Source organism: Enterobacter quasihormaechei (assembly GCF_004331385.1).
GTDB classification, from domain to species: domain Bacteria; phylum Pseudomonadota; class Gammaproteobacteria; order Enterobacterales; family Enterobacteriaceae; genus Enterobacter; species Enterobacter quasihormaechei.
Genome location: NZ_SJON01000004.1, coordinates 172,421 through 362,979 on the forward strand (window position 1 = coordinate 172,421; position 190,559 = coordinate 362,979).

Sequence of the window (190,559 nt, forward strand, 5' to 3'; positions counted from 1 at the left end):
TCTGGAAGCGGCAGTAACCCTGTACGCCGAACCGGAGCTGGCGGCGAAGCTGACGGCGCTGGGCGATGAATTGCGATTTGTCCTGTTGACCTCCGGTGCGAAAGTTGCGGATTATGCTGACGCGTCTGCTGATGCTCAGCAGAGCGAACTGCTCAAAGGACTGAAGGTCGCACTGAGCAAAGCCGACGGTGAGAAATGCCCGCGTTGCTGGCATTACACTACCGATGTCGGTCAGGTGGCGGAACACGCAGACATCTGCGGACGCTGTGTAAGCAACGTCGCCGGTGACGGCGAAAAACGTAAGTTTGCCTGATGAGTAAAACTCTCTGTTCAACAGGACTGCGCTGGCTGTGGCTGGTGGTGGTGGTGCTGATTATCGATCTGGGCAGCAAGTTCCTGATCCTCCAGAACTTTGCTCTGGGGGATACGGTCCCGCTGTTCCCGTCGCTTAACCTGCACTACGCCCGCAACTACGGCGCGGCGTTTAGTTTCCTGGCCGACAGCGGTGGCTGGCAGCGCTGGTTCTTCGCAGGTATCGCAATGGGTATCTGCGTTGTGCTGGCGGTGCTGATGTACCGCTCGAAAGCAACGCAAAAGCTGAATAACATCGCCTACGCGCTGATCATTGGCGGCGCGCTGGGCAACCTGTTTGACCGCCTGTGGCACGGCTTTGTGGTCGATATGATCGACTTCTACGTCGGCAACTGGCACTTCGCGACCTTTAACCTCGCCGATAGTGCAATTTGCATCGGTGCGGCGTTAATCGTGCTGGAAGGCTTCTTGCCTAAACCGGCGGCGAAAGAGCAGGCGTAACCAAACCAGCCGGGTGACGCGTAGCGATCCCGGTCTACGGTTAATATAGGCCCGGTAAGCGCAGCGCCACCGGGCAAAACAAGCGAGCAATTTGCATGTCTAAATCCGTACAGAGCAACAGCGCGGTACTCGTTCACTTCACGCTGAAGCTGGATGACGGCTCCACGGCTGAATCCACCCGCAATAACGGCAAACCGGCGCTGTTTCGTCTGGGCGATACCTCCTTGTCTGAAGGCCTTGAGCAGCAGCTTCTGGGTCTGAAAGAGGGCGAGACAAAGGCGTTTTCGCTGGAGCCGGACGCGGCATTTGGCGTGCCAAGCCCGGATCTGATCCAGTACTTCTCGCGCCGTGAGTTTATGGATGCGGGCGAGCCGGAAATCGGAGCGATTATGCTCTTTACCGCTATGGACGGCAGCGAAATGCCTGGCGTGATCCGCGAAATCAACGGGGACTCCATCACCGTTGACTTCAACCATCCGCTAGCCGGGCGTACCGTTCATTTTGATGTAGAAGTGCTGGAGATCGATCCGGCACTGGAGGCCTGAAATGCAGATCCTGTTGGCTAACCCGCGCGGTTTTTGCGCCGGTGTAGACCGCGCTATCAGCATTGTTGAAAACGCGCTGGAAATTTACGGCGCGCCGATTTACGTGCGTCATGAAGTGGTACATAACCGCTACGTGGTCGACAGCCTGCGCGAGCGCGGGGCGATTTTCATCGAGCAAATCAGCGAAGTGCCGGACGGCGCGATCCTGATCTTCTCCGCGCACGGCGTTTCGCAGGCCGTGCGTAACGAAGCCAAAAGCCGCGATCTGACTGTCTTCGACGCCACCTGTCCGCTGGTCACTAAGGTCCATATGGAAGTGGCGCGCGCCAGCCGTCGCGGTGAAGAGTCGATCCTGATTGGTCACGCCGGTCACCCGGAAGTCGAGGGTACCATGGGCCAGTACAGCAACCCGGAAGGGGGGATGTATCTGGTTGAGTCGCCGGAAGATGTCCTGACGCTGAACGTGAAAAACGAAGCGCGTCTGTCGTTTATGACCCAGACCACGCTCTCCGTAGACGACACCTCAGACGTGATTGACGCCCTACGCCAGCGCTTTCCGAAAATCGTCGGGCCGCGTAAGGATGATATCTGCTACGCCACCACTAACCGTCAGGAAGCGGTGCGCGCGCTGGCGGAACAGGCGGACGTGGTGCTGGTGGTCGGTTCAAAAAACTCCTCTAACTCTAACCGTCTGGCCGAACTGGCACAGCGAATGGGCAAGGCGGCGTTTTTAATCGACGACGCAACGGACATACAGGAAGCGTGGGTTAAAAACGCGGCCTGCGTCGGCGTCACCGCAGGGGCTTCTGCGCCGGATATCCTCGTGCAAAACGTCATTGCCCGCCTGCAAGAGCTGGGCGGTGGTGAAGCCGTTCCGCTCGAAGGCCGCGAAGAGAATATCGTCTTTGAAGTGCCGAAAGAGCTGCGTATCGACGCCCGCGAAGTGGAATAATTTCTTTTCTGATGAAAGGCCAGCACCTCCTGTGCTGGCCTTTTTTTTGCCCCGGACTTTATCGTGACGACAAAATCATGTCTTTTACTGATATCTGAGTCGGTTTCACGTTAAATTCTAATTATTGGTGTTTTCAGTTGGCAGCCTTTACGAAGGCTGGTTAATCTGAAAACGGTTTACATCATTTTAACGTAAGAGAATAACTATGCATGATGCACAGATCCGTGTCGCCATTGCGGGCGCGGGTGGACGTATGGGTCGCCAGCTGATTCAGGCGGCAATACAAATGGAAGGCGTGGCACTCGGCGCGGCGCTGGAGCGTGAAGGTTCATCCCTGCTGGGATCCGATGCGGGTGAACTGGCCGGCGCGGGCAAGACAGGCGTTACCGTTCAGAGCAGCCTTGATGCGGTGAAAGATGACTTTGACGTGTTCATCGACTTTACCCGTCCGGAAGGTACCCTGACTCACCTGGCGTTTTGCCGCCAGCACGGTAAGGGGATGGTGATTGGCACCACTGGCTTCGATGATGCGGGTAAACAGGCCATTCAGGATGCCGCCACCGACATTGCGATTGTCTTTGCCGCGAACTTTAGCGTAGGCGTTAACGTCATGCTGAAGCTGCTGGAAAAGGCGGCGAAGGTGATGGGCGACTACACCGACATTGAGATTATTGAAGCGCACCACCGTCATAAAGTTGATGCTCCATCAGGCACGGCGCTGGCGATGGGCGAAGCGATTGCTTATGCAATGGATAAAGATTTAAAAGACATCGCAGTCTATTCCCGTGAAGGGCATACCGGAGAACGCGTGCCGGGCACCATCGGTTTCGCAACCGTCCGGGCGGGCGATATCGTCGGCGAACACACGGCGATGTTCGCCGATATTGGCGAACGTGTTGAGATTACGCACAAAGCGTCAAGCCGCATGACGTTCGCCAATGGCGCAGTACGCTCCGCGTTGTGGTTGAAATCGAAAGAAAAGGGTCTTTTTGATATGCGAGATGTGCTTGATCTAACTAATTTGTAAGCGTTATTACCCATCGTGATGTGGTTATTGCAGTCGTAATGTATTGATTGCATAGGGCAATAATTTATTGCCCTCTTATTTTATCTGTTTTAGATGAAATTTTGTTGTTAATGGTCATAAACCTGATTTTTATGCCATTTTTCTGTGAATTGAATGTAAATTTTGACCACTTGGTCCACTTTTTATCACTCTAGCCTCTCAAATTCCAAAAAACCTGCCGCGCAAGCGTTTCCCAGGATGATTTACCTGATCTTTTTGCCCTTTAAATCCCATTCAAGCCGCCAGTCCTGCAAAAGAATAAACAAAATACCCGTTTTAAGTTGACTTTTACATGCCAAATCCCCAGAATGCCGCCGTTTGCCAAAAATCCGCTGGCAACACATTTGCATTGATTCATGACGTGGTTATGAATTAATATGCAAATAAAGTGAGTGAATATTCTCTGGAGGGTGTTTTGATTAAGTCAGCGCTATTGGTTCTGGAAGACGGAACCCAGTTTATCGGTCGGGCCATAGGGGCAACGGGTTCGGCGGTTGGGGAAGTCGTTTTCAATACTTCAATGACCGGTTATCAAGAAATCCTCACTGATCCTTCCTATTCTCGCCAAATCGTTACTCTTACTTATCCTCATATCGGCAATGTCGGCACCAATGCGGCTGACGAAGAATCCTCTCAGGTACATGCGCAAGGCCTGGTCATTCGTGACCTGCCGCTGATTGCCAGCAACTTCCGCAACACCGAAGACCTCTCTTCTTACCTGAAGCGCCATAACATCGTGGCGATTGCCGATATCGATACCCGCAAGCTGACGCGTCTGCTGCGCGAGAAGGGTGCACAGAACGGCTGCATCATCGCAGGGGATAACCTCGACGCGACGCTGGCGCTGGAAAAAGCGAAAGCCTTCCCGGGCCTGAACGGTATGGACCTGGCGAAAGAAGTGACTACCGCCGAAGCCTACAGCTGGACGCAGGGGAGCTGGACGCTGGAAGGCGACCTGCCGGAAGCGAAAAAAGAGAACGAACTGCCGTTCCACGTGGTGGCCTACGATTTTGGTGCCAAGCGCAACATCCTGCGTATGCTGGTTGACCGCGGCTGCCGCCTGACGGTGGTTCCGGCGCAAACGTCCGCTGAAGACGTGCTGAAGATGAACCCGGACGGCATCTTCCTTTCTAATGGCCCAGGCGACCCGGCGCCGTGCGATTACGCTATCGACGCCATCAAGTCCTTCCTCGAAACCGACATCCCGGTATTCGGCATCTGCCTCGGCCATCAGCTGCTGGCGCTGGCGAGCGGCGCGAACACCGTCAAGATGAAGTTTGGCCACCACGGTGGGAACCACCCGGTGAAAGACATCGACAACAACACGGTGATGATTACCGCGCAGAACCACGGCTTTGCCGTCGATGAAGCCTCGATGCCCGCTAACCTGCGCGTGACGCACAAATCCCTGTTCGATGGCACCTTGCAGGGCATCCATCGCACCGATAAGCCTGCGTTCAGCTTCCAGGGCCACCCTGAAGCCAGCCCGGGCCCGCACGATGCCGCGCCGCTGTTCGATCACTTCATCGAACTTATCGAGCAATACCGTAAGACCGCTAAATAATCAGGAGCTGAGAAGACCATGCCAAAACGTACAGACATAAAAAGCATCCTGATCCTTGGCGCTGGCCCGATCGTGATCGGCCAGGCCTGTGAATTTGACTACTCCGGCGCGCAGGCGTGTAAAGCCCTGCGCGAAGAGGGTTACCGCGTCATCCTGGTCAACTCTAACCCGGCCACCATCATGACCGACCCGGAAATGGCAGATGCGACCTACATCGAGCCAATTCACTGGGAAGTGGTACGCAAAATCATCGAGAAAGAGCGTCCTGACGCTGTGCTGCCAACCATGGGCGGCCAGACGGCGCTGAACTGCGCGCTGGAGCTGGAGCGTCAGGGCGTGCTGGAAGAGTTCGGCGTGACCATGATCGGTGCAACCGCCGACGCGATTGATAAAGCTGAAGACCGTCGCCGCTTCGACGTGGCGATGAAAAAAATCGGCCTCGACACCGCGCGTTCCGGTATCGCACACAATATGGAAGAAGCGCTGGCCGTTGCGGCTGAAGTGGGTTATCCGTGCATCATCCGTCCTTCCTTCACCATGGGCGGCACCGGCGGCGGTATCGCCTACAACCGCGAAGAGTTTGAAGAGATTTGCGAGCGCGGCCTGGATCTCTCCCCAACCAAAGAGCTGCTGATTGATGAATCGCTGATTGGCTGGAAAGAGTACGAGATGGAAGTGGTGCGTGATAAAAACGACAACTGCATCATCGTCTGCTCCATCGAAAACTTCGATGCGATGGGGATCCACACCGGCGACTCCATCACCGTTGCGCCAGCCCAGACGCTGACCGACAAAGAGTATCAAATCATGCGTAACGCCTCGATGGCGGTACTGCGTGAAATCGGCGTAGAAACCGGCGGCTCTAACGTGCAGTTCTCGGTGAACCCGAAAACCGGTCGTCTGATCGTTATCGAAATGAACCCGCGCGTGTCCCGTTCCTCCGCGCTGGCCTCTAAAGCCACCGGCTTCCCAATTGCGAAAGTGGCGGCGAAGCTGGCGGTGGGTTATACCCTCGACGAGCTGATGAACGACATCACCGGTGGCCGCACGCCAGCCTCCTTCGAGCCGTCTATCGACTACGTTGTGACCAAAATCCCACGCTTCAACTTCGAGAAATTCGCCGGCGCTAACGACCGTCTGACGACCCAGATGAAATCTGTGGGTGAAGTGATGGCGATTGGCCGCACGCAGCAGGAATCCCTGCAAAAAGCGCTGCGCGGCCTGGAAGTGGGCGCGACCGGCTTTGACCCGAAAGTGAGCCTGGACGACCCTGAAGCATTGACCAAAATTCGCCGCGAGCTGAAAGACGCGGGTGCAGAGCGTATCTGGTACATCGCCGATGCCTTCCGCGCGGGCCTGTCCGTCGATGGCGTATTTAACCTGACTAACATCGACCGCTGGTTCCTGGTGCAGATTGAAGAGCTGGTGCGTCTGGAAGAGAAAGTGGCGGAGCTGGGCATCAACGGCCTGGACGCTGACTTTCTGCGCATGCTGAAGCGTAAAGGCTTCGCCGATGCGCGTCTGGCTAAACTGGCGGGCGTGCGTGAAGCGGAAATCCGCAAGCTGCGCGACCAGTATGACCTGCACCCGGTTTACAAGCGCGTGGACACCTGTGCGGCAGAGTTCTCGACCGATACCGCGTACATGTACTCCACTTATGAAGACGAGTGCGAGGCGAACCCGTCCGTCGACCGCGACAAGATCATGGTGCTGGGCGGCGGTCCAAACCGTATCGGCCAGGGCATCGAGTTCGATTACTGCTGCGTACACGCCTCGCTGGCGCTGCGCGAAGACGGTTACGAGACCATCATGGTCAACTGTAACCCGGAAACCGTGTCGACCGACTACGACACCTCCGACCGCCTCTACTTCGAGCCGGTAACCCTGGAAGACGTGCTGGAAATCGTGCGCATCGAGAAGCCAAAAGGCGTGATCGTGCAGTACGGCGGCCAGACTCCGCTGAAGCTGGCGCGCGCGCTGGAAGCCGCAGGCGTGCCGGTTATCGGTACCAGCCCGGACGCGATTGACCGCGCGGAAGACCGTGAGCGTTTCCAGCAGGCGGTTGACCGTCTGAAGCTGAAACAGCCGGCGAACGCCACCGTAACCGCCATTGAAATGGCCGTTGAGAAGGCGAAAGAGATTGGCTACCCGCTGGTGGTGCGCCCGTCCTACGTGCTGGGCGGCCGCGCGATGGAAATCGTCTACGACGAAGCCGACCTGCGCCGCTACTTCCAGACGGCGGTGAGCGTTTCCAACGATGCGCCAGTGCTGCTTGACCGCTTCCTCGACGACGCGGTTGAGGTGGACGTGGATGCCATCTGCGACGGCGAAATGGTGCTGATTGGCGGCATCATGGAGCATATCGAGCAGGCAGGCGTGCACTCCGGTGACTCCGCCTGTTCTCTGCCGGCCTACACGCTGAGCCAGGAAATTCAGGACGTGATGCGCCAGCAGGTGCAGAAGCTGGCCTTTGAGTTGCAGGTTCGTGGCCTGATGAACGTTCAGTTCGCGGTGAAAGACAACGAAGTTTATCTGATTGAAGTCAACCCGCGTGCGGCGCGTACCGTACCGTTCGTCTCTAAAGCAACCGGTATTCCGCTGGCGAAAGTGGCGGCGCGCGTGATGGCTGGCCAGACGCTGGCGCAGCAGGGCGTCACCAAAGAAATCATCCCGCCGTATTACTCGGTGAAAGAGGTGGTGCTGCCGTTCAACAAATTCCCGGGCGTTGACCCGCTGTTAGGGCCAGAGATGCGCTCTACCGGGGAAGTGATGGGCGTGGGCCGTACCTTCGCAGAAGCGTTTGCCAAGGCGCAGCTGGGCAGCAGCTCTACCATGAGAAAATCGGGCCGTGCGCTGCTCTCCGTTCGCGAAGGCGATAAAGAGCGCGTGGTTGACCTGGCCGCCAAGCTGCTGAAACAGGGCTTCGAGCTGGACGCAACCCACGGTACGGCGATTGTGCTGGGTGAAGCGGGTATCAACCCGCGTCTGGTGAACAAAGTGCATGAAGGTCGTCCGCACATTCAAGACCGCATCAAGAATGGCGAGTACACCTACATCATTAACACCACCGCAGGTCGCCAGGCGATTGAAGACTCCAAGTTGATTCGCCGCAGCGCGCTCCAGTACAAAGTGCACTACGACACCACCCTGAACGGCGGTTTCGCGACGGCCATGGCGCTGAATGCGGACGCCACCGAGAAGGTGATTTCGGTGCAGGAAATGCACGCTCAGATTAGCAAATAATCTGCGTAGGCGCGGCAAGCGGTAGCGCCGCCGGGCAAATGGCGGGTGGCGCTTCGCTTACCCGCCCTACGGTTTTCTTTACCCATCTTAAGAACCTTCTGGTTTTTCATCCGCTTTCAGTCAGTTAGCCTAAAATGGTTAGGTCGATAACGAAAATTCAACTGAGAGCAGGGGAAAACACCATGCAAAATAAACTACTGATCGCTTCCGTTCTGGCTGCCACCGCAATGTTCACCGTAGCGGGCTGTTCGTCCAATCAGGCCGTAAAAACCACCGATGGCAAAACGATTGTCACCGACGGGAAACCGCAGGTGGATGACGATACCGGGCTGGTGTCGTACAAAAACGCCGAAACCGGTCAGACTGAACAGATTAACCGCGACCAGGTGAAATCCATGGGCGAACTGGATAACTAATTCAGTTTTCTGACGTTAGCCCGTCAATAATATTCACTATTAGCCTGTTGAATTACTGTCTACACTCTTCTGGTAAAAGAAGGCAGTAAAACAACAGGCTACTCAATGATTCTGATAATTTATGCGCACCCTTATCCGCAGCACTCTCACGCGAATAAGCGGATGCTTGAGCAGGCAAGGACGCTCGAAAACGTAGAGATACGTTCCCTCTATCAACTCTATCCCGATTTTAATATCGATATCGCCGCCGAACAGGAGGCGCTCTCTCGTGCCGATCTGATCGTCTGGCAGCATCCGATGCAGTGGTACAGCACGCCACCGCTGCTGAAACTGTGGATCGACAAAGTCTTCTCGCACGGTTGGGCATACGGACACAACGGCAAAGCGCTTCAGGGCAAAAGCCTGATGTGGGCCGTAACCACCGGCGGTGGTGAAAGCCACTTTGAGATTGGCGCTTTCCCGGGATTTGAGGTGCTGGCGCAGCCGCTTCAGGCTACCGCCCTATACTGTGGCCTGACCTGGCTTCCGCCTTTTGCAATGCACTGTACCTTTGTCTGCGATGATGAAACCTTGCAGGCGCAGGCTCGTCACTACAAACAACGTTTACTCGAGTGGCAGGAGGCGCACAATGGATAGCCATACGCTGATACAGGCGCTGATTTACCTCGGCGCGGCGGCATTAATTGTGCCGGTAGCGGTGCGTCTGGGGCTGGGATCGGTCCTCGGCTATCTGATTGCCGGGTGTGTCATTGGCCCCTGGGGCTTCCGCCTGGTGACGGATGCCGAGTCGATCCTGCATTTTGCAGAGATCGGCGTGGTGCTGATGCTGTTTGTGATTGGTCTGGAACTGGATCCGCAGCGGCTGTGGAAGCTGCGCGCCTCGGTGTTTGGCGGAGGTGCTCTGCAAATGCTGGCCTGCGGCCTGCTGTTAGGCGGATTCTGCATTTTGTTAGGCATGGAGTGGAAAGTCGCGGAGCTGATCGGCATGACGCTGGCGCTCTCCTCGACGGCGATTGCCATGCAGGCAATGAACGAGCGTAACCTGACGGTCTCGCAAATGGGGCGCAGCGCCTTTTCCGTTCTGCTGTTCCAGGATATTGCCGCGATCCCGCTGGTGGCGATGATCCCGCTGCTGGCAACCAGCGGCGCGTCAACGACGCTGGGAGCATTTGCCCTCTCGGCGCTGAAGGTTGTCGGCGCGCTGGCGCTGGTGATCCTGCTGGGCCGCTACGTAACGCGTCCGCTGCTGCGCTTTGTTGCGCGCTCTGGCCTGCGCGAAGTGTTCAGCGCCGTTGCGTTATTCCTGGTGTTTGGTTTTGGTTTGCTGCTGGAAGAGGCCGGACTGTCGATGGCGATGGGTGCCTTCCTTGCGGGCGTTTTACTGGCAAGCTCCGAATACCGGCACGCGCTGGAAAGCGATATCGAGCCGTTTAAAGGGCTGCTGCTGGGGCTGTTTTTCATCGGCGTCGGGATGTCTATCGACTTCGGAACGCTGGTCACCCATCCGCTGCGCATCATTATTCTGCTGGTGGGCTTCCTGGTTATAAAAATGACCATGCTCTGGCTGATTGCCCGTCCGTTAAACGTACCAAAACCGCAGCGCCGCTGGTTTGCCGTGCTGCTGGGGCAGGGGAGTGAGTTTGCGTTCGTGGTCTTTGGCGCGGCGCAAATGGCTAACGTACTCGATCCGGAATGGGCAAAAGCCCTGACGCTGGCGGTCGCGCTGTCGATGGCCGCAACGCCGATCCTGCTGGTGCTGCTGACGCGTCTGGAAAAAGCGGGAAGCGAACAGGAGCGAGAAGCCGACGAGATCGACGAAGAGCAGCCGCGCGTAATCATCGCTGGGTTTGGCCGCTTCGGGCAAATCACGGGCCGTTTACTGCTCTCCAGCGGTGTGAAAATGGTTATCCTCGATCACGATCCCGACCATGTCGATACGCTGCGTAAGTTCGATATGAAGGTGTTTTACGGCGATGCGACCCGGGTTGACCTGCTGGAATCCGCCGGCGCGGCGAAGGCCGAGGTGTTGATTAACGCCATCGACGATCCTGAGACCAGCATGCAGATGGTTGAGTTGGTCAAAGAGCACTTCCCGAACCTGACGATTATCTCGCGTGCGCGCGACGTGGATCACTACATCCAGCTGCGTCAGGCGGGAGTGGCGGCACCGGAGCGTGAAACCTTTGAAGGGGCGCTCAAATCGGGCCGCATGGCGCTGGAAAGCCTGGGGCTTGGCGCGTATGAAGCGCGTGAGCGTGCCGATCTGTTCCGTCGTTTTAATCATGAGATGGTGGAAGAGATGGTGGCGATGGCGAGCAGTACGGCAACCGAACGCGCAGCGGTGTTTAAACGCACCAGCACCATGCTGACGGAGATCATTAACGAGGATCGTAATCACCTGTCGCTGGTTCAGCGCCACGGCTGGCAAGGAACGGAAGAGGGCAAGCATACCGGTAATCCGGAAGATGAACCGGAGAGTAAACCCTCTGCGTGAAGTGGAGTTGCCAGCAATATTAAAAAATTTCTAATTCTTTACCCTGCCGCCAGTCGACGAAAGATTAAGCTTTCCGTATAGTGGCGGCAATTTTTTGCATCCGGGAAATTTTCAATGATCAGTCTGATTGCAGCGCTGGCGGTAGACCGCGTTATCGGCATGGAAAACGCCATGCCGTGGAACCTGCCTGCCGATCTCGCATGGTTTAAACGTACGACGTTAAACAAGCCGGTAGTGATGGGCCGCCTGACCTGGGAGTCGATTGGTCGTCCATTGCCAGGGCGTAAGAATATTGTGATCAGTAGCCAGCCGGGCACAGACGATCGCGTTCAGTGGGTTAAGTCCGTTGATGAAGCGATTGCCGCCTGCGGTGATGCCGAAGAGATCATGGTCATCGGCGGCGGTCGTGTTTATGAGCAGTTCCTGCCAAAAGCGCAGAAGCTGTATCTGACCCACATTGATGCGGAAGTGGAAGGGGATACGCATTTCCCGGATTACGATCCGGATGAGTGGGAGTCCGTGTTCAGCGAGTTTCACGATGCGGATGCGCAAAACTCACACAGCTACTGCTTCGAAATTCTGGAACGTCGTTAACGGTTTTATCCTCTCCCGATGGGAGAGGATAAACATCCTCAGGAAGCGACCGCTTCACCCTCACCTAAGTCCAGCTGTCGGTTGGATGGCTGCACAAAGTAAGCTTTATCTTCCCAGCGTAAGCAGGTTAAATCCCCACCCCAGCAGCATCCGGTATCCAGCGCATAGATATTTTCCGGCGTACCTTTCCCTTCCAGCGAGGCCCAGTGGCCAAATACCACGCTGTATTCATTCGTCACGGGGCCCGGAATGGCAAACCACGGCTTAAGCGGCGCAGGGGCATTTTCCGGCGTATCTTTGCAATACATATCCAGCTGCCCGTTCGGGAAGCAGTAGCGCATCCGCGTAAACGCATTGGTGATAAAACGCAGTCGCGCCAGGCCGCTGAGGTCATCACTCCAGTTGTTCGGCATGTCGCCGTACATCGCATCGAGGAAGAACGGATAGGAGTCGCTCGCCAGCACCGCTTCCGCGTCGCGCGCGCAGGTTTTTGCCGTCTCAAGATCCCACTGAGGCGTGATGCCGGCATGGGCCATCACCAGTTTTTTCTCTTCGTCAATCTGGAGCAGCGGCTGGCGACGCAGCCAGTTGAGCAACTCGTCGGCGTCCGGTGCTTCCAGCAGAGGGGTAATACGATCTTTCGGCTTATTACGGCTGATCCCGGCGTATACGGCCAGCAAATGCAGATCGTGGTTGCCCAGCACCAGCCGCACGCTGTCGCCCAGAGATTTGACATAGCGGAGGACGTCCAGCGAGCCTGGACCGCGCGCCACTAAGTCGCCTGTGAGCCAGAGCGTGTCCTGCCCGGGAATAAAGTCGACCTGTTTTAATAATGCGATCAGTTCATCGTAGCAACCGTGAACGTCGCCAATCAGATATGTAGACATTAGATTAATGAATAAGTGTAGGTACGGCGAGACGGAATACGGGAATGGCAATGCGGAAGGCATTACCGTCGGCATCGACCATTTCGTAATGGCCCTGCATGGTGCCCAGCGGCGTTTCAATTACCGCGCCGCTGGTGTACTGATACTCTTCGCCAGGGGCGATATGAGGTTGTTCACCGACCACACCTTCACCCTGGACTTCAATTTCGCGGCCATTGCCGTTGGTGATAAGCCAGTAGCGCCCGAGCAGCTGCACGGGCATCCGCCCCAGATTGCGAATGGTTACGGTATAAGCAAAGACAAAACGTTCTTCATCCGGTGTGGATTGGGACTCAATGTAGACGCTTTGAACCTGAACACAGACGCGGGGCGAATCAATCATGGCTTAGCTCTCCTTCGGCGGCGCATTGTCGCTGATGTAATTAGCCAGCTTGCAGTACTGCTCAACGGAAATATTTTCCGCACGCATTGCCGGGTCGATACCCAACTCAGCTAACACGTCAACGGTAAACAGATTGCCAAGGCTGTTACGAATCGTTTTACGACGCTGGTTAAAGGCTTCAGTGGTAATACGGCTCAGCACACGCAGGTCTTTGACCGGGTACGGCATCGTTTTGTGCGGCACCAGGCGTACCACCGCAGAATCCACTTTTGGCGGCGGCGTGAACGCGGTAGGCGGTACTTCTAATACCGGGATCACGTTGCAATAATATTGCGCCATCACGCTTAAACGACCATACGCCTTACTGTTCGGCCCTGCAACCAGACGGTTAACGACCTCTTTTTGCAGCATGAAGTGCATGTCGGCAATGGCATCAGTATAGCTAAACAGATGGAACATCAGCGGGGTGGAGATGTTGTACGGCAGGTTACCGAACACGCGCAGCGGCTGGCCCATTTTTTCTGACAGTTCGCCGAAGTTCATGGTCATCGCATCTTGCTGATAAATCGTCAGCTTCGGCCCGAGGAACGGATGCGTTTGCAGACGCGCGGCCAGATCGCGGTCAAGTTCGATAACGGTCAGTTCGTCAAGGCGTTCGCCTACCGGCTCGGTCAGCGCGGCAAGACCCGGGCCGATTTCGACCATGGCCTGGCCTTTCTGCGGATTAATGGCAGAGACGATGCTGTCGATCACGAACTGATCGTTGAGAAAGTTTTGCCCGAAGCGTTTACGGGCTAAGTGGCCCTGATGGACTCGATTAGTCATTGAGTATTAACAATCATTTTGATGGCGAGATTAAGCGCCGTAATAAAACTGCCGACATCCGCTTTTCCCTGGCCTGCCAGATCAAGCGCAGTACCGTGGTCAACGGACGTTCGAATAAAGGGTAAACCGAGGGTGATATTCACCCCGCGGCCAAAGCCCTGGTATTTTAGCACGGGCAGACCCTGATCGTGGTACATCGCGAGCACGGCGTCAGCATTATCCAGGTATTTGGGCTGGAAAAGGGTGTCGGCAGGCAATGGCCCGCTGAGGTTCATCCCCTTCGCCCGCATCTCCTCAAGTACCGGAATGATGGTGTCGATCTCTTCGGTGCCCATATGTCCGCCCTCACCCGCGTGCGGATTCAGGCCACAAACCAGCACATGCGGCTGCGGAATGCCGAATTTGGTTTGCAGATCGTGATGCAAAATGCCGATGATCTCACGCAGGAGTTCAGGCGTAATGGCATCCGGAATGGCTTTGATGGGCAGGTGAGTCGTAACCAGCGCAACGCGCATTTCTTCGGTTGCCAGCATCATGACCACTTTCGGGCTGTGCGAACGCTCTTCGAAAAATTCGGTATGCCCGGTAAATGGAATGCCCGCGTCGTTGATTACGCCTTTATGCACCGGACCGGTGATCAGGGCGGCAAATTCGCCCTTCAGACACCCGTCACAGGCGCGCGCCAGCGTCTCGACAACGTAGTGGCCGTTTTCGGTGTGTAACTCACCGGGGACAACAGGTGCACGAAGCGGAACAGAGAGCAGGGTGAGGGTGCCAGCCTGCTGCGGTGCGGGCTGTTGGCCTTCAACGTATGGGATGAGCGTTAAAGGCAGACCGAGCAAGGCTGCCCGGTCTTGTAACAGTGTTGCATCAGCGCAGACAACCAGCTCGACTGGCCAGCTACGCTGGGCGAGCTGAACCACAAGGTCAGGCCCAATCCCGGCGGGTTCGCCGGGAGTGATCGCAACACGATGCGGCTTCATCAGTTGCTCAGGACCTTCACGTAAGCGCTGGCGCGTTGTTCCTGCATCCAGGTTGCGGCTTCTTCAGAGAACTTACGGTTGAACAGCATACGATACGCTCGGTCTTTCTGTGCCGCGTCGGTTTTATCCACGTTGCGGGTGTCCATCAGCTGGATCAGATGCCAGCCGAAGGAGGAGTGCACTGGTGCGCTCATCTGGCCTTTGTTCAGCTTCATTAACGCATCGCGGAAAGCCGGATCGTAAATATCGGCTGCCGCCCAACCCAGGTCGCCGCCCTGGTTAGCAGAGCCAGGATCCTGAGAGAACTCTTTTGCCGCTTTATCAAAGGTGGTTTTACCGCTCTTGATGTCTGCCGCGATCTGTTCCAGCTTCGCACGGGCCTGATCGTCAGTCATGATCGGAGACGGTTTAAGCAGGATATGACGCGCGTGAACTTCGGTGACGGAAATGTTCTGGCTCTGGCCGCGCAGATCGTTCACTTTCAGAATGTGGAAGCCCACACCGGAACGGATAGGACCGACGATGTCGCCTTTCTTCGCCGTGCTCAGCGCCTGTGCAAACAGGGATGGCAGCTCCTGAATACGTCCCCAGCCCATCTGGCCGCCTTTCAGCGCCTGCTGATCAGCAGAGTACGTGATGGCCAGCTTGCCGAAGTCATCGCCATTCCGCGCCTGCTCAACGATAGCGCGCGCCTGGCTTTCTGCCTCAGCCGCCTGATCGGAGGTTGGGTTTTCCGGCAGTGGGATCAGGATGTGGCTCAGGTTAAGCTCGGTGCTGGCATCATTCTGATTACCCACCTGTTTTGCCAGAGCTTCCACTTCCTGAGGCAGGATGGTGACGCGGCGACGGACTTCATTATTACGCACTTCTGAAATCAGCATCTCTTTACGGATCTGATTACGGTAGGTGGCATAGCTGATGCCGTCATAGGCCAGGCGGCTACGCATCTGATCCGGGGTAATGTTGTTCTGCTTTGCGATGTTGGCGATCGCCTGATCGAGCTGCTCGTCAGAGATCGTCACGCCCATTTTCTGGCCCATTTGCAGGACAATCTGATCCATGATCAGACGTTCCAGGATCTGGTGGCGCAGCGTGGCGTCATCCGGAAGTTGTTGACCTGCTTCGCCCGAGTTGAGCTTTACAGATTTCATCAAACCGTCAACGTCACTTTCAAGCACGACGCCGTTGTTAACCACAGCCGCGACTTTATCGACAACCTGTGGGGCCGCGAAGCTGGTATTCGCAACCATAGCGACACCGAGTAGCAGCGTTTTCCAGTTCTTCATACTTTTTCCATTTCAATTAACCGCAAAGCGGATTACGTTGTAAATCAAGCACATTACAATGAACTACGATACGGCAGAATGTTCGAGCGCAGCATCTGCTGCGTGCCCAGACCGTAGTTAGAACTCAGGCCGCGCAACTCGATATTAAAGCCAATCACGTTATCGTATTTGCCCTGACTGTTTTGCGTATCCCAGCCGTTAAGTTTGCGTTCGTAACCGACACGTATTGCGTAACAGCAGGAGTTATATTGCAGACCTAACATCTGGTCGGCAGGTTTTTGGGCATTCGTGTCATAGTAGTAGGCCCCGACGACTGACCAGCGATCGGCGATCGGCCAGCTCGCGGCAGTACCTACCTGTGAAATACCGTCTTTGTATTGGTCCGTATTCGCATAGTTAGGCAGCGTCGCCTGGATATACTCCGGGCTGGCGTAACGATACGTCAACTGCAACATACGGTCTTCATCACGACGATACTCAATGGCAGCGCTGCCCGTCGCGATATTGTCCAGTCGTGTATCGTACTGAACACCACCGCGCAGACCCCAACGATCCGTCATGCGCCAGTAGGTGTCGCCTGCCCATACCAGTGAGCCCGTTTTGTTGTCTTTCTCCCAGTTAATGTCGTCATCACCGGTACGAGACTCGGTGAAATAGTAGATTTGACCAACAGAAACGTTAAAACGTTCAACGGCAGCATCATCATAAACGCGCGTTGTGACGCCGGTCGTTAACTGGTTAGCAGACGCAATACGGTCAAGGCCGCCGTAGGTACGGTCACGGAACAGGCCGCTGTAGTCTGATTGCAGGAAAGACGAGTCGTAGTTTTGAATTTTGCTCTGATCGCGATAAGGCACGTAGAGATACTGCATACGCGGCTCAAGCGTCTGGGTGTATCCATCGGCGAGAAGACCCATATCACGTTCGAAGATCAGCTTTCCGTCCATTTTGAACTGCGGAAGCGTACGGTTTACCGACTCTTCAAGATCGGTGCCATAGCGTTTGTTATACCAGTCCAGATTCTTCTGCTGGTAGTGGGTGGCCATCAACTTGGCTTCGGTGTTCAGGCTCGCCCAGTCGTTTGACCATGGCAGATTGATCGTCGGCTCGATATGCAGACGCGTTGATTCCGGCATATCCGAGTTGGTGTTGACGAAATGAACCGCCTGAGCATAAACGCGCGTGTCGAACGGACCCACATCGTTCTGATACCAGTTTACGTCCAGCTGCGGCTCTGCACCGTAGGTACTTTTCGATTGCGTATCAAATACCTGGAACTGCTTGGTCGACACGGTGGCGTCGAAGTTCTCAATGGCGTAGCCCACGCTGAATTTCTGCGTGGCGTAACCGTCGGTACTGGACCCGTATTTAGAGTCAAAGTCGTTGAAGTAATACGGATCGCTGACCTTGGTATAGTCGACGTTGAAGCGCCATACCTGATCCAATACCCCGGCGTGCTTCCAGTAGTACATCCAACGGTGCTTATCGCCTTCGGAAGGATGCTCGTCCTGGAACACTTTATCTGATGGCAGATAATCAAATTCCATCAGACCCGCGCCCGCCTTGGTCAGATAGCGGAACTCGTTCTCCCACATGATATTACCGCGCTTGTGGATATAGTGCGGCGTGATCGTGGCGTCCATGTTGGGCGCAATGTTCCAGTAGTACGGCAGGTAGAACTCAAAGTAGTTCGACGTGCTGTACTTGGCGTTCGGGATCAGGAAGCCCGAACGACGTTTGTCGCCCACCGGCAGTTGCAGGTAAGGACTATAGAAAATTGGCACCGGGCCAAGCTTGAAGCGGGCGTTCCAGATCTCGGCGACCTGTTCTTCACGGTCGTGGATCACTTCACTGCCCACGACGCTCCAGGTATTTGACCCTGGCAAACAGGACGTAAACGTGCCGTTTTCGAGAATGGTGTAGCGGTTTTCGCCGCGCTGCTTCATCAGGTCTGCGGTTCCGCGACCCTGACGACCCACCATCTGGTAATCACCTTCCCAGACGTTGGTATCTTTCGTATTCAGATTGGACCAGGCTTTCGGACCTTTCAGGATGACCTGATTGTCGTCATAGTGCACATTACCCAGCGCATCCACCGTACGGACAGGCGCCTGGGCACCTTCCGGTTGCTTCTGGTGCAATTGCACTTCGTCAGCCAGCAGACGGCTGTTTCCCTGGTTAATATCGACATTGCCCGTAAAGGTCGCGTTGTCAGGATAATTACCTTTTGCGCTGTCGGCATTAATGGTGACGGGTAAGTCATTCGTATCGCCTTTCACCAGTGGGCGATTGTAACTTGGGACGCCAAGCATACACTGCGAGGCGAGATCGGCTGCGAGCCCCTGTTGGCTATACAGGGCGGTGCCAATCATTGTGGCCAGAAGGGTGGGGATACGTTTTTTCATACGTTGTATTTTATTGTTCCGTCATCAGTGGCTACGGCTTACAAACGCTCAGAGACTATCTTACTCATCAGCGCAGTACCAGCGTTAATCCTGCCCGTTTGCGCGCCAGAGTGTTAGGCTCGCTATCGAATGACGAGTATGATAATGCAAATTATAGGCGATGTCCCTCAATTGACCGTGGCGCGACCACTGTAATGATGGCGTTGCGTCGGCCAGGAACATGACCATTCGGGGAGTATATGCAGTATTGGGGTAAAATAATCGGCGTTGCGTTCGCAATTATTATGGGTGCCGGATTCTGGGGCGTCGTTCTTGGCCTCATTATCGGCCATATGTTTGATAAGGCACGCAGCCGCAAAATGGCCTGGTTTGCCAATCAGCGCGAGCGCCAGTCACTCTTTTTCTCCACCACCTTTGAGGTGATGGGGCATTTAACCAAATCAAAAGGGCGCGTAACGGAAGCCGACATTCAGGTCGCCAGCGTCTTTATGGACCGCATGAATCTGCACGGTGAATCACGCATCGCGGCGCAGAATGCGTTCCGGATTGGTAAATCAGATAACTACCCGCTGCGAGAAAAAATGCGGCAGTTCCGTAGCATCTGTTTCGGGCGCTTTGATTTAATTCGGATGTTTCTGGAAATTCAAATCCAGGCCGCTTTCGCGGATGGCTCTCTGCATCCGAATGAACGGGACGTCTTATACGTGATTGCCGAAGAGCTGGGCATCTCCCGCATGCAGTTCGACCAGTTCCTGCGCATGATGCAGGGTGGTGCGCACTTTGGCGGCGGTTATCAGCAGCAATCGTCCGGCGGCGGCTGGCAGCAGGCGCAGCGTGGCCCTACGCTTGAAGATGCCTGTAACGTCCTCGGCGTGAAGCCGTCTGACGATGTCACGACCATCAAACGCGCGTATCGTAAGCTGATGAGCGAGCACCATCCGGATAAGCTGGTGGCGAAAGGCCTGCCGCCAGAGATGATGGAGATGGCGAAACAGAAAGCGCAGGAAATCCAGAAAGCCTACGAGCTGATTAAAGAGCAGAAAGGTTTTAAATAAAAAAAGGCCCGACACAGCGTCGGGCCTTTTTTTCAGAAGTCCACCGGGGCTTTGAATGTCATGGTGTTGCCGAAAGCAGGGTGGGTGATGGTGAGCGTCTGCGCATGCAGTTGCAGGCGCGGCGCTAACGCCAGCGCTTCCGGCGGCGCATAAAATCTGTCTCCCAGAATGGGGTGACCCATCGCCAGCATATGCACGCGCAGCTGGTGGGAGCGCCCGGTAATCGGCTTCAGCAGGACGCGGGCGGTGTTATCCGGCGCGTACTCCAGCACTTCATACTCGGTTTGCGCGGCCTTGCCGGTTTCATAACACACCTTCTGCTTTGGCCGGTTCGGCCAGTCGCAAATCAGCGGTAAATCCACCAGCCCTTCCGCCTGCGCCGGATGGCCCCACACGCGGGCGACATACTGCTTCTTCGGCTCGCGCTCGCGGAACTGACGCTTAAGCTCGCGCTCCGCGGGTTTATTCAGCGCCACCACAATCACACCGCTGGTGGCCATATCCAGACGATGGACAGACTCGGCCTGCGGATAATCGCGCTGAATGCGCGTCATCACGCTGTCCTTGTGCTCATCCAGACGGCCCGGCACGGACAACAAGCCGCTTGGCTTGTTGACCACCATAATGTGCTCATCCTGATACAGAATGACCAGCCACGGATCCATCGGGGGATTGTAGGGCTCCATTACCATCTTGCGCTCCGCTTACTGATGCGTCACAACGATAAGGCGCAGGGCGTCGAGACGCCATCCCGCCTGATTCAGGCTTTCCAGCACCTGCTGACGGTTGCTCTCAATCGCGGCCAATTCATCGTCACGAATGTTCGGGTTCACCGCTTTCAACGCTTCCAGACGCGACAGTTCAGCTGACAGCTTCTCGTCGGCTTCGCTGCGCGCCGCATCGATCAGCTCTCTGGCCGCTTTTTCGGCCTGAGCTTCACCCAGTTGCAGGATGGCATGCACGTCCTGCTGCACCGCGTTCACCAGCTTGCTGCCGGTATGGCGGTTGACCGCGCTCAGCTGGCGGTTGAAGCTTTCAAACTCCACCTGGCCGGCCAGGTTCGTACCGTTTTTATCCAGCAGCAGACGCACCGGCGTTGGCGGCAGGAAGCGGTTAAGCTGAAGCTGTTTCGGCGCCTGCGCTTCCACAACGTAGATCAGCTCCACCAGCAGCGTGCCCACGGGCAACGCTTTGTTCTTCAACAGGGAGATGGTGCTGCTGCCGGTATCGCCGGAGAGGATCAGATCCAGACCGTTGCGGATCAGCGGGTGCTCCCAGGTGATGAACTGTGCGTCTTCGCGGGACAGCGCCACATCACGCTCAAAGGTGATGGTGCAGCCATCTTCCGGCAGGCCCGGGAAATCCGGCACCAGCATGTGATCGGACGGGGTCAGCACGATCATGTTCTCGCCGCGATCGTCCTGGTTAATGCCGACGATGTCGAACAGGTTCATGGAGAAGCTGATCAGGCTGGTGTCGTCGTCCTGTTCTTCAATACTTTCGGCAAGCTGTTGCGCTTTTTCACCGCCGTTGGAGTGGATCTCCAGCAGGCGGTCGCGCCCCTGCTCCAGCTGGGCTTTCAGCGCGTCGTGCTTCTCGCGACAGGATTTGATCAGCTCATCAAAGCCGTCGGTATTTTCCGGCGCCGCGAGATAACCGATCAGATCGCTATGCACCTGGTCATAAATGGTGCGGCCCGTCGGGCAGGTATGTTCAAACGCATCCAGACCTTCGTGATACCAGCGAACCAGAACGGACTGGGCGGTTTTCTCCAGATACGGAACGTGGATCTGAATGTCGTGCGCCTGACCGATACGATCCAGACGGCCGATACGCTGCTCCAGCAGATCCGGGTTAAACGGCAGATCAAACATCACCAGATTGCTGGCAAACTGGAAGTTACGGCCTTCAGAACCGATTTCGGAGCACAGCAGAACCTGTGCGCCGCTGTCCTCTTCACCAAACCAGGCCGCAGCGCGGTCGCGCTCGACGATGGACATGCCTTCGTGGAACACGGCGGCGCGAATACCTTCACGCTCGCGCAGAACCTGTTCCAGCTGAAGCGCGGTGGCGGCTTTGGCGCAGATCACCAGCACCTTCTGGGAACGGTGCGCGGTCAGGTAGCCCATCAGCCACTCCACGCGCGGATCGAAGTTCCACCAGGTACCGGTGTCGCCTTCAAATTCCTGATAAATCTGCTCCGGGTAGAGCATGTCGCGCGCGCGATCTTCCGCCGATTTACGGGTGCCCATGATGCCGGAGACTTTAATCGCGGTCTGATACTGGGTAGGCAGCGGCAGCTTGATGGTGTGCAGCTCGCGTTTCGGGAACCCCTTCACGCCGTTACGGGTGTTGCGGAACAGCACGCGGCTGGTGCCGTGACGATCCATCAGCATGTCGATCAGCTCTTTACGCGCGGATCCGGCGTTATCGCTGTCGCTGTTCGCGGCCTGAAGCAGCGGCTCGATATCCTGCTCGCCAATCAGATCGCTCAGGGTGTTGAGTTCATCATTAGAGAGACGATTACCTGCCAGCAGCAGCGCGACGGCATCCGCTACCGGACGGTAGTTTTTCTGCTCTTCAACAAACTGCTCAAAATCGTGGAAACGGTTTGGGTCGAGCAGGCGCAGACGGGCGAAGTGGCTCTCAAGACCCAGCTGCTCCGGCGTTGCGGTCAGGAGCAGAACCCCCGGTACGCGCTCCGCAAGCTGCTCGATCGCCATGTATTCGCGGCTTGGCGCATCTTCGCTCCAGACGAGGTGGTGGGCTTCGTCGACGACCATCAGATCCCATTCAGCGTCGCACAGATGCTCCAGGCGCTGCTTGCTGCGGCGCACGAAGTCCAGGGAGCAAATCACCAGCTGTTCGGTTTCAAACGGGTTGTCCGCGTCGTGCTGGGCTTCGGCATAACGCTCGTCGTCGAACAGGGAGAAGCGCAGGTTAAAGCGGCGCAGCATCTCGACCAGCCACTGGTGTTGCAGCGTTTCCGGCACCACAATCAGCACGCGCTCGGCAGCGCCAGAGAGCAGCTGCTGGTGCAGGATCATGCCGGCTTCGATGGTTTTACCCAGGCCCACTTCGTCAGCCAGCAGCACGCGAGGCGCATGGCGACGGCCCACGTCATGGGCGATGTTCAGCTGATGGGGGATCAGGCTGGTACGCTGACCGCGCAGGCCGCTCCACGGCATGCGGTACTGTTCACTCTGGAACTTACGCGCGCGGTAGCGCAGGGAGAAGCGATCCATTCGGTCGATTTGCCCGGCAAACAGACGGTCCTGCGGCTTGCTGAACACCAGTTTGCTGTCGAGCAGCACTTCACGCAGGATGACGTTCGTCTCGTCGGTATCAAGGCGCGTTCCGATGTAGGCGAGCAGTCCATTCTCTTCTTTTACGTCTTCAACCTTTAGCTGCCAGCCGTCATGGCTGGTCACGGTATCACCCGGATTGAACATTACGCGGGTAACAGGGGAGTCATTGCGAGCGTACAGGCGGTTTTCACCGGTAGCAGGGAAAAGGAGGGTAACCATGCGCGCATCGACGGCAACGACGGTTCCTAATCCAAGTTCGCTTTCTGTATCGCTGATCCAGCGTTGACCAAGTGTAAAAGGCATAGTTGTTCGGCTCTAATCTTTAATTGCAGGCAATAGTTCGACCCCCGTCAAAAAATACGGTCATCGAAAAATGGGTCCGGGAATGGAAAGGGCGCTATGGTACTGGATGGCAACGGTTTCGTCACGCGTCAAAATAGCCCAAGTTGTCCTGTCACTAGTGTAGCAAAGTCGTCGTCGATGAACGGTAAAATTCCCTCCGCAACCGGCTGAAGCTGGCGGGTCAGGTAGTGATCGTAATCGAGAGGCGACTGTTGATAATCAACGGGTTCCGGTCCGTTCGTCGTCCAGACGTATTTTATCGTCCCCCGGTTCTGATACTGCGGTGCGCGTCCCCGACGAACGTTCTCTTCGTCCGCCAGCCGCGCGGCGCGCACGTGAGGGGGAACGTTACGCTGGTACTCCACCAGCGGGCGGCGCAGGCGTTTGCGATACACCAGCTGGTCATCCAGTTCACCCGCCATCAGGCTGGCAATGGTGTCGCGCACGTAATCCTGATAAGGCTCATTGCGGAATATTCGCAGGTAGAGCGACTGCTGGAACTGCTGTGCCAGCGGCGTCCAGTCAGTGCGCACCGTCTCCAGCCCCTTAAACACCATCCGCTGCGCTTCACCTTCCTGAATCAGCCCGGCGTAGCGCTTCTTGCTGCCCTGGTCAGTTCCGCGAATGGTTGGCATTAAAAAGCGGGTGAAATGGGTTTCAAACTCCAGCTCTAACGCGCTGGTTAACCGCTCTTTTTGCAAACTTTCGCGCCACCAGTCGTTCACAAAGGCGACCAGATCTTTGCCGATTTGCGCGGCGTCGTCTTCCGAATGGGCAGCTTTCAGCCAGACAAAGGTGGAGTCGGTATCGCCATAAATGACGTCATAGCCCCGGGATTCAATCAGCGCTTTGGTCTGGCGCATAATCTCGTGCCCGCGCATGGTGATGGACGACGCCAGACGCGGATCAAAGAAGCGGCAGGCGCTGGTACCCAGCACGCCGTAAAAGGCGTTCATAATGATTTTCAGCGCCTGCGAGAGCGGTTTGTTGCCGTGGCGTTTCGCCTCGTCGCGGCCGTGCCAGATGTTTCCCACGATTTCCGGCAGGCAGTGTTTTTCGCGCGAGAAGCGTGCCCCGAGAAAACCTTCGGTGCTGTGTTCATCATCTGGCTGCGCCATCCCTTCCACCAGCCCTACCGGGTCAATCAGGAAGGTGCGGATAATCGACGGGTACAGGCTTTTATAGTCCAGCACCAGAACCGAGTCATACAGCCCGGGCCGAGAATCCATCACGTAGCCGCCGGGGCTGGCTTGCGGCGGCACGTCGCCAAGGTTGGGTGCGACGTAGCCCGCGCGATGCATTCGTGGGAAATAGAGGTGGCTGAAGGCGGCTACCGAGCCGCCGTGCCTGTCGACCGCCAGGCCGTTCACCGTCGCGCGCTCCAGCAGGAACGGCATGATCTCGGTTTTGTGGAAAATCTGCGTCACCAGCTCGCAGTCCTTCAGGTTATAGGTGGCGAGCGCCGGCTTATCCTGGTTAAAGCGCCGGTCAATCTCGTCCATTCTGTCCCAGGGATTGTCGATGGATTTCCCTTCGCCGAGCAGCTCCCGGGCGACCGCTTCGAGGGAGAATGACGAGAAGTTCCAGAAGGCGGATTTCAGCGCCTCGATGCCGTCGAGAATCAGGCGACCATTGGCCTGGGCAAAGAAAACGCCGTTCTTGAAACCGTGCTCACGCCACTCCAGCTCGCTGTTGCCGCGTCCCAGTATTAAGGGAATGCGGTAACGTTCGGCATGTTTTTGCAGCACGCGCAGGTCAAACTGGACGACGTTCCAGCCTATTAGCACGTCTGGATCGTGCTCGGCAAACCACTGGTTAAGCTTCTCCAGGAGCTGCGGGCGGCTGCTGACGTACTCAAGCTGAAAATCCAGCGTGGACGCATCGCCGTTCGGCGGCCCGAGCATATAGACAACCCGCTGCCCACAGCCTTCCAGGCCAATGCAGTACAGTTCGCCGTGACGGGTGGTTTCGATGTCCAGGGAAACCCACTTTAGCGGCGGGCGATAATTCGGGTTAGGCTTGAGGCGCGCGTTCACGAGACTGCCATTCTGTTCCGCGCCATCCACCCAGACGGGCGCGGTGATAAACCGCTCCATCAGAAAACGTTCCGGCGGGCGAATGTCCGCTTCGTAGAGCGTTACGCCCGCTTCGCGCAGTAGCTTTTCGTAGCGCATCAGCTGGCGATGGGCGCGGCAGTAAAGGCCATACACCGGCTGACGGTGGAAATCTTTTAGCTCAAGAGGGGTGAGGCGCCAGCCGTTTTCACCGCGCAGCAGCTGCTTTACCTTCTCGACGTGGCCTTCAGGGATAAACGCCACGGACTCCTGAGGCGGCAGGGTAACGTGCAGCGGGCCGTTATCCGTCGCCAGCCAGAACGCAACCTCGGTGCCCTGAGGAGTATCCCGCCAGTGTCGGGTCAGTAAAAAGCCTTCTTGCGCCTGTGCCACGCTGCGATCCCACAAAACAAAACCAGGCCTGATTATAGCCTGGTTGAGGGGTGTTTGCTGGGGTTTTATACAGTGCCTGTTTTGCCGGATGGCGCTGCGCTTATCCGGCCTACAGGATCCGTAGGCCCGGCAAGCGCAGCGCCACCGGGCAATGATTTACTGCCCGTAGTACGCCTTCGCGCCGTGCTTGCGCAGATAATGCTTATCCAGCAGGGTTTGCTGCATATCCGGCAACTGCGGCGCCAGCTGGCGGCAGAAGATCCCCATGTAGGCGACTTCCTCCAGCACTATCGCGTTATGCACCGCGTCTTCCGCGTTTTTCCCCCAGGCAAACGGACCGTGGGAGTGCACCAGTACGCCGGGCATTTGCGCCGCGTCGATCCCCTGTTTTTCGAAGGTTTCGACAATCACATTACCCGTTTCCCATTCGTACTCACCGTTAATCTCCGCATCGGTCATCAGACGCGTGCAGGGAATGGTGCCGTAAAAATAGTCCGCGTGGGTGGTGCCGGTGGCCGGAATGGACTGGCCCGCCTGCGCCCAGATGGTCGCGTGACGCGAATGGGTATGCACGATGCCGCCGATGGTCGGGAAGGACTGATACAGCAGGCGATGAGTCGGCGTATCGGATGAGGGCTTTTTGTTGCCTTCGACCACTTCACCCGTTTCGATGCTGACCACGACCATATCTTCTGCGGTCATCACCGTGTAATCCACGCCCGAAGGCTTGATCACGAATACCCCTTTTTCCCGGTCAACGGCGCTGACGTTGCCCCAGGTCAGGGTCACCAGGTTATGTTTTGGCAGCGCCAGGTTAGCTTCAAGTACCTGACGTTTGAGATCTTCTAACATGGTTGTCTCCAGTGCCGGATGGCGCTTCGCTTATCCGGCCTACAGGATCGTAGGCCCGGTAAACGCAGTGCCACCGGGCATTGCGTACTTAGCGTTTTGAACCGTAATAGACTTCGTTCCAGCGCAGCGCGTCTTTAAAGGCTGGCAGACGGGTGTCGTTATCAATCACGGTCAGCTCGATGTCGTGCAGCTCGGCAAACTGACGCATATCGTTCAGGTCAAGCGCATGGCTGAAGACGGTGTGGTGCGCGCCACCCGCCAGGATCCACGCCTCTGACGCGGTTGGCAGGTCCGGCTGCGCTTTCCACAAGGCATTGGCGACCGGCAGCTTCGGCAGAGAGTGCGGGGTTTCAACCGCATCGACGCAGTTCACCAGCAGGCGGAAGCGGTCGCCGAGGTCGATCAGGCTGGCGTTGATGGCCGGGCCGGTACGGGTGTTGAAGATAAGACGGGCCGGATCCGCTTTGCCGCCAATGCCGAGGTACTGCACGTCAAGGATCGGTTTCTCTTCAACCGCGATGGAGGGACACACTTCCAGCATGTGCGAGCCGAGCACCAGATCGTTGCCGTTCTCGAAGTGGTAGGTGTAGTCCTCCATAAAGGAGGTGCCGCCCTGTAGACCGGTCGACATCACCTTCATGATGCGAAGCAGAGCGGCAGTTTTCCAGTCGCCTTCGCCCGCAAAGCCGTAGCCCTGCTGCATCAGACGTTGTACTGCCAGACCCGGCAGCTGTTTCAGGCCGTGCAGGTCTTCAAATGTAGTGGTAAAGGCGTGGAAGCCGCCCTGTTCCAGAAAACGCTTCATGCCCAGCTCAATGCGTGCGGCATCCAGCACGTTCTGGCGCTTGTCGCCGTTAACTTGCGCCGCAGGCGTCAGGCGGTAGCTGCTTTCATATTCATCTACCAGCGCGTTAACATCACCCTCGCTGATGTCATTCACTACCTGCACCAGGTCGCCCACCGCCCAGGTGTTGACGGAGAAACCAAACTTGATCTGCGCGGCCACTTTGTCACCGTCGGTGACCGCCACTTCGCGCATGTTGTCGCCAAAACGCACCACCTTCAGGTGACGGGTGTCCTGCTTAGAGACCGCCTGACGCATCCAGGAGCCAATGCGTTGTTGTGCCTGGCCGTCCTGCCAGTGGCCGGTTACCACGGCATGCTGCTGGCGCATGCGCGCGCCGATGAAGCCGAACTCGCGGCCGCCGTGCGCGGTCTGGTTCAGGTTCATGAAGTCCATGTCGATGCTGTCCCACGGCAGGGAGGCATTGAACTGAGTGTGGAATTGCAGCAGCGGTTTGTTGAGAATTGCCAGGCCGTTGATCCACATTTTGGCCGGTGAGAAGGTGTGCAGCCACACCACCAGGCCGGCGCATTTGTCGTCGTAGTTGGCATCACGGCAGATGTTGGTGATTTCGTCCGGCGTCGTACCCAGGGGCTTCAGCACCAGTTTGCACGGCAGTTTGGCTTCCGCGTTCAGGGCATTCACAACGTGCTCCGCATGTTTCGTCACCTGCTGCAACGCTTCCGGCCCGTACAAATGCTGGCTGCCAATCACAAACCACACTTCATAATTATTAAAAATGGTCATTATCGTGTCCTTAATGTGTCAGGGTTGCCGTAGTGTCCGCGGTACTTTTGGCCGGGGCGGCGACAGGGAGATAGTGAAGTTCGGCGCTTTTTGCCCATTGCTGGTAGCGCTGATAAAGCTGTTCAAAGCGTTGTGCCTGCTGAGGCTGCGGCTGGAGCGTACTTTCGACGGCGCTCGCCATATGCTGTTGCGCGGTCGGGATATCCGCATGCACGCCTGCGGCCACGGCGGCGAAAATCGCGGCGCCCAGCGCACAGCACTGATCGGAGGCCACTATTTGCAGCGGACGGTTCAGCACGTCGCAGCAGGCCTGCATAATCACCGGGTTTTTACGGGCGATACCGCCCAGCGCCATCACGTTGTTCACGTCGATGCCCTGTTCGGTGAAGCACTCCATAATGGCGCGCGCGCCGAACGCGGTGGCAGCAATCAGGCCGCCGAACAGCGCGGGCGCGTCGGTCGCCAGGTTGAGATCGGTAATCACCCCTTTCAGGCGCTGGTTCGCGAACGGCGTGCGGCGTCCGTTGAACCAGTCCAGCACCACCGGAAGGTGGTCGAGAGACGGATTTTTTGCCCAAGCTTCGGTGAGCTGCGGCAGGAGCTGTTTTTTGCTCGCCATAATCTGTGTTTTCAGCTCAGGATGCGCGGCAGCCAGCAGATCCAGCGGCCAGCCGAGCACGCGGCCAAACCAGGCGTAGATATCACCAAACGCGGACTGACCGGCTTCAAGGCCGATAAAGTCCGGCACCACGCTGCCGTCAACCTGGCCGCAGATGCCTTTTACCGCGCGGTCTCCGACGCTGGCCTTATCTGCCGTCAGAATGTCGCAGGTGGAGGTGCCAATCACTTTCACCAGCGTGTTAGGCTGCGCACCCGCGCCCACGGCGCCCATGTGGCAGTCGAACGCGCCGCCGGAAATGGTCACGTTTTGCGGCAGGCCGAGACGCGTCGCCCACTCTTCGCAGAGCGTGCCGACCGGAATATCGGCGGTGAAGGTGTCGGTAAAGAGCGGGTATGTCAGGTTTTTGTTGATGATCGGGTCAAGCTCATCGAAGAACGCTGCCGGAGGAAGACCGCCCCAGCCTTCATGCCACAGGGATTTATGTCCGGCGCTACAGCGGCCACGGCGGATATCCTGCGGGCGAGTGGTGCCGGAGAGCAGGGCGGGCACCCAGTCGCACAGTTCAATCCATGATGCCGCGGCCTGGGCGACCGAAGCGTCCGCGCGGGTAACGTGCAGGATTTTGGCCCAGAACCACTCGCTGGAGTAAATCCCGCCGATATAGCGTGAGTAGTCGGTCTTGCCCGGCTGATGGCATAAACGCGTGATGGCTTCCGCCTCTTCCACGGCGGTATGGTCTTTCCACAGCACAAACATGGCGTTCGGGTTATCGGCAAACTCCGGGCGCAGCGCCAGTACGCGGCCTTCGGCATCGACAGGGGCAGGCGTTGAGCCAGTGCTGTCGACGCCAATCCCCACGACGTCGGCCCGCTGGGCGTCCGTCAGTTCAGCCAGCACGGTTTTGATCGCCGCTTCCATCGATTCAATGTAATCGCGCGGGTGGTGACGGAACTGGTTGTTTGGCGCATCGCAGTAGCGCCCCTCTTGCCAGCGCGGATACCACTCAACGCTGGTTGCTATCTCCTGGCCAGTCGTACAGTCCACTGCCAGCGCGCGAACCGAGTCGCTGCCAAAATCGAGGCCAATTGCAATTGCCATGGTGTTGCTCCATCCGAAACAGGTATGGAAGAACATTAGAGACTGGGGACAAAAATCGTCAGGCAGGATCCGCTAATCTTATGGACTAAATTGCTGTAGCAACGGAAAGTGTGACGCCGTGCAAATATTCAATGTGGACATTTCTGCCGCACTTATAGACACTTTTGTTACTGCTTCTCTGCCCGTGTCGGCAGAAAAATCAGGGGAAAAGGCTGAAACATGGCGGACGTAAAAGAGGCGTGATGCTTTTTGGATCTTTTCGCAGGCCATTTTTATACTGCTTTTAACGATATGGACAAATGGTTTCCTTCAGGACCCTTTGGAGAACTGAATCTATGGCCGAACCGCAAAACGATCCCCTGCTGCCGGGATACTCATTTAACGCCCATCTGGTGGCGGGGCTGACGCCAATTGAGGCCGAGGGGTATCTCGATTTTTACGTCGACCGACCGCTCGGCATGAAAGGGTATATTCTGAACCTGACCGTACGCGGGGAAGGGGTGATCAAAAACGGCGATCGGCAGTTTGTTTGCCGCCCGGGCGATATGCTGCTGTTCCCGCCGGGGGAGATCCACCACTACGGGCGCCACCCGGATGCCAAAGAGTGGTATCACCAGTGGGTCTATTTCCGCCCGCGCGCCTACTGGCAGGAGTGGCTCTCATGGCCGGCTATTTTCGCGCAAACCGGTTTTTATCGTCCGGATGAGGCGCATCTGGCGCAGTTTCGTGAACTGTTCGCACAAATTATTGAGGCGGGGCAGGCGGGCGGGCGCTATGCCGAGCTGCTGGCGATCAACCTGCTTGAGCAGGTGCTGCTGCGCCGCATGGAGGCGATCAACGAATCGCTTAACCCGCCGCTGGATAACCGCGTCCGTGATGCCTGCCAGTACATCAGCGACCATCTGGCCGACAGCCAGTTTGATATCGCCAGCGTTGCCCAGCACGTCTGTCTTTCGCCGTCTCGCCTGTCACACCTGTTCCGCCAGCAGCTTGGCGTGAGCGTGCTCAGCTGGCGTGAGGATCAGCGCATCAGCCAGGCGAAACTGCTGCTCAGCACCACCCGAATGCCTATCGCCACCGTCGGACGTAACGTGGGCTTTGAAGATCAGCTCTATTTCTCTCGCGTGTTTAAGAAGTGCACCGGCGCCAGCCCCAGTGAATTTCGCGCGGGATGTGAATAATCGGTAAAAAAAGCTAAACATACAGGTGAACTCAGAAAGCACCCTGTAAACTATTCAGACAATTGTTGCCTTGACGCGGTGCAGGGCGCTAAGCAGAATCGCTGATTCGTTTTCTGACCGGAATAGTTATGCAGGCATTGCTGGAACATTTTATTACCCAGTCCGTTATGTATTCGCTCATCGCCGTGGCGCTGGTGGCGTTTCTGGAATCGCTGGCGCTGGTCGGGCTGATCCTGCCCGGCACCGTGATGATGGCGGGGCTTGGGGCGCTTATCGGCAGCGGTGAGGTCAATTTCTGGCAGGCGTGGATGGCCGGGATTATCGGCTGTTTGCTGGGGGACTGGATCTCCTTCTGGCTGGGCTGGCGCTTTAAGAAGCCGCTGCACCGCTGGTCGTTCATGAAAAAGAACAAAGCGCTGCTGGATAAAACCGAGCATGCGCTGCATCAGCACAGCATGTTCACCATCCTCGTGGGGCGCTTCGTTGGCCCAACGCGTCCCCTGGTGCCGATGGTTGCCGGGATGCTGGACCTGCCCGTCGCGAAATTCGTGGTGCCGAACATCATTGGCTGCGTCTTCTGGCCGCCGTTCTACTTCCTGCCGGGTATTCTGGCAGGCGCGGCCATTGATATCCCTGACGGTATGCAAAGCGGTGAGTTCAAATGGCTGCTGCTGGGAACGGCGGTGCTGCTGTGGCTGGCGGTCTGGCTCTGCTGGCGGCTATGGCGCAGCGCGAAAGCCAGCGTCGATCGCCTGACGCGCTATCTCCCGCGCACGCGCCTGCTCTGGCTGGCCCCGCTGACGCTGGGCGTGGCGGTGGTGGCGCTGGTCGCGCTGATTCGTCACCCGCTGATGCCGGTGTACGGCGAGATCCTGTTGAAGGTAGTGAGCCGTTAAGGTGTTTTCCCTCTCCCCGTGGGAGAGGGCCAGGGTGAGGGCATCAGACCGCACGAATGCCCAACAATGAAGATGCCCCCGCGTTACCACTCAGAAGTTCTTCTGTTTCTCCATCCCACAAAATCCGCCCCTCCGCGATCACTACCGATCGCGGCGCGATGCGTGCGGCATCTTCAATGCTGTGCGAAACCATCAGCATCGTGATCTGCTGGCGCTGGCAAACCTCCTCAACCAGCGATAGCATCTCCTGTCGCAGGGCCGGATCAAGGGCCGAGAAGGGTTCGTCAAGCAGCAGCAGCGGCTGTTCGCGCACCAGACAACGCGCCAGCGCCACGCGCTGACGCTGGCCGCCGGAAAGCTCGCCGGGCAGTCTGGTAATCAACGCGGACAGGCCCATTTGTTCGGCAATCGCCGCCAGCTTCTGACGCTGCGCAGCGTTGAGCTTTAACCCCGGATCGATTCCCAGCGCGATGTTCTGCCACACCGTAAGGTGATTAAACAGATTGTTTTCCTGAAACAGCATCGACACCGGGCGCTTAGCCGGCGGAGCGTAGGTATACTCGCCATTATCAATGACTATCGACCCGCTGGCAGGCTGTAAAAAACCGGCAATCAAATTGAGCAGGGTACTTTTTCCGGCCCCGCTTGGGCCAAGCACCGCAATTCGCTCTCCCTGACGAACGGAGAGAGTAAAACGCATGGGCAGGTGCTCGTAAAGCCAGGTTACATCAGTCAGTTTTAACATCACGCCCCGGAAGTTTTTCGATAACGGTAAATAAGGCAAAGCACAGCAGCAGCAGGAGCAGCGCCGTGACGGCACCGTCCTGGCTGCGGTAGGAGCCAATTTGCTGATAAAGCCAGAACGGCAGCGTGCGAAAATCCTCGTTGCCAAAGAGGGCCACCACGCCAAAATCCCCAATCGACAGCACGCAGGCGAAGGCCATCGCCTGGGCGAGCGGCCGTTTCAGGGCGCGCAGCTCGACCACTTTCAGCCGCCGCCAGCCCATAATGCCAAGGGACTGGCACAGGGCGCTGTACCGGCTGTTAACATCCCGCATCGGGTTTTCCAGCACCTTCAGCGCATACGGGATGGCCATTAAGGCGTTGGTAAAAATGACGATGCCGTCGGCGCTTTCCGGCAGGCCGATGGTGCTGTTAAACAGTAAAAAGAAGCCGGTCGCCAGCACGATGCCCGGCATCGCCAGGATCAGCATACCCGTCAGCTCCAGCGCGTGTCCGGCTTTGCGGGCATGGCGCGCGTACAGCTCGCGGCTGCTCCAGAGCAGCATCATGGTCAGGATCACGCACAGGAGCCCGGCTGCCAGCGCGATGCGCAACGAGGTCCACGTGGCCTGCCACAGGACTGGCTGTTGCAGTACCGACACCACATTCCTGTTGAGGCCATCGGCGATCACGGCCAGCAGTGGCGGCAGCAGAAGCAGGAGCGCCAGCGCGATCAGCATCACGTCCGCGATGCGGCTGTGCAGGCTGTCCTGCGGATCGCGCCAGCCGGAAAGGGTATTGCTTCCTGCGGGGATCGCTTTGCTCAGCCGCTGGCTGAGTAACACCAGCGCCAGGCAGCACACCATCTGCACGATCGCCAGCAGCGCGGCGCGCCCCGGATCGTAGTCGTAGCTTAACGCCTGATAGATCGCCAGCTCAATGGTGGTGGCCTGCGGGCCGCCGCCGAGCGAAAGGACGGTGGCAAAGCTGGCGAAGCAGAGCATAAAGATCAGCGCGGCAACCGGGGCGATCTGGCGTCGCAGCCACGGCCATTCGACAAAACGGAAGAACGACCAGCCGCGCATGCCGAGCTGGGCGGCAATCTGGCGCTGCTCGCCGGGAATGTTCTCCAGCGCCTGTAAAAAGAGGCGCGTCGCCATCGGCATATTGAAAAAAATATGCGCCAGCAGAATGCCCTTCAGGCCGTAAGGGGAGAAGGTCCATTCCAGACCAAGCAGGTTGAAGAGAGATGCCAGCCAGCCCTGGCGACCGTATACGCTCAGAATCCCGAACACCGCCACCAGTACGGGCAGGATCAGCGTCATGGCGCACAGGCGCAGCAGGGCCAGCCTGCCGGGGAAACGTCTGCGATAGAGGGCACGCGCAAGGAAAATGGCCGGGATGACTGACAGCAGCGCGGAGAGAAATGCCTGCCAGAAGGAGAAACGGATGACGTGCCAGAGATAGCTATCGTGCCAGAGCGCGAGCAGATCGCTCTCTGGCGCGTTAAACCACAGCGCGAGAAACGCGCCCAGACTGACGACCACCATCAGTATGGCGGCAATCAGTCCGGGCACTAACCAGCCGGGGATCAGCGGCTGACGGCGCGTTGCCATTCACTTATCCATGCGGCGCGCTGAGCGGCAACCTGCTGCGGCGTAAATTCCAGCGCGGTCTGCGGTTTGTCCAGCTTCTCAAAGCCTGCCGGCAGCGCCGCGTCGGTGACCGGGTACATCCAGTTGCCCGTCGGAATGGCGTTCTGGAATGCCGGGGAGACCATAAATTTCAGGAATTTTTCGGCCAGTTCTGGCTGCTTGCTGGCAGCGGTCCGCGCCGCCACTTCCACCTGGAGATAATGCCCTTCGGCAAAGTTCGCGGCGGCATAGTTATCTTTCTTCTCGGCAATAATGTGGTAGGCCGGAGAGGTGGTGTAGCTCAGCACCAGATCGCTTTCGCCTTTCAGGAACAGGCCATAGGCTTCGCTCCAGCCTTTCGTGACCGTAACGGTTTTCGCAGCCAGCTTCTGCCACGCCTCCGGCGTTTTGTCGCCGTAGACTTTCTGCATCCACAGCAGCAGGCCCAGACCCGGCGTACTGGTGCGCGGATCTTCATAAATCACGCGCCATTTCTGGTCGCTTTCGACCAGCTCTTTCAGGCTCTTCGGCGGGTTCTTCAGCTTGTTTTTATCGTAGACGAACGCAAAGTAGCCGTAATCGAAGGGAACGAAGGTGTCGTTTTTCCAGCCGCCCGGCACGTTGACGGCATCTGCCGCTACGCCGCTTTTGGCAAACAGTCTGGTTTGCGTGGCGGCTTCCAGCAGGTTGTTATCCAGCCCGAGCACCACGTCGGCCTTGCTGTTTTTGCCTTCCATACGCAGACGGTTGAGCAGCGACACGCCATCTTCCAGCGCCACGAACTTCAGCTCGCAGTTGCAGTCGGCTTCAAAGGCTTTTTTCACCACCGGGCCGGGGCCCCAGTCGGCGGAGAAGGAGTCGTAGGTATAGACCGTCAAAACAGGCTTAGCAAAAACAGGTAGCGCAAACAGCGCCAGCAGAGGAAGAACGTTTTTTAACACTTTGCACCTCAGGGTTGAGTGGCAAAGGATTTTGAGAAACAGCCTCAAATCCCTTCGCCGGCGTTATCCGGATCAGGTTCGACGGGTATTATCTCAGCGCACATCAGTGATGCAGCACCCCGTTGAGAACGGCGCTATTGTAATGATTTGGTGAATATTACGAAAGCGTTATGGCTCCGGCGGCGCAAACCACGCGGATTTAAAATCAAACCAGCCCAGGGTGTTCATCCGCAGGCCGCGCATGCTGCGCTGCCCCTGGATCAGCAGCCAGTGGTGAATTAACGGTACGATCGCCTGCCCGGCCAGCAGCTCCTGGCACCAGGCGGCCAGATCCATCTCTCCTGCCCGCCACCTTGCGGCGTCCTGCTGCCAGTCCCGGCTGATGCAGTGCTGAATAAGAGGCACTTCATACAGGTGTGAAAAGAGCGAGAAATCCAGCGGCAGCGTGAAGTTCGCGCTGTTGAGCCAGATATCGCTGACCACATCCCCACGGTGCCATTCATCATAATCCACTTCCTGTATCGCCAGCGTCACCCCCTCGGCTGCCAGCAGCTTACTCATGATCCTCGCGATAAACCGGTGCTCAATGTGATCGCGATAGTAGCTGAGGGTGATGGTCTCCAGTCCGGCAGGTTTCTCGCTGCGGGCCGGCTGTGCATGGTGCCAGCGCGGAAGCAGGCCATAGGCCGGGAACCACCAGGTCTGGTATTGCTCTTCAGCGTGATAAATCAGGTTAGCGGGGGCCAGAATATGGCTGATCCACTTGCGGACGTCGTGATTCGCCCCGCGATGGCTGCGGCTGTCAAAAAGCAGATAGTAGCAGCCCTCTTCAAGGCGACTCTCGAACGCCTTTTCGCTGGTTGTTGGTCCTTCCAGGGTGAGGCCTGCGCTCAGCTCTTCGTTGAGGTCCGGTAACACCCAGACGTTCACTTCGTCGATCAGCGCCCGATAGCCAAAATAGTCATCAAAGGCGCGGATCTTCAGCTGATTGCTGTTATTGCGCGTAACGGAGTAGGGACCTGTACCAATCGGCTGGCTGGAAAAATTGTTCAGGGATCGCCACTCGGCAGGCAGGATCATTGAGGGCACGTAGCCCAGAAGCCACGGAAGCCAGTTGTCCGGCTGCGATAGCTCAATATCCAGCGTCCAGGCCGTTGGGGAGTGGATCCGCGTGATATGCGAATAGAGCGGCAGCGTGCGGGCGCGCTCTAAAGAAGCGATGACGTCACGCATCTCCAGCTCGCGTCCATGGTGGAAATGAATGCCCGGGCGTAAAAAGAAGCGCCAGTGCAGCGGGGAAAGTTGTTGCCAGTGGTGGGCGATATCCGCTTCCAGTTCCCCGTTTTCCTCATTTATTTTCGTCAGGCCGCTGAATATCTGCCGGGCCATGTGGGTTTCAGAGCGACGCAGCGCCGTACCAGGCAGCAGATTTTTCATTGGGCGGTAGTAAAGCACCCGCAGAATGTGGCGTCCCTGGCGAAAGCTGCGTCCCAGGTGCGAGACCAGCATCTGGCGCACGGCGGCTTTGTCGCCCACCAGCTGGACCAGCTGATCGATGCGGTCCTGCTCCAGCAAATCCTCCGCCCGCTGCTGCTGCAACGCCAGGCCGGTATAAAGGAACGTCAGGCGCGAGCGCTTGCCGCGTCCCGCCTCCGCTTCCCAGCTGAGCCAGCCGTGCTGCTGCATGGTGTTGAGGAGGGTGCGCATATGACGCCGGGAGCAGTTAAGCAGCTCGGCCAGTTCGTTCAGCGTAGTCTCCTGCGACTGCCCCTCGCAGCACTGCCACAGGCGGATGAATTGTTGTTGCAGACGACCGGAAGGCATAAAAGGGGAACTCCTGACAAAAAACCAGCAATTTATTTATCCCTATATTAGGCCAATAATTCTTCCCGATGAAGCGAGGAGGTAAATTATGAAGAGGTCTACCGCACGTCAGTTTTATCAGCACTATTTTTCAGCGACAAAGGGAGTGTCCTGGCTGGCCCGCCAGTGCGCAGAGCAGCGGCTGAGAATCCTGGAAGATCTGATGCAGTGGGACGTTACGAAACCGACCTCTTCTCGCTAACTCGCCTCGATCATGTGTGACTGAGTATTGGTGCTAATCACCCGCCAGCAAAATGTTTTTGCTGGCTTTTTTCGTTTACTATTTCACCCAAATTCGATTCGCTTTCACAAGGACTTGCGCATGCTCTGGTTGATGACGATGGGGCGACGCCTGAACGGCGTGTACGCCGCTTTTATGCTGGTGGCCTTCATGATGGGCGTGGCCGGTGCGCTACAGGCACCGACGCTGAGCCTGTTTCTCAGCCGTGAGGTGGGGGCGCAGCCGTTTTGGGTGGGGCTGTTCTATACCGTCAACGCCATTGCCGGGATCCTCGTCAGCCTGTGGCTGGCGAAACGATCCGACAGCCAGGGCGATCGCCGCAAACTGATCCTCTTTTGCTGCGCCATGGCCGTGGGCAACGCGCTGCTGTTTGCCTTCAACCGCCATTACCTGACTCTCATCACCTGCGGCGTGCTGCTGGCTTCTCTGGCAAACACCGCCATGCCGCAGCTGTTCGCTCTGGCCCGGGAGTACGCCGATAACTCGGCGCGGGAAGTGGTGATGTTCAGCTCGGTGATGCGTGCCCAGCTCTCTCTCGCGTGGGTCATCGGCCCTCCGCTGGCGTTCATGCTGGCGCTGAACTACGGTTTCACCGCCATGTTCTCCATCGCCGCGGGGATTTTTGCCATCAGCCTGGCGCTGATTGCCTTTGCGCTGCCGTCGGTGGCGCGCGTGGAGCAGGCGTCGGACAAGCCCATCACGCAGGTAAGCGGCTGGCAGGATAAAAACGTCCGCATGTTGTTTATCGCCTCCACGCTGATGTGGACCTGTAACACCATGTACATCATCGACATGCCGCTGTGGATCAGCAGCGATCTGGGGCTGCCGGACAAGCTTGCGGGGATCTTAATGGGTACCGCTGCCGGACTGGAAATTCCGGCAATGATTCTGGCGGGATATTACGTCAAGCGCTTCGGAAAACGCAAAATGATGGTAATGGCGGTTGCCGCCGGGGTGATGTTCTATATCGGGCTGATCTTCTTCCACTCGCACAACGCGCTGCTGGCGCTGCAACTGTTTAATGCCGTGTTTATCGGGATTGTCGCCGGGATAGGCATGCTCTGGTTCCAGGATCTCATGCCTGGACGCGCTGGCTCGGCGACCACGCTGTTTACCAACAGTATCTCAACGGGCGTAATTCTGGCAGGGGTGATTCAGGGGGCGCTGGCGCAAAGCTATGGCCATGCATCCGTGTATTGGGTGATTGCGGCGATTTCGATTGTCACGCTGGTGTTGACGTGCCGGGTTAAAGACGTTTGATTTTGGAAGGCGGCTTCACGAAATGAAACGATTTTCTGACAGATACAAAGAAGGCGCATAGAGTGCGTGACGGGTGCTTGAGGCTGTTTGCCTCAGGCTTTCGCAAGAGGCAAACAGTGGAGAGTCCCACATCAAAAAACTGATGGGGAGACCAACTTCACAACGATCATTGCGAGGTTAGTCTCTTCATTGCCGAAAAGCAATAAGGAGGCTGGAATGCCAAAACGTACTCTGCTGTTAGGTTTGTTTCTGATTTGTTCGACGCTGTTGATCTTCACCTGGATGGTGCGCGACTCGCTGTGCGAACTGCATTTCAGACAGGAGAAAACAGAGCTGGCGGCAGTGTTGGCTTACGAAGCAAAACGTTAGCGGTATGGGCGGGGAGAGGTTTCCCCGCCACTCAAAAGTGGTTACGCCTCAACGCACCCTTATCAATGGCCCGCGCCCTGCGGGCCATTGCTTCTACCCCATAAACGCAGGCTGTTTTTTCTCGTAGGCGGAGATAGCCTCTTCGTGTTGCAGCGTCAGGCCAATGCTGTCCAGACCGTTCAGCATGCAGTGGCGACGGAACGCGTCAATGCTGAAGCTGTAGGTTTTATCCCCGGCTTTCACCACTTCCGCTTCCAGATCCACCTCAAACGAAATCCCCGGATTCGCCTGCACCAGCGCAAACAGCTCATCGACCTGCTCGTCGCTCAGCGTCACCGGCAGCAGCTGGTTGTTGAAGCTGTTGCCGTAGAAGATATCCGCAAAGCTCGGGGCGATAACCACCTTAAAGCCGTAGTCGGTCAGCGCCCAGGGCGCGTGTTCACGCGACGATCCGCAGCCAAAGTTTTCCCGCGCCAGCAGAATCGACGCGCCTTTGTATTCCGGAAAGTTCAGGACGAACTCCGGGTTGGGCACTTCGCCTTTGTCATCGAGGAAACGCCAGTCGTTGAACAGGTGCGCGCCAAAGCCCGTGCGCGTCACTTTCTGCAAAAACTGCTTAGGAATGATCGCATCCGTATCAACGTTCGCGGCGTCCAGCGGGACAACACGGCCCGTATGTTGGGTAAATTTCTCTGCCATGATTGTCTCCTTATTTCAGGCTGCGAATATCGGCGAAATGACCAGTAACTGCCGCGGCGGCGGCCATTGCCGGACTGACCAGGTGGGTGCGTCCACCCCGGCCCTGACGGCCTTCAAAGTTACGGTTGCTGGTGGATGCGCAACGCTCGCCCGGATTCAGGCGGTCGTTGTTCATCGCCAGACACATGGAGCAGCCCGGCAGGCGCCACTCGAAGCCCGCGTCGATAAAGATCTTATCCAGACCTTCCGCTTCCGCCTGGGCTTTCACCGGACCGGAACCCGGCACAACCAGCGCCTGCACGCCGGGCGCCACTTTGCGGCCTTTAGCAATCTCTGCCGCCGCGCGTAAATCTTCGATACGGGAGTTGGTGCAGGAGCCGATGAACACCTTATCAATGCTCACGTCAGTCAGCGGTACGCCGGGTTTCAGCCCCATATAGGCCAGCGCTTTTTCCGCACTGGCGCGTTCGACCGGATCGGCGAAGGAAGCCGGGTCAGGGATGCTGTCGTTGACGGAGATGACCTGGCCCGGGTTGGTGCCCCAGGTGACCTGGGGGGCGATCTCTTCCGCCTGCAACGTCACCACGGTATCAAAAACTGCCCCCTCATCCGTTTGCAGGGTTTTCCAGTACGCGACCGCGTCGTCAAAATCCTGTGCTTTCGGGGCATGCAGACGGCCTTTCACATAGTTGAAGGTGGTTTCGTCTGGTGCAACCAGCCCTGCCTTGGCGCCCATCTCAATGGCCATATTGCACAAGGTCATACGACCTTCCATGCTCAGCGCCTGGATAGCGTCACCGCAAAATTCAACCACGTGACCGGTGCCGCCTGCGCTGCCGGTTTTGCCGATAATCGCCAGCACGATATCTTTCGCGGTGATACCCGGTGCGGCTTTGCCCTTCACCTCAATCTTCATGGTTTTGGCGCGTCCCTGTTTCAGGGTCTGTGTCGCCAGAACGTGTTCAACTTCAGAGGTGCCAATCCCGAACGCCAGCGCGCCAAACGCGCCGTGCGTCGCGGTATGGGAGTCGCCGCAGACGATGGTCATGCCCGGCAGCGTAATACCCTGCTCAGGTCCCATCACGTGGACGATCCCCTGATACGGGTGGTTCAGATCGTACAGCTCCACGCCAAATTCGTTGCAGTTCTTGATCAGCTCCTGCATCTGGATGCGCGCCATCTCGCCGGAAGCATTAATGTCTTTGGTCTGGGTGGAGACGTTGTGATCCATCGTGGCGAAGGTTTTACCCGGCTGACGCACCGGGCGCTTGTGCGCACGCAGTCCGTCGAAGGCCTGAGGGGAGGTCACTTCGTGCACCAGATGGCGGTCAATGTACAGCAGCGGGGTTTCGTCTGGCGCCTCGTGGACAACGTGCGCATCAAACAACTTCTCATATAACGTTTTAGCCATGATTACACCCCTTCAGCGACATAGCGGGCAATGATGTCGCCCATTTCATCGGTACTGACTGCCGCCGTGCCGCGTGCTAAATCACCGGTACGGACGCCTTCTTCTAACGCGCGGTTAATGGCGTTTTCAATTGCGGTTGCTGCATCGCCTGCATCCAGGCTGTAGCGCAGCAGCAGGGCCAGCGAAAGAATTTGCGCAATCGGGTTCGCAATGTTTTTGCCGGCGATATCCGGCGCGGAACCGCCCGCCGGCTCGTACAGGCCAAAGCCTTCTTCGTTCAGGCTGGCAGAGGGCAGCATGCCCATCGAGCCGGTAATCATTGCGCATTCGTCCGAGAGAATATCGCCGAACAGGTTGGAACACAGCAGGACGTCAAACTGTGACGGGTCCTTAATCAGCTGCATCGTCGCGTTGTCGATGTACATGTGCGACAGCTCAACGTCCGGGTACTGCTTAGCCACTTCGCTGACGATTTCGCGCCACAAAATAGACGACTGGAGTACGTTCGCTTTATCAATGGAGGTCACCTTGCGGCGGCGTTTGCGCGCCGACTCAAAGGCGATATGGGCGATACGTTCAATTTCAAAACGGTGATAGACCTCGGTGTCAAACGCTTTTTCATGCTGACCGCTGCCTTCGCGGCCTTTTGGCTGACCGAAGTAGATGCCGCCGGTCAGCTCACGCACGCACAGGATGTCGAAACCGTTGGCCGCGATATCCGCGCGCAGCGGGCAAAACTCTTCCAGCCCCGGGTACAGCTTCGCCGGACGCAGGTTGCTGAACAGCTTGAAATGTTTACGCAGCGGCAGCAGCGCGCCGCGCTCAGGCTGCCCGGCCGGCGGCAGGTGTTCCCACTTCGGGCCGCCTACGGAGCCAAACAGCACGGCATCGGCATTTTCACAGCCTTCCACCGTTGCATTTGGCAGCGGCGTACCGTGGTTATCAATCGCAATACCGCCCACATCGTAGTGGCTGGTGGTAATTTTCATCGCAAAACGCGAGCGAACGGCTTCCAGTACTTTCAGCGCCTGTGCCATCACTTCCGGGCCAATACCGTCACCCGGCAACACGGCAATATGGTAATTCTTCGACATCACACGGTTTCCTTGTTGTTCTCTTTATTCTGAGCTTTGCGTTGCAACTCTTTTTCGACTTCAGCGGCGCGCCAGATGTTGTTCAGGACATGCACCATCGCTTTTGCGGAGGATTCGACAATATCTGTCGCCAGACCCACACCGTGGAAGCGGCGACCGTTGTAGTTGACGACGATATCAACCTGACCCAGGGCGTCTTTGCCGTGCCCTTTCGCCGTCAGGTCGTATTTCACCAGCTCTACGTCGTACTCGGTAACGCGGTTAATCGCCTGGTAAATGGCATCCACAGGGCCGTTACCGTTGGCGGCTTCCGCTTTAATTTTCTCGCCGCAGGCCAGCTTGACGGAGGCGGTAGCGATATCGCTTGAGCCTGACTGCACGTTGAAGTAGTCCAGACGGAAATGCTCTGGCTCTTCCTGCTGTTTGTTGATGAATGCCAGCGCTTCCAGGTCGTAATCGAATACCTGGCCTTTCTTGTCGGCCAGCTTCAGGAAGGCGTCGTACAGCTGATCCATGTTGTAATCGCTGTCCTGATAGCCCATCTCTTCCATACGGTGTTTCACCGCCGCGCGGCCAGAGCGTGAGGTCAGGTTCAGCTGGACCTGGTTCAGACCGATGGATTCCGGGGTCATGATTTCGTAGTTTTCACGGTTCTTCAGCACGCCGTCCTGGTGAATACCGGAGGAGTGGGCGAACGCGCCGGTTCCAACAATCGCCTTGTTGGCCGGGATCGGCATGTTGCAAATCTGGCTCACGGTCTGGCTGGTGCGCCAGATTTCGTTGTGATTAATGCGGGTATGCACGTTCATAATGTCTTTGCGCACCTTGATCGCCATGATCACTTCTTCCAGCGAGCAGTTGCCGGCACGTTCCCCAATGCCGTTCATTGCGCCTTCAACCTGACGCGCACCGGCGTGGACGGCGGCGATGGCATTACCCACCGCCAGGCCCAAATCATCGTGGGTGTGCACGGAGATGATGGCTTTATCAATATTTGGCACGCGGTCGTACAGGCCGGTAATAATGTTGGCGAACTCAAACGGCATGGTGTAGCCGACGGTGTCCGGGATGTTGATGGTTCTGGCACCGGCATTGATGGCGGCTTCCACCACGCGGGCCAGATCGTCAATCGGCGTGCGGCCAGCATCTTCACAGGAAAATTCAACGTCATCAGTGTAGTTGCGCGCGCGTTTGACCATGTAAACCGCGCGTTCGATCACGTCATCCAGCGTACTGCGCAACTTGGTCGCAATGTGCATAGGTGAGGTGGCAATGAACGTATGGATACGGAAGGCTTCTGCAACTTTCAGGGATTCCGCGGCCACATCGATATCTTTCTCAACGCAGCGCGCCAGACCGCACACGCGGCTGTTTTTGATGGTGCGGGCGATGGTCTGCACTGACTCAAAATCACCCGGCGACGAGACAGGAAAACCGACCTCCATTACGTCTACACCCATGCGTTCCAGGGCCAGCGCAATTTGCAGTTTCTCTTTAACACTCAGGCTCGCCTGTAACGCCTGTTCACCGTCACGTAAAGTAGTATCGAAAATAACGACTTGCTGGCTCATGGGTTAGGTCCTTGTCAGTCTTAGGGCGCCTTGCTACGAGCATAAAAAAACCCGCGCAGTGGCGCGGGTTTTTAGTTTTACTGAAGACGATTCAACGCTGAATTTCGCCCGCCAGTCTACCGCGCACAGTGGATGCGTTTAGTAGTAGTAGACCGGTGAAACGAAGGGTGCGAATCATGAATCGTGCTCCAGGTGAATGCGTTATGCTTTTAGTGGTACTGGATACGCTGACGCATGTCAACCCCTCACAGGCAAAACGGCTATTCAGTACAGGGTAAGTACGTTAGCTAATTGTGCTGGTTTTGGCATGGCTAACCGACTTTATTGTCTATTATTGGACTGAAGATTCATCTCTGGAATAATTTGAATATAATTGGTAGCAATTGAACACAGTATTTTTACCGACATGCTGTGAAAAGAAATCTGTTTCATCTTCTTGATTTATAAGTGACGTGAATGAGTTGCGGGTGAGTAAATGATCAATGTTGATATCAGTTTGTTAATGAAAACGCGGCGTATGCCATTAATAGTTTAATAATACTTAAGTCGTTATTCACGAGGGCGGTGATTGTGTATTTGTCTGGTTTATGGTTTCATGCCTGCATTAAAGTTTAAGATATCATTTGAACGTTTTTAGCGCTTCGTTTTTGGGCGGCGTAATGCCACGCCAGAAACGAGGGCTCTTTATATATTCCGAATTTTAAATAATTCTCTTTCGCTTGTTGTATATGCATGGTAAATCATATTTTTCGAACTTATTACTGTACTTTGGCAAAGGGAATTTAGCGTGACGGTGGAGTCAGAAATGCCAGAAAATAATATTAACCAACCACAGTCTTATGATGGGGTTAAGCCTCAGTTACGCACAGTGGATCTTAACTTGTTAACGGTATTTGATGCAGTGATGCAGGAGCAGAATATTACACGAGCAGCGCAATCTCTGGGAATGTCTCAACCTGCCGTGAGTAATGCCGTAGCCAGACTTAAGGTGATGTTTAACGACGAGTTATTTGTACGTTATGGACGGGGGATACAGCCCACGGCGCGTGCATTCCAGCTATTCGGTTCGATTCGTCAGGCGCTACAGCTGGTTCAAAATGAGCTTCCCGGTTCGGGCTTTGAACCCTTAAGCAGTGAGCGAGTTTTCCATCTCTGTGTTTGCAGTCCGTTAGACAATTATTTGACGTCTGTTATATATAATAAAGTTGAACAGATCGCCCCAAATATTCACCTCGTTTTTAAATCATCATTAAATCAAAACACTGAACACCAGCTTCGTTATCAGGAAACAGAGTTTGTTCTGGGCTATGAAGAGTTCCGCCGTCCAGAATTTGCCTGCGTTCCATTGTTCAAAGATGAAATGGTATTAGTTGCCAGTAAAAAACATCCCCGTATGAATTCGCCGCTGCGTGAAAGCGATGTTTACAGCGAGCAGCACGCCGTTGTTGCGCTTGACCGATATGCCTCATTCAGTCAGCCGTGGTATGACACTGCCGATAAACAAGCCAGCGTGGCCTATCAGGGGATGGCCATGGTCAGCGTATTAAACGTCGTTTCTCAGACCCATTTGGTCGCCATCGCACCGCGCTGGCTTGCTGAAGAGTTCTCCGATTCGCTGGACCTGCAAATTTTACCTCTGCCGCTCAAGCTTAATAGCCGTACCTGTTACCTTTCATGGCATGAAGCCGCGGGTCGGGATAAAGGGCATCAGTGGATGGAAGAGCTGCTGATCGCTATTTGTCGTCGCTAAATTCGGGTGAATAAACCGCATGGCACCGTGCGGTTTATTCTGTGATTTTTCATGTGGGCAAAATTTTGTTCTGCTTTCATTTTTTTCATTCACTCAGACATGCTCAAAAATAGATGATTTCCTGATCCCTCCTCTTTTTAAGAGATGAATTATTATTGTCTCCATGCATTCCAGACGAATACACCATATTCGTATCTGACACCTGTTTATTCTGCTTTTCTTATCCGTTACCGCCACCGGTTTGCTAATTGCCTGCCTCATAACGAGCGGTTAAGGTAGCAATCACTCTGCAAATTATAAGATGGGTTAACCCTGTCAGAAGACGGCACGGAAATGAATTCTGTAGACCGTCTATAACAAAAGCCTGGAGGCAAAGCATGGAGATGTTGTCTGGCGCGGAAATGGTCGTCCGATCGCTTATCGATCAGGGCGTGAAGCAGGTGTTCGGCTATCCTGGAGGCGCAGTTCTCGATATCTATGACGCGCTGCACACGGTAGGCGGTATCGATCATGTTCTGGTTCGTCATGAGCAGGCCGCTGTGCATATGGCTGACGGTCTGGCCCGCGCCACGGGCGAAGTGGGTGTTGTGCTGGTCACTTCCGGGCCGGGGGCGACCAATGCCATTACCGGCATCGCGACGGCGTATATGGATTCCATTCCGCTGGTCATTCTTTCCGGACAGGTGGCGACGTCACTGATTGGCTATGATGCGTTTCAGGAGTGCGACATGGTGGGGATCTCACGCCCCGTGGTGAAGCACAGCTTTCTGGTTAAGCAAACTGAAGACATCCCGGGCGTACTGAAAAAAGCCTTCTGGCTGGCCGCCAGCGGTCGTCCCGGGCCCGTAGTTGTCGATCTGCCAAAAGATATTCTCAACCCGGCGAACAAACTGCCTTACCTGTGGCCTGAGTCGGTGAGCATGCGTTCGTATAATCCAACGACGCAAGGGCACAAAGGACAGATTAAGCGTGCGCTGCAAACGCTGCTGGCTGCGAAAAAGCCGGTAGTCTATGTGGGCGGCGGCGCCGTCAATGCGGCCTGTGAAACGCAGCTACGCGAACTGATCGAGAAGCTTAATCTTCCTGTCGCGTCATCGCTGATGGGGCTGGGGGCATTCCCGGCTACCCACCGTCAGGCGCTGGGCATGCTGGGTATGCATGGTACCTATGAAGCCAATATGACAATGCACAACGCTGACGTGATTTTTGCCGTCGGCGTGCGTTTTGACGATCGCACCACCAATAACCTGGCGAAATACTGTCCGAATGCGACGGTGCTGCATATTGATATCGATCCTACCTCTATCTCTAAAACGGTGCCGGCGGATGTACCGATCGTGGGTGACGCCCGTCAGGTGCTGGAGCAGATGTTAGATCTGCTGGCGCAGGAATCCGCGTCTCAACCGCTGGACGAGATCCGCGACTGGTGGCAGCAAATCGAGCTATGGCGGAGCCGTCAGTGCCTTAAATACGACACGCAAAGTGAGAGCATCAAGCCGCAGGCGGTGATCGAAACGATCTGGCGTCTGACGAACGGCGATGCGTATGTAACGTCTGACGTGGGCCAGCATCAGATGTTCGCTGCGCTGTATTACCCGTTTGATAAACCGCGTCGCTGGATCAACTCAGGCGGGCTGGGCACGATGGGCTTTGGCCTGCCCGCCGCGCTGGGGGTAAAGCTGGCGCTGCCGAACGAAACGGTCATCTGCGTGACGGGTGACGGCAGTATTCAGATGAATATTCAGGAGCTTTCTACCGCGCTGCAATATGAGCTGCCAGTGCTGGTGCTGAATCTGAATAACGGTTACCTCGGGATGGTGAAGCAGTGGCAGGATATGATTTATTCCGGCCGTCACTCTCAGTCTTATATGAGGTCACTTCCGGATTTTGTCCGTCTGGCTGAAGCCTATGGCCATATTGGCATGCGGGTAACCGATCCGTCAGAGCTGGAAGCGAAGCTCGGCGAAGCGCTTGAGCACGTTAAAAACAATCGCCTCGTCTTCATGGACGTGATCGTTGACGGCTCAGAACACGTTTATCCGATGCATATTCGCGGCGGTGGTATGGATGAAATGTGGTTAAGCAAAACGGAGAGAACCTGATATGCGCCGGATATTATCTGTATTACTGGAAAATGAGTCGGGCGCACTGTCGCGCGTCATTGGGCTTTTTGCGCAGCGTGGCTACAACATTGAAAGCCTGACCGTTGCACCGACCGACGATCCCACGCTCTCCCGCATGACGATCCAGACCGTCGGCGATGCGAAAGTGCTTGAGCAGATCGAAAAGCAGCTGCATAAGCTGGTGGACGTGTTGCGCGTCAGCGAGCTGGGGCAGGGGGCTTACGTTGAACGCGAAGTGATGCTGGTGAAAATCCAGGCCAGCGGTTACGGCCGTGAAGAGGTCAAACGCAACACGGATATCTTCCGTGGGCAGATCATCGACGTCACGCCTTCTATATATACTGTGCAGCTTGCCGGAACGAGCGATAAGCTGGACGCATTCCTGGCGTCTGTCAGGGATGTGGCAAAAATAGTTGAAGTTGCGCGCTCTGGCGTTGTTGGCCTCTCGCGCGGCGATAAAATCATGCGTGAGTAGCGCAAAAGGTTCGCCTCTTTCAGCCCGGTAGCCAAAGCCGGGCTTTTTTTTGCGTAATCCGCCGACAACGCAGACAAAAGCGGTTGCCGTGAAGGCTATTCTGCGTTTAGATGTTAAAATATTTAACCATAACCTTGACAGGGCCATGGACTTTTTTCTTTTTTGAGAGGCAATTGTGAAACTGGATGAAATCGCCCGGCTCGCCGGCGTGTCGAGAACCACGGCCAGCTATGTGATTAACGGTAAAGCAAAGCAGTATCGTGTCAGCGATAAGACCGTTGAGAAAGTGATGGCAGTCGTTCGTGAGCATAATTACCATCCGAATGCTGTCGCCGCAGGTTTACGTGCCGGGCGCACCCGCTCGATTGGCCTGGTGATCCCGGACCTGGAAAACACCAGCTACACCCGCATCGCCAACTATCTGGAACGTCAGGCTCGCCAGCGTGGCTATCAGCTGCTGATTGCCTGCTCCGAGGATCAGCCCGACAACGAAATGCGTTGCATTGAGCATCTGCTGCAACGTCAGGTTGACGCCATCATCGTGTCGACCTCTTTACCACCAGAGCATCCTTTCTATCAGCGCTGGGCGAACGATCCGTTCCCTATTGTGGCGCTGGATCGTGCGCTTGACCGTGAGCATTTCACCAGCGTTGTGGGTGCCGATCAGGACGATGCAGAAATGCTGGCTGCCGAGCTGCGTACCTTCCCGGCTGAAACGGTACTGTATCTTGGCGCGTTGCCTGAACTCTCCGTGAGCTTCCTGCGTGAACAAGGGTTCCGTACCGCATGGAAAGACGATCCGCGTGACGTTCACTATCTGTATGCCAACAGCTATGAGCGCGAAGCGGCTGCTCAGCTGTTCGAGAAATGGCTGGAAACGCACCCCATGCCGCAGGCCCTGTTTACCACCTCGTTTGCCCTGTTGCAGGGGGTCATGGACGTCACATTACGTCGCGATGGCAAGCTGCCATCCGATCTGGCGATTGCGACCTTCGGCGATAACGAACTGCTCGACTTCCTGCAATGTCCGGTGCTGGCCGTGGCCCAGCGCCACCGCGACGTCGCCGAGCGGGTGCTGGAGATCGTTCTGGCAAGCCTGGATGAACCCCGTAAGCCGAAACCCGGGCTGACGCGCATCAAACGTAATCTCTATCGGCGCGGAATTTTGAGCCGTCATTAATATCTCAGCGGGGGGAGAGAAAACTGCCCCCTAGCTGTACATTTATTACGTAAATTAAAATCCGGATAAAAATTAAGATTATTCCTTATGAAAGATAGCCTGCTATTTTTCTGAATCTTTTTTGGCTTATAAAAGACCTTTTATTGCTCTATAAAAGATTTTGTTTGTATTGTTTTGTTACAAACAGGTGCCAGCCGATGAATATTCAGCCATTTTTTAAAACGTCTCAAGTCCTTACGGCACCTGAAGGGCACCTTATCGCTTTATCGCTCATCTGAGGCTGTCATCACCCGCCAATATGCCTTAAAATGCTGCCCGCGTCGCAAACTGACACTTTATATTTCCCTGCGATGATATTGAGTGAGTCTTAACGCTCGTGTGCATATTCGGTTTTTTTCTTACAAATATTCATAACGTTAATTTTGCCTCGCCAGTTGTGTAGTTATTAGCCAGGTCACTCTTGCTCTGTAAATACGGTGCTTTCGCTCCGGTATAGAGAGAGTCCTGGCTTGACAAGCTTTTCCCTCGCTCCGTAAACTCCTTCAGGTGGGAATTTGTGGGTTAAAGTGGTGAGGAGGGGTGAGGCTGGCATGTTCCGTGGAGCAACGTTAGTCAATCTCGACAGCAAAGGGCGTTTATCGGTACCAACCCGATACCGCGACCAGCTGATTGAGAACGCTTCGGGTCAACTGGTTTGCACCATTGACATCAACTCCCCCTGCCTGCTGCTTTACCCTTTGCCTGAATGGGAAATCATTGAGCAAAAGCTGTCGCGACTGTCGAGCATGAACCCGCAGGAACGCCGCGTGCAGCGGCTGTTATTGGGTCATGCCAGTGAATGTCAGATGGATAGCGCCGGGCGATTATTGATTGCGCCGGTGTTGCGGCAACATGCTGGTCTGACAAAAGAAGTGATGCTGGTCGGGCAGTTCAACAAGTTTGAACTGTGGGACGAAACGACCTGGTATCAACAGGTCAAGGAAGATATCGACGCTGAGCAATCTGATTCCGCAACATTGTCGGAACGGTTGCAGGACTTGTCACTATAAATATGATGGAAAATTATAAACATACAACGGTGCTGCTGGACGAGGCCGTTAACGGCCTGAATATTCGTCCGGACGGCATCTATATCGATGGCACTTTTGGTCGCGGTGGTCACTCGCGTTTGATCCTCTCTCAGCTTGGAGCGGAAGGACGCCTGCTGGCAATTGACCGCGATCCGCAGGCGATTGCCGTTGCGCAAACCATCGATGACCCTCGCTTTTCCATCGTGCATGGACCTTTCTCTGCGCTTGCGGATTATGTTGCCGAGCGCGACCTGACCGGCAAAATCGACGGGATCCTCCTCGATCTTGGCGTCTCTTCACCACAGCTTGATGATGCAGAACGCGGCTTCTCCTTTATGCGCGACGGTCCGCTGGATATGCGCATGGATCCCACCCGCGGTCAGTCTGCCGCTGAGTGGTTACAAACCGCCGACGAAGCGGATATCGCCTGGGTGATTAAAACCTTCGGCGAAGAGCGTTTTGGCAAACGTATCGCGCGCGCCATCGTTGAGCGCAACCGCATTGAGCCAATGACTCGCACTAAAGAGCTGGCAGAAGTCATCGCGGCGGCAACGCCGGTGAAGGATAAGCACAAACATCCTGCGACCCGTACCTTCCAGGCGGTTCGCATCTGGGTAAACAGTGAACTGGAGGAAATAGAGCTGGCGCTAAAAAGCTCGCTCGACGTGCTGGCCCCGGGTGGGCGGTTATCCATCATCAGCTTCCATTCGCTGGAAGATCGCATCGTGAAGCGCTTTATGCGTGAACAGAGCCGCGGTCCACAGGTTCCAGCGGGGCTGCCGATGACGGAAGAACAACTCAGGAAACTGGGCGGCCGTCAGTTACGAGCATTAGGCAAGTTGATGCCGGGCGAAGAAGAGGTGGCAGAGAATCCACGTGCCCGTAGTTCAGTGCTGCGCATTGCAGAGAGGACGAACGCATGATCGGCAGAGTGACAGAGACCCTAAGCAAAGTTAAGGGATCGTTAGGAAGCAACGAGCGCCATGCCTTGCCTGGCGTGATCGGCGACGATCTTTTGCGGTTTGGGAAGCTGCCACTCTGCTTGTTCATTTGCATCATTGTGACGGCAATCATGGTGGTCACTACCGCGCACCATACCCGTTTATTGACTGCGCAGCGCGAGCAGATGGTGCTGGAACGCGATGCGCTGGATATTGAATGGCGAAACCTGATCCTTGAAGAAAATGCGCTCGGCGATCACAGCCGGGTTGAACGGATCGCAACGGAAAAGCTGCAATTGCAGCATGTTGATCCTTCGCAGGAAAATATCGTAGTACAAAAATAAGGGAAAACGCGACGCATGAAAGCAGCGGCAAAAACGCTAAAACCAAAACGTCAGGAAGAACAGGCCAACTTTGTCAGTTGGCGTTTTGCGTTGCTTTGCGGCTGCATTTTACTGGCGCTGGGTTTCCTGCTGGGCCGCGTGGCGTGGCTGCAAATCATCGCGCCCGACATGCTGGTACGTCAGGGTGATATGCGTTCTCTGCGCGTGCAGGAAGTCTCTACCTCTCGTGGGATGATCACCGACCGCTCCGGCCGTCCGCTGGCGGTAAGCGTGCCGGTGAAGGCGATCTGGGCCGATCCGAAGGAACTGCACGACGCCGGCGGGATCTCGCTGGATAACCGCTGGAAGGCGCTTGCAGACGCGTTAAAAATGCCGCTGGACCAGCTGGCTTCCCGCGTGAACGCCAACCCGAAAGGGCGCTTTATCTATCTGGCCCGTCAGGTAAACCCTGATATGGCTGACTATATTAAAAAGCTGAAGCTGCCGGGCATTCATCTTCGCGAAGAATCCCGCCGCTACTATCCTTCCGGCGAAGTAACCGCTCACCTCATTGGCTTCACTAACGTCGACAGCCAGGGGATCGAGGGCGTTGAAAAAAGCTTCGATAAATGGCTGACCGGCCAGCCCGGCGAGCGAATCGTACGTAAAGACCGCTATGGCCGCGTCATTGAAGACATTTCCTCGACAGACAGCCAGGCCGCGCACAACCTTGCTCTGAGTATTGATGAGCGCTTGCAGGCGCTGGTCTACCGCGAGCTGAACAACGCCGTGGCGTTTAACAAGGCGGAATCGGGCAGTGCCGTGCTGGTGGATGTGGCGACAGGTGAAGTGCTGGCGATGGCCAGTAGCCCCTCATACAACCCAAATAATTTTGCCGGTACAGCAAAAGATGCGATGCGTAACCGCTCAATCACCGATGTGTTTGAACCCGGCTCAACCGTAAAACCGATGGTGGTGATGACGGCTCTACAGCGAGGCATCGTCAACGAAAATACCGTTCTGAATACCATCCCTTACCGAATTAACGGTCACGAAATCAAAGACGTGGCGCGGTACAGCGAACTGACCCTGACCGGGGTCTTACAGAAGTCGAGTAACGTCGGTGTGTCAAAGCTGGCGTTAGCGATGCCGTCCTCAGCGTTAGTAGATACTTACTCACGTTTTGGGCTGGGAAAGGCGACCAATTTGGGGTTGGTCGGAGAACGCAGTGGCTTATATCCTCAAAAACAACGGTGGTCTGACATAGAGAGGGCCACCTTCTCTTTCGGCTACGGGCTAATGGTAACCCCGTTACAGTTAGCGCGAGTCTACGCAACGATTGGCAGCTATGGCATTTATCGCCCGCTGTCGATCACCAAAGTTGATCCACCGGTTCCGGGTGAGCGTGTTTTCCCTGAATCTATCGTGCGTACTGTTGTGCATATGATGGAAAGCGTTGCGCTGCCTGGCGGTGGCGGCGTGAAGGCCGCGATTAAGGGCTACCGTATCGCCATTAAAACCGGTACGGCTAAAAAAGTGGGGCCGGACGGCCGCTATATCAACAAATACATTGCCTATACCGCAGGCGTAGCGCCTGCAAGCAATCCGCGTTTTGCGCTGGTGGTTGTCATTAACGATCCGCAGGCGGGTAAGTACTACGGCGGCGCCGTCTCCGCGCCTGTATTCGGGGCTATTATGGGCGGCGTGTTGCGCACCATGAATATTGAACCGGATGCGCTGGCGACGGGCGAAAAAAGTGAATTTGTAATTAATCAAGGCGAGGGAACAGGTGGCAGATCGTAATTTGCGCGACCTTCTTGCTCCGTGGGTGCCAATGCTACCTGCGCGAGCACTGCGAGAGATGGTACTGGACAGCCGCGTAGCGGCTGCTGGCGATCTTTTTGTGGCAGTGGTAGGTCATCAGGCGGACGGGCGTCGTTATATCCCGCAGGCGATTGCGCAAGGTGTTGCTGCCGTTATTGCAGAGGCCAAAGATGAGGCAACAGACGGTGAGATCCGTGAAATGCACGGCGTGCCGGTCATCTATCTCAGCCAGCTGAATGAGCGTCTCTCCGCGCTGGCAGGACGTTTTTACCACGAACCTTCCGACCAGTTAAAGCTGGTTGGCGTGACAGGAACCAACGGAAAAACCACCACAACCCAGCTGATGGCGCAGTGGGCGCAGCTTCTGGGCGAAACCGGCGCCGTCATGGGCACGGTGGGGAACGGTCTTCTGGGCAAAGTCAGCCCGACGGAAAACACCACCGGCTCGGCGGTTGACGTGCAGCGTGTGCTGGCGGGCCTTGCAGAGCAGGGGGCGACCTTTGCCGCGATGGAAGTCTCTTCCCATGGCCTGGTACAACATCGCGTGGCGGCGCTGAAATTTGCCGCCTCCGTCTTCACCAACCTGAGCCGCGATCACCTTGATTATCACGGTGATATGGAACACTACGAAGCGGCGAAATGGCTGCTCTATTCCACTCACCACCACGGACAGGCGATCATTAACGCCGACGACGAAGTCGGTCGCCGCTGGCTGGAAAAACTGCCGGATGCGGTAGCGGTGTCGATGGAAGATCATATTAACCCGAACTGCCGTGGCCGCTGGCTGAAGGCGGTCGAGGTGAACTACCACGATAGCGGGGCGACGATCCGCTTTACTTCCACCTGGGGCGACGGTGAGATCGAAAGCCGCCTGATGGGGGCCTTCAACGTCAGCAACCTGCTGCTGGCGCTGGCGACGCTGCTGGCGCTGGGGTATCCGATGGCGGATCTACTGAAAACGGCTGAGCGTCTGCAACCGGTTTGTGGCCGAATGGAAGTGTTCAGCGCGCCGGGCAAGCCGACGGTGGTGGTGGATTACGCCCACACGCCGGATGCGCTGGAAAAAGCGCTGGAAGCGGCGCGTCTGCACTGCGCAGGCAAGCTCTGGTGCGTATTTGGCTGCGGCGGCGATCGCGACAAGGGCAAACGACCGCTGATGGGCGCGATTGCCGAGCAGTTCGCGGATATTCCGGTGGTGACCGATGACAACCCGCGTACCGAAGAGCCGCGTGCCATCATCAACGACATTCTAGCCGGCATGCTGGATGCGGGCCGCGCGCGCGTGGTCGAAGGCCGTGCGGAGGCCGTGACTAACGCCATTATGCAGGCGCAGGAGAATGATGTGGTGCTGCTGGCCGGTAAGGGTCATGAAGATTATCAGATAGTCGGCAATCGTCGTCTGGATTACTCGGACCGCGTGACGGCAGCGCGTCTGCTGGGAGTGGTGGCATGATTAGCATTACCTTAATCCAGGCCGCTGCGGTATTGCAGGGGGCACTGCATGGTCAGGATCTGACCATCGAGGGCGTGACCACCGACACCCGTAAAGTGACTGCGGGCTGCCTGTTTGTGGCGCTGAAGGGCGAACGTTTTGACGCCCACGATTTTGCTCAGCAGGCCAAAGATAGCGGCGCCGGCGCGCTGCTGGTCAGCCGCAAGCTCGATATCGATCTGCCGCAGATTGTGGTGAAAGATACGCGCCTGGCGTTTGGCGAGCTGGCGGCATGGGTTCGCCAGCAGGTGCCGACCCGCGTAGTGGCGCTAACGGGATCGTCGGGGAAAACCTCCGTTAAGGAGATGACGGCGGCCATCCTCAGCCAGTGCGGCAACACGCTTTACACGGCGGGCAACCTTAATAACGACATCGGCGTGCCGATGACGCTGCTGCGCCTGAGCAAAGAGCATGAATATGCGGTGATTGAGTTAGGGGCTAACCATCAGGGCGAAATCGCCTGGACCGTGAGCCTGACGCGTCCGGAAGCGGCGCTGGTGAATAACCTGGCGGCGGCACACCTTGAAGGTTTTGGTTCGCTGCAAGGCGTGGCGAAAGCGAAAGGTGAAATCTATACCGGCCTGCCGGATGACGGCATCGCCATCATGAACGCCGATAACAACGACTGGCTGAACTGGCAGAACATCATCGGATCACGCAAGACCTGGCGCTTCTCGCCAAACGCGGCAAACAGCGATTTTTCGGCGACCAACATTCATGTGACGTCACACGGTACTGAGTTCACCCTCTCTACCCCAACGGGCGACATTGACGTGCTGCTCCCGCTGCCGGGTCGTCATAACATCGCCAACGCGCTTGCCGCGGCAGCGCTGTCGATGGCGGTAGGTGCTTCACACGATGCGATCAAAGCAGGTCTGGCAAACTTAAAAGCCGTGCCGGGACGTCTGTTCCCGATTCAGTTGGCTGAAAACAAACTGCTGCTGGATGACTCCTACAACGCCAACGTCGGCTCCATGACGGCGGCCGTGCAGGTACTGTCTGAAATGCCGGGCTATCGGGTGATGGTTGTGGGCGATATGGCCGAGCTGGGTGATGAAAGCGAAGCCTGCCATATTCAGGTTGGTGAAGCGGCGAAAGCGGCAGGACTTGACCGCGTACTGAGCGCCGGCACGCTGAGCAAGGCTATTTCTGATGCCAGTGAAGTTGGCGAACATTTTGCCGATAAATCTGCACTGATTGAACGCCTGAAGGCGCTGATTGCAGAAAAACAAATTGTGACTGTTTTAGTTAAAGGTTCACGTAGTGCCGCCATGGAAGAGGTTGTGCACGCATTACAGGAGAACGGGACATGTTAGTTTGGCTGGCCGAACATTTGGTCAAATATTATTCAGGCTTTAACGTCTTTTCCTATCTGACGTTTCGCGCCATCGTCAGCCTGCTGACTGCGCTGTTCATCTCGCTGTGGATGGGCCCGCGCATGATTGCCCGTCTGCAAAAACTCTCTTTCGGCCAGGTTGTGCGTAACGACGGTCCGGAATCGCATTTCAGCAAGCGCGGTACGCCGACCATGGGCGGGATCATGATCCTGACCGCCATTGTGGTGTCCGTTCTGCTGTGGGCTTATCCGTCTAACCCGTACGTCTGGTGCGTGCTGACGGTTCTGGTTGGCTATGGGATCATCGGCTTTGTGGATGACTACCGCAAAGTCGTGCGCAAAGACACCAAAGGCCTGATCGCCCGCTGGAAGTATTTCTGGATGTCGGTGATTGCGCTGGGCGTGGCGTTCGCGCTGTACCTGGCGGGTAAAGACACCCCGGCCACCGAGCTGGTGGTGCCGTTCTTCAAAGACGTGATGCCGCAGCTGGGGCTGTTCTACATCCTGCTGGCCTATTTTGTCATCGTCGGCACCGGTAACGCCGTCAACCTGACCGATGGTCTGGATGGCCTGGCCATCATGCCAACCGTTTTTGTCGCCGGCGGTTTCGCGCTGGTAGCGTGGGCGACCGGTAACATGAACTTTGCTAACTACCTGCACATTCCGTACCTGCGTCACGCGGGTGAGCTGGTGATCGTCTGTACGGCGATTGTCGGGGCGGGTCTCGGCTTCCTGTGGTTCAACACCTATCCGGCGCAGGTCTTTATGGGCGACGTCGGTTCGCTGGCGCTGGGCGGCGCGCTGGGCATTATCGCCGTGCTGCTGCGTCAGGAGTTCCTGCTGGTGATCATGGGCGGTGTGTTTGTGGTTGAGACCCTGTCGGTGATTTTGCAGGTCGGTTCCTTCAAGCTGCGCGGTCAGCGCATCTTCCGTATGGCACCGATTCACCACCACTATGAACTGAAAGGCTGGCCGGAGCCGCGCGTCATTGTGCGCTTCTGGATTATTTCGCTGATGCTGGTGCTGATTGGCCTGGCAACGCTGAAGGTACGTTAATCATGGCAGATTACCAGGGCAAAAAAGTTGTTATCATCGGGTTGGGCCTGACCGGGCTCTCCTGCGTGGACTTTTTCCTTGCGCGTGGCGTGACGCCGCGCGTGATGGATACGCGTGTCTCTCCGCCGGGTCTGGACAAGCTGCCGGAGCAGGTTGAACGCCACCTGGGTGGTCTGAATGATGAGTGGCTGCTGGCTGCGGATCTGATTGTTGCCAGCCCGGGCATGGCGCTGGCGCACCCTTCGCTGAGCGCCGCGGCGGATGCCGGGGTTGAGATCGTTGGCGATATCGAACTGTTCTGCCGGGAGGCGCAGGCCCCGATCGTTGCCATTACCGGTTCAAACGGTAAAAGCACCGTCACCACGCTGGTGGGTGAGATGGCGAAAGCGGCGGGTAAAAATGTCGGCGTGGGCGGTAACATTGGTCTGCCCGCGTTGATGCTGCTCGACAAAGGCTGTGAGCTGTTTGTACTGGAGCTTTCCAGTTTCCAGCTGGAAACCACCACAAGCCTGCATGCGGCGGCGGCGACGATCCTTAACGTCACCGAAGATCATATGGACAGATACCCGTTCGGCTTGCAGCAGTACCGCGCGGCCAAGCTGCGCGTCTATGAAAATGCCAACGTTTGCGTGGTGAACGCCGATGATGCGCTCACCATGCCGGTGCGCGGCGCGGACGATCGCTGCATTAGCTTCGGTATTAACATGGGTGACTATCACCTCAACCGTCAGCAGGGCGAAACCTGGCTGCGGGTGAAAGGTGAGAAGGTGCTGAACGTGAAAGAGATGATACTTTCCGGCCAGCATAACTACACCAATGCCCTGGCGGCGCTGGCGCTTGCGGATGCCGTTGACCTGCCGCGATCGTCCAGCCTGAAAGCGCTGACCACCTTTACCGGCCTGGCGCACCGTTTCCAGCTGGCGCTGGAGCATAACGGCGTGCGCTGGATTAATGATTCCAAAGCCACCAACGTAGGCAGCACCGAGGCCGCGCTGAACGGCCTGCACGTTGACGGCACGCTGCACCTGCTGCTGGGCGGCGACGGTAAATCGGCCGACTTCTCCTCGCTGAAGCCGTATCTCGGCGGCGATAACGTGCGCCTGTACTGCTTTGGCCGCGACGGTCGCGAGCTGGCGGCGCTGCGTCCTGAGGTTGCCGAGCAAACCGAGACCATGGAGCAGGCGATGCGCCTTATTGCCCCGCGCGTGAAGCCCGGCGATATGGTGCTGCTGTCGCCTGCCTGCGCCAGCCTCGACCAATTTAAGAATTTCGAACAGCGGGGCGATCTCTTTACCCGCCTGGCGAAGGAGTTAGGCTGATGCGTTTTTCACTCCCTCGCCTGAGAATGCCGCGCCTGCCAGGATTTGGCATCCTGGTGTGGCTGTTTGAGGCGCTGAAAGGCTGGGTGATGGCTTCCCGGGATAAAGATTCCGACAGCCTGATCATGTATGACCGTATGCTGTTCTGGCTCACGCTGGGGCTGGCAGCAATCGGCTTTATCATGGTCACCTCGGCGTCAATGCCCGTTGGACAACGTCTGGCAAACGATCCGTTCCTGTTTGCCAAGCGTGACGGGCTGTACATCATTCTGGCGTTCTGCCTGGCGATGATCACCTTACGCCTGCCGATGACGTTCTGGCAGCGGCACAGTACGGCCATGCTGATTGCGTCGATTATTATGCTGCTGATTGTACTGGTAGTCGGGAGCTCCGTTAACGGGGCATCGCGCTGGATCGCCTTTGGTCCACTGCGTATTCAGCCTGCGGAGTTCACCAAGCTTTCGTTGTTCTGCTACCTGGCGAACTACCTGGTGCGTAAAGTTGACGAGGTTCGTAACAACCTGCGCGGCTTCTTAAAACCGATGGGCGTGATTCTGGTGCTCGCGATCCTGCTGCTGGCGCAGCCCGACCTCGGTACGGTAGTCGTACTGTTTGTCACAACGCTGGCGATGCTGTTCCTGGCGGGCGCAAAGCTGTGGCAGTTCATCGCCATTATCGGAATGGGGATCTCGGCGGTTGTGCTGCTGATCCTGGCCGAGCCATACCGTATCCGCCGCGTAACCTCGTTCTGGAACCCGTGGGAAGATCCGTTCGGCAGCGGCTATCAGCTGACGCAGTCGCTGATGGCGTTTGGCCGCGGCGAAGTCTGGGGGCAAGGCCTGGGCAACTCGGTGCAAAAACTGGAGTATTTACCGGAGGCGCACACCGACTTCATCTTCTCCATTATTGGGGAAGAACTGGGTTATATCGGTGTGGTATTGGCGCTATTAATGGTATTCTTCGTCGCTTTCCGCGCCATGTCGATTGGCCGTAAAGCGCTGGAGATCGATCACCGCTTCTCCGGTTTTCTGGCCTGCTCAATTGGTATCTGGTTTAGCTTCCAGGCGCTGGTAAACGTTGGGGCCGCAGCGGGTATGCTGCCAACCAAAGGCCTGACGCTGCCGCTGATCAGTTATGGTGGTTCGAGTCTGTTGATCATGTCGACGGCCATCATGTTTTTGTTACGCATAGATTATGAAACGCGTCTGGAGAAAGCCCAGGCGTTTACACGAGGTTCACGATGAATCAACCGAAGCGGTTAATGGTGATGGCAGGCGGTACCGGCGGACACGTGTTCCCGGGGCTGGCGGTTGCGCACCATTTAATGGATCAGGGCTGGCAGGTACGCTGGCTGGGAACCGCAGACCGCATGGAAGCCGACCTGGTACCGAAGCACGGTATCGAGATCGACTTTATTCGTATTTCCGGCCTTCGTGGCAAAGGAATTAAGGCGCTGCTGCTGGCCCCGGTGCGTATTTTCAACGCCTGGCGTCAGGCGCGCGCCATTATGAAGCGTTTTAAGCCTGACGTCGTACTGGGTATGGGCGGTTACGTTTCCGGCCCTGGCGGACTGGCGGCGTGGTCGCTGGGGATCCCCGTTGTTCTGCACGAGCAGAACGGTATTGCCGGTTTGACCAACAAATGGCTGGCGAAAATTGCCACCAAAGTGATGCAGGCTTTTCCGGGAGCATTCCCGAAGGCGGATGTCGTAGGGAACCCGGTGCGCGTGGACGTGCTGGCGCTGCCGCTGCCGGACGTGCGTCTGGCCGGGCGCGAAGGACCGGTGCGCGTGCTGGTGGTTGGCGGTTCACAGGGCGCACGTATCTTAAACCAGACGATGCCGCAGGTTGCTGCAAAACTGGGTGATGCCGTGACCCTCTGGCACCAGAGCGGGAAGGGCGCACAGCAGACCGTTGAGCAGGCCTACGCGACAGAAGGTCAGCCGCAGCATAAGGTTACTGAATTTATTGATGACATGGCCGCAGCCTATGCCTGGGCCGATGTCGTGGTCTGTCGTTCGGGCGCGCTGACGGTGAGCGAAATCGCTGCCGCCGGCCTGCCTGCGCTGTTCGTGCCGTTCCAGCACAAAGACAGACAGCAGTACTGGAATGCGCTGCCGCTGGAGAAAGCGGGCGCGGCGAAAATTTTTGAGCAGCCACAATTTACCGCTGAGGCGGTCGCCACTACCCTGGCGGGCTGGAACCGGGATGTATTACTGGAGATGGCGCAACGCGCGCGCGCGACCGCTATCCCGGATGCAACGGAACGGGTGGCAAAAGAAGTGAGCCTGGCAGCCCAGGCATAATTCTCGCAGCGCGTGTTGCGCTGCACGATTTTTTTGAAGTAGTCGATGGCGTTTAGAGAATGAATACACAACAACTGGCAAAACTGCGTTCTATCGTGCCCGAGATGCGTCGCGTCCGGCACATTCACTTTGTCGGCATCGGTGGTGCCGGCATGGGCGGTATTGCCGAAGTGTTAGCTAACGAAGGCTATCAGATCAGCGGGTCTGACCTGGCGCCAAACCCTGTTACGCAGCAGCTGGCGTCGCTTGGGGCGACTATCTATTTCAATCATCGCCCGGAAAACGTGAGCGATGCGAGCGTGGTGGTGGTATCCAGCGCCATCTCCGCAGATAACCCGGAAATCGTTGCGGCGCATGAGGCGCGCATTCCGGTGATCCGTCGCGCGGAAATGCTGGCGGAACTGATGCGTTTCCGTCACGGCATTGCGGTGGCCGGTACGCACGGCAAAACCACTACCACGGCGATGGTTTCCAGCATTTATGCGGAAGCGGGTCTCGATCCGACGTTCGTCAACGGTGGTCTGGTGAAAGCCGCTGGCGTACATGCGCGTCTGGGTCACAGCCGTTATCTGATTGCGGAAGCGGATGAGAGCGACGCGTCGTTCCTGCATCTGCAACCCATGGTGGCGATCGTCACCAATATCGAAGCTGACCATATGGATACCTACCAGGGCGACTTCGAGAACTTAAAGCAAACCTTTATTAATTTCCTGCACAACCTGCCGTTTTATGGCCGTGCGGTAATGTGCGTGGACGATCCGGTGATCCGCGAGCTGCTGCCGCGCGTCGGGCGTCAAATCACCACCTATGGTTTCAGCGAAGACGCTGACGTACGCGTAGAAGATTACAAGCAGATTGGTGCGCAGGGGCATTTCACCCTGGCACGTCAGGACAAAGACCTGCTGCGTGTCACCCTGAACGCGCCGGGACGCCACAACGCCCTGAATGCGGCTGCGGCCGTAGCGGTTGCGACAGAAGAAGGCATTGACGATGAGGCGATCCTGCGCGCGCTGGAAAGCTTCCAGGGAACGGGCCGTCGCTTCGACTTCCTCGGTGAATTCCCACTGGAGCCGGTAAACGGTAAGCCAGGTTCTGCGATGCTGGTAGACGACTACGGTCACCATCCGACCGAAGTGGACGCCACCATCAAAGCGGCACGCGCGGGTTGGCCAGAAAAGAATCTGGTTATGATCTTCCAGCCGCACCGTTACACGCGTACCCGCGATCTGTACGACGATTTTGCCAACGTGCTTTCGCAGGTCGATACCCTGCTGATGCTGGACGTTTATGCCGCAGGCGAAAATCCGATTCCGGGTGCGGACAGTCGTTCTTTATGTCGTACCATCCGTGGACGAGGTAAAGTGGATCCTATTCTGGTCCCCGACCCGGCACAGGTAGCAGAAATGCTTGCCCCGGTCCTGACAGGCAACGATCTGATCCTGATTCAGGGTGCGGGAAATATCGGCAAAATCGCCCGTACCTTAGCTGAAATCAAACTGAAGCCGCAAACTCAGGAGGACGAGCGTCATGGCTGATAAGATTGCTGTCCTGTTTGGCGGCACCTCCGCCGAACGCGAGGTTTCTCTGAATTCGGGCGCTGCCGTGCTGGCGGGCCTGCGTGAAGGGGGCGTCGACGCGCACCCGGTTGATCCGAAAGACGTAGACGTTACGCAGGTGAAAGCGATGGGCTTCGATAAAGCCTTCATCGCGTTGCACGGTCGCGGCGGTGAAGACGGCACGTTACAGGGGCTGCTGGAGCTTATCGGTATGCCGTATACCGGCAGCGGCGTGATGGCATCTGCCATCTCTATGGATAAACTGCGCAGCAAACTGCTGTGGCAGGGCGCGGGCCTGCCCGTTGCGCCATGGGTTGCACTGACGCGTCGCGAATATGAATTAGGCCTGTCGGACAGCATTAATACACGCATTGCCGCGCTGGGCTTACCGGTTATTGTTAAGCCGAGCCGCGAAGGGTCGAGCGTGGGAATGTCCAAAGTGGATAAAGCTGGCGATTTAGCGTCCGCTTTAGCATTGGCATTTCAACACGATGAAGAAGTATTGATTGAAAAATGGCTCAGCGGGCCGGAATTTACCGTCGCGATGCTTGGCGAAGAAATTTTACCGTCAATTCGCATCCAACCTGCGGGAGTCTTCTATGATTATGAGGCGAAGTATCTCTCTGATGAGACGCAATATTTCTGTCCTGGTGGCCTTGAAGCAGAACGCGAAGCCGAATTACAGTCTCTGGTGCTTAAAGCCTGGAATGTTCTGGGATGCCGTGGCTGGGGACGCATCGACGTGATGCTCGACGGTGACGGGCAATTTTATCTGCTGGAAGCAAACACGTCTCCGGGTATGACCAGCCATAGCCTTGTGCCAATGGCGGCGCGTCAGGCAGGAATGAGTTTCTCGCAGTTAGTCGTACGTATTCTGGACCAGGCGGGCTGATATGTCTCAGGCTGCATTGAACACGCGCAACCGCGAGGAAGAAGAATACACTTCTTCGCGCCGGAGTAATGGTACGCGTCTTGCAGGTATCATCTTCCTGCTCGGAGTGCTGTGCACCGTGTTTATCAGCGGCTGGATGGTGCTGGGCTGGATGGAAGACGCGCAGCGGTTGCCGCTGTCGAAGCTGGTGGTGACCGGGGAGCGTCACTACACGCGTAACGATGACATTCGCCAGTCTATTCTGGCACTGGGGTCGCCTGGCACCTTTATGACGCAGGACGTCAACATTATTCAGAGTCAGATTGAACGTCTGCCCTGGATTAAACAGGCGAGTGTCAGAAAGCAATGGCCTGATGAATTGAAGATTCATCTGGTTGAATATGTGCCGATTGCGCGTTGGAATGATCAGCATATGGTTGACGTCGACGGAAATTCGTTCAGCGTCCCGAGCGATCGTGTCAACAAGCAGAATTTACCGATGTTGTATGGCCCGGAAGGCAGCGAAAACGAAGTCTTGCAGGGTTTTCGTGAGATGGGGCAGGTGCTGGCTAAGGATCGTTTTGCGTTAAAAGAAGCTGCGATGACGGCGCGCCGCTCCTGGCAGTTGACGCTTACGAACGGCATTAAGCTTAACCTTGGCCGCGGCGACACAATGAAACGTCTGGCGCGTTTTGTAGAACTTTACCCGGTTTTACAGCAGCAGGCGCAGACGGATGGCAAACGGATAAGCTACGTTGATTTGCGCTATGACTCAGGCGCAGCAGTCGGTTGGGAGCCGGCTCCGGTCGAGGAACCTAATCAGCAACAGAATCAGGCACAGGTACAGGCAGAACAACAATGATCAAGTCGACGGACAGAAAATTGGTAGTAGGACTGGAGATTGGCACCGCGAAGGTTGCCGCTTTAGTAGGGGAAGTTCTGCCCGACGGTATGGTCAATATCATTGGCGTGGGCAGCTGCCCGTCCCGTGGTATGGATAAAGGTGGGGTAAACGACCTTGAGTCGGTGGTGAAATGCGTTCAGCGCGCCATCGACCAGGCTGAATTGATGGCAGATTGCCAGATTTCCTCTGTCTATCTGGCCCTTTCTGGTAAGCACATCAGCTGCCAGAATGAAATCGGTATGGTGCCGATTTCCGAAGAAGAAGTGACGCAGGAAGACGTTGAGAACGTTGTCCACACGGCGAAATCCGTGCGCGTTCGCGACGAGCACCGTGTGCTGCATGTGATCCCGCAGGAATACGCGATCGACTACCAGGAAGGCATCAAGAATCCGGTCGGTCTGTCGGGCGTACGTATGCAGGCAAAAGTGCACCTGATCACATGTCACAACGATATGGCGAAGAACATTGTAAAAGCCGTTGAACGTTGTGGCCTGAAAGTTGACCAACTTATTTTCGCCGGTCTTGCCGCGAGCTATTCCGTGCTGACCGAAGACGAACGTGAACTGGGCGTCTGTGTGGTGGATATTGGTGGTGGTACAATGGACATGGCTGTCTATACCGGCGGTGCGTTGCGCCACACCAAAGTGATCCCGTATGCCGGGAATGTGGTGACCAGCGATATCGCTTACGCCTTTGGTACGCCACCGAGCGACGCAGAGGCGATTAAAGTGCGCCATGGTTGCGCGCTGGGCTCTATCGTCGGCAAAGACGAAAGCGTTGAAGTGCCGAGCGTAGGTGGGCGACCGCCGCGCAGCCTGCAACGCCAGACCCTGGCAGAGGTGATTGAGCCGCGCTATACCGAGCTGCTCAACCTGGTCAACGAAGAGATTTTGCAGTTACAGGAACAGCTTCGCCAGCAGGGTGTGAAACATCATCTCGCGGCGGGGATTGTATTAACCGGCGGGGCAGCGCAAATTGAAGGTCTTGCGGCCTGCGCTCAGCGCGTGTTCCATACGCAGGTGCGTATCGGTGCGCCGCTGAATATTACCGGTTTAACGGATTATGCTCAGGAGCCGTACTATTCAACGGCGGTGGGCCTGCTGCACTACGGGAAAGAGTCCCATTTAAGTGGTGAAGCAGAGGTGGAAAAACGCGTCTCGGTGGGGTCGTGGGTCAAACGACTTAACACCTGGTTGCGAAAAGAATTTTAATTTTTTAAGAGACCGGAGAGAATTAGCGGTCTCGGGCGACAGGCACAACGGAGAGAAACTATGTTTGAACCAATGGAATTAACCAACGACGCGGTGATTAAAGTCATCGGCGTCGGTGGCGGCGGCGGTAACGCCGTAGAGCATATGGTGCGCGAGCGCATTGAAGGTGTTGAATTCTTCGCGGTGAACACCGATGCACAGGCACTGCGTAAAACGGCTGTTGGCCAGACCATTCAGATCGGTGGTGGCATCACCAAAGGTCTGGGAGCAGGGGCTAACCCGGAAGTGGGCCGTAACGCGGCTGAAGAAGATCGTGAAGCGCTGCGCGCTGCACTGGACGGTGCTGACATGGTCTTCATCGCAGCGGGTATGGGCGGCGGTACAGGTACCGGTGCAGCACCCGTTGTGGCGGAAGTCGCAAAAGATTTAGGTATTCTGACCGTTGCTGTCGTGACCAAGCCTTTCAACTTTGAAGGCAAGAAGCGTATGGCTTTCGCGGAGCAGGGTATCACCGAGCTGTCCAAGCACGTGGACTCTCTGATTACCATCCCGAACGACAAGCTGCTGAAAGTGCTGGGTCGCGGTATTTCTCTGCTGGACGCCTTTGGCGCAGCAAACGACGTGCTGAAAGGCGCGGTTCAGGGTATCGCTGAACTGATTACCCGTCCTGGTCTGATGAACGTTGACTTTGCAGACGTTCGCACCGTGATGTCCGAAATGGGCTACGCGATGATGGGTTCTGGCGTGGCAAGCGGCGAAGACCGTGCGGAAGAAGCGGCTGAAATGGCGATCTCTTCTCCACTGCTGGAAGATATCGACCTGTCCGGTGCGCGCGGCGTGCTGGTCAACATCACCGCTGGCTTTGACCTGCGTCTGGATGAGTTCGAAACCGTGGGTAACACCATCCGTGCGTTCGCCTCTGACAACGCGACCGTGGTAATCGGTACGTCACTTGATCCGGAAATGAACGACGAACTGCGTGTGACTGTTGTCGCCACCGGTATCGGTATGGACAAGCGTCCTGAGATCACCCTGGTAACCAACAAACAGACTCAGCAGCCGGTGATGGATCGTTACCAGCAGCACGGTATGGCGCCTCTGACTCAGGAGCAAAAACCGGCGGCGAAAGTGGTGAACGACCCGACACCACAAACGGCAAAAGAGCCAGATTATCTGGATATCCCGGCGTTCCTGCGTAAGCAAGCTGACTAAGAATTGGCTGGAATTTGGGGATTTGCGCTCTTTGTGCTAAACTGGCCCACCGTTAGTGATATACACTCTCGGTTGGATAGTTAATTTGGCGAGATTATACGATGATCAAACAAAGGACACTTAAACGTATCGTTCAGGCGACGGGTGTCGGTTTACATACCGGCAAGAAAGTCACACTGACGTTACGCCCTGCGCCGGCCAATACCGGGGTCATCTATCGTCGCACCGACTTGAATCCACCGGTAGATTTTCCGGCCGATGCCAAATCTGTGCGTGATACTATGCTCTGTACTTGTCTGGTGAACGAGCATGACGTGCGGATTTCTACCGTAGAGCACCTGAACGCCGCCCTGGCGGGTCTGGGTATCGACAACATTATTGTTGAAGTAGATGCGCCAGAAATCCCGATCATGGACGGGAGTGCTGCTCCGTTCGTTTATTTGCTGCTGGATGCCGGCATCGAAGAACTGAACTGCGCGAAGAAATTTGTTCGCATTAAAGAGACCGTTCGCGTCGAAGATGGCGACAAATGGGCTGAATTCAAACCGTACAATGGTTTCTCGTTGGACTTCACCATCGATTTTAACCACCCGGCGATTGATTCCAGCACCCAGCGCTACGCGATGAACTTCTCTGCGGATGCGTTTATGCGTCAGATCAGCCGAGCGCGTACTTTCGGCTTCATGCGTGATATCGAATATTTGCAGTCCCGCGGCCTGTGCCTGGGCGGCAGCTTCGATTGTGCCATCGTTGTTGACGATTATCGCGTACTGAACGAAGACGGCCTGCGTTTTGAAGATGAATTTGTTCGTCACAAAATGCTGGATGCGATCGGCGACCTCTTCATGTGTGGTCACAATATCATTGGTGCCTTTACCGCGTTTAAATCCGGTCATGCACTGAACAACAAACTGTTGCAGGCAGTCCTGGCAAAACAGGAAGCCTGGGAATATGTGACCTTCGAAGACGAAGCTGAACTGCCGCTGGCGTTCAAAGCACCGACTATGGTCCTGGCGTAACGGTTAAACCCGTTTCGTAAGAAAAGCGACTGGTTCACCTGGTACTCTCTCCGACCAGGGAAGCCAGTCGTTTCTATTTCTGCCTTTCTTTGATTTGCCCCTCTCACCCCTGGCGCGTGTCAGGTGCCGAATAACGGTGTGTTCGCTGCATTATTGACCGTTTTTACCTGCTGCAAGGTGTCATTCCTGCTGCCGTGTATTGGCTTTAGTGGTAATATCTGGGCGCTAAAAAAAGAATAACTGAATTCAGCCTGCACCGGCGGGCGAACGTGGTGGAGCAAGTGAGCGGAATACTGACGCGCTGGCGACAATTTGGCAGACGTTACTTCTGGCCGCATCTCTTATTAGGGATGGTCGCGGCGAGTCTCGGCTTGCCTGTGCTCAGCAACAGTGCAGACGCGGCAACGCCAGCACGTTCCACGACGACCAAACACGATCTCACCACGCGGGTTAATTTTACTAATCTCGCCTGGCTTGAAGCTAGCCGTCGTCCCAATTTCTCCGTTGATTACTGGCAGCAACACGCCATTCGCACGGTTATCCGCCATCTGTCGTTCGCGATGGCGCCGCAGACGATGCCCGTTGCTGAAGAAACGCTGCCGGTTCAGGCCCAGCATCTTGCCCTGCTCGATACGCTTAATGCGCTGCTGACGCAGGACAATCAGCCGCCTGTGGCCGTAAGCCAGACGGCACAAACCGATTTTGTTCCCCCTTCCTCCTTCTCTGTTTCGACATGGATTAGCCAGGTTCACGGCATCCGTGCCGGGCCTCTGCGCCTCAGCTAAATTAATCTTTTTCAATACCTTAATTTATCTGCCCGTCTGGGGCGTTTGAGAATTTATTATGCTAATCAAATTATTAACCAAAGTTTTTGGTAGTCGTAACGATCGTACCCTGCGCCGTATGCGCAAAGCTGTAAACGTCATCAACGGTATGGAACCGGCGATGGAGAAGCTCTCTGATGATGAGCTGAAGGCGAAAACTGCGGAGTTCCGCGCGCGCCTGGAAAAAGGCGAAACCTTAGAAAGCCTGATCCCGGAAGCCTTTGCCGTCGTTCGTGAGGCGAGTAAGCGTGTGTTTGGCATGCGTCACTTCGACGTACAGCTGCTGGGCGGCATGGTGCTCAATGAGCGCTGCATCGCGGAAATGCGTACCGGTGAAGGTAAAACCCTGACCGCTACGCTGCCGGCCTACCTGAACGCGCTGACCGGGAAAGGCGTTCACGTTGTTACCGTCAACGACTACCTGGCGCAGCGTGACGCCGAAAACAACCGTCCACTGTTCGAATTCCTCGGCATGACCGTCGGCATTAATATGTCCGGCCTGCCGGCACCTGCCAAGCGTGAAGCCTATAACGCGGATATTACTTACGGAACGAACAACGAATACGGCTTCGACTACCTGCGCGACAACATGGCGTTCAGCCCGGAAGAGCGCGTCCAGCGTAAGCTGCACTATGCGCTGGTGGATGAGGTTGACTCCATTCTGATTGATGAAGCGCGTACCCCGCTGATCATCTCCGGCCCGGCCGAAGACAGCTCCGAGATGTACCGTAAAGTCGACAAAATCATTCCACACCTGCTGCGCCAGGAGAAAGAAGACTCCGATACCTTCCAGGGTGAAGGTCACTTCTCCGTGGATGAAAAAGCGCGCCAGGTGAACCTGACCGAACGCGGTCTGGTGAAAATCGAAGAGCTGCTGGTGGCTGAAGGCATTATGGAAGAGGGCGAGTCCCTGTATTCCCCGAGCAACATCATGCTGATGCACCACGTGACCGCCGCACTGCGCGCGCACGCGCTGTTCACCCGCGACGTTGACTATATCGTGAAAGACGGTGAAGTCATCATCGTCGATGAACATACCGGTCGTACCATGCAGGGCCGTCGCTGGTCCGATGGCCTGCACCAGGCCGTGGAAGCGAAAGAAGGCGTGGACATTCAAAACGAAAACCAGACGCTGGCATCCATCACCTTCCAGAACTACTTCCGTCTGTACGAGAAGCTGGCGGGGATGACCGGTACCGCAGATACCGAAGCGTTTGAATTCAGCTCTATCTACAAGCTGGATACCGTGGTGGTGCCAACCAACCGTCCAATGATCCGTAAGGACATGCCGGACCTGGTATACATGACCGAAGCGGAAAAAATTCAGGCGATCATCGAAGATATTCGCGATCGCACTGCGAAGGGACAGCCAGTACTGGTGGGGACCATCTCCATCGAGAAATCCGAAGTGGTGTCTAACGAGCTGACCAAAGCGGGCATTAAACACAACGTACTGAACGCTAAGTTCCACGCAAAAGAAGCGGATATCGTAGCTCAGGCGGGTTATCCGGCTGCCGTGACCATCGCCACCAACATGGCGGGTCGTGGTACCGATATTATGCTCGGCGGTAGCTGGCAGGCTGAAGTCGCAGAGCTGGAAAACCCAACGCCAGAGCAGATCGCGCAGATCAAAGCCGACTGGCAGGTGCGTCACGACGCGGTGCTGGCATCCGGTGGTCTGCACATCATTGGTACCGAGCGTCACGAATCTCGTCGTATCGATAACCAGCTGCGTGGCCGTGCGGGCCGTCAGGGTGATGCCGGTTCTTCCCGTTTCTACCTGTCTATGGAAGATGCGCTGATGCGTATTTTCGCCTCTGACCGCGTGTCCGGCATGATGCGTAAACTGGGCATGAAGCCCGGCGAAGCGATTGAGCACCCGTGGGTGACTAAAGCGATTGCCAACGCCCAGCGTAAAGTGGAAAGCCGCAACTTCGATATTCGTAAGCAGCTGCTGGAATATGATGACGTGGCCAACGACCAGCGTCGTGCAATCTACACCCAGCGTAACGAACTGCTGGACGTGTCTGACGTGAGCGAAACCATCAACAGCATTCGTGAAGATGTGTTCAAAGCCACTATCGACGCGCACATTCCGCCGCAGTCTCTGGAAGAGATGTGGGATATCGAAGGCTTGCAGGAACGTCTGAAAAATGACTTCGACCTCGAGCTGCCAATCAAAGAGTGGCTGGACAAAGAGCCTGAGCTGCACGAAGAGACGCTGCGCGAGCGTATCTACGAAACCGCGCTGGACGTCTACAAGCGTAAAGAAGAAGTGGTTGGCGCTGAGATGATGCGTCACTTCGAGAAAGGCGTTATGTTGCAGACGCTGGATTCCCTGTGGAAAGAGCACCTGGCGGCAATGGATTACCTGCGTCAGGGTATCCACCTGCGTGGTTATGCGCAGAAAGATCCGAAGCAGGAGTACAAGCGTGAATCCTTCGCCATGTTTGCTGCCATGCTGGAATCGCTGAAGTATGAAGTCATCAGCACCCTGAGCAAAGTTCAGGTGCGTATGCCGGAAGAGGTGGAAGCGATGGAGCAGCAGCGTCGTGAAGAAGCTGAGCGTCTGGCGCAGATGCAGCAGCTGAGCCACCAGACCGATGAAAGCGAAGCCGCAGCGGCAATCGCCGCGCAGACGGGCGATCGTAAGGTCGGTCGTAACGATCCTTGCCCATGCGGTTCCGGCAAAAAATACAAGGCGTGCCACGGTCGCCTGAGCTAAGACTTAACTACTCGAAAAGGCGCAGACTTCTGCGCCTTTTTTATGGACGTGACACGATGAAAACACTGCAAATTGCTGTCGGGATCATTCGCAACCCGCAAAATCAGATCTTCATAACCCAACGCGCCGCCGATGCGCACATGGCGAACAAATGGGAATTTCCGGGCGGGAAAATTGAATCCGGTGAAACGCCGGAGCAGGCGCTGGTGCGCGAGCTTCAGGAAGAGGTCGGCATTACTCCGCTTGGCGCAACGCTGTTTGATAAGCTGGAATACCAGTTTCCGGACAGGCACATCACGCTGTGGTTCTGGCTGGTGGAAAGCTGGGAAGGTGAACCGTGGGGTAAAGAGGGGCAACCGGGTGGCTGGGTTACGCTTCACGCGAGTGATGCCGAAAAATTTCCTCCGGCAAATGCGCCCGTCATATCCCGGCTAACGGGCAACCTGTAGGCCTGCTAAGCGAAGCGCCAGCAGGCTTCAGAGCTTACTGCTGGTTCTCGCTCCAGTCATCGCTATCGGAGAGATCGCCTTCGCTGGGAATGCGTTTCTCTTCCGCCGCCCATTCGCCCAGGTCTATAAGCTGACAGCGCTTGCAGCAGAACGGGCGAAACGGACTCACTTCTCCCCAGACGACAGTTTTCCCACAGGTTGGGCAGTTTACGGTGGTTACGTCAGACATCGGCACTCCTTAACAACAGGCCAGTTCAAAATCGAGGCGTTCCGGCACGGTGCCATGTTCACTGTCCAGCGGCATGAAGCGGATCGCGAAACGGCTTTTATGCCCGGAAATTTGCGGGTAAAGCTGCTCGCCAAGAGCCAGATTCAGACGCAGAAGATCGGCGTCGTCGCCGTTGTCCTGATAGAAACCGTTGAGACTGGTTTGCTTGCGGAACGGGGCAGAGTTACGCACAAGATCGAGGATCAGTGATAACGTCTGATTCATCGGCTCCAGGCTGCCCAGCCAGCTGTTTACCTGACGATCGCGCTGCTCCTGCGGCATGTGCAACCACATATGCAGCGTTGGCAGGTCAAAGCTACAGCACCCACCCGGTATGCTCAGGCGCTGGCGCACCAGCGCAATGAGACGGTCCTCTCGTAAAAACTGCCCAACGCGCGGCGCGGCCATCAGCGTTGTGCTGCTGTTTTTCAATTGCTGACGTAAGGCGTCAATTCGGCTTTGATCCACGCCCGGGACTTCGGCCCAGGCCTGCAATTTACGCTGCTGGCGCTCCAGCTCTTTCAACAGCTCCGTGCGGACATCGCCGCGTTCAATCACATCCAGCAGATCGCCCACGTTGCGGAAAAAATGCAGCGCGGTGGCGTGATCGTTGACGGGCAGATGTTGTGAAAGCTGTTGAATAAGGAATTCTATGCGTAGCCAGGTACGCATTTTTTCGTTAAGCGGGTGCTCAAAAAGGATATGAGTCGACATTATGGTTTTTCCTGTGCAACGGCCTGCGCGGCGAAGGTCAGATACTGCGCGTGCAGACGAGCAACATCCGATGCAATGGCATCTGGTGCGCCGTTATTATCAATAACATCATCCGCAACGGCGAGGCGCGCTTCGCGCGTGGCCTGTGCGGCAAGAATTTGTTCAGCATGCTCGCGTGAAACGTGGTCACGCGCCATGGTTCTCTGGATTTGCGTTTCGCGGGAAACGTCAATCACCAGCGTTCTGTCTGCTTTATTCTGAAGCTGATTTTCAACCAGTAACGGGACCACCCACAACACATAGGGCGAACGGGCTGCGGCAATTTGACGCTGGGTTTCCTGGTGGATAATGGGGTGGAGCAGGGCATTAAGCCAGGCTTTTTCCGCTGGATCGGAAAATATGCGCTCACGCAGCTGCCGACGATTCAGGGTGCCGTCAGCCTGTATAACACTGCGACCAAAATGCGCTTCGATGGCGTTTAAGGCGGGTGTATTGGGTTCTACCACCTGACGGGCAATGATGTCGGCGTCGATAATCGTGATGCCGAGACGAGCAAACGCCTGCGCAACGGTGCTTTTACCACTACCGATGCCGCCGGTTAATGCGACGATATACCCCATTAAATCGGATCCTGGGAATTATTCATTTTTAAAATCAGTTGCTTAAAATTCAAACTTACAACAGCCAATGTTTAGCTCTCTTTACCCGCTTTTTACCAGGTAAATTTATAGGATTGTAGCGTAAAAAAAGAGAATTTCGCAGTCTTGCGGAGCAGGTATTAGTGCGTATGATAGCGTCACTGGAGTTGTGCTTTTAATAAATTTGCCTCTAACCCCAGGAATCCGCACATGCGTATCGAAGAAGATCTGAAGTTAGGTTTCAAAGACGTTCTTATCCGCCCTAAACGCTCTACACTGAAAAGTCGCTCAGACGTTGAACTTGAACGTCAATTCACCTTTAAGCATTCCGGTCAGACGTGGTCTGGCGTGCCGATTATCGCGGCCAACATGGACACGGTCGGGACCTTCGAGATGGCGACCGCACTGGCGCAATTCGACATCCTTACTGCGGTACACAAACACTACAGCCCTGAGGAGTGGAATGCGTTTGTCGCCTCTGCTACTGCTGACGTGGTGAAGCATGTGATGGTCTCGACCGGTACGTCTGATGCCGACTTCGAGAAAACCAAACAGATCCTGAACGCGAATCCTGCGCTGAATTTTGTCTGCATTGACGTGGCAAACGGGTATTCCGAGCATTTCGTCCAGTTCGTCAGCAAGGCGCGTGAAGCCTGGCCAACCAAGACCATCATCGCGGGCAACGTGGTGACCGGTGAAATGTGTGAAGAGCTGATCCTGTCCGGTGCCGACATTGTGAAAGTGGGCATTGGCCCGGGGTCCGTATGCACCACGCGCGTGAAAACCGGTGTGGGTTATCCGCAGCTGTCTGCGGTCATTGAATGCGCTGACGCCGCGCACGGTCTGGGCGGCCAAATCATCAGCGACGGTGGCTGCACCATGCCGGGCGATGTCGCGAAAGCCTTTGGCGGCGGCGCAGACTTCGTGATGCTCGGCGGCATGCTGGCAGGCCACGAAGAGAGCGGCGGTACCGTGGTGGAAGAAAACGGCGAGAAATTCATGCTGTTCTACGGCATGAGCTCTGAATCTGCGATGACCCGTCACGTGGGTGGTGTAGCCAAATACCGTGCGGCGGAAGGCAAAACCGTTAAGCTACCGCTGCGTGGCCCGGTTGAGAACACGGCGCGCGATATTCTCGGCGGTCTGCGCTCCGCCTGTACCTACGTTGGGGCTTCCCGCCTGAAAGAGCTGACTAAACGCACGACGTTTATCCGCGTTCAGGAGCAGGAAAACCGCGTATTTAATAGCCTCTGACGGCTACGGCTGGCGCGCGTCCGTGCGCCAGCGCTACCCCACGCTCATTGCATCCCCCAGATGAAAAATCGGCAGATACATCGCCACCACCAGCGTGCCGATAATCAGTCCCGTCACGACAAGTAACAGAGGCTCAAGCAGCGCCGCCAGATTGTCTGCCTGCTGAAATGTCTGCTCCGTATGGTGACGGGCCAGATTCATCAGCATTACATCAAGCGAACCCGATATTTCGCCGGTGCGAATGAGCTGAATACACAGTGGCGTAAAAACAGAGGCCTTCTGGAAGGAGGACCACACGGGCATGCCCTGTTCGATATTGCTGCGTATCGCGCGGAGTTTCTCCTGCCAGTAGCCACGCTCAACGATCTCCTCCACGCTTTCCAGCCCTTGTAAAAAGGTAATGCCGGCCTGCTGGGTTAATGACAGCACGGTAAAAATTTGTCCCAGCTTTTGTCCGCGCGTCAGCGTGCCCATTACCGGTACGTGTAACAAGACATACTGCCAGTGCGGGTGCCGCCGCAGTTTACAGGCGATGATAGCCAATATGATGAGCAGGGCGACAAGGGTAAGAACATGCGTCTGAACAAAGGCCGCCAGCCCCATGACTGCCTGCGTGAGCAAAGGGAGCGGGGTGTTAAACGTTTTGTAGATTGCAGCAAACTCAGGCAACACCAGCGTGACCATGGCCAGCACCACGAAAACGGCCAGCGTCAGAATGATCGTTGGATAGCGCAGCGCTTTCTTCACCTTTGCACTGAGCTGCTGCTGGGATTTCTGCTGCTGCGCAAGCTGACGGCAGCATGCTTCGAGCTTTCCCGTTAGCTCACCCGTTTTCACCATGGAGACATACAGAGGGCTGAACACCTCTGGCCATTTCTTCATGGCCTCTGACAGGGCGCAACCTTCACTGAGGTCATCAGCAAGACTGTGCAGCAGCGCCTGCCACTGTTTCAGAGGATGCTGTTCCGCCAGCATTTGCAGGCTTTGGGACAGCGTGAGTCCGGCCTGTAACAGCGTGGCGAGCTGGCGAAAAATCTCGTAGCAGTGCTGCACCTGCCATCGGTGGCGTCTCTGGCAGCGCTTGAGCGCCAGCGGGTGCAGCTGTTTAAGCGCCAGTGCGGTGAAAGCTGCGTCACGGTCGATGGCCCAGAGGGTGCCCGTTTGCACGTCCCCCTCGGTGGTAAGAGCACGCCAGCGCCAGAGCGAATTAGCAGCCATCGGGCATTCCCAGTACGCGCAACAGCTCTTCGAGCGTGGTCAGCCCTTGCTCCACGGCCATGCAGCCATGCTCAAACAAAGAGGCCATTCCTGCCTGTCGTGCGCTGGAGCCAATCACCTCCGTACTTGCTCCGCTGGCAATGGCCTGACGGAGCGCATCGTCGATGACCAGCACTTCAAAAATGGCTACGCGACCGTAAAAACCGTGATAGCAGCGATCGCAGCCGGTGGGTTGCCAGCGAGGAAGCGGACGGGGCCACAGCGTGCGCGGCAGTTCGGCGTGGCGGCTGGTTTCCTGCCGGCAGTACGGACATAAACGGCGTACCAGCCGCTGGGCAATTACCATCGAGAGCGCCGAGGAGATCATCCAGCGTGCGACGCCCATCTGTTGCAGCCTGACCAGCGTTTCAGTCGTCGAGTTAGTATGAAGGGTTGACAGCACCAGATGCCCGGTTTGCGCGGCCTTAATCGCAATTTCTGCCGTTTCGCCGTCGCGAATTTCACCCACCATAATGATGTCAGGATCCTGCCTGAGCAGAGCACGCAGCACGCTCTGAAAGGTCAGCCCCGCGCGCGGATTAATCTGCGTCTGGTTTAAGCCTGCAAGGGGAATTTCCACCGGATCTTCCACGCTGCAAATATTGACGTCAGGGGTATTCCGGGCCTGCAACGCGCTGTACAGCGTCACCGTTTTCCCGCTACCGGTCGGGCCGGTGACCAGAATTAAACCCTGAGGGCTGTTAAGCACTCCGGCAAAACGGGCCTGCTGGTCTGCGCTCATTCCCAGCTGTTCAAGCTCCAGAGCTTGCTGTACCTGATGAAGCAGGCGGAGCACGATTTTTTCTCCACCGCTACAGGGAAGGGTTGCGATACGAAAAGAGACGGGCACGCTTGCCAGCTCCACCGTAAACTGACCGTCCTGCGGCAGCCGACGCTCTGCAATATCCAGCTGGCCCAGCACCTTCAGGCGTGCGGCAAGCGTCGTCCCGAGGGCGGCAGGGATCGGCGGCTGCGGGTAGAGTACGCCGTCAATTCGCAACCGAATCTGGTAGCCGTTGTCCGTCGGTTCAATATGGATGTCGGAGGCCCGCTGGTTTACTGCCTGCTGCAACGTTGTGTTGAGCACATCTGCGGCTGAGTTCGGCGCTATGCCCGGCAGATGTGATAATGAGACGGGCTGTAGCCGTTTTTCCATCCGCTCGGCCGTCCAGCACTCAATATCAATACGCTTCTGTGTGGCGAAGCGTAACGCCTCCATCAGCTCAGAGGCAGGGTTACCCACCACCGCAATGCTGATCGTGTCGGTGTCGCTTGCGAGCAGCAGTGCGTGATGGCGCTGACAGAGTGTCATAAGCTGTTCGGTATTCATTGCCCACTCCTGTCAGTTGGTGTCGAAGCGGAAAACATCTTCACAGGCTTGTCTGAGCGCACTGTCGGACGCAATTTTGCAGTCGCGCGTCCAGCCCGTCATACCGTTACCGTCGCTCCAGATCGGCGTCATCAGCACTTCGAGTCCGTTAAGACTTTCCTGCCCTGTTAACGATACGACCCCCTTCGCCACGCTCATCGCCGAAACGTAACGCGTGGTTGTCGGAGAGGGAATGCCATTGGTGCCTGCGTCGCAGCGATCCACGCCCCCCCGATCCAGGGCGCAAAGCTCAATGGCGGTACGGTAGGGAATGAACGTTTGCAGCATATCGGTGAGCGCCGCTTTTCGCAGGTAGTTCTGGTAGGCCGGGACGCCAATCGCGCTCAGGATGGCAATAATGCCAATGACGACCATTAGCTCAATCAGCGTAAATCCTTGTTGTCTGTTCATGTCTGCTCCTTACGTTAGGTGGCGCTACTCTGGCAGTGCCGGGACGCAGAAACGAGGGGCAAAAGCGTGAACGTGAAGGGGCTTTCAGGGAAATGATTCAGCGTTGCAGAGATGGACAGCGTAATTGCGAGCGGTTTCGTATTTCCCCCCTCCGGGCGGAGAGGGGGAGGGCAAATTATTTGAAGCGCATCGAGAGGTCGAGGGCGCGTACGTGCTTGGTCAGCGCGCCAACGGAGATGTAGTCGACGCCGGTTTCAGCAAATTCACGGAGGGTGTCGAACGTCACGTTGCCGGACACCTCCAGCTGCGCCTGGCCGTTTGTGCGTTTGACCGCTTCACGCATCTGCTCCGTGTCGAAGTTATCGAGCATGATGATGTCAGCCCCCGCCTTGATGGCCTCGTCCAGCTCGTCCAGATTTTCCACTTCTACTTCGACCGGCACATCCGGATGCAGCCAGAAGGCTTTTTCTACTGCCTTGCGCACCGAGCCGGAGGCAATAATGTGGTTCTCTTTGATCAGGAAGGCGTCGGATAAGCCCAGACGATGGTTTGCGCCGCCGCCGCAGAGCACGGCGTATTTCAACGCGGTGCGCAGGCCCGGCAGGGTTTTACGGGTGTCCAGCAGCTGCGTGCGGGTACCTGCCAGCAGGTCAACGTAGCGGCGCACTTCACTGGCGACGCCAGAGAGCGTTTGCACAAAGTTGAGCGCGGTGCGTTCGCCGGTCAGCAAGACGCGGGCCGGACCGTCCAGCTCGAAAAGGGGCTGATTCGCACTGACCGCATCACCGTCGTCAACGTGCCATGTTACCTGCACCTCGTCGCCCGCCAGCTGGGTAAAGACTTCCTCAACCCAGCGTTTGCCGCAAAATACGCCGTCTTCGCGGGTGATGATGACCGCGTGCGAGCGTGTCTCTTTTGGCAACAATTGGGCGGTAATATCGTTATCGGCGCTGACGTCGCCGCCCAAGTCTTCTTTCAGAGCATGGGCAACGCTTGTCGGAATATCACTATTAATACGTTCCAGAAGCGCGTCACGTCGGTGGTCGGGGTTATAGCGGCGAGGCGGCATGATAAAACTCCAAATTGGTAACGAATCATAATATTGAAACATGCTACTCTGAACCGAGTAACAGCACCATAGATAAGGAGTTCCAGCATGTTGTTAGAAAACGGATGGCTGGTGGACGCGCGACATGTACCGTCGCCGCACCACGATTGCCGCCCGGAGGATGAAAAACCCACACTGCTGGTGGTTCATAATATTAGTCTCCCGCCGGGTGAATTTGGCGGTCCGTGGATCGACGCGTTATTCACTGGAACGATAGATCCCGATGCCCACCCTTTCTTTGCTGAGATTGCACACCTGCGCGTATCGGCGCACTGCCTGATCCGTCGTGACGGCGAAGTGGTTCAGTATGTTCCCTTTGATAAGCGAGCCTGGCATGCGGGCGTGTCGATGTACAAAGGACGCGAGCGCTGCAACGATTTTTCCATTGGAATAGAGCTGGAAGGCACCGACACCACGCCTTACACCGATGCGCAATATCAGAAACTGGTTGCTGTGACGAAAACGTTAGTCGGGCTTTATCCCGCCATTGCAGACAATATTACGGGGCACAGCGACATCGCCCCCGAAAGAAAAACTGACCCCGGCCCGGCGTTTGACTGGTCCCGGTTTCACGCCATGCTTACCACGTCGTCAGATAAGGAGATAACATGACGTTGTTTACCATGCTGCTGGTTATGATCGCCGAACGCCTGTTTAAGCTCGGCGAGCACTGGCATCTGGATCACCGGCTGGAAGTGTTATTCCGCCGCATCAGGCATTTTTCCATGCTACGCACGCTGCTGATGACGGCCGGTGTGATGGTCATTACCTTCCTGCTGCTGCGCGCGCTTTACGGCCTCTTTTTCAACGTGCCGCTGCTGGTGGTGTGGATCCTGCTGGGCGTGCTGTGCATCGGCGCGGGCAAGGTGCGTATGCACTATCATGCCTACCTGAAAGCCGCCTCACGGGACGATGCCCACGCGCGCGGCGCGATGGCAAGCGAGCTGACGATGATCCACGGCGTGCCGCCGGACTGCGATGAACGCGAGTTCCTGCGCGAGCTGCAAAACGCGCTGCTGTGGATCAACTTCCGTTATTACCTGGCGCCGCTGTTCTGGTTTGTGGTGGGCGGCCCGTGGGGGCCGGTTCTGCTGATGGGCTATGCGTTCCTGCGCGCCTGGCAGACCTGGCTTGCCCGTTATCTGACCCCGCATGAGCGTTTGCTTTCCGGCATCGATGCCATTCTGCACGTGCTCGACTGGATCCCGGTGCGTCTGGTGGGCGTGGTCTATGCCCTTATCGGTCACGGCGAAAAAGCGCTGCCCGCGTGGTTTGCCTCCCTTGCGGACCGCCATACGTCGCAGTATCAGGTGTTAACCCGCCTGGCGCAGTTCTCACTGGCGCGTGAGCCGCACGCGGACAAAGTCGAAACGCCAAAAGCTGCCGTCTCGATGGCGAAGAAAACGTCGTTTGTGGTGGTGGTGGTTGTGGCGCTGCTGACGATTTACGGCACGCTGGTTTAAGCCAGCGCGCCGAAGCCGTTACAGCGTATCCGCAGGCGGGATGCCGAAATCAGGCATCCCGTTTTCGTCCCAGCGGACGCGCTTCAGGCGAGTGTGGCGATTGGGATCGTACAGCGGATCGCCTTCAATTTCAGTGTAGTTTCGCGCGTGGTAGACTAGCACATCGTCGCCCTCAGGGGTCTGCGTAAAGCTGTTATGGCCTGGCCCATACTGCCGGTTTTCATAGCTGGTGACGAACACCGGGCGCGGGGATTTCTGCCAGTTAGCCGGGTTTTGCGGATCGGCATTCACGTCTATCCACAGTAATCCCATGCAGTAGTTTTCGTCGGTGGCGCTGGCGGAGTAGCTGATAAACAGCTTATCGCCGTGGAACAGCACTGCCGGGCCTTCGTTAACCCAGAACCCGCGGCACTCCCAGTCATATTGCGGCTTGCTGAGCATCACCGGTTCGCCCTTCAGCGTCCACGGATTTTCCATTTCACACAGGTAAAGATTGGAGTTACCGGAAATATCCAGGTCTTTTTGCGCCCACAGGTACCAGCGTTTGCCCTGATGAACAAAGGTGGTGGCGTCCAGCGCGAAGGTGTCGAAAGGCGTTTTGATTTGCCCTTTTTCCACCCACGACCCGGTAAGCGGATCGCCGTCGGCGCACGCCAGCGCAAACATGCGGTGCTGGAACATCCCCAGTTTGTCGAGCGCCTGCGTATGCGTGGCGGCAAAATAGATGTACCACTTGTTGTCAATGTGGTGCAGTTCGGGTGCCCAGATCAGCTGGCTCATCGGGCCGGCGTCAGGCTTGCGCCAGACCACCACCTCTTCGGCATCGCGTAAACCTTCCAGCGAGTCCGCGCGGCGGATCGCCAGCCGATCGTACTCCGGCACGGAGGCGATAAAGTAATATTGCCCGTCGTGGCGCAGGATGTACGGGTCGGCGCGTTGTTCAATAAACGGGTTTGGCCAGGTTTGCATTCGGCTTTCCTTATTTAGTCTCAGCGGCGCTGATTTCCTGATACTCGTTCAGCTCGCGATAGTTAATGCGGCGCTTCTCCAGGTCTTCCTGGATCCGCTTCATCGTCTCCCGGTCAACCTTCAGCAGACGCACCACGCCAGCGGTAATGAGATACCCGACGCCCGGAATGACGGTAAAGAGCAGCACGATGCCGTTGATGGCATCCGCGCTCTGCGCTTTCGCCCCCGCGTCGTAACCGTACCAGGAGAGCAGGAAGCCCACCATCGCACCGGCAATCGCCAGGCCCAGCTTGAGGAAGAAGATGTTGCCGGAGAAGCTGATCCCGGTGATGCGCTTCCCGGTTTTCCATTCGCCGTAGTCGTCCACGTCGGCCATCAGGGACCAGTGCAGCGGGGAGGGGATCTGGTGCAGGATGTTCAGCAGGACGTAGAGCACCACGATGGTGACGGTGGCTTTCGGGTCAAAGAAGTAGAAGGCGCAAGAGAAAATCGCCAGCGCGATGTTGGTCCAGAAGAAGACCTTCAGCTTACACCAGCGGTCGGTCAGCACTTTCGCCAGCATGCTGCCGAACATCATGCCGACAACGCCCAGGCTGATAAACAGCGTGGCAAAATGGGTGCTTTGACCCATTACCCAGGTAACGTAATACATGGTTGCCGCCATGCGGATAAAGCCCGGGCAGACGTTGCACAGCGTCAGCAGCAGAATGCGCACCCACTGGTCGTTCTTCCACACGTCTTTCAGGTCATTTTTCAGCTCGTCATGGGTTTGCACCGCCGGACGTACGCGCTCGCGCACGGTGGCGAAGCAGAACAGGAACATGCAGGTACCCACCAGCGCCAGCACGGTCATCGCCATCTGGTAGCCTTTGGCTTTGTTATCCCCGCCGAACCAGTCGGCCATCGGCAGCAGCGTTAAGGAGAGCAGCAGCGTGGCGATACCGACCATCACAAAACGATAGGACTGGCAGGCAACGCGCTCTTTCGGGTCGTTGGTGATCACGCCCCCGAGCGAGCAGTACGGAATGTTGATGGCGGTATAGGTCAGCGACAGCAGGAAATAGGTGACGAACGCATAGATAACCTTGCTGTTATAGCTCCAGTCGGGCGTGGTAAACATCAGGATGCTGAACAGCGCATAGGGGAAGGCAATCCACAGCAGCCATGGACGAAACCGGCCATATTTGCTGCGGGTACGGTCGGCAATCGCGCCCATGATCGGGTCCGTTACGGCATCGATGACGCGTACAGAAAGCAGCAAAACGCCAACCAGCGCAGGCGCAAGACCAAAAATATCCGTATAAAAATAGTTAACAAATAACATGATGGCGCCAAAGATAATGTTGCATCCGGCGTCACCCATGCCATAGCCGATCTTTTCTTTTACTGACAGTTTGTTGTTATCCATCGACAGCTCTCCGGGTTTCGGTATGGAGAGAATTATTCGCTGGCAAACGAATATATGCGTTGCAGTATAAGGGCGGTGATATGGATGATTTTGCTGTTGGCGTGAATTTGTGAGGAAGGTAACAAGACGCTGCGCCCGGCAGGACGGGCGCAGCGAGAAAACAGTTAGTGCGCTTTCACCGTTTTAGCATTTTTCTGCTTCACCAGATAGCCCACGCCGAGGATCGCAATCCAGACCGGGATCAGGTAAACGGAGATTGCCATGCCGGGGGTGATGAGCATGATAACCAGCACGGCCGCCATGAACACCAGGCAAACCCAGTTCCCCAGCGGATAGAGCAGGGCAGGGAAGCGAGTGGTGACGCCCTGCTGCTGCTTGGCACGGCGGAACTTGATGTGCGCGAGGCTAATCATCGCCCAGTTGATCACCAGCGCGGAAACCACCAGCGCCATCAGCAGGCCGAAGGCCGATTCCGGGGCCAGGTAGTTAATCAGCACGCACAGCGCCGTCACGACCGCCGACACGATAATGGTGTTAACCGGTACGCCACGTTTATCAACGGTAAGCAGCGCTTTCGGCGCGTTGCCCTGCTGCGCAAGGCCGAACAGCATACGGCTGTTGCAGTAAACGCAGCTGTTATAAACAGAGAGCGCGGCGGTCAGCACCACGACGTTGAGCGCGTTCGCTACGAAGGTGTCGCCCAGCTCGTGGAAGATCAGCACGAACGGGCTGGTATCCGCCGTGACGCGCGTCCACGGCAGCAGAGAGAGCAGTACCGCCAGGGAGCCCACATAGAAGATCAGAATACGGTAGATAACCTGGTTAGTGGCTTTCGGGATACTCTGCTCCGGGTTGTCGGCTTCGGCGGCGGTGATGCCCACCAGCTCCAGACCGCCGAAGGAGAACATAATGATCGCCATCATCATCACCAGGCCGGTCATGCCGTGCGGCAGGAAGCCACCCTGTTCCCAGAGGTTGCGTACGGTGGCCTGCGGGCCGCCGTTGCCGCTGAAGAGCAGCCAGCCGCCGAAGATGATCATCGCCACCACGGCAATGACTTTGATAATCGCAAACCAGAACTCCATCTCGCCGAACACTTTTACGTTGGTCAGGTTAATGGCGTTGATGATAACGAAGAAGGCCGCGGCTGACGCCCAGGTGGGGATCTCCGGATACCAGAACTGAATGTACTTCCCAACCGCGGTCAGCTCGGCCATGGCAACCAGAACGTACAGAACCCAGTAGTTCCAGCCGGAGGCGAAGCCCGCAAAGCTACCCCAGTATTTGTAGGCAAAGTGGCTGAACGAGCCTGCGACCGGCTCCTCGACGACCATTTCACCCAGCTGGCGCATAATCAGAAAAGCAATGAAACCCGCAATCGCGTAACCCAAAATAATGCCTGGACCGGCAGACTGGATTACGGATGCGCTGCCCAGAAACAGGCCAGTACCAATAGCACCGCCCAGGGCGATGAGCTGAATATGGCGGTTTTTAAGGCCGCGCTTTAGCTGATCGCCATGCTGTTGAGCTTCCATTTGAAACCTCGTGTGTGGTTGTTATGTTCACGCTGTGCGTGTGTAATTATGAAAATCCATATTCTGTATTTATTTCTTTACGGTTAACGATACCGAAAAAAGCGGAGATGGCTTCCGTTAGCGCCAGAATAGTGGTAAGCGCAGCCGAATGCACCTGCTTTATGAAGGGATGAAGACGACTTGAATAAAAAGAAACCAATTGTAAATCGGTACGTTAACCCTTCATACCCAACCTATAGAATAGAAATGCGTCAAAAGCGGGCGAATTTTCATATTTTGCCCTGTTGAATCGCTTCAGATTGCAATAACCCTCGTTTAATTATGGTTAAAACTGCCTCTTTGGGAGTAACCATTTCATTTGTGCAAAGTTACATTCCTGAAACGTTAGTTCTGTAAGGTTGTTAAAATCTGCCGGGTTTACTGATTTCAATCAAAACCAATATGGACAGAAGGTGAATACTTTGTTACTTTAGCGATACGAACATGAAATTGGTAAGACCAATTGACTCCGGGCAAAAAGGCGTAAGACAGGGAATATGGCCTACAGCAAAATTCGCCAACCAAAACTTTCCGATGTGATTGAGCAGCAGCTGGAGTTTTTAATTCTCGAAGGGACACTGCGCCCGGGCGAGAAGCTCCCGCCAGAACGCGAGCTGGCCAAACAGTTCGACGTTTCACGTCCCTCTCTGCGTGAGGCGATTCAACGTCTCGAAGCAAAGGGCCTGTTGCTCCGTCGCCAGGGTGGCGGAACCTTTGTGCAAAACAGCCTGTGGCAGAGCTTCAGCGATCCGCTGGTCGAACTTCTCTCTGACCACCCAGAATCCCAGTTTGATCTGCTTGAGACCCGTCACGCGCTGGAAGGTATTGCGGCCTATTACGCCGCCCTTCGCAGCACTGATGAAGATCGCGTGCGTATTCGCGAGCTGCATCAGGCCATTGAACGGGCACAGCAGTCCGGCGATTTAGACGCCGAGTCCAGCGCCGTCGTCCAGTATCAAATTGCCGTCACCGAAGCGGCGCACAACGTGGTGCTCCTCCATCTGCTACGCTGCATGGAGCCGATGCTGGCCCAGAACGTTCGTCAGAATTTTGAATTGTTGTATTCCCGTCGGGAGATGCTCCCGCTGGTAAGCAACCATCGCACCCGAGTATTCGAGGCGATAATGGCCGGGGAACCGGAGCAGGCGCGTGAAGCGTCGCACCGCCATCTGGCTTTCATTGAGGAAATCTTGCTGGACCGCAGCCGTGAACAATCGCGTCGCGAACGTTCATTACGCCGCATACAGCAACGAAAGGATTAAGCGCCAGGTACTTTTAGAGCGCGGCAACTAAACGCAGAACCTGTCTTATTGTGTTTTCTGGGGAAAATACAATGGGACAGGTTCCAGACAAATCAACGTATTAGATAGATAAGGAATACCCCCATGTCAGAACGTCTCCAAAATGACGTGGATCCGATCGAAACTCGCGACTGGCTACAGGCGATCGAATCGGTCATCCGTGAAGAAGGTGTTGAGCGCGCTCAGTATCTGATTGATCAGCTGCTTTCAGAAGCGCGCAAAGGCGGCGTGAAAGTGGCTTCAGGTGCAGGGGCTAACAACTACGTAAACACGATTGCCGTCGAAGACGAACCGGAATACCCGGGCAATCTGGATCTGGAACGCCGTATCCGTTCTGCTATCCGCTGGAACGCCATCATGACCGTTCTGCGCGCATCCAAAAAAGACCTGGAGCTGGGTGGCCACATGGCGTCCTTCCAGTCTTCAGCGACCGTTTACGAAGTGTGCTTCAACCACTTCTTCCGTGCAGCTAACGAGAAAGATGGCGGCGATCTGGTGTACTTCCAGGGCCACATCTCTCCGGGCATCTATGCGCGTGCCTTCCTGGAAGGTCGTCTGACTGAAGAGCAGATGAACAACTTCCGTCAGGAAGTCCACGGTAAAGGTCTGTCTTCTTACCCGCACCCTAAACTGATGCCTGAGTTCTGGCAGTTCCCGACCGTTTCTATGGGTCTGGGCCCAATCGGTGCGATCTACCAGGCTAAATTCCTGAAGTATCTGGAACACCGTGGTCTGAAAGACACCTCTGAGCAGACCGTTTACGCCTTCCTGGGCGACGGTGAAATGGATGAGCCAGAATCTAAAGGTGCGATCACCATCGCAACCCGTGAGAAGCTGGACAACCTGTGCTTCATCATCAACTGTAACCTGCAACGTCTGGATGGTCCGGTAACCGGTAACGGCAAGATCATCAACGAGCTGGAAGGCATCTTCGCGGGTGCTGGCTGGAACGTGATCAAAGTCATGTGGGGCGGTCGTTGGGATGAGCTGCTGCGTAAAGACACCAGCGGTAAGCTGATCCAACTGATGAACGAAACCGTTGACGGCGACTACCAGACCTTCAAATCCAAAGACGGTGCGTACGTACGTGAGCACTTCTTCGGTAAATACCCTGAAACCGCAGCACTGGTTGCAGACTGGACTGATGAGCAGATCTGGGCCCTGAACCGTGGCGGTCACGATCCGAAGAAAGTCTACGCTGCACTGAAAAAAGCGCAGGAAACCAAAGGTAAAGCGACCGTAATCCTGGCCCACACCATCAAAGGTTACGGCATGGGTGATACCGCAGAAGGTAAAAACATCGCTCACCAGGTTAAGAAAATGAACATGGACGGCGTGCGTTACATTCGCGACCGTTTCAACGTTCCAGTGACCGATGAGCAGGTAGAAAACCTGTCTTACATCACCTTCCCGGAAGGTTCTGAAGAGCACAAGTACCTGCACGAACGTCGTCAGGCGCTGAAAGGCTACCTGCCTGCTCGTCAGCCTAACTTCACCGAGAAGCTGGAACTGCCGGCGCTGGAAGATTTCTCTCAGCTGCTGGAAGAGCAGAACAAAGAGATCTCTACCACCATCGCTTTCGTTCGTGCCCTGAACGTGATGCTGAAGAACAAGTCGATCAAAGATCGTCTGGTTCCAATCATCGCCGACGAAGCGCGTACTTTCGGTATGGAAGGTCTGTTCCGTCAGATCGGTATCTACAGCCCGAACGGCCAGCAGTACACCCCGCAGGACCGTGAGCAGGTTGCTTACTACAAAGAAGACGAGAAAGGTCAGATCCTTCAGGAAGGTATCAACGAGCTGGGTGCTGGCGCATCCTGGCTGGCTGCTGCGACCTCTTACAGCACCAACAACCTGCCGATGATCCCGTTCTATATCTACTACTCCATGTTCGGGTTCCAGCGTATCGGTGACCTGTGCTGGCAGGCAGGCGACCAGCAGGCTCGCGGCTTCCTGATCGGTGGTACTTCTGGTCGTACGACCCTGAACGGTGAAGGTCTCCAGCACGAAGATGGCCACAGCCATATTCAGTCTCTGACTATCCCGAACTGTATCTCTTACGATCCGTCCTACGCGTACGAAGTGGCAGTCATCATGCATGACGGCTTGCAGCGCATGTACGGCGAAGCGCAAGAGAACATTTACTACTACATCACCACCCTGAACGAAAACTACCACATGCCGGCAATGCCAGCAGGTGCCGAGGAAGGTATCCGTAAAGGTATCTACAAACTCGAAACCATTGAAGGTAGCAAAGGTAAAGTTCAGCTGCTGGGCTCCGGCTCTATCCTGCGTCACGTTCGTGAAGCAGCGCAGATCCTGGCGAAAGACTACGGCGTCGGTTCCGACGTGTACAGCGTCACCTCCTTCACTGAACTGGCGCGTGATGGCCAGGATTGTGAGCGCTGGAACATGCTGCACCCACTGGAAACCCCACGCGTTCCGTACATCGCTCAGGTGATGAACGACGCGCCAGCGGTGGCGTCTACTGACTATATGAAACTGTTCGCTGAGCAGGTTCGTACTTACGTTCCAGCTGATGATTATCGCGTACTGGGTACTGACGGCTTCGGTCGTTCTGACAGCCGCGAAAACCTGCGTCACCACTTCGAAGTTGATGCTTCCTACGTGGTGGTAGCAGCACTGGGCGAACTGGCTAAACGTGGCGAAATCGATAAGAAAGTGGTTGCGGACGCAATTACCAAATTCAACATCGATGCAGATAAAGTTAACCCGCGTCTGGCGTAAGAGGTAAAAGAATAATGGCTATCGAAATCAATGTACCGGACATCGGGGCTGATGAAGTTGAAATCACCGAGATCCTGGTCAAAGTGGGCGACAAAGTTGAAGCTGAACAGTCGCTGATCACCGTAGAAGGCGACAAAGCCTCTATGGAAGTCCCGTCTCCTCAGGCTGGCATCGTTAAGGAGATCAAAGTCTCCGTTGGCGATAAAACCGAGACCGGCAAACTGATCATGATTTTCGATTCCGCCGACGGTGCAGCAGCTGCTGCACCTGCGCAGGAAGAGAAGAATGAAGCCGCTCCGGCCGCCGCTGCTCCAGCAGCTGCCGCGAGCGCGAAAGACGTTAACGTGCCTGACATCGGCGGTGACGAAGTTGAAGTTACCGAAATCCTGGTGAAAGTGGGCGACAAAGTTGAAGCTGAGCAGTCACTGATCACCGTAGAAGGCGACAAAGCCTCTATGGAAGTACCGGCGCCGTTCGCGGGTACCGTGAAAGAGATCAAGATCAACACCGGTGACAAAGTGTCTACTGGCTCCCTGATTATGATCTTCGAAGTGGCGGGCGCTGAAGGCGCTGCGGCTCCAGCGAAAGCGGAAGCTGCTCCGGCTCAGGCGGCTGCACCAGCGGCTGCTGGCGGCGCGAAAGACGTTAACGTACCGGACATCGGCGGTGACGAAGTTGAAGTCACCGAAGTGATGGTGAAAGTGGGCGATAAAGTTGCCGCTGAACAGTCACTGATCACCGTTGAAGGCGACAAGGCTTCCATGGAAGTGCCTGCGCCGTTCGCCGGTACCGTTAAAGAGATCAAAATCAGCACCGGCGACAAAGTGTCTACCGGCTCCCTGATTATGGTCTTCGAAGTGGAAGGCGCTGCGCCTGCCGCAGCTCCGGCTGCCGCGGCTGCTCCAGCACCGGCTGCTGCACCGGCTCAGGCTGCTAAACCAGCGGCTGCCCCTGCTGCGAAAGCGGAAGGCAAATCTGAGTTCGCTGAAAACGACGCATACGTCCACGCGACTCCGCTGATCCGTCGCCTGGCGCGCGAGTTCGGCGTGAACCTGGCGAAAGTGAAAGGCACCGGCCGTAAGGGTCGTATCCTGCGCGAAGACGTTCAGGCTTACGTGAAAGACGCGGTGAAACGCGCCGAAGCTGCACCTGCGGCAGCCACTGGCGGCGGTATCCCGGGCATGCTGCCATGGCCGAAAGTGGACTTCAGCAAGTTCGGCGAAATCGAAGAAGTGGAGCTGGGCCGTATCCAGAAAATCTCTGGTGCTAACCTGAGCCGTAACTGGGTGATGATCCCGCACGTTACCCACTTCGATAAGACCGATATCACCGATCTGGAAGCGTTCCGTAAACAGCAGAACGCCGAAGCCGAGAAGCGTAAGCTGGACGTGAAATTCACCCCAGTGGTCTTCATCATGAAAGCCGTTGCCGCTGCTCTGGAGCAGATGCCACGCTTCAACAGCTCCCTGTCCGAAGACGGCCAGAAGCTGACGCTGAAGAAATACATCAACATCGGTGTTGCGGTAGATACGCCAAATGGTCTGGTTGTTCCGGTCTTCAAGGACGTGAATAAGAAGAGCATTACCGAGCTGTCCCGTGAACTGACCACCATCTCCAAGAAAGCGCGTGATGGTAAGCTGACTGCCGGCGAAATGCAGGGCGGCTGCTTCACTATCTCCAGCATCGGCGGCCTGGGTACCACCCACTTCGCGCCGATTGTTAACGCGCCGGAAGTGGCTATCCTCGGTGTGTCCAAGTCCGCGATGGAGCCGGTGTGGAATGGCAAAGAGTTCGTGCCGCGTCTGATGATGCCAATCTCTCTGTCCTTCGACCACCGCGTGATCGACGGGGCTGATGGTGCGCGTTTCATCACCATCATCAACAACACCCTGAGCGACATTCGCCGCCTGGTGATGTAATCGAAAAGCCGGCCAATCGGCCGGCTTTTTTCTGATAATCTCATGGGGCTTTTGAGGTTATTGGTGAAAGCGATAATTCGTGAGCCGTTTGTTGTTTCAAAATTGTTAACAATTTTGTAAAATACGGGCGGATAGAACGACCCGGTGGACGACGGGTATACATTAAGAGGTCATGATGAGCACAGAAATCAAAACTCAGGTCGTAGTACTTGGGGCAGGCCCGGCAGGTTACTCCGCAGCATTTCGCGCAGCGGATTTAGGTCTGGAAACCGTCATCGTAGAACGTTACAGCACCCTCGGCGGTGTTTGTCTGAACGTCGGCTGTATCCCTTCTAAAGCGCTGCTGCACGTAGCGAAAGTTATCGAAGAAGCCAAAGCGCTGGCTGAACACGGTATCGTCTTCGGCGAGCCAAAAACCGACATCGACAAAATCCGTACCTGGAAAGAGAAAGTTATCACTCAGCTGACCGGTGGTCTGGCTGGCATGGCGAAAGGCCGTAAGGTAAAAGTGGTTAACGGTCTGGGTAAATTCACCGGTGCGAACACCCTGGAAGTGGAAGGCGAAAACGGCAAAACCGTGATCAACTTCGACAACGCGATCATCGCGGCAGGCTCTCGCCCAATCGAACTGCCATTCATTCCACATGAAGATCCGCGCGTGTGGGATTCCACCGATGCCCTGGAGCTGAAAACCGTTCCTAAGCGCCTGCTGGTGATGGGCGGCGGTATCATCGGTCTGGAAATGGGTACCGTGTACCATGCGCTGGGTTCAGAGATCGACGTGGTTGAAATGTTCGACCAGGTGATCCCGGCTGCTGACAAAGACATCGTTAAAGTCTTCACCAAGCGCATCAGCAAGAAATTCAACCTGATGCTGGAAACCAAAGTGACTGCCGTTGAAGCGAAAGAAGACGGTATTTACGTTTCCATGGAAGGCAAAAAAGCCCCTGCTGAACCACAGCGTTACGACGCCGTGCTGGTGGCTATCGGCCGCGTGCCGAACGGTAAAAACCTTGACGCCGGTAAAGCGGGCGTGGAAGTGGACGACCGTGGCTTCATCCGCGTTGACAAACAGCTGCGCACCAACGTGCCGCACATCTTTGCTATCGGCGACATCGTCGGTCAGCCAATGCTGGCGCACAAAGGCGTTCACGAAGGTCACGTTGCCGCTGAAGTTATCGCCGGCATGAAGCACTACTTCGATCCGAAAGTGATCCCATCTATCGCGTACACCGAGCCAGAAGTGGCATGGGTCGGTCTGACCGAGAAAGAAGCGAAAGAGAAAGGCATCAGCTATGAAACCGCCACCTTCCCGTGGGCTGCTTCTGGCCGTGCTATCGCGTCCGACTGTGCAGACGGTATGACCAAGCTGATCTTCGACAAAGAGACTCACCGCGTGATCGGTGGTGCGATTGTCGGCACCAACGGCGGCGAGCTGCTGGGTGAAATCGGTCTGGCTATCGAAATGGGCTGTGACGCGGAAGACATCGCGCTGACCATCCACGCGCACCCGACGCTGCACGAGTCCGTGGGCCTGGCGGCAGAAGTGTTTGAAGGTAGCATCACTGACCTGCCAAACGCGAAAGCGAAGAAGAAATAAGTTTCTTCAGATGAAAAAGCGGCCTCAGGCCGCTTTTTTTATGCGCTGCGTTTAAGGGGCGACAGGCTGCCAGGCTTTATCCGGGTGATATTCAGACAGAGCCTGCGCTTTCTGCGCTGAGCCATTACCGAGATCAGCCTGATAGACCTGATCATCCTGGTTTACAACAAAGCTCATTATCCCCGTCTGACCGTAGCTCACGGGCCAGGCAACCATGGCAAAGCCATTCTTATCCGACAGGATGCGGAAGCGATAGCCATGGTAACCCGCCCCCGGCTGTGGTGGACTAAACGCCGGACCAAGCGGACTTGGCGCATCGCCTGGCGAGACGGGCCAGTACAGCCCATCCTTTTTCCCTTCAGAACTGACAATTTTCTGCGCGTACTTCTGGTTCAGTGCAAAGTAACGCTGCTGCGCATCGACGTAGGCGTGAAGCGCTTCGATGGCTGCGAGCTCGTTGCGACCGATTTCGCGGGTCTGGATCTCTTCAGCGGCTTTCTGCATGTCGAACTGCCAGCCTGAGGCGGTTTTGATTACCGGTATCGGCAGCTGCCAGCCGTTCTCGCCCACCGCCAGGTGCGCCACGTCGCCATTGACGACGGTTTCATGGCGAACTTTCCAGTCTCTCAGAAAACGATCCACGGCATCGGGATCGACCCCTTCGGGCGGCAGAACGTCGCGCCATTTTTCGCCGAGCAGCGCGCTCATCGCGCTTTCGTTGTGCTCGCTGATGGCGGTTGCCAGCGCGCGGGTCGCCCGATCCGGCGAGCTGAAGGATTGCTGCGCCATAACCGTTGCCGACACCATGAACAACACCATTCCACTGAGTAGTTTACTTTTCATGTCGGCTCCCTTAACGATGACGGAATTCGCGGTGTTCGGTACGGTCGGCGGTGCGCTGTCGGGGATGCTGCTGCGCCGACAGGTGGCGGCTTTGCGCCCCGCGCTGCTGCTGGGCCTGCCAGGAGGCCGAGCGGCTGTCGTTGCCGCTCAGGGCATTGGCGCGGTGTGCGCTGGCAGGGTGCCGCGCCGTCTGCGTAATACGCTTCTCAGGAGCCTGATGATTTTCATGCTGCGGCGCGCTGGTCCGTTGTACGGCTTGCGGCCTGGCGTCATACCCGCGGAAATTATTGCGCTGTGATATCTGCTTAAGCTGCTGCGTTGAGGCCAGACGCTGAGCGTCTCGCGCATCCGTATGTGTCGATTGTGGGAACGTTTTTCCCGTCGCTTTTTCCATCTGGCTGAGAGCGGCCTGGCGCTGGCTGTCGCGATTGACCGGCCTTTGCTGGGTCGCACTTAATCCCGTCGCCGCGTTCGTGGAGTGAAAACGGTTAGCCAGTTGGTTATTCGGATAAGCCACGCCTTCACGATAAGCAGGGTTGTGCTGCCAGGTGCGGTCATTGCCGTTCAGGTGCTGCCCGCTGATTCTGTTGAAGTTATCCACGTTGATATTGATATTGTTATCACCGTTACGGTTATAGCCGCCGTGATTGTCCCAGTCATCATCGTGATGATGGTGATCCCAGTCGTCGTCGTCCCAGTCGATATTACTGAAGATGGCGTAGGTTGTCGCGACCCCGAGGCTGAAGCCTAACCCTTTAACGAGGCTATCGGTAAACTGTTCGCCGGGTGAGGGCGGGAGATAGACCGGCGGGTACGCGGGTTCAGGCCAGGTGCCGTAAACCGTATTCGGGTTATAGGTAGGGACATACACCACCTGCGGATCGGCGGATTCAATCTTAATCACCGTTGGGCTGGAGGGGGTTGCGGTTGTCGCGGTTTTTGTCGGTGCAGCCTTTGTGACGGTGGTGACCGTCTGCTGCGGCGTGGATTGTAGCGCACCCGTTTGTTGAGCCAGCAGGCGTAACCGCTGTACTGAACCCATCACATCTTTCGGCTGTGCGAGAAACGCATCCCCCAGGTTTTGTACCCACGGCGGATTTTCACCCATCAGCGACATCAGCTGAGGAAACGCGACCAGCGATTTTACGCTGGGATCCCATGGCTGGTTGGCGACCGCCTGAATGGCGGCATCCCCCTGCATTTTGGGGTTATCTTTTGACCACTGCGCGGCCTGAATAACGTTAGACGGGTAGGTCGACGCCATCAGGATTTGCGACAGCAGGGCATCCGGGTAAAGCGCAACAGGGGCTACCCACTGGTCGATTTGCGCAGCAGTGTAGGCCGGGGCGGCAATGGCAGCAGGTTGGGCTGCCGGTGGGGCAGAGGGCTGTGCAACCGGAGCAGGCTCCGTTACGCGGCTTTTAACAAACATGACGCCCGAGGCGGCAAACAGTCCCGCACTGCAAAGCAGAACAAGAAGATGGGGTTTAAAAGGCAACTTCATAAAATGGCTCCAACGAGACGAGTGCAGTGCCGGGAGGCGTTGCTGTTGCCGCGAGTATCATTCACCCGTGTTTTACCGTTTTGACTTTTCTTGGGAAACCACCCGGCGCGTCCGGATAAAGAGTGTGTGCATTTATTACACAATTATATCTCGTGGCTAAAAAGGCGACGGGAATTCAGAAGGCCGCTCTTGCGAGCGGCCAGCAGCTAATTGCCGAGGTTGACGACAAACAGCACCGTGATGTCGGATATGTTCCAGCCACCGTGCAGTGCGGTAAGCAGTAAACCAATCACAACGATCAGCGCAGTGATTCGCATCTCCATTGCGTACGTTCCTGTACAGGCTACGCGGGTTCATTCTCCACCGGGAAAGGCAGAACCAGGCAAATGAGTACATTGCCGCGTAGGTTACGGAACTGCTCCCGGACCCGGTGACTGGTTGCTACACCAGCGAAGCAGGCCGAGCGCAACGGTATTACAGCCGATATGGACTTAAAAGAGGCGAAATGAAGTTTCATTCTTTTTCATGCGGAACTGGATGGAGGCTCGTAAACACAGAACATGTGCTTGCAGATCTGCATACTCAGGAGCATTATTTATGGCGAGTGCATTGCCGCAAAACTGCCAGCCCGGTGTGCTACCACCGCAAGGCAACAAATTAACCGCTATCAGGCGGTTTTTTTGTGTCTAAAATTCGACGCGTCTCCCCGCTACACCATGCTTAACGATTCAGCAAATAATTTAATGTTGCTTTTTTGTAAACAGATTAACACTGTGCAGAAATCCTGCTATGCTGCCCGACGCGGTATCGGGCATTTACCCTACAAACTGCTGTCTCACAGGAGCGTGAAGAGAACGCCCGCCGCATATGACAATGAGAGCGAGGAGAACCGTCGTGCTAGAAGAATACCGTAAGCACGTAGCAGAACGTGCCGCCGAGGGAATTGTACCCAAACCTTTAGATGCAACCCAAATGGCCGCGCTCGTCGAGCTGCTGAAGAACCCGCCTAAGGGCGAAGAAGAATTCCTGTTAGATCTGTTGATCAACCGTGTACCGCCTGGCGTAGATGAAGCTGCCTACGTAAAAGCCGGATTCCTTGCCGCCGTTGCCAAAGGCGAAGCCACCTCCCCACTGGTTACTCCTGAAAAAGCGATTGAACTGCTCGGCACCATGCAGGGCGGCTACAACATTCATCCGCTGATTGATGCGCTGGATAACGACACGCTGGCACCGATTGCCGCCAAAGCGCTCTCTTCAACGCTGCTGATGTTCGATAACTTCTACGATGTGGAAGAAAAAGCCAAAGCGGGCAACGTTTACGCGAAGCAGGTCATGCAGTCCTGGGCCGATGCCGAATGGTTCCTGAACCGCCCTGCGCTGGCTGAAAAAATTACCGTGACCGTCTTTAAGGTGACCGGTGAAACCAACACCGATGACCTGTCTCCGGCACCGGACGCGTGGTCTCGTCCTGATATCCCGCTGCACGCTCTGGCGATGCTGAAAAACGCCCGTGAAGGGATCGAGCCGGATCAGCCGGGCGTAGTGGGCCCGATCAAACAGATCGAAGCGCTGCAACAAAAAGGTTTCCCGCTGGCCTACGTCGGTGACGTTGTGGGTACCGGTTCTTCCCGTAAATCTGCGACCAACTCCGTGCTGTGGTTCATGGGCGACGATATTCCGCACGTGCCGAACAAGCGCGGCGGCGGCCTGTGCCTCGGCGGCAAAATTGCACCGATCTTCTTCAACACTATGGAAGATGCGGGCGCGCTGCCGATCGAAGTGGATGTTTCTAACCTGAACATGGGCGACGTGATTGACGTTTATCCGTTCAAGGGCGAAGTGCGCAACCACGAAACCAACGAACTGCTGGCAAGCTTCGAGCTGAAAACCGACGTGCTGATCGACGAAGTGCGTGCGGGTGGCCGTATCCCGCTGATCATCGGTCGTGGCCTGACCACTAAAGCGCGTGAAGCGCTGGGTCTGCCGCACAGTGACGTATTCCGTCAGGCGAAAGACGTGGCGGAAAGCAACCGCGGCTTCTCGCTGGCACAGAAAATGGTGGGTCGCGCCTGCGGCGTTGCCGGTATCCGTCCTGGCGCCTACTGCGAGCCGAAGATGACCTCCGTGGGGTCTCAGGACACCACTGGCCCAATGACCCGTGATGAACTGAAAGACCTGGCGTGCCTGGGCTTCTCTTCTGACCTGGTGATGCAGTCCTTCTGCCACACGGCGGCGTATCCTAAGCCGGTTGACGTGACCACGCACCACACGCTGCCGGACTTCATCATGAACCGCGGCGGTGTCTCCCTGCGTCCGGGCGACGGCGTCATCCACTCCTGGCTGAACCGCATGCTGCTGCCGGATACCGTGGGCACCGGCGGTGACTCCCATACCCGTTTCCCAATCGGGATCTCCTTCCCGGCGGGCTCCGGCCTGGTGGCGTTTGCCGCCGCGACCGGCGTAATGCCACTCGACATGCCTGAATCCGTCCTGGTGCGCTTCAAGGGCAAAATGCAGCCGGGCATCACGCTGCGCGACCTGGTTCACGCGATCCCGCTGTATGCCATCAAACAGGGGCTGCTGACCGTTGAGAAGAAAGGGAAGAAAAACATCTTCTCTGGCCGCATTCTGGAAATTGAAGGGCTGCCGGATCTGAAAGTGGAGCAGGCGTTCGAGCTGACCGACGCCTCCGCCGAGCGTTCTGCGGCAGGCTGTACCATCAAGCTGAACAAAGAGCCGATTATCGAGTATCTGACCTCCAACATCGTGCTGCTGAAGTGGATGATTGCAGAAGGCTACGGCGACCGTCGTACGCTGGAGCGTCGTATTCAGGGCATGGAGAAATGGCTGGCGGATCCGCAACTGCTGGAAGCCGACGCTGACGCAGAGTACGCGGCGGTGATCGACATCGATCTGGCGGATATCAAAGAGCCGATCCTGTGCGCGCCAAACGATCCTGATGATGCGCGTCTGCTCTCTGACGTGCAGGGCGATAAGATCGACGAAGTGTTCATCGGCTCCTGCATGACCAACATCGGCCACTTCCGCGCCGCCGGTAAGCTGCTGGATACCCACAAGGGCCAACTGCCGACCCGCCTGTGGGTGGCGCCGCCAACCCGTATGGACGCGGCACAGCTGACGGAAGAAGGTTACTACAGCGTGTTCGGTAAGAGCGGGGCGCGTATCGAAATCCCTGGCTGTTCACTGTGCATGGGCAACCAGGCGCGCGTGGCCGACGGTGCGACGGTAGTTTCCACCTCTACCCGTAACTTCCCGAACCGTTTAGGTACCGGTGCGAACGTATACCTGGCCTCTGCGGAGCTGGCGGCGGTTGCGGCGCTGATTGGCAAACTGCCAACGCCGGAAGAGTACCAGACCTTTGTGGCGCAGGTGGATAAGACGGCGGTGGATACCTATCGCTATCTGAACTTCGACCAGCTCTCTCAGTACACCGAGAAGGCTGACGGGGTGATTTTCCAGACGGCGGTATAAAGCGTTTTAACGTTCATTAAAGCCTGGCGGTGCGAATTCGCCAGGCTTATTAATCTACCAAGATGATAAATAAATAATTCTCAGGTCCTGTTCTGGTTTAAAGTTTTTCTGTTTAAATTCCAGTGACAGTGGCTCGATCAACTTTAATGAATGATTGAAGCAAACAACGGCTACTTCATCCGCTGCGCGCTTATGAATACGCAGTGTAAAATCGCCAATGACGCCTTCCTTCCAGTTAGCTCCTGTGGTCAGAATATAGTCCAACTGAGCCCAGTTAAATCCAGGAAAGACCTCCTCCTGATGGTTACGCTTAACGTTACTGCGCAACTGGGAGAGTTGTTGTTTATTCTCATCAGTCAGGCAATTTTTATCCGTAATATCTGCTACCTCGCGCGGCACACCGCTGGTCAGACTGGGGGTGTAGGTATGATTGATCATTACCTCTTTACCAGCAGGGAAAGTCTGTTGCCAGATAAAAAATTGCTGAACGGCGAGCAAATCTCCACCATTTTTCACCCATGCCTCGGGTAGGGCTGGTAGATTGTCGGGCTGCTGAAAAATGGCATTGTTTTTTATCACATTTCGTAATTGTTCGACCGTCCAACCTGTTTTCAGAAGCTTATCGGTAATATCATCCCAGCTTTTCTCTTTCTCGTTGATAAGCAGGGCTACCCACTTCTCTTGAGGGGTGACTGGCTTACCATTAACGCTTAGTTTGAAATTCATTAATCCGGGGTTACGGTCTGATTCATAGTATTGCTCCGGCGGCATAGGAAAAGCAACTGGAAGCGTCACATCCTGAGGTGCGTGGTTAACAAACAGATAATCAACGTTGATGCGTTCCGGGCTAATCAGCAGTCGTTCTTTCTCCATGCTGATATCATTTTGTTTAAGAAATTCAATGGTGCTATTAATGTCACCTATAGAAGTGTCATTGGCATAAACGCTCATGCTGGTGATGAGTAATAATGCTCCGGTTAATTCTCTCATATAAAATAATTCCAAATCTAGGAAAATACTCTTATCATAACGAGAAAGATGCCACATTTCTAGGGACGAGATAATGCGCTACCTTTCATTATTATTGATTATTATCTGCTGTCATTCATTTGCTGAGGATATGGTTTCCCTTAAAAAGAGGGATTTTGTTCGTCAGAATATTGCTGAGGATTTGCGACGTGAAGAAAATCTAAAAAATGCGGTTTTTCATATTAAGCGTGTAAACGCTGGCGGAAATATCGCCTATTTTTGTGCGCTCATTAAAGATAAGAAAGATAATTATATACAGACAGGGAATAATAAATATCATCTCTACGATCGAATTATGTTAAGTACCGATAATGGTTGGATTAGCGCTACCAGACTTGACAGCGAAGTAGACACACCGGAAAGAGCGCATTGTTTTTATGCACCTGAAGTGATTTTACAATCTGAGTCACTTATGAAGAGAGTTGAGCAAGAGGGCCGAAAAGACCTTTGCCAGCCAGTGCATAAAGGTGATCCGTTGCGCATGAATATACTTAATGCTCTGCGCGCCAGTTACAGAGGTGACAGCAATAGGGTTGAACTAAACGGTACACGAACTGAAGTGACATGGGTCGTTAAGGAATTATGTGCCAGCGAAAAATATGCATGGTTTTTTGGGCATGCCATCGGAGATCGGCAAAGTGTTTATAGTGAAAATAAGGAAAATATAGAGGTTATTTTACGGGCGGAAAAGAATGGTGAATGGCATACAATGCCAAGAAAGAATGTCCTGACACAGCAGTCCGCTGTTTCATGGCCTCAAAATAATGGCTATCTTTCTGCCGCAATGCTGGAAAAAATGGCGCAACGCGTACAGCAGCGTTGCGCACTGGAGGGGGATACCGTCAGGGTTTCCGGGAGATTGCAGGAAGCCGGCAATGCTGCTGATGCATACTGGGTGATAATACCTGATGAGCCGTTTGTTTGTGTACGGGATGCGGATACGCATCTGTCAGGGTGGAATTCACGAATGCAGCTTCTGCTTACAAAAGATGAGAGAAAGTTAATGAATGATCTACTCGGTCAAAACGTTCATGTTGGCGGCGATATCTTGTTGGCATTGAGTACGCATCATCACACTGCACTACTGTTAAATAATATCTTTTTATTAAAGGCTGAAAAATAAATCCACACCATCGTTTTTCGTACTCGTTGTGAGAAACTTGGTCCAAGAGAGATGACGGTACTTTTTTCCACTCTTGCTGCTCTCAGTACTTTTTTTCTTGTGCCTAGCTGCGATAATTACAGCATGGCGCAATGCGTTGTTGGCGCGTTGCCGGGGCAGAGGAAAACGCTATGGATTACGAATTTTTGCGCGACATCACCGGCGTGGTGAAAGTGCGAATGTCGATGGGGCACGAAGCCGTTGGGCACTGGTTTAACGAAGAGGTGAAAGAGAACCTCGCGCTGCTGGATGAAGTCGAACAGGCGGCGGAAACGGTGAAAGGCAGTGAACGCTCCTGGCAACGTGCCGGGCATGAGTACACCCTGTGGATGGATGGCGAAGAGGTGATGGTGCGCGCCAACCAGCTGGAGTTTTCGGGGGATGAGATGGAAGAGGGGATGAGCTACTACGACGAAGAGAGCCTGTCGCTGTGCGGTGTGGAAGACTTCCTGAAAGTGGTGAATGCCTACCGCGACTTTATGAAACAGAAGTAACTCCCCGAAGCATCCCTGCTTCGGGTCACGTTTACACGGTCGGAATATTGCGGCCGTAGTAGATCTCGCGCATCTCTTTCCAGAGCAGGTCGGTAATGACCTTACGCTCTTCTTCACTCAAATCTTCCGGCCTGGTGTGGAACATATAGTGCTTAAGGTCGAACTCCTTAAGCATCATCTTGGTATGGAAGATATTTTCCTGATAGACGTTCACATCCATCATGTCGTACAGCGACTTCATATCGTCGGACATGAAGTTCTGAATGGAGTTGATCTCATGATCGATGAAGTGCTTCATGCCATTGATATCACGGGTAAAACCGCGCACGCGATAATCAATGGTGACGATGTCTGATTCCAGCTGGTGGATTAAGTAATTCAACGCATTCAGCGGTGAAATCACCCCGCAGGTCGACACTTCAATATCCGCGCGGAACGTACACAGTCCGCCTTCAGGGTGGCTTTCCGGGTAGGTGTGAACGCAGATATGGCTTTTATCGAGGTGCGCCACCACCACTTCGGGCAGCGGGCCGGGATGTTCGGTTTTGTCGATCAGCTGCGGGTCAACCGGCTCTTCACTGACCAGGATGGTGACGCTCGCGCCCTGAGGCTCATAATCCTGGCGCGCAATGTTCAGGATGTTCGCGCCGATAATCGAGCAGGTCTCTGACAGGATCTCGGTCAGACGGTTGGCGTTGTAGAGTTCATCGATATAGGCGATATAACCATCGCGCTCTTCTGCCGTTTTGGCGTAGCAGATATCGTAAATACAAAAACTCAGGCTTTTGGTCAGATTGTTAAAGCCATGCAGTTTAAGCTTTTTCAATTAGTTCACCTCCTTTGAGGACAGCGCGTCTTGCAGGTATTGAGGCAACGCAAAGGCTGCGGTGTGGATCGCCGGATTGTAGTATCGGCACGTGAGTCCGGTCTGGTGGAAGCGGGCCTGAATGATTTCGGTGGAGAGATGGCGCAGGACGTCGTTATCCGTCGCCCAGGCAAAGGTCATAATCCCGCCGTAGTAGGTCGGGATCGCCGCCTGATAGAAGCTGACATCGCTAAAATAGGTGCTCAGCTTACGGTGGCTATCCAGCGCTTCATCCTGTTGCAGGAAGCAGACGCCGTTTTGCGCCACAAAAATCCCGCCAGGTTTCAGGCAGCGCTTGCAGCCTTCGTAAAACGAAGAGGTAAACAGCGACGCGCCGGGGCCGATAGGGTCGGTACAGTCAGAGATAATGACATCAAACGTTTGCGTGGTCTGGTTAACAAAATTGACGCCATCGTCGATAACCAGCTGAAAGCGCGGATCGTCATAGCTGCCGGCATTGTGGTTTGGCAGATACTGGCGGCAAAACGACACCACCCCGGCGTCGATTTCCACCATGGTGATGGTTTCGACATTCTGGTGGCGAGAGACTTCACGCAGCATGGCGCCGTCACCGCCCCCAATGATCAGCACGTGCTTCGCGTGGCCGTGGGCCAGCAGCGGGACGTGGGTCATCATTTCGTGATAGATAAACTCGTCGCGCTCGGTGGTCTGCACCACGCCATCCAGCGCCATGACGCGGCCAAAGGCAGCGTTCTCGAAGATTATCAGATCCTGATGATCGGTTTTCTCATGATAGAGCACGTTATCCACGGCAAAATATTGACCAAACTGGTCATGCAGCGTTTCTTGCCATACCGTTTTATCGGTCATGGGGAGCACCTCCTTCGTTAACATCCATTACATCCGGCAGATGGGCGCAACACAAAACCGCCGTGAGGCGGTTAGCGGGTCAACAAGGGGCGTCGGGAAGGTTACTTCACGTAGGCGAGCAGGCTGAGTGAATCGCGTGCCAGCGCTTTGCATTTTTTAGCAGTGGGAATACCAATACCGCTTAAATCACGGTAGCTGTCTTCACCGAGCGCCTTCATGTCGAAGCTGTCGTAGTTGCTGAGGTCCCATTGGTTCTGCTGGGCAAAAAAGACCAGTGCGCGACGAATTTGCCCATTGGGTAAATTCTGGTAACCACAATCGTTTTTCAGAAAAACAAAAACTGCCGTCAGATCGGCCATATCTTCCGCTTCGTTTTCACTAAGCGCGTAACTGTTCGCACACATCGCCATCAGGCTGGCGAACAAAATTGTTCTGAAAAACGTCTTCATTGCCTTTACCACTGCATCACGGAAAATTAACGTTAGCATACTTGATGCCAGGCCGACGATCTTTATTATTGCCGCCGTGCTTGACCTTCCGGTAAGGGGAGGGTTTATGCTCAAAAGATCGCCGCCTGGAAATAAGGAAATGCACATGCAACGTCGTGATTTTTTAAAATATTCTGCCGCGCTGGGGGTTGCCAGCGCGTTACCGCTCTGGAGCCGCGCTGTTTTTGCCGCCGACAGACCTGCTTTACCGATCCCTGAGTTACTCAGCGCAGATGCCCGTAGCCGCATCCAGCTTGTGGTGCAGGCAGGCAAAACCACGTTCGGGCAACACGCCGCGACGACGTGGGGTTATAACGGCAATCTGCTCGGCCCGGCGTTGCAGCTACGAAAAGGGAAAGCGGTGACGGTAGACATTCATAACTCGCTTTCTGAAGAGACCACGGTGCACTGGCACGGGCTGGAAGTCCCGGGCGAAGTGGATGGTGGTCCCCAGGGCGTTATCAAGCCTGGGGGTAAACGCAGCGTAACCTTTACCCCTGACCAGCGGGCGGCAACCTGCTGGTTCCACCCGCATCAGCATGGCAAAACGGGCCATCAGGTGGCGATGGGGCTGGCCGGACTGGTGTTGATTGAGGATGACGAAAGCCGTCTCCTGCGCCTGCCAAAACAGTGGGGTATCGACGATGTGCCGGTGATTGTGCAGGACAAAAAATTCAGCGCTGACGGGCAAATTGACTATCAACTGGATGTGATGAGCGCGGCGGTAGGCTGGTTTGGCGATACGTTGCTGACCAACGGGGCAATCTACCCACAGCATGCCGCCCCGAAAGGCTGGCTGCGCTTACGCCTGCTTAACGGCTGTAACGCCCGCTCGCTGAACTTCGCCACCAGCGATAAGCGCCCGCTTTACGTGGTGGCAAGCGACGGCGGCCTGCTGCCGGAACCGGTAAAAGTGAGCGAGCTGCCGATGCTGATGGGCGAACGCTTCGAGGTGCTGGTGGATATCAGCGATGGCAAAGCGTTTGATCTCGTGACCCTGCCGGTCAGCCAGATGGGGATGGCCGTCGCGCCGTTTGATAAACCACACCCGGTGCTGAGCATTCAGCCACTACAGATCACCGCCTCCGGCACGCTGCCGGACACCCTGACCACGCTGCCTGCGCTCCCGTCGCTGGATGGGCTGACGCAGCGTAAGCTTCAGCTCTCTATGGACCCGATGCTCGACATGATGGGCATGCAGGCGCTGATGAAGAAGTATGGCAATCAGGCCATGGCGGGAATGCACCACGGCCAGATGATGGGCCACATGAATATGGACCACGGCAAGATGGGCGGCATGGATCACGGCGGACATGGCTTCGATTTCCACAACGCCAACCGTATCAACGGCCAGGCGTTCGATATGAACACACCGATGTTCGCCGCCACGAAAGGGCAGTTTGAGCGCTGGGTCATTTCAGGCGAAGGCGACATGATGCTGCACCCGTTCCATATCCACGGCACGCAGTTCCGCATCCTCTCCGAGAACGGTAAAGCGCCGGACGCGCATCGCGCGGGCTGGAAAGATACGGTGAGGGTGGAAGGCGGCGTCAGCGAGGTGCTGGTGAAGTTCGACCACGAGGCGCCGAAAGAGTTTGCTTATATGGCGCACTGTCACCTGCTGGAGCATGAAGATACGGGGATGATGCTGGGCTTTACCGTATAAAAAAAGCCGGGTGGCGGCTTCGCCTTACCCGGCCTACATAGGACACCCGAAAGCCCGGTATGCGTTAGCGCCACCGGGCTTTTTCATTACTTAGCGTCGTCAGGCAGTGCATACGCGACAATATAGTCGCCCATCTTCGTACCAAACGAACCGTGACCACCCGCAGAGATGACAACGTACTGCTTGCCATTCACTTCATAGGTCATCGGCGTTGCCTGGCCACCGGCCGGCAGACGGCCCTGCCACAGTTTTTCACCGTTGGTCATGTTGTACGCGCGCAGGTAGTTATCTGCGGTTGCCGCGATGAACAGCACGTTACCGGCGGTGGAAATTGGACCACCCAGCATTGGCATACCCATATTAAACGGCACCGGAACCGGCATCGGGAACGGCATGCTGTCCTGCGGCGTACCAATACGTTTCTTCCAGACAATCTTGTTGGTCTTCAGATCCAGGCCGGAGATATAACCCCAGGCAGGCTGTTTACACGGCAGACCGAACGGAGAGAGGAACGGATTCAGAGTCACGCCGTAAGGAACGCCATACTGCGGCTGGATACCGGCTTCGGTACCGCTGCCTTTCGCATCCTTCGGCTGCTCCATTGGGTTACCCGGACCGCGTGGGATCAGACGGGACACGAACGGCAGCGCCATTGGGTTAGCGATAGCGACCTGACGGTTCGGGTCAACGGAGATCCCGCCCCATTCGAACATCCCCAGGTTACCCGGGAAGACCAGCGTACCCTGCTCTGACGGTGGGGTGAAAATCCCTTCGTAGCGCAGCTGATGGAACATCACGCGGCATACCAGCTGGTCAAACATGGTGGCACCCCACATGTCTGCACCGCTGAGGTTTTTCTCCGGACGGAAGCTCAGGTCAGAGAACGGCTGCGTTTTGGTGACGTAGTCGCCTTTGGCAGCGCCCTGTGGAACCGGTTTTTCCGGCGCAGGCACAACCAGCTTACCGTTGCTGCGATCCAGCACGAAAATGTTGCCGGTTTTCGCCGGAGCGTAAATGACCGGCACGGTTTTGCCGTTAACGGTAATGTCCGCCAGCGTCGGCTGGGATGGCATATCCATATCCCACAGATCGTGGTGAACGGTCTGATAGCTCCACGCCAGTTTACCGGTCGTTGCGTTCAGCGCCACGATAGAGCTGGCGTAACGTTCCTGCTCCGGCGTGCGGTTACCGCCCCAGATATCCGGCGTGGTCACACCCATTGGCAGGTAAACCAGATCCAGCTTCGCGTCATACGCGGCCGGTGCCCAGGAGTTAGGCGAGTTAAAGGTAAAGGTGTGCTCGTCAGACGGGATTGCGTTTGGATCTTTCGCGCCCGGGTCGAAGGCCCACAGCAGTTTACCGGTGTTCACGTCGAAACCACGGATAACGCCGGAGGTTTCACGGGTAGAGAAGTTATCCGTTACCGAACCGGCAATCACGATGGTTTTATCGGTGATGATTGGCGGGGAGGTTGGCTCATACAGACCCGGCGTGGTGTCCGGCATGTTGGTCTGAAGATTCAGGATACCTTTGTTGGCGAAGGTTTCGCACAGCTTGCCGGTCTCAGCGTTAATGGCAAACAGGCGGCCATCGTTAACCGGCAGCATAATGCGGCGAGGACAGTCGGCAATGACTTCCGGGCTGGCATTATCCGCGCGCGCTTCGTGGTAAGAGACGCCGCGGCAGGTGATGTGCTGGAACGACGGGTTGGAGTTCAGCTGTGGATCGAAGTGCCATTTCTCTTTACCGGTGGCCGCGTCGAGCGCGAACAGACGCTGGTGCGCCGTACACAGGTAGAGCATGTTGCCCACTTTAATCGGGGTCACTTCGTTGGTCAGCTCACCCGGATCGTTCGGCATTTTCAGGTCGCCGGTGCGGAATACCCAGGCTTCCTTCAGGTTTTTCACGTTGTCCGCGTTGATCTGCTTCAGCGGGGAGTAGCGTTGACCTTCCTGATTACGGCCATAGGCGGGCCAGTCGCCGTCAGCCACCTGCGAAATAGCCGCGGCTGGCGTGGATTCTGTGTTCAGCGTACCGTGGATCTCCTGCGGGTCGTTGAAACCGGCCCAGGTCAGGATACCGCCGCTAATCAGCAGGGCAACGAGCAGGCCGGCTACGGCACCGCTGGACGGAACGATCAGGCGACGCCAGACAAACGGCAGGATCAGCCAGATACCGAAGAAGACCAGAATGTCGCTGCGCGGCGTCAGCGCCCAGAAGTCGAACCCGACTTCCCACACGCCCCAGATCATGGTGGCAAGGAGCAGGGCGGCATACAGCCACAGAGCAGAACGTTTTCTCCGCAACAGCAGGACGGTTACGCCCACCATAACCAGACCCGCAATCGGGTAGTACCAGGAGCCGCCAATAGCGACCAGCCAGACGCCACCGATCAACAAATACAGCGCGCAGAATGCGGCAAACGCGGCTGTTAATGTTACCAGTAGACGCGGCTGCTTAGTTTTTGTTTCAGCCATAGAAAAGTACTCGTCAGTTTTGTTAATTATTTGCTAGCAATTAATTATAGGTATTAACAACTGTGATCGGAATCACAAATATTGCTTTTATAACTCATACGCCAGGCTTATCCATTTACTGATATAATGGCTGGCTTGCGTATCGATGCCGGAGCAAGATTCATCCGCATTGAGAGATTTTCATTAAAATCATTTGGTTAGTAATATGAAACATACTGTTGAAGTGATGATCCCGGAAGCCGAGATCAAAGCGCGTATCGCCGAACTGGGTCGTCAAATCACCGAGCATTACAAGGACAGCGGCAGCGAAATGGTGCTGGTTGGTCTGCTGCGCGGTTCTTTCATGTTCATGGCAGACCTGTGCCGTGAAGTGCAGGTACCGCACGAGGTCGATTTTATGACCGCTTCCAGCTACGGTAGCGGCATGTCCACAACCCGTGATGTGAAAATCCTGAAAGATCTGGATGAAGATATTCGTGGCAAAGATGTGTTGATCGTTGAGGACATCATCGACTCCGGCAACACGCTCTCTAAAGTGCGGGAGATCCTGAGCCTGCGCGGACCTAAATCGCTGGCGATTTGTACCCTGCTGGACAAGCCTGAGCGCCGTGAAGTGCAGGTGCCGGTGGAGTTCGTTGGCTTCTCCATCCCGGATGAATTCGTCGTGGGTTACGGCATTGATTACGCCCAGCGTTATCGTCATCTGCCGTATGTTGGCAAGGTCGTGATGCTGGACGAGTAATCGTGGCGTGTTGCCCGGTGGCGCTCCGCTTACCGGGCCTACGAAAGGCTCGTGTAGGCCGGGTAAGGCGCAGCCGCCACCCGGCTTTGTTTATTTGTGGTTAACGTGCTTAAGCTTGAGGTTGGCAATCCCCGAGCGGTAACGCTGCTCCAGCGTTTCACGGTTGGTGGCGGTCACTTCCAGATTGCGCAGCAGGCCGTCGTGAATACCGTACGCCCAGCCGTGGATAGAGACCTTCTGCCCGCGTTTCCACGCCGACTGCATAATGGTAGAGTGGCCCAGGTTGTACACCTGCTCCATCACGTTCAGCTCGCACAGGGTGTCGAGACGGCGTTCCTGCGGCATTTCGCCCAGCAGTGAGCTATGTTTGAACCAGATATCACGAATGTGCAGCAGCCAGTTATCGATTAACCCCAGCTCTGTATTTTCGACCGCCGCCTGCACGCCGCCGCAGCCGTAGTGGCCGCAGATAATAATGTGCTCGACCTCCAGAACATCAACGGCATACTGAACAACCGAAAGGCAGTTGAGATCGGTATGAATAACCAGATTAGCAACGTTGCGGTGAACAAACAGTTCGCCAGGCTCAAGACCGGTCAGACGTTCGGCGGGGACGCGGCTGTCGGAACATCCAATCCAGAGAAAGCGCGGGTTCTGCGCTTGTGCTAGTTTTCCAAAAAATCCGGGGTCTTCCTCCACCAGCATTTTTGACCATAGTGCATTGTTGCTGATGAGTGTATCTATGTCGTTCATGGAGGTTAGCGACCTGTAACCAAGTGATTGCGTTGCGCTACTATAGGGTAACCCGACTTTTAATGAAACCACACAACGTGTGTCAGAACTTAAGGTAAGTTGAATTCATGGCGATTGCACTGGAGCTGGAACAGCTCAAAAAAACCTACCCGGGAGGCGTTCAGGCGCTGCGCGGGATAGATCTTAAAGTCGAAGCGGGAGATTTCTACGCGCTTCTGGGGCCGAACGGGGCGGGGAAATCCACCACCATCGGGATCATCAGCTCGCTGGTCAACAAAACTTCCGGTCGCGTCAGCGTGTTTGGCTACGATCTGCAAAAAGACGTGGTCAACGCCAAGCGTCAGCTGGGGCTGGTGCCGCAGGAGTTTAACTTCAACCCGTTTGAAACGGTGCAGCAGATTGTGGTTAACCAGGCGGGCTACTACGGCGTCGAGCGTAAAGAGGCGCTGGAGCGTAGCGAAAAGTACCTGAAACAGCTCGATCTGTGGGAAAAGCGTAACGAACGCGCGCGGATGTTGTCCGGGGGGATGAAGCGCCGCCTGATGATTGCCCGCGCGCTGATGCATGAGCCAAAGCTGCTTATTCTCGATGAGCCGACCGCCGGGGTGGATATTGAACTGCGTCGATCAATGTGGGGCTTCCTGAAGGATCTGAACGATAAAGGCACCACCATCATTCTGACCACGCACTATCTGGAAGAGGCGGAAATGCTGTGCCGCAATATCGGCATTATCCAGCACGGCGAGCTGGTGGAAAACACCTCAATGAAGAATCTGCTCTCCAAACTGAAATCAGAGACCTTTATCCTCGATCTGGCGGCGAAAAGCGCGCTGCCGAAGCTGGAGGGGTATAATTACCGTCTGGTCGATACCTCGACGCTGGAAGTGGAAGTGCTGCGCGAGCAGGGGATCAACAGCGTGTTTTCACAGCTGAGCGCGCAGGGCATTCAGGTATTAAGTATGCGTAACAAAGCGAACCGACTGGAAGAGCTGTTTGTCTCTCTGGTGCACGATAAACAAGGAGACAAGGCATGACGCATCTTTACTGGGTCGCGCTGAAAAGCATCTGGGCGAAAGAGATCAACCGCTTTATGCGTATCTGGGTGCAAACCCTGGTGCCGCCGGTTATCACCATGACGCTCTACTTCATCATTTTCGGTAACCTGATTGGTTCCCGCATCGGTGAGATGCACGGTTTCACCTATATGCAGTTCATCGTGCCGGGCCTGATCATGATGGCGGTGATCACCAACGCTTATGCGAACGTGGCGTCGTCGTTCTTCAGCGCCAAGTTCCAGCGCAACATTGAAGAGCTGCTGGTGGCGCCGGTGCCAACGCACGTCATCATCGCCGGTTACGTGGGCGGCGGCGTGGCGCGCGGGCTGTGCGTGGGGATCCTGGTAACGGCCATTTCGCTGTTCTTCGTGCCGTTCCAGGTTCACTCCTGGCTGTTCGTGGCGCTGACGCTGCTGCTGACGGCAATCCTGTTCTCGCTGGCCGGCTTGCTGAATGCGGTGTTCGCTAAAACGTTTGACGACATCAGCCTGATCCCGACCTTTGTGCTGACGCCGCTGACCTACCTCGGCGGGGTGTTCTACTCCCTGACGCTGCTGCCGCCGTTCTGGCAGGCGCTCTCGCACCTGAACCCGATTGTCTATATGATCAGCGGTTTCCGCTTCGGTTTCCTCGGCATTACCGACGTGCCGCTGTTCACCACCGTCGTCGTGCTGGCGGTGTTTATCGTGGCGTTCTACCTGCTGTGCTGGTATCTGATCCAGCGTGGTCGCGGCCTGCGCAGCTAAACCTCTGCCTTCTGCCCGGCAACGTACCGTCTGCCGGGCACTTTCTTTGACAGTTATCACCGTAAACTAACCTTCACTCCGGTAAACTACTCGCCTGCTAAGGAGAGACGTTATGCTGGGATGGGTGATCACCTGCCACGATGAAGTGGCGCAGGAAATGCTGCTGAAGCTGGAGGCCCGATTTGGTCCCCTGGCGCAATGCCGCGCGGTAAACTACTGGCGAGGGCTAAGCACCAACATGCTCAGCCGAATGATGTGCGACGCGCTGCATGAAACCGACACCGGTGATGGGGTGATTTTTCTCACCGACAGATCGGGCGCGGCGCCTTATCGTTCAGCGGCATTAATGAGCCACAAGCACGATAATTGTGAAGTGATCTCCGGTATCAGCCTGCCGTTACTCGAAGTCATGTACCCGCTACGCGCAACGTTGAGCAGCGCTGAGTTTCGCCACGCCATTGTGGCGCAGGGCTTGCCGGGCGTGAGTAGCCTATGGCACCAGCAGCAGAAAAACCCGCCTTTCGTTCTGCTTCACGATCTGTATAAGCATTAAACATTGGTATTGATGACGCTTTTGCTACAATGGCGGCTGATTTTCCGTGTCGATTTATATCCCATGCTCATGCGCGTTATCTTTATCCTTCTGCTGCTGGTTTCCGGTGGTGCGTCTGCCAGCCTGACCAGCCAGCAAAGCCTGCCTGCTCAATATATGCAAACCACTGAAGATGCGGCCATATGGGCGCAGGTGGGTAACGCCGTGGTGAACGTGGGTAACGTCCGCGCCGGGCAGATCCTCGCCGTTTTTCCGGCGGCAGCTGATTACTACGAATTTCGTTTTGGATTTGGCACGGGCTTTATTGATAAAGACCACCTTGAGAAAGTGCAGGGTAAACAACGCGTTGAGGATAGCCTGGGCGACCTCAATAAGCCGCTCAGTAATCAAAACCTCATCACCTGGAAAGACACGCCTGTCTACAATGCCCCCAGCAGCGGAAGCGCGCCGTTTGGCACCTTAAGCGCCAATCTTCGCTATCCGATCCTGAATAAGCTGAAAGACCGTCTGAACCAGACCTGGTTCCAGATCCGTATCGGCAATCGTCTGGCGTGGATCAGCAGCCTGGACGCGCAGGATGATAACGGGCTGCCGGTTCTGACCTACCACCATATTCTGCGTGATGAAGAGAACACCCGTTTTCGCCACACCTCCACGACGACCAGCGTACGCGCGTTTAATAACCAGATGGCCTGGCTACGCGATCAAGGCTATACCACGCTGACGATGTACCAGCTGGAAGGGTACGTGCGTAACAAAATGAACCTCCCCGCGAAAGCGGTGGTGATCACCTTTGACGACGGCCTCAAATCGGTGAGCCGCTACGCGTATCCGGTGCTGAAAAAATATGGCTTCAACGCCACGGCGTTTATTATTTCATCCCGTATCAAGGGCCATCCGCAAAAGTGGGACCCAAAATCGCTACAGTTTATGAGCGTTCAGGAAATTAAGAGCATCCAGGACGTGTTCGACATCCAGTCTCACACCCATTTTCTGCATCGCGTGGATGGGTATAAACACCCCATCTTACTGAGCCGCAGCTATCATGTGATCCTGTTTGATTTTGAACGCTCGCGGCGTGCGCTGGCGCAGTTCAATCCGCGCGTGCTGTATCTGTCGTATCCGTTTGGCGGCTATGATAAAAAAGCGATAAAGGCGGCGAATGATGCCGGTTTCCATCTGGCCGTGACGACGATGAAGGGGAAGGTGAAGCCGGGGGATAATCCGTTCTTACTGAAACGCCTGTATATCTTAAGAACGGATTCGCTGGAGACGATGTCGCGGCTGATCAGTAATCAGCCGCAGGGGTAGGTATTAGTCGTAGGAGAGGGTGAACACGCCTGTGGCCTTAAACGCGCCGGGCTTGACCGTACTGCCATTCGCGACCAGCTGAGCCACGTAGTCAATCTGCGTCGAGCCGGGAACGGTGGTATCCGTCATGATGTACGACGAGTTCGCGTTATTTGGAATAAGCTGCGAATTTCCGTTATACATGATCCGCACGCCTGCGCCTTCAGCCCCCGATGTAAGGGTGTTGCCCAGCAAATCGTTGCCTGTGCCCGTCAGCTTTGTGGTCGTAAGCTTGGTGGTAAACTTCGTCGTGCTGGTGCAGCTATTTAAATGTATGGAGAAGGGCACGTCTTTGACGTTGTTATTTTTGATATCGGAAATAAAATAATCCCCCAGGTTCACCGTGTCCGTGCCGTCTGACAGCATGGCGATATCGCAGGTGGGCAGTATGATGGGGATCTGGAATGAATTTTCATTAACCATAAACGTATAGGGTTTGTTATTACTATCATTTGGATCATTGCCAAGTGCCATTTTTCCCAGTGTGCCAGCCTTAGGCTTGATTACGGTTATTTTATTTGGATTGCCAACATAGCCATCACTAATAAAGACGTCCACCTGCGTGTTAAGCCATTTCCTATCCCAAGGGTCACTTCTATCGGACCCGGCGACGGTGGCCCAACCTGTGGTGTTCGTCGTAAAATATCCTCCCGCACCTCCGTTTTCCGATGCGCGAACCCTAACGAGATAATAGATGCCGGGGATATTAGTTTCGAACATGGCACTACCGTTCCACCCACCCTTCAACAACTCAGGGTTTGTTTGTGACAGAAGATTATAGCCATCGTTTCCTGGACCACAATCACCCTGAATTCCTGGTGTCAGATTAACTATAAATGAGGCGATTGCGGTAAAACCGACAGGTGGAGGGAGTCGCACCGTAGCACCAGAGTATTGGGAATTGACAAGCGTAGTTGTTCCGCCATATCCATCATTTATTCGACACTCCCCTGCCCAGCTAATTGGGCTAAGGGATAATAATAAACATGTAGAGACAAAAGCCATCGTTCTTTTAAAAATATTGTTATGTATTATATAGTTGAACATTCTCATCCGTATCCTGTTCTGGTTATTACTCGTAAGTGACATCAACCAGCACTTTGCTCGTGACAATACCGCCAGTTACAACGCCGATATTCTGATATCTGACGTAGAACTGATAATCCCTTAAAAAGGCGGTATCTTGACCACTCACGTCATAGACGACTTTTGACGAACCATCGCTGTTCAAAACGTTGGTTTTATTTTTCTCAGAGAAAAGGACGACGCCAACATTTTTGGCTGCCCCTGCAACGGTCTCTTCACTTTTAAATACCTGGTTTTGTCCCGGCCAAAATCCTGATTGTGGCGAGAAGCTAAAATTCAGCTTTTTAGCCGTGCTGCTGTCTCCGTAGCAATCATCAACATGGATCTTAAAAGGGGTTCCGCTTGCATCATCGGTAGCCGTATACCGATCGCTACCATCAGCGTTATAAAACCAATTCCGCATTACGTTGGGGAGATAAATTTCTCCGCCATTCTCGACGCTTAACTTGCAGGTGCTATTAACAATATTGGCTGTAAGATTTACGTCGAGCCCAGCACCTGCCTGGCTTACGCCAGGCAGACTCCCGCCAGCCAGAGCCATAAGCAACACAAGACCGGGCTGGTATAATATAAACGGTGATTGTTGCATAATGGTTCCTGGGATTAGGGGTAGGTGACAGTAAAGGTTACCGGTGCGGTAACGGCACCTGCGCCAACATCAGCAATGGTTTGGCCTTGACCAATGACGATACGTGAGTTCATTGGGAGTTCGCCCTTGCCGTCAGTAATTGTCACTTCCTGATCTGCCGGAGGAGTGTTGCAACTCATCAAAACGCCGGTGTCGACAAGGCCTGACCAGATTTCAAAACCGGTTGCTAAGCCGCCAGAGAAAGAGTCACCCGTTTTAGTTGTGCCACTACATTCCCCGCCTGCCCCTTTCGCAGCGGATACCGTTGCCTTGGTAACCCCAGAGCAGTTAGTGAAGTTGATTTTCAGCGGCTCGACGCGACTTTTATTCACCAGATCGGATTTATAGACGTCGCCAAACGCAATTTCAGTAGACGCAGTGCCTGCATCGTTAAGCACTTTTGCTGTACAGGTGCCTGATACAATTTTTGTTTTAATTGTTAATTCGACACTGCTGGTACCTGTAATTGCTGCACTTGCCATTCCTGAGAACAGAAGGGCAGAAACGGACAGGGCGATAAAAGTTGATTTCATTTTCATAATGTTGCTCCGTTTTCCTGCACCAATCATTCGTAGCTGAATTCAAAAGTCGCCACGGCCTGAAAATCGCCGATTGTCATGCTATTTGCCTTGGTTTCACGTAAGGTGGCCATCAGAGCAACTTCTTTATTCTGGATCTCTGTAGGGTTCCAGACCAGACGCTCCGCATCCACGGTAGAGTTAACGATAAAGGGGGCTTCTGGTGTACTCGCTCTGGCGATTTCGACTGAGGCGTAATCTGCTGCGCCTGAGGCTGCCTGGTTAATGATCCCTGAGGGTAAATAACCCGATTTTTTTCCCTTTACGGTTGTTTTTAATGAGGTCAGCGACGCTGGGCATTCAACCATCACGATTTTGAAAGTGGCATTTGCCGCTCCGGCTTTGACATCATCCAAACGCACCTGACCATTGTTACCCAGCGTCAGCGTTTGTGCTGTATCTGAACCCTCGCCCCCCACCAGCTTCATATCGCAGGTAGTTTCGCGAATATTGGCGGTGAAGTTAACGTTCAGATCGGTGGCCGCAGCTGCACCCGACATCGCTAACAGGCTTAATGCGATTAATGAATAACCGCAATGTTGTTTCTTCATATTATTTCCCATGGAGATGATTCCCTGTTTAAAGCTTTACATTTGACACTGCTGATTATTCAGAAGGGTGGTGAGGCCAACCTTCTTCGCATCGGCCGGGATGTGATAGCGCACGGTGCAGGTGCTGGTGCCGTCACTGCCCCATACCACGCGAAGGACGCCTTTATCTTCCACGCCGCGCACGTAGGCCTGACCTGCCTGACCGACCGTACCGATAGGCTCGTTTTTCTCGTTCAGCACGTCGGCGCCTAACGGAATGAAGCCTTTATCAGAACGATGCAGATCCAGTACCAGCGAACGTCCCTCGTCCGTTTCAAAATTCACTAACACGACGGAACCGTTTCGCGGCACGGTGACGGCGCTGGTGTTTTTGATTTCAACATCCGCTTCGAGGGTGCTGATATCCAGGTAAACCCGGTTTTCCCGGTAGGCGGACATCGACGGCATGATTCCATAGCCCGAACTGTTAATGCGGCCCTGGCCGTAGCCCAGACGCGCATTTTTGGCGCCGCTGGCTTTTACCAGTGCCAGCGAATCCGTTTCACCGATGCTGCCCGGTGCAAGGACCACGCCGCCCGAGTGAACCACCATTCCACCGCTGTAGCTCGCCGAGTATTGTTTGCTGTTGTCATCACCAAAGGAGGCTGACAGGCCGAGCGGCCCGTACGGGCTATTCCAGGAGCTAAAGCCGCTGATCTGGTTCAGGTTGCCGAAGTTGCCCCCGCTTGACGATTCGCTGACCGAGTAGCTCAGGTCGTTATTTTGGGTGCTGCCGCTCGCCGTCGAGTTGAAGCTGGTGCCACCCTTTAAATCTGAGCGCAGGCTCATGTTGATGTTGTTAAAGCCGCCCGTTTGTGAACTCTCTTTGCTGAAAACGCTGAACGGAACACTGACGTTGAGATACACGCTATCGTCTTTCTCGCCCGAATCGTCATAGGTGCGCTGGACCGACACGCTGTAGCTACCGTATGCAAAGCTGTTGTTATAGCCCAGGCTGTAGTCAGACGTAGAGCTGGTGTTGTTCCAGTAATCCTGCCAGGTACCGCTGACGTAGAGCGATCCATAGTCTTCGCCATTCCTGTTCAGGGGCTGGTTAAGGCTGATCTGCACCTGATTTTTCGTACGCTGATAGTCAGCGTAAAGCTCAGCGTTGCTGTCGTAGGTGCGGTTGCCGTACTCCTCGTTATGAATACCGTCCTGTAGAGAGGCGGCATCATTCAGACTGAGGTAATCTTCCGTGGAGAAGCGATACGCGGCCACGTTGAATGAGGTATTGGTTGTTTCCAGCATTTTGCTGTAGGTCAGCCGGTAACTTTGCCCTTTGAGCGTACCGAGGCCGTCGATATCCGCATGTGACTGGGTGACGTCGAACGCAAATGCACCGATGCTGGTGTTCATCGCCAGACCCAGCAGCCCGGCGTAGAAATCCATATCCGTGTACTGTGCTCCCACGTAGCCAGTAAACGTGTTGTTCAGACCGTAGGCGTAAGTGGCGTAACCCACGTTGGGTTTGTCGCGCAGTGAATCATCGCTCAGCTCCCCTAAGCCCACGTCCCAACGGCTTGAGCCTGGACGAAGCATTTGGGTGACGGAGGAGAACGGCACGGTAAACGTACGTTTGCTTCCGTCCGCTTCCTCAACGGTGACAATCAAATCGTTGCCATAGCCTGTTGTGCTGAGGTCGTTAATCTCAAATGCGCCCGGCGGGACGGTGGTTTCATAAATCTTGTTGCCGCTCTGGACCACGCTGACTTTGGCGTTACTGTTAGCCACGCCGCGGATGACGGGCGCGTAGCCAGATGCCCCCTGAGGGAGCATGCGATCGTCGTTATACATGCGCGCACCGCGCAGGTTTACAGAATCAAAGGCGTCGCCGCGGGTGAAGGAATCACCCAAAACCAGCTGTGCATTCAGGGGCGTAATATCGCGCTGAAGATAAATGTCCTGACTCGAATAGTGGGAACCGTTGTCGCTTTCCCAGTTCAGGCTGCCGCGAGAGCGCAAGCGCCACGGTCCCATGTTCAGGCCATAGCGCAACCCCGCATAGGCGGTATCCGAACTCGTCCCGCTCGTTTCGCTATGCCATGCGTTGAGATCGTAAGAGAGCAGCCCCGCCGGCACGCCGTCTTCCCAAAGCGAGGGGTCGACATAGCCTGCGGGCTGCTTAAGCACGTAGATCTGCGGGAAATTAAGGTCTATCTCCTGTTTGCCGCTGTCAAAGTTTGCAGACGCGCCGGGATAGTTTTCCTTGATGTTTACGCAGGCCGTTTCGTCATCCTGTTCGTCATTTTTCAAGACGCTGGTATCAATGCCTGATTGGGACAGGATAAGTTTCGTCAGACACGCCGAGGCGCGCGGCGTTTTATTATCAACAAAGTTTATCTCTAGCGTGGATTTTGACTTGCCATTCAAATTGACCTTGACGCGGTAGGTTCCCGGCAGAACCGGGTTACCGTAAGCATAACGATCGACGTTGATACTCCCACTATTATCGATAAGAAACTGGTCGTTAAATTCAACGGCTGAATCTGATTCGGAAATGTTGTCGACAGCGTTATTTTCATTTTCGCTGGCATACAGCGGCAGTGCAGCGCAAATAGCGAGACATAAAAGTGATCGTTGAAATAACATGATTTTACCAATCAGGTCACGTTTGAATACCCGAAGTATTCAAACAACTTATATTTATAATGGGGCTGTGAGTTGCTTATTTAATGCTGGCGTCGAAAGTGTCTGAGCCGCCATTGTCATTAATGGCTTCGTAAGACACAGAGCCCGCAACGGTATTGGTTAATCCCTTAACCTGCATTGCCTGCGTGCTAAATGGCAAAACAGATTTGTGTTCAACCTGATACGTTTTAGTGCCTGTTTTCAACGTGACGTTTGCAATGGAAACGTTGTAAGGCGAATTGTTATGTGCGACCAAATTTACAGCATTCCCTTGCTTCTGCTGCGACCAGGTGACGTGGGCTGCGGCATCGCCTGGCGTACCCTTCAGGCCATCAGGACGGAAGAAGAGTTTAATGCGCGTACGGAACGCCAGCTGGAGCAGGTTTGGGCTCTCACCCTCTTTCACTTTTGATTTCGGTGGGATCTCAAGCACGTTGAACCAGAACAGGGATTCTCTGTCCTGCGGCAGCGATCCACCTAAATAGGCGATACGAACGGATTGACCTTTTTGTGGGTCGATTCGGGAAACCGGTGGCGTAATGATAAACGGTAATTTTAGTTCCTGCGGGTTGGTATCATCGCGACCATCATCGAGCCATGATTGTACCAGCAGCGGTTTTTTACCGCGGTTGTCTAACGTGACAATGACATCTTTCTGCGATTGCGGATAGACGATTCGCGTGCCAGAAATCACGATATCGGCACTTGCCTGAAATGATGCGAAAACGGCTGCCGATAGGCAGACGACTTTTAATCCCTTAATGATTGCTTTGACTAACATTTTTCCACTTCCCTTGGAATGCTATTAAATAAACCCCCGACGGATGTCAGGGGGTAAGACGTACTTTTAAACTATGTTCTGGACATTATTCGTAGATCATAGTGAAGGCAGCCTGTGCCTGAACAACACCAGCAGAAACCGGGTTGCTTGCTGCATCCCAGCCCTGACCCTGGGTGTAGGCTACGCGGTAGTACAGTGCGCCTGCACCGTTGGCATCGATGGTGGCTTTCTGAGTGTTGTTAGCCTGATCCAGTTTGACTTGTTCAGTTACGGAGTTACCGTCGTTCGACAGTACCAGGTTAACGTTCTTCGCTGCGCCCTGGGTGTTGCCTGGTGGAACCAGCAGGCCGCCGTCGGTTGATGCAGAACCTGCCCATGAATCAAATTGTGCTGAGGCTTTCGCCACTGTTGCGGAATCACAGCCAGTCAGCGTCAGAGCGAATTTCTTTTCGCCCAGTGTGCTGGTGGTACCCAGTGCAGTACCGAAGTCTTTTACAAATACGGTATCCAGGTTAACGTCGAAATCATTGCCTTCCTGGTTAATCTTCTGGTCCAGAGAGACTTTACAGGTATTGTTGGAAACCATACCGTGGAAAGTTACGGTGCCGGTATCAGAAGGGATACCTTCATCAGCCATTGCAGAACCTGCGCTCAGAACCAGTGCTACTACTGTAGCCAAACCTAATTTATTTAAAGACATCATTATATCCATATTAAATTTTTGAGAGTTAAACATATGAAAAGAATATGTTTTTGCCGAATTAATATTTCGCGACGAAAATGGTAATGGAAGCGCGGGAGGGAAGATAGGGCGGGTGCATTAGAATTACTTAAAAATAAGTTAAGGTGATTTTATGGTATAAGTCTTAATAAAGGCTCTTGTATTATTTATGGTGGTGATGGGTAGTTAATTCAGTATTTGAAAGAAATTATATTTATGAGGGGCATATTTACGATTAATACATTACCCGAAATGATATTCGGGTAATGTAAATAAAAGAACAAGGATTATAACTAGGCAACCTGAACCGGAATCGCCTTAGCGGTGCGCTTCATGTCGTTATCGCCTTCAAAGTAAGCGACCTTTGGCTGCCAGCGGCGCGCTTCTTCATCAGACATCATGACGAAGCTGGCGATGATCACAATATCACCCACGTCTGCGCAGTGTGCCGCCGCGCCGTTCACGGAGATGATTTTGGAGCCGCGCTCGGCGGCGATCGCGTACGTGGAGAAGCGTTTGCCGTTATTCACGTTCCAGATATCAATCGCTTCGTTTTCGAGAATACCCGCCGCGTCGAGAAAATCCTGGTCGATCGCGCAGGAGCCTTCATAGTGCAGGTCGGCCTGAGTGACTTTCACACGGTGAAGCTTACCTTGCAGCATTTTGCGAATCATTACGTTTACCTTTCATCTTCCGGGTAGAAAAAACTACGCCAGCTCAACCACTTTGTTGTCGATAAGGCGGGCCTGGCCGAGCCAAGCCGCCACCAGAATTACCGCACGTTTGCTGGTCTCTGAAAGCGCCAGAAGCGTATCGGCATCCCGAATTTGCACGTCGTCAGCGCGAAGACCTTTGTCGTTCAGCGCTTGTTCAGCCAGAGCAACAATCTCTTCTGCGGTTAAATCTTTCGCCAGCAGCTGCTCTGCCATGGTATTCATGACTTTGCTTAAGCCCGGCGCAATTTTACGCTGTTCAGCGGTCAGGTAGCCGTTACGGGAACTGAGCGCCAGGCCGTCTTTTGCACGCACAATCGGCACGCCGACAATCTCTATGTCGTAGCCCATGTCGGCAACCATTTTGCGGATCAGCGCCAGCTGCTGGAAATCTTTCTCACCGAAGCAGGCGATGTCCGGCTGCACCAGGTTAAACAGCTTGCTGACGATGGTGGAGACGCCGCGGAAATGGCCCGGGCGGCTGGCGCCTTCCAGCATGGTGGAAATGCCCGGTACGTCCACGTAGGTCGCTTCACCGGTTCCCTGTGGATAAACGTCTGCCGGAGCCGGCGCGAAGACGATATCCGCATGACGTTTTTTGAGCTTCTCGCAATCTTCCTGCAAGGTGCGCGGGTAGCGCGCCAGATCGTCTTCACGATCGAACTGCATCGGGTTAACGAAGATACTGACTACCACGATATCTGCACGGGCTCTCGCTTCATCGACCAGCTTCATATGGCCGTCGTGCAGGTTGCCCATGGTTGGGACCAGTGCGATACGTTTACCTTCCTGACGCGCCCGGCGGATATGCTGGCGCAGCAGCGGCAGGGTTTCTATGATTAGCACACCATGACTCCTTAATGGAAACTGTGTTCTTCGCCCGGATACACGCCGGACTCAACCTCGGCAATATACTGCCGCACCGCAGCGCGCATGTCGCCTGCTTCTGTCAGGAAATTTTTGGCGAATTTTGGAATATGTCCGCCGGTGATCCCGAAGGCATCATGCATCACCAGAATCTGGCCGTCAGTGACGTTGCCCGCGCCGATGCCGATAACCGGAATCGACAGCGCCTCGGTGATGCGTTTAGCCAGCTCAACCGGCACGCACTCCAGCACCAGCAGCTGCGCGCCAGCGGCTTCCAGCGCCAGGGCATCATCGAACAGCGTCTGCGCCGCATCGCCGCGCCCCTGAACCTTATAGCCACCAAAAATGTTTACTGACTGCGGCGTCAGCCCTAAGTGCCCGCAAACCGGCACGGCGCGTTCGGTGAGCATTTTCACCGTGTCCACCAGCCAGGCGCCGCCTTCAATTTTGACCATATTGGCGCCGGCGCGCATCACGGCTGCCGCATTTTCAAAGGCCTGTTCCGGGGTGGCGTACGCCATAAACGGCAAATCGGAAAGCAGCAGGCAGGTGGGGGCACCCCGGCGCACGGCGCGGGTATGGTAAGCAATATCGTCGACTGTGACCGGCAGAGTGGAATCATGCCCTTGTACCGTCATCCCTAACGAATCTCCGACCAGCATGACGTTGATCCCCTCTTCGGCAAACAGTTTTGCGAAGCTGTAGTCATACGCGGTGATGGTGGCGAAGCGTTTTTTTTCCTGTTTGCATTTCTGCAATAAGGAGATGGTGGTTGGTTTCATACTGTTTCCTGATGGCCCAAAAGCGAATCTTTGCGCATTCTAACAGTAACATTCGAGGGAACAATGATTTTAGGCAATCGATTAACCACAATTAACAAATGGCTAATCGACGGTGACGCGGGATTACCAGCGGGCCGGTTTTTCCACGTTGAGGTTTTGCAGAACGGTCTTCAGCGAGATGCCGTCAGGGAAGGTGAGATCGGGGGCGATTTCATACAGCGGCCAGAGCATAAACCCACGGTTTTTCATGTCGTAATGCGGAACGGTGAGGCGTTCGGTGTTAATCACCTCGTGGCCGAAAAGCATCATATCCAGGTCGAGCGTGCGCGGCCCCCAGCGTTCGGCTTTTCGGACGCGGCCCTGCTGTAGCTCAATGCGCTGGGTGTTATCCAGCAGCGTTTCAGGATCAAGGGCCGTTTCCAGCGCCACGGCGGCGTTCAGATAGTCAGGCTGATCCTGCGGGCCGAGCGGTGGCGTACGGTAAAACGAAGAGACCGCAACGATGCGGCTTTGCGGGATCTCCCCCAGCGCCTGAACGGCAGCGTTAACCTGCTCCAGCGGAGAGGCCAGATTGCTGCCGATGGCGATATACGCGAGGGTCATGCCGTGCCTTCACGACGCGGTGCGCGCTTGCGCGGACGACGGTGACGACGGCGCGGTGCCGGCTCATCATCCAGATCCGTAAGCATATCTTTTTGCTCCGGTGGCGCAGAAACCTGAAACTCGCCCCACCACTGCGCCAGGCGCTGTAGCTCCGGGTTCCTTTCCACTTCAGCACGCAGAGAGAGCAGGTCGAACGCGGCGCGGAACTTCGGATGCTCCATCAGCTTCCAGGCGCGTTTACCCTGACGGCGGGACATGCGCAGCTGAAGCTGCCAGATATCACGCACCAGCGTGGTAATACGTTTCGGGATCGCCAGCGTGCGACAGCCTTCGTCCAGCACGTCGTTTGCCGCCAGCGCGAACGCATCATAATAGGCGAGACCGCTCTCCTGCGTGATGCGCTGCGCCGTTTCCAGCAGCGGATACCAGAACATGGCCGCGAACAGGAATGCCGGGTTAACGCGCATATCGTTATGAATGCGGGTGTCAGTGTTCTTCAGCACCTGCGCAATCATCCGCTCCATTGCGCTGTCACCGTTTTCGGTGAAGTAGCGGGTAATGGTCGGGAACAGCGGCTGGAACAGGTTGTATTCGCGCAGCAGATTGTAGGTTTCAAACCCGTAGCCTGCCTGGAGCAGCTTTAATGACTCTTCGAACAGACGGGCAGGGGGCACGTCGTTAATCAGCGTTGCCAGGCGTGGAATAGGTTCTGCGGTTTCCGGGCTGATACGCATGTTCAGCTTGGCGGCGAAACGCACGGCGCGCAGCATCCTGACCGGATCTTCGCGATAGCGCGTTTCTGGCGTGCCGATCAGACGAATCAGGCCGTCTTTCAGATCCTGCATGCCGCCGACGTAGTCACGCACGGTGAAATCCGCCACGCTGTAGTAAAGGCTGTTGATGGTGAAATCGCGACGCTGAGCATCTTCTTCAATAGAGCCGAAGATGTTGTCGCGCAGCAGCATGCCGTTTTGACCGCGCTGGGAAGTGGTGCGATCGTTGACGCCCGCTTCGTGGTGACCGCGGAAGGTCGCCACTTCAATAATTTCCGGGCCAAACATCACGTGCGCCAGACGGAAACGGCGGCCAACCAGACGGCAGTTGCGGAATAATTTACGCACCTGCTCAGGCGTGGCGCTGGTCGTCACGTCGAAATCTTTTGGTTTTTTGCCCAGCAGTAAATCGCGAACCCCGCCGCCGACGAGATAGGCCTCGTAGCCTGCTTTATTCAGACGATAGAGCACCTTGAGGGCATTTTCACTGATATCTTTGCGGGAAATGTTGTGCTGCTCACGCGGAACGACCGACATGTGTGGCTGTGCAATAGCGTCGTTCGCCATGCTCTCTTCACGGCTCAGCACTTTACGGCAAAAATTAGCGACTCGGGTAAAAATAGTACACCTCGTAGTGTGTTTTGTTATCAAAAAAGCGGCTAATCATAGCTCAGCGCAACGCATTTGAGAATGCTGGATTTTTGGCACGGTCATTAGCGTCCAGCCAGCAACCGCTCTTTTCAGCAATTCATCCAGACTCAGATCCTGCCATCCCTGCGTTACATTCTGGTTGAGAAATCGCAGCGCGTCGATCAAAACCGGGCGCGGATCGCCGTCAGGCAGCGCCGGGGCATGGTTCTGTTTTGACAGCTTATTCCCCTGTTCATTGACCGCCAGCGGCAGATGGATGTAATCCGGCACCGTCCAGCCAAACTGCTGGTAAAGCGATATCTGCCGCACGGTAGGTTCGACGAGATCCGCTCCACGCACGATTTCCGTGACGCCCTGAAAATGGTCATCGACAACGACCGCCAGATTATAGGCAAACAGACCATCACGACGGTGAATAATAAAATCCTCACGCGCCAGGCGTTCGTCCGCCTGAAGGGTGCCTGAGAGCACGTCGGTAAAGTGCGTCACCGGAGAGCGCTGTATCAGCCGTACGGCGGCATTTTCAGGACCGTTGTGCAGCGTACGGCAGTGGCCGTCGTAAACGCCACCCACGCTCTGAATACGCGCGCGCGTGCAGGTGCAGTTATAGGAAAGACCCTGTTCAGCAAGCCATGCCAGGCGTTCACGGTAGGCATCATGGCGTTGAGACTGCCAGAGCACTTCGCCGTCCCAGTGAAGACCGTAATGTTCCAGCTGACGCAGAATGGTTTCTGCTGCACCGGGAACTTCACGCGGAGGATCGATATCTTCAATGCGGACCAGCCATTTACCCTGACGGGCGCGAGCCTGTAGGCAGCTGCCTAGCGCGGCAATTAATGAGCCGAAGTGTAATTCACCGGAGGGAGATGGCGCAAAGCGCCCGATATAGTGAGATTCAGACATATCAACGGTAACAAGGCGGGAGAGACTCCCGCCTTTGCAGTAGTGAGAGGGCAGGCGTTAACCGGCCATCTGTTTTTCGCGGATTTCTGCCAGCGTTTTACAATCGATGCACAGATCGGCTGTTGGACGCGCTTCCAGGCGACGAATACCGATTTCAACACCGCAGGATTCGCAGTAGCCAAAATCTTCGTCCTCGACCTTCTTCAGCGTTTTTTCGATCTTTTTGATCAGTTTGCGCTCGCGGTCACGGTTACGCAGTTCGAGGCTGAACTCTTCTTCCTGAGCGGCACGGTCGACCGGATCCGGGAAGTTAGCAGCTTCATCCTGCATATGTGTAACGGTGCGATCGACTTCATCCCTGAGTTGATTACGCCATGCTTCAAGAATACGCTTGAAGTGCGACAGCTGGGCTTCGTTCATATACTCTTCGCCCGGCTTCTCTTGATACGGCTCCACCCCAGCGATGGCGAGAATACTCAGGGACGATGTTTTACGGTTTTGCCCTTCTTGCATGTTGCTTCTCCTTAACACGCACTATCGATCCCCATGTTGGGGGAAAAATCAGGTCGCTATAAATAGCAGATGCTTTTCCGTATGGCAATTATCTAAACGTAACACTTGACAACCCTGTGAGGAAAAGCGTATTTGCGCACGCGGCCAGAACACTTATTAGTCAATCGTCTAATCCCTTATAAGACAATGGGAAGAGAGGATCTCAGAGTCATATTATCGGCAGAAAGTTCCGCTTTATAAGCCAAAATCTCTACCCCCTGCTTTTGTGCCTCATTCAACAATTGCGCGTATTTAGGATCAATATGACGGGCCGGGGAGAACCGTTCAATGGCTGAATGCAGAACCGCAAACAGCAACACGGCGCGCTTGCCCGCCGCCGCCACACTCATTAGCTCTCGCAGATGCTTCTGGCCACGTAGCGTTACCGCATCCGGAAAGAAGCCGTTTTCCTGTTCTGCTAACGTCACTGATTTCACTTCAATATAGCACTCAGGCCGGTCTTCCGCCTGGAGCATAAAATCAATTCTGCTACCTTCATCGCCATATTTCACTTCGCTTTTTTGCGTGCCGTAACCCACAAGTTCAGGAAGGGTTCCCTGGGTCAGGGATTCCTTAACCAGCTGATTGGCGCGCAGGGTATTAACGCAAATAAATGCCCCGTTTTGCGTTTCGGTCATTTCCCAGGTATGGGGATATTTGCGTTTAGTATTTTCTGAAGTGGAATACCAGACCGTATCACCCGGCGTGGCGCAACCGGTCATGGCGCCGGTGTTAGGACAGTGCAGCGTGAGCGTTTCGCCCTCAGGCGTGATTACGTCAGCGAGAAAGCGTTTGTAACGCTGGATCAGCGTGGCGGGCTGGAGTGCAGGGCTAAACTTCATCAGGATTCCTTAGCGTGTCGCCCAGCGTCCAGCGCTGGAGCGGAGTATAGCGGGTGCGTCCTTGTACAAAGACAGATTCGTAAAGCGCAAATTCCTTCACCTCAAAGGACCAGTGAAAGCCCGGAGGCGGGATGGCAACGGCCTGACCCGCATCGCGCAGCAGGGTAATGTGGGGATGAAACGGCTGCGGGCTCTGGTAACAGCCGCTGCGCGCGGCCTGCGCCCGCAGCATGCTGGCGAGCTGGAGCAGCCCGCGAGGGGGCTGACGCGTCCCCAGCCAGACCACCCGAGAACGCAGCCATTGCCCGGCATCGTCAAGATGCAGCGTAAACCCCGGCTGGGAAATGCGTCCGGCCAGTGCGCTTAAGGCGCGCTGCTTTTCAGCGCTTACATCGCCGAGAAACGCTAACGTCAGGTGCATATTGGCGGCGGCGACAGGGCGGCCCGCTTCTGCCGGGAAGTGGCTGGCGCGCCAGCGAACAATTTGCCGTTGAAGCGAGGCGGGTAATTCAATGGCGAAGAATAGCCGTTTTGACTCAGACATGCGCAAGACTCGGTAATGATATGCGCCGATGCTACAATGTACGCCGATTAATGTTAACCCTCTGGAGCCGTAAGTGTCTTCTTTGCCCGTTGCCGTCGTCCTTCCTGAGCTTCTTGCCGCCTTAGAACATGCGCCACAGGTTTTGCTCAGCGCGCCCACGGGAGCGGGTAAATCTACCTGGCTGCCCCTGCAAATCCTGCGTGAGGGGAACATCAGCGGGAAAATTATCCTGCTGGAGCCGCGCAGGCTGGCCGCGCGCAACGTGGCGCAGCGCCTGGCGGAACTGCTGAATGAAAAACCGGGCGAGACGGTAGGGTACAGGATGCGCGCTGAAACCTGCGTTGGCGCGTCCACGCGGCTGGAGGTGGTCACCGAAGGCATCCTCACCCGTATGCTGCAAAACGATCCGGAGCTGACCGGCATCGGGCTGGTGATCCTTGATGAATTTCACGAGCGCAGCCTACAGGCCGATCTGGCCCTTGCGCTGCTGCTCGACGTTCAGCAGGGGCTGCGCGACGACCTTCGCCTGCTGATTATGTCGGCGACGCTGGATAACGACCGGCTCCGGCAGACGCTCCCCGACGCGCCGATGATTGCCTCCGAAGGACGAGCCTTTCCGGTTGAGCGCCGCTATCAGCCGCTGCCTGCGCATCAGCGCGTTGACGAAGCCGTTGCCATCGCCACCGCCGAACTGCTCCGCCAGGAGCCCGGCTCGCTGCTGCTGTTTTTGCCCGGCGTAGGTGAAATCCAGCGCGTACAGGAGCAGCTGGCGTCACGGGTGAGCAGCGATGTTGCGCTTTGTCCGCTGTATGGCGCCCTGTCGTTAAGCGACCAGCGCAAAGCAATCCTTCCCGCCCCGGCGGGGCAGCGCAAAGTGGTGCTGGCGACCAATATTGCCGAAACCAGTTTGACCATCGAAGGCATTCGCCTTGTGGTGGACAGTACGCAGGAGAGGGTCGCCAGCTTTGATCCGCGCACCGGGCTGACCAGGCTGCTGACGCAGCGCATTAGCCAGGCCTCGATGGTGCAGCGCGCAGGGCGAGCCGGGCGTCTTGAGCCGGGTATTTGTCTGCATTTAACCAGCGCCGAGCAGGCGGAGCGTGCGGCACTACAAAGTACGCCTGAAATTTTGCAAAGCGATCTCTCCGGGCTGGTGATGGATCTGATGCAGTGGGGCTGCCCGGACCCTGACCAGCTCACCTGGCTTAATCCTCCGCCTGTCGTGAACCTCACCGCCGCGCGCAGCCTGCTGACCCAACTTGGTGCGCTGGAAGGCGAGCGACTGACGGCGCGCGGCCAGAAAATGGCGGCGCTGGGCAACGATCCGCGACTGGCAGCGATGCTGGTGGCCGCGCAGGGCGATAATGAAATTGCCACGGCGGCAAAACTGGCGGCTATTCTTGAGGAGCCGCCGCGCGGCGGCAGCAGCGATCTGGGGCAGGCCTTTTCACGCAATCAGGGAAACTGGCAGCAGCGGGCACAGCAGCTATGTCATCGTCTGAAGAGCCGGGGAGGATCGCCTGACAGCGATAAAATGACTTCTCTGCTGGCACAGGCTTTTCCGGACAGGATTGCGCGCCGCCGCGGACTTGACGGCCGCTATCAGCTGGCAAACGGGATGGGCGCGATGCTCGACAGCGATGATGCCCTGACGCGTCATGAATGGCTCATTGCTCCTCTGCTGCTACAGGGCAGCCATTCCCCGGATGCGCGCATCTTGCAGGCGCTTGCCGTGGATATTGACGCCCTGACGCGTGCCTGCCCGCAGCTGCTTCAGCAATCTGACATCGTCGAATGGGATGATGCCCAGGGTACGCTGAAGGCGTTCCGTCGTAGTCAGATTGGTAAACTGACGCTCGGGACGACACCGCTGGCGAAGCCGTCGGAAGAAGAGTTACACCAGGCGATGCTGAACGGCATCCGGGAAAAAGGGCTGAGTGTTCTGAACTGGACACCGGAGGCGGAGCAGTACCGTATTCGTCTGCACTGCGCCGCGAAATGGCTGCCGCAATACGGCTGGCCGGCGGTGGATGACGATACCCTGCTCGCGACGCTTGAACAGTGGCTGCTGCCGCAGATGAGCGGCGTGCACTCGCTGCGCGCCCTTAAGGCGCTTGATGTTAAGGCAGCGTTACAGAATTTACTGGACTGGTCGTTACGTCAACGTCTGGATAGTGAACTGCCTGGGCATTACACTGTGCCAACCGGGAGCCGGATTGCTATTCGTTATCATGAGGATAATCCTCCGGCGCTGGCGGTTCGGATGCAGGAGATGTTTGGTGAGGCCACCACGCCGTCGATCGCTGAAGGGCGCGTGCCGTTAGTGCTTGAGCTGCTTTCGCCCGCGCATCGTCCCTTGCAGATCACCCGCGATCTGGGCGCGTTCTGGGCGGGGAGCTATCGTGACGTGCAGAAAGAGATGAAAGGGCGGTACCCCAAACACGTCTGGCCGGACGATCCGGCGAATACCGCGCCGACGCGGCGCACGAAGAAATATTCGTGATGAATCGAAAAGGGGAGTGCGGCCTGATGCCCTCACCCCCGGCTCTCTCCCACGGGGAGAGTGACAAACAAACTTTGAGAGATTTCTTCTTTCACTGACCTGTGCAAGATAAGAAAATCTGGCCTTTGCGCCTGAATGTTGCGGAGAAAAAGCATGGCGGGGAATGACCGCGAGCCAATAGGACGTAAGGGAAAGCCAGCGCGTCCGGCGAAAGAAAAGGTAAGCCGTCGTCGCCTCAGAGATGAGGAGTATGACGATGACTATGAAGACGATTATGAGGATGAAGAACCGATGCCGCGTAAAGGGAAAGGCAAAGGGCGTAAGCCTCGTGGAAAGCGTGGCTGGTTCTGGCTGCTGCTGAAGCTGTTCATTGTTTTTGTTGTTCTGATCGCGATTTACGGCGTGTATCTGGATCAGAAGATCCGCAGCCGTATCGACGGGAAAGTCTGGCAATTGCCGGCGGCAGTGTATGGTCGCATGGTGAACCTTGAGCCGGACATGTCCATCAGCAAAAACGAGATGGTGAAACTGCTGCAAGCTACGCAGTATCGTCAGGTCACGAAAATGACCCGTCCGGGCGAATTTACCGTCCAGGCGAAAAGCATTGAGATGATCCGCCGTCCGTTCGACTTCCCGGACAGCAAAGAGGGTCAGGTGCGCGCGCGTCTGACCTTTGACGGCGATCGCCTGGAAACCATTGAGAACATGGATAACGACCGCCAGTTCGGTTTCTTCCGTCTCGATCCGCGCCTGATCACCATGCTGTCGTCCGCAAACGGCGAACAGCGCCTGTTCGTGGCGCGTAACGGCTTCCCGGATCTGCTGGTGGATACCCTGCTGGCAACCGAAGACCGTCACTTCTACGAGCACGACGGTATTAGCCTCTACTCCATTGGCCGTGCGGTGCTGGCGAACCTGACCGCCGGGCGTACGGTGCAGGGGGCGAGTACGCTTACCCAGCAGCTGGTGAAAAACCTGTTCCTCTCCAGCGAACGCTCTTACTGGCGTAAAGCCAACGAAGCGTACATGGCCGTGCTGATGGATGCGCGCTACAGCAAGGATCGTATCCTTGAGCTGTACATGAACGAGGTGTACCTCGGCCAGAGCGGCGATAACGAAATCCGCGGCTTCCCGCTGGCGAGCCTGTACTACTTTGGCCGTCCGGTGGAAGAGCTGAGTCTTGATCAGCAGGCGCTGCTGGTGGGCATGGTTAAAGGGGCGTCAATCTATAACCCGTGGCGCAACCCGAAACTGGCGCTGGAGCGTCGTAATCTGGTGCTGCGTCTGCTGCAACAGCAGCAGGTGATTGACCAGGAGCTGTACGACATGCTGAGCGCGCGTCCGCTGGGCGTTCAGCCGCGCGGTGGGGTCATCTCCCCGCAGCCTGCCTTTATGCAGATGGTGCGTCAGGAGCTGCAATCTAAGCTCGGAGATAAAGTAAAAGATCTCTCCGGAGTGAAGATCTTTACCACCTTTGACTCCGTGGCGCAGGATGCGGCAGAAAAAGCGGCGGTGGAAGGTATTCCGGTTCTGAAGAAGCAGCGTAAGCTGAGCGATCTGGAAACCGCGATGGTGGTGGTTGACCGCAACACCGGCGAAGTTCGCGCCATGGTGGGCGGCGCCGAGCCGCAGTATGCGGGCTATAACCGTGCGATGCAGGCGCGTCGTTCGATTGGTTCTCTGGCAAAACCGGCGACCTATCTGACCGCGCTGAGCCAGCCGAACCTCTATCGCCTGAACACCTGGATCGCCGATGCGCCCATCTCCCTGCGCCAGCCTAACGGCCAGGTATGGTCTCCGCAGAACGACGATAAACAGTTCAGCGGTCAGGTGATGCTGGTGGATGCGTTAACCCGCTCAATGAACGTGCCGACGGTTAACCTCGGGATGGCGCTGGGCCTGCCGGCCATCACCGATACCTGGCAGAAGCTGGGCGTGCCGAAAGATCAGCTGCACCCTGTTCCGGCCATGATCCTGGGGGCGCTTAACCTGACGCCAATCGAAGTGGCCCAGGCGTTCCAGACCATTGCCAGCGGCGGTAATCGTGCTCCGCTTTCCGCCCTGCGTTCGGTGATAGCGGAAGATGGATCCGTGCTGTATCAAAGCTTCCCGCAGGCTGAGCGCGCGGTTCCGGCGCAGGCAGCCTATATGACGTTATGGACGATGCAGCAGGTTGTACAGCGCGGTACCGGGCGTCAGCTGGGGGCGAAGTATCCGGGTCTGCATCTGGCAGGTAAAACCGGGACCACCAACAACAACGTTGATACCTGGTTTGCCGGTATTGACGGCCGTGAAGTGGTGATCACCTGGGTGGGTCGCGACAACAACCAGCCGACCAAACTGTATGGTGCAAGCGGTGCAATGTCGATTTACCAGCGCTATCTGGCAAATCAGTCTCCGGTGCCGCTGAACCTCGTTGCGCCGGAAGATATCGTCGATATGGGCGTGGACAGCTCAGGTAACTTCATCTGCGGCGGCGGCGTGCGTTCGCTGCCGGTCTGGACGACCAATCCGGATGCGCTGTGCCAGCAAAGCCAGCCTGAGCAGCCAACGGGCAATCCGTTTGACCAGTCTTCTCAGCCTCAACAGCCGCAGCAGCAACAGCCGCAGCAGCAGGACGAGAAGAAAGACAGCGACGGCGTCGCCGGCTGGATCAAGGACATGTTCGGCGGAAATTAATTAATTCCCTGAATTTAAAAGCCGCTTTCTCGTAAAGCGGCTTTTTTTATTTCCCTCCGTTGCTTTATTATAATTATTAAATATTGATTGTAGAATTATTAATCTTATAGACTGGTTTTATAAATCAGGGGGTTATAATAATCGTGACCGATTTTACCCTTTTGCACGCTGGACATGATAAAGAATAATCTGATGTAATCCCGCCATGAAATTCATCATTCGTCAGGACATTCTTATTTGGATGGGGTGGAAAATGAATGATGTCTCGCTTTACCTGACATTCTGATGCAAATTCGCTTTGCCGGGAATGGATACCTTCATCAGCAAATATAAGGATATTGTTATGCGTAAATATATTATTACTTCTTTACTGGGCGGAAGCATTTTGGCGGCGCTGTCGCTTCCGGTTTTGGCATCGAATGATTCCGGCACGGTGAACTTTGCCGGGAAAATTGTTGCGGATACCTGCGAAATTAACGTTGATGGCACCGGTACGAATGCATCGACCGTAACGTTTGCCGATACCTATCCTTCGGATTATAGCGGCGACGGCTCGGTGGGAACTTCAAAAGCGTTCAAAATTGAGGTGAAGAAATGCGACCCGCTGGTCGCAAAACTGAACCTGAAGTTCAGCGGCTCCACCACGGACGCCGCTTACAAACGTCTTCAGAACGATCTGACCGGTGAAGGTAATGCCACCAACGTCGGTATTATCGTCAGCAATGAGAATGGCACGAAAGGGGACGTGATTTTTGACGGATCTACCCCTGACGCGGGCACTGACGTTGCGAACGATGCGACGGGACAGGCTGCTTCCGTCTTTAACTACACCGCGAAGGTTATTCAGGTTGGAGAAGACGCGCCAACGGCGGGTCATTATGCCTCCTCTGCCACGTTCGAGGTTGTTTATCGCTAAAAAAATCGGGCAGCCTGAAAAGGCTGCCTTCTGGAACGCAGGATGAAACATTTAATTAAAGTGTTATGCGGCTGCCTGGTTATTTCCTGCTGTTCAGCGCAGGCCAGCGTGGTTCTCGGTGGAACGCGAATCGTTTATCCATCGAATAAGTCTGAAGTGCAAATTGCCCTCAAGAATAAAGATCCTCATACGCGTTATCTGGTACAGAGCTGGGTGAGCTATCCCAATAATGCGAAAGCCCCCTTTGTTATCACGCCTCCCGTGTATAAATTACAGGAAAATCGCCAGACGCTTTTACATATTATTTTTACCGGCGATAAAAAAAGCCTGCCTGCGGATCGGGAGTCACTCTTTCTGGCTAACGTTAAATCCGTTTCGGCCTTATCGCCGGAATTAAAAGATAAGAATACCCTTCAGTTTGCGATGAAAACGCGTCTGAAGCTGTTCTGGCGCCCTGCGCAGCTGAAAGAAACAGACGCGCTGCACGCCTTTGAAAAAATCACGTTTCGCCGTCAGGGTGACACTCTGATTGCAAAAAATTCCACGCCTTTTTACGTCTCATTTGGCGAGCTGGCCGTTGGCGGCACAAGCGTGCCGGTGGTGGATAACAAAGCCACGCCGGGAGCGATTTCCATGATGGTTGCGCCATTCAGCGAGCAGCGTTTCGCCCTGCCCGGATCGGCAAAAGGCGTCGTGACGTGGACGGCAATCAATGATTTCGGCGCGCAAACCCCTCAACGCAGTCAGGCACTGTAAACCGCTCATGCTGGTATCGTATGTCATCATCGTCACGGCTCAAACAGGTTCTGAAGGGGATCGCGCTGGCATTGCTGGCCGCGATCCAGCCTGCCGCGGCTGATGACGACTTCAACCTGCGGATTCTGGAGCTGGATACGCCGCTTGAAAATACCGCGACGCTGAAAAATTTCATCAATGATAACGGCCTGATGCCCGGCAGTTACCAGACCACGATCCTCTGGGACGGGGATGTTCTGGATAAGCGCCCCGTAACGTATGTTCTCTCGGCGGACAAACAGCGCCTGCTGCCTGAGCTGACCAAAGCCGAGCTGCGCGCGCTGGGAGTAAAGGTGGATGCCATTGCCGATATGGCCGGGCTGGACGACGCGGCGCACATCGACGATATCTCCCGTTTTATAAAAAATGCCCGCTACGAATTTAATCAGGATAATCAGACGCTGACTCTGGTTATTCCCCAGATGTACCGCGATCGGGCGACGGCGAGTGCCATCAGCCCTAAGCTGTGGGATGACGGTGCTCCGGCGGCCTGGACCAGCTACCAGCTTAGCGGTTCGCAGCAGCGCTATAGCGCGGGCAAAACCTCGTCAACCTGGCTGGGCCTGGACTCCGGTATTAACGTGGGCGCATGGCGCCTGCGCAACAACAGTACCTGGAGCGATACCGCCGGCTGGGATGCTATCGCCACCACGCTACAGCGCGACGTAAAGCCTCTGCAAAGCCAGATGGAGATTGGCCAGACCTATACCAACGGTGAACTTTTCGACAGCATTCAAATGACCGGGGTGAAGCTCGAGACCGACACGTCCATGCTTCCCACCGGCCAGCAGGGTTTTGCTCCGGTCATACGCGGCATTGCGAACAGCGACGCGAAAGTCACCGTGAAGCAAAACGGCTACACGATTTACCAGAGCAACGTCTCGCCGGGGCCGTTCGCGATCCGTGATTTGAGCCAGGTGGCGTCGGGCGCCGATCTGGAAGTGACCGTCGAAGAGGCGGATGGCAGCGAGCACAGCTTTATCCAGGCCAGCGCGTCGGTGCCGGTGCTCCAGCGCGAAGGAAACCTGAAATATTCTCTGGCGATGGGGCGCTATCGCGGCAGCGAGGGCGAGGATGCGCCTGCGTTTGCCCAGGGAACGGCGATCTATGGCTTTCCGTATGGCATAACGGCCTATACCGGCGTGCTTGGCGCGTCGCTGTATCACGCGGCGCTGGTCGGGGCGGGGGCGGATTTGGGGCGCTTCGGTTCGGCATCGGTGGATGTCACGGGTGCCCGCACCGCTTTTGATGACGGTCGTGATGACGCGAGCGGATTATCCTGGCGCGCGCAATATGCGAAAGATATTCCGGATACAAATACCACCGTCACGCTTGCCAGCTACCGCTACTCCACCGCCGGTTTTTACACCTTTCAGGAGGCAATCGACCAGCGCGACGGTGAGATTGACGACGGGATTTATACCTATCGCCTGACCAACAACCGGCGAAGCCGTATGCAGCTTAATCTTTCTCAGCGCCTTTCGGACTGGGGGTCGGCTTACCTGAACACCTATCAGCAGGATTACTGGGACATGGATGGCCGCGAGCGCAGCGTCAGCGCCGGGCTGAGCTCCAGCTGGCGCGATATCTCCTGGTCATTAAGCTACAGCCTGACCCGGACGCCCGATGCGGATGCTGACCGGCAGATGGCCCTGACGCTGAATATTCCCTTCTCCCACTGGCTACCCAACGCCTGGGCGAGCTACAGCGTCAACACCGCCAGCGGAGGTTTTGTTTCGCATCAGGTGGGGCTCGGCGGCACCGCGCTTGAGGGTAATAAGCTCAGCTACAGCCTTCAGCAGACGTACGCAAATCATGACACCGGCTACGGCGGCAGCCTGTCCGGCCGCTATCGGGGAGCCTCCGGCGATTTGGGGCTGGGGTACAGCTATGGCGGCGATAACCGGCAGTGGAACTACAGCGCGCAGGGCTCCGTCGTGGCGCATGAACATGGCGTGACCTTAGGGCAGCCAGTCCGCGACGCGTTCGCCGTTGTGCATATCGAGGGCGGCGACAACGTTAAGGTTCAGAACGGTCGGGGGATTTCAACCGATCGCTTTGGCAACGCCGTTGTCCCGTCGCTGACGGCCTACCGGCATAACGTCATTACGGTAAATACCCAGGATCGGGACGATATCGATATTGAGGCAGCGACGCAGGATCTTGTCCCGACGAAAGGGGCGGCGCTGGCTGCAACGTTCGACGCGCGCGTCGGGCGGCGGGCCCTGGTCACGTTGCTTCATCGGGGCAAGGCCGTGCCGTTCGGGGCCGTGCTCGCCCTGCAAAACGCGACCGCCATCGTGGGAGACGAAGGAGAAGTGTATTTAACCGGGCTGCGCGGCAGCACAGCGTTTAACGTGCAGTGGGGAGAAGAGGGGGACACGCAGTGCCGCGGCACGCTCGACGTACCCGCCGACGGCGCGACAGGCATTTTTAAAACAACGGTAAACTGCCAATAAAATGGGTGAAACAATGCGTCTACGTTTTTCTGTCCCCTCGCTTATCGCCTGCGCGCTGGCGCTGGGCGCGGTTGTCTTTATTCACCCGGCGAGCGCCAACTGTAGCTTTAGCGGCGGCGAGGGCAACGGCGGGGTCGTCACGTTCCAGCTGCCTGCGGTCATCGCCGTTGCGCCTGACGCGCCGGTGGGCACCGTGATTTATGACGGTAGTGTTGAAAGTAATGAAATTACCGTGGATTGCGGCGGCGCCGACGCCCAGATCCGCCGCGGCTATTTGTCCATCACCAGCGCCGACGCGCGCGAAGACGTCATGCCCGGCGTGTACAGAACCAACGTGCCGGGAATCGGGATCCGCGCTGCCTCATCCACGGAAAAGCACCCCAGCTATACGTCAGGCGATCTCGTGCGCCCATGGGACTTTCTGGGAACCATGCATGGTTATTCGCATCAGGTACTGGCCTTCCGCGCCGCCGCGCAGCTGCTGGTGATCGGGAATGTTGAAGAGGGCAACCTCGATACCGGACGATTAACCGCGCAGGATACGCTGAGCGGCGCGGTTATCGGCGAAATGCGCTTCTCGCCCACCAGCGTGCGCATTACGACCAATACCTGTAACCTGGTCGACCGGAATATTTACGTCCCGCTGAAGACCGTCAATACGCAGGATTTCACCGGCCAGTACACCGACGTGCTGACCGATAACAGCTTTAAAATTGAGATAAGCGAGTGTGCGGCAGGCACCAAGGTGGATTATCAGTTTACGAGCACAGGATCGACGGGCGTTACAAACGGGAATACGTTAGGCATTGCCGCCGGGGATCATGCCGCCGCGGGAGTCGGGCTCCAGATTCTGGACGGCAATAATACGGTGCTGCAATTCGACCATAGCTATACGGCGATAACCAGCACGCAGGATAACGTGCCCGTGGAAATTCCGCTGAAAGCGCGCTACGTCAAAACGGGAGAGGTGAAAGCCGGCAAGGTTGATGCGGTTGCCACTTTTGAACTTTTTTATCGCTGAACGCCGCCCGCCCGCGCGAGTTTTTGCGATCATTTCGCCACACTTTTTAACCCTCTCTTTTCATCTGGTTATTTCTTAAACCCTCAATTCTTGTAGGGCCGCATATCGCTTGCTATGCCGCCAGCGTTTCGCATATTATTCTGCGGTCATAATAATAATTCTCGTTTACGTTATCATTCACCTTTTTCATCAGAGATCCATCATGGCGCTTTCCAATACTGCTCAGCCAATTAACACGTCGCTGCGTAAAATCGCAGCCGTCGTAGCCACAGCGGTTGCCGGCATGTCTGCTTACGCACAGGCCGCTGAAACCCCCAAGAAAGAAGAAACCATCACCGTGACTGCCGCACCGGCTGCACAGGAAAGTGCCTGGGGTCCTGCACCGACGATTGCGGCAAAACGTACCGCAACGGCGACGAAAACCGATACGCCGATTGAGAAAACCCCGCAGTCTATTTCCGTGGTAACACGCGAAGAGATGGACATGAAACAGCCGGGGACGGTTAAACAGGCGTTGGCCTATACCCCAAGCGTTTTCGCAACGCGCGGCTCATCCACAACTTACGATGTGGTTTCGATTCGTGGTTTCACTACCTCCAGCACCGTGAATACCAACCAGTATCTGGATGGTATGAAGTTGCAGGGGGACAACTACTCTGAAGCGTCCATGGATCCGTACTTCCTTGAGCGCGTAGAGCTGCTGCGTGGCCCGACGTCCGTACTGTATGGTAAAAGCCATCCGGGCGGCGTGGTAAGCATGGTCAGCAAGCGTCCTACTACTGAACCGTTGAAAGAAATTCAGTTCAAAATGGGGACGGATAACCTCTGGCAGACCGGGTTTGATTTCAGCGACGCGATTGACGATAACGGCGTATGGTCATACCGTCTGACCGGCCTGGGACGCAGCGAGAACGCGCAGCAGGATATGGTGAAGTCTACTCGTTACGCGATTGCGCCGTCTTTCAGCTGGCGCCCCGATGATAAAACCGACTTCACTTTCCTGAGTAACTTCCAGAGCGATCCGGATGCAGGTTACTACGGCTGGCTGCCGCGTGAAGGTACGGTCGTGCCTTACTATGATGCAGCCGGAAAGGCGCATAAGCTGCCGACCAACTTCAACGAAGGCGATGAAGACAACAAGATCTCCCGCCGTCAGAAAATGGTGGGGTATAGCTTCGCGCATGAATTTAACGACACCTTCACCGTGCGCCAGAACCTGCGGTACACCAAAATCAACACGCTTTACCGTTCAGTTTACGGTAACGGCTATATCGCCCCGGCCCAGATCAGCCGTGCGTATGTACGTTCCGATGAAGACCTGAACTCGTTTACGGTTGATACCCAACTCCAGTCAAAATTCGCGACCGGCGCCGTTGACCATACGCTGCTGACGGGGGTGGATTACCTTCGCATGCGCAATGACATTGATGCTGACTACGGCACTGCCGATCCCATCAGCATGAATAATCCGCAGCACGGCAACGCGAACGTCAATGTGAACTTCCCGTATGCCATGCTCAATCGCCAGGAGCAGACCGGGCTCTATGCGCAGGATCAGGCGGAATGGGATAAGTGGGTACTCACCATGGGTGGCCGCTATGACTTTGCGAAAACGTCTGCCTTTAACCGTAATAACGGGACAACCGCGGAAATCAACGATCGGGCATTCACCTGGCGCGGGGGGATTAACTACCTGTTCGACAACGGGATCACCCCATACTTCAGCTACAGCGAATCCTTCGAGCCTATTTCGGGTACCACCCAGGGCGGCAAACCGTTCGATCCGGCTCGCGGCAAGCAGTATGAAGCGGGCGTGAAGTATGTGCCGAAAGATCTGCCTGTTGTGGTGACGGCAGCGGTATACCAGCTGACCAAGAACAACAACCTGACCGCCGATCCGGCGAACCCGACCAGCGGCTTTAGCGTGCAGGGCGGTGAAATTCGCTCCCGTGGCTTTGAGCTGGAAGCGAAAGCGGCGGTGTCGGCTAACGTGAACGTGACGGCGGCCTACAGCTACACCGATGCGGAATATACCCACGATACCTGGTATGAAGGACGTCGTCCGGCGGAAGTGCCGCGCAACATGGCGTCCCTGTGGGCAGATTACACCTTCCACGAGACCGCGCTGAGCGGCCTGACCGTCGGCGCGGGCGCGCGTTATATCGGTGACACCGTTTCTTACTACTCTTCGGCGTCGCCTAAAGCCTATGAGTCCTTTAACGTCGCGGGCTATGCTCTGGCGGATGCGACGGTGAAATACGATCTGGCGCGCTTTGGTCTGCCGGGCTCTTCCGTCGGCGTCAACGTGAACAACATCTTTGACCGCGAGTACGTCTCCAGCTGCTACAGCGAGTATGCATGCTACTGGGGAGCAGGACGCCAGGTTGTCGCCACCGCGACCTTCCGCTTCTAACCTCTTTATGGGCACGGTTCGCCGTGCCCTTTTTATTTAAGTTGGCTGACATGCAGGATAATAAAACGCAATCCGACTCCACCTTCACGCTCAACAATCTCTCCTTTCGCGTACCCGGGCGTACCTTGTTGCATCCGCTCTCTTTGACCTTTCCCGCAGGTAAAGTTACCGGCTTAATCGGCCACAATGGTTCTGGCAAATCGACCCTGCTCAAGATGCTGGGCCGCCATCAGCCGCCGTCCGAGGGCGACATTCTGCTGGATGACCATCCGCTGGCAAGCTGGAGCAGTAAGGCCTTTGCCCGCAAGGTGGCCTATCTGCCGCAGCAGCTGCCGCAGGCGGAAGGAATGACGGTGCGCGAGCTGGTGGCGATTGGACGTTATCCGTGGCACGGTGCGCTCGGGCGTTTTGGCGTCGCTGACAGAGAGAAAGTGGAAGAGGCAATTGCGCTGGTCGGGCTCAAACCGCTGGCGCACCGTCTGGTGGATAGCCTGTCCGGCGGCGAGCGTCAGCGCGCGTGGATCGCGATGCTGGTGGCGCAGGACAGCCGCTGCCTGCTGCTCGACGAACCTACCTCGGCGCTGGATATTGCCCATCAGGTTGACGTGCTGGCGCTGGTGCATCGCTTAAGCCAGCAGCGCGGCCTGACGGTGATTGCGGTTCTGCATGACATCAATATGGCGGCGCGCTATTGCGACTATCTGGTGGCGCTGCGCGGCGGTGAAATGATCGCTCAGGGCACGCCTGACGAGCTGATGCGCAGCGAAACGCTGGAGCATATCTACGGTATTCCAATGGGGATCCTGCCTCACCCTGCCGGGGCCGCTCCCGTGAGCTTTGTTTACTGATGCTGGATTCAACATACATTAGCCGCCGTCGCCTGCTAACGGCCATGGCGCTCTCGCCGCTGCTGTTGAAGATGGCCCCGGCCCGCGCCACCGCTATCGATCCGCACCGCATCGTGGCGCTGGAGTGGTTACCCGTCGAGCTGATGATGGCCCTGGGTATCACGCCCTACGGCGTGGCTGACATACCCAACTACACCCTGTGGGTGAATGAGCCAAAACTGCCGGACTCCGTCATTGATATCGGTCTGCGCACAGAGCCAAACCTTGAGCTTCTCACGCAGATGAAACCGTCTTATTTGTTCTGGTCTGCGGGGTATGGCCCGTCGGAAGAGATCATGGCGAAGATTGCGCCGGGACGAGGCTTTTCCTTTAGCGACGGTAAAAAGCCGCTGACCATGGCAAAAAAGTCTATCCACGAGATGGCCCAGTTCCTCAACCGGGAAGCGGAAGCAAAACAGCATCTCGATGAGTTTGATGCGCTGATTGAGTCCCTTAAGCCGCGCTTTGCCCGCCGAGGCGATCGGCCTCTGCTGATGGTGACGCTGCTGGACGCCCGCCATATGCTGGTCTTCGGAAAAAACTGCCTGTTCCAGGAGGTGCTCGACAGCTTCGGCATTCGCAACGCTTGGGAAGGCGAGATGACGTTCTGGGGAAGCACAGCCGTGGGCATCGACCGCCTGGCGGCGTTTCGCGACGTCGACGTGCTGTGCTTTGACCACGGCAACGAGCGTGAAATGCAAACCCTGATGGCAACCCCGCTCTGGCAGGCGATGCCGTTCGTGCGCGAGCAGCGCTTCCTGCGCGCCCCTGCGGTATGGTTTTACGGCGCGACGCTGTCGGCAATGCACTTTGCCCGCGTGCTGGACAACGTGATGGGGGGCAGAGCATGAGTACGCGTATTGCCCGTTTCCCGGCGCTGCTGCTGGGGCTGATTTTTCTGGCGGCGCTGGCGCTAACCGGGTTTAACCTCTCCACGGCACTGCCGCGCGAACAATGGGCGGCCGCGTTTGCCGCTCCGGATATCGACAATATTCAGCAGATGCTCTTCCACTACAGCCTGCTGCCGCGTCTTAGCATCTCCCTGCTGGTCGGCGCGGGGCTGGGACTGGTGGGCGTGCTGTTCCAGCAGGTGCTGCGTAACCCGCTGGCGGAGCCCACCACGCTGGGCGTGGCGACGGGTGCACAGCTGGGGATCACCATCACCACCCTCTGGACCCTGCCGGGGGCATTAACCTCGCAGTTTGCCGCGCTGGCAGGCGCCTGCGTCGTGGGCGCGCTGGTCTTTGGCGTGGCCTGGGGAAAACGTCTCTCGCCGGTCACGCTGATCCTCGCCGGGCTGGTCGTCAGCCTCTACTGTGGCGCAATCAACCAGCTTCTGGTGCTGTTTCACCACGACCAACTGCAAAGCATGTTTATGTGGAGCACCGGCACGCTCACCCAGACCGACTGGAGTATCGTCCAGCGCCTGTGGCCGCAGCTGTTTGGCGGCGTGGTGCTCACGCTGCTGCTGCTGCGCCCGCTCACGCTGATGGGGCTGGATGACGGCGTGGCGCGCAACCTGGGGCTGGCGCTGTCGCTGGCCCGCCTGGCTGCCCTGGCGCTGGCGATTGTGCTGAGCGCGCTGCTGGTTAACGCCGTCGGCATCATCGGGTTTATCGGCCTGTTTGCGCCGCTGCTGGCAAAAATGCTCGGCGCGCGCCGTCTTCTGGCGCGCCTGATGCTGGCGCCGCTGATTGGCGCGCTGATCCTCTGGCTTTCCGATCAGCTCATTCTCTGGCTGGCGCGCGTCTGGATGGAGGTCTCCACGGGGTCGGTGACGGCCCTTATCGGCGCGCCGCTGCTGCTCTGGCTGCTGCCGCGCCTGCGCAGCATTAGCGCGCCGGCGATGGACGCCGGGGATAAGGTTTCGGCAGAACGTCAGTCGATAGTGTGGTTCAGCCTTGCCGGGCTGGCGGTGCTGGCGATCGCTTCGTTCGCCGCGCTCTCGCTGGGGCGCGACGCTACCGGCTGGCACTGGGCTACCGGTGATTTGCTGAATGAACTTATGCAGTGGCGCTGGCCGCGGATCTTCTCCGCGCTGATTGCGGGCGTGATGCTGGCGGTGGCGGGCTGTATTATCCAGCGCCTGACCGGCAACCCGATGGCAAGCCCGGAAGTTCTGGGGATCAGCTCCGGTGCCGCGTTTGGCGTGGTGTTGATGCTGTTCCTCGTGCCGGGAAATGCGTTCGGCTGGCTGATGCCTGCCGGCAGTATCGGTGCGGCGGCGACGCTGATGATTATCCTGATCGCCTCCGGGCGGGGCGGATTCTCGCCTCATCGTATGCTGCTGGCCGGGATGGCGCTCAGCACCGCGTTTACCATGCTGCTGATGATGTTGCAGGCGAGCGGCGATCCGCGCATGGCGCAGATCCTGACCTGGATTTCCGGTTCAACGTACAACGCCACCGGCAGCCAGGTGGTGCATACGGGGATCGTGATGGTCGTGCTGCTGGCGATAGTGCCGCTGTGCCGTCGCTGGATGACCATTCTGCCGCTGGGCGGTGACACCGCGCGCGCGGTCGGGCTGGCGCTGACGCCAACGCGTATCGCCCTGCTGCTGCTGGCCGCGTGCCTGACGGCGACGGCCACCATGACTATCGGCCCGCTCAGTTTTGTTGGATTAATGGCACCGCACATCGCCCGTATGATGGGCTTTCGCCGGACAATGCCGCATATCGTCATGTCTGCGCTGACGGGCGGGGCGATCCTGGTCTTTGCTGACTGGTGCGGAAGGATGGTGCTGTTCCCGTATCAGATCCCGGCGGGCCTGCTGTCGACCTTTATTGGCGCGCCGTATTTTATCTATCTGTTGAGAAAGCAGAGTCGGTAGTCAGGTGCGGCCTGATGCCCTCACCCCGTCCCTCTCCCACGGGGTTGAGGGATCCCCACAAAATAATGTATGCGCTGAACAGTCCCCTCGCCCCTTTGGGGAGAGGGTTAGGGTGAGGGGAACATACGGCTGTGGTGGTCATTCCGTTCACTTTATGTTCCTTGCTACTCTGTAGCGACATAACCGGTGAACGTGCCAGGGTGGCTCAGTCGCCACCACCCTGGCGACCCGGGCTCCCGGCGGTAAATCGCCGCTTCGCGGTACCTTCGGCTTATTCCTTCCGGCTTATCGGGTACGGGCGGAGGCAACGTCCCTGTAAAGCCCGCCCTCTCGGCGCATCCCTGCGCCTCGCCCCGGCCGGAAGGCAAACGCCTCAGCGATTTACAGCCGGACCAGGTCATCGCTGAAAGCCCTCCGTTATTCTGAAGGCAGCGTTATTGGTTCTGATTTCAAATTGGTGGGGATCCCTCAGCCCACGGGGAGAGGGAGAACATCGTAGGCCGGGTAAGCGTTAGCGCCACCCGGCAATGCCCTTAAAGCTTCGCAAACGCCTTACGCGCCGCGTCGATGGTGTTATTGATATCTTCTTCGCTGTGCGCCACGGACATAAAGCCCGCTTCAAACGCTGACGGGGCCAGGTATACGCCTTCCTCCAGCATCAGGTGGAAGAAGCGTTTGAAGCGTTCCACGTCGCACTTCACCACGTCCTGATAGCAGGTCACGGTTTTCGCTTCGGTGAAGAAAATCCCGAACATCCCGCCAACGTGGTTCACCACCAGCGGAATACCCGCTTCTTCTGCGGCTTTCAGCAGGCCATTCGCCAGCTGCGTCGTGCGGGCGGTCAGGGTTTCGTGGATGCCCGGCTGGGCGACTTCGGTCAGACAGGCGAAGCCCGCCGCCATCGCAATCGGGTTACCGGAGAGCGTGCCCGCCTGGTAAACCGGACCGGTTGGCGCCAGCGCGTCCATCACGTCCTTACGGCCACCAAACGCGCCGACGGGCATGCCGCCGCCGATGATTTTGCCGAGGCAGGTCAAATCCGGCTCTACGCCGTAATATGACTGCGCGCCCGCCAGTGCCACGCGGAAGCCGGTCATCACTTCATCGATGATCAGCAGCGCGCCAAACTCATCGCACAGCGCGCGCAGGCCCGGCAGGAAATCTGGCTGCGGTGGAATGCAGTTCATATTGCCCGCCACCGGCTCAACGATAATGCAGGCGATCTCCTGCGGATACTGCTCGAACGCCGCACGAACGGTGTTCAGATCGTTATAGGTGCAGGTCAGCGTGTGCTTCGCGAAATCAGCCGGTACGCCCGGGGAGTTCGGCTGGCCGAGGGTCAGCGCGCCGGAACCGGCTTTCACCAGCAGGCAGTCGGCGTGGCCGTGATAACAGCCTTCGAACTTGATGATTTTGTCACGGCCAGTAAAACCGCGCGCCAGGCGGATAGCGCTCATGGTGGCTTCGGTCCCGGAGTTCACCATACGCACCATGTCCATCGTTGGCACCAGCTCGGTGACCAGCTCCGCCATTTTGACTTCCATCTCGGTTGGCGCACCGAAGCTCAGGCCGCGCTGAGCGGCTTCAATCACCGCGTTGCGGATCGCCGGGTGGTTATGCCCCAGCACCATCGGGCCCCAGGAGCCGACGTAATCGACATAGGCTTTGCCATCCACATCATACAGATACGCGCCGTCCGCACGTTCGATAAACAGCGGGGTGCCGCCCACGCCGGTAAAGGCGCGCACCGGAGAGTTCACGCCGCCCGGGATTAGCTCGCGGGCTGCACTGTAGAGGTTTTCAGACTTGCTCATGGCGTCGTTCCTGGTTCGTAGAAATAAGTTAAGAGGACTATTCTAAGTGATCCAGAAGAGGTTATAAAATTTTTGCCCCTCAACGGGCTTAACAATTGTTAAGTATTTTTCAAGGGACGAGGGGATTGTCTCTGGTAGAATCCTTGCGGCCTTTTGTATGACGAAACAGAACAGGTAATGAACGAGAACACGCCTTCTTTTGAACAACAACAATTTACGCGCGCGAAGCACCGGGTCAGCATCCGGCGGCTGCTCAACCGTGACAAAACCCCGTTAGCCATTCTGCTGGCAGCCGCCGTGGTGGGTACGCTGGCCGGACTGGTGGGCGTCGCGTTTGAAAAGGCCGTCAACGCGGTGCTCAACTGGCGCATCGGTACCGTTGCCAGCTTTGCGGATCGGGAATGGCTGGTCTGGGTGTTGGCATTTGGCCTTTCGGCGCTGTTCGCCATGGTGGGGTATTTCCTGGTGCGTAAATTCGCACCTGAAGCCGGCGGTTCGGGGATCCCCGAAATTGAAGGGGCGCTGGAAGAGCTGCGTCCGGTTCGCTGGTGGCGCGTGCTTCCCGTGAAATTTATCGGCGGGATGGGGACGCTCGGGGCGGGCATGGTGCTGGGGCGCGAAGGGCCAACGGTACAGCTGGGCGGCAACGTCGGGAGGATGGTCGGCGACCTGTTCCGCATGCGCAGCGCTGAAGCGCGCCATACGCTGCTGGCGACGGGGGCGGCGGCGGGGCTGTCTGCCGCGTTTAACGCACCGCTGGCGGGTATCCTGTTCATCATCGAAGAGATGCGCGCCCAGTTCCGCTACAACCTGATCTCCATTAAAGCGGTGTTTACCGGCGTGATTATGTCGAGCATTGTCTTTCGTCTCTTTAACGGCGAAGGGGCGGTGATTGAGGTTGGCAAGCTGACCAATGCCCCGGTCAATACCCTGTGGCTGTATCTGGTTCTTGGAATGATTTTTGGCATCGTCGGCCCGCTTTTCAATACCCTGATTTTACGTGCGCAGGATATGTTTCAGCGCATCCATGGCGGAAATACCACGAAATGGGTGCTGGTGGGAGGCCTGCTTGGCGGCGTGTGCGGGATCCTCGGCTTTATCGAACCGAACGCGGCGGGCGGCGGTTTCGGGCTGATTCCCATTGCCGCGGCGGGGAATTTCAGCGTGGGGCTGCTGCTGTTTATGTTTATCTCGCGGGTGATCACGACCGTGCTGTGCTTCTCCTCCGGCGCGCCGGGCGGCATTTTTGCCCCGATGCTGGCGCTGGGAACGCTGCTGGGCACGGCGTTTGGCATGGCGGCAGCGGTTGGCTTCCCGGCCTATCATCTGGATGCGGGGACGTTTGCGGTGGCGGGAATGGGGGCGCTGCTGGCGGCCTCCCTGCGCGCGCCGCTGACCGGGATCGTGCTGGTGCTGGAGATGACCGACAATTACCAGCTCATTTTGCCAATGATCATTACCTGCCTTGGCGCGACACTATTAGCCCAATTCCTGGGTGGAAAACCGCTATACTCCACCATTCTTGCCCGTACCCTGGCAAAACAGGAGGCTGAACAGGCCCTGAAGCAGAATACTTGAATGAATTACCAGGGTATTAGATAATGACAAAAAGAATTGGGTGATTTTTACCCAATAGCAGTCGCAGTATTCATGGGAGCATAAGATGAGTGATGACGTAGCGTTGCCGCTGGAATTTACCGAAGCCGCAGCGAAAAAAGTGAAAACCCTGATTGCCGACGAGGACAATCCGGACCTTAAACTGCGTGTTTATATTACCGGCGGCGGCTGTAGTGGCTTCCAGTATGGTTTTACCTTTGACGACCAGGTCAACGATGGTGATATGACTATCGAGAAACAGGGCGTCGCGCTGGTGGTTGACCCGATGAGCCTGCAATATCTTGTGGGCGGTTCAGTGGACTACACTGAAGGTCTGGAAGGTTCGCGCTTTGTGGTGACGAACCCGAACGCAACCAGCACCTGCGGGTGTGGTTCATCGTTCAGCATTTAAGCCTGAATGCGGATTGTAGGCCCGGTAAGCGCAGCGCCACCGGGCTTATCAACAACCCCTACCTTGAATTTTCATCCAGCGCAAACGTCGGCAGCTTCAGGTGCCAGCGTATCGCCGCTAAACGGATCGCCAGCGTGACCACCATCCCCAGCATCGCCGCGTTTTCCAGCGGGACAGCGAAGGTGTAATACGCCGTGGCGTGAACGATTCCCCCAATGATACAGGCCGTCGCGTAGATCTCCGTTCGCAGGATCATCGGGACTTCTCGCGCCAGAATGTCACGAATAATCCCCCCGCCCACGCCGGTCAGTACGCCCATGCAGATCGCCACCAGCGGCCCTGTCCCGGCAATAAAGGCTTTGTTGACACCTATGCCCACAAAGACGGCCAGGCCGACGGCGTCCAGCACCGGCAGCACCCATTTGGGGAGCCTGCGCGGCTGACGCACCAGCACGATGGTCAGCAGGCAGGTGACCATTGCCACCACCAGGTCCGTCGGATCTTTTACCCAGAATACCGGGCCGTTTGCCAGCGCCATATCGCGGATCGTTCCGCCGCCTACCGCCGTAACGACGCCGAGCACCAGCACGCCAAAGGGATCCATGCGCAGTTTTCCGGCAAGCAGAACGCCGGAGATAGCAAAAACGGCTGTGCCAAGAATATCCAGCCAATACACGAGCATCGTTAAATCCTCGAATAGGGTATTTATCTGTTTGAGTGACGCTCTGCCAGTTCGGCGCAGAGTTGTTTTGCGGCGAGGATAATACGCGGGCTGGCGCGTTCAAACCAGTCGCTGTTGAGGGCGATCACCGGAATTTTAAGCTGGTGATGCCAGAATTGTTTAATTTTGGGAATGTCGCTCGCATTTCCGACCACCACGATAGCCTGCGGCTGCCGCGCCAGGACCTGCTCACGGCTGACCTGCGGCCACGGCACCCGGCTTTCGGCAAAGATATTTTCACCTCCACAGGTCTCAAGCACCTGATTCTGGATCGAACCTTTCCCGGTAGTGAACAGCGGCTGGCTGCCAAATTGCAGAAAAACGCGTTGTTTCGGCTGCGTGCCGTACCGGGCTTTTAGCGCGGCAAAATCGTTGAGCATCTGCTGTGCTGCCTGTCCGGCGCGTTGTGGGGTCGGGCTGAAGGGCGCGAGGTCACGCAGGGCTTGTGCCACCTGTTCGATGCTCACCGCATCCACCCATTTCACGGTTATTCCCAGCGATGAGAGCTGGTTCACCTGCCGTTCGGCATTACCGCCGCGCCAGGCAAGGACGAGATCGGGCTTGAGCGCCACAATGCGTTCCAGATTCATTCCCTGCCAGGTGGCAACCTGTTCGATATGGGCGGCCTGCGGGGGGTAATCGGAAAAGCTGCTCACCGCAACGGGCGTGATCCCCGCGGCAAACGCCAGTTCCGTATTGGCAGGGGAGAGGGTAATCACCCGCGGCGCGGCGGTGAGCCAGGCCGGGGCGAGCAGAAGCAGGGCGGCCAGCGCCCTGAAGAACACCTTACCCACGCGCCAGTTTCTGCACCAGGGTTTCCACCATCACGGTGGACTGTTTTGCCGCAACGGCCAGGAATTCGTCGAAGCTGATGTGGGACTGCTGGTCCGCCACGTCAGAGATCGCGCGAACGACCACGAACGGCACGCTGAAGTTATGGCACACGTGCGCGATAGCCGTGGCTTCCATTTCAACGGCGACAGCCTGCGGGAAGTTATGACGGATTTTCGCCAGACCGACAGAGCCGTTGATAAAGGCATCGCCGCTGACGATCAGGCCACGTACCGCGTTGAGGTTCAGCTCGTTGATGCAGCTTTCAGCGGCGGTAATCAGCTTATCATCCGCCTTAAACCCGGCCGGGCAGCCCGGAAGCTGACCATATTCGTAGCCAAATGCGGTGACGTCTGCATCGTGGTAACGCGCTTCGTCTGAAACCACGATATCACCCACTTTCAGCGTTGGCGCCAGACCGCCCGCAGAGCCTGTGTTAATGATAACGTCAGGCTTGCAGCGCTCAAGCAGCAGGGTCGCGCCCAGGGCCGCTGCAACTTTACCGATGCCTGATTTCAGCAGAGCCACGTCAACGCCGTTCAGCTGGCCGGTGTAGATCTCACAGCCACCGAGGGAGAGGGTCTGACGGTTCTCAATTTTGTCACGCAGCAGCGTAACTTCTTCTTCCATTGCACCAATAATGCCGATTTTCATAGATTTACTCGCGATGTGCCTTGTTAAGATGCATAGTCTATCATGCGGTTAAGGGGAAACGCATTCTCACGCGGGGGAGCACATGGCACCAATCGATTTTCGCACCAAAATTAACTGGCACCGACGTTTCCGTTCGCCGCAGGGCGATAAGAGCGAACATGAGATCCTGCGTATTTTCGAAAGCGATCGCGGACGCATCATCAACTCGCCTGCTATCCGCCGGTTACAGCAAAAAACCCAGGTTTTCCCGCTGGAGCGTAACGCCGCGGTGCGTACGCGGTTAACGCACTCCATGGAAGTGCAGCAGGTGGGGCGCTACATTGCAAAAGAGATCCTCAGCCGTCTCAAAGAGCAACGTCTGCTGGAAACCTACGGGCTGGATGAACTGACCGGGCCGTTCGAAAGCATCGTTGAGATGGCCTGCCTGATGCACGATATCGGCAATCCGCCCTTTGGTCATTTCGGCGAGGCCGCCATCAATGACTGGTTTAAACAGCGGCTTTTTCCCTCTGACGCCATAAGCCAGCCGCTTAGCGATGACCGCTGCATGGTCCGCGATTTATGCCTGCGCGAGGGCGAAGAGAGCCTGAACGACCTGCGCCGCAAGGTGCGTCAGGATCTGTGTCATTTTGAAGGTAACGCGCAGGGTATTCGCCTGGTGCACTCCCTGATGCGCATGAATCTGACCTGGGCGCAGGTGGGCTGCATTCTTAAATACACGCGTCCCGCGTGGTGGATGGGGGAAACGCCCGCCACCCATAGCTACCTGATGAAAAAACCGGGCTATTACCTGTCGGAAGAAGCGTACGTTGAACGGCTGCGTAAAGAACTTTCGCTAACGCCGAATGGCCGTTTTCCATTGACGTGGATTATGGAAGCCGCCGACGATATTTCCTATTGCGTGGCCGACCTGGAAGATGCGGTTGAAAAAAGAATATTCAGCGTCGAAGAGCTGTATCAGCATCTTCATGATGCCTGGGGGGAGCATGAAAAAGGGTCTCTGTTTGCGCAGGTCGTCGAAAATGCGTGGGAGAAATCGCGTTCAAATACCCTGAGCCGCAGCACCGAAGATCAGTTCTTTATGTATTTGCGGGTCAATACGCTGAATAAACTGGTGCCGTATGCGGCCGCCCGTTTTATTGATAATTTGCCGATGATATTTAGCGGGGAATTTAATCACGCCCTGCTGGAAGATGAGAGCAGTTTTAGTCAGCTTCTTGAATTATATAAAAACGTGGCGGTTCGCCATGTTTTCAGCCACCCGGATGTCGAACAGCTTGAGCTGCAAGGATACCGGGTTATCAGTGGGTTGCTGGAGATCTATGGCCCACTGCTCCAGCTGACGGTCGATGAGTTCAGCGAACTGGTAGAAAACGAGCGTGTTCGCCGTTTGCCAATTGAATCTCGCCTCTATCAGAAGCTTTCAACCCGTCACAGGCTGGCATACATTGAAGCCGTCAGTAAAATAGATCGCCATTCTTCACAATGGCCGGTTATGGAATATTATTATCGCTGCCGGCTTATCCAGGACTATATCAGCGGGATGACCGATTTGTATGCCTGGGATGAATACCGCAAGCTGATGGCCGTTGAATAAGCCATGAGTTTTGTAAAGACGACCAATAAATTTTTACTTTTTCCATAAACTTAATCCCGGAACTAAGCGGTATAAAACGAATCTGAGTTACACAGCAATTTTGCGTTATCTGGTAAATCGAGATTGAGAAACATGAAAAAAACCACATTAGCAATGAGTGCACTGGCTCTGAGTTTAGGTTTAGCGCTGTCCCCTCTGGCAGCGACGGCAGCCGAGACAGCTTCCTCGGCAGCGACTGCGCAGCAGATGCCAAGCCTGGCCCCGATGCTCGAAAAAGTGATGCCATCGGTGGTGAGTATTAACGTTGAGGGCAGCACAACCGTCAATACGCCGCGTATGCCGCGTAATTTCCAGCAGTTCTTCGGCGACAATTCGCCATTCTGCCAGGACGGTTCGCCATTCCAGAGCTCCCCGTTCTGTCAGGGCGGCGGTGCAGGGGATGACGGCATGGGCGGCGGCCAGCAGCAGAAATTCATGGCACTTGGCTCGGGCGTGATCATTGATGCAGCCAAAGGCTACGTGGTGACCAATAACCACGTGGTAGATAATGCGAACGTTATTAAAGTGCAGATGAGCGATGGCCGTAAATTCGATGCGAAAGTGGTCGGTAAAGACCCGCGCTCCGACATTGCGCTGATTCAAATTCAGGATCCGAAGAACCTGACGGCGATTAAGCTTGCCGATTCTGACGCGCTGCGCGTCGGTGACTACACCGTCGCCATCGGCAACCCGTTCGGTCTGGGCGAAACCGTGACCTCGGGTATCGTCTCTGCGCTGGGACGCAGTGGCCTGAACGCAGAAAACTATGAAAACTTCATCCAGACGGATGCGGCCATTAACCGCGGTAACTCCGGCGGTGCGCTGGTGAACCTGAACGGCGAGCTTATCGGTATCAACACCGCTATCCTCGCACCGGACGGTGGCAACATCGGTATCGGCTTCGCTATTCCGAGTAACATGGTGAAAAACCTCACTGCGCAGATGGTCCAGTATGGGCAGGTGAAACGCGGTGAGCTGGGTATCATGGGTACCGAACTGAACTCAGAGCTGGCGAAGGCGATGAAGGTGGATGCTCAGCGCGGCGCGTTCGTAAGCCAGGTCATGCCGAACTCCTCGGCGGCGAAGGCCGGTATCAAAGCGGGTGACGTGATTACCTCTCTGAACGGTAAGCCGATCAGCAGCTTTGCCGCCCTGCGTGCGGAAGTCGGTTCTATGCCAATCGGCAGTAAAGTGACCCTCGGCCTGCTGCGTGAAGGTAAGCCGGTCAACGTGAGCCTGGAACTTCAGCAGAGCAGCCAGAATCAGGTGGATTCCAGCACCATCTTCAGCGGTATTGAAGGTGCCGAGATGAGCAACAAAGGGGCAGATAAAGGCGTGGTGGTGAACAACGTGAAAGCGAACTCACCTGCTGCCCGTATCGGCCTGAAAAAAGGTGATGTGATCATGGGCGCTAACCAGCAGCCGGTGAAAAACATTGCTGAACTGCGCAAAATTCTCGACAGCAAGCCTTCCGTGCTGGCGCTGAATATTCAGCGTGGTGATACCTCTATTTATCTCCTGATGCAGTAATCTTCTTAAGCCCCTGTTCGCAGGGGCTTTCTCGTTTCTGTGACCTTTCCCACAACTCCATACATCTCTCTCTGCCTTTGGGCATCTGCACAATGCAGCCTTAGCTGAACTTCCCTATGCTTGAGCTCTGCTCACGGGAGGGTTATATGGCTGGCTGGCATCTGGATACCAAAATGGCGCAGGATATCGTGGCGCGAACCATGCGCATCATCGATACCAATATCAACGTAATGGATGCCCGCGGGCGCATTATCGGTAGCGGCGATCGTGAGCGTATTGGTGAATTGCACGAAGGCGCGTTGCTGGTGCTCTCTCAGGGGCGCGTGGTCGACATTGACGACGCCGTGGCGAAACATCTGCACGGGGTCCGTCAGGGGATCAACCTGCCGCTGCGTCTGGAAGGGGAAATTGTTGGCGTTATCGGACTGACCGGCGATCCTGAATCGCTGCGTAAATACGGCGAGCTGGTCTGCATGACGGCGGAGATGATGCTGGAGCAGTCGCGCCTGATGCACCTGCTTGCCCAGGACAGCCGCCTGCGTGAAGAGCTGGTGATGAATTTGATCCAGGCGGAGGAGCATACGCCTGCCCTGAGCGAGTGGGCGCAGCGTCTGGGCATTGACCTGAACCAGCCCCGCGTGGTTGCCGTCATCGAGGTAGATAGCGGTCAGCTTGGCGTAGACAGCGCCATGGTAGAGCTCCAGCAGCTGCAAAACATGCTGGCGACGCCGGAGCGTAACAACCTGGTGGCGATTGTCTCTTTGACGGAAATGGTGGTGCTTAAGCCTGCGCTTAACCAGTTTGGTCGCTGGGACGCGGAAGATCATCGTCGTCGCGTGGAGCTGCTTATCGAGCGCATGAAGGAGAACGGTCAGCTCCGTTTTCGCGTCGCGCTGGGGAATTACTTTACCGGTCCGGGGAGTATCGCCCGTTCATGGCGAACCGCGCGCACCACCATGATGGTAGGTAAACAGCGCATGCCGGAGAGCCGCAGTTATTTCTATCAGGACTTGATGCTGCCGGTCCTGCTCGACAGCCTGCGCGGTGGCTGGCAGGCCAACGAGCTGGCGCGTCCGCTGGTGCGTCTGAAAGCAATGGACAACAACGGTCTGCTGCGCCGCACGTTGCAGGCGTGGTTCCGGCATAACGTGCAGCCGCTGGCAACGTCAAAAGCGCTGTTTATTCATCGTAATACGCTTGAGTATCGGCTAAACCGCATCTCGGAGCTGACGGGGCTGGATTTGGGGAATTTTGACGACCGGCTGCTGCTGTATGTGGCGTTGCAGCTGGATGAGCAGAGATGATGCTGTTTGCCGGGTGGGGGCTTCGCCTTACCCGGCCTACATGCGTTCATAGGCCCGGTAAGCGAAGCGCCACCGGGCAATAAAACGGCTCATTTGTTACGCGTCAATTTCTCAAGATCTGCTTCAATCTCGCTGATCTTATTGGTGACGACGCTTTCAAGGTGACGAAGATCGTCAAGGATCTTACGTTTTAAATCGATTTCGCTGCGATCGCGCTGGCAGATCTGATCGAGTTCGTCGATCACATAGCGCAGGTTAGGGCTGATTTCCTGTACTTCTTTATATCCCTGACCGATACCGTCAGCGACAACGGTCTTACGCTGGCGTGGGTATTTAAACTTCACGCTTTTGGCGAAAAACTCTCCTTTGTCCTTGTGAAAATAGATTTTCAAAATATCGTTATTCGCTTCCTGGCGGAGACTATAACGATCAATTTCATCAGGATTGGTAATGCCCAGACTTTTCAGATTATCGTACATAGCGGTACCCTTGATCTCAACATAACCTATGAATAATTAACGAAAAAATCTATTTCCGCCACCTTCAGATATAAAAAAAGCGGGGTTGCCCCCGCTTTTTGTTATACCTGATTAATCGATGGTGCGCAGCAGTTCGTTGATACCCACCTTACCGCGGGTTTTCGCGTCCACTTTTTTCACGATAACCGCGCAGTACAGGCTGTATTTGCCGTCTTTAGACGGCAGGTTGCCGGAGACCACAACGGAACCGGCTGGTACGCGGCCGTAATGGATTTCACCGGTTTCGCGGTCGTAAATACGGGTGCTCTGACCGATGTAGACGCCCATGGAGATCACTGAACCTTCTTCGACGATCACGCCTTCAACCACTTCGGAACGCGCGCCGATGAAGCAGTTGTCTTCGATGATGGTTGGGTTGGCCTGAAGTGGCTCCAGAACGCCACCGATGCCCACGCCGCCGGACAGGTGAACGTTTTTACCGATCTGCGCGCAGGAACCGACGGTGGCCCAGGTGTCTACCATGGTGCCTTCGTCAACGTAGGCGCCGATGTTCACGTAGGATGGCATCAGCACGGTATTGCGTGCGATGAAGGCACCCTGACGTACCGCCGCCGGTGGCACCACGCGGAAGCCCTCTTTCTGGAAGCGCGCTTCGTCGTAGTCCGCAAATTTCATTGGCACTTTATCGAAGTAGCGGCTTTCTGCTCCGTCGATAACCTGGTTATCGTTGATACGGAAAGAGAGCAGCACAGCTTTCTTCAGCCATTGATGAGTGACCCACTGACCGTCGATTTTTTCTGCCACGCGCAGTGCGCCGGAATCCAGCAGGGAAATAACCTGGTTAACCGCTTCACGGGTCACGGTATCCACATTTGCCGGAGTGATGTCGGCGCGACGCTCAAAAGCGGACTCAATAACGTTCTGTAACTGCTGCATTGTTTACTCTTTCCATTTCACTAAAAAACACGTCACCCTTTATCGTTTGGATTGAGGGCTGCTGTCAACCGTTGTTGCACTTCAAGTTGCAGGTCATTATTAAGGGCACGCCGGTCGGCGGTGGCGATTATAAATAAATCTTCTACTCGCTCGCCAATGGTTGTAATTCGGGCGCCGTGAAGCGAAATTCCCAGATCGGCAAAAACCTGGCCGACGCGGGCGAGCAGCCCTGGCTGGTCGAGCGCGATCAGCTCCAGGAACGATTTACGATCGGTATGGGTCGGCAGGAAATTCACCTCGGTATCGACGGTAAAGTGGCGCAGTTTCGCCGGCTGACGGCGCGGCTGCGGCGGCTGCCAGCTGCGCTGGGTAATCGCCTGTTCCAGACCAAAGCGTATTCCTTCATGACGATCGGCTGAGAGCGGGCTGCCGTCCGGCTCCAGCACAATAAAGGTGTCCATGGCCATGCCGTCGCGGGTGGTAAAAATCTGCGCGTCGTGAACGCTCAGGTTACGCCTGTCCAGCTCTGCACAGACCGCAGCAAACAAATAGGGCCGGTCCGGGCTCCAGATAAAGATCTCCGTCCCGCCGCGCGTGGCCTGCGGGCTCAGCAGGATCATCGGTTTCGTCAGGTCATGCTTCAGCAGATGTCGGGCGTGCCAGGCAAGCTGGTTTGGGCTGTGGCGCACAAAATAGTTGGCGCGACAGCGCGCCCATATCTGATGCAGCGCCTCTTCGTTGATGTTATCCATGCGCAGCAGGGCCAGCGCCTGCAACTGGTGGTGACGCACGCGCTCGCGCATGTCCGGGGTGTTCTGCATCCCGCGACGCAGCTGTTTTTCGGTGGCGAAGTACAGCTCGCGCAGCAGGCTTTGCTTCCAGCTGTTCCACAGGGTTTCGTTGGTGGCGCAGATATCGGCCACCGTCAGGCAGACCAGATAGCGCAGGCGGTTTTCCGTTTGTACCTCTTCGGCGAACTGCTTGATCACTTCCGGATCCTGAATGTCACGACGCTGAGCGGTAACCGACATCAGCAGATGATGGCGAACCAGCCAGGCCACCAGCTGCGTTTCGCGCGAGTTCAGGCCGTGCAGCTCGGCAAATTTCAGCACGTCCTGGGCACCGAGTACGGAGTGGTCGCCGCCGCGGCCTTTGGCGATGTCGTGGAACAGGGCGGCGATCAGGATCAGTTCCGGGTGCGCCAGGCGTGGCCACAAATCAACGCACAGCGGATGGCGGGATCGCGTTTCTTCTTTAGCGAAGCTTTCCAGCTTCAGCATGACGCGGATCGTGTGCTCATCTACCGTATAGGCGTGAAACAGGTCAAACTGCATCTGCCCGACAATATGCGACCACTGTGGCATATAGGCCCACAGCACGCTGTGGCGGTGCATGGGCAGCAGACCGCGGCTGACGGCGCCCGGATGACGAAGCATGCTCAGGAACAGCGAGCGCGCCTCCGGGATGTAGCACAGCGGTTGCTTCAGATGACGCCGTGCATGGCGCAGGTGGCGCAGGGTGGTGGAGTAGATCCCGGTAATCGTGCTGTTGCGCACCATGGTGTAAAACATTCGCAGGATCGCTTCCGGTTCGCGGATGAACAGCGTTTCGTCGCGCAGATCGATCAGCGTGCCGCGCAGCTGAAACTCGTCATCAATCGGACGCGGTTTTTCATCCGCCGTCAGCGCGAGGATCGCCTCATCGAACAGCTGCAACAGCATCTGGTTGAGTTCAGAGACGCGGCGGGTGACGCGGAAGAAATCCTTCATCATCTGCTCAACCGGCTCGTTGCCTTCGCCCTGGTAGTTCAGGCGCTGCGCCACGCTGAGCTGGCGGTCAAACAGCAGGCGGTTATCATAGCGTGTGACTTCCAGATGCAGGGCAAAACGGATGCGCCAGAGCAGGTGCAGACACTCATTGAGTTCGTTACGTTCGGCTTCGGTCAGAAAACCGAAACCGACCATTTCGTCCAGCGAAGTTGCCCCAAAATGGCGTCGGGCGACCCATTGCAGCGTGTGGATATCGCGCAGGCCACCGGGACTGCTTTTGATATCCGGCTCAAGATTATAGCTGGTGCCGTGATAGCGCTGGTGGCGCTGGTTTTGTTCTTCGACTTTTGCGGCGAAGAATTTTTCCGAGGGCCAGAAGCCGTCGCTAAATATGTGCTTTTGCAGCTCGAGGAACAGCGCCACGTCGCCAATCAGCAGGCGAGTTTCAATCAGGTTGGTGGCGACGGTCAGGTCAGATAACCCCTCCAGCAGACACTCTTCCAGCGTGCGCACGCTGTGGCCCACCTCCAGCTTTACGTCCCAGAGCAGGGTCAGCAGTTCTCCGATTTTTTGCGCCCGATCGTCCGGCAATTTTTTACGGCTTAAGATCAGCAGGTCGATATCAGAGAGCGGATGCAGTTCACCCCGGCCATAACCGCCGACCGCAACCAGCGCGACGTCGCTCACCTGCCCGAAACCGTAGTCGATCCACAGACGTTGCAGGAGCTGGTCGATAAACTCGGTACGCGCTTCAATGAGCTGCTCGGCTGACACGCCTGCGTCAAACGCGCTACCCAGCCAGCGATGGAAAACCGCCATATGGGCTTTGATATGCGCGCAGGTCAGCTCATGCGCCGGCCAGACGCCCGGGTTGTCAGGCTGGTCGGGGAGGGTGGGAAGAGCCGTGTTAGCATACTGTTCGGGTAAAAGATTACTCATCGTGCGCCACCCATAAGAAAAAGCTATCGCCATTAAAAAAGCCGGCATTCGCCGGCTTCTTATCACTCAATGTTCGTCAGTATCGCCGGGATGGTGTCATCCTTGCGCAACGTCATAATTTCGCAGCCGTTGTCTGTTACCACAATAGTATGCTCGTACTGGGCCGACAAGCTTCTGTCCTTGGTTTTTACCGTCCAGCCATCTTTCATGGTGCGGATGCGGTAATCGCCCGCGTTGACCATTGGCTCAATGGTGAAGGTCATGCCTTTTTGCAGCACCACGCCGCCGTCGTCAGCATCGTAATGCAGCACCTGTGGCTCTTCGTGGAACACGCGGCCAATGCCGTGACCGCAGTATTCGCGCACCACGGAGAAACCTTCCGCTTCCACGAACTTCTGAATTGCCGCGCCGATAGTGCGCAGGCGGATGCCCGGCTTCACCATCTTCAGCGCCAGGTAGAGGCTGTCCTGGGTGACCTTGCACAGGCGCTCGCCCAGAATGGTTGGCTTGCCAACGATGAACATCTTAGAGGTGTCACCGTGGTAGTCGTCTTTAATGACGGTCACGTCGATGTTGACGATGTCGCCATCTTTCAGCAATTTCTCGTCATCCGGAATGCCGTGGCAAACCACTTCATTGATAGAGATACAGACGGATTTCGGGAAACCGTGATAGCCCAGGCAGGCGGAGATCGCGTGCTGCTCGTTGACGATATAGTCGTTACAGATGCGATCCAGTTCGCCAGTGCTGACGCCCGGTTTCACAAACGGTTCGATCATTTCCAGCACATCCGCGGCCAGACGACCGGCGACGCGCATCTTTTCAATTTCTTCAGGTGTCTTAATAGAGATAGCCATGTAATCTGTCCATCGGTGTCGATTTTTTCGACAATACTAGTGTAAGTGTTGTCAATGGTATCAGTCAGGCGCACCCCGTGCCAAATTGAGAATCATTAACAGCACACTCAGCCAACAACTATTGGTTTCCGACCGTGTTTTATGGTATAAAGCGCGCCGGACTTCCGATCCATCTCAGATACACAGGCTGGACGGGAGCGACAAATCTCACTTTGTGTAACAACACACACGTATCGGCACATATTCCGGGGTGCCCTTCGGGGTCGGTAATATGGGATACGTGGAGGCATAACCCCAACTTTTAATATAGAGGTTTTAAACATGGCAACTGTTTCCATGCGCGACATGCTCAAGGCTGGTGTTCACTTCGGTCACCAGACCCGTTACTGGAACCCGAAAATGAAGCCTTTCATCTTCGGCGCGCGTAACAAAGTTCACATCATCAACCTTGAGAAAACTGTACCAATGTTCAACGAAGCCCTGGCTGAGCTGAACAAGATCTCTTCCCGTAAAGGTAAGATTCTGTTCGTTGGTACCAAGCGCGCTGCAAGCGAAGCTGTGAAAGATGCTGCTAACAGCTGCGACCAGTTCTTCGTGAACCATCGCTGGTTGGGCGGCATGCTGACCAACTGGAAAACTGTTCGTCAGTCCATCAAGCGCCTGAAAGATCTGGAAACCCAGTCTCAGGACGGTACTTTCGATAAGCTGACTAAGAAAGAAGCGCTGATGCGCACTCGTGAGCTGGACAAGCTGGAAAACAGCCTGGGCGGTATCAAAGATATGGGCGGCCTGCCAGACGCGCTGTTCGTAATCGATGCAGACCACGAGCACATCGCAATCAAAGAAGCTAACAACCTGGGTATCCCGGTATTCGCTATCGTTGATACCAACTCCGATCCGGACGGTGTTGACTTCGTTATCCCGGGTAACGACGACGCAATCCGTGCTGTTAGCCTGTACCTGAGCGCTGTAGCTGCTACCGTTCGTGAAGGCCGTTCCCAGGATCTGGCTTCTCAGGCGGAAGAAAGCTTCGTAGAAGCTGAATAATAAGGTTTTACCCCTTATTAGTACCGTGTATGAATAGGGGCCCATTATCGGCCCCTTTTTTCAATTTATACTGTTTGGCTCCCGGCCGGGCAGTTCACATCTCCCGAGGATTTAAGAATGGCTGAAATTACCGCATCCCTGGTAAAAGAGCTGCGTGAGCGTACTGGCGCAGGCATGATGGATTGCAAAAAAGCGCTGACCGAAGCGAACGGCGACATCGAGCTGGCAATCGAAAACATGCGTAAATCCGGTGCGATCAAAGCAGCTAAGAAAGCAGGCAACGTGGCTGCTGACGGCGTGATCATCACCAAAATCGACGGCACCTACGGCATCATTCTGGAAGTTAACTGCCAGACTGACTTCGTTGCTAAAGATGCTGGTTTCCAGGCATTTGCTAACAAAGTTCTGGACGCAGCGGTTGCAGGCAAAATCACTGACGTTGAAGTACTGAAAGCACAGTTCGAAGAAGAGCGTGTTGCGCTGGTTGCTAAGATCGGTGAGAACATCAACATCCGTCGCGTTGCTTCCCTGGAAGGTGACGTTCTGGGCTCTTACCAGCACGGCGCGCGTATCGGTGTTCTGGTTGCGGCTAAAGGCGCTGACGAAGAGCTGGTTAAACAGCTGGCAATGCACATCGCTGCAAGCAAGCCAGAATTCGTTAAGCCAGAAGACGTGTCTGCTGAAGTAGTAGAGAAAGAGTACCAGGTTCAGCTGGACATCGCGATGCAGTCTGGTAAGCCAAAAGAAATCGCAGAGAAAATGGTTGAAGGCCGCATGAAGAAATTCACCGGCGAAGTTTCTCTGACTGGCCAGCCTTTCGTTATGGATCCAAGCAAGTCTGTTGCTCAGCTGCTGAAAGAGCACAACGCTGACGTGACTGGCTTCATCCGCTTCGAAGTGGGCGAAGGCATCGAGAAAGTTGAGACTGACTTCGCAGCAGAAGTTGCTGCAATGTCCAAGCAGTCTTAATGATGCAAAAGGAGCCGCCTGAGGGCGGCTTCTTTTTGTCACCCGTCTCACGAAATCAGACAGGCTCCAGTATCGCTGTGCTGATATGCGACATATCATGTCGCCAGAATTAACCCCATCTTAATCGTTGACAGTCTCAGGAAAGAAACATGGCTACCAATGCAAAACCCGTGTACAAACGCATTCTGCTTAAGCTGAGTGGCGAAGCGCTGCAAGGATCGGAAGGCTTCGGTATTGACGCAAGCATCCTTGATCGCATGGCACAGGAAATCAAAGAACTGGTCGAACTGGGTATTCAGGTTGGCGTGGTCATTGGCGGTGGCAACCTTTTCCGTGGTGCTGGTCTGGCGAAAGCGGGGATGAACCGCGTTGTGGGCGACCACATGGGTATGCTGGCAACCGTGATGAATGGCCTGGCGATGCGTGATGCGCTTCATCGCGCCTATGTGAACGCTCGCCTGATGTCCGCGATTCCTTTGAATGGCGTATGCGATAACTACAGCTGGGCAGAGGCCATCAGCCTGCTGCGCAACAACCGCGTGGTGATCCTCTCCGCCGGTACGGGTAACCCGTTCTTTACCACCGATTCCGCTGCCTGCCTGCGCGGTATCGAAATCGAAGCCGATGTGGTGCTGAAAGCGACCAAAGTGGATGGCGTGTTTACTGCCGATCCGGCAAAAGATCCGTCTGCGACCATGTACGATCAGCTGAGCTACAGCGAAGTGCTGGATAAAGAGCTGAAAGTGATGGATCTTGCCGCCTTTACGCTGGCTCGTGACCACAAACTGCCGATTCGTGTCTTCAACATGAACAAGCCTGGCGCGCTGCGTCGCGTTGTGATGGGCGAAAAAGAAGGCACTTTGATCACGGAATAATTTCCGTCGACGATAAATACAGGTAAGATTCCGCTTTACTTTGTAGTGGTATCTTACCTGGACGCGCCTTTGGCGCTGTCATGATTTAAACGCGACTATACTTAGCACACCTGTAGCGCTGTGCTGGCGGATAGTCTGCCTGAGACAAGTTTTCAAGGATTCGTAACGTGATTAACGACATCAGAAAAGATGCTGAAGTACGCATGGACAAATGCGTAGAAGCGTTCAAAAACCAAATCAGCAAAATCCGTACTGGCCGTGCTTCCCCAAGCCTGCTGGATGGCATCATCGTAGAATACTACGGTACGCCTACGCCACTGCGTCAGCTGGCGAGCGTGACGGTAGAAGATACCCGTACCCTGAAAATCAACGTGTTCGATCGCTCGATGAGCCCGGCCGTTGAAAAAGCCATTATGGCATCTGACCTGGGTCTGAACCCAAGCTCAGCGGGCGCGGACATTCGCGTTCCACTGCCTCCGCTGACGGAAGAGCGTCGTAAAGACCTGATCAAAGTCGTGCGTGGTGAAGCTGAGCAGGGTCGCGTTTCCGTACGTAACGTGCGTCGCGATGCGAACGATAAAGTGAAAGCGCTGCTGAAAGAAAAAGAGATCAGCGAAGACGACGATCGTCGTTCACAGGACGACATTCAGAAAATGACCGACGCGGCGATCAAGAAAATTGATGCGGCGCTGGCAGAAAAAGAAGCGGAACTGATGCAGTTCTGATTTTCGCTGTACACTGATAAACGCCGTTCAGAAGGACATTGAGTCTTGCTGGCGGCGTTTTGCTTTTATCTGGTCTAACTTTTGGGCATCTCATGAAGCATCTCACTCTCCTCGGCTCGACTGGCTCTATCGGTTGCAGCACTCTCGACGTTGTTCGTCATAACCCTGACAGCTATACCGTGACCGCTCTCGTGGCCGGAAAAAACGTGCAGCGAATGGTCGAGCAGTGTCTGGAGTTTACCCCCCGTTTTGCGGTGATGGATGATGAAGAGAGCGCCCGGCAGGTGAAAGCGCTGTTACTGGAGAAGGGCAGCCGTACCGAGGTGCTCAGCGGGCAACAGGCGGCCTGCGATATGGCGGCGCTGGATGAGGTTGATCAGGTGATGGCGGCAATCGTCGGGGCGGCGGGTCTTCTGCCGACGCTTGCCGCTATTGATGCGGGAAAAGATGTCCTGCTCGCGAACAAAGAGTCGCTGGTTACCTGCGGACGCCTGTTTATGGAGGCGGTAAAACAGCGTGGGGCGCGTCTATTGCCGGTCGATAGCGAGCACAACGCGATTTTTCAGAGTTTGCCTCAACCTTTTCAGCAGAACCTGGGGTACGCTGACCTCGAGCAGAATGGGGTTGTGTCGATTCTGCTTACCGGGTCTGGTGGCCCGTTCCGTGAAACGCCACTGTCTGAACTGCGCGCAATGACGCCGGATCAGGCGTGTCGCCATCCGAACTGGTCGATGGGGCGTAAGATCTCCGTCGATTCGGCCACCATGATGAATAAAGGTCTGGAATACATTGAAGCTCGCTGGCTGTTTAACGCGTCGGCGAAACAGATGGAAGTGCTGATCCACCCGCAGTCGGTGATTCACTCAATGGTGCGCTATCAGGACGGCAGCGTGCTGGCGCAGTTGGGCGAACCGGATATGCGTACGCCTATTGCTCATTCGATGGCGTGGCCAAACCGCGTGAAATCCGGCGTAAAGCCGCTCGACTTTTGCAAGCTGAGTTCACTGACGTTTAGCGAGCCGGATTACGACCGATATCCGTGCCTGAAGCTGGCGATGACGGCGTTCGATCAGGGGCAGGCGGCGACAACAGCGCTTAATGCAGCCAATGAAGTGACCGTTGAAGCCTTTCTGAATCAGCAGATCCGCTTTACTGATATCGCCGCGCTGAATTTAACCGTGCTGGAGATGATGGATCTGCGTGAGCCACAAAGTGTGGAAGAGGTGCTGGCCGTGGATGCACAGGCACGCATTGTTGCGCGTAAACAGGTGACACGTCTCGCAAGCTGGTGATAAAGCAAGCACTAGTCGTCGTGCTATTTGTTAGCGTTGGGCTTCAGTGATATAGTCTGCGCCACCTGATCGCAGGTATTTGGCTTTAAGTGGTCAGGTAAGCCGTGGTTTGACACGGCTTTTTTATGTATAGGCTTCAGTATTCCTGTGTACCGTTAAATCCTTTCAGGGACTAAAAACGCGTTATGTTGTCTGCGAATCAACCAATAAGCGAAAACTTGCCAGCACATGGCTGTCGCCATGTTGCAATCATCATGGATGGCAATGGCCGCTGGGCGAAAAGACAAGGGAAGATACGAGCCTTTGGGCATAAAGCTGGGGCGAAATCTGTTCGCCGCGCCGTTTCTTTTGCCGCCAATAACGGCATTGATGCGTTAACGCTCTATGCTTTTAGTAGTGAAAACTGGAATCGACCTGCGCAGGAAGTGACTGCGTTGATGGAACTGTTTGTGTGGGCGCTCGATAGCGAAGTAAAAAGCCTGCACCGCCACAACGTCCGCCTGCGTATTATTGGCGAAACCAGTCGTTTTAACTCACGTCTACAGGAACGGATTCGCAAAGCAGAAGCGCTGACGGAAAATAATACCGGCCTGACGCTCAATATCGCGGCGAATTACGGCGGACGCTGGGATATTATCCAGGGGGTTCGGCATTTGGCTGAGCAGGTTCAGGAAGGGCTGCTAAGACCCGACCAGATTGATGAAGAGGCGCTGAGTCAGCAAATCTGCATGAATGAACTGGCACCCGTGGATTTGGTTATAAGGACAGGGGGGGAACATCGCATAAGTAACTTTTTGCTGTGGCAAATTGCCTACGCCGAACTTTACTTTACGGATGTTCTTTGGCCAGATTTTGATGAACAAGACTTTGAAGGTGCGCTGCATGCCTTTGCCAATCGAGAGCGTCGTTTCGGCGGCACCGAGCCTGGTGGCGATAACGCCTGATGGGGGTAGCTTTTGCTGAAGTATCGCCTGATTTCCGCTTTTGTATTAATACCCGTCGTTATCGCAGCGCTGTTTTTACTGCCTCCGGTGGGATTCGCTATTGTTACGCTGGTGGTGTGTATGCTCGCCGCGTGGGAATGGGGGCAGCTTAGCGGCTTTACCTCGCGCACTCAGCGGGTATGGCTGGCGGTACTCTGTGGTTTTTTACTGGCCCTGATGCTGTATACCTTGCCTGAATACCATCACGACGTTCACCAGCCGCTGGTGGCCGGATCTTTATGGATATCGCTGGCGTGGTGGATTGCTGCGCTTGTTTTAGTGCTTTTCTATCCGGGCTCTGCGGCAATCTGGCGTAACTCTAAAGTGTTGCGCCTTATTTTTGGCCTGCTCACCATTGTTCCGTTTTTCTGGGGAATGGTTGCGCTGCGCGCCTGGCACTATGACGAAAACCACTACAGCGGCGCGATATGGCTGCTTTATGTCATGATTCTCGTCTGGGGGGCTGACTCCGGAGCCTATATGTTTGGTAAACTGTTTGGCAAACATAAGCTGGCGCCAAAAGTTTCCCCAGGTAAAACCTGGCAAGGCTTCATCGGCGGCCTGTTTACGGCGGCGATCATCTCCTGGGGCTATGGCGTCTGGGCGAATCTTGAGGTTGCCCCCTCAACGCTGCTGATATGTTCGATTTTCGCGGCGCTGGCATCGGTACTGGGTGATTTAACCGAGAGTATGTTTAAGCGTGAAGCAGGGATTAAGGACAGTGGTCACCTGATTCCAGGACACGGCGGAATACTGGATCGCATTGACAGCCTGACAGCGGCTGTTCCAGTGTTTGCTTGCCTGCTTTTACTGGTGTTTGGGACGATATAACGGAAGGTTTTATGCTGAGCATTCTCTGGAATCTGGCGGCGTTCATTGTTGCACTGGGTGTACTGATTACCGTGCATGAATTTGGCCATTTCTGGGTTGCCCGGCGCTGTGGTGTGCGGGTAGAGCGATTCTCGATTGGCTTTGGCAAATCGCTCTGGAAGCGCACCGATAAGCATGGCACCGAGTTTGTCATTGCTCTGATTCCTCTGGGCGGCTACGTCAAAATGCTCGACGAACGCGTTGAGCCCGTCGCCCCGGAACTTCGACATAGCGCGTTTAACAACAAAACGGTTGGACAACGTGCTGCCATCATCGCTGCCGGCCCGGTAGCCAATTTCATCTTCGCTATCTTCGCCTACTGGCTGGTGTTTATCATCGGCGTGCCTGGCGTGCGCCCGGTTGTGGGCGAAATCACCACGGGTTCCATTGCGGCAACGGCGCAAATTGCACCGGGAATGGAACTTAAAGCGATTGATGGTATCGAAACCCCTGATTGGGATGCCGTGAGGTTACAACTGGTCGCCAAAATCGGTGATGAGCAGACAACCGTCAGCGTATCGCCTTTTGGTTCCGACCAGCGGCAGGAAAAAGTGCTGGATTTACGCCACTGGCGCTTCGAGCCTGATAAAGAAGATCCCGTCGCCGCACTGGGGATTCGCCCGCGTGGCGCGCAGATCGAGCCGGTGTTAGCCGAAGTACAGTCTCATTCGGCGGCAAGTAAAGCAGGTTTACAAGCGGGTGACAGGATCGTTAAAGTCGATGGTCAACCATTAACACAATGGATGACCTTTGTTACTCTGGTGCGCGATAATCCAGGCACGCCGCTCGCGCTGGAAGTGGAAAGGCAGGGGAGTTCGCTCTCGCTGACCCTCACCCCGGATACCAAATCGGGCGGCGGTAAGGCGGAAGGGTTTGCCGGCGTTGTGCCGAAAGTGATCCCACTGCCAGATGAGTACAAGACAATACGCCAGTATGGGCCGTTTAGCGCCATCGTTGAGGCCACGGATAAAACATGGCAGCTGATGAAGCTAACGGTCAACATGTTGGGGAAATTGATAACCGGTGATGTCAAACTGAACAACCTCAGTGGGCCAATTTCGATTGCTCAGGGGGCTGGGATGTCAGCGGAGTTCGGGGTGATTTACTATCTCATGTTCCTTGCGCTGATTAGCGTGAACCTGGGGATAATCAACCTGTTCCCGCTTCCCGTATTAGATGGGGGCCATCTGCTGTTTTTAGCGATTGAAAAGCTAAAAGGCGGACCGGTATCCGAGCGAGTTCAAGACTTTAGTTATCGCATTGGCTCGATTTTGCTGGTGCTGTTAATGGGGCTTGCACTTTTCAATGATTTCTCTCGGTTGTAAGAGAGTTAGTTAGGAAGAACGCATAATAACGATGGCGATGAAAAAGTTGCTCATAGCGTCGCTGCTGTTTAGCAGCGCGACCGTATACGGTGCTGACGGGTTCGTAGTGAAAGATATTCATTTCGAAGGCCTTCAGCGTGTCGCCGTTGGTGCGGCCCTCCTCAGTATGCCTGTGCGCCCCGGCGATACGGTTAATGATGAAGATATCAGTAACACCATCCGTGCTCTGTTTGCCACCGGCAACTTTGAGGACGTCCGCGTCCTGCGCGATGGTGATACGCTGGTGGTTCAGGTAAAAGAACGTCCAACGATTGCCAGCATCACTTTCTCCGGTAACAAGTCGGTGAAAGATGACATGCTCAAGCAGAACCTTGAGGCATCGGGTGTTCGTGTGGGGGAATCTCTGGACCGCACAACGCTTGCAGACATTGAAAAAGGTCTGGAAGACTTCTACTACAGCGTCGGTAAGTACAGCGCGAGCGTGAAAGCGGTTGTCACTCCGCTGCCGCGTAACCGCGTTGACCTGAAGCTGGTCTTCCAGGAAGGTGTTTCTGCGAAGATCCAGCAGATCAACATCGTGGGTAACCACGCCTTCAGCACCGACGAACTGATCTCCAACTTCCAGCTGCGTGACGAAGTGCCGTGGTGGAACGTGGTGGGCGATCGTAAATACCAGAAACAGAAGCTGGCGGGTGACCTTGAAACTCTGCGTAGCTACTACCTGGATCGCGGCTACGCCCGTTTCAACATCGATTCAACTCAGGTGAGTCTGACTCCGGACAAGAAAGGTATCTACATTACCGTTAACATCACTGAAGGCGATAAGTACACGCTTTCGGGTGTAGAAGTCAGCGGCAACCTGGCAGGGCATTCAGCTGAAATTGAATCTCTGACCAAAATTCAGCCGGGCGATCTGTACAGCGGTTCTAAAGTGACCAAAATGGAAGACAGCATTAAGAAGCTGCTCGGCCGTTATGGTTATGCGTATCCGCGCGTGCAAACGCAGCCGGAAATTAACGACACGGATAAAACCGTTAAGCTTCACGTTAACGTTGATGCGGGCAACCGTTTCTACGTGCGTAAGATCCGCTTCGAAGGTAACGACACCTCTAAAGATTCCGTTCTGCGCCGTGAAATGCGCCAGATGGAAGGGGCATGGCTGGGAAGCGATCTGGTAGACCAGGGTAAAGAGCGTCTGAACCGTCTGGGCTACTTCGAAACGGTGGATACCGATACGCAGCGTGTACCGGGCCGTCCGGATCAGGTGGATGTTGTTTATAAAGTTAAAGAACGTAATACCGGTAGCTTCAACTTTGGTATTGGTTACGGTACTGAAAGTGGCGTGAGCTTCCAGGTTGGCGTTCAGCAGGATAACTGGCTGGGTACAGGCTACTCTGTCGGAATCAACGGGACGAAAAACGACTACCAGACCTATTCTGAGTTCTCCGTAACTAACCCATACTTCACCGTTGACGGTGTAAGCCTGGGCGGTCGTATCTTCTATAACGACTTTAAAGCGGACGACGCGGACCTCTCCTCGTATACCAACAAGAGTTATGGTCTGGATGGTACGCTCGGCTTCCCGGTTAACGAATACAACACCCTGCGTGCAGGTTTAGGGTACGTGCATAACGACCTGTCCAACATGCAACCGCAGGTGGCGATGTGGCGTTATCTGGATTCCATCGGCCAGTCGGCGAGTACGTCCAGCGATGACAACGGTTTCGCCGCGGATGACTTCACCTTCAACTACGGTTGGACCTACAACCGTCTTGACCGTGGTTTCTTCCCAACGGAAGGTTCACGCGTCAACCTGAACGGTAAAGTGACGATCCCGGGCTCCGATAACGAGTTCTATAAGGTCACGCTGGATACGGCGTCCTACTTCCCAATTGATGACGACCACAAGTGGGTCGTGCTGGGTCGTACCCGCTGGGGCTATGGTGACGGTATCGGAAGCAAAGAGCTGCCGTTCTATGAGAACTTCTACGCCGGTGGTTCAAGCACCGTTCGTGGCTTCCAGTCCAATAACATTGGTCCGAAAGCGGTTTACTACGGCGGTAATGACGAAGATAACTGCGCAAGCCGCGATCCAAAACAGGTCTGTAGCTCTGATGATGCGGTAGGCGGTAACGCCATGGCCGTGGCGAGCCTTGAGTTCATCACGCCGACGCCGTTTATCAGCGATAAGTACGCGAACTCTGTCCGTACCTCCTTCTTTATGGATGCAGGTACGGTGTGGGATACCAACTGGGAGAATACCGCCCAGATGCGTGCAGCGGGCGTTCCGGACTATAGCGATCCGGGCAACATTCGCATGTCCGCAGGTATCGCATTACAATGGATGTCACCGCTGGGGCCGTTGGTCTTCTCATACGCCCAGCCGTTCAAGAAATACGATGGAGACAAAGCGGAGCAGTTCCAGTTTAACATTGGTAAAACCTGGTAATAATCCGCTGCAATGGAATGCGTTGGCAGTGTAGCGCTGACAACCGGCGATCGGTAAAACGGTCGCCTTGCCACGCAAAGAACGGCACCCCACGGGTGCCAATGGGATGGTAAGGAGTTAATTGTGAAAAAGTGGTTATTAGCTGCAGGTCTCGGTTTAGCGATGGCAACTTCTGCTCAGGCAGCGGACAAAATTGCAATCGTCAACATGGGTAATTTGTTCCAGCAGGTCGCGCAGAAAACCGGTGTTTCTGCAACCCTGGAAAACGAATTCAAAGGCCGTGCGAGCGAACTGCAACGTATGGAAGGTGATCTTCAGTCCAAGATGCAGCGTTTACAGCGTGATGGTTCTACCATGAAAGCGAGCGAGCGCAGCAAACTGGAAAAAGACGTCATGTCTCAGCGCCAGACCTTCTCTCAGAAAGCGCAGGCTTTCGAGCAGGATCGTCAGCGTCGTTCTAACGAAGAGCGTGGCAAGCTGGTGACTCGCATTCAGTCTGCCGTTAAAGCAGTAGCAGCCGATCAGAGCATCGATCTGGTTGTTGATGCGAACGCCGTTGCATTCAACAGCAGCGATGTTAAAGACATCACCGCTGATGTTCTGAAACAGGTTAAATAAGTAATGCCTTCAATTCGACTGGCTGATTTAGCTCAGCAGTTGGATGCAGAATTACACGGTGATGGCGATATCGTCATCACCGCTGTTGCGTCCATGCAATCAGCTAAAGCAGGCACTATTACCTTCATGGTAAGCCCTAAGTACCGTGAACACCTGGCCCAGTGCCAGGCGTCTGCCGTTGTTCTGACGCAGGACGATCTTCCGTTTGCCGCTTGCGCTGCGCTGGTAGTGAAAAATCCCTACCTGACGTATGCACGTATGGCCCAAATTCTTGATACCACGCCGCAGCCGGCACAGAACATTGCAGCCAGTGCTGCGATTGATCCGACGGCGCAGTTGGGTAACAACGTAGCAGTCGGCGCAAACGCCGTTATCGAGTCCGGCGTTGTGCTGGGCGATAACGTGGTGATTGGTCCTGGCTGCTTTGTTGGAAAAAATACGAAAATTGGCGCAGGGACTCGTCTGTGGGCCAATGTTTCTGTCTACCATGAGGTAGAGATTGGCGAGCATTGTCTCGTTCAGTCCAGCACGGTGATTGGTTCTGATGGATTTGGTTACGCCAACGATCGGGGTAACTGGGTTAAGATCCCTCAGCTGGGTCGCGTGATTATTGGCGATCGCGTTGAGATCGGCGCGTGCACAACCATTGACCGTGGTGCGCTTGACGACACCATTATTGGTAACGGTGTTATCATTGATAACCAGTGCCAGATTGCACATAACGTTGTGATTGGCGACAATACCGCAGTTGCGGGTGGTGTTATCATGGCAGGCAGCCTGAAAATTGGCCGCTACTGCATGATTGGCGGTGCCAGCGTGATCAATGGCCATATGGAAATATGCGACAAAGTCACGGTGACGGGGATGGGCATGGTGATGCGTCCCATCACTGAGCCCGGCGTTTACTCCTCAGGTATTCCGCTGCAACCGAACAAGGTCTGGCGTAAAACAGCTGCTCTGGTGATGAATATTGATGATATGAGCAAGCGACTCAAAGCGATTGAGCGCAAAATCGATCAACAACACTAAGCGTTCATCCGTTTAACGCTAAATTTCCCGGCCTGTCGGCTTTGTTTATAAACCGGCAGGCCGTGTTATTATTGCTACTTAGTACATTTGACAGGAAGAGTATTTTGACTACTGACACTCATACTCTGCATATTGAAGAGATTTTAGAACTTCTGCCGCACCGCTACCCGTTTTTGCTGGTAGACCGTGTGCTGGATTTTGAAGAAGGTCGTTTTCTGCGCGCAGTGAAAAATGTCTCCGTTAACGAGCCGTTCTTCCAGGGGCACTTCCCTGGTAAGCCTATCTTCCCGGGTGTGTTGATCCTGGAAGCGATGGCACAGGCTACTGGTATTCTGGCGTTTAAAAGCGTAGGTAAACTGGAGCCGGGTGAACTCTATTACTTCGCGGGTATCGATGAAGCGCGCTTCAAGCGTCCGGTCGTGCCTGGTGATCAAATGATCATGGAAGTCACTTTTGAAAAAACGCGTCGCGGCCTGACTCGCTTTAAAGGCGTAGCTATGGTTGACGGCAAAGTTGTTTGCGAAGCGACAATGATGTGTGCGCGTAGCCGGGAGGCCTGATACGTGATTGATAAATCCGCCTTTATTCATCCTACCGCCATTGTGGAAACGGGTGCCATCATTGGCGCAAACGTCCACATTGGCCCGTTTTGTATCGTTGGACCCCAAGTCGAAATTGGTGAGGGTACAGTACTGAAATCTCACGTTGTGGTGAATGGTCATACGACCATTGGCTGCAATAATGAGATCTATCAGTTCGCCTCCATCGGCGAAGTTAACCAGGATCTTAAGTATGCTGGCGAACCGACCCGTGTGGAAATCGGCGATCGTAACCGCATTCGCGAAAGCGTCACCATTCATCGTGGTACAACGCAAGGCGGGGGATTGACGAAGGTGGGCAGCGACAACCTGTTTATGGTTAATGCGCATATTGCACATGACTGTACCGTGGGTGACCGCTGTATTCTCGCCAACAACGCAACGCTGGCGGGACACGTATCGGTTGATGACTTCGCAATTATCGGCGGCATGACCGCAGTCCATCAGTTCTGCATCATTGGTGCACACGTGATGGTTGGCGGATGCTCCGGTGTGGCGCAGGACGTCCCACCGTTTGTGATTGCGCAGGGCAACCATGCCACGCCGTTTGGCGTGAACATCGAAGGCCTCAAGCGTCGTGGCTTCAGTCGCGAAGCGATTACAGCGATCCGCAACGCGTACAAAGTGCTGTACCGTAGCGGTAAAACGCTGGAAGAGGCGAAGCCGGAAATTGCCGAACTGGCGAATAAGCACGACGAAGTGAAGGCGTTCATGGAATTCTTTGAACGTTCCACGCGTGGTCTGATTCGTTAATGGTCGACAGTCGTCCGCTTACCATCGCCCTGGTCGCCGGAGAAACCTCCGGCGATATTCTTGGTGCAGGTCTTATCCGCGCGCTGAAAGTCCGCGTACCCAACGCCCGCTTTGTTGGCGTGGCTGGTCCGCTGATGCAGGCCGAGGGCTGTGAAGCCTGGTACGAAATGGAAGAGCTGGCCGTGATGGGCATCGTCGAGGTGCTGGGTCGCCTGCGTCGTCTGCTGCATATCCGCGCCGATCTTACCCGCCGTTTTACCGACCTCAAACCCGATGTGTTTGTCGGTATTGATGCGCCTGATTTCAATATTACCCTTGAAGGGAACCTGAAAAAGCAGGGTATCAAAACTATCCATTATGTCAGTCCGTCCGTCTGGGCGTGGCGACAGAAACGCGTTTTCAAAATCGGACGGTCCACCAATCTGGTGTTGGCTTTTCTGCCTTTCGAAAAAGCGTTTTACGACAGATTTAACGTCCCGTGCCGTTTTATCGGCCATACCATGGCGGATGCCATGCCGCTGGATCCGGATAAAAGCGCCGCGCGTGACGAGCTGGGGATCCCGCACGATGTTCACTGTCTGGCGCTGCTGCCGGGAAGCCGGGGCGCAGAAGTGGAAATGCTCAGCGCTGATTTCCTGAAAACGGCGCAAATTCTTCGCAAGACTTACCCCGATCTTGAAGTGGTGGTGCCGCTGGTGAATGCCAAACGCCGCGAGCAGTTTGAGCGTATTAAAGCCGACGTTGCTCCGGATCTTCACGTCCGCCTGCTGGACGGGAAAGGGCGTGAGGCCATGTTTGCGAGCGATGCCGCACTGCTGGCTTCCGGCACGGCTGCGCTGGAGTGTATGCTGGCAAAATGCCCAATGGTGGTCGGTTATCGCATGAAGCCGTTTACCTTCTGGCTGGCAAAACGTCTGGTGAAAACGGATTACGTATCTCTGCCAAACCTGCTTGCGGGTCGCGAGCTGGTGAAAGAGCTCTTGCAGGATGAATGCCAGCCGCAGGCGCTGGCTGATGCATTACTGCCGCTGCTGGCCAACGGTAAAACCAGCCACCAGATGCACGATACCTTCCGTGAGCTGCATCATATGATCCGCTGTAATGCTGATGAGCAGGCAGCCGATGCGGTGCTGGAGTTAGCACAATGATGGAATTTATCTATCCCCATACCCACCTTGTTGCCGGTGTGGATGAAGTTGGTCGTGGCCCGCTGGTGGGTGCGGTCGTGACCGCGGCGGTGATCCTCGATCCCGCCCGCCCGATCGTGGGCCTGAACGACTCGAAAAAACTGAGCGAAAAGCGTCGCCTGGCGCTGTTCGATGAAATTAAAGAGAAGGCGCTGGCCTGGAGTCTCGGGCGCGCAGAGCCGGAAGAGATCGACGATCTGAACATTCTGCATGCCACCATGCTGGCGATGCAGCGTGCCGTTGCGGGCCTGAAGATTGTGCCCGAGTATGTGCTGATTGACGGTAACCGTTGCCCGGCGCTGCCGATGCCTTCAATGGCTGTTGTTAAAGGCGATAGCCGCGTCGCAGAAATCAGCGCGGCGTCAATCATTGCCAAAGTGACGCGCGACGCCGAAATGGCCGCGCTGGACCTCACCTATCCCGCGTATGGTTTCGCCCAGCATAAGGGATATCCAACGGCTTTCCATCTGGAAAAGCTGGCTGAACATGGCGCAACTGAACATCATCGGCGCAGTTTTGGCCCGGTGAAACGCGCGCTGGGACTGGTGTCCTGAATCAAGACGCAAGCAATTAAGTAACGCGGGATCTGAAGATGGCTGAACCACGTTTCGTACACCTGCGGGTGCATAGCGACTACTCCATGATCGATGGGCTGGCTAAGACCGGGCCGCTGGTAAAAAAGGCGGCCTCGCTTGGCATGCCTGCGCTGGCGATCACCGATTTTACCAACCTGTGTGGCCTGGTGAAGTTCTACGGAACGGCGCATGGCGCAGGATTAAAGCCCATCGTCGGCGCGGATTTTCACGTGCAGAGCGACCTGCTCGGCGATGAGATGACGCAAATATCCGTGTTAGCCATGAATAATACGGGTTATCAGAACCTCACTCTGCTGATTTCGAAAGCCTACCAGCGCGGCTACGGTGCGCTGGGTCCGTGGATTGACCGCGACTGGCTGGCGGAGCTGAACGAAGGTTTGCTGCTGATCTCCGGCGGCCGTATGGGCGATGTCGGCAAAAGCCTGCTGCGCGGTAACAGCGCGCTGGTGGATCAGTGCGTCTCGTTCTACGAAGAGTATTTCCCGGATCGCTATTATCTGGAGCTGATCCGCACCGGGCGCGCAGACGAAGAGAGCTATCTGCATGCGGCAGTCGCCCTCGCGGAAGCGCGTGGCTTGCCTGTTGTGGCCACCAACGACGTGCGCTTCCTCGAGGCGGGCGATTTTGACGCGCACGAAATCCGCGTTGCGATCCATGACGGCTTTACCCTCGACGATCCGAAACGCCCGCGCAACTACTCCTCGCAGCAGTACATGCGCAGCGAAGAAGAGATGTGCGAGCTTTTCTCGGACATCCCGGAAGCGCTGGAAAACAGCGTAGAAATTGCCAAGCGCTGTAACGTCACCGTACGTCTCGGCGAATACTTCCTGCCGCAGTTCCCGACGGGCGACATGACCACGGAAGATTTCCTGGTCATGAAATCGAAAGAGGGCCTTGAAGAGCGTCTGGAATTCCTCTTCCCGGATGAAGCGGTCCGTAAAGAGAAGCGTCCTGAATATGACGAGCGCCTGGATATTGAACTCCAGGTGATCAACCAGATGGGCTTCCCGGGCTACTTCCTGATCGTGATGGAGTTCATCCAGTGGTCGAAGGATAACGGCGTGCCGGTAGGCCCGGGCCGTGGTTCCGGTGCCGGCTCGCTGGTGGCGTATGCGCTGAAAATCACCGACCTCGATCCGCTGGAATTTGACCTGCTGTTCGAACGTTTCCTTAACCCGGAACGTGTCTCCATGCCCGACTTCGACGTCGACTTCTGCATGGAAAAACGCGACCAGGTGATTGAGCACGTGGCCGATATGTACGGTCGTGATGCGGTTTCGCAGATCATTACCTTCGGTACGATGGCGGCGAAAGCGGTTATCCGCGACGTGGGCCGCGTGCTGGGCCACCCGTACGGTTTCGTCGATCGTATCTCGAAGCTGGTGCCGCCCGATCCGGGCATGACCCTGGCGAAAGCCTTTGAAGCCGAACCTCAGCTGCCGGAAATCTACGACGCCGACGAAGAGGTGAAAGCGCTCATCGACATGGCGCGCAAGCTCGAAGGCGTGACGCGAAATGCCGGTAAGCATGCGGGGGGCGTGGTTATCGCCCCGACCAAAATCACTGATTTTGCGCCGCTGTACTGCGACGAAGCGGGCCAGCATCCGGTAACCCAGTTCGACAAGAACGACGTGGAATACGCCGGGCTGGTGAAGTTCGACTTCCTCGGCCTGCGTACGCTCACCATCATCAACTGGGCGCTGGAGATGATCAACGCCCGCCGTGAGAAGAACGGCGAGCCGCCGCTGGATATCGCGGCTATCCCGCTTGATGACAAGAAAAGTTTCGACATGCTGCAACGCTCGGAGACGACAGCCGTCTTCCAGCTTGAATCCCGCGGCATGAAAGATTTGATTAAGCGTCTGCAACCAGACTGCTTCGAAGATATGATCGCGCTGGTGGCCCTGTTCCGTCCGGGCCCGTTGCAGTCGGGGATGGTGGATAACTTCATCGACCGTAAACATGGGCGCGAAGAGATTTCCTACCCGGACGTGCAGTGGCAGCATGAAAGCCTGAAACCGGTACTGGAGCCGACCTACGGCATCATCCTGTATCAGGAACAGGTCATGCAGATCGCCCAGGTGCTTTCTGGTTACACCCTTGGCGGCGCGGACATGCTGCGTCGTGCGATGGGTAAGAAAAAGCCGGAAGAGATGGCCAAGCAGCGTTCCATCTTTGAAGACGGGGCGAAGAAAAACGGCGTCGATGGCGAACTGGCGATGAAAATCTTCGACCTGGTGGAGAAATTCGCCGGGTACGGATTTAACAAATCCCACTCCGCCGCCTATGCTTTGGTGTCGTATCAAACGCTGTGGCTCAAGGCCCACTATCCCGCTGAGTTTATGGCGGCGGTAATGACCGCCGATATGGACAACACCGAGAAGGTGGTTGGCCTGGTGGACGAGTGCTGGCGCATGGGGCTGAAGATCCTGCCGCCGGATATTAACTCGGGTCTGTACCATTTCCACGTTAACGATGACGGGGAAATCGTCTACGGGATCGGCGCGATCAAGGGCGTGGGTGAGGGGCCGATCGAGGCGATCATCGAAGCGCGTAACAACGGCGGCTACTTCCGCGAGCTGTTCGATCTGTGCGCCCGTACCGATACCAAAAAACTGAACCGCCGCGTGCTGGAAAAACTGATCATGTCCGGCGCGTTTGACAGGCTGGGGCCGCACCGCGCCGCGCTGATGAACTCGCTCGGCGATGCGTTGAAGGCGGCCGATCAGCATGCAAAAGCGGAAGCTATTGGCCAGGCGGATATGTTCGGCGTGCTGGCGGAAGAGCCAGAGCAGATCGAGCAGTCCTATTCCAACTGCCAGCCGTGGCCAGAACAGGTAGTGCTGGATGGAGAGCGGGAAACGTTAGGTCTGTACCTGACGGGGCACCCGATCAACCAGTATCTTAAAGAAATTGAGCGCTATGTCGGCGGCCACAGGCTTAAAGACATGCATCCGACAGAACGTGGTAAAATCACCACGGCTGCGGGGCTCGTGATTGCTGCAAGGGTAATGGTCACCAAGCGCGGCAATCGTATCGGCATCTGTACCCTGGATGACCGTTCCGGGCGTCTGGAGGTGATGTTGTTCACCGACGCGCTGGATAAATACCAGCAATTGCTGGAAAAAGACCGCATACTTATCGTCAGCGGACAGGTCAGCTTTGATGACTTCAGCGGGGGGCTTAAAATGACCGCCCGCGAAGTGATGGACATTGACGAAGCCCGGGAAAAATATGCTCGCGGGCTTGCTATCTCGCTGACGGACAGGCAAATTGATGACCAGCTTTTAAACCGACTCCGTCAGTCTCTGGAACCCCACCGCTCGGGGACCATTCCAGTACATCTCTACTATCAGAGGGCGGATGCACGTGCGCGGTTGCGCTTTGGTGCAACGTGGCGTGTCTCTCCGAGCGATCGTTTACTGAACGATCTCCGTGGCCTCATTGGTTCGGAGCAGGTGGAACTGGAGTTTGACTAATACAGGAATACTATGAGTCTGAATTTCCTTGATTTCGAACAGCCGATTGCAGAGCTGGAAGCGAAAATCGATTCTCTGACAGCAGTTAGCCGTCAGGATGAAAAACTGGATATTAACATCGACGAAGAAGTGCATCGTCTGCGCGAAAAAAGCGTAGAGCTGACGCGCAAAATCTTTGCCGATCTCGGCGCATGGCAGATCGCCCAGCTGGCGCGTCATCCACAGCGTCCGTACACCCTGGATTATGTCCGCCTGGCGTTTGACGAATTTGACGAACTGGCAGGCGACCGCGCATACGCTGACGATAAAGCTATCGTTGGCGGTATCGCGCGTCTGGATGGACGTCCGGTGATGATCATTGGTCACCAGAAAGGCCGTGAAACCAAAGAGAAGATCCGTCGTAACTTCGGTATGCCAGCACCAGAAGGCTACCGTAAGGCCCTGCGTCTGATGGAGATGGCTGAGCGTTTCAATATGCCAATCATCACCTTCATCGACACGCCGGGTGCTTACCCGGGTGTTGGCGCGGAAGAGCGCGGTCAGTCTGAAGCCATCGCACGCAACCTGCGTGAGATGTCTCGCCTGAGCGTACCGGTCATCTGTACCGTTATCGGTGAGGGTGGTTCCGGCGGTGCGCTGGCAATTGGCGTGGGCGATAAAGTGAATATGCTTCAGTACAGCACCTATTCCGTTATCTCTCCGGAAGGCTGTGCCTCCATTCTGTGGAAAAGCGCCGACAAAGCGCCGCTGGCTGCGGAAGCAATGGGCATCATTGCCCCGCGTCTGAAAGAGCTGAAGCTGATCGACACCGTCATCCCTGAACCGCTGGGTGGTGCACACCGTAAGCCAGAAGTGATGGCCGCGTCCCTGAAAGCGCAGCTGCTGGCAGACCTGGCAGACCTGGACGTGCTGAGCAAAGAAGATCTGCTCAACCGTCGTTACCAGCGTCTGATGACCTACGGTTACGCATAAGCCTCACAATTATCCTAAAAGCCGCACATTGTTGCGGCTTTTTTTATACCTGCCGTTTACCTTAACTATGCTTATCTGATGTTTTTCAAGGAGGTAAACCATGAACATCATCGCCATCATGGGGCCACACGGCGTCTTTTATAAAGACGAACCCATCAAGGAGCTTGAACAGGCCCTTAAGGCACGCGGTTATCAGCTGATCTGGCCGCAAAACAGCGCCGACCTGCTGAAATTCATCGAACATAATCCGCGCATCTGTGGCGTGATATTCGACTGGGACGAATACGACATGGAGTTGTGCAGCGAGATCAATAAGCTCAACGAATATCTTCCGCTGTACGCCTTTATCAACACCCACTCGACCATGGACGTGAGCGCGCACGATATGCGCATGGCGCTGTGGTTCTTCGAATACGCGCTCGGGGTGGCCGAGGACATTGCGACCCGCATTCAGCAGTACACCGGTGAATATCTGGATAACATCACGCCACCGTTTACGCGCGCGTTGTTCACCTATGTGAAAGAAGGAAAGTACACCTTCTGCACGCCAGGCCATATGGCGGGGACGGCCTATCAAAAAAGCCCGGTAGGGTGCCTGTTCTACGATTTCTTTGGCGGCAATACGCTGAAGGCGGACGTGTCGATTTCAGTGACCGAGCTGGGCTCGCTGCTGGATCATACCGGCCCGCATCTGGAAGCTGAAGAGTACATCGCCCGCACCTTTGGCGCCGAGCAAAGCTACATGGTGACCAACGGTACCTCGACGTCGAATAAAATCGTCGGGATGTACGCCGCGCCTGCCAGCAGCACCCTGCTGATTGACCGGAACTGCCACAAGTCGCTGGCGCATTTGCTGATGATGAGTGACGTGGTGCCGCTCTGGCTGTCGCCCACGCGTAACGCGCTGGGAATTCTCGGCGGCATTCCTCGCCGCGAGTTCACCCATGCCGCCATCGAAAATAAGGTCGCGGCGACCCCTGAGGCAAGCTGGCCCGTTCACGCGGTGATCACCAACTCCACCTACGACGGGCTGCTGTATAACACTAACTGGATCAAGCAGACGCTGGATGTGCCGTCGATCCACTTTGATTCCGCGTGGGTGCCTTATACCAACTTCCACCCGATTTACTCGGGCAAAAGCGGGATGAGCGGCGAGCGCGTGCCGGGCAAGGTCTTTTTCGAAACGCAGTCGACGCACAAAATGCTGGCCGCGTTTTCCCAGGCGTCTCTCATTCACATCAAGGGCGAGTACGACGAGGATACCTTCAACGAAGCCTTTATGATGCACACCACCACCTCACCGAGCTATCCGCTGGTAGCGTCCATCGAAACGGCGGCGGCGATGCTGCGCGGAAATCCGGGTAAACGCCTGATCAACCGTTCGGTGGAGCGGGCGCTGCATTTCCGCAAAGAAGTTCAGCGGCTCAAAGATGAAGCGGACGGCTGGTTCTTTGATATCTGGCAGCCTGAAGAGATCGACGAGGCGGAGTGCTGGCCCGTCGCGCCGGGGGAAAGCTGGCACGGCTTCCGGGATGCCGATGCGGACCATATGTTCCTCGATCCGGTTAAGGTGACGATCCTGACGCCGGGCATGGACGAGCAGGGCGTGATGGGCGATGAGGGGATCCCTGCCGCGCTGGTGGCGAAGTTCCTCGACGAGCGCGGCGTGGTGGTGGAAAAAACCGGCCCTTACAATCTGCTGTTCCTGTTCAGTATCGGGATCGATAAAACCCGGGCAATGGGGCTGCTCCGCGGGCTGATGGAGTTCAAGCGCGCTTACGATCTGAACCTGCGCGTGAAGAACATGCTGCCGGATCTCTACGCGGAAGATCCTGACTTTTACCGCAATATGCGCATTCAGGATCTGGCGCAGGGGATCCACAGGCTGATCCGCCAGCACGATCTGCCGCGCCTGATGCTCCAGGCTTTTGACGTGCTGCCGGAAATGAAGCTGACGCCGCACAAGGCGTGGCAGCAGCATGTGAAAGGGGAGGTGGAAACGGTTGAGCTGGAGAACCTGGTGGGACGGGTATCGGCCAACATGATCCTGCCTTATCCGCCGGGCGTGCCGCTGCTGATGCCGGGCGAGATGATCACCGAGAAGAGCCGGTCAGTGCTCGACTTCCTGCTGATGCTCTGTTCGGTGGGGCGCCACTATCCGGGCTTTGAGACGGATATTCACGGCGCGAAACGCGATGATAACGGCGTGTACTGGGTGAGAGTCCTAAAATAAAAGGGGCCGCTTGCCAGGGGCCGGCTGTCGGTTGTAACGTTCAGGGCATCATAAAAAGGAGAAGCTATGCTGGGTTTAAAAGCTGTTCATCATATTGCGATTATCGCCACCGATTACGCGAAAAGTAAGGCATTCTACTGTGACGTACTCGGCTTCACGCTGTTAAGCGAGGCCTACCGTGAGGAGCGCGACTCCTGGAAAGGCGATCTGGCGCTGAACGGGCAATATGTGATTGAGCTGTTCTCTTTTCCTTTCCCGCCCGCTCGTCCTTCGCGCCCGGAAGCCTGCGGCCTGCGCCATCTGGCCTTCAGCGTCGACGATCTGGACAGCGCAGTAAAACATCTGGAAGCCCACGGCGTGGCCTGTGAAGCGATTCGCGTCGATCCCTTTACCGAAAAGCGTTTCACCTTTTTCAACGATCCGGACGGCCTGCCGCTGGAGCTTTACCAGCAGTAATCGCCGTCATGTGTGATAATGTCCGTTCATTTCGGGCATTTTTTATGTGTGATTTCCTATGACCTTACCCGCTATCGCGCACGCCGTTTCGCCCTACCGCCAGCTGCTGGTGGGGTTCAGCGGTGGCCTGGATTCCACCGTTTTGCTTCATCGCCTTAAGCTCTGGCGCGACCGCGAGCCTGATGTCCAGCTGCGGGCGATGCATATCCATCACGGCCTGAGTCCCCATGCTGATGACTGGGTGGCGCACTGTGAAGCGGTGTGCGCAGCGTGGGCGATCCCGCTGATCGTGGAACGGGTCACGCTGGAGGAGGAAGGGATGGGCGTTGAAGCGCAGGCGCGAAAAGCCCGCTACGCTGCGTTTTCCGGCGCATTGCGGCCTGGAGAAGCGTTGGTTACCGCCCAGCATCTGGACGATCAGTGTGAAACATTCTTACTGGCGCTCAAGCGGGGGAGCGGGCCCGCGGGCTTATCCGCCATGCCTGAGCGCGCTGATTTTGCCGGAACAGAACTCATCCGTCCGCTGCTGAACGAGACGCGCGCGTCACTGGAGGCCTGGGCCCATCACTATCATCTGCGCTGGATAGAAGACGAAAGCAATCAGGACGACAGTTATGACCGTAACTTCCTGCGTTTGCGCGTTTTACCGCTTCTGACCGAGCGCTGGGCACATTTTTCCGAAGCGGCAGCCAGAAGCGCCATACTGTGTGCTGAACAGGAAAGCTTGCTGGATGAGCTGCTGAGCGAGGAACTGACTACGCTGATTACCGCTGAGGGCGCACTGGATATTGCGCCGTTGAAGATGATGAGCCACGCGCGTCGGGCTGCCCTGATCCGTCGCTGGCTGGCTTTTCACCGTGCGGCTATGCCGTCCCGGGCGATGCTCAACCGTATCTGGGACGAGGTCGCCCAGGCAAGAGAGGATGCCGCGCCGTGTATACACCTGAACGGTTTTAACGTCAGGCGCTACCAGGACCGGCTCTGGTGGGTAAAATCCGCGCCGTCGCTGGCTGACCTTGTGCTCGAATGGCCATCGCCGGAGAAAGCATTAACGCTACCGTTAAATGCGGGCGTGGTTGCGTTGAGCCGTCCGGGTAACGTGCGTTTACCCGAGCCGGACGAGAAGGTCACCGTACGCTTCAGGGCCAGCGGCATGCTGCATATCGTCGGGCGTAACGGCGGGCGTAAGCTGAAGAAAATCTGGCAGGAGAATAACGTTCCGCCCTGGAAGCGTGATACCACGCCGCTCCTGTTTTACGGCGATACGCTCGTGGCGGCGGCAGGAGTGTTCATCACGGAAGAGGGGTGGGCTGAAGCGGGTGTGAATTTTGAGTGGAAAGCGTAACGGGCAGCCTGGCTGCCCGTTGGTTATCAGGATTCGCTCACCACGACAGTGCCGATTTCCGGATGGCTGAAACTGGCAATCCTGTCGAGGCGCAGCTCGCGGGTTGCACCTGCATCTTCTACAACCAGATATTCCACGTTTTTACGGGAAACCAGGTCGCTGGCCTTTGCCTTTAGCACTTCGCCATCTTTGAGTTCCAGCGTCAGTATTAAATGATGCTGGCAGGCGAGTTCGAGGTTGTCATAGTCATCACAATTGATGGGTTGATAGGTATCATTCATCGACATAATCGCTCACCAGTAAATTCGCCGCAGCATACGCTGCTTTTTCCCTGACCGATTCAGAAAGGCTCTCATCAGAGGCCACTTCATTTAGCACGTTCAATACACAGCCCAACGCATCCGGGATATACCCCAGATCTCCGCTGGCGATTTCCGCATACCGTCTGCGAATCAACTCACAATAATTATTCACATCCCCTCCTGCCAGCGTACTGACTTACTGTGAGATATCATTAAGCCTACGAAGTTAAACTCGGTTTAGCAAGGTGACTATACCATACTCATTTAAGCATTATCAGCGCCTTGATAAGGGGGGATTCACCACCTCGTAACAGCCTTTTGCTGCGGTTTTCGCTACAATGTACGCCTGATTCGAAAGGAGTTCTCTCATGGCGCTGAAAGCGACAATTTATAAAGCTGTGGTCAACGTGGCGGATCTTGACCGTAACCAGTTTCTGGATGCGTCATTGACGCTGGCGCGTCACCCCTCTGAAACCCAGGAGCGCATGATGCTGCGCCTGCTGGCGTGGATTAAATATGCCGATGACCGCCTGCAATTTACCCGTGGCTTAAGCGCGGAAGATGAACCGGAAGCCTGGTTACGCAACGATCATCTGGGTATCGACTTATGGATTGAGCTTGGCCTTCCGGATGAACGCCGGATCAAAAAGGCATGCACCCAGTCCGCAGAGGTGGCGCTGTTTGCCTACAACCAGCGCGCCGCGGAGATCTGGTGGCAACAAAACAAAAATAAGTGTGCGCAGTTCAAAAATCTTACCGTCTGGTATATGGATGATGAACAGCTGGCACAGTTGAGCGCGTTCGCCAGCCGGACAATGGCGCTCCAGGCAACCATTCAGGACGGCGCTATCTGGCTTTCTGATTCTCAGAATAATCTGGAAATTCATCTTACGGCCTGGCAGCCCGCATCATGATTGTGTTGTCCCGAAACGTCAGCATTCCTGATAACGAGCTGGAGATCACCGCCATCCGGGCTCAGGGAGCAGGGGGCCAGCACGTTAACAAGGCCTCAACGGCTATCCATTTGCGCTTTGACATTCGGGCCTCCAGCCTGCCAGAGTATTATAAAGAAAGCCTGCTTGCCGCCAGCCATCACCTGATCACCAGTGAGGGGGTGATCGTGATCAAAGCGCAGGAATATCGCAGCCAGGAAATGAACCGGGAAGCGGCACTTTCCAGACTGGCGGCGGTCATAAAAGAATTAACAACCGTGCAAAAAAGCCGCCGGGCAACGCGTCCAACGCGGGCATCGAAAGAACGTCGATTGTCATCGAAGGCGCAAAAATCCACCGTAAAATCACTGCGTGGCAAAGTCCGTCACCCGTAACGTGACGAAAGGGACACCCTTTTTCATAAGGAATGTATTGTGAAAAAAGCATTATTATCAGCGCTGGCCGTGACGAGCCTGTTCGCGCTTTTTGGCTGTAACAACCGTTCGGAAACACAGGTATTACCGCCAACGCAAAATGAAGAATTAAAGCCGATGCAGCAGAGCTGGCGCGGCGTATTGCCATGTGCAGATTGTGAAGGCATCGAAACTTCCCTGTTCCTGCAAAAAGATGGCACCTGGGTAATGAACCAGCGATATCAGGGAGCGAAAGAGCCGTCATCTTTTGCAACTTACGGAACGTGGGCGCGTACGGCTGAGAAGCTGGTATTGACCGATACCACGGGCGATAAAACCTATTTTCGCGCCAAAGGCGAGGGGATGGAGATGCTCGATCGCGAAGGCAACCCGATTGAATCCCAGTTCAATTACACGCTGGCCCCGGTGAAAGCGTCCCTGCCCGCAACCCCAATGGCGATGCGAGGGATGTATTTCTACATGGCGGATGCGGCGATCTTCACGGATTGCGCAACCGGTAAGAAAGTCAGCGTGGCGAACAATGCCCAGCTGGAGCGTGACTATGCCGTCGCGCGCGGCAATGACAGTAAGCCCGTGTTGCTGACGGTTGAAGGGCACTTTACGCTGGAGCCAAACCCGGATAGCGGCGAGCTGGTGAAAACGCTGGTTGCTGATAAAGACGCGAAGTTTGCTGCGGGTAAAAACTGCGAAAGCAAATAGGATTTAGCCATTAAAAAACCCCGCGCTTGCGGGGTTTTTTGTTTCTTAACCTTTGATGGCTTTCACCAGGTAATCAAGAATGTCGCCCGTCTTGATCATCTGTTTTTCGCCGTTGCGACGGTACTTGTATTCAATCTCGTCGCTGTCGAGGTTACGGTCGCCGATGACGACGGTGTGCGGAATACCGATCAGTTCCATGTCAGCAAACATCACGCCAGGACGCTCTTTACGGTCATCCATCAGTACGTCGATACCTTTCGCGCTCAGCTCAGCGTAGAGTTTTTCGGCCAGCTCCTGCACGCGGTAAGACTTGTGCATGTTCATTGGCAGGATCGCCACCTGGAACGGTGCGATGTTATCCGGCCAGACGATACCGCGCTCGTCATAGTTCTGCTCAATAGCGGCAGCAACCACGCGGGTTACGCCAATGCCGTAGCAGCCCATGGTCAGAACCTGATTACGGCCATCTTCGCCCTGAACCGCCGCGTTCATTGCGCGAGAGTACTTATCGCCCAGCTGGAAGATGTGACCTACTTCGATACCGCGTTTGATCATCAGGGTACCCTTGCCGTCCGGGCTTGGATCGCCTGCGACCACGTTACGGATGTCAGCCACTTCCGGCGTCGCCACGTCACGATCCCAGTTGATGCCGAAGTAGTGTTTCCCGTCAATGTTTGCGCCCGCAGAGAAGTCGCTCATTGCCGCAACGGTGCGGTCAATCACCACAGGAACAGGCATATTCACCGGACCCAGAGAGCCTGGGCCTGCGTTCACCACGGCGCGGATTTCGGCTTCCGTCGCGAAGGTCAGCGGGCTGGCAACCTGCGGCAGCTTCTCGGCCTTCACTTCGTTCAGCTCGTGATCGCCACGGACCAGCAGGGCAACCAGCGGGTAAGCGCTGCCTTCAGCAGATTTCACCAGCAGCGTTTTAACCGTTTTTTCGATCGGCAGAGTAAACTGCTCAACCAGCTCGGCGATGGTTTTCGCGTTTGGCGTATCAACCAGCGTCATCTCTTGGGTTGCTGCCGCTCGAGGTTCTTTTGGTGCCAGCGCTTCTGCGAACTCAATGTTGGCGGCGTAATCAGAGGAGTCAGAGAAAATGACATCGTCTTCGCCGCTCTGCGCCAGAACCTGGAATTCATGAGAGGCGCTACCGCCGATTGAACCGGTATCAGCCTGTACAGCACGGAAATCCAGCCCCATGCGGGAGAAGATTTTGCTGTAAGCCACGTACATTTTGTCGTAGGTCTCTTGCAGAGATTCCTGAGAGGTATGGAAAGAGTAAGCGTCTTTCATCAGGAATTCGCGAGAGCGCATAACGCCAAAGCGTGGGCGCACTTCGTCACGGAACTTGGTCTGGATCTGGAAGAAGTTCAGCGGCAGCTGTTTGTAAGAGCTCAGCTCGTTACGGATTAGATCGGTGATCACTTCTTCATGCGTTGGGCCGAGAACAAATGGACGATCGCCACGATCGGCAATACGCAGCAGCTCCGGGCCGTACTGCTCCCAGCGACCGCTCTCCTGCCACAGTTCAGAAGGCTGAACCACCGGCATTAACACCTCGATTGCACCGGCGTTGTTCATCTCTTCACGCACGATGTTTTCGACTTTTTTCAGGACGCGCACGCCGGTCGGCAGCCAGGTGTATAACCCGGAGGCCAGCTTGCGGATCATCCCGGCGCGCAGCATCAGCTGGTGGCTGATCACCTCGGCGTCGGCAGGTGTCTCCTTCAGAGTGGAGAGCAGATATTGGCTAGTACGCATGTTGTTACGGTTCCATTTCGACGATTGGAACAGGCTGAAACGCCAGCCTGACACAAAAAAAGTGGTTTAGTTTACCAGTGTGGCAAAGATGCCAAAAGAGAGGAGAACAAAATTACCTGGGTTCCAGGGCAAACACTTCAAAACCCGCATCAGTGACGCGCCAGCGCACGTTAAAGTCCAGCAGCCAGACGGCGTACGTTTTTCCGGCGTCTTCCTCTTTGCGGTAGGCGGGACGAGGGTCCTGCGCCAACACTTCAACGATAAAGTCACGCAGACGGGGATAGCGTTTTTCCAGCTGGCCGATTTGCGTCGTTATTTCAGACGTAAAGTGAACCGGCATATCTGCCTGCGGCGCGTCCTGAGCATAGCTTGCACGGGCATTCGGCAGCGCTTCGGCAAAGGGCAGGTAAGGCTTAATATCAATGACCGGCGTGCCGTCTACCAGGTCAAGGCTGCCTAGCTCCAGGATCACCCGGTCTTTCTGACAGCGTATCCCTTTCAGTTCGACCAGCGACATCCCGACTGGATTCGGTCGGAACGTTGAGCGGGTGGCAAAAACCCCCATTCTGGCATTACCGCCCAGACGAGGCGGGCGCACGGTCGGACGCCAGCCGCCTTCCATGGTCTGGTGAAATACAAAAACCACCCATAAATGGCTGAACGCCTCAAGCCCGCGCACCGCATCGGCCTGATTGTAGGGCGCGACGAGATGCAGTTCGCCGCCGCCGTTAATGACCAGACCCGGCTGACGCGGCACGGCGAACTTTTCTTTATAAGGAGAGCGGATAACGCCTATCTGCTCGAACTGAAATGCACTCATTTCGCCGTGATGTTAAGCGCAGAACCGATGCATACCGCCTGACGGTAGCAGCCTGGCGTACCGCTGGTGACTTCACAGCTGTGCAGCAGCACCGCGTTGGCTTTCATTTTCGACGCGTTGATTTGCATACGCTTGCGGGCTGTTGGGATATTTGGAGGGGAGTCCTGATTCGTTGCCTGACAGGATTCGCCGCTCACTTCGCCCAGTTCACGGAATGGCTTACCGACCAGCTCGTCGGCTTTGGTAATAATACGTACCGGCGCAGCGCGAGGCGCTTTCGGTTTTGCTGGCTCCGCTTTTGGCGGGGTTGCAGTGCTTTGAACGGGTTCAACAGGAGATCTGCTTAGCATAGAACAGCCGCTCAGCATCAGTGCTAAAAGACAGATCGGTAAAGCACGCATAATAATTCCTCAGTGGATAATCAAAACGTCAGATATTGAAGCAGTTGACCGCACAAATGACAAGACGGGCAAATGCCCGTCTTGATGATATTACACTGAGGTGAGATTACCAGCCTTTAACAGCGCCGCCGTTAAACACCTTATTGGCTTCCTGGTAAACTTCTTCAGACTGATATGCCTGAAGGAATTTCTTCACGTTTTCCGCGTCTTTGTTGTCTTCGCGAGTCACGATCAGGTTGACGTACGGGGAATCTTTGTCTTCAACGAAGATGCCATCTTTCGCAGGGGTCAGGCCGATCTGGCTGGCGTAAGTGGTGTTGATAACGGCCAGCGCGATCTGTGCATCGTCCAGAGAACGTGGCAGCTGAGGGGCTTCCAGTTCAACAATTTTCAGATTTTTCGGGTTTTCGGTGACGTCCAGAACGGTCGGCAACAGGCCAACACCTTCTTTCAGTTTAATCAGGCCCACTTTCTGGAGCAGAAGCAGCGAACGGCCAAGGTTGGTTGGGTCGTTAGGGACGGCAACCTGTGAACCCGGCTGGAGTTCATCCAGAGATTTAATTTTCTTGGAATAACCGGCAATCGGGTAAACGAAGGTGTTACCGACAGCAACCAGCTTGTAGCCGCGATCTTTGATCTGCTGATCCAGGTACGGTTTATGCTGGAAGGCGTTAGCGTCAATGTCGCCTTTGCTCAGCGCTTCGTTCGGCAGAACGTAATCGTTGAAGGTCACCAGCTCAACATCCAGGCCGTATTTTTCTTTCGCGATTTTCTGCGCGGCCTCAGCAACCTGCTGCTCTGCACCGACGATAACGCCTACCTTGATGTGGTTTGGATCTTTTTCGTCCTGACCGCAACCCACCAGTGCCAGCGAACCAATCAGTGCGCCTACTGCTGCAAAGGTCTTAAATTTAAACGCCATTTTATATCCTTAACTCGTCGAGTTTGTGTTGTTTGTAACGTTATTTATGCGTAACAGCCCGGACGATACGATCGCCAGAGAATTGGATTAAGTAAACCAGCACAACCAGCAATACCAGAACGGTATTCATTACGGTAGCGTTATAGCCAATATAGCCGTACTGATACCCAATCTGGCCTAAACCGCCGGCACCCACGGCACCGCCCATCGCGGAATAACCGACCAGCGTGATAAGCGTGATGGTTGCTGCATTCACCAGCCCTGGTAACGCCTCAGGCAGCAGAACTTTACGAACGATCTGCATTGGCGTTGCACCCATCGCGCGGGAAGCTTCAATCAGGCCCGTTGGGATTTCCAGCAGGGCGTTTTCCACCATGCGGGCGATAAACGGCGCGGCGCCTACGGTTAGCGGGACGATTGCCGCCTGCAAACCAATCGACGTCCCGACAATCACGCGGGTAAACGGAATCATCCACACCAGCAGAATAATGAACGGTATAGAACGGAAAATGTTGACCAGCGCAGAAAGCGTGCGATACAGCTTCGCGTTTTCAATAATTTGACCCGGGCGCGTGACGTACAGCAGCACGCCGACCGGCAGCCCAATCACAAAACCAAAAAAGCCCGATACGAAGGTCATTGCCAGCGTTTCCCAAACGCCGCGAACCAGTAGCCACATCATCGGCTCAGACATAACCCAGTACCTCTACTTTTACATGATGTTCTTGCAGCCAGGCAATTGCCGCCTGGGTTTCTTCCTGCGTGCCGTGCATTTCCGTCAGCATGATGCCGAACTTCACGCCGCCGGCGTAATCCATCTGCGCGCTAATAATGTTGTTGTTCACGTTAAAGCGACGCGCGGTTTCGGAAAGCAGCGGGGCGTCTACGGACTGGCCCGTAAATTCCATGCGCAGCATTGGGACGCTGTCCGCCGCAGCGTCTGTTTTCAGCCGTTCCAGATAATCTTCCGGAATATCCAGATGCAGCGTGGACTGAATGAACTGCTGAGCCAGCGGCGTCTTAGGATGTGAAAACACTTCGCTGACCGTGTCCTGCTCGATCAGCTCACCGTTGCTGATGACGGCGACACAGTCGCAGATACGCTTCACCACGTCCATCTCGTGCGTAATGAGGAGGATAGTCAGGCCCAGACGACGGTTAATGTCCTTCAGCAGTTCCAGGATAGAACGCGTGGTGGCCGGATCCAGTGCGCTGGTGGCTTCATCACACAGCAGCACTTTTGGATTGCTTGCCAGCGCGCGCGCAATCGCCACGCGCTGCTTTTGCCCGCCGGAGAGATTAGCCGGGTAGCTGTCATGCTTATCACCCAGCCCAACCAGATCCAGCAGCTCGGTGACGCGACGCGTAACTTCTTCCTTCGGCGTGTTGTCCAGCTCCAGCGGCAACGCCACGTTTCCGAAAACGGTGCGTGAGGCCAGCAGGTTAAAGTGCTGGAAAATCATGCCGATCTGACGACGCGCTTTCGTGAGTTCTTTTTCGGAGAGCGCCGTAAGCTCCTGGCCGCCAACTTCTACGCTGCCCTGAGTTGGGCGCTCAAGCAGGTTAACACACCGGATCAGCGTACTTTTACCTGCACCCGATGCGCCAATGACGCCATAAATTTGACCAGCAGGCACATGCAGGCTGACGTTGTTCAGCGCCTGAATAGTACGGTTCCCCTGCTGGAACACTTTGGTGATATTGGAAAGTTTAATCATTAGATTATTTTTATCGTAAGTAAGTTAGCCGTGGCATTTTCTTCTGCCAGATACGGGGTATGACCGTAAACAAAATGGATGTTAAGGCATCCAGACGTCTAAATCAATCCAACTCTGTGCGATGAGCACTTTATTGCGCTGCGATTCATGAGATACTAGCTGAACAAGCCTTTTTCAGGAGCAAACCGGTGGCAAAATCTGTACCCGCAATTTTTCTCGATCGTGATGGCACTATTAATGTGGATCACGGTTACGTCCATGAGATTGATGAGTTCGAATTTATTGAAGGCGTAATAGATGCCATGCGCCAGCTGAAAGAGATGGGTTACGCGCTGGTGGTGGTAACTAATCAATCCGGTATCGCCCGGGGGAAATTCACCGAAGCACAGTTTGAAACGCTGACGGAATGGATGGATTGGTCTCTGGCCGATCGCGGCGTCGATCTTGATGGCATCTATTATTGTCCGCATCATCCACAGGGAACCGTAGAAGCGTATCGTCTGACATGTGATTGCCGTAAGCCACACCCGGGCATGTTTATCTCTGCCCAGGAATTCCTGCACATTGATATGGCCGCGTCTTATATGGTGGGCGATAAACTGGAAGATATGCAGGCAGCGGCGGCGGCAGGTGTGGGAACCAAAGTATTAGTGCGGACCGGTAAACCAGTCACCCCAGAAGCAGAAAATGCAGCCGACTGGGTAATAAATAGTCTGGCAGATCTGCCAAAAGAGATTAAAAAGCACCAAAAATAGACGTTTTGGTGAAAAGGTGAGCGGTTGAAATAAAAATGCATTTTTCCGCTTGTCATTCCTCGGCGGCTCCCTATAATGCGCCTCCATCGACACGGCGGATGTGAATCACTTCACA

166 protein-coding genes and 1 riboswitch (1 of these 167 cut by a window edge) are annotated in these 190,559 nt (G+C 55.8%); of the genes, 95 read left to right on the forward strand and 71 right to left on the reverse strand.

Features of this window, described 5'->3' with window-relative positions; all coding sequences use genetic code 11:
* The 11 genes from ileS to folA all read left to right on the forward strand — a co-directional run.
* Positions 1–313, forward strand: partial view of an isoleucine--tRNA ligase gene (ileS, locus tag E0L16_RS07705; RefSeq protein WP_131636661.1) — the final stretch only. It extends 2,504 nt beyond the left edge of the window; the window shows 313 of its 2,817 coding nt (coding positions 2,505–2,817); the start codon falls outside the window, past its left edge; its stop codon occupies positions 311–313.
* Positions 313–813 (forward strand): signal peptidase II, encoded by a 501-nt coding sequence (gene lspA / locus E0L16_RS07710; protein ID WP_063867426.1) that lies wholly within the window; start codon positions 313–315, stop codon positions 811–813. The genes ileS and lspA overlap by 1 nt, the downstream gene beginning before the upstream one ends.
* A gap of 95 nt (positions 814–908) precedes the next feature.
* Entirely contained in the window at positions 909–1,358 is a 450-nt protein-coding gene (gene fkpB / locus E0L16_RS07715) for an FKBP-type peptidyl-prolyl cis-trans isomerase (RefSeq protein ID WP_063867427.1), read from the forward strand.
* A gap of 1 nt (position 1,359) precedes the next feature.
* Positions 1,360–2,310 (forward strand): 4-hydroxy-3-methylbut-2-enyl diphosphate reductase, encoded by a 951-nt coding sequence (gene ispH / locus E0L16_RS07720; protein ID WP_028015471.1) that lies wholly within the window; start codon positions 1,360–1,362, stop codon positions 2,308–2,310.
* 205 nt (positions 2,311–2,515) lie between these two features.
* Positions 2,516–3,337 carry a 4-hydroxy-tetrahydrodipicolinate reductase gene (dapB, locus tag E0L16_RS07725; RefSeq protein WP_064910144.1) on the forward strand — a complete coding sequence of 274 codons (822 nt, stop codon included), beginning with the start codon at positions 2,516–2,518 and terminating at the stop codon, positions 3,335–3,337.
* A gap of 454 nt (positions 3,338–3,791) precedes the next feature.
* Entirely contained in the window at positions 3,792–4,940 is a 1,149-nt protein-coding gene (gene carA / locus E0L16_RS07730; RefSeq protein WP_063450692.1) for a glutamine-hydrolyzing carbamoyl-phosphate synthase small subunit, read from the forward strand.
* 18 nt (positions 4,941–4,958) lie between these two features.
* Positions 4,959–8,183 (forward strand): carbamoyl-phosphate synthase large subunit, encoded by a 3,225-nt coding sequence (gene carB, locus E0L16_RS07735; RefSeq protein WP_023315370.1) that lies wholly within the window; start codon positions 4,959–4,961, stop codon positions 8,181–8,183.
* Positions 8,184–8,365: 182 nt separating this feature from the next.
* A complete protein-coding gene (locus E0L16_RS07740; RefSeq protein ID WP_003856439.1) occupies positions 8,366–8,599 on the forward strand; it encodes a YgdI/YgdR family lipoprotein in 234 nt (77 codons plus the stop codon).
* 105 nt (positions 8,600–8,704) lie between these two features.
* Positions 8,705–9,235 carry a glutathione-regulated potassium-efflux system oxidoreductase KefF gene (kefF, locus tag E0L16_RS07745; RefSeq protein ID WP_063867430.1) on the forward strand — a complete coding sequence of 177 codons (531 nt, stop codon included), beginning with the start codon at positions 8,705–8,707 and terminating at the stop codon, positions 9,233–9,235.
* The gene (gene kefC, locus E0L16_RS07750) at positions 9,228–11,093 is read left to right on the forward strand and encodes a glutathione-regulated potassium-efflux system protein KefC (protein ID WP_107534672.1); all 1,866 of its coding nucleotides are present in this window, start codon (positions 9,228–9,230) and stop codon (positions 11,091–11,093) included. The genes kefF and kefC overlap by 8 nt, the downstream gene beginning before the upstream one ends.
* 114 nt (positions 11,094–11,207) lie before the next feature.
* Positions 11,208–11,687, forward strand: coding sequence for a type 3 dihydrofolate reductase (gene folA / locus E0L16_RS07755; protein ID WP_003856431.1), 480 nt, complete (start codon positions 11,208–11,210; stop codon positions 11,685–11,687).
* A gap of 38 nt (positions 11,688–11,725) precedes the next feature.
* Here folA and apaH read toward each other — a convergent pair whose 3' ends face one another.
* From apaH to lptD, 6 genes are read right to left on the reverse strand one after another with little or no spacing between them, the layout of a single operon-like run.
* Complete coding sequence (apaH, locus tag E0L16_RS07760) at positions 11,726–12,574, reverse strand: bis(5'-nucleosyl)-tetraphosphatase (symmetrical) ApaH (RefSeq protein ID WP_063867432.1); 849 nt, start codon at positions 12,572–12,574, stop codon at positions 11,726–11,728.
* 4 nt (positions 12,575–12,578) lie between these two features.
* Positions 12,579–12,956, reverse strand: a complete 378-nt coding sequence (apaG, locus tag E0L16_RS07765) for a Co2+/Mg2+ efflux protein ApaG (RefSeq protein ID WP_003856425.1) — start codon at positions 12,954–12,956, stop codon at positions 12,579–12,581.
* Positions 12,957–12,959: 3 nt separating this feature from the next.
* Positions 12,960–13,781, reverse strand: coding sequence for a 16S rRNA (adenine(1518)-N(6)/adenine(1519)-N(6))-dimethyltransferase RsmA (gene rsmA / locus E0L16_RS07770; protein WP_063450688.1), 822 nt, complete (start codon positions 13,779–13,781; stop codon positions 12,960–12,962).
* Entirely contained in the window at positions 13,778–14,764 is a 987-nt protein-coding gene (pdxA, locus tag E0L16_RS07775; protein ID WP_063450687.1) for a 4-hydroxythreonine-4-phosphate dehydrogenase PdxA, read from the reverse strand. Before pdxA ends, rsmA begins: the two co-directional genes overlap by 4 nt.
* Complete coding sequence (surA, locus tag E0L16_RS07780) at positions 14,764–16,050, reverse strand: peptidylprolyl isomerase SurA (RefSeq protein ID WP_063867433.1); 1,287 nt, start codon at positions 16,048–16,050, stop codon at positions 14,764–14,766. The genes pdxA and surA overlap by 1 nt, the downstream gene beginning before the upstream one ends.
* Positions 16,051–16,103: 53 nt before the next feature.
* Positions 16,104–18,455 carry an LPS assembly protein LptD gene (lptD, locus tag E0L16_RS07785; RefSeq protein ID WP_063867434.1) on the reverse strand — a complete coding sequence of 784 codons (2,352 nt, stop codon included), beginning with the start codon at positions 18,453–18,455 and terminating at the stop codon, positions 16,104–16,106.
* A gap of 239 nt (positions 18,456–18,694) precedes the next feature.
* Between lptD and djlA the strand changes: the two genes are divergently transcribed.
* Positions 18,695–19,510: a co-chaperone DjlA gene (gene djlA / locus E0L16_RS07790; RefSeq protein WP_102750036.1), complete on the forward strand. Its 816-nt coding sequence runs from the start codon at positions 18,695–18,697 to the stop codon at positions 19,508–19,510.
* Between the two features lie 32 nt (positions 19,511–19,542).
* On the opposite strand, the gene rluA is transcribed toward djlA, so the two are convergent.
* The 6 genes from rluA to araB form a co-directional block, all read right to left on the reverse strand.
* Entirely contained in the window at positions 19,543–20,202 is a 660-nt protein-coding gene (gene rluA, locus E0L16_RS07795; RefSeq protein ID WP_131636662.1) for a bifunctional tRNA pseudouridine(32) synthase/23S rRNA pseudouridine(746) synthase RluA, read from the reverse strand.
* 12 nt (positions 20,203–20,214) lie between these two features.
* Positions 20,215–23,121, reverse strand: a complete 2,907-nt coding sequence (gene rapA / locus E0L16_RS07800) for an RNA polymerase-associated protein RapA (RefSeq protein WP_131636663.1) — start codon at positions 23,119–23,121, stop codon at positions 20,215–20,217.
* 128 nt (positions 23,122–23,249) lie between these two features.
* The gene (gene polB / locus E0L16_RS07805) at positions 23,250–25,607 is read right to left on the reverse strand and encodes a DNA polymerase II (RefSeq protein WP_131636664.1); all 2,358 of its coding nucleotides are present in this window, start codon (positions 25,605–25,607) and stop codon (positions 23,250–23,252) included.
* Positions 25,608–25,763: 156 nt separating this feature from the next.
* A complete protein-coding gene (gene araD / locus E0L16_RS07810; RefSeq protein ID WP_063867439.1) occupies positions 25,764–26,459 on the reverse strand; it encodes an L-ribulose-5-phosphate 4-epimerase in 696 nt (231 codons plus the stop codon).
* A gap of 88 nt (positions 26,460–26,547) precedes the next feature.
* Positions 26,548–28,050 (reverse strand): L-arabinose isomerase, encoded by a 1,503-nt coding sequence (gene araA / locus E0L16_RS07815; protein WP_063450678.1) that lies wholly within the window; start codon positions 28,048–28,050, stop codon positions 26,548–26,550.
* Positions 28,051–28,060: 10 nt separating this feature from the next.
* Positions 28,061–29,770 (reverse strand): ribulokinase, encoded by a 1,710-nt coding sequence (gene araB / locus E0L16_RS07820; RefSeq protein ID WP_112791995.1) that lies wholly within the window; start codon positions 29,768–29,770, stop codon positions 28,061–28,063.
* 335 nt (positions 29,771–30,105) lie between these two features.
* Here araB and araC point away from each other — a divergent pair, with 335 nt between their 5' ends.
* Complete coding sequence (gene araC, locus E0L16_RS07825) at positions 30,106–30,951, forward strand: arabinose operon transcriptional regulator AraC (RefSeq protein WP_028015490.1); 846 nt, start codon at positions 30,106–30,108, stop codon at positions 30,949–30,951.
* 128 nt (positions 30,952–31,079) lie between these two features.
* Positions 31,080–31,847, forward strand: coding sequence for a DedA family protein (locus tag E0L16_RS07830; protein WP_017383796.1), 768 nt, complete (start codon positions 31,080–31,082; stop codon positions 31,845–31,847).
* Between the two features lie 43 nt (positions 31,848–31,890).
* On the opposite strand, the gene thiQ is transcribed toward E0L16_RS07830, so the two are convergent.
* The 4 genes from thiQ to sgrR all read right to left on the reverse strand — a co-directional run bounded on the left by thiQ (position 31,891) and on the right by sgrR (position 36,969).
* Positions 31,891–32,592: a thiamine ABC transporter ATP-binding protein ThiQ gene (thiQ, locus tag E0L16_RS07835; protein WP_112791994.1), complete on the reverse strand. Its 702-nt coding sequence runs from the start codon at positions 32,590–32,592 to the stop codon at positions 31,891–31,893.
* Positions 32,576–34,186, reverse strand: coding sequence for a thiamine/thiamine pyrophosphate ABC transporter permease ThiP (gene thiP / locus E0L16_RS07840; protein WP_107534684.1), 1,611 nt, complete (start codon positions 34,184–34,186; stop codon positions 32,576–32,578). Before thiP ends, thiQ begins: the two co-directional genes overlap by 17 nt.
* Positions 34,162–35,145 carry a thiamine ABC transporter substrate binding subunit gene (gene thiB / locus E0L16_RS07845; RefSeq protein ID WP_131636665.1) on the reverse strand — a complete coding sequence of 328 codons (984 nt, stop codon included), beginning with the start codon at positions 35,143–35,145 and terminating at the stop codon, positions 34,162–34,164. Before thiB ends, thiP begins: the two co-directional genes overlap by 25 nt.
* A 31-nt stretch (positions 35,146–35,176) precedes the next feature.
* A riboswitch (TPP riboswitch) is annotated at positions 35,177–35,277 on the reverse strand.
* Positions 35,278–35,313: 36 nt separating this feature from the next.
* The gene (sgrR, locus tag E0L16_RS07850) at positions 35,314–36,969 is read right to left on the reverse strand and encodes an HTH-type transcriptional regulator SgrR (protein WP_112791992.1); all 1,656 of its coding nucleotides are present in this window, start codon (positions 36,967–36,969) and stop codon (positions 35,314–35,316) included.
* An 88-nt stretch (positions 36,970–37,057) separates the two neighbouring features.
* Between sgrR and sgrT the strand changes: the two genes are divergently transcribed.
* The 3 genes from sgrT to E0L16_RS07865 all read left to right on the forward strand — a co-directional run bounded on the left by sgrT (position 37,058) and on the right by E0L16_RS07865 (position 38,878).
* Positions 37,058–37,210 carry a glucose uptake inhibitor SgrT gene (sgrT, locus tag E0L16_RS07855; RefSeq protein WP_003856388.1) on the forward strand — a complete coding sequence of 51 codons (153 nt, stop codon included), beginning with the start codon at positions 37,058–37,060 and terminating at the stop codon, positions 37,208–37,210.
* Positions 37,211–37,330: 120 nt separating this feature from the next.
* Positions 37,331–38,509 carry a sugar efflux transporter gene (locus E0L16_RS07860; RefSeq protein WP_131636666.1) on the forward strand — a complete coding sequence of 393 codons (1,179 nt, stop codon included), beginning with the start codon at positions 37,331–37,333 and terminating at the stop codon, positions 38,507–38,509.
* Between the two features lie 216 nt (positions 38,510–38,725).
* Positions 38,726–38,878, forward strand: a complete 153-nt coding sequence (locus E0L16_RS07865; RefSeq protein ID WP_063867447.1) for a Hok/Gef family protein — start codon at positions 38,726–38,728, stop codon at positions 38,876–38,878.
* A 93-nt stretch (positions 38,879–38,971) separates the two neighbouring features.
* Here the strand turns inward: E0L16_RS07865 and leuD are convergent, their stop codons facing one another.
* From leuD to leuL, 5 genes are all read right to left on the reverse strand, one after another.
* Positions 38,972–39,577 (reverse strand): 3-isopropylmalate dehydratase small subunit, encoded by a 606-nt coding sequence (leuD, locus tag E0L16_RS07870; RefSeq protein WP_045141617.1) that lies wholly within the window; start codon positions 39,575–39,577, stop codon positions 38,972–38,974.
* Positions 39,578–39,587: 10 nt separating this feature from the next.
* Positions 39,588–40,988: a 3-isopropylmalate dehydratase large subunit gene (gene leuC / locus E0L16_RS07875; RefSeq protein ID WP_131636667.1), complete on the reverse strand. Its 1,401-nt coding sequence runs from the start codon at positions 40,986–40,988 to the stop codon at positions 39,588–39,590.
* Between the two features lie 2 nt (positions 40,989–40,990).
* Positions 40,991–42,082 carry a 3-isopropylmalate dehydrogenase gene (leuB, locus tag E0L16_RS07880; protein ID WP_063450669.1) on the reverse strand — a complete coding sequence of 364 codons (1,092 nt, stop codon included), beginning with the start codon at positions 42,080–42,082 and terminating at the stop codon, positions 40,991–40,993.
* The gene (gene leuA / locus E0L16_RS07885) at positions 42,082–43,653 is read right to left on the reverse strand and encodes a 2-isopropylmalate synthase (protein ID WP_131636668.1); all 1,572 of its coding nucleotides are present in this window, start codon (positions 43,651–43,653) and stop codon (positions 42,082–42,084) included. The genes leuB and leuA overlap by 1 nt, the downstream gene beginning before the upstream one ends.
* Before the next feature lie 91 nt (positions 43,654–43,744).
* Positions 43,745–43,831, reverse strand: coding sequence for a leu operon leader peptide (gene leuL / locus E0L16_RS22325; protein ID WP_057979999.1), 87 nt, complete (start codon positions 43,829–43,831; stop codon positions 43,745–43,747).
* Positions 43,832–44,458: 627 nt separating this feature from the next.
* On the opposite strand from leuL, the gene leuO reads away from it, so the two are divergent.
* The 23 genes from leuO (at position 44,459) to mutT (ending at position 71,618) form a co-directional block, all read left to right on the forward strand.
* On the forward strand, positions 44,459–45,403 hold the full coding sequence (gene leuO / locus E0L16_RS07895) for a transcriptional regulator LeuO (RefSeq protein WP_063867450.1): 945 nt from the start codon (positions 44,459–44,461) through the stop codon (positions 45,401–45,403).
* Between the two features lie 377 nt (positions 45,404–45,780).
* Positions 45,781–47,505 carry an acetolactate synthase 3 large subunit gene (gene ilvI, locus E0L16_RS07900; RefSeq protein WP_063867451.1) on the forward strand — a complete coding sequence of 575 codons (1,725 nt, stop codon included), beginning with the start codon at positions 45,781–45,783 and terminating at the stop codon, positions 47,503–47,505.
* A 1-nt stretch (position 47,506) separates the two neighbouring features.
* A complete protein-coding gene (gene ilvN, locus E0L16_RS07905; RefSeq protein ID WP_001252742.1) occupies positions 47,507–48,001 on the forward strand; it encodes an acetolactate synthase small subunit in 495 nt (164 codons plus the stop codon).
* Positions 48,002–48,176: 175 nt separating this feature from the next.
* Positions 48,177–49,181 carry a catabolite repressor/activator gene (gene cra / locus E0L16_RS07910; protein WP_003856369.1) on the forward strand — a complete coding sequence of 335 codons (1,005 nt, stop codon included), beginning with the start codon at positions 48,177–48,179 and terminating at the stop codon, positions 49,179–49,181.
* 590 nt (positions 49,182–49,771) lie between these two features.
* Complete coding sequence (mraZ, locus tag E0L16_RS07915; RefSeq protein WP_014830641.1) at positions 49,772–50,230, forward strand: division/cell wall cluster transcriptional repressor MraZ; 459 nt, start codon at positions 49,772–49,774, stop codon at positions 50,228–50,230.
* 2 nt (positions 50,231–50,232) lie between these two features.
* A complete protein-coding gene (gene rsmH, locus E0L16_RS07920; protein ID WP_107534689.1) occupies positions 50,233–51,174 on the forward strand; it encodes a 16S rRNA (cytosine(1402)-N(4))-methyltransferase RsmH in 942 nt (313 codons plus the stop codon).
* A complete protein-coding gene (gene ftsL / locus E0L16_RS07925) occupies positions 51,171–51,536 on the forward strand; it encodes a cell division protein FtsL (protein WP_063450662.1) in 366 nt (121 codons plus the stop codon). Before rsmH ends, ftsL begins: the two co-directional genes overlap by 4 nt.
* A gap of 15 nt (positions 51,537–51,551) precedes the next feature.
* The gene (gene ftsI, locus E0L16_RS07930) at positions 51,552–53,318 is read left to right on the forward strand and encodes a peptidoglycan glycosyltransferase FtsI (protein ID WP_063450661.1); all 1,767 of its coding nucleotides are present in this window, start codon (positions 51,552–51,554) and stop codon (positions 53,316–53,318) included.
* Entirely contained in the window at positions 53,305–54,792 is a 1,488-nt protein-coding gene (murE, locus tag E0L16_RS07935; RefSeq protein ID WP_112791987.1) for a UDP-N-acetylmuramoyl-L-alanyl-D-glutamate--2,6-diaminopimelate ligase, read from the forward strand. The genes ftsI and murE overlap by 14 nt, the downstream gene beginning before the upstream one ends.
* Complete coding sequence (gene murF, locus E0L16_RS07940; RefSeq protein WP_131636669.1) at positions 54,789–56,147, forward strand: UDP-N-acetylmuramoyl-tripeptide--D-alanyl-D-alanine ligase; 1,359 nt, start codon at positions 54,789–54,791, stop codon at positions 56,145–56,147. Before murE ends, murF begins: the two co-directional genes overlap by 4 nt.
* Positions 56,141–57,223, forward strand: coding sequence for a phospho-N-acetylmuramoyl-pentapeptide-transferase (mraY, locus tag E0L16_RS07945; RefSeq protein ID WP_003856353.1), 1,083 nt, complete (start codon positions 56,141–56,143; stop codon positions 57,221–57,223). The genes murF and mraY overlap by 7 nt, the downstream gene beginning before the upstream one ends.
* Positions 57,224–57,225: 2 nt before the next feature.
* The gene (gene murD / locus E0L16_RS07950) at positions 57,226–58,542 is read left to right on the forward strand and encodes a UDP-N-acetylmuramoyl-L-alanine--D-glutamate ligase (protein WP_131636670.1); all 1,317 of its coding nucleotides are present in this window, start codon (positions 57,226–57,228) and stop codon (positions 58,540–58,542) included.
* Positions 58,542–59,786 carry a cell division protein FtsW gene (gene ftsW / locus E0L16_RS07955; RefSeq protein ID WP_063450657.1) on the forward strand — a complete coding sequence of 415 codons (1,245 nt, stop codon included), beginning with the start codon at positions 58,542–58,544 and terminating at the stop codon, positions 59,784–59,786. Before murD ends, ftsW begins: the two co-directional genes overlap by 1 nt.
* The gene (murG, locus tag E0L16_RS07960; RefSeq protein WP_131636671.1) at positions 59,783–60,847 is read left to right on the forward strand and encodes an undecaprenyldiphospho-muramoylpentapeptide beta-N-acetylglucosaminyltransferase; all 1,065 of its coding nucleotides are present in this window, start codon (positions 59,783–59,785) and stop codon (positions 60,845–60,847) included. Before ftsW ends, murG begins: the two co-directional genes overlap by 4 nt.
* A gap of 59 nt (positions 60,848–60,906) precedes the next feature.
* Positions 60,907–62,382, forward strand: coding sequence for a UDP-N-acetylmuramate--L-alanine ligase (gene murC, locus E0L16_RS07965; protein ID WP_063450655.1), 1,476 nt, complete (start codon positions 60,907–60,909; stop codon positions 62,380–62,382).
* Positions 62,375–63,295, forward strand: coding sequence for a D-alanine--D-alanine ligase (locus E0L16_RS07970; protein WP_131636672.1), 921 nt, complete (start codon positions 62,375–62,377; stop codon positions 63,293–63,295). The genes murC and E0L16_RS07970 overlap by 8 nt, the downstream gene beginning before the upstream one ends.
* 1 nt (position 63,296) lies before the next feature.
* On the forward strand, positions 63,297–64,136 hold the full coding sequence (gene ftsQ / locus E0L16_RS07975) for a cell division protein FtsQ (protein ID WP_063450653.1): 840 nt from the start codon (positions 63,297–63,299) through the stop codon (positions 64,134–64,136).
* Entirely contained in the window at positions 64,133–65,389 is a 1,257-nt protein-coding gene (gene ftsA, locus E0L16_RS07980; protein WP_003856340.1) for a cell division protein FtsA, read from the forward strand. The genes ftsQ and ftsA overlap by 4 nt, the downstream gene beginning before the upstream one ends.
* A 60-nt stretch (positions 65,390–65,449) precedes the next feature.
* The gene (gene ftsZ, locus E0L16_RS07985; RefSeq protein WP_003856338.1) at positions 65,450–66,601 is read left to right on the forward strand and encodes a cell division protein FtsZ; all 1,152 of its coding nucleotides are present in this window, start codon (positions 65,450–65,452) and stop codon (positions 66,599–66,601) included.
* A gap of 101 nt (positions 66,602–66,702) precedes the next feature.
* The gene (gene lpxC, locus E0L16_RS07990) at positions 66,703–67,620 is read left to right on the forward strand and encodes a UDP-3-O-acyl-N-acetylglucosamine deacetylase (protein WP_006810110.1); all 918 of its coding nucleotides are present in this window, start codon (positions 66,703–66,705) and stop codon (positions 67,618–67,620) included.
* A gap of 281 nt (positions 67,621–67,901) precedes the next feature.
* A complete protein-coding gene (gene secM, locus E0L16_RS07995) occupies positions 67,902–68,405 on the forward strand; it encodes a secA translation cis-regulator SecM (RefSeq protein WP_074161027.1) in 504 nt (167 codons plus the stop codon).
* 58 nt (positions 68,406–68,463) lie between these two features.
* Positions 68,464–71,169: a preprotein translocase subunit SecA gene (gene secA / locus E0L16_RS08000; RefSeq protein WP_063450652.1), complete on the forward strand. Its 2,706-nt coding sequence runs from the start codon at positions 68,464–68,466 to the stop codon at positions 71,167–71,169.
* Between the two features lie 56 nt (positions 71,170–71,225).
* Entirely contained in the window at positions 71,226–71,618 is a 393-nt protein-coding gene (mutT, locus tag E0L16_RS08005; RefSeq protein ID WP_050871290.1) for an 8-oxo-dGTP diphosphatase MutT, read from the forward strand.
* Positions 71,619–71,652: 34 nt separating this feature from the next.
* Here mutT and yacG read toward each other — a convergent pair whose 3' ends face one another.
* From yacG to coaE, 3 genes are read right to left on the reverse strand one after another with little or no spacing between them, the layout of a single operon-like run.
* Complete coding sequence (yacG, locus tag E0L16_RS08010) at positions 71,653–71,847, reverse strand: DNA gyrase inhibitor YacG (RefSeq protein WP_003856332.1); 195 nt, start codon at positions 71,845–71,847, stop codon at positions 71,653–71,655.
* Between the two features lie 9 nt (positions 71,848–71,856).
* Positions 71,857–72,600, reverse strand: a complete 744-nt coding sequence (gene zapD / locus E0L16_RS08015) for a cell division protein ZapD (protein ID WP_063450650.1) — start codon at positions 72,598–72,600, stop codon at positions 71,857–71,859.
* The gene (gene coaE / locus E0L16_RS08020; RefSeq protein WP_131636673.1) at positions 72,600–73,220 is read right to left on the reverse strand and encodes a dephospho-CoA kinase; all 621 of its coding nucleotides are present in this window, start codon (positions 73,218–73,220) and stop codon (positions 72,600–72,602) included. The genes zapD and coaE overlap by 1 nt, the downstream gene beginning before the upstream one ends.
* A 228-nt stretch (positions 73,221–73,448) precedes the next feature.
* On the opposite strand from coaE, the gene E0L16_RS08025 reads away from it, so the two are divergent.
* Entirely contained in the window at positions 73,449–74,492 is a 1,044-nt protein-coding gene (locus E0L16_RS08025) for a GMP reductase (protein WP_131636674.1), read from the forward strand.
* Positions 74,493–74,525: 33 nt separating this feature from the next.
* Here the strand turns inward: E0L16_RS08025 and hofC are convergent, their stop codons facing one another.
* From hofC to nadC, 4 genes are all read right to left on the reverse strand, one after another.
* A complete protein-coding gene (gene hofC, locus E0L16_RS08030) occupies positions 74,526–75,710 on the reverse strand; it encodes a protein transport protein HofC (RefSeq protein WP_131636675.1) in 1,185 nt (394 codons plus the stop codon).
* On the reverse strand, positions 75,700–77,079 hold the full coding sequence (gene gspE, locus E0L16_RS08035; protein ID WP_131636676.1) for a type II secretion system protein GspE: 1,380 nt from the start codon (positions 77,077–77,079) through the stop codon (positions 75,700–75,702). The genes hofC and gspE overlap by 11 nt, the downstream gene beginning before the upstream one ends.
* A gap of 12 nt (positions 77,080–77,091) precedes the next feature.
* Entirely contained in the window at positions 77,092–77,529 is a 438-nt protein-coding gene (gene ppdD, locus E0L16_RS08040; protein ID WP_131636677.1) for a prepilin peptidase-dependent pilin, read from the reverse strand.
* A gap of 175 nt (positions 77,530–77,704) precedes the next feature.
* On the reverse strand, positions 77,705–78,598 hold the full coding sequence (nadC, locus tag E0L16_RS08045) for a carboxylating nicotinate-nucleotide diphosphorylase (RefSeq protein ID WP_063867463.1): 894 nt from the start codon (positions 78,596–78,598) through the stop codon (positions 77,705–77,707).
* A gap of 87 nt (positions 78,599–78,685) precedes the next feature.
* Here nadC and ampD point away from each other — a divergent pair, with 87 nt between their 5' ends.
* A complete protein-coding gene (gene ampD, locus E0L16_RS08050; RefSeq protein WP_131636678.1) occupies positions 78,686–79,249 on the forward strand; it encodes a 1,6-anhydro-N-acetylmuramyl-L-alanine amidase AmpD in 564 nt (187 codons plus the stop codon).
* Positions 79,246–80,100, forward strand: a complete 855-nt coding sequence (gene ampE, locus E0L16_RS08055) for a beta-lactamase regulator AmpE (RefSeq protein WP_064910129.1) — start codon at positions 79,246–79,248, stop codon at positions 80,098–80,100. The genes ampD and ampE overlap by 4 nt, the downstream gene beginning before the upstream one ends.
* A gap of 18 nt (positions 80,101–80,118) precedes the next feature.
* On the opposite strand, the gene E0L16_RS08060 is transcribed toward ampE, so the two are convergent.
* From E0L16_RS08060 to aroP, 3 genes are all read right to left on the reverse strand, one after another.
* Positions 80,119–81,069 (reverse strand): glycoside hydrolase family 43 protein, encoded by a 951-nt coding sequence (locus tag E0L16_RS08060; RefSeq protein ID WP_131636679.1) that lies wholly within the window; start codon positions 81,067–81,069, stop codon positions 80,119–80,121.
* A 10-nt stretch (positions 81,070–81,079) separates the two neighbouring features.
* Positions 81,080–82,477, reverse strand: a complete 1,398-nt coding sequence (locus tag E0L16_RS08065; protein WP_063450641.1) for a glycoside-pentoside-hexuronide (GPH):cation symporter — start codon at positions 82,475–82,477, stop codon at positions 81,080–81,082.
* A 164-nt stretch (positions 82,478–82,641) separates the two neighbouring features.
* The gene (gene aroP, locus E0L16_RS08070) at positions 82,642–84,012 is read right to left on the reverse strand and encodes an aromatic amino acid transporter AroP (protein WP_063450640.1); all 1,371 of its coding nucleotides are present in this window, start codon (positions 84,010–84,012) and stop codon (positions 82,642–82,644) included.
* A 536-nt stretch (positions 84,013–84,548) separates the two neighbouring features.
* On the opposite strand from aroP, the gene pdhR reads away from it, so the two are divergent.
* The 4 genes from pdhR to lpdA all read left to right on the forward strand — a co-directional run bounded on the left by pdhR (position 84,549) and on the right by lpdA (position 91,619).
* On the forward strand, positions 84,549–85,313 hold the full coding sequence (gene pdhR, locus E0L16_RS08075) for a pyruvate dehydrogenase complex transcriptional repressor PdhR (protein WP_131636680.1): 765 nt from the start codon (positions 84,549–84,551) through the stop codon (positions 85,311–85,313).
* A gap of 123 nt (positions 85,314–85,436) precedes the next feature.
* The gene (gene aceE / locus E0L16_RS08080; RefSeq protein WP_063867468.1) at positions 85,437–88,100 is read left to right on the forward strand and encodes a pyruvate dehydrogenase (acetyl-transferring), homodimeric type; all 2,664 of its coding nucleotides are present in this window, start codon (positions 85,437–85,439) and stop codon (positions 88,098–88,100) included.
* 14 nt (positions 88,101–88,114) lie between these two features.
* Positions 88,115–90,019: a pyruvate dehydrogenase complex dihydrolipoyllysine-residue acetyltransferase gene (gene aceF, locus E0L16_RS08085; RefSeq protein WP_131636681.1), complete on the forward strand. Its 1,905-nt coding sequence runs from the start codon at positions 88,115–88,117 to the stop codon at positions 90,017–90,019.
* 175 nt (positions 90,020–90,194) lie between these two features.
* Positions 90,195–91,619, forward strand: a complete 1,425-nt coding sequence (gene lpdA, locus E0L16_RS08090) for a dihydrolipoyl dehydrogenase (RefSeq protein ID WP_063450636.1) — start codon at positions 90,195–90,197, stop codon at positions 91,617–91,619.
* Between the two features lie 51 nt (positions 91,620–91,670).
* Here the strand turns inward: lpdA and E0L16_RS08095 are convergent, their stop codons facing one another.
* Together E0L16_RS08095 and E0L16_RS08100 are read right to left on the reverse strand one after the other, a co-directional pair.
* The gene (locus E0L16_RS08095; protein ID WP_131636682.1) at positions 91,671–92,462 is read right to left on the reverse strand and encodes a DUF2950 family protein; all 792 of its coding nucleotides are present in this window, start codon (positions 92,460–92,462) and stop codon (positions 91,671–91,673) included.
* A gap of 10 nt (positions 92,463–92,472) precedes the next feature.
* Complete coding sequence (locus E0L16_RS08100; RefSeq protein WP_131636683.1) at positions 92,473–93,966, reverse strand: DUF3300 domain-containing protein; 1,494 nt, start codon at positions 93,964–93,966, stop codon at positions 92,473–92,475.
* A gap of 894 nt (positions 93,967–94,860) precedes the next feature.
* On the opposite strand from E0L16_RS08100, the gene acnB reads away from it, so the two are divergent.
* A complete protein-coding gene (acnB, locus tag E0L16_RS08105) occupies positions 94,861–97,458 on the forward strand; it encodes a bifunctional aconitate hydratase 2/2-methylisocitrate dehydratase (RefSeq protein ID WP_063450633.1) in 2,598 nt (865 codons plus the stop codon).
* Positions 97,459–97,512: 54 nt separating this feature from the next.
* On the opposite strand, the gene E0L16_RS08110 is transcribed toward acnB, so the two are convergent.
* Positions 97,513–98,505 (reverse strand): DUF4424 family protein, encoded by a 993-nt coding sequence (locus tag E0L16_RS08110; RefSeq protein WP_242672217.1) that lies wholly within the window; start codon positions 98,503–98,505, stop codon positions 97,513–97,515.
* Positions 98,506–98,521: 16 nt separating this feature from the next.
* On the opposite strand from E0L16_RS08110, the gene E0L16_RS08115 reads away from it, so the two are divergent.
* Together E0L16_RS08115 and yacL are read left to right on the forward strand one after the other, a co-directional pair.
* Positions 98,522–99,610, forward strand: coding sequence for a DUF4431 domain-containing protein (locus tag E0L16_RS08115; RefSeq protein WP_131636685.1), 1,089 nt, complete (start codon positions 98,522–98,524; stop codon positions 99,608–99,610).
* 170 nt (positions 99,611–99,780) lie between these two features.
* On the forward strand, positions 99,781–100,143 hold the full coding sequence (gene yacL, locus E0L16_RS08120) for a protein YacL (protein ID WP_022647069.1): 363 nt from the start codon (positions 99,781–99,783) through the stop codon (positions 100,141–100,143).
* 31 nt (positions 100,144–100,174) lie between these two features.
* Here the strand turns inward: yacL and speD are convergent, their stop codons facing one another.
* The 3 genes from speD to E0L16_RS08135 form a co-directional block, all read right to left on the reverse strand.
* Entirely contained in the window at positions 100,175–100,969 is a 795-nt protein-coding gene (gene speD, locus E0L16_RS08125; RefSeq protein WP_063450632.1) for an adenosylmethionine decarboxylase, read from the reverse strand.
* Entirely contained in the window at positions 100,970–101,839 is an 870-nt protein-coding gene (speE, locus tag E0L16_RS08130) for a polyamine aminopropyltransferase (RefSeq protein WP_131636686.1), read from the reverse strand.
* A gap of 101 nt (positions 101,840–101,940) precedes the next feature.
* Positions 101,941–102,288, reverse strand: coding sequence for a YacC family pilotin-like protein (locus E0L16_RS08135; protein WP_003856306.1), 348 nt, complete (start codon positions 102,286–102,288; stop codon positions 101,941–101,943).
* Between the two features lie 145 nt (positions 102,289–102,433).
* Between E0L16_RS08135 and cueO the strand changes: the two genes are divergently transcribed.
* The gene (gene cueO, locus E0L16_RS08140) at positions 102,434–103,993 is read left to right on the forward strand and encodes a multicopper oxidase CueO (RefSeq protein ID WP_131636687.1); all 1,560 of its coding nucleotides are present in this window, start codon (positions 102,434–102,436) and stop codon (positions 103,991–103,993) included.
* An 86-nt stretch (positions 103,994–104,079) separates the two neighbouring features.
* Here the strand turns inward: cueO and E0L16_RS08145 are convergent, their stop codons facing one another.
* Positions 104,080–106,470, reverse strand: a complete 2,391-nt coding sequence (locus E0L16_RS08145; RefSeq protein ID WP_063450629.1) for a glucose/quinate/shikimate family membrane-bound PQQ-dependent dehydrogenase — start codon at positions 106,468–106,470, stop codon at positions 104,080–104,082.
* Between the two features lie 205 nt (positions 106,471–106,675).
* Here E0L16_RS08145 and hpt point away from each other — a divergent pair, with 205 nt between their 5' ends.
* Positions 106,676–107,212, forward strand: coding sequence for a hypoxanthine phosphoribosyltransferase (gene hpt / locus E0L16_RS08150; RefSeq protein ID WP_063450628.1), 537 nt, complete (start codon positions 106,676–106,678; stop codon positions 107,210–107,212).
* Positions 107,213–107,302: 90 nt separating this feature from the next.
* Here hpt and can read toward each other — a convergent pair whose 3' ends face one another.
* On the reverse strand, positions 107,303–107,965 hold the full coding sequence (gene can / locus E0L16_RS08155) for a carbonate dehydratase (RefSeq protein ID WP_003856301.1): 663 nt from the start codon (positions 107,963–107,965) through the stop codon (positions 107,303–107,305).
* A gap of 107 nt (positions 107,966–108,072) precedes the next feature.
* Between can and E0L16_RS08160 the strand changes: the two genes are divergently transcribed.
* From E0L16_RS08160 to E0L16_RS08175, 4 genes are all read left to right on the forward strand, one after another.
* A complete protein-coding gene (locus E0L16_RS08160) occupies positions 108,073–108,999 on the forward strand; it encodes an ABC transporter ATP-binding protein (RefSeq protein ID WP_003856300.1) in 927 nt (308 codons plus the stop codon).
* Entirely contained in the window at positions 108,996–109,766 is a 771-nt protein-coding gene (locus tag E0L16_RS08165) for an ABC transporter permease (protein WP_006810078.1), read from the forward strand. The genes E0L16_RS08160 and E0L16_RS08165 overlap by 4 nt, the downstream gene beginning before the upstream one ends.
* Before the next feature lie 112 nt (positions 109,767–109,878).
* The gene (locus tag E0L16_RS08170) at positions 109,879–110,319 is read left to right on the forward strand and encodes a PTS sugar transporter subunit IIA (RefSeq protein ID WP_063867474.1); all 441 of its coding nucleotides are present in this window, start codon (positions 109,879–109,881) and stop codon (positions 110,317–110,319) included.
* Between the two features lie 63 nt (positions 110,320–110,382).
* A complete protein-coding gene (locus tag E0L16_RS08175; protein WP_131636688.1) occupies positions 110,383–111,630 on the forward strand; it encodes a polysaccharide deacetylase family protein in 1,248 nt (415 codons plus the stop codon).
* 3 nt (positions 111,631–111,633) lie between these two features.
* Here E0L16_RS08175 and E0L16_RS08180 read toward each other — a convergent pair whose 3' ends face one another.
* The 16 genes from E0L16_RS08180 to thpR form a co-directional block, all read right to left on the reverse strand.
* On the reverse strand, positions 111,634–112,716 hold the full coding sequence (locus E0L16_RS08180) for a fimbrial protein (protein ID WP_165498402.1): 1,083 nt from the start codon (positions 112,714–112,716) through the stop codon (positions 111,634–111,636).
* Between the two features lie 25 nt (positions 112,717–112,741).
* Positions 112,742–113,344, reverse strand: coding sequence for a fimbrial-like protein (locus E0L16_RS08185; RefSeq protein WP_131636690.1), 603 nt, complete (start codon positions 113,342–113,344; stop codon positions 112,742–112,744).
* Between the two features lie 14 nt (positions 113,345–113,358).
* A complete protein-coding gene (locus E0L16_RS08190) occupies positions 113,359–113,922 on the reverse strand; it encodes a fimbrial protein (RefSeq protein ID WP_131636691.1) in 564 nt (187 codons plus the stop codon).
* 26 nt (positions 113,923–113,948) lie between these two features.
* Positions 113,949–114,512 carry a fimbrial protein gene (locus E0L16_RS08195; RefSeq protein ID WP_131636692.1) on the reverse strand — a complete coding sequence of 188 codons (564 nt, stop codon included), beginning with the start codon at positions 114,510–114,512 and terminating at the stop codon, positions 113,949–113,951.
* 36 nt (positions 114,513–114,548) lie between these two features.
* Entirely contained in the window at positions 114,549–117,143 is a 2,595-nt protein-coding gene (locus E0L16_RS08200) for an outer membrane usher protein (RefSeq protein WP_131636693.1), read from the reverse strand.
* 76 nt (positions 117,144–117,219) lie between these two features.
* A complete protein-coding gene (locus E0L16_RS08205) occupies positions 117,220–117,963 on the reverse strand; it encodes a fimbrial chaperone (protein WP_107534715.1) in 744 nt (247 codons plus the stop codon).
* An 85-nt stretch (positions 117,964–118,048) separates the two neighbouring features.
* Positions 118,049–118,663, reverse strand: coding sequence for a fimbrial protein (locus E0L16_RS08210; protein WP_107534716.1), 615 nt, complete (start codon positions 118,661–118,663; stop codon positions 118,049–118,051).
* A 314-nt stretch (positions 118,664–118,977) separates the two neighbouring features.
* On the reverse strand, positions 118,978–119,358 hold the full coding sequence (gene panD / locus E0L16_RS08215) for an aspartate 1-decarboxylase (protein WP_006810068.1): 381 nt from the start codon (positions 119,356–119,358) through the stop codon (positions 118,978–118,980).
* Between the two features lie 33 nt (positions 119,359–119,391).
* On the reverse strand, positions 119,392–120,243 hold the full coding sequence (gene panC, locus E0L16_RS08220) for a pantoate--beta-alanine ligase (RefSeq protein WP_131636694.1): 852 nt from the start codon (positions 120,241–120,243) through the stop codon (positions 119,392–119,394).
* A gap of 11 nt (positions 120,244–120,254) precedes the next feature.
* Positions 120,255–121,046, reverse strand: a complete 792-nt coding sequence (panB, locus tag E0L16_RS08225) for a 3-methyl-2-oxobutanoate hydroxymethyltransferase (protein WP_112791963.1) — start codon at positions 121,044–121,046, stop codon at positions 120,255–120,257.
* Between the two features lie 123 nt (positions 121,047–121,169).
* Positions 121,170–121,649: a 2-amino-4-hydroxy-6-hydroxymethyldihydropteridine diphosphokinase gene (gene folK / locus E0L16_RS08230; RefSeq protein WP_131636695.1), complete on the reverse strand. Its 480-nt coding sequence runs from the start codon at positions 121,647–121,649 to the stop codon at positions 121,170–121,172.
* Positions 121,646–123,043, reverse strand: coding sequence for a polynucleotide adenylyltransferase PcnB (gene pcnB, locus E0L16_RS08235; RefSeq protein WP_074177770.1), 1,398 nt, complete (start codon positions 123,041–123,043; stop codon positions 121,646–121,648). The genes folK and pcnB overlap by 4 nt, the downstream gene beginning before the upstream one ends.
* Before the next feature lie 42 nt (positions 123,044–123,085).
* The gene (gene gluQRS / locus E0L16_RS08240) at positions 123,086–123,976 is read right to left on the reverse strand and encodes a tRNA glutamyl-Q(34) synthetase GluQRS (RefSeq protein WP_131636696.1); all 891 of its coding nucleotides are present in this window, start codon (positions 123,974–123,976) and stop codon (positions 123,086–123,088) included.
* A gap of 57 nt (positions 123,977–124,033) precedes the next feature.
* Complete coding sequence (gene dksA / locus E0L16_RS08245; RefSeq protein WP_001155232.1) at positions 124,034–124,489, reverse strand: RNA polymerase-binding protein DksA; 456 nt, start codon at positions 124,487–124,489, stop codon at positions 124,034–124,036.
* Between the two features lie 176 nt (positions 124,490–124,665).
* A complete protein-coding gene (sfsA, locus tag E0L16_RS08250) occupies positions 124,666–125,370 on the reverse strand; it encodes a DNA/RNA nuclease SfsA (protein ID WP_112791960.1) in 705 nt (234 codons plus the stop codon).
* Positions 125,360–125,914 carry an RNA 2',3'-cyclic phosphodiesterase gene (gene thpR, locus E0L16_RS08255; protein WP_112791959.1) on the reverse strand — a complete coding sequence of 185 codons (555 nt, stop codon included), beginning with the start codon at positions 125,912–125,914 and terminating at the stop codon, positions 125,360–125,362. The genes sfsA and thpR overlap by 11 nt, the downstream gene beginning before the upstream one ends.
* Positions 125,915–125,987: 73 nt before the next feature.
* On the opposite strand from thpR, the gene hrpB reads away from it, so the two are divergent.
* From hrpB to fhuB, 10 genes are all read left to right on the forward strand, one after another.
* A complete protein-coding gene (gene hrpB / locus E0L16_RS08260) occupies positions 125,988–128,417 on the forward strand; it encodes an ATP-dependent helicase HrpB (RefSeq protein WP_131636697.1) in 2,430 nt (809 codons plus the stop codon).
* Between the two features lie 153 nt (positions 128,418–128,570).
* Positions 128,571–131,096: a bifunctional glycosyl transferase/transpeptidase gene (gene mrcB / locus E0L16_RS08265; RefSeq protein ID WP_063450612.1), complete on the forward strand. Its 2,526-nt coding sequence runs from the start codon at positions 128,571–128,573 to the stop codon at positions 131,094–131,096.
* A 343-nt stretch (positions 131,097–131,439) separates the two neighbouring features.
* Positions 131,440–132,012 carry a fimbrial protein gene (locus E0L16_RS08270; RefSeq protein ID WP_226848122.1) on the forward strand — a complete coding sequence of 191 codons (573 nt, stop codon included), beginning with the start codon at positions 131,440–131,442 and terminating at the stop codon, positions 132,010–132,012.
* Between the two features lie 42 nt (positions 132,013–132,054).
* Positions 132,055–132,768 carry a fimbrial biogenesis chaperone gene (locus E0L16_RS08275; RefSeq protein ID WP_131636698.1) on the forward strand — a complete coding sequence of 238 codons (714 nt, stop codon included), beginning with the start codon at positions 132,055–132,057 and terminating at the stop codon, positions 132,766–132,768.
* A gap of 20 nt (positions 132,769–132,788) precedes the next feature.
* On the forward strand, positions 132,789–135,266 hold the full coding sequence (locus E0L16_RS08280; protein WP_131636699.1) for a fimbria/pilus outer membrane usher protein: 2,478 nt from the start codon (positions 132,789–132,791) through the stop codon (positions 135,264–135,266).
* Between the two features lie 13 nt (positions 135,267–135,279).
* Positions 135,280–136,287 carry a fimbrial protein gene (locus E0L16_RS08285; RefSeq protein ID WP_131636700.1) on the forward strand — a complete coding sequence of 336 codons (1,008 nt, stop codon included), beginning with the start codon at positions 135,280–135,282 and terminating at the stop codon, positions 136,285–136,287.
* Positions 136,288–136,489: 202 nt separating this feature from the next.
* Positions 136,490–138,700, forward strand: coding sequence for a ferrichrome porin FhuA (gene fhuA, locus E0L16_RS08290; RefSeq protein ID WP_107534726.1), 2,211 nt, complete (start codon positions 136,490–136,492; stop codon positions 138,698–138,700).
* A 50-nt stretch (positions 138,701–138,750) separates the two neighbouring features.
* On the forward strand, positions 138,751–139,548 hold the full coding sequence (fhuC, locus tag E0L16_RS08295; RefSeq protein WP_064910115.1) for a Fe3+-hydroxamate ABC transporter ATP-binding protein FhuC: 798 nt from the start codon (positions 138,751–138,753) through the stop codon (positions 139,546–139,548).
* The gene (gene fhuD, locus E0L16_RS08300; protein ID WP_131636701.1) at positions 139,548–140,438 is read left to right on the forward strand and encodes a Fe(3+)-hydroxamate ABC transporter substrate-binding protein FhuD; all 891 of its coding nucleotides are present in this window, start codon (positions 139,548–139,550) and stop codon (positions 140,436–140,438) included. Before fhuC ends, fhuD begins: the two co-directional genes overlap by 1 nt.
* Positions 140,435–142,417, forward strand: a complete 1,983-nt coding sequence (gene fhuB, locus E0L16_RS08305) for a Fe(3+)-hydroxamate ABC transporter permease FhuB (RefSeq protein ID WP_131636702.1) — start codon at positions 140,435–140,437, stop codon at positions 142,415–142,417. The genes fhuD and fhuB overlap by 4 nt, the downstream gene beginning before the upstream one ends.
* A gap of 533 nt (positions 142,418–142,950) precedes the next feature.
* Here fhuB and hemL read toward each other — a convergent pair.
* Positions 142,951–144,231, reverse strand: coding sequence for a glutamate-1-semialdehyde 2,1-aminomutase (hemL, locus tag E0L16_RS08310; RefSeq protein ID WP_131636703.1), 1,281 nt, complete (start codon positions 144,229–144,231; stop codon positions 142,951–142,953).
* A gap of 177 nt (positions 144,232–144,408) precedes the next feature.
* On the opposite strand from hemL, the gene clcA reads away from it, so the two are divergent.
* Positions 144,409–145,809: a H(+)/Cl(-) exchange transporter ClcA gene (gene clcA, locus E0L16_RS08315; RefSeq protein WP_063450604.1), complete on the forward strand. Its 1,401-nt coding sequence runs from the start codon at positions 144,409–144,411 to the stop codon at positions 145,807–145,809.
* 85 nt (positions 145,810–145,894) lie between these two features.
* Complete coding sequence (gene erpA / locus E0L16_RS08320; protein WP_003856230.1) at positions 145,895–146,239, forward strand: iron-sulfur cluster insertion protein ErpA; 345 nt, start codon at positions 145,895–145,897, stop codon at positions 146,237–146,239.
* Positions 146,240–146,297: 58 nt separating this feature from the next.
* On the opposite strand, the gene E0L16_RS08325 is transcribed toward erpA, so the two are convergent.
* The 3 genes from E0L16_RS08325 to mtnN are packed head-to-tail and all read right to left on the reverse strand — an operon-like array spanning position 146,298 to position 148,445.
* Positions 146,298–146,921, reverse strand: coding sequence for a TRIC cation channel family protein (locus tag E0L16_RS08325; RefSeq protein ID WP_063450603.1), 624 nt, complete (start codon positions 146,919–146,921; stop codon positions 146,298–146,300).
* 23 nt (positions 146,922–146,944) lie between these two features.
* Positions 146,945–147,754, reverse strand: coding sequence for a vitamin B12 ABC transporter substrate-binding protein BtuF (gene btuF / locus E0L16_RS08330; RefSeq protein WP_063867493.1), 810 nt, complete (start codon positions 147,752–147,754; stop codon positions 146,945–146,947).
* Entirely contained in the window at positions 147,747–148,445 is a 699-nt protein-coding gene (mtnN, locus tag E0L16_RS08335; protein WP_063867494.1) for a 5'-methylthioadenosine/S-adenosylhomocysteine nucleosidase, read from the reverse strand. Before mtnN ends, btuF begins: the two co-directional genes overlap by 8 nt.
* An 82-nt stretch (positions 148,446–148,527) precedes the next feature.
* On the opposite strand from mtnN, the gene dgt reads away from it, so the two are divergent.
* From dgt to E0L16_RS08350, 3 genes are all read left to right on the forward strand, one after another.
* Positions 148,528–150,042 carry a dGTPase gene (gene dgt / locus E0L16_RS08340; protein WP_131636704.1) on the forward strand — a complete coding sequence of 505 codons (1,515 nt, stop codon included), beginning with the start codon at positions 148,528–148,530 and terminating at the stop codon, positions 150,040–150,042.
* Between the two features lie 132 nt (positions 150,043–150,174).
* Positions 150,175–151,611, forward strand: coding sequence for a serine endoprotease DegP (gene degP / locus E0L16_RS08345; RefSeq protein ID WP_063867496.1), 1,437 nt, complete (start codon positions 150,175–150,177; stop codon positions 151,609–151,611).
* A gap of 146 nt (positions 151,612–151,757) precedes the next feature.
* The gene (locus E0L16_RS08350) at positions 151,758–152,915 is read left to right on the forward strand and encodes a CdaR family transcriptional regulator (protein ID WP_003856217.1); all 1,158 of its coding nucleotides are present in this window, start codon (positions 151,758–151,760) and stop codon (positions 152,913–152,915) included.
* Between the two features lie 89 nt (positions 152,916–153,004).
* Here the strand turns inward: E0L16_RS08350 and E0L16_RS08355 are convergent, their stop codons facing one another.
* The 4 genes from E0L16_RS08355 to map all read right to left on the reverse strand — a co-directional run bounded on the left by E0L16_RS08355 (position 153,005) and on the right by map (position 157,895).
* Positions 153,005–153,394: a DUF3461 family protein gene (locus tag E0L16_RS08355; protein ID WP_063867497.1), complete on the reverse strand. Its 390-nt coding sequence runs from the start codon at positions 153,392–153,394 to the stop codon at positions 153,005–153,007.
* 111 nt (positions 153,395–153,505) lie between these two features.
* Positions 153,506–154,330 carry a 2,3,4,5-tetrahydropyridine-2,6-dicarboxylate N-succinyltransferase gene (gene dapD, locus E0L16_RS08360; RefSeq protein WP_003856214.1) on the reverse strand — a complete coding sequence of 275 codons (825 nt, stop codon included), beginning with the start codon at positions 154,328–154,330 and terminating at the stop codon, positions 153,506–153,508.
* 32 nt (positions 154,331–154,362) lie between these two features.
* Positions 154,363–157,038, reverse strand: a complete 2,676-nt coding sequence (gene glnD, locus E0L16_RS08365) for a bifunctional uridylyltransferase/uridylyl-removing protein GlnD (RefSeq protein WP_063450597.1) — start codon at positions 157,036–157,038, stop codon at positions 154,363–154,365.
* A 62-nt stretch (positions 157,039–157,100) separates the two neighbouring features.
* Positions 157,101–157,895 (reverse strand): type I methionyl aminopeptidase, encoded by a 795-nt coding sequence (map, locus tag E0L16_RS08370; protein WP_131636705.1) that lies wholly within the window; start codon positions 157,893–157,895, stop codon positions 157,101–157,103.
* A gap of 321 nt (positions 157,896–158,216) precedes the next feature.
* Here map and rpsB point away from each other — a divergent pair, with 321 nt between their 5' ends.
* From rpsB to tilS, 20 genes are all read left to right on the forward strand, one after another.
* Positions 158,217–158,942 (forward strand): 30S ribosomal protein S2, encoded by a 726-nt coding sequence (gene rpsB, locus E0L16_RS08375; protein WP_003856207.1) that lies wholly within the window; start codon positions 158,217–158,219, stop codon positions 158,940–158,942.
* 117 nt (positions 158,943–159,059) lie between these two features.
* Positions 159,060–159,911: a translation elongation factor Ts gene (gene tsf / locus E0L16_RS08380; RefSeq protein ID WP_006810044.1), complete on the forward strand. Its 852-nt coding sequence runs from the start codon at positions 159,060–159,062 to the stop codon at positions 159,909–159,911.
* Between the two features lie 149 nt (positions 159,912–160,060).
* Positions 160,061–160,786 (forward strand): UMP kinase, encoded by a 726-nt coding sequence (pyrH, locus tag E0L16_RS08385; protein WP_008501910.1) that lies wholly within the window; start codon positions 160,061–160,063, stop codon positions 160,784–160,786.
* A 167-nt stretch (positions 160,787–160,953) separates the two neighbouring features.
* Positions 160,954–161,511 (forward strand): ribosome recycling factor, encoded by a 558-nt coding sequence (gene frr, locus E0L16_RS08390; protein ID WP_003856180.1) that lies wholly within the window; start codon positions 160,954–160,956, stop codon positions 161,509–161,511.
* Between the two features lie 92 nt (positions 161,512–161,603).
* Entirely contained in the window at positions 161,604–162,803 is a 1,200-nt protein-coding gene (gene ispC, locus E0L16_RS08395) for a 1-deoxy-D-xylulose-5-phosphate reductoisomerase (protein WP_063450596.1), read from the forward strand.
* Between the two features lie 185 nt (positions 162,804–162,988).
* Positions 162,989–163,747 carry a (2E,6E)-farnesyl-diphosphate-specific ditrans,polycis-undecaprenyl-diphosphate synthase gene (ispU, locus tag E0L16_RS08400; RefSeq protein ID WP_003856176.1) on the forward strand — a complete coding sequence of 253 codons (759 nt, stop codon included), beginning with the start codon at positions 162,989–162,991 and terminating at the stop codon, positions 163,745–163,747.
* Between the two features lie 12 nt (positions 163,748–163,759).
* Complete coding sequence (gene cdsA, locus E0L16_RS08405) at positions 163,760–164,617, forward strand: phosphatidate cytidylyltransferase (protein ID WP_023299368.1); 858 nt, start codon at positions 163,760–163,762, stop codon at positions 164,615–164,617.
* 11 nt (positions 164,618–164,628) lie between these two features.
* The gene (rseP, locus tag E0L16_RS08410) at positions 164,629–165,981 is read left to right on the forward strand and encodes a sigma E protease regulator RseP (protein ID WP_063450594.1); all 1,353 of its coding nucleotides are present in this window, start codon (positions 164,629–164,631) and stop codon (positions 165,979–165,981) included.
* A gap of 31 nt (positions 165,982–166,012) precedes the next feature.
* A complete protein-coding gene (gene bamA / locus E0L16_RS08415) occupies positions 166,013–168,430 on the forward strand; it encodes an outer membrane protein assembly factor BamA (RefSeq protein WP_063450593.1) in 2,418 nt (805 codons plus the stop codon).
* A gap of 123 nt (positions 168,431–168,553) precedes the next feature.
* Positions 168,554–169,048 (forward strand): molecular chaperone Skp, encoded by a 495-nt coding sequence (gene skp / locus E0L16_RS08420; RefSeq protein ID WP_006810039.1) that lies wholly within the window; start codon positions 168,554–168,556, stop codon positions 169,046–169,048.
* 3 nt (positions 169,049–169,051) lie between these two features.
* Positions 169,052–170,077, forward strand: coding sequence for a UDP-3-O-(3-hydroxymyristoyl)glucosamine N-acyltransferase (gene lpxD, locus E0L16_RS08425; protein WP_131636706.1), 1,026 nt, complete (start codon positions 169,052–169,054; stop codon positions 170,075–170,077).
* Positions 170,078–170,181: 104 nt separating this feature from the next.
* Positions 170,182–170,637 carry a 3-hydroxyacyl-ACP dehydratase FabZ gene (gene fabZ, locus E0L16_RS08430; protein ID WP_003856165.1) on the forward strand — a complete coding sequence of 152 codons (456 nt, stop codon included), beginning with the start codon at positions 170,182–170,184 and terminating at the stop codon, positions 170,635–170,637.
* 3 nt (positions 170,638–170,640) lie between these two features.
* The gene (gene lpxA / locus E0L16_RS08435) at positions 170,641–171,429 is read left to right on the forward strand and encodes an acyl-ACP--UDP-N-acetylglucosamine O-acyltransferase (RefSeq protein ID WP_131636707.1); all 789 of its coding nucleotides are present in this window, start codon (positions 170,641–170,643) and stop codon (positions 171,427–171,429) included.
* Positions 171,429–172,577 carry a lipid-A-disaccharide synthase gene (lpxB, locus tag E0L16_RS08440; RefSeq protein ID WP_131636708.1) on the forward strand — a complete coding sequence of 383 codons (1,149 nt, stop codon included), beginning with the start codon at positions 171,429–171,431 and terminating at the stop codon, positions 172,575–172,577. The genes lpxA and lpxB overlap by 1 nt, the downstream gene beginning before the upstream one ends.
* Positions 172,574–173,170 carry a ribonuclease HII gene (gene rnhB / locus E0L16_RS08445; RefSeq protein WP_006810035.1) on the forward strand — a complete coding sequence of 199 codons (597 nt, stop codon included), beginning with the start codon at positions 172,574–172,576 and terminating at the stop codon, positions 173,168–173,170. The genes lpxB and rnhB overlap by 4 nt, the downstream gene beginning before the upstream one ends.
* A 38-nt stretch (positions 173,171–173,208) precedes the next feature.
* Complete coding sequence (gene dnaE, locus E0L16_RS08450) at positions 173,209–176,691, forward strand: DNA polymerase III subunit alpha (RefSeq protein ID WP_131636709.1); 3,483 nt, start codon at positions 173,209–173,211, stop codon at positions 176,689–176,691.
* A gap of 12 nt (positions 176,692–176,703) precedes the next feature.
* Positions 176,704–177,663, forward strand: a complete 960-nt coding sequence (gene accA / locus E0L16_RS08455; RefSeq protein WP_006810033.1) for an acetyl-CoA carboxylase carboxyl transferase subunit alpha — start codon at positions 176,704–176,706, stop codon at positions 177,661–177,663.
* Positions 177,664–177,763: 100 nt separating this feature from the next.
* Entirely contained in the window at positions 177,764–179,896 is a 2,133-nt protein-coding gene (locus E0L16_RS08460; RefSeq protein ID WP_131636710.1) for a lysine decarboxylase LdcC, read from the forward strand.
* A 66-nt stretch (positions 179,897–179,962) separates the two neighbouring features.
* Positions 179,963–180,352 (forward strand): VOC family protein, encoded by a 390-nt coding sequence (locus E0L16_RS08465; protein ID WP_131636711.1) that lies wholly within the window; start codon positions 179,963–179,965, stop codon positions 180,350–180,352.
* 58 nt (positions 180,353–180,410) lie between these two features.
* On the forward strand, positions 180,411–181,697 hold the full coding sequence (gene tilS / locus E0L16_RS08470; protein ID WP_131636712.1) for a tRNA lysidine(34) synthetase TilS: 1,287 nt from the start codon (positions 180,411–180,413) through the stop codon (positions 181,695–181,697).
* 26 nt (positions 181,698–181,723) lie between these two features.
* Here tilS and rof read toward each other — a convergent pair whose 3' ends face one another.
* Both rof and E0L16_RS08480 read right to left on the reverse strand, forming a co-directional pair.
* Complete coding sequence (rof, locus tag E0L16_RS08475) at positions 181,724–181,984, reverse strand: Rho-binding antiterminator (RefSeq protein ID WP_063450586.1); 261 nt, start codon at positions 181,982–181,984, stop codon at positions 181,724–181,726.
* A complete protein-coding gene (locus tag E0L16_RS08480) occupies positions 181,971–182,171 on the reverse strand; it encodes a YaeP family protein (protein ID WP_003856146.1) in 201 nt (66 codons plus the stop codon). The genes rof and E0L16_RS08480 overlap by 14 nt, the downstream gene beginning before the upstream one ends.
* 196 nt (positions 182,172–182,367) lie before the next feature.
* Between E0L16_RS08480 and E0L16_RS08485 the strand changes: the two genes are divergently transcribed.
* The 3 genes from E0L16_RS08485 to nlpE are packed head-to-tail and all read left to right on the forward strand — an operon-like array spanning position 182,368 to position 184,064.
* Positions 182,368–182,913: a YaeQ family protein gene (locus E0L16_RS08485; RefSeq protein WP_131636713.1), complete on the forward strand. Its 546-nt coding sequence runs from the start codon at positions 182,368–182,370 to the stop codon at positions 182,911–182,913.
* Positions 182,910–183,326 carry an alternative ribosome rescue aminoacyl-tRNA hydrolase ArfB gene (gene arfB / locus E0L16_RS08490; protein WP_064910107.1) on the forward strand — a complete coding sequence of 139 codons (417 nt, stop codon included), beginning with the start codon at positions 182,910–182,912 and terminating at the stop codon, positions 183,324–183,326. Before E0L16_RS08485 ends, arfB begins: the two co-directional genes overlap by 4 nt.
* A gap of 39 nt (positions 183,327–183,365) precedes the next feature.
* Complete coding sequence (gene nlpE, locus E0L16_RS08495) at positions 183,366–184,064, forward strand: envelope stress response activation lipoprotein NlpE (RefSeq protein WP_063867509.1); 699 nt, start codon at positions 183,366–183,368, stop codon at positions 184,062–184,064.
* Between the two features lie 45 nt (positions 184,065–184,109).
* Here the strand turns inward: nlpE and proS are convergent, their stop codons facing one another.
* The 6 genes from proS to metN form a co-directional block, all read right to left on the reverse strand.
* Positions 184,110–185,828, reverse strand: coding sequence for a proline--tRNA ligase (proS, locus tag E0L16_RS08500; RefSeq protein ID WP_063450582.1), 1,719 nt, complete (start codon positions 185,826–185,828; stop codon positions 184,110–184,112).
* Between the two features lie 112 nt (positions 185,829–185,940).
* Positions 185,941–186,648, reverse strand: coding sequence for a tRNA (N6-threonylcarbamoyladenosine(37)-N6)-methyltransferase TrmO (tsaA, locus tag E0L16_RS08505; RefSeq protein WP_131636714.1), 708 nt, complete (start codon positions 186,646–186,648; stop codon positions 185,941–185,943).
* On the reverse strand, positions 186,645–187,049 hold the full coding sequence (gene rcsF / locus E0L16_RS08510) for an Rcs stress response system protein RcsF (protein ID WP_003856133.1): 405 nt from the start codon (positions 187,047–187,049) through the stop codon (positions 186,645–186,647). Before rcsF ends, tsaA begins: the two co-directional genes overlap by 4 nt.
* A gap of 106 nt (positions 187,050–187,155) precedes the next feature.
* Positions 187,156–187,971, reverse strand: a complete 816-nt coding sequence (gene metQ / locus E0L16_RS08515; protein WP_006810023.1) for a methionine ABC transporter substrate-binding lipoprotein MetQ — start codon at positions 187,969–187,971, stop codon at positions 187,156–187,158.
* A gap of 40 nt (positions 187,972–188,011) precedes the next feature.
* On the reverse strand, positions 188,012–188,665 hold the full coding sequence (locus E0L16_RS08520; RefSeq protein ID WP_003856130.1) for a methionine ABC transporter permease MetI: 654 nt from the start codon (positions 188,663–188,665) through the stop codon (positions 188,012–188,014).
* On the reverse strand, positions 188,658–189,689 hold the full coding sequence (gene metN / locus E0L16_RS08525) for a methionine ABC transporter ATP-binding protein MetN (RefSeq protein ID WP_063450579.1): 1,032 nt from the start codon (positions 189,687–189,689) through the stop codon (positions 188,658–188,660). Before metN ends, E0L16_RS08520 begins: the two co-directional genes overlap by 8 nt.
* 188 nt (positions 189,690–189,877) lie before the next feature.
* Between metN and gmhB the strand changes: the two genes are divergently transcribed.
* Positions 189,878–190,444 carry a D-glycero-beta-D-manno-heptose 1,7-bisphosphate 7-phosphatase gene (gene gmhB, locus E0L16_RS08530; protein ID WP_131636715.1) on the forward strand — a complete coding sequence of 189 codons (567 nt, stop codon included), beginning with the start codon at positions 189,878–189,880 and terminating at the stop codon, positions 190,442–190,444.
* The last annotated feature ends 115 nt before the right edge of the window (positions 190,445–190,559 follow it).

Bases quoted from the DNA above. Each gene is read 5' to 3' on its own strand.
- ftsW (WP_063450657.1), top strand. From the start codon at position 58,542: ATGCGTTTTTCACTCCCTCGCCTGAGAATGCCGCGCCTGCCAGGATTT.
- murD (WP_131636670.1), top strand. From the start codon at position 57,226: ATGGCAGATTACCAGGGCAAAAAAGTTGTTATCATCGGGTTGGGCCTG.
- E0L16_RS08270 (WP_226848122.1), top strand. From the start codon at position 131,440: ATGCGTAAATATATTATTACTTCTTTACTGGGCGGAAGCATTTTGGCG.
- glnD (WP_063450597.1), bottom strand. From the start codon at position 157,038: ATGAGTAATCTTTTACCCGAACAGTATGCTAACACGGCTCTTCCCACC.
- tsaA (WP_131636714.1), bottom strand. From the start codon at position 186,648: ATGAGTGCATTTCAGTTCGAGCAGATAGGCGTTATCCGCTCTCCTTAT.
- ispU (WP_003856176.1), top strand. From the start codon at position 162,989: ATGTTGTCTGCGAATCAACCAATAAGCGAAAACTTGCCAGCACATGGC.
- E0L16_RS08100 (WP_131636683.1), bottom strand. From the start codon at position 93,966: ATGAAGTTGCCTTTTAAACCCCATCTTCTTGTTCTGCTTTGCAGTGCG.
- E0L16_RS08205 (WP_107534715.1), bottom strand. From the start codon at position 117,963: ATGTTAGTCAAAGCAATCATTAAGGGATTAAAAGTCGTCTGCCTATCG.
- nadC (WP_063867463.1), bottom strand. From the start codon at position 78,598: ATGCCGCCTCGCCGCTATAACCCCGACCACCGACGTGACGCGCTTCTG.
- fkpB (WP_063867427.1), top strand. From the start codon at position 909: ATGTCTAAATCCGTACAGAGCAACAGCGCGGTACTCGTTCACTTCACG.
- erpA (WP_003856230.1), top strand. From the start codon at position 145,895: ATGAGTGATGACGTAGCGTTGCCGCTGGAATTTACCGAAGCCGCAGCG.
- E0L16_RS08025 (WP_131636674.1), top strand. From the start codon at position 73,449: ATGCGTATCGAAGAAGATCTGAAGTTAGGTTTCAAAGACGTTCTTATC.
- E0L16_RS08110 (WP_242672217.1), bottom strand. From the start codon at position 98,505: ATGTGGCATCTTTCTCGTTATGATAAGAGTATTTTCCTAGATTTGGAA.
- ftsZ (WP_003856338.1), top strand. From the start codon at position 65,450: ATGTTTGAACCAATGGAATTAACCAACGACGCGGTGATTAAAGTCATC.
- bamA (WP_063450593.1), top strand. From the start codon at position 166,013: ATGGCGATGAAAAAGTTGCTCATAGCGTCGCTGCTGTTTAGCAGCGCG.
- aceE (WP_063867468.1), top strand. From the start codon at position 85,437: ATGTCAGAACGTCTCCAAAATGACGTGGATCCGATCGAAACTCGCGAC.
- E0L16_RS08065 (WP_063450641.1), bottom strand. From the start codon at position 82,477: ATGGATAACAACAAACTGTCAGTAAAAGAAAAGATCGGCTATGGCATG.
- sfsA (WP_112791960.1), bottom strand. From the start codon at position 125,370: ATGAAGTTTAGCCCTGCACTCCAGCCCGCCACGCTGATCCAGCGTTAC.
- rapA (WP_131636663.1), bottom strand. From the start codon at position 23,121: ATGCCTTTTACACTTGGTCAACGCTGGATCAGCGATACAGAAAGCGAA.
- E0L16_RS08185 (WP_131636690.1), bottom strand. From the start codon at position 113,344: ATGCAACAATCACCGTTTATATTATACCAGCCCGGTCTTGTGTTGCTT.
- E0L16_RS08160 (WP_003856300.1), top strand. From the start codon at position 108,073: ATGGCGATTGCACTGGAGCTGGAACAGCTCAAAAAAACCTACCCGGGA.
- murF (WP_131636669.1), top strand. From the start codon at position 54,789: ATGATTAGCATTACCTTAATCCAGGCCGCTGCGGTATTGCAGGGGGCA.
- coaE (WP_131636673.1), bottom strand. From the start codon at position 73,220: ATGGGGTATATCGTCGCATTAACCGGCGGCATCGGTAGTGGTAAAAGC.
- E0L16_RS08485 (WP_131636713.1), top strand. From the start codon at position 182,368: ATGGCGCTGAAAGCGACAATTTATAAAGCTGTGGTCAACGTGGCGGAT.
- fhuA (WP_107534726.1), top strand. From the start codon at position 136,490: ATGGCGCTTTCCAATACTGCTCAGCCAATTAACACGTCGCTGCGTAAA.
- rnhB (WP_006810035.1), top strand. From the start codon at position 172,574: ATGATGGAATTTATCTATCCCCATACCCACCTTGTTGCCGGTGTGGAT.
- leuA (WP_131636668.1), bottom strand. From the start codon at position 43,653: ATGAGCCAGCAAGTCGTTATTTTCGATACTACTTTACGTGACGGTGAA.
- sgrT (WP_003856388.1), top strand. From the start codon at position 37,058: ATGAAGAGGTCTACCGCACGTCAGTTTTATCAGCACTATTTTTCAGCG.
- clcA (WP_063450604.1), top strand. From the start codon at position 144,409: ATGAACGAGAACACGCCTTCTTTTGAACAACAACAATTTACGCGCGCG.
- mraY (WP_003856353.1), top strand. From the start codon at position 56,141: ATGTTAGTTTGGCTGGCCGAACATTTGGTCAAATATTATTCAGGCTTT.
- E0L16_RS08060 (WP_131636679.1), bottom strand. From the start codon at position 81,069: ATGCAAACCTGGCCAAACCCGTTTATTGAACAACGCGCCGACCCGTAC.
- rof (WP_063450586.1), bottom strand. From the start codon at position 181,984: ATGTCGATGAATGATACCTATCAACCCATCAATTGTGATGACTATGAC.
- gspE (WP_131636676.1), bottom strand. From the start codon at position 77,079: ATGAATACCGAACAGCTTATGACACTCTGTCAGCGCCATCACGCACTG.
- leuL (WP_057979999.1), bottom strand. From the start codon at position 43,831: ATGATTCGCACCCTTCGTTTCACCGGTCTACTACTACTAAACGCATCC.
- thiP (WP_107534684.1), bottom strand. From the start codon at position 34,186: ATGGCAACGCGCCGTCAGCCGCTGATCCCCGGCTGGTTAGTGCCCGGA.
- ilvI (WP_063867451.1), top strand. From the start codon at position 45,781: ATGGAGATGTTGTCTGGCGCGGAAATGGTCGTCCGATCGCTTATCGAT.
- E0L16_RS08350 (WP_003856217.1), top strand. From the start codon at position 151,758: ATGGCTGGCTGGCATCTGGATACCAAAATGGCGCAGGATATCGTGGCG.
- rsmA (WP_063450688.1), bottom strand. From the start codon at position 13,781: ATGACTAATCGAGTCCATCAGGGCCACTTAGCCCGTAAACGCTTCGGG.
- lspA (WP_063867426.1), top strand. From the start codon at position 313: ATGAGTAAAACTCTCTGTTCAACAGGACTGCGCTGGCTGTGGCTGGTG.
- araB (WP_112791995.1), bottom strand. From the start codon at position 29,770: ATGGCAATTGCAATTGGCCTCGATTTTGGCAGCGACTCGGTTCGCGCG.
- lptD (WP_063867434.1), bottom strand. From the start codon at position 18,455: ATGAAAAAACGTATCCCCACCCTTCTGGCCACAATGATTGGCACCGCC.
- apaH (WP_063867432.1), bottom strand. From the start codon at position 12,574: ATGTCTACATATCTGATTGGCGACGTTCACGGTTGCTACGATGAACTG.
- gluQRS (WP_131636696.1), bottom strand. From the start codon at position 123,976: ATGTCTGAATCTCACTATATCGGGCGCTTTGCGCCATCTCCCTCCGGT.
- dgt (WP_131636704.1), top strand. From the start codon at position 148,528: ATGGCACCAATCGATTTTCGCACCAAAATTAACTGGCACCGACGTTTC.
- mutT (WP_050871290.1), top strand. From the start codon at position 71,226: ATGAAAACACTGCAAATTGCTGTCGGGATCATTCGCAACCCGCAAAAT.
- cueO (WP_131636687.1), top strand. From the start codon at position 102,434: ATGCAACGTCGTGATTTTTTAAAATATTCTGCCGCGCTGGGGGTTGCC.
- ilvN (WP_001252742.1), top strand. From the start codon at position 47,507: ATGCGCCGGATATTATCTGTATTACTGGAAAATGAGTCGGGCGCACTG.
- metN (WP_063450579.1), bottom strand. From the start codon at position 189,689: ATGATTAAACTTTCCAATATCACCAAAGTGTTCCAGCAGGGGAACCGT.
- kefF (WP_063867430.1), top strand. From the start codon at position 8,705: ATGATTCTGATAATTTATGCGCACCCTTATCCGCAGCACTCTCACGCG.
- E0L16_RS08180 (WP_165498402.1), bottom strand. From the start codon at position 112,716: ATGTTCAACTATATAATACATAACAATATTTTTAAAAGAACGATGGCT.
- pyrH (WP_008501910.1), top strand. From the start codon at position 160,061: ATGGCTACCAATGCAAAACCCGTGTACAAACGCATTCTGCTTAAGCTG.
- kefC (WP_107534672.1), top strand. From the start codon at position 9,228: ATGGATAGCCATACGCTGATACAGGCGCTGATTTACCTCGGCGCGGCG.
- surA (WP_063867433.1), bottom strand. From the start codon at position 16,050: ATGAAGAACTGGAAAACGCTGCTACTCGGTGTCGCTATGGTTGCGAAT.
- lpxB (WP_131636708.1), top strand. From the start codon at position 171,429: ATGGTCGACAGTCGTCCGCTTACCATCGCCCTGGTCGCCGGAGAAACC.
- rluA (WP_131636662.1), bottom strand. From the start codon at position 20,202: ATGGTAATGGAGCCCTACAATCCCCCGATGGATCCGTGGCTGGTCATT.
- panD (WP_006810068.1), bottom strand. From the start codon at position 119,358: ATGATTCGCAAAATGCTGCAAGGTAAGCTTCACCGTGTGAAAGTCACT.
- aroP (WP_063450640.1), bottom strand. From the start codon at position 84,012: ATGGAAGCTCAACAGCATGGCGATCAGCTAAAGCGCGGCCTTAAAAAC.
- E0L16_RS08170 (WP_063867474.1), top strand. From the start codon at position 109,879: ATGCTGGGATGGGTGATCACCTGCCACGATGAAGTGGCGCAGGAAATG.
- folK (WP_131636695.1), bottom strand. From the start codon at position 121,649: ATGACCCTCGCGTATATCGCCATCGGCAGCAATCTGGCCTCTCCGCTG.
- yacL (WP_022647069.1), top strand. From the start codon at position 99,781: ATGGATTACGAATTTTTGCGCGACATCACCGGCGTGGTGAAAGTGCGA.
- metQ (WP_006810023.1), bottom strand. From the start codon at position 187,971: ATGGCGTTTAAATTTAAGACCTTTGCAGCAGTAGGCGCACTGATTGGT.
- araA (WP_063450678.1), bottom strand. From the start codon at position 28,050: ATGACCATTTTTAATAATTATGAAGTGTGGTTTGTGATTGGCAGCCAG.
- E0L16_RS07740 (WP_003856439.1), top strand. From the start codon at position 8,366: ATGCAAAATAAACTACTGATCGCTTCCGTTCTGGCTGCCACCGCAATG.
- speE (WP_131636686.1), bottom strand. From the start codon at position 101,839: ATGACCGATAAAACGGTATGGCAAGAAACGCTGCATGACCAGTTTGGT.
- ampD (WP_131636678.1), top strand. From the start codon at position 78,686: ATGTTGTTAGAAAACGGATGGCTGGTGGACGCGCGACATGTACCGTCG.
- E0L16_RS08355 (WP_063867497.1), bottom strand. From the start codon at position 153,394: ATGTACGATAATCTGAAAAGTCTGGGCATTACCAATCCTGATGAAATT.
- mtnN (WP_063867494.1), bottom strand. From the start codon at position 148,445: ATGAAAATCGGCATTATTGGTGCAATGGAAGAAGAAGTTACGCTGCTG.
- pdxA (WP_063450687.1), bottom strand. From the start codon at position 14,764: ATGAAGCCGCATCGTGTTGCGATCACTCCCGGCGAACCCGCCGGGATT.
- arfB (WP_064910107.1), top strand. From the start codon at position 182,910: ATGATTGTGTTGTCCCGAAACGTCAGCATTCCTGATAACGAGCTGGAG.
- lpdA (WP_063450636.1), top strand. From the start codon at position 90,195: ATGAGCACAGAAATCAAAACTCAGGTCGTAGTACTTGGGGCAGGCCCG.
- zapD (WP_063450650.1), bottom strand. From the start codon at position 72,600: ATGTCGACTCATATCCTTTTTGAGCACCCGCTTAACGAAAAAATGCGT.
- fhuB (WP_131636702.1), top strand. From the start codon at position 140,435: ATGAGTACGCGTATTGCCCGTTTCCCGGCGCTGCTGCTGGGGCTGATT.
- carB (WP_023315370.1), top strand. From the start codon at position 4,959: ATGCCAAAACGTACAGACATAAAAAGCATCCTGATCCTTGGCGCTGGC.
- lpxD (WP_131636706.1), top strand. From the start codon at position 169,052: ATGCCTTCAATTCGACTGGCTGATTTAGCTCAGCAGTTGGATGCAGAA.
- ftsA (WP_003856340.1), top strand. From the start codon at position 64,133: ATGATCAAGTCGACGGACAGAAAATTGGTAGTAGGACTGGAGATTGGC.
- yacG (WP_003856332.1), bottom strand. From the start codon at position 71,847: ATGTCTGACGTAACCACCGTAAACTGCCCAACCTGTGGGAAAACTGTC.
- araD (WP_063867439.1), bottom strand. From the start codon at position 26,459: ATGTTAGAAGATCTCAAACGTCAGGTACTTGAAGCTAACCTGGCGCTG.
- E0L16_RS08095 (WP_131636682.1), bottom strand. From the start codon at position 92,462: ATGAAAAGTAAACTACTCAGTGGAATGGTGTTGTTCATGGTGTCGGCA.
- E0L16_RS08190 (WP_131636691.1), bottom strand. From the start codon at position 113,922: ATGAAAATGAAATCAACTTTTATCGCCCTGTCCGTTTCTGCCCTTCTG.
- rpsB (WP_003856207.1), top strand. From the start codon at position 158,217: ATGGCAACTGTTTCCATGCGCGACATGCTCAAGGCTGGTGTTCACTTC.
- fhuD (WP_131636701.1), top strand. From the start codon at position 139,548: ATGCTGGATTCAACATACATTAGCCGCCGTCGCCTGCTAACGGCCATG.
- rsmH (WP_107534689.1), top strand. From the start codon at position 50,233: ATGATGGAAAATTATAAACATACAACGGTGCTGCTGGACGAGGCCGTT.
- E0L16_RS08195 (WP_131636692.1), bottom strand. From the start codon at position 114,512: ATGAAGAAACAACATTGCGGTTATTCATTAATCGCATTAAGCCTGTTA.
- ftsL (WP_063450662.1), top strand. From the start codon at position 51,171: ATGATCGGCAGAGTGACAGAGACCCTAAGCAAAGTTAAGGGATCGTTA.
- secA (WP_063450652.1), top strand. From the start codon at position 68,464: ATGCTAATCAAATTATTAACCAAAGTTTTTGGTAGTCGTAACGATCGT.
- E0L16_RS08210 (WP_107534716.1), bottom strand. From the start codon at position 118,663: ATGTCTTTAAATAAATTAGGTTTGGCTACAGTAGTAGCACTGGTTCTG.
- E0L16_RS08280 (WP_131636699.1), top strand. From the start codon at position 132,789: ATGTCATCATCGTCACGGCTCAAACAGGTTCTGAAGGGGATCGCGCTG.
- E0L16_RS08135 (WP_003856306.1), bottom strand. From the start codon at position 102,288: ATGAAGACGTTTTTCAGAACAATTTTGTTCGCCAGCCTGATGGCGATG.
- murC (WP_063450655.1), top strand. From the start codon at position 60,907: ATGAATACACAACAACTGGCAAAACTGCGTTCTATCGTGCCCGAGATG.
- leuC (WP_131636667.1), bottom strand. From the start codon at position 40,988: ATGGCTAAAACGTTATATGAGAAGTTGTTTGATGCGCACGTTGTCCAC.
- E0L16_RS08285 (WP_131636700.1), top strand. From the start codon at position 135,280: ATGCGTCTACGTTTTTCTGTCCCCTCGCTTATCGCCTGCGCGCTGGCG.
- panB (WP_112791963.1), bottom strand. From the start codon at position 121,046: ATGAAACCAACCACCATCTCCTTATTGCAGAAATGCAAACAGGAAAAA.
- mraZ (WP_014830641.1), top strand. From the start codon at position 49,772: ATGTTCCGTGGAGCAACGTTAGTCAATCTCGACAGCAAAGGGCGTTTA.
- E0L16_RS08465 (WP_131636711.1), top strand. From the start codon at position 179,963: ATGCTGGGTTTAAAAGCTGTTCATCATATTGCGATTATCGCCACCGAT.
- E0L16_RS08175 (WP_131636688.1), top strand. From the start codon at position 110,383: ATGCTCATGCGCGTTATCTTTATCCTTCTGCTGCTGGTTTCCGGTGGT.
- dapD (WP_003856214.1), bottom strand. From the start codon at position 154,330: ATGCAGCAGTTACAGAACGTTATTGAGTCCGCTTTTGAGCGTCGCGCC.
- tsf (WP_006810044.1), top strand. From the start codon at position 159,060: ATGGCTGAAATTACCGCATCCCTGGTAAAAGAGCTGCGTGAGCGTACT.
- ampE (WP_064910129.1), top strand. From the start codon at position 79,246: ATGACGTTGTTTACCATGCTGCTGGTTATGATCGCCGAACGCCTGTTT.
- E0L16_RS08165 (WP_006810078.1), top strand. From the start codon at position 108,996: ATGACGCATCTTTACTGGGTCGCGCTGAAAAGCATCTGGGCGAAAGAG.
- djlA (WP_102750036.1), top strand. From the start codon at position 18,695: ATGCAGTATTGGGGTAAAATAATCGGCGTTGCGTTCGCAATTATTATG.
- tilS (WP_131636712.1), top strand. From the start codon at position 180,411: ATGACCTTACCCGCTATCGCGCACGCCGTTTCGCCCTACCGCCAGCTG.
- rcsF (WP_003856133.1), bottom strand. From the start codon at position 187,049: ATGCGTGCTTTACCGATCTGTCTTTTAGCACTGATGCTGAGCGGCTGT.
- dapB (WP_064910144.1), top strand. From the start codon at position 2,516: ATGCATGATGCACAGATCCGTGTCGCCATTGCGGGCGCGGGTGGACGT.
- hpt (WP_063450628.1), top strand. From the start codon at position 106,676: ATGAAACATACTGTTGAAGTGATGATCCCGGAAGCCGAGATCAAAGCG.
- E0L16_RS08460 (WP_131636710.1), top strand. From the start codon at position 177,764: ATGAACATCATCGCCATCATGGGGCCACACGGCGTCTTTTATAAAGAC.
- ftsI (WP_063450661.1), top strand. From the start codon at position 51,552: ATGAAAGCAGCGGCAAAAACGCTAAAACCAAAACGTCAGGAAGAACAG.
- dksA (WP_001155232.1), bottom strand. From the start codon at position 124,489: ATGCAAGAAGGGCAAAACCGTAAAACATCGTCCCTGAGTATTCTCGCC.
- ispH (WP_028015471.1), top strand. From the start codon at position 1,360: ATGCAGATCCTGTTGGCTAACCCGCGCGGTTTTTGCGCCGGTGTAGAC.
- degP (WP_063867496.1), top strand. From the start codon at position 150,175: ATGAAAAAAACCACATTAGCAATGAGTGCACTGGCTCTGAGTTTAGGT.
- pdhR (WP_131636680.1), top strand. From the start codon at position 84,549: ATGGCCTACAGCAAAATTCGCCAACCAAAACTTTCCGATGTGATTGAG.
- dnaE (WP_131636709.1), top strand. From the start codon at position 173,209: ATGGCTGAACCACGTTTCGTACACCTGCGGGTGCATAGCGACTACTCC.
- thiQ (WP_112791994.1), bottom strand. From the start codon at position 32,592: ATGTTAAAACTGACTGATGTAACCTGGCTTTACGAGCACCTGCCCATG.
- araC (WP_028015490.1), top strand. From the start codon at position 30,106: ATGGCCGAACCGCAAAACGATCCCCTGCTGCCGGGATACTCATTTAAC.
- ppdD (WP_131636677.1), bottom strand. From the start codon at position 77,529: ATGAACAGACAACAAGGATTTACGCTGATTGAGCTAATGGTCGTCATT.
- E0L16_RS08275 (WP_131636698.1), top strand. From the start codon at position 132,055: ATGAAACATTTAATTAAAGTGTTATGCGGCTGCCTGGTTATTTCCTGC.
- murG (WP_131636671.1), top strand. From the start codon at position 59,783: ATGAATCAACCGAAGCGGTTAATGGTGATGGCAGGCGGTACCGGCGGA.
- ispC (WP_063450596.1), top strand. From the start codon at position 161,604: ATGAAGCATCTCACTCTCCTCGGCTCGACTGGCTCTATCGGTTGCAGC.
- E0L16_RS08145 (WP_063450629.1), bottom strand. From the start codon at position 106,470: ATGGCTGAAACAAAAACTAAGCAGCCGCGTCTACTGGTAACATTAACA.
- E0L16_RS07860 (WP_131636666.1), top strand. From the start codon at position 37,331: ATGCTCTGGTTGATGACGATGGGGCGACGCCTGAACGGCGTGTACGCC.
- thpR (WP_112791959.1), bottom strand. From the start codon at position 125,914: ATGTCTGAGTCAAAACGGCTATTCTTCGCCATTGAATTACCCGCCTCG.
- E0L16_RS07865 (WP_063867447.1), top strand. From the start codon at position 38,726: ATGCCAAAACGTACTCTGCTGTTAGGTTTGTTTCTGATTTGTTCGACG.
- E0L16_RS07830 (WP_017383796.1), top strand. From the start codon at position 31,080: ATGCAGGCATTGCTGGAACATTTTATTACCCAGTCCGTTATGTATTCG.
- ftsQ (WP_063450653.1), top strand. From the start codon at position 63,297: ATGTCTCAGGCTGCATTGAACACGCGCAACCGCGAGGAAGAAGAATAC.
- E0L16_RS07970 (WP_131636672.1), top strand. From the start codon at position 62,375: ATGGCTGATAAGATTGCTGTCCTGTTTGGCGGCACCTCCGCCGAACGC.
- map (WP_131636705.1), bottom strand. From the start codon at position 157,895: ATGGCTATCTCTATTAAGACACCTGAAGAAATTGAAAAGATGCGCGTC.
- E0L16_RS08325 (WP_063450603.1), bottom strand. From the start codon at position 146,921: ATGCTCGTGTATTGGCTGGATATTCTTGGCACAGCCGTTTTTGCTATC.
- apaG (WP_003856425.1), bottom strand. From the start codon at position 12,956: ATGATTGATTCGCCCCGCGTCTGTGTTCAGGTTCAAAGCGTCTACATT.
- lpxC (WP_006810110.1), top strand. From the start codon at position 66,703: ATGATCAAACAAAGGACACTTAAACGTATCGTTCAGGCGACGGGTGTC.
- E0L16_RS08520 (WP_003856130.1), bottom strand. From the start codon at position 188,665: ATGTCTGAGCCGATGATGTGGCTACTGGTTCGCGGCGTTTGGGAAACG.
- aceF (WP_131636681.1), top strand. From the start codon at position 88,115: ATGGCTATCGAAATCAATGTACCGGACATCGGGGCTGATGAAGTTGAA.
- E0L16_RS08200 (WP_131636693.1), bottom strand. From the start codon at position 117,143: ATGTTATTTCAACGATCACTTTTATGTCTCGCTATTTGCGCTGCACTG.
- mrcB (WP_063450612.1), top strand. From the start codon at position 128,571: ATGGCGGGGAATGACCGCGAGCCAATAGGACGTAAGGGAAAGCCAGCG.
- hemL (WP_131636703.1), bottom strand. From the start codon at position 144,231: ATGAGCAAGTCTGAAAACCTCTACAGTGCAGCCCGCGAGCTAATCCCG.
- leuB (WP_063450669.1), bottom strand. From the start codon at position 42,082: ATGTCGAAGAATTACCATATTGCCGTGTTGCCGGGTGACGGTATTGGC.
- proS (WP_063450582.1), bottom strand. From the start codon at position 185,828: ATGCGTACTAGCCAATATCTGCTCTCCACTCTGAAGGAGACACCTGCC.
- folA (WP_003856431.1), top strand. From the start codon at position 11,208: ATGATCAGTCTGATTGCAGCGCTGGCGGTAGACCGCGTTATCGGCATG.
- leuO (WP_063867450.1), top strand. From the start codon at position 44,459: ATGCCAGAAAATAATATTAACCAACCACAGTCTTATGATGGGGTTAAG.
- hofC (WP_131636675.1), bottom strand. From the start codon at position 75,710: ATGGCTGCTAATTCGCTCTGGCGCTGGCGTGCTCTTACCACCGAGGGG.
- accA (WP_006810033.1), top strand. From the start codon at position 176,704: ATGAGTCTGAATTTCCTTGATTTCGAACAGCCGATTGCAGAGCTGGAA.
- fhuC (WP_064910115.1), top strand. From the start codon at position 138,751: ATGCAGGATAATAAAACGCAATCCGACTCCACCTTCACGCTCAACAAT.
- can (WP_003856301.1), bottom strand. From the start codon at position 107,965: ATGAACGACATAGATACACTCATCAGCAACAATGCACTATGGTCAAAA.
- leuD (WP_045141617.1), bottom strand. From the start codon at position 39,577: ATGGCAGAGAAATTTACCCAACATACGGGCCGTGTTGTCCCGCTGGAC.
- sgrR (WP_112791992.1), bottom strand. From the start codon at position 36,969: ATGCCTTCCGGTCGTCTGCAACAACAATTCATCCGCCTGTGGCAGTGC.
- E0L16_RS08115 (WP_131636685.1), top strand. From the start codon at position 98,522: ATGCGCTACCTTTCATTATTATTGATTATTATCTGCTGTCATTCATTT.
- rseP (WP_063450594.1), top strand. From the start codon at position 164,629: ATGCTGAGCATTCTCTGGAATCTGGCGGCGTTCATTGTTGCACTGGGT.